The organism is Streptomyces sp. NPDC008079 (assembly GCF_042957385.1).
Classification (GTDB): domain Bacteria; phylum Actinomycetota; class Actinomycetes; order Streptomycetales; family Streptomycetaceae; genus Actinacidiphila.
In genome coordinates, this window is sequence record NZ_JBIBIC010000010.1 from 1 (window position 1) to 230686 (window position 230686).

Annotated in this window: 176 protein-coding genes, 1 tRNA gene, 2 pseudogenes and 1 riboswitch; of the genes and pseudogenes, 65 read left to right on the forward strand and 114 right to left on the reverse strand. The window is 72.7% G+C overall.

Features of this window, described 5'->3' with window-relative positions:
* Window positions 1–138: 138 nt before the first annotated feature.
* The 3 genes from ACFZAM_RS21395 to metH all read right to left on the reverse strand — a co-directional run bounded on the left by ACFZAM_RS21395 (window position 139) and on the right by metH (window position 6376).
* Entirely contained in the window at window positions 139–1698 is a 1560-nt protein-coding gene (locus ACFZAM_RS21395) for an ABC transporter substrate-binding protein (RefSeq protein WP_355333024.1), read from the reverse strand.
* 332 nt (window positions 1699–2030) lie between these two features.
* Entirely contained in the window at window positions 2031–2732 is a 702-nt protein-coding gene (locus tag ACFZAM_RS21400) for an HAD-IA family hydrolase (RefSeq protein WP_391048241.1), read from the reverse strand.
* Between the two features lie 155 nt (window positions 2733–2887).
* Window positions 2888–6376: a methionine synthase gene (gene metH, locus ACFZAM_RS21405; protein WP_391048243.1), complete on the reverse strand. Its 3489-nt coding sequence runs from the start codon at window positions 6374–6376 to the stop codon at window positions 2888–2890.
* A gap of 329 nt (window positions 6377–6705) precedes the next feature.
* Here metH and ACFZAM_RS21410 point away from each other — a divergent pair, with 329 nt between their 5' ends.
* The 4 genes from ACFZAM_RS21410 (at window position 6706) to ACFZAM_RS21425 (ending at window position 11712) form a co-directional block, all read left to right on the forward strand.
* The gene (locus ACFZAM_RS21410) at window positions 6706–7470 is read left to right on the forward strand and encodes an IclR family transcriptional regulator C-terminal domain-containing protein (RefSeq protein WP_391048246.1); all 765 of its coding nucleotides are present in this window, start codon (window positions 6706–6708) and stop codon (window positions 7468–7470) included.
* A 189-nt stretch (window positions 7471–7659) separates the two neighbouring features.
* Complete coding sequence (locus ACFZAM_RS21415) at window positions 7660–8448, forward strand: aquaporin (RefSeq protein ID WP_391048249.1); 789 nt, start codon at window positions 7660–7662, stop codon at window positions 8446–8448.
* 70 nt (window positions 8449–8518) lie between these two features.
* Complete coding sequence (glpK, locus tag ACFZAM_RS21420) at window positions 8519–10096, forward strand: glycerol kinase GlpK (RefSeq protein WP_355333035.1); 1578 nt, start codon at window positions 8519–8521, stop codon at window positions 10094–10096.
* An 8-nt stretch (window positions 10097–10104) separates the two neighbouring features.
* Window positions 10105–11712, forward strand: a complete 1608-nt coding sequence (locus ACFZAM_RS21425; RefSeq protein WP_355333038.1) for a glycerol-3-phosphate dehydrogenase/oxidase — start codon at window positions 10105–10107, stop codon at window positions 11710–11712.
* On the opposite strand, the gene ACFZAM_RS21430 is transcribed toward ACFZAM_RS21425, so the two are convergent.
* Both ACFZAM_RS21430 and ACFZAM_RS21435 read right to left on the reverse strand, forming a co-directional pair.
* Entirely contained in the window at window positions 11709–12560 is an 852-nt protein-coding gene (locus ACFZAM_RS21430; protein WP_391048251.1) for a hypothetical protein, read from the reverse strand. The genes ACFZAM_RS21425 and ACFZAM_RS21430 overlap by 4 nt on opposite strands.
* Window positions 12557–13132 carry a TIGR03086 family metal-binding protein gene (locus ACFZAM_RS21435; protein ID WP_391048252.1) on the reverse strand — a complete coding sequence of 192 codons (576 nt, stop codon included), beginning with the start codon at window positions 13130–13132 and terminating at the stop codon, window positions 12557–12559. The genes ACFZAM_RS21430 and ACFZAM_RS21435 overlap by 4 nt, the downstream gene beginning before the upstream one ends.
* A gap of 156 nt (window positions 13133–13288) precedes the next feature.
* Between ACFZAM_RS21435 and ACFZAM_RS21440 the strand changes: the two genes are divergently transcribed.
* Together ACFZAM_RS21440 and ACFZAM_RS21445 are read left to right on the forward strand one after the other, a co-directional pair.
* Window positions 13289–14134: a helix-turn-helix domain-containing protein gene (locus ACFZAM_RS21440; protein ID WP_355333044.1), complete on the forward strand. Its 846-nt coding sequence runs from the start codon at window positions 13289–13291 to the stop codon at window positions 14132–14134.
* Window positions 14135–14279: 145 nt separating this feature from the next.
* On the forward strand, window positions 14280–14951 hold the full coding sequence (locus tag ACFZAM_RS21445) for a FadR/GntR family transcriptional regulator (protein ID WP_355333046.1): 672 nt from the start codon (window positions 14280–14282) through the stop codon (window positions 14949–14951).
* A gap of 139 nt (window positions 14952–15090) precedes the next feature.
* On the opposite strand, the gene ACFZAM_RS21450 is transcribed toward ACFZAM_RS21445, so the two are convergent.
* From ACFZAM_RS21450 to ACFZAM_RS21480, 7 genes are all read right to left on the reverse strand, one after another.
* Window positions 15091–15945 carry an amidohydrolase family protein gene (locus ACFZAM_RS21450; RefSeq protein WP_391048255.1) on the reverse strand — a complete coding sequence of 285 codons (855 nt, stop codon included), beginning with the start codon at window positions 15943–15945 and terminating at the stop codon, window positions 15091–15093.
* A 4-nt stretch (window positions 15946–15949) separates the two neighbouring features.
* A complete protein-coding gene (locus ACFZAM_RS21455) occupies window positions 15950–16939 on the reverse strand; it encodes an aldo/keto reductase (RefSeq protein ID WP_355333050.1) in 990 nt (329 codons plus the stop codon).
* A gap of 28 nt (window positions 16940–16967) precedes the next feature.
* Window positions 16968–18005 carry an ABC transporter permease gene (locus ACFZAM_RS21460; protein WP_188282963.1) on the reverse strand — a complete coding sequence of 346 codons (1038 nt, stop codon included), beginning with the start codon at window positions 18003–18005 and terminating at the stop codon, window positions 16968–16970.
* Window positions 18002–19588 (reverse strand): ATP-binding cassette domain-containing protein, encoded by a 1587-nt coding sequence (locus tag ACFZAM_RS21465; RefSeq protein WP_391048257.1) that lies wholly within the window; start codon window positions 19586–19588, stop codon window positions 18002–18004. Before ACFZAM_RS21465 ends, ACFZAM_RS21460 begins: the two co-directional genes overlap by 4 nt.
* Window positions 19589–19591: 3 nt before the next feature.
* The gene (locus ACFZAM_RS21470; protein ID WP_355333054.1) at window positions 19592–20629 is read right to left on the reverse strand and encodes a sugar ABC transporter substrate-binding protein; all 1038 of its coding nucleotides are present in this window, start codon (window positions 20627–20629) and stop codon (window positions 19592–19594) included.
* A 143-nt stretch (window positions 20630–20772) separates the two neighbouring features.
* Window positions 20773–21582 (reverse strand): SDR family oxidoreductase, encoded by an 810-nt coding sequence (locus tag ACFZAM_RS21475; protein ID WP_391048258.1) that lies wholly within the window; start codon window positions 21580–21582, stop codon window positions 20773–20775.
* Window positions 21579–22904, reverse strand: a complete 1326-nt coding sequence (locus tag ACFZAM_RS21480; RefSeq protein WP_355333059.1) for an L-fuconate dehydratase — start codon at window positions 22902–22904, stop codon at window positions 21579–21581. Before ACFZAM_RS21480 ends, ACFZAM_RS21475 begins: the two co-directional genes overlap by 4 nt.
* Window positions 22905–23185: 281 nt before the next feature.
* On the opposite strand from ACFZAM_RS21480, the gene ACFZAM_RS21485 reads away from it, so the two are divergent.
* On the forward strand, window positions 23186–24307 hold the full coding sequence (locus ACFZAM_RS21485; RefSeq protein WP_391048260.1) for a PAC2 family protein: 1122 nt from the start codon (window positions 23186–23188) through the stop codon (window positions 24305–24307).
* Window positions 24308–24366: 59 nt separating this feature from the next.
* On the opposite strand, the gene ACFZAM_RS21490 is transcribed toward ACFZAM_RS21485, so the two are convergent.
* From ACFZAM_RS21490 to ACFZAM_RS21510, 5 genes are all read right to left on the reverse strand, one after another.
* Complete coding sequence (locus ACFZAM_RS21490) at window positions 24367–27420, reverse strand: NPCBM/NEW2 domain-containing protein (RefSeq protein WP_391048262.1); 3054 nt, start codon at window positions 27418–27420, stop codon at window positions 24367–24369.
* 123 nt (window positions 27421–27543) lie between these two features.
* Complete coding sequence (mshC, locus tag ACFZAM_RS21495; RefSeq protein WP_391048265.1) at window positions 27544–28773, reverse strand: cysteine--1-D-myo-inosityl 2-amino-2-deoxy-alpha-D-glucopyranoside ligase; 1230 nt, start codon at window positions 28771–28773, stop codon at window positions 27544–27546.
* Window positions 28774–28890: 117 nt separating this feature from the next.
* Window positions 28891–29814, reverse strand: a complete 924-nt coding sequence (locus ACFZAM_RS21500) for an SCO1664 family protein (RefSeq protein WP_391048267.1) — start codon at window positions 29812–29814, stop codon at window positions 28891–28893.
* Window positions 29778–30368: a DUF3090 domain-containing protein gene (locus ACFZAM_RS21505; protein WP_355333071.1), complete on the reverse strand. Its 591-nt coding sequence runs from the start codon at window positions 30366–30368 to the stop codon at window positions 29778–29780. The genes ACFZAM_RS21500 and ACFZAM_RS21505 overlap by 37 nt, the downstream gene beginning before the upstream one ends.
* A gap of 102 nt (window positions 30369–30470) precedes the next feature.
* Window positions 30471–31190 carry an MSMEG_4193 family putative phosphomutase gene (locus tag ACFZAM_RS21510; protein WP_391048270.1) on the reverse strand — a complete coding sequence of 240 codons (720 nt, stop codon included), beginning with the start codon at window positions 31188–31190 and terminating at the stop codon, window positions 30471–30473.
* A gap of 194 nt (window positions 31191–31384) precedes the next feature.
* Here ACFZAM_RS21510 and ACFZAM_RS21515 point away from each other — a divergent pair, with 194 nt between their 5' ends.
* On the forward strand, window positions 31385–32014 hold the full coding sequence (locus ACFZAM_RS21515) for a hypothetical protein (protein WP_391048272.1): 630 nt from the start codon (window positions 31385–31387) through the stop codon (window positions 32012–32014).
* A 201-nt stretch (window positions 32015–32215) separates the two neighbouring features.
* Here the strand turns inward: ACFZAM_RS21515 and ACFZAM_RS21520 are convergent, their stop codons facing one another.
* Window positions 32216–33271 (reverse strand): LLM class F420-dependent oxidoreductase, encoded by a 1056-nt coding sequence (locus ACFZAM_RS21520; RefSeq protein ID WP_355333077.1) that lies wholly within the window; start codon window positions 33269–33271, stop codon window positions 32216–32218.
* A 233-nt stretch (window positions 33272–33504) separates the two neighbouring features.
* On the opposite strand from ACFZAM_RS21520, the gene ACFZAM_RS21525 reads away from it, so the two are divergent.
* Complete coding sequence (locus ACFZAM_RS21525) at window positions 33505–34485, forward strand: aldo/keto reductase (RefSeq protein WP_355333079.1); 981 nt, start codon at window positions 33505–33507, stop codon at window positions 34483–34485.
* Between the two features lie 355 nt (window positions 34486–34840).
* A complete protein-coding gene (locus ACFZAM_RS21530) occupies window positions 34841–37111 on the forward strand; it encodes a helix-hairpin-helix domain-containing protein (protein WP_391048651.1) in 2271 nt (756 codons plus the stop codon).
* A 187-nt stretch (window positions 37112–37298) separates the two neighbouring features.
* On the opposite strand, the gene ACFZAM_RS21535 is transcribed toward ACFZAM_RS21530, so the two are convergent.
* Window positions 37299–37907, reverse strand: coding sequence for a hypothetical protein (locus ACFZAM_RS21535; protein WP_391048275.1), 609 nt, complete (start codon window positions 37905–37907; stop codon window positions 37299–37301).
* Window positions 37908–37954: 47 nt separating this feature from the next.
* Here ACFZAM_RS21535 and ACFZAM_RS21540 point away from each other — a divergent pair, with 47 nt between their 5' ends.
* Window positions 37955–38143, forward strand: a complete 189-nt coding sequence (locus ACFZAM_RS21540) for a DUF5703 family protein (protein ID WP_188283518.1) — start codon at window positions 37955–37957, stop codon at window positions 38141–38143.
* Window positions 38144–38263: 120 nt separating this feature from the next.
* On the opposite strand, the gene chpH is transcribed toward ACFZAM_RS21540, so the two are convergent.
* Both chpH and ACFZAM_RS21550 read right to left on the reverse strand, forming a co-directional pair.
* Window positions 38264–38497, reverse strand: coding sequence for a chaplin ChpH (chpH, locus tag ACFZAM_RS21545; RefSeq protein ID WP_355333084.1), 234 nt, complete (start codon window positions 38495–38497; stop codon window positions 38264–38266).
* A 146-nt stretch (window positions 38498–38643) separates the two neighbouring features.
* Window positions 38644–39981, reverse strand: coding sequence for a M20/M25/M40 family metallo-hydrolase (locus ACFZAM_RS21550; RefSeq protein ID WP_391048278.1), 1338 nt, complete (start codon window positions 39979–39981; stop codon window positions 38644–38646).
* 246 nt (window positions 39982–40227) lie between these two features.
* Here ACFZAM_RS21550 and ACFZAM_RS21555 point away from each other — a divergent pair.
* From ACFZAM_RS21555 to ACFZAM_RS21575, 5 genes are all read left to right on the forward strand, one after another.
* Window positions 40228–40312 (forward strand) — tRNA-Leu (locus ACFZAM_RS21555).
* A gap of 207 nt (window positions 40313–40519) precedes the next feature.
* Window positions 40520–41044: a hypothetical protein gene (locus ACFZAM_RS21560; protein WP_391048280.1), complete on the forward strand. Its 525-nt coding sequence runs from the start codon at window positions 40520–40522 to the stop codon at window positions 41042–41044.
* A gap of 107 nt (window positions 41045–41151) precedes the next feature.
* Window positions 41152–42258: a histidine kinase gene (locus ACFZAM_RS21565; protein WP_391048654.1), complete on the forward strand. Its 1107-nt coding sequence runs from the start codon at window positions 41152–41154 to the stop codon at window positions 42256–42258.
* The gene (locus ACFZAM_RS21570; protein WP_355333091.1) at window positions 42255–42920 is read left to right on the forward strand and encodes a response regulator transcription factor; all 666 of its coding nucleotides are present in this window, start codon (window positions 42255–42257) and stop codon (window positions 42918–42920) included. Before ACFZAM_RS21565 ends, ACFZAM_RS21570 begins: the two co-directional genes overlap by 4 nt.
* 66 nt (window positions 42921–42986) lie before the next feature.
* On the forward strand, window positions 42987–43991 hold the full coding sequence (locus tag ACFZAM_RS21575; protein ID WP_355333093.1) for a YdcF family protein: 1005 nt from the start codon (window positions 42987–42989) through the stop codon (window positions 43989–43991).
* 48 nt (window positions 43992–44039) lie between these two features.
* Here ACFZAM_RS21575 and ACFZAM_RS21580 read toward each other — a convergent pair whose 3' ends face one another.
* Window positions 44040–44480, reverse strand: a complete 441-nt coding sequence (locus tag ACFZAM_RS21580) for a type II toxin-antitoxin system PemK/MazF family toxin (protein ID WP_355333095.1) — start codon at window positions 44478–44480, stop codon at window positions 44040–44042.
* Window positions 44481–44593: 113 nt separating this feature from the next.
* Here ACFZAM_RS21580 and ACFZAM_RS21585 point away from each other — a divergent pair, with 113 nt between their 5' ends.
* A complete protein-coding gene (locus ACFZAM_RS21585) occupies window positions 44594–44770 on the forward strand; it encodes a hypothetical protein (protein ID WP_355333097.1) in 177 nt (58 codons plus the stop codon).
* Window positions 44771–44797: 27 nt separating this feature from the next.
* On the opposite strand, the gene ACFZAM_RS21590 is transcribed toward ACFZAM_RS21585, so the two are convergent.
* The 6 genes from ACFZAM_RS21590 to ACFZAM_RS21615 all read right to left on the reverse strand — a co-directional run bounded on the left by ACFZAM_RS21590 (window position 44798) and on the right by ACFZAM_RS21615 (window position 50843).
* The gene (locus ACFZAM_RS21590; RefSeq protein WP_355333099.1) at window positions 44798–45640 is read right to left on the reverse strand and encodes a DUF1206 domain-containing protein; all 843 of its coding nucleotides are present in this window, start codon (window positions 45638–45640) and stop codon (window positions 44798–44800) included.
* 39 nt (window positions 45641–45679) lie between these two features.
* Window positions 45680–46810 (reverse strand): YhjD/YihY/BrkB family envelope integrity protein, encoded by a 1131-nt coding sequence (locus tag ACFZAM_RS21595; protein WP_391048284.1) that lies wholly within the window; start codon window positions 46808–46810, stop codon window positions 45680–45682.
* Window positions 46811–46952: 142 nt separating this feature from the next.
* Window positions 46953–47558 (reverse strand): response regulator transcription factor, encoded by a 606-nt coding sequence (locus ACFZAM_RS21600; RefSeq protein WP_355333104.1) that lies wholly within the window; start codon window positions 47556–47558, stop codon window positions 46953–46955.
* Window positions 47555–48913, reverse strand: coding sequence for a histidine kinase (locus ACFZAM_RS21605; protein ID WP_391048287.1), 1359 nt, complete (start codon window positions 48911–48913; stop codon window positions 47555–47557). The genes ACFZAM_RS21600 and ACFZAM_RS21605 overlap by 4 nt, the downstream gene beginning before the upstream one ends.
* A 101-nt stretch (window positions 48914–49014) precedes the next feature.
* Window positions 49015–49830 carry an ABC transporter permease gene (locus tag ACFZAM_RS21610; protein WP_355333109.1) on the reverse strand — a complete coding sequence of 272 codons (816 nt, stop codon included), beginning with the start codon at window positions 49828–49830 and terminating at the stop codon, window positions 49015–49017.
* Complete coding sequence (locus tag ACFZAM_RS21615) at window positions 49827–50843, reverse strand: ATP-binding cassette domain-containing protein (RefSeq protein WP_391048290.1); 1017 nt, start codon at window positions 50841–50843, stop codon at window positions 49827–49829. Before ACFZAM_RS21615 ends, ACFZAM_RS21610 begins: the two co-directional genes overlap by 4 nt.
* Window positions 50844–50998: 155 nt before the next feature.
* Here ACFZAM_RS21615 and ACFZAM_RS21620 point away from each other — a divergent pair, with 155 nt between their 5' ends.
* Window positions 50999–52069, forward strand: a complete 1071-nt coding sequence (locus ACFZAM_RS21620; RefSeq protein WP_391048292.1) for a phosphotransferase — start codon at window positions 50999–51001, stop codon at window positions 52067–52069.
* 130 nt (window positions 52070–52199) lie between these two features.
* On the opposite strand, the gene ACFZAM_RS21625 is transcribed toward ACFZAM_RS21620, so the two are convergent.
* The 12 genes from ACFZAM_RS21625 to ACFZAM_RS21680 all read right to left on the reverse strand — a co-directional run bounded on the left by ACFZAM_RS21625 (window position 52200) and on the right by ACFZAM_RS21680 (window position 74150).
* A complete protein-coding gene (locus ACFZAM_RS21625; protein WP_391048294.1) occupies window positions 52200–53033 on the reverse strand; it encodes a glucose 1-dehydrogenase in 834 nt (277 codons plus the stop codon).
* Window positions 53034–53140: 107 nt separating this feature from the next.
* Window positions 53141–54004 carry an NAD-dependent epimerase/dehydratase family protein gene (locus ACFZAM_RS21630; protein ID WP_391048297.1) on the reverse strand — a complete coding sequence of 288 codons (864 nt, stop codon included), beginning with the start codon at window positions 54002–54004 and terminating at the stop codon, window positions 53141–53143.
* Window positions 53998–58140 carry a hypothetical protein gene (locus ACFZAM_RS21635; protein ID WP_391048299.1) on the reverse strand — a complete coding sequence of 1381 codons (4143 nt, stop codon included), beginning with the start codon at window positions 58138–58140 and terminating at the stop codon, window positions 53998–54000. The genes ACFZAM_RS21630 and ACFZAM_RS21635 overlap by 7 nt, the downstream gene beginning before the upstream one ends.
* Window positions 58137–59096, reverse strand: coding sequence for an ABC transporter permease subunit (locus ACFZAM_RS21640; RefSeq protein ID WP_391048300.1), 960 nt, complete (start codon window positions 59094–59096; stop codon window positions 58137–58139). Before ACFZAM_RS21640 ends, ACFZAM_RS21635 begins: the two co-directional genes overlap by 4 nt.
* The gene (locus tag ACFZAM_RS21645; RefSeq protein WP_355333125.1) at window positions 59093–59992 is read right to left on the reverse strand and encodes a sugar ABC transporter permease; all 900 of its coding nucleotides are present in this window, start codon (window positions 59990–59992) and stop codon (window positions 59093–59095) included. The genes ACFZAM_RS21640 and ACFZAM_RS21645 overlap by 4 nt, the downstream gene beginning before the upstream one ends.
* Before the next feature lie 38 nt (window positions 59993–60030).
* Entirely contained in the window at window positions 60031–61377 is a 1347-nt protein-coding gene (locus tag ACFZAM_RS21650) for an extracellular solute-binding protein (protein WP_355333127.1), read from the reverse strand.
* A 124-nt stretch (window positions 61378–61501) separates the two neighbouring features.
* Entirely contained in the window at window positions 61502–62803 is a 1302-nt protein-coding gene (locus ACFZAM_RS21655) for an enolase C-terminal domain-like protein (RefSeq protein WP_391048304.1), read from the reverse strand.
* Window positions 62804–62856: 53 nt separating this feature from the next.
* Complete coding sequence (locus tag ACFZAM_RS21660) at window positions 62857–65775, reverse strand: hypothetical protein (RefSeq protein ID WP_391048305.1); 2919 nt, start codon at window positions 65773–65775, stop codon at window positions 62857–62859.
* A gap of 19 nt (window positions 65776–65794) precedes the next feature.
* Complete coding sequence (locus tag ACFZAM_RS21665; RefSeq protein WP_391048307.1) at window positions 65795–68020, reverse strand: alpha-galactosidase; 2226 nt, start codon at window positions 68018–68020, stop codon at window positions 65795–65797.
* A 720-nt stretch (window positions 68021–68740) separates the two neighbouring features.
* Window positions 68741–69811: a substrate-binding domain-containing protein gene (locus ACFZAM_RS21670; RefSeq protein WP_391048309.1), complete on the reverse strand. Its 1071-nt coding sequence runs from the start codon at window positions 69809–69811 to the stop codon at window positions 68741–68743.
* An 86-nt stretch (window positions 69812–69897) separates the two neighbouring features.
* A complete protein-coding gene (locus tag ACFZAM_RS21675; RefSeq protein WP_391048311.1) occupies window positions 69898–72957 on the reverse strand; it encodes a glycoside hydrolase family 2 TIM barrel-domain containing protein in 3060 nt (1019 codons plus the stop codon).
* A 164-nt stretch (window positions 72958–73121) separates the two neighbouring features.
* Window positions 73122–74150, reverse strand: coding sequence for a substrate-binding domain-containing protein (locus tag ACFZAM_RS21680; protein WP_391048314.1), 1029 nt, complete (start codon window positions 74148–74150; stop codon window positions 73122–73124).
* A 197-nt stretch (window positions 74151–74347) separates the two neighbouring features.
* On the opposite strand from ACFZAM_RS21680, the gene ACFZAM_RS21685 reads away from it, so the two are divergent.
* The 3 genes from ACFZAM_RS21685 (at window position 74348) to ACFZAM_RS21695 (ending at window position 78717) form a co-directional block, all read left to right on the forward strand.
* Window positions 74348–76582 carry a hypothetical protein gene (locus tag ACFZAM_RS21685; protein ID WP_391048315.1) on the forward strand — a complete coding sequence of 745 codons (2235 nt, stop codon included), beginning with the start codon at window positions 74348–74350 and terminating at the stop codon, window positions 76580–76582.
* Between the two features lie 138 nt (window positions 76583–76720).
* A complete protein-coding gene (locus ACFZAM_RS21690; RefSeq protein ID WP_391048317.1) occupies window positions 76721–77623 on the forward strand; it encodes an alpha/beta fold hydrolase in 903 nt (300 codons plus the stop codon).
* Window positions 77620–78717: a Gfo/Idh/MocA family oxidoreductase gene (locus tag ACFZAM_RS21695; protein WP_391048319.1), complete on the forward strand. Its 1098-nt coding sequence runs from the start codon at window positions 77620–77622 to the stop codon at window positions 78715–78717. Before ACFZAM_RS21690 ends, ACFZAM_RS21695 begins: the two co-directional genes overlap by 4 nt.
* Before the next feature lie 36 nt (window positions 78718–78753).
* On the opposite strand, the gene ACFZAM_RS21700 is transcribed toward ACFZAM_RS21695, so the two are convergent.
* The 5 genes from ACFZAM_RS21700 to ACFZAM_RS21720 all read right to left on the reverse strand — a co-directional run bounded on the left by ACFZAM_RS21700 (window position 78754) and on the right by ACFZAM_RS21720 (window position 85603).
* Window positions 78754–79107 carry a hypothetical protein gene (locus tag ACFZAM_RS21700; RefSeq protein ID WP_391048321.1) on the reverse strand — a complete coding sequence of 118 codons (354 nt, stop codon included), beginning with the start codon at window positions 79105–79107 and terminating at the stop codon, window positions 78754–78756.
* 257 nt (window positions 79108–79364) lie between these two features.
* Window positions 79365–81674, reverse strand: coding sequence for a 5-methyltetrahydropteroyltriglutamate--homocysteine S-methyltransferase (gene metE, locus ACFZAM_RS21705; protein ID WP_391048323.1), 2310 nt, complete (start codon window positions 81672–81674; stop codon window positions 79365–79367).
* A gap of 164 nt (window positions 81675–81838) precedes the next feature.
* Window positions 81839–82042, reverse strand: a riboswitch (cobalamin riboswitch).
* A 159-nt stretch (window positions 82043–82201) separates the two neighbouring features.
* Window positions 82202–83047 (reverse strand): undecaprenyl-diphosphate phosphatase, encoded by an 846-nt coding sequence (locus ACFZAM_RS21710; RefSeq protein WP_355333158.1) that lies wholly within the window; start codon window positions 83045–83047, stop codon window positions 82202–82204.
* 169 nt (window positions 83048–83216) lie between these two features.
* Entirely contained in the window at window positions 83217–83792 is a 576-nt protein-coding gene (locus ACFZAM_RS21715) for a TerD family protein (protein WP_188283548.1), read from the reverse strand.
* A gap of 152 nt (window positions 83793–83944) precedes the next feature.
* Window positions 83945–85603: an LCP family protein gene (locus ACFZAM_RS21720; protein WP_391048326.1), complete on the reverse strand. Its 1659-nt coding sequence runs from the start codon at window positions 85601–85603 to the stop codon at window positions 83945–83947.
* Window positions 85604–85809: 206 nt separating this feature from the next.
* Between ACFZAM_RS21720 and ACFZAM_RS21725 the strand changes: the two genes are divergently transcribed.
* A complete protein-coding gene (locus tag ACFZAM_RS21725; protein WP_391048328.1) occupies window positions 85810–86061 on the forward strand; it encodes a hypothetical protein in 252 nt (83 codons plus the stop codon).
* 62 nt (window positions 86062–86123) lie between these two features.
* Here the strand turns inward: ACFZAM_RS21725 and tatA are convergent, their stop codons facing one another.
* Complete coding sequence (gene tatA / locus ACFZAM_RS21730; RefSeq protein ID WP_391048331.1) at window positions 86124–86402, reverse strand: Sec-independent protein translocase subunit TatA; 279 nt, start codon at window positions 86400–86402, stop codon at window positions 86124–86126.
* Window positions 86403–86583: 181 nt separating this feature from the next.
* Between tatA and ACFZAM_RS21735 the strand changes: the two genes are divergently transcribed.
* Window positions 86584–87021, forward strand: a complete 438-nt coding sequence (locus ACFZAM_RS21735) for a Sec-independent protein translocase TatB (RefSeq protein ID WP_391048332.1) — start codon at window positions 86584–86586, stop codon at window positions 87019–87021.
* 42 nt (window positions 87022–87063) lie between these two features.
* Here ACFZAM_RS21735 and ACFZAM_RS21740 read toward each other — a convergent pair whose 3' ends face one another.
* The gene (locus ACFZAM_RS21740; protein WP_391048333.1) at window positions 87064–87834 is read right to left on the reverse strand and encodes a hypothetical protein; all 771 of its coding nucleotides are present in this window, start codon (window positions 87832–87834) and stop codon (window positions 87064–87066) included.
* A 145-nt stretch (window positions 87835–87979) separates the two neighbouring features.
* On the opposite strand from ACFZAM_RS21740, the gene ACFZAM_RS21745 reads away from it, so the two are divergent.
* On the forward strand, window positions 87980–88378 hold the full coding sequence (locus ACFZAM_RS21745; protein WP_188283553.1) for a metalloregulator ArsR/SmtB family transcription factor: 399 nt from the start codon (window positions 87980–87982) through the stop codon (window positions 88376–88378).
* Between the two features lie 33 nt (window positions 88379–88411).
* On the opposite strand, the gene ACFZAM_RS21750 is transcribed toward ACFZAM_RS21745, so the two are convergent.
* Together ACFZAM_RS21750 and ACFZAM_RS21755 are read right to left on the reverse strand one after the other, a co-directional pair.
* Window positions 88412–89701, reverse strand: a complete 1290-nt coding sequence (locus ACFZAM_RS21750; RefSeq protein ID WP_391048335.1) for a cation:proton antiporter — start codon at window positions 89699–89701, stop codon at window positions 88412–88414.
* 6 nt (window positions 89702–89707) lie between these two features.
* Entirely contained in the window at window positions 89708–90193 is a 486-nt protein-coding gene (locus ACFZAM_RS21755) for a TrkA C-terminal domain-containing protein (RefSeq protein WP_355333174.1), read from the reverse strand.
* Between the two features lie 729 nt (window positions 90194–90922).
* On the opposite strand from ACFZAM_RS21755, the gene ACFZAM_RS21760 reads away from it, so the two are divergent.
* Window positions 90923–92176: an MFS transporter gene (locus ACFZAM_RS21760; RefSeq protein ID WP_391048656.1), complete on the forward strand. Its 1254-nt coding sequence runs from the start codon at window positions 90923–90925 to the stop codon at window positions 92174–92176.
* A 66-nt stretch (window positions 92177–92242) separates the two neighbouring features.
* On the opposite strand, the gene ACFZAM_RS21765 is transcribed toward ACFZAM_RS21760, so the two are convergent.
* A complete protein-coding gene (locus tag ACFZAM_RS21765; protein WP_391048337.1) occupies window positions 92243–94093 on the reverse strand; it encodes an arabinofuranosidase catalytic domain-containing protein in 1851 nt (616 codons plus the stop codon).
* A gap of 398 nt (window positions 94094–94491) precedes the next feature.
* Between ACFZAM_RS21765 and ACFZAM_RS21770 the strand changes: the two genes are divergently transcribed.
* Window positions 94492–96015 (forward strand): FAD-dependent oxidoreductase, encoded by a 1524-nt coding sequence (locus ACFZAM_RS21770; RefSeq protein ID WP_391048659.1) that lies wholly within the window; start codon window positions 94492–94494, stop codon window positions 96013–96015.
* Window positions 96016–96135: 120 nt separating this feature from the next.
* On the opposite strand, the gene ACFZAM_RS21775 is transcribed toward ACFZAM_RS21770, so the two are convergent.
* On the reverse strand, window positions 96136–96378 hold the full coding sequence (locus tag ACFZAM_RS21775; protein ID WP_391048339.1) for a hypothetical protein: 243 nt from the start codon (window positions 96376–96378) through the stop codon (window positions 96136–96138).
* Window positions 96379–96466: 88 nt separating this feature from the next.
* Between ACFZAM_RS21775 and ACFZAM_RS21780 the strand changes: the two genes are divergently transcribed.
* Window positions 96467–97228 carry a GntR family transcriptional regulator gene (locus ACFZAM_RS21780; protein ID WP_355333180.1) on the forward strand — a complete coding sequence of 254 codons (762 nt, stop codon included), beginning with the start codon at window positions 96467–96469 and terminating at the stop codon, window positions 97226–97228.
* A 158-nt stretch (window positions 97229–97386) separates the two neighbouring features.
* On the opposite strand, the gene ACFZAM_RS21785 is transcribed toward ACFZAM_RS21780, so the two are convergent.
* Window positions 97387–98844, reverse strand: coding sequence for a UbiD family decarboxylase (locus ACFZAM_RS21785; protein ID WP_391048342.1), 1458 nt, complete (start codon window positions 98842–98844; stop codon window positions 97387–97389).
* A 452-nt stretch (window positions 98845–99296) separates the two neighbouring features.
* On the opposite strand from ACFZAM_RS21785, the gene ACFZAM_RS21790 reads away from it, so the two are divergent.
* Complete coding sequence (locus ACFZAM_RS21790; protein ID WP_391048344.1) at window positions 99297–101315, forward strand: NPCBM/NEW2 domain-containing protein; 2019 nt, start codon at window positions 99297–99299, stop codon at window positions 101313–101315.
* A 60-nt stretch (window positions 101316–101375) separates the two neighbouring features.
* Here the strand turns inward: ACFZAM_RS21790 and ACFZAM_RS21795 are convergent, their stop codons facing one another.
* From ACFZAM_RS21795 to ACFZAM_RS21875, 17 genes and pseudogenes are all read right to left on the reverse strand, one after another.
* Window positions 101376–102278 carry a BadF/BadG/BcrA/BcrD ATPase family protein gene (locus ACFZAM_RS21795; protein ID WP_391048347.1) on the reverse strand — a complete coding sequence of 301 codons (903 nt, stop codon included), beginning with the start codon at window positions 102276–102278 and terminating at the stop codon, window positions 101376–101378.
* A complete protein-coding gene (locus tag ACFZAM_RS21800; RefSeq protein WP_391048349.1) occupies window positions 102275–103297 on the reverse strand; it encodes an SIS domain-containing protein in 1023 nt (340 codons plus the stop codon). Before ACFZAM_RS21800 ends, ACFZAM_RS21795 begins: the two co-directional genes overlap by 4 nt.
* Window positions 103294–104421, reverse strand: a complete 1128-nt coding sequence (locus ACFZAM_RS21805) for a Gfo/Idh/MocA family oxidoreductase (RefSeq protein ID WP_391048351.1) — start codon at window positions 104419–104421, stop codon at window positions 103294–103296. Before ACFZAM_RS21805 ends, ACFZAM_RS21800 begins: the two co-directional genes overlap by 4 nt.
* Complete coding sequence (locus ACFZAM_RS21810) at window positions 104418–105170, reverse strand: TIM barrel protein (RefSeq protein WP_391048353.1); 753 nt, start codon at window positions 105168–105170, stop codon at window positions 104418–104420. The genes ACFZAM_RS21805 and ACFZAM_RS21810 overlap by 4 nt, the downstream gene beginning before the upstream one ends.
* On the reverse strand, window positions 105167–107332 hold the full coding sequence (locus ACFZAM_RS21815) for a primary-amine oxidase (protein WP_391048354.1): 2166 nt from the start codon (window positions 107330–107332) through the stop codon (window positions 105167–105169). The genes ACFZAM_RS21810 and ACFZAM_RS21815 overlap by 4 nt, the downstream gene beginning before the upstream one ends.
* A 151-nt stretch (window positions 107333–107483) precedes the next feature.
* Window positions 107484–108245 (reverse strand): GntR family transcriptional regulator, encoded by a 762-nt coding sequence (locus tag ACFZAM_RS21820; RefSeq protein WP_355333197.1) that lies wholly within the window; start codon window positions 108243–108245, stop codon window positions 107484–107486.
* The gene (locus ACFZAM_RS21825; RefSeq protein ID WP_391048358.1) at window positions 108242–109303 is read right to left on the reverse strand and encodes a Gfo/Idh/MocA family oxidoreductase; all 1062 of its coding nucleotides are present in this window, start codon (window positions 109301–109303) and stop codon (window positions 108242–108244) included. Before ACFZAM_RS21825 ends, ACFZAM_RS21820 begins: the two co-directional genes overlap by 4 nt.
* A 93-nt stretch (window positions 109304–109396) precedes the next feature.
* Complete coding sequence (locus ACFZAM_RS21830; protein WP_391048361.1) at window positions 109397–110368, reverse strand: NAD-dependent epimerase/dehydratase family protein; 972 nt, start codon at window positions 110366–110368, stop codon at window positions 109397–109399.
* The gene (locus ACFZAM_RS21835) at window positions 110365–111159 is read right to left on the reverse strand and encodes a TIM barrel protein (protein WP_391048364.1); all 795 of its coding nucleotides are present in this window, start codon (window positions 111157–111159) and stop codon (window positions 110365–110367) included. The genes ACFZAM_RS21830 and ACFZAM_RS21835 overlap by 4 nt, the downstream gene beginning before the upstream one ends.
* Window positions 111156–111815 (reverse strand): ThuA domain-containing protein, encoded by a 660-nt coding sequence (locus ACFZAM_RS21840; protein WP_391048367.1) that lies wholly within the window; start codon window positions 111813–111815, stop codon window positions 111156–111158. Before ACFZAM_RS21840 ends, ACFZAM_RS21835 begins: the two co-directional genes overlap by 4 nt.
* Window positions 111816–111939: 124 nt before the next feature.
* Complete coding sequence (locus ACFZAM_RS21845; protein ID WP_391048369.1) at window positions 111940–113616, reverse strand: ABC transporter substrate-binding protein; 1677 nt, start codon at window positions 113614–113616, stop codon at window positions 111940–111942.
* Window positions 113613–114824, reverse strand: coding sequence for an ABC transporter ATP-binding protein (locus ACFZAM_RS21850; protein WP_355333211.1), 1212 nt, complete (start codon window positions 114822–114824; stop codon window positions 113613–113615). The genes ACFZAM_RS21845 and ACFZAM_RS21850 overlap by 4 nt, the downstream gene beginning before the upstream one ends.
* The gene (locus ACFZAM_RS21855) at window positions 114821–115828 is read right to left on the reverse strand and encodes an oligopeptide/dipeptide ABC transporter ATP-binding protein (protein ID WP_391048662.1); all 1008 of its coding nucleotides are present in this window, start codon (window positions 115826–115828) and stop codon (window positions 114821–114823) included. Before ACFZAM_RS21855 ends, ACFZAM_RS21850 begins: the two co-directional genes overlap by 4 nt.
* 207 nt (window positions 115829–116035) lie before the next feature.
* Window positions 116036–116878: pseudogene (locus tag ACFZAM_RS21860) on the reverse strand (ABC transporter permease); the annotation flags it as partial.
* Window positions 116879–116881: 3 nt separating this feature from the next.
* Complete coding sequence (locus tag ACFZAM_RS21865) at window positions 116882–117856, reverse strand: ABC transporter permease (protein ID WP_355333214.1); 975 nt, start codon at window positions 117854–117856, stop codon at window positions 116882–116884.
* Window positions 117857–117859: 3 nt separating this feature from the next.
* Window positions 117860–118495 carry a ThuA domain-containing protein gene (locus tag ACFZAM_RS21870; RefSeq protein WP_391048373.1) on the reverse strand — a complete coding sequence of 212 codons (636 nt, stop codon included), beginning with the start codon at window positions 118493–118495 and terminating at the stop codon, window positions 117860–117862.
* 16 nt (window positions 118496–118511) lie between these two features.
* Window positions 118512–119591, reverse strand: coding sequence for a Gfo/Idh/MocA family oxidoreductase (locus ACFZAM_RS21875; RefSeq protein ID WP_391048375.1), 1080 nt, complete (start codon window positions 119589–119591; stop codon window positions 118512–118514).
* 413 nt (window positions 119592–120004) lie between these two features.
* Here ACFZAM_RS21875 and ACFZAM_RS21880 point away from each other — a divergent pair, with 413 nt between their 5' ends.
* The gene (locus tag ACFZAM_RS21880) at window positions 120005–120949 is read left to right on the forward strand and encodes a zinc-binding dehydrogenase (RefSeq protein ID WP_391048377.1); all 945 of its coding nucleotides are present in this window, start codon (window positions 120005–120007) and stop codon (window positions 120947–120949) included.
* A 95-nt stretch (window positions 120950–121044) separates the two neighbouring features.
* Here ACFZAM_RS21880 and ACFZAM_RS21885 read toward each other — a convergent pair whose 3' ends face one another.
* Window positions 121045–121806, reverse strand: coding sequence for a GntR family transcriptional regulator (locus ACFZAM_RS21885; protein WP_355333224.1), 762 nt, complete (start codon window positions 121804–121806; stop codon window positions 121045–121047).
* Window positions 121807–121993: 187 nt separating this feature from the next.
* Between ACFZAM_RS21885 and ACFZAM_RS21890 the strand changes: the two genes are divergently transcribed.
* The 3 genes from ACFZAM_RS21890 (at window position 121994) to ACFZAM_RS21900 (ending at window position 125726) form a co-directional block, all read left to right on the forward strand.
* Window positions 121994–122674: a PhzF family phenazine biosynthesis protein gene (locus tag ACFZAM_RS21890; protein WP_391048380.1), complete on the forward strand. Its 681-nt coding sequence runs from the start codon at window positions 121994–121996 to the stop codon at window positions 122672–122674.
* A 179-nt stretch (window positions 122675–122853) separates the two neighbouring features.
* Window positions 122854–123831, forward strand: coding sequence for a YhjD/YihY/BrkB family envelope integrity protein (locus tag ACFZAM_RS21895; protein ID WP_391048382.1), 978 nt, complete (start codon window positions 122854–122856; stop codon window positions 123829–123831).
* Window positions 123832–123899: 68 nt separating this feature from the next.
* Window positions 123900–125726, forward strand: a complete 1827-nt coding sequence (locus ACFZAM_RS21900; RefSeq protein ID WP_391048385.1) for a glycoside hydrolase family 15 protein — start codon at window positions 123900–123902, stop codon at window positions 125724–125726.
* Window positions 125727–125745: 19 nt separating this feature from the next.
* On the opposite strand, the gene ACFZAM_RS21905 is transcribed toward ACFZAM_RS21900, so the two are convergent.
* Window positions 125746–126258: a hypothetical protein gene (locus ACFZAM_RS21905; protein WP_391048387.1), complete on the reverse strand. Its 513-nt coding sequence runs from the start codon at window positions 126256–126258 to the stop codon at window positions 125746–125748.
* Between the two features lie 178 nt (window positions 126259–126436).
* On the opposite strand from ACFZAM_RS21905, the gene ACFZAM_RS21910 reads away from it, so the two are divergent.
* Window positions 126437–127357: a PfkB family carbohydrate kinase gene (locus ACFZAM_RS21910; RefSeq protein WP_391048389.1), complete on the forward strand. Its 921-nt coding sequence runs from the start codon at window positions 126437–126439 to the stop codon at window positions 127355–127357.
* Window positions 127358–127522: 165 nt separating this feature from the next.
* A complete protein-coding gene (locus ACFZAM_RS21915) occupies window positions 127523–129154 on the forward strand; it encodes a hypothetical protein (protein ID WP_391048391.1) in 1632 nt (543 codons plus the stop codon).
* Here the strand turns inward: ACFZAM_RS21915 and ACFZAM_RS21920 are convergent.
* On the reverse strand, window positions 129149–129778 hold the full coding sequence (locus tag ACFZAM_RS21920; RefSeq protein ID WP_355333240.1) for an HAD family phosphatase: 630 nt from the start codon (window positions 129776–129778) through the stop codon (window positions 129149–129151). The two genes, ACFZAM_RS21915 and ACFZAM_RS21920, sit on opposite strands and share 6 nt — an antisense overlap.
* A gap of 270 nt (window positions 129779–130048) precedes the next feature.
* Here ACFZAM_RS21920 and ACFZAM_RS21925 point away from each other — a divergent pair, with 270 nt between their 5' ends.
* Complete coding sequence (locus ACFZAM_RS21925) at window positions 130049–131149, forward strand: substrate-binding domain-containing protein (RefSeq protein WP_391048393.1); 1101 nt, start codon at window positions 130049–130051, stop codon at window positions 131147–131149.
* Window positions 131150–131192: 43 nt separating this feature from the next.
* On the opposite strand, the gene ACFZAM_RS21930 is transcribed toward ACFZAM_RS21925, so the two are convergent.
* The 7 genes from ACFZAM_RS21930 to ACFZAM_RS21960 form a co-directional block, all read right to left on the reverse strand.
* On the reverse strand, window positions 131193–131597 hold the full coding sequence (locus tag ACFZAM_RS21930) for a VOC family protein (RefSeq protein WP_391048396.1): 405 nt from the start codon (window positions 131595–131597) through the stop codon (window positions 131193–131195).
* A 111-nt stretch (window positions 131598–131708) separates the two neighbouring features.
* Window positions 131709–132176: an SRPBCC family protein gene (locus tag ACFZAM_RS21935; RefSeq protein WP_391048398.1), complete on the reverse strand. Its 468-nt coding sequence runs from the start codon at window positions 132174–132176 to the stop codon at window positions 131709–131711.
* A gap of 25 nt (window positions 132177–132201) precedes the next feature.
* Window positions 132202–133176 carry a phosphotransferase gene (locus tag ACFZAM_RS21940; RefSeq protein WP_391048401.1) on the reverse strand — a complete coding sequence of 325 codons (975 nt, stop codon included), beginning with the start codon at window positions 133174–133176 and terminating at the stop codon, window positions 132202–132204.
* A gap of 97 nt (window positions 133177–133273) precedes the next feature.
* Window positions 133274–140953, reverse strand: a complete 7680-nt coding sequence (locus ACFZAM_RS21945) for an amino acid adenylation domain-containing protein (RefSeq protein WP_391048404.1) — start codon at window positions 140951–140953, stop codon at window positions 133274–133276.
* Window positions 140950–155706, reverse strand: coding sequence for an amino acid adenylation domain-containing protein (locus ACFZAM_RS21950; protein ID WP_391048406.1), 14757 nt, complete (start codon window positions 155704–155706; stop codon window positions 140950–140952). The genes ACFZAM_RS21945 and ACFZAM_RS21950 overlap by 4 nt, the downstream gene beginning before the upstream one ends.
* A 373-nt stretch (window positions 155707–156079) precedes the next feature.
* Window positions 156080–156298, reverse strand: coding sequence for an MbtH family protein (locus ACFZAM_RS21955; RefSeq protein WP_188285961.1), 219 nt, complete (start codon window positions 156296–156298; stop codon window positions 156080–156082).
* Window positions 156299–157139: 841 nt separating this feature from the next.
* Window positions 157140–158549, reverse strand: coding sequence for an SDR family NAD(P)-dependent oxidoreductase (locus tag ACFZAM_RS21960; protein ID WP_355333601.1), 1410 nt, complete (start codon window positions 158547–158549; stop codon window positions 157140–157142).
* Window positions 158550–158856: 307 nt separating this feature from the next.
* Between ACFZAM_RS21960 and fahA the strand changes: the two genes are divergently transcribed.
* The 3 genes from fahA (at window position 158857) to glpK (ACFZAM_RS21975) (ending at window position 162865) form a co-directional block, all read left to right on the forward strand.
* A complete protein-coding gene (fahA, locus tag ACFZAM_RS21965) occupies window positions 158857–160095 on the forward strand; it encodes a fumarylacetoacetase (RefSeq protein WP_391048409.1) in 1239 nt (412 codons plus the stop codon).
* 256 nt (window positions 160096–160351) lie between these two features.
* Window positions 160352–161206: an MIP family channel protein gene (locus ACFZAM_RS21970; RefSeq protein WP_391048412.1), complete on the forward strand. Its 855-nt coding sequence runs from the start codon at window positions 160352–160354 to the stop codon at window positions 161204–161206.
* Window positions 161207–161347: 141 nt separating this feature from the next.
* On the forward strand, window positions 161348–162865 hold the full coding sequence (gene glpK, locus ACFZAM_RS21975) for a glycerol kinase GlpK (protein ID WP_355333263.1): 1518 nt from the start codon (window positions 161348–161350) through the stop codon (window positions 162863–162865).
* Window positions 162866–163000: 135 nt separating this feature from the next.
* On the opposite strand, the gene ACFZAM_RS21980 is transcribed toward glpK (ACFZAM_RS21975), so the two are convergent.
* Genes ACFZAM_RS21980 through ACFZAM_RS21990 form a run of 3 tightly spaced genes read right to left on the reverse strand, consistent with a single transcriptional unit; the run spans window position 163001 to window position 165830 of the window.
* Window positions 163001–163555, reverse strand: coding sequence for a hypothetical protein (locus tag ACFZAM_RS21980; RefSeq protein WP_391048415.1), 555 nt, complete (start codon window positions 163553–163555; stop codon window positions 163001–163003).
* Complete coding sequence (locus ACFZAM_RS21985) at window positions 163552–165114, reverse strand: ATP-binding protein (RefSeq protein ID WP_391048417.1); 1563 nt, start codon at window positions 165112–165114, stop codon at window positions 163552–163554. The genes ACFZAM_RS21980 and ACFZAM_RS21985 overlap by 4 nt, the downstream gene beginning before the upstream one ends.
* A complete protein-coding gene (locus tag ACFZAM_RS21990) occupies window positions 165111–165830 on the reverse strand; it encodes a response regulator (protein WP_391048419.1) in 720 nt (239 codons plus the stop codon). Before ACFZAM_RS21990 ends, ACFZAM_RS21985 begins: the two co-directional genes overlap by 4 nt.
* 162 nt (window positions 165831–165992) lie before the next feature.
* On the opposite strand from ACFZAM_RS21990, the gene ACFZAM_RS21995 reads away from it, so the two are divergent.
* The gene (locus ACFZAM_RS21995) at window positions 165993–166901 is read left to right on the forward strand and encodes a DUF3152 domain-containing protein (RefSeq protein WP_391048421.1); all 909 of its coding nucleotides are present in this window, start codon (window positions 165993–165995) and stop codon (window positions 166899–166901) included.
* Window positions 166902–167074: 173 nt separating this feature from the next.
* Here ACFZAM_RS21995 and ACFZAM_RS22000 read toward each other — a convergent pair whose 3' ends face one another.
* Window positions 167075–168274: an Ig-like domain-containing protein gene (locus ACFZAM_RS22000; protein ID WP_391048666.1), complete on the reverse strand. Its 1200-nt coding sequence runs from the start codon at window positions 168272–168274 to the stop codon at window positions 167075–167077.
* 398 nt (window positions 168275–168672) lie between these two features.
* Between ACFZAM_RS22000 and ACFZAM_RS22005 the strand changes: the two genes are divergently transcribed.
* Window positions 168673–169647 carry an ABC transporter permease gene (locus ACFZAM_RS22005; RefSeq protein WP_391048668.1) on the forward strand — a complete coding sequence of 325 codons (975 nt, stop codon included), beginning with the start codon at window positions 168673–168675 and terminating at the stop codon, window positions 169645–169647.
* A gap of 167 nt (window positions 169648–169814) precedes the next feature.
* Here the strand turns inward: ACFZAM_RS22005 and ACFZAM_RS22010 are convergent, their stop codons facing one another.
* The 8 genes from ACFZAM_RS22010 to ACFZAM_RS22045 form a co-directional block, all read right to left on the reverse strand.
* Entirely contained in the window at window positions 169815–170132 is a 318-nt protein-coding gene (locus ACFZAM_RS22010; RefSeq protein WP_391048423.1) for a hypothetical protein, read from the reverse strand.
* 50 nt (window positions 170133–170182) lie between these two features.
* A complete protein-coding gene (locus ACFZAM_RS22015) occupies window positions 170183–171568 on the reverse strand; it encodes an FAD-dependent oxidoreductase (RefSeq protein ID WP_391048425.1) in 1386 nt (461 codons plus the stop codon).
* On the reverse strand, window positions 171559–173190 hold the full coding sequence (locus tag ACFZAM_RS22020) for an AMP-binding protein (RefSeq protein ID WP_391048428.1): 1632 nt from the start codon (window positions 173188–173190) through the stop codon (window positions 171559–171561). The genes ACFZAM_RS22015 and ACFZAM_RS22020 overlap by 10 nt, the downstream gene beginning before the upstream one ends.
* The gene (locus ACFZAM_RS22025) at window positions 173187–174230 is read right to left on the reverse strand and encodes a UbiA family prenyltransferase (protein ID WP_391048430.1); all 1044 of its coding nucleotides are present in this window, start codon (window positions 174228–174230) and stop codon (window positions 173187–173189) included. Before ACFZAM_RS22025 ends, ACFZAM_RS22020 begins: the two co-directional genes overlap by 4 nt.
* 43 nt (window positions 174231–174273) lie before the next feature.
* The gene (locus ACFZAM_RS22030) at window positions 174274–176028 is read right to left on the reverse strand and encodes an AMP-binding protein (protein WP_391048433.1); all 1755 of its coding nucleotides are present in this window, start codon (window positions 176026–176028) and stop codon (window positions 174274–174276) included.
* Entirely contained in the window at window positions 176025–177665 is a 1641-nt protein-coding gene (locus ACFZAM_RS22035) for a CoA transferase (protein WP_391048436.1), read from the reverse strand. The genes ACFZAM_RS22030 and ACFZAM_RS22035 overlap by 4 nt, the downstream gene beginning before the upstream one ends.
* Window positions 177662–178501, reverse strand: coding sequence for a methyltransferase domain-containing protein (locus ACFZAM_RS22040; protein ID WP_391048437.1), 840 nt, complete (start codon window positions 178499–178501; stop codon window positions 177662–177664). Before ACFZAM_RS22040 ends, ACFZAM_RS22035 begins: the two co-directional genes overlap by 4 nt.
* A gap of 77 nt (window positions 178502–178578) precedes the next feature.
* Window positions 178579–179085 carry a hypothetical protein gene (locus tag ACFZAM_RS22045; protein WP_355333292.1) on the reverse strand — a complete coding sequence of 169 codons (507 nt, stop codon included), beginning with the start codon at window positions 179083–179085 and terminating at the stop codon, window positions 178579–178581.
* A gap of 364 nt (window positions 179086–179449) precedes the next feature.
* Here ACFZAM_RS22045 and ACFZAM_RS22050 point away from each other — a divergent pair, with 364 nt between their 5' ends.
* On the forward strand, window positions 179450–180700 hold the full coding sequence (locus ACFZAM_RS22050; protein ID WP_391048440.1) for a nucleotide sugar dehydrogenase: 1251 nt from the start codon (window positions 179450–179452) through the stop codon (window positions 180698–180700).
* A gap of 24 nt (window positions 180701–180724) precedes the next feature.
* On the opposite strand, the gene ACFZAM_RS22055 is transcribed toward ACFZAM_RS22050, so the two are convergent.
* Both ACFZAM_RS22055 and ACFZAM_RS22060 read right to left on the reverse strand, forming a co-directional pair.
* A complete protein-coding gene (locus ACFZAM_RS22055; RefSeq protein WP_391048442.1) occupies window positions 180725–181921 on the reverse strand; it encodes a DegT/DnrJ/EryC1/StrS family aminotransferase in 1197 nt (398 codons plus the stop codon).
* Complete coding sequence (locus ACFZAM_RS22060; protein ID WP_391048445.1) at window positions 181918–183120, reverse strand: aminotransferase class I/II-fold pyridoxal phosphate-dependent enzyme; 1203 nt, start codon at window positions 183118–183120, stop codon at window positions 181918–181920. The genes ACFZAM_RS22055 and ACFZAM_RS22060 overlap by 4 nt, the downstream gene beginning before the upstream one ends.
* A 392-nt stretch (window positions 183121–183512) precedes the next feature.
* On the opposite strand from ACFZAM_RS22060, the gene ACFZAM_RS22065 reads away from it, so the two are divergent.
* Genes ACFZAM_RS22065 through ACFZAM_RS22095 form a run of 7 tightly spaced genes read left to right on the forward strand, consistent with a single transcriptional unit; the run spans window position 183513 to window position 189999 of the window.
* A complete protein-coding gene (locus tag ACFZAM_RS22065; protein ID WP_391048446.1) occupies window positions 183513–184559 on the forward strand; it encodes a Gfo/Idh/MocA family oxidoreductase in 1047 nt (348 codons plus the stop codon).
* Window positions 184549–185496: a TIM barrel protein gene (locus ACFZAM_RS22070; protein WP_391048447.1), complete on the forward strand. Its 948-nt coding sequence runs from the start codon at window positions 184549–184551 to the stop codon at window positions 185494–185496. The genes ACFZAM_RS22065 and ACFZAM_RS22070 overlap by 11 nt, the downstream gene beginning before the upstream one ends.
* Entirely contained in the window at window positions 185493–186959 is a 1467-nt protein-coding gene (locus ACFZAM_RS22075; RefSeq protein WP_391048450.1) for a M20/M25/M40 family metallo-hydrolase, read from the forward strand. Before ACFZAM_RS22070 ends, ACFZAM_RS22075 begins: the two co-directional genes overlap by 4 nt.
* Window positions 186943–188049, forward strand: coding sequence for an Ldh family oxidoreductase (locus ACFZAM_RS22080; RefSeq protein WP_391048451.1), 1107 nt, complete (start codon window positions 186943–186945; stop codon window positions 188047–188049). Before ACFZAM_RS22075 ends, ACFZAM_RS22080 begins: the two co-directional genes overlap by 17 nt.
* Window positions 188046–188984, forward strand: a complete 939-nt coding sequence (locus ACFZAM_RS22085) for a Gfo/Idh/MocA family oxidoreductase (protein WP_391048454.1) — start codon at window positions 188046–188048, stop codon at window positions 188982–188984. The genes ACFZAM_RS22080 and ACFZAM_RS22085 overlap by 4 nt, the downstream gene beginning before the upstream one ends.
* A complete protein-coding gene (locus tag ACFZAM_RS22090; protein ID WP_391048457.1) occupies window positions 188978–189532 on the forward strand; it encodes a DUF6917 domain-containing protein in 555 nt (184 codons plus the stop codon). Before ACFZAM_RS22085 ends, ACFZAM_RS22090 begins: the two co-directional genes overlap by 7 nt.
* Window positions 189533–189543: 11 nt before the next feature.
* On the forward strand, window positions 189544–189999 hold the full coding sequence (locus ACFZAM_RS22095) for a carboxymuconolactone decarboxylase family protein (RefSeq protein ID WP_391048458.1): 456 nt from the start codon (window positions 189544–189546) through the stop codon (window positions 189997–189999).
* A 12-nt stretch (window positions 190000–190011) separates the two neighbouring features.
* On the opposite strand, the gene ACFZAM_RS22100 is transcribed toward ACFZAM_RS22095, so the two are convergent.
* The 5 genes from ACFZAM_RS22100 to ACFZAM_RS22120 all read right to left on the reverse strand — a co-directional run bounded on the left by ACFZAM_RS22100 (window position 190012) and on the right by ACFZAM_RS22120 (window position 196174).
* The gene (locus tag ACFZAM_RS22100; protein WP_391048459.1) at window positions 190012–190779 is read right to left on the reverse strand and encodes a methyltransferase domain-containing protein; all 768 of its coding nucleotides are present in this window, start codon (window positions 190777–190779) and stop codon (window positions 190012–190014) included.
* Between the two features lie 96 nt (window positions 190780–190875).
* Complete coding sequence (locus ACFZAM_RS22105) at window positions 190876–191238, reverse strand: DUF742 domain-containing protein (RefSeq protein ID WP_188283832.1); 363 nt, start codon at window positions 191236–191238, stop codon at window positions 190876–190878.
* Window positions 191239–191287: 49 nt separating this feature from the next.
* Entirely contained in the window at window positions 191288–191710 is a 423-nt protein-coding gene (locus tag ACFZAM_RS22110; protein WP_355333321.1) for a roadblock/LC7 domain-containing protein, read from the reverse strand.
* 99 nt (window positions 191711–191809) lie between these two features.
* Entirely contained in the window at window positions 191810–194674 is a 2865-nt protein-coding gene (locus tag ACFZAM_RS22115) for a nitrate- and nitrite sensing domain-containing protein (RefSeq protein ID WP_391048462.1), read from the reverse strand.
* Between the two features lie 285 nt (window positions 194675–194959).
* Entirely contained in the window at window positions 194960–196174 is a 1215-nt protein-coding gene (locus tag ACFZAM_RS22120) for a transposase domain-containing protein (RefSeq protein ID WP_391048465.1), read from the reverse strand.
* Window positions 196175–196445: 271 nt separating this feature from the next.
* Here ACFZAM_RS22120 and ACFZAM_RS22125 point away from each other — a divergent pair, with 271 nt between their 5' ends.
* The 3 genes from ACFZAM_RS22125 to ACFZAM_RS22135 all read left to right on the forward strand — a co-directional run bounded on the left by ACFZAM_RS22125 (window position 196446) and on the right by ACFZAM_RS22135 (window position 199438).
* Window positions 196446–197270, forward strand: coding sequence for an ATP-binding cassette domain-containing protein (locus ACFZAM_RS22125; RefSeq protein ID WP_391048467.1), 825 nt, complete (start codon window positions 196446–196448; stop codon window positions 197268–197270).
* 28 nt (window positions 197271–197298) lie between these two features.
* The gene (locus ACFZAM_RS22130) at window positions 197299–198204 is read left to right on the forward strand and encodes an ABC transporter permease subunit (RefSeq protein WP_391048469.1); all 906 of its coding nucleotides are present in this window, start codon (window positions 197299–197301) and stop codon (window positions 198202–198204) included.
* A 172-nt stretch (window positions 198205–198376) separates the two neighbouring features.
* On the forward strand, window positions 198377–199438 hold the full coding sequence (locus tag ACFZAM_RS22135; RefSeq protein ID WP_355333331.1) for an ABC transporter substrate-binding protein: 1062 nt from the start codon (window positions 198377–198379) through the stop codon (window positions 199436–199438).
* An 84-nt stretch (window positions 199439–199522) separates the two neighbouring features.
* Here the strand turns inward: ACFZAM_RS22135 and ACFZAM_RS22140 are convergent, their stop codons facing one another.
* The 3 genes from ACFZAM_RS22140 to ACFZAM_RS22150 form a co-directional block, all read right to left on the reverse strand.
* Window positions 199523–200491 (reverse strand): pirin family protein, encoded by a 969-nt coding sequence (locus tag ACFZAM_RS22140; RefSeq protein ID WP_391048473.1) that lies wholly within the window; start codon window positions 200489–200491, stop codon window positions 199523–199525.
* A 120-nt stretch (window positions 200492–200611) separates the two neighbouring features.
* The gene (locus ACFZAM_RS22145) at window positions 200612–200803 is read right to left on the reverse strand and encodes a hypothetical protein (protein WP_188283824.1); all 192 of its coding nucleotides are present in this window, start codon (window positions 200801–200803) and stop codon (window positions 200612–200614) included.
* Window positions 200804–200872: 69 nt separating this feature from the next.
* Window positions 200873–202795 carry an acyclic terpene utilization AtuA family protein gene (locus ACFZAM_RS22150; RefSeq protein WP_391048475.1) on the reverse strand — a complete coding sequence of 641 codons (1923 nt, stop codon included), beginning with the start codon at window positions 202793–202795 and terminating at the stop codon, window positions 200873–200875.
* Window positions 202796–202921: 126 nt separating this feature from the next.
* Here ACFZAM_RS22150 and ACFZAM_RS22155 point away from each other — a divergent pair, with 126 nt between their 5' ends.
* Window positions 202922–203464, forward strand: coding sequence for an NUDIX domain-containing protein (locus tag ACFZAM_RS22155; RefSeq protein ID WP_391048478.1), 543 nt, complete (start codon window positions 202922–202924; stop codon window positions 203462–203464).
* A gap of 12 nt (window positions 203465–203476) precedes the next feature.
* Here the strand turns inward: ACFZAM_RS22155 and ACFZAM_RS22160 are convergent, their stop codons facing one another.
* Window positions 203477–203809 (reverse strand): hypothetical protein, encoded by a 333-nt coding sequence (locus ACFZAM_RS22160; RefSeq protein ID WP_391048479.1) that lies wholly within the window; start codon window positions 203807–203809, stop codon window positions 203477–203479.
* Window positions 203810–203838: 29 nt separating this feature from the next.
* Here ACFZAM_RS22160 and ACFZAM_RS22165 point away from each other — a divergent pair, with 29 nt between their 5' ends.
* The 4 genes from ACFZAM_RS22165 (at window position 203839) to ACFZAM_RS22180 (ending at window position 205949) form a co-directional block, all read left to right on the forward strand.
* A complete protein-coding gene (locus ACFZAM_RS22165) occupies window positions 203839–204999 on the forward strand; it encodes a hypothetical protein (protein ID WP_391048480.1) in 1161 nt (386 codons plus the stop codon).
* Window positions 204986–205123, forward strand: coding sequence for a hypothetical protein (locus tag ACFZAM_RS22170; RefSeq protein WP_355333343.1), 138 nt, complete (start codon window positions 204986–204988; stop codon window positions 205121–205123). The genes ACFZAM_RS22165 and ACFZAM_RS22170 overlap by 14 nt, the downstream gene beginning before the upstream one ends.
* A 74-nt stretch (window positions 205124–205197) precedes the next feature.
* Entirely contained in the window at window positions 205198–205593 is a 396-nt protein-coding gene (locus tag ACFZAM_RS22175) for a DUF202 domain-containing protein (protein WP_391048671.1), read from the forward strand.
* Complete coding sequence (locus ACFZAM_RS22180) at window positions 205590–205949, forward strand: DUF202 domain-containing protein (protein WP_355333345.1); 360 nt, start codon at window positions 205590–205592, stop codon at window positions 205947–205949. The genes ACFZAM_RS22175 and ACFZAM_RS22180 overlap by 4 nt, the downstream gene beginning before the upstream one ends.
* A 77-nt stretch (window positions 205950–206026) precedes the next feature.
* Here the strand turns inward: ACFZAM_RS22180 and ACFZAM_RS22185 are convergent, their stop codons facing one another.
* Together ACFZAM_RS22185 and ACFZAM_RS22190 are read right to left on the reverse strand one after the other, a co-directional pair.
* On the reverse strand, window positions 206027–206911 hold the full coding sequence (locus ACFZAM_RS22185) for a hypothetical protein (protein ID WP_355333348.1): 885 nt from the start codon (window positions 206909–206911) through the stop codon (window positions 206027–206029).
* Window positions 206912–206955: 44 nt separating this feature from the next.
* On the reverse strand, window positions 206956–207675 hold the full coding sequence (locus ACFZAM_RS22190; protein ID WP_391048484.1) for an FCD domain-containing protein: 720 nt from the start codon (window positions 207673–207675) through the stop codon (window positions 206956–206958).
* Window positions 207676–207789: 114 nt separating this feature from the next.
* Here ACFZAM_RS22190 and ACFZAM_RS22195 point away from each other — a divergent pair, with 114 nt between their 5' ends.
* Both ACFZAM_RS22195 and ACFZAM_RS22200 read left to right on the forward strand, forming a co-directional pair.
* On the forward strand, window positions 207790–208308 hold the full coding sequence (locus tag ACFZAM_RS22195) for a gluconokinase (RefSeq protein WP_355333353.1): 519 nt from the start codon (window positions 207790–207792) through the stop codon (window positions 208306–208308).
* A 74-nt stretch (window positions 208309–208382) separates the two neighbouring features.
* A complete protein-coding gene (locus ACFZAM_RS22200) occupies window positions 208383–209777 on the forward strand; it encodes a gluconate:H+ symporter (RefSeq protein ID WP_391048487.1) in 1395 nt (464 codons plus the stop codon).
* A gap of 64 nt (window positions 209778–209841) precedes the next feature.
* Here ACFZAM_RS22200 and ACFZAM_RS22205 read toward each other — a convergent pair whose 3' ends face one another.
* On the reverse strand, window positions 209842–211149 hold the full coding sequence (locus ACFZAM_RS22205; protein ID WP_391048490.1) for an enolase C-terminal domain-like protein: 1308 nt from the start codon (window positions 211147–211149) through the stop codon (window positions 209842–209844).
* Window positions 211150–211324: 175 nt separating this feature from the next.
* On the opposite strand from ACFZAM_RS22205, the gene ACFZAM_RS22210 reads away from it, so the two are divergent.
* Both ACFZAM_RS22210 and ACFZAM_RS22215 read left to right on the forward strand, forming a co-directional pair.
* Entirely contained in the window at window positions 211325–212404 is a 1080-nt protein-coding gene (locus tag ACFZAM_RS22210) for a phosphotransferase (protein ID WP_391048493.1), read from the forward strand.
* Window positions 212405–212410: 6 nt separating this feature from the next.
* Window positions 212411–213631: an acyl-CoA dehydrogenase family protein gene (locus tag ACFZAM_RS22215; protein WP_391048496.1), complete on the forward strand. Its 1221-nt coding sequence runs from the start codon at window positions 212411–212413 to the stop codon at window positions 213629–213631.
* A gap of 108 nt (window positions 213632–213739) precedes the next feature.
* Here the strand turns inward: ACFZAM_RS22215 and ACFZAM_RS22220 are convergent, their stop codons facing one another.
* From ACFZAM_RS22220 to ACFZAM_RS22235, 4 genes and pseudogenes are all read right to left on the reverse strand, one after another.
* Window positions 213740–214723 carry a zinc-binding dehydrogenase gene (locus ACFZAM_RS22220; protein ID WP_391048497.1) on the reverse strand — a complete coding sequence of 328 codons (984 nt, stop codon included), beginning with the start codon at window positions 214721–214723 and terminating at the stop codon, window positions 213740–213742.
* An 18-nt stretch (window positions 214724–214741) separates the two neighbouring features.
* Complete coding sequence (locus ACFZAM_RS22225; protein ID WP_355333369.1) at window positions 214742–215365, reverse strand: TetR/AcrR family transcriptional regulator; 624 nt, start codon at window positions 215363–215365, stop codon at window positions 214742–214744.
* 104 nt (window positions 215366–215469) lie between these two features.
* Window positions 215470–217134: an AMP-binding protein gene (locus tag ACFZAM_RS22230; RefSeq protein WP_391048501.1), complete on the reverse strand. Its 1665-nt coding sequence runs from the start codon at window positions 217132–217134 to the stop codon at window positions 215470–215472.
* A 176-nt stretch (window positions 217135–217310) separates the two neighbouring features.
* Window positions 217311–218072, reverse strand: a pseudogene (locus ACFZAM_RS22235) (SDR family oxidoreductase); the annotation flags it as partial.
* 264 nt (window positions 218073–218336) lie between these two features.
* Between ACFZAM_RS22235 and ACFZAM_RS22240 the strand changes: the two are divergent.
* A complete protein-coding gene (locus ACFZAM_RS22240) occupies window positions 218337–219794 on the forward strand; it encodes a serine-threonine protein kinase (RefSeq protein WP_391048503.1) in 1458 nt (485 codons plus the stop codon).
* Between the two features lie 68 nt (window positions 219795–219862).
* Here ACFZAM_RS22240 and ACFZAM_RS22245 read toward each other — a convergent pair whose 3' ends face one another.
* Window positions 219863–222637, reverse strand: coding sequence for a penicillin acylase family protein (locus tag ACFZAM_RS22245; RefSeq protein WP_391048505.1), 2775 nt, complete (start codon window positions 222635–222637; stop codon window positions 219863–219865).
* 213 nt (window positions 222638–222850) lie between these two features.
* Entirely contained in the window at window positions 222851–223594 is a 744-nt protein-coding gene (locus ACFZAM_RS22250) for a class I SAM-dependent methyltransferase (RefSeq protein WP_355333380.1), read from the reverse strand.
* A gap of 354 nt (window positions 223595–223948) precedes the next feature.
* Between ACFZAM_RS22250 and ACFZAM_RS22255 the strand changes: the two genes are divergently transcribed.
* Both ACFZAM_RS22255 and ACFZAM_RS22260 read left to right on the forward strand, forming a co-directional pair.
* Window positions 223949–225388: an amidase family protein gene (locus tag ACFZAM_RS22255; protein WP_391048508.1), complete on the forward strand. Its 1440-nt coding sequence runs from the start codon at window positions 223949–223951 to the stop codon at window positions 225386–225388.
* A gap of 168 nt (window positions 225389–225556) precedes the next feature.
* On the forward strand, window positions 225557–226018 hold the full coding sequence (locus ACFZAM_RS22260) for a MaoC/PaaZ C-terminal domain-containing protein (protein ID WP_391048511.1): 462 nt from the start codon (window positions 225557–225559) through the stop codon (window positions 226016–226018).
* A gap of 55 nt (window positions 226019–226073) precedes the next feature.
* Here the strand turns inward: ACFZAM_RS22260 and ACFZAM_RS22265 are convergent, their stop codons facing one another.
* Both ACFZAM_RS22265 and ACFZAM_RS22270 read right to left on the reverse strand, forming a co-directional pair.
* Complete coding sequence (locus tag ACFZAM_RS22265; RefSeq protein WP_391048514.1) at window positions 226074–226688, reverse strand: TetR family transcriptional regulator; 615 nt, start codon at window positions 226686–226688, stop codon at window positions 226074–226076.
* A 260-nt stretch (window positions 226689–226948) separates the two neighbouring features.
* Window positions 226949–228103: an acyl-CoA dehydrogenase family protein gene (locus ACFZAM_RS22270; RefSeq protein ID WP_391048517.1), complete on the reverse strand. Its 1155-nt coding sequence runs from the start codon at window positions 228101–228103 to the stop codon at window positions 226949–226951.
* Window positions 228104–228192: 89 nt separating this feature from the next.
* Between ACFZAM_RS22270 and ACFZAM_RS22275 the strand changes: the two genes are divergently transcribed.
* Together ACFZAM_RS22275 and ACFZAM_RS22280 are read left to right on the forward strand one after the other, a co-directional pair.
* Window positions 228193–228846 (forward strand): TetR family transcriptional regulator, encoded by a 654-nt coding sequence (locus tag ACFZAM_RS22275; RefSeq protein WP_391048518.1) that lies wholly within the window; start codon window positions 228193–228195, stop codon window positions 228844–228846.
* A gap of 72 nt (window positions 228847–228918) precedes the next feature.
* Window positions 228919–229464 (forward strand): DUF402 domain-containing protein, encoded by a 546-nt coding sequence (locus ACFZAM_RS22280; RefSeq protein WP_391048520.1) that lies wholly within the window; start codon window positions 228919–228921, stop codon window positions 229462–229464.
* A 97-nt stretch (window positions 229465–229561) separates the two neighbouring features.
* Here the strand turns inward: ACFZAM_RS22280 and ACFZAM_RS22285 are convergent, their stop codons facing one another.
* On the reverse strand, window positions 229562–230644 hold the full coding sequence (locus ACFZAM_RS22285) for a zinc-binding dehydrogenase (protein ID WP_391048521.1): 1083 nt from the start codon (window positions 230642–230644) through the stop codon (window positions 229562–229564).
* Between the last annotated feature and the right edge of the window lie 42 nt (window positions 230645–230686).

Here is a 230686-nt window from a genome sequence, read left to right on the forward strand (position 1 = left end):
AGTGGGTGCTCGTGTTGCAAAAGTGGGTTTGTCTTTCTTCAGGAAACGACGAGTCGATGTTCCGGGGTGGGGGGGGGGGGGGGGAACCGCCGCGGCGGCCGGTCCGCGGGGGCGTCACCCCCGCGGACCGGCCGTCCGTCACTTGGAGCCGAGCTCGTAGAACCGGAACATCGTCGGGTCGAGCGCCTTGTCGGCGCCGGTCACGCCGTCACGGATGACCACGGTCTGCTTGCCCTGCCAGAGCGGGATGATCGGGACGTCGTCGGCGACGATCTTCTGGATGTCGGCGAACGCCTGGTCGCGCACCTTGGCGTCGTCGGTGCCCTGCTCCTTGACCAGGAGCTGCTGGATCTCCGGGTTGTCGTAGCCGGTGCCGAGGAAGGGCTGCTTGCCCAGGAACGGCGAGACGTCGTTGTCGGCGTCCGGCAGGTCGGGGAACCAGCCGATCATGTACGAGGCGTACGTGTCGGACTTCTCGTCCTTCTGGTACTGCTGCCACTCGGTGGAGCTGAGCTTCACCTTGAACAGGCCGGTGGCCTCCAGTTGCCGCTTGATCGCGGTGGCCTCGTCGGCCGCCGCGGCGCCGTAGTGGCTGGGGGTCCAGGCGTACGCGATGTCGACGGGGGCGGTGATGCCCGCGTCCTTGAGTATCGCGGCGGCCTTGGCCTTGTCCGGGGCGCCGTACTTGTCCTTGAAGGCCTCGGTGTGGCCCTGGATGCCGTTGCCGACCATGGAGTAGAGCGGGGCCACGGTGCCGTCGTAGGCGTCCTTGGCGATGCCCTCGCGGTCGATGACCTGGGCGACGGCCTGGCGGACCGCCTTCTGGTCGGACGGCTTCACCTTGGCGTCGAAGACCAGGTAGCGCTTCTCGGTGCCGGTGCCGTCGAGCACCTGGATGCCGGAGGTCTTCTTCAGGTCCGCGGTGTCGGTGGGCGACAGGGTGCGGAAGGCCGCGTTGACCGTGCCGTCCTTGACGGCCTGCTTGAGCGCGGACGCCTCGGAGAAGTACTGGAGCACGAACTGGCCGTTGTTGAGCTTGGCCGGGCCCTTGTAGGTCTTGCTGGCCAGGAACGACGCCTGCTGCTTGGGCGTGTACTTGTCCAGCGTGTACGGACCCGAGCCGATGATCTTCGAGCCGTCGAGGAGCTTGTCCTTCGGGAAGGTCTTCTCGTCGACGATCGCGCCCGCGTCGGTGGCGAGCACCGAGGGGAAGGTCGAGTCGGCGTTCTTCAGGTGGAAGACCACCTGGTCGTCGCCCTTGGCCTCGGTGCTGTCCAGGCTGGCGAGCAGGCTGGACGGGCCGTTGGGCGCCGCGATGCCGACCATGCGGTCGAACGAGAACTTCACCGACGCGGCGGTGAGCTTGTCGCCGTTGGAGAACACCAGCCCCGGCTGGAGCGTGCAGGCGTACGTCTTCGGGTCGGTGAAGGCGCACGACTTGGCCGCGTCCGGTTCCGGCGTGGTGCCGCCGGTCGGGAAGTGCATGACCTTCTGGTAGACGCTGTCGATGACCTCCCAGGAGCCGTAGTCGTACGCTCCCGCGGGGTCGAGTGACGACACCGAGTCGATGGTTCCGACGATCACGGCGCCTTTTCCGCCACCGGCCGACGAGTTGTCCTTCTTGCCACCACACGCGGACGCACCGACGGCCAGGAAGGCCACGGCGGCTGCGGCGACGACACGCTTGTTACGTGACATCCAGTGAATCCCCTTGCTCAAATGCCGGTCGTTCGATTCGGCATTGACCAGCAGGGACACTAGCCGGAGGGAGCTACTCCGCTAGAGCACGGCGAAGTTGAGGCGGAATTACATACCGATAACGGGGCTCGGAGCACCGATAAACGGACGGCGGTACGATCCCTCCCCGGCTGGAACATTGCGGACATTCGGCCGCGCCGCACGTCCCGATCTGCGGATCTCATCCAGGCAGGACAGCGCGGTGTCGACCTCCCCGCGCGTGACATAGATCACCAGGGGCCGGATTCCGACCTGTGAGACGCCTCTGGACGGTTCCTATTCAGCAAATACGCTCAGTGAACGCGCGCATTCAAAGCGCGCAGGAAAGGCACGCTCAGCTCTTCGAGCGAACCGACGACCGTACGCCCTGGAGCGGCCTCGACGGGCACCAGCGAGGGCACCGCGACCACCCGGCAGCCCGCCGCCTCGGCGGACGCCACACCGGTCAGGGTGTCCTCGACGACCACACAGGCGGCCGGGTCCGCGCCCAGCCGGGCGGCGGCGGTCAAATACGGCTCGGGGTGCGGCTTGGTGCGGCTCACCTCGTCCCCCGCGACGGTGAAGGCGAAGTTCTCCGCGCCCAGCGTGCGCAGCATCACATCGATGGTCCGCCGGTGCGAGGCGGACACCAGGGCGGTCGGGACGCCGTACGCGGCCAGCTCGGTGAGCAGCCTGCGGGCGCCGGGCATCAGCGGCGCGCCCCGGGCGATCAGCTTCTCGAAGCGGATGTTGACCGCCAGCATCAGCTCGGCCAGCGTCGCGTCCGCGCCGGTGGCGGTGATCAGGTGCCCCACGCTGCGGGTCATCGGGCCGCCGATCACCACCTCGCGGTGCGCCTCGTCCAGCACGTGCCCGAGGTCCGCGAAGACCTCACTCTCCGCCGCCCACCAGATGCCCTCGGTGTCCACCAAGGTGCCGTCCATGTCGAGGAGCACCGCCTGGAGGGCGGGGCCTTGCGCCATACGGGTGTCGGCGACAGGGATGCTGCTGGTCATACGCCCCACTCCTCGGCTCGCGCGGTTCCCGGTGCCGGTCGCGCCGGCCCGTCCCGTTTCCGGGGGACACAAAGGCCGGTCGCCGCGTCCCGCGGACGGGAAGGCGACCGGCCTGCGCCGGACCGTCAAGTGTACGACTCGCTGGTGAGCCGCGCTCAACGCGCGTTGAAATACTTGGCCTCCGGGTGGTGAATGATGATCGCGTCGGTGGACTGCTCGGGGTGCAGCTGGAACTCCTCCGACAGCTCCACGCCGATCCTGCCCGGCTCCAGCAGGTCCGCGATCTTCGCCCGGTCCTCCAGGTCGGGGCAGGCCCCGTAGCCCAGCGAGAAGCGCGCGCCGCGGTACTTCAGCGCGAACATGTCCTCGACCTCGTCCGGGTCCTCACCGGCGAAGCCCAGCTCCGAGCGGACCCGCGCGTGCCAGTACTCCGCGAGTGCCTCCGCGAGCTGCACGGACAGGCCGTGCAGCTCCAGGTAGTCCCGGTAGGAGTCGGTCGCGAACAGCTCGTTGGCCGCCTCGGAGACCCGGTTGCCGACGGTGACGACCTGGAAGCCCACCACGTCGGTCTCTCCGGACTCCTCGGGCCGGAAGAAGTCCGCGAGGCAGAGCTGCCGCCCCCTGCGCTGGCGGGGGAAGGTGAAGCGGGTGCGCTCGGTGCCGTCCTCGCGCAGCACGATCAGGTCGTCGCCCTTGGACACGCACGGGAAGTAGCCGTAGGTCACGGCGGCCTCCAGCAGGCCCTCCGACTGCATCCTGGTCAGCAGCCCGCGCAGCCGGGGCCGGCCCTCGGACTCCACCAGCTCCTCGTACGTCGGACCGGTCGAGCGGGCCTGCTTCAGGCCCCACTGGCCCTTGAACAGGGCGCCCTCGTCCAGCCAGGACGCGTAGTCGGCGAGCTGGATGCCCTTGACGACCCGGCTGCCCCAGAACGGCGGGGTGGGGACGGGGTTGTCGACCGCGACGTCGGAGCGGATCTGGCCGAGGTTGACCGCCTTGTCCGGTCCGTCCGGCTCCGGCTGCTCGCGCTTGGGCACCCGGCGCTGCTTCAGCTCCGGCAGCGCCGCGCCCGGCACGCCGCGCTTGACGCCGATCAGCGCGTCCATCAGCCGCAGGCCCTCGAACGCGTCGCGGGCGTAGCGGACCTCGCCCTCGTAGATCTCGTGCAGGTCCTGCTCCACATAGGCGCGGGTCAGGGCGGCGCCGCCGAGGATCACCGGGAAGTCGGCGGACAGGCCGCGCTGGTTCAGCTCCTCCAGGTTCTCCTTCATGATCACCGTGGACTTCACCAGCAGGCCCGACATGCCGATCACATCGGCGCGGTGCTCCTGCGCGGCGTCCAGGATCGCCGAGACCGGCTGCTTGATGCCGAGGTTGACGACGTTGTAGCCGTTGTTGGACAAGATGATGTCGACCAGGTTCTTGCCGATGTCGTGGACGTCGCCGCGCACGGTGGCCAGCACGATGGTGCCCTTGCCCTCGTCGTCCGACTTCTCCATGTGCGGCTCCAGATACGCCACCGCGGTCTTCATCACCTCGGCGGACTGGAGCACGAACGGAAGCTGCATCTGGCCCGAGCCGAACAGCTCGCCGACCACCTTCATGCCCGCGAGCAGCGTCTCGTTGACGATGTCCAGGGCGGGCCGCTCGGCCAGCGCCTCGTCCAGGTCGGCGGACAGGCCGTTCTTCTCGCCGTCGATGATCCGGCGCTGGAGCCGCTCGTCCAGCGGCAGCGCCAGCAGTTCCTCGGCGCGGCTGGCCTTCAGCGACTTGTTGTCGACGCCGTCGAACAGCTCCATCAGGCGTTGCAGCGGGTCGTAGCCCTCGCGCCGCCGGTCGTGGATCAGGTCGAGCGCGACCTCGCGCTGCTCCTCGGGGATGCGGGCGATCGGCAGGATCTTGGAGGCGTGCACGATCGCCGAGTCCAGGCCCGCCTTGACGCACTCGTCGAGGAAGACCGAGTTGAGCACCACGCGCGCGGCCGGGTTGAGGCCGAAGGAGATGTTCGACAGGCCGAGGGTGGTCTGCACGTCGGGGTGGCGGCGCTTCAGCTCGCGGATCGCCTCGACGGTGGCGACGCCGTCCTTGCGGGACTCCTCCTGGCCGGTACAGATGGTGAAGGTCAGGCAGTCGATCAGGATGTCCGACTCGTTGATGCCGTGGTTGCCGGTCAGGTCGTCGATCAGCCGCTCGGCGATCCCGACCTTCTTCTCGACCGTACGGGCCTGGCCCTCCTCGTCGATGGTGAGCGCGATCAGCGCGGCGCCGTGCTCCTGGGCGAGCGCGGTCACCTTGGCGAACCGGGACTCGGGGCCGTCGCCGTCCTCGTAGTTGACGGAGTTGAGCACCGCCCGGCCGCCCAGCTTCTCCAGTCCCGCCCGCAGGACGTCCACCTCGGTGGAGTCGAGCACGATCGGCAGGGTGGAGGCGGTGGCGAAGCGCCCGGCGACCTCGGCCATGTCGGCGACGCCGTCCCGGCCCACGTAGTCCACGCACAGGTCGAGCAGGTGGGCGCCCTCGCGGATCTGGTCGCGGGCCATCTCCACGCAGTCCTCCCAGCGGCCCTCCAGCATCGCGTCGCGGAACTTGCGGGAGCCGTTGGCGTTGGTGCGCTCGCCGATCGCCAGGTACGAGCTGTCCTGGCGGAAGGGGACCGTCTGGTAGAGGGAGGCGGCGCCCGCCTCGGGGCGCGGCCTGCGCGGGTGCAGGTCCTGGCCGCCGACCCGCTCCACGAGCTGCCGCAGGTGCTCGGGCGTGGTGCCGCAGCAGCCGCCGACCAGGGACAGGCCGTACTCGCGGGCGAACGTCTCGTGCGCGTCGGCCAGTTCTGAGGCCGTGAGCGGGTAGTGCGCGCCGTCCTTGGTGAGCACCGGCAGGCCCGCGTTGGGCATGGCGGACAGCGGGATACGCGAGTGCCGGGCGAGATAGCGCAGGTGCTCGCTCATCTCGGCCGGTCCGGTCGCGCAGTTGAGGCCGATCATGTCGATGCCGAGGGGTTCGAGCGCGGTGAGCGCCGCGCCGATCTCCGAGCCGAGCAGCATGGTGCCGGTGGTCTCCACGGTCACCGAACAGATCAGCGGCAGGCTCACCCCGGCCGACGCCATCGCGCGGTGGGCCGCGATCACGGCCGCCTTGGTCTGGAGCAGGTCCTGGGTGGTCTCGATGATCAGCGCGTCGGCGCCGCCCGCGATCAGCCCCGCCGCGTTGGCCTCGTAGCCGTCGCGCAGTACGCCGTACGGGGCGTGGCCGAGCGTCGGCAGCTTGGTGCCGGGGCCCATCGAGCCGAGTACCCAGCGCGGGCGGCCGTCGGCGGCGAAGCCGTCGGCGACCTCGCGGGCCAGGCGGGCGCCGGCCTGCGACAGTTCGTGGATCCGCTCGGGGATGTCGTACTCGCCGAGCGCGGAGTGGTTGGCGCCGAAGGTGTTGGTCTCGACGCAGTCCACGCCGACCGAGAAGTACGCCTCGTGGACCGAGCGCACGATGTCGGGGCGGGTGATGTTCAGGATCTCGTTGCAGCCTTCGAGCTGCTGGAAGTCGTCGAGCGTCGGCTCCTGCGCCTGGAGCATGGTGCCCATGGCGCCGTCGGCGACGACCACGCGGGAGGCGAGCGCCTCGCGGAGGGCGGCGGCGCGGGGTGCGTCCATCGGCGACGCGGTCGGGGAGGTACGCGTCGGCGCCGTGTTCGTCCCCGATGGGGAGGAACCGGACGTACCAGACGTAGGGGACGACGGAGAAAGCGAGGCCATGGAACGTGCTCCCTGGGATGCGACGGCTGTCGGCTATGCGTTCCCCGTCGGGGCCGACGGATCGGAGGGCGGCGGGACGCGCACCCGGCCAGCCTAGCGGGCCGCACCGTCCGGGCTCGAAGGCATTCCGATGGGCGGACCGTGGTGCCAGAATCATCTCTGAGATGATGACGGTCGACATTGTCGACCGCCGATCATGACACCCCCCTCTGCTTGGAGTGCCGCCGATGCCAGGTCCCATCCAGTCGCTGGAACGCGCGGCGGCGATTTTGCGGCTGCTGGCCGGCGGTGAGCGCCGGCTGGGACTCACCGACGTGGCCTCGTCGCTCGGCCTGGCCAAGGGCACCGCGCACGGCATCCTGCGCACCCTCCAGCAGGAGGGCTTCGTCGAACAGGAGCCGGTCTCCGGCAAGTACCAGCTCGGCGCGGAGCTGCTGCGGCTGGGCAACAGCTATCTGGACGTGCACGAATTGCGGGCCCGCGCGCTGGTGTGGACCGACGACCTGGCCAGGTCCAGCGGCGAGGCGGCGTATCTCGGGGTGCTGCACCAGGACGGCGTGCTGATCGTGCACCACGTCTTCCGGCCGGACGACAGCCGCCAGGCGCTGGAGGTGGGCGCGATGCACCCGCTGCACAGCACCGCGCTCGGCAAGGTGCTGTCCGCCTTCGACCCGGTGGCGCACAACGAGGTGACCGAGCACGAGCGGGCGACGCTCACCGCGCGCACCATCACCGACATCACCGACTTCGAGGCGCTGCTGGACCTCACCAGGGCGCGCGGCTGGGCCGCCGACCTGGAGGAGACGTGGGAGGGCGTGGCCTCGGTCGCGGCGCCCGTCTACGACCGGCGGCGGATGCCGGTGGGCGCGGTGGGCATCACCGGCGCCGTGGAACGGGTCTGCGACGAGGGCGGCATCCAGGCCCGGCTGGTGGCGGCGGTACGGGACTGCGCCCGCGCCGTCTCCCGCGATCTGGGCGCCGCCCGCTTCTGATCCGCCCCGCCCGTATCCGGCCCACGACGACGCGCCCGCGCGGCCTTCTTCCGCGTTTCACCGTCCACTCCTCTTGACCTGCCGCTCCCGGAGAGAAAATATTCGCTGTACGGTCGACATTGTCGAACGCCGGACGCGATTCGGGTCGCCCGTGCCCTGACGTAAAGACACTTGGACAAAGGAGTCGCTGTGTCCAACGGCCATATCTTCATCGGCGAGACCTTCGGCACCGCCGTGCTCATCCTGCTCGGTGGCGGCGTCTGCGCCGCCGTCACGCTCAAGAAGTCGAAGGCCCGGGGAGCGGGCTGGGTCGCCATCTCCTTCGGCTGGGGATTCGCGGTGCTCGGCGGCGCCTACATCGCCAACGGCTACTCGGGCGGCCAGCTCAACCCGGCGGTCACCCTCGGCGTGGCGATCAAGACCGGTGTGTGGCACACCGTGCCCTTCTACCTGATGGGGCAGTTGCTCGGCGCGATGATCGGCGCCTTTCTGGTGTGGGTGGCCTACCTGGGCCAGTTCCAGGCGCACTTGACCGACCCCGAGATCGTCGGCGCGGGCACGACCTCCCCCGAGGGCCCGGAGACCGACCGCAAGGGGCAGCCCGCGGGACCCGTGCTCGGCATCTTCTCCACCGGACCCGAGATACGGAACCCGGTGCAGAACCTCCTCACCGAGGTCATCGGCACCGCCGTCCTGGTGCTCTTCATCCTCACCCAGGGCATGACGACCGGACTCGCGCTCAACGGCACCGGCATCCTGCTCACCGCGCTCCTCGTCGTCGGTATCGGCCTGTCGCTCGGCGGCCCCACCGGGTACGCGATCAACCCGTTCCGCGACCTCGGCCCGCGTATCGTGCACAGCCTTCTGCCGCTGCCCAACAAGGGCGGCTCGGACTGGAGCTACGCGTGGATCCCGGTGCTGGGCCCGCTGGCCGGCGCCGCGATAGCCGGCGGCCTGTACAAGCTCGCCTTCACGTAGGGCCGCCGCGAGACCGCCACGCCCACTCCCCCGCAGCCACTTCCCCCGCGCAGATCCCGAGGAGCACCACGTGACCGACACCACCGCCGCCGCCGGCACCCACTCGCACGGCACCGGCCCGTTCATCGCCGCGATCGACCAGGGCACCACGTCGAGCCGCTGCATCGTCTTCGACCGGGACGGCCGGATCGTCGCCGTCGACCAGAAGGAACACGAGCAGATCTTCCCCAAGCCGGGCTGGGTGGAGCACGACGCCGCCGAGATCTGGACCAATGTCCAGGAGGTGGTCGAGGGCGCCATCGCCAAGGCCGCCCAGGACAACGAGGGCTTCAGCGCCGCCGACGTCAAGGCGATCGGCATCACCAACCAGCGCGAGACCACCCTGCTGTGGGACAAGAACACCGGTGAGCCGGTGCACAACGCGCTGGTCTGGCAGGACACCCGCACCGACGTGCTCTGCCGCGAACTGGGCCGCAACGTCGGCCAGGACCGCTTCCGGCGCGAGACCGGCCTGCCGCTCGCCTCGTACTTCGCCGGGCCCAAGATCCGCTGGCTGCTGGACAACGTCGAGGGCCTGCGCGAGCGCGCCGAGCGCGGCGAGATCCTCTTCGGCACCATGGACTCCTGGGTGATCTGGAACCTCACCGGCGGTGTAGACGGCGGCCGGCACGTCACCGACGTCACCAACGCCTCCCGCACCCTGCTGATGAACCTGCGCACCCTGGACTGGGACCACAAGATCCTGGAGTCGATCGGCGTACCCGCCGCCGTACTGCCGGAGATCCGTTCCTCCGCCGAGGTGTACGGCAGCACGGTCGGCGGCGTGCTGGACGGCGTGCCGGTGGCCTCCGCGCTCGGCGACCAGCAGGCGGCGCTGTTCGGGCAGACCTGCTTCGCCGAGGGCGAGGCCAAGTCCACCTACGGCACCGGCACCTTCATGCTGATGAACACCGGTGAGACCCCGGTCAACTCCTACAACGGCCTGATCACCACCGTCGGCTACCGGATCGGCGACGACGCGCCGGTCTACGCGCTGGAGGGCTCGATCGCCGTCACCGGCGCGCTGGTGCAGTGGATGCGCGACCAGATGGGGCTGATCAGCACCGCCGCCGAGATCGAGACGCTGGCCTCGTCCGTCGAGGACAACGGCGGCGCCTACTTCGTACCGGCCTTCTCCGGCCTGTTCGCCCCCTACTGGCGCGACGACGCGCGCGGGGTGATCGCCGGGCTGACCCGTTACGTCACCAAGGCGCACATCGCGCGCGCCGTGCTGGAGGCGACGGCCTGGCAGACGCGGGAGATCGCCGACGCCATGACCAAGGACTCCGGCGTCGAACTGGCCGCCCTCAAGGTCGACGGCGGCATGACCTCCAACAACCTGCTCATGCAGACCCTGGCCGACTTCCTGGACGCGCCCGTGGTGCGCCCGATGGTCGCCGAGACCACCTGCCTGGGCGCGGCCTACGCGGCCGGTCTCGCGGTCGGCTTCTGGCCCGACACCGAGGCACTGCGGGCCAACTGGCGGCGCGCCGCCGAGTGGACCCCGCGCATGGACGCGGCCCAACGGGACCGCGAGTACAAGAGCTGGCTCAAGGCCGTGCAGGCCACGATGGGCTGGCTCGAAGAGAGCACCGCAGAGGAGCACTGATTCACCCCATGACCACCTCGCAGCGCGTTCCCGCCCTGGGTTCGCATCCGACCGCAGGCGCCAACCCCGGCAGGGCCGAGACCCGGGATCTGCTCGGCCGTGCCACGTACGACCTGCTGGTGATCGGCGGTGGCATCCTCGGCATCACCACCGCCTGGCACGCCGCGCAGTCGGGGCTGCGGGTGGCCATGGTGGACGCCGGTGACTTCGCCGGGGCCACCTCCTCCGCCTCCTCCAAGCTGCTCCACGGCGGCCTGCGCTACCTCCAGACCGGCGCGGTGAAGCTGGTGGCGGAGAACCACCTGGAGCGGCGCGCGGTCTCCCGTGACATCGCGCCGCACCTGGCCAACCCCCTCACCTTCTATCTGCCGGTCTACAAGGGCGGCCCGCACGGCGCGGCCAAGCTCGGCGCGGGCGTCTTCGCGTACTCGGCGCTGTCCGCCTTCCGCGACGGCGTCGGCCATGTGATCAGCCCGGCCAAGGCCGCGCGGGACGTGCCCGAGCTGCGGACCGACAATCTGCGCGCGGTCGCCGTCTACGAGGACGGGCAGATGAACGACGCCCGGATGGCGCTGATGACGGTACGGGCCGCGGTAGACGCGGGCGCGACCGTGCTCAACCACGCCGAGGTCACCGGGCTGCGCTTCACGCGGGGCCGGGTCACGGGCGCCGATCTGCGCGACCGCGTGGACGGCACCGAATTCGGGGTCGACGCGCGGCTGGTGCTCAACGCCACCGGGCCGTGGGTGGACCACCTGCGGCGGATGGAGGACCCGGCCGCGGCGCCGTCGATCCGGCTGTCCAAGGGCGCGCACCTGGTGCTCAAGCGGCACTCGCCGTGGCGGGCGGCGCTGGCCACCCCGATCGACAAGTACCGCATCACCTTCGCCCTGCCCTGGGAGGACATGCTGCTGCTCGGCACCACGGACGAGGTGTACGAGGGCGATCCGGCCGATGTGCGGGTCACCGAGGCCGACATCGCGCAGATCCTGGACGAGGCGGCCTTCTCCGTCCGCGACCAGCAGCTCTCCCGCGACCTGATCACGTACTCCTTCGCGGGTCTGCGGGTGCTGCCCGGCGGTCCCGGCGACACCTCGAAGGCCAAGCGGGAGACGGTCGTCACCGAGGGGACCGGCGGGATGCTGTCGGTGGCGGGCGGCAAGTGGACCACCTTCCGGCACATCGGCCGCACGGTGATGACCAAGCTGGCCGAGCTGCCCGGGCATCCGCTGTCCGACGACATGGAGCCGATGTCGTCGCTGCCGCGCCGGGCCCCGCTGCCCGGTTTCGCCAGCCCCGACGCGGTCGCCCACCGGCTGCTGATCGACGGCGACGCGCCGGGACCGCGCATGGCGGCCGACACCGCCAGGCACCTGGCCACCCACTACGGCTCGCTGGCCTTCGACATCGCGCGGCTGGCCAACGAGGACCCGGAGCTGGCCCGGCGCGTGCACCCGGACGCCCCGGAGATCTGGGCCCAGGTCGTCTACGCCCGCGACCACGAGTGGGCGCAGGACGCGGACGACGTGCTGCGGCGGCGGACGACGCTGACCATCCGCGGTCTCGACACGCCGGAGGTGCGGGAAGGGGTCGAGCGGGTGCTTCGCCGGGACTAGGGAGTGGGGGCCGCCGTCCCTGCGGGCGGTTCCGTCGCGGCGGCCTCGGCCGTCCCGGCGGGCTGGGTTGTCTCGGCGGGCTGGGCCGTCTCGGCGGTCAGGCGGTCGAGTTCGGCGAACAGGGCGGTCGGGGCGGGGCGGCCGGTCCTGGGCAGCAGGGTCAGCCAGCGGTCGCGGCCCTCGTGCCAGAGGCTCACGGGGTTGGCCTCTGCCACGGCCGCGATCGTACGGGCGGGCAGCTCGGCCTCCGCGGCGCGCGACGGCGTCAGCCAGTGCGCGGTGCTGTCCTCGGCGAGCCGGGCCATCCACAGCACATGGCGGGCCGCGTGCCAGAGCGCGTCCCGCGCGCGCAAGTGCTCGCCGCGCGCGGTGACGTGCAGCGCCAGCACCAGCCAGTTGGCGAACCGGCCGCACAGGTCGGCGATCTCGTCGGGCGCCGCGGGGAGCACGGGGTGCTCGGGCACCGCTTCGAGCACGGGCGTCAGCAGCCCTTCGCGGTCGACGACCACCATCCGCTCGACGGCGGCGCCGCGCGCGGGCCAGGTGGCGACCGTCGGGATGTCGTCGGTGGTCGCGAAGTGGAATTCGCCGCGCACCGGGCCCGGGAAGAGCACGACATGGCTGCCGAATTCGTTGAGCAGCACCAGATTGGCCGGGGCGATCCCCCGGCACCACTGCTCGGGGTCCACTTCCGCGCGCCGCTCCGGGTCGAAGAAGAGCCAGAATTCGACGTCGCTGTGGGCGTCGCCCTCCCCCGCGGCGAAGGAGCCGTACATCAGTGCCGCGCCGAGGCGTTCGTCGGCGCGGCACATGTCCCGTACCCGGGCGATGAGGTCGTGCTGGATCATGCCGCCCAGTATGGGTCGCGGCCGGACAGGGCGACAGCGGTTTCGAAGTCGGTGGCCCCGGCGGGCGGTTCGACCGGTTCCGCGAAGCCCTTGTACTGCCGGAACATCTCGGCCTGCTCGCGCACGACGGCCAGCAGCAGGGCGCCGGACTTCTCGTCGGCCCTGAACTCCTGCCCGGTGGCCTTGGCGACGTCCCAGCCGTGCAGCAGCAGCTCCATGAAGAGCATTCCGGCGATGTCCTTCGCGGGCATCGCCATGCCGCCCATGTCCAGCTCGCCCTCCCAGGCGGCCGGGTCGGCCCAGGCGTCCGCGGCCCGGTCGAGCTGCCGCGCGTAGGCGGCGGCCCAGCCGGGCTCCGCGGTGAAGTCGCGCTCGCCGAGGTCGGCGGGGTGCGGCTCCTTGCGGGCGCGCAGCTCCATGCCGAGGCCGGTGTACGCGACCCAGTGGTTGATCAGGGTGCGGGTGTCGTAGTCGGGACAGGGCGTGGGGCCGGTGAGCTGGTCGTCGGTGATCCCGGCGGCGACCCGGGCGGCCTCCGCGGCACTGTCGGCGATCTGTGCGTGGAAGTTCATGCCCTCGACGCTAGGCGCGACCGGGGACGGCGGTCTTGAAGAAACGCGACACCCGGCCCGTGTCGCGCGGCCGCGCCGTTGTCGGTGCCCGTGCGTGCCCGTGCGTGCCCGCGCGTGCCCGCGCCGTTGTCAGTGGCCGCGTTTACAGTGACGGGCATGAGCGGGCACGGGCTGGGGCGCGGGGTGCTGAGGCCGGAGGCGACGGGCGGGCGCGTCGAAGTACGGCGGCAGCAGCCGCGGCCCGCGCTGGCGGCTCTGGTCGACTTCTACTGGAATCCGCGCTGGGACCTGCGGGGGCGGCCGGACCACGAGCAGAAGGTGCTCGCCCACCCCAATGTCCATCTGGTCTTCGAGGCCCCTGAGCCACTGGTGTACGGGGTGCAGCGGGGGGTGTTCAGCCGCGTGCTGCACGGGCGCGACCAGGTGTTCGGGGTGAAATTCCGGCCGGGCGCCTTCCGGCCGTTCATCGACGGGCCGGTGGCGGAGCTGGCCGACCGCGCGGTGCCCGCGGCCGGTCTGCTGGGCGGCCCGGCCGGGGCCGTCGAGGCGCTGAGCCGGGAGATCCTGGCACTGGACGACCTGGCGGCGATGACGGCGCTGGCCGAGGAGTATCTGCTGGAGCTGCTGCCCGGCACCCGGCAGGACCCGGTGGTGGCCGAGGTGGCGGACCTGGTCGAGAGAATCGAGAGGGGTGTCCCCCCGGCCGATGAGCGCGGGAGGATCACCGCCGGCCCGCAGTTCTTCCGGGTGGACGAGCTGGCCCGCGAGCTGGACCTGCCCGTACGGCGGCTCCAGCGGCTCTTCGCGGAGTACGTGGGGGCGAGCCCCAAGTGGGTGCTGCGCCGGGCCCGGCTGCACGAGGCCGCGGCCCGCGCGGACGGCGGCGCCGACATCGACTGGGCCGCGCTCGCCGCCGACCTGGGCTATGCCGACCAGGCGCACCTGACCCGTGACTTCACCGCGGCGGTCGGCGCGCCGCCGAGCCGGTACGCGAGCCGCTGAGCCCGTACGGGGGGCGGTTCGGCCGGTACGCGGGCGGCTGTGCCCGGTTCCGGCCGTTGTTAGGCGTTCCGGCGCGCCGGGCCCATAATGGGGCCTCATACATCGGAGGTCTGGCGGCGGCGGGACCTGAACAGGGGAGGCGCTGATGGCGGTCACCGACGAGGCCATCGAGAGGATCAAGGAGATGATCGTCTCCGGGGCGCTGCGTCCGGGCGACCGGCTCCCCAAGGAGAGCGAACTCGCGGCCGAGCTGGGACTGTCCCGCAACTCCCTGCGTGAGGCCGTCCGCGCCCTCTCCCTGATCCGCATCCTCGACGTCCGCCAGGGCGACGGCACCTACGTCACCAGCCTCGACCCGCAGCTCCTGCTCGAAGCCCTCAGCTTCGTCGTGGACTTCCACCGCGACGACACCGTGCTCGAATTCCTCGCGGTCCGCCGCATCCTGGAACCCGCCGCCACCGCGATGGCCGCCGTCCGCATCTCCGTCGAGGAGCTGGACGCCCTCGAAGGCAAGCTGGACGCGCTCGGCCCGCAGCCGTCCGTCGAGGAACTGGTCGCCTCCGACCTGGAGTTCCACCGCGGCATCGTCCAGGGCTCGGGCAACTCCGTGCTCTGCTCGCTGCTCGACGGTCTGTCAGGACCCACCACCCGCGCGCGCGTCTGGCGCGGCATCACCCAGGTCGACGCCGTCAGCCGCACGCTGCACGAGCACCGGGCCATTCTCACCGCACTGCGCGACCGCGACGCCGAGGCTGCCCGTTCGTGGGCGACGGTGCATGTCGCCAGCGTGGAGCAGTGGCTTCGCTCAACGCTTTAGCCCACCGGGCGGGGGGAGGGCGCGAAACCTGTGCGTTCGCCCTCCGTAGGGCCTCGCTTTCCGCCCCTAGAACTCGGCCTGCCGCCCCGGCGAACGACCCGTCCGGGGCCGCGCCTCTGGGAGCAGGCGCTGCACTGGCTCAGGGGCCCGACGGGGGCAGGTTCAGGGCGTAGAGGCGAGCGGCGTTGCGGCCGAGGACGGCGTCGCGGGCGGCGGGGGTGAGAGGGGAGAGGGCGGCCTCGGCGAGGGCGACGACGGAGGAGTAATCGGCGGCGAGGGTGCACACGGGCCAGTCGGAGCCGAAGAGGAGCCGGTCGGGCCCGAAGGCGGCCAGGAGATGGCGGGCGTAGGGCAGCACGTCGGCGACCCGCCACCGGTGCCAGTCGGCCTCCGTGACGAGCCCGGAGAGCTTGCACGAGACGTTCGGCAGCGCCGACAGCTCGGTCATGGAGGCGGCCCACGGCTCCCAGCCTCCGCCGCCGACCGGCGGCTTGGCGCCGTGGTCGAGGACGAACCGCACCTCGGGCAGCGCCCGCACCGTGTGGATGGCGGCGGGGAGCTGGTCGACGGTCACGAGCAGGTCGTAGACGAGCCCCGCGGCGCCGACGGCGGCGAGGCCGGACCTGACGTCGGCGCGCGCCAGCCATCCGGGGTCGGCCTCGTCCTGGACCTGATGCCGTATGCCGACCAGGGGTCCGAGGGCGGCCAACGCGCCCAGGGTGCCGGGGAGTTCGGGCGAGGTGAGGTCGGCCCAGCCGACGACCCCGGCGACCCGGCCGCCGGAGTCGCGGGCGAGGGCGAGGAGTTCGCGGGTCTCGTCGAGCGAGGAGCTGGACTGGACGAGCACGGTGGCGTCGATCCCGTGCGCGTCCAGCAGCGGAAGGAGTTCCGCGAGGCGGAACGTCCGGGCGATGGGGTCGAGTTCAGCCCCGGTCAGCCACGGCTGGGGGCGCCGTTCGAGGTCCCACAGATGGTGGTGGGCGTCGATCCGCATCGGGTCAGGCCCCCTCGGCGGGAGCCCTGAGCGGCAGCGGCGCGTCCTTGTCCAGCAGCCCGCGGGCGACCAGAGCGTGCCAGAGCGCGTCCGGGATGTCGTACGAGAACAGCTCCGCGTTGTCGCGCACCTCGGCGGCGTTGGCGGCGCCCACCACGGCCGAGACCACCGAGGGGTGCGCGAAGGGGTAGCGCAGCGCGGCGGCGCGCAGCGGGACGTCGAACTCGGCGCAGACGGCGGCGATGTGCTGGGCGCGGGCCAGGATCTCCGGTGGCGCTTCGACGTAGTTGTAGTGCGCGCCGGGTCGCGGGTCGGCCAGCAGGCCCGAGTTGTAGACGCCGCCCACGACGACCTTCGTACCGCGCCGTTCGCAGGCCGGCAGCAGGTCGTCCAGCGCGGTGCGTTCCAGCAGCGTCCAGCGGCCCGCGCACAGCACGACGTCGACATCGAGGTCCGCGACGAGGCGGGCGAGGATGTCGCTGTAGTTCATGCCGAAGCCGATGGCCTTGACCACGCCCTGGTCGCGCAGGTCGGCCAGGGCGGCGAAGCCGGTGTCGTAGATCTCCGGCAGGTGGTCCTCGGGGTCGTGCAGATAGACGATGTCGACGGCGTCCACGCCGAGCCGTTCCAGGGAACCCTCCAGCGTGGCGCGGATGCCGTCGGCGGTGTAGTCCCACTCCCGCGCGCGGGCCGGGGAGTCGGTGAAGCCCTGGCCGTCCGGGGCCTCGCCCGGCCGCAGGTCGCGCAGCCTGCGGCCGACCTTGGTGGAGAGCACGTACGTGGAGCGGTCCCGTCCGGCCAGCGCCCGGCCGAGCCGTTCCTCGGACCGGCCGAGACCGTAGTGCGGCGCCGTGTCGAGGTACACGGGCCCCGCGGCCCCCGTCTCGAAGGCGGCGGCCACGGTGGCCTCGGCCTCCTCCTCGGTGACGGCGCGGTAGAGGTTGCCCAGCGGCGCGCAGCCGAGGCCGAGCCGGGGCAGTACCGGTACGGGCATGGTGACGTTCTCTCCCTCGGGTATCCGGTCAGTCCTGCTTCTCGCCGCTCGCGAAGCGGGAGATGATCAGCGCGACGATGATGATCGCACCGTAGAGGAACTTGTCCCACAGCGGCGGCACACCGCCCAGCGTCGTGACGTTCACGACGAGTTGGAGCGCGACGACACCGGTCAGGGCGCCGAAGAGGGTGCCCTTGCCGCCGTTGAGGCTGACGCCGCCGATCACGGTGGCGGCGAAGACCTGGAAGATCCAGCCGTTGCCCTGGGTCGAGGAGATCGCGCCGTAGTGGCCGACGTAGAGCACACCGGCGAAGGCGGCGAGCAGGCCCGCGACGGCGAGGACGACCCAGGTGATGAGATCGACCCGGATACCGGCCGCGCGGGCCGCCTCCTTGTTGCCGCCGATCGCGTAGAGCGCCCGGCCGTGCCGCAGATAGCCGAGCGCCAGGCCGCCGAGGACGAAGAGCACCAGGCAGATCCAGACCGCGGCCGGGGCGCCGAGCCAGGACGCGCCGCCGAGGTAGGAGAAGGACGCGGGCACCTCGACGATGGACTTGCCCTGGGATATGCCGTCCTGGAGGCCGCGGAGCATGGTCAGCATGCCGAGGGTGGCGATGAAGCCGTTGACCCGCAGTTTCAGGATGAGGAATCCGTTGAAGCCGCCGATGAGCACGCCCACCAGCAGGCAGAGCGGGATCGAGGACCAGCCGGGCAGCAGTCCGATGCCGTGGTAGGTGGCGGAGCCGGTGCTCGGCATCACCAGCCACATGGCGATCACGGGGGCCACGCCGATGGTGGACTCCAGCGACAGGTCCATCCGGCCGGAGATCAGGATCATCGCCTCGCCGAGCACCAACAGGCTCAGCTCGCTGCACTGTTGGAGGACGCCGAGGAGGTTGTCGGAGGTCAGGAAGGTGGGCGACACGATGAAGCCGATGACGCCCAGCAGCAGGATCACCGGCAGCAGGGACAGGTCCCGGTAGCGGGTGAGCTGGATACGCGGCGCCGGCCGCCGGGTCTTGTCCGGTACCGCCACATCGGCGGTCAACTGACTGGTGTCACTCATTCCTCGGCTCCCTCGTCGCCGCCCGAGGGCAGCCCTTCCATGGCCGAGACCAGGTCCCGGTCGCTCCATCCGCTGCCGAACTCGGCGATCACCCGCCCGTGGAAGAGCGCGATCACCCGGTCGCAGACCCGCAGGTCGTCCAGTTCGTCGGAGACGATGACGGCGGCGTCGCCGCGGTCCGCGACGCCTCTGACCACGCCGAGCAGCGCGTCCTTGGACTTCACGTCCACGCCCGCGGTGGGCCGGACGGCCACTAGCACGCGCGGGTCGCGGGCCAGGGCGCGGGCGATGACGACCTTCTGCTGGTTGCCGCCGGACAGGTCGGCCACCGGCTGGGCCGGTCCCGAGGTCTTGATGTCCAGCGAGCTGATCATGCGCTGTGCGAATTCCCTGGTCCTGGACGGCAGGACCGTGCCGTACGGGCCGAGTTGGTCGGTCACGGTGAGGGTGGCGTTCTCCGCGACGCTGCGGCCGAGCACCAGGCCCTGCCGGTGCCGGTCCTCGGGTACGTAGCCGATCCCGGCGCCGAGCGCGTGCGGGACGCTGCCGGGTCGCACGGCCTTGCCCGCGACCAGGGTCCGGCCGCCGGTGGCCTTGCGCAGCCCGACCAGGGTCTCGCCGAGCGCGGTGTTGCCGCTGGCGGTGGCCCCGGCCAGGCCCAGCACCTCGCCGGGGCGTACGGCGAAGTCGATGCTGTCGAAGGCGCCGTCGAGCACGAGCCCTTCGGCGCGCAGGACGGCGTCCCCGGTGTCCGCAGCCACCTTGGAGACCGGCACCGACAGCGAGGTGGACAGCGCCTTGGACGCCGACTCGTCGGCCGACCCCCGTGCGTGCCAGGCCAGTTCGGTCTGCGCCGCCTCACCGGTCATCGCCTCGACCAGTTCCGCCTTGCTCAACTCGGCGACGGGCGCGGTCACGACATGGCGGGCGTCACGGTAGACCGTGACGGTGCTGCACAGGTCGTAGACCTCCTGGAGGTGGTGCGAGATGAACAGGAAGGCCACGCCCTGCTGTTGGAGGCCGCGCAGCTTGGTGAAGAGCCGCTCGATGCCCGCCGCGTCGAGCTGCGCGGTGGGCTCGTCCAGGATGATGAAGCGCGCGCCGAAGGACAGGGCCCGCGCGATCTCCACGAACTGCCCCTGCTCGACGGTGAGATCACCGGCGCGCGCGGTCGGGTCGACGTCGACCCCGTACTCGGCGAGCAGGTCGCGGGCCCGGCCGCGCAGCGCGGACCAGCGGATCCGGCCGCGGCCGAATCTGTTCAGGAACAGATTCTCCGCGACGGTCAGATCGGGGACGACCATCGACTTCTGGTAGACGCAGGCCACTTTGGACTGCCAGGCGGCGGTGTCGCCGGGCGCGGGGGCGGGCTTCCCGAGGAAGGAGACCCGCCCGGCGTCCGGGGCGTGCAGCCCGGTCAGCACGGAGACCAGGGTGGACTTGCCCGCCCCGTTGCGGCCGACGAGCGCGTGCGAGTCGCCGGCCGCGACGGTGATGCCCACCCGGTCCAGGGCCACGGTGGCCCCGAACCGTTTGACGATGCCCTCCGCGTGGACCGCGGGGGGCGGTACGGCCTCGGCCATGGGTCAGCTCTTCCCGAGCTGGTTGGCCCACAGGCTCGCGTCGTCCACGTTGTCCTTGGTGACCAGCGGGGCGGGGAGCTGGTCCTCGAGACCGTTGGGGATCTTGATGATCGTGGAGTCGTGGTCGGTCGGGCCCGGCTGGAAGGTCTTCCCGGCCAGTGCCTCCTTGGCGTAGTACAGCGCGTACTTCGCGTACAGGTCGGCGGGCTGGGAGATGGTGGCGTCGATCTGCCCGGCCTTGATGGCCTTGAACTCCTCGGGGATGCCGTCGTTGGAGATGATCGTGATGTGTCCCGGCGTGCCCGGCGGCTTGAGCAGGTTCTTCTGCTGGAGCAGCGCGAGGGTCGGCTGGAGGAAGACCCCGCCGGCCTGCATGTAGATGCCGTTCAGGTCCGGGTCGGCGGCCAGCGTGGTCTGGAGCTTGGCCGAGGCGGTGGCGCCGTCCCAGTTGGTGACCAGCGGGATCACCTTGATGTTCGGGAATTTGCTCTTCATGCAGGCGGCGAACGCCTCCGAGCGGTCGCGGCCGTTGATCGAGGACAGGTCGCCCTCGAACTCCGCGATCTTGCCCTTGCCCTTGAGCTGTTCGCCCAGGTACTCGCACGCCTTCGTGCCGTACGCCTTGTTGTCCGCGCGGACGACCATGTACACCGGGCCCTTGTCGGGGCGGGTGTCGACGCTGATCACCGGGATCTTCTTCTTGGCCATCTGCTCCAGGGTGGAGGCGATGGCGCCGGTGTCCTGCGGGGCCATCACGAGCGCCTTGGCGCCCTCGTTGGCGAAGCTCTGCACGTTCGCGACGAGCTTGCCGATGTCGTTCTGCGAGTTGGTGCGGGGCAGGGCCGAGACGTCACCGGCCTTGACGCCCTTTTCTATGTAGCTGTTGTACGAGTTCCAGAAGTCGCTGTCGGAGCGCGGCAGGTCGATGCCGACCTTGCCGGAGCTGCCCGCCTTGCTGTCGCTTCCCCGGTTGCAACCGGCGAGCGCGGTGACCGCGAGCAGTGCGGCACAGGCGGCCACGGTCGTTCTGCGCAGTCTCATCGTCGAGCCCTGCCCTTCGAATTGTGTGTCGGCTCTGCGGAGGATGTGGTGCGGGGGCGGTGCCTGAGGTGCGGAGGAGCTGACGTGCGGAGGAGCTGACGTGCTTGGGGACAACTGCCGTGCGCGGAAGCCGGGGTGGCGGCTCAGCTTCCGGCGGGGCGCAGGCGCAGTCCCTGCATTCCGCCGTCGACGGCGAGCGCGGTTCCGGTCACGCTCGCCGCGGCGGGACTCGCCAGGTAGACGATGGCCGCGGCGACCTCGTCGGCGGACACCAGCCGTCCCAGGGGCTGGCGTGCGTCGAGTGCCGCGCGCTCGGCGGCCGGGTCCTCGGCCTGGTCGAGGAGGCGGCCGATCCAGGGGGTGTCGGCGGTTCCGGGGTTCACGCAGTTGACCCGTACGCCCTCGCGTACGTGGTCGGCGGCCATCGCCAGGGTGAGGGCGAGCACCGCGCCCTTGCTCGCGCTGTACAGCGCCCGCTGCGGCAGTCCCGCGGTCGCGGCGATCGAGCAGGTGTGGGTGATGGAGGCGCTGCCCGGCCGGGCGGCGGCGGCCTCGCGCAGGTGCGGCAGGGCGGCGCGGGCGGTCCGCATCATGCCCAGGACGTTGATGTCCAGCACCCGCTGCCACTCGTCGTCCGGGTTGTCCTCGACGGTGCCGATGGCGCCGATCCCGGCGTTGCTCACCACGATGTGCAGGCTGCCGAGTTCGGCGACGGCCGCGCCGACCGCGGCCCGTACGTCCTCGTCCGAGGTGACGTCGGCGGTGACGGGGACGGTGCCGCTCGGCGCGCCCGCGGTGTCGCGGTCGAGTACGGCGACGCGCGCGCCGCGGGCGGTCAGCAGCGCCGCGGTGGCGGCGCCGATCCCGGAGGCGCCGCCGGTGACGAGGGCGGTGAGGCCCGCGAGGTCCTGGGCGGCGGAGGCGGCGTGCGTCGGATCGGCGCTGGTGCTCATCGGGTCAGCTCCTGTCGGGCCTGTCGCGCCTGCCACACCGGGCCGTCCGGGTAGCGGTAGTCGGCGAGCGACTCCGGGACCATACGGGCGGAGAAGCCGGGCGCGGCAGGGGCGCGGTATCGGCCGTGGTCCATCACCACGGGATCGGTGAAGTGTTCGTGCAGGTGCGGGACGTACTCGATCACCCGGTTGTCCCAGGTGCCGGAGACGGCGACGTAGTCGAACATCGACAGGTGCTGGACGAGTTCGCACAGGCCCACGCCGCCGGCGTGCGGGCAGACCGGGACGCCGAATTTGGCGGCGAGCAGCAGGATCGCGATGTTCTCGTTGACCCCGGCGACGCGGGCCGCGTCGATCTGGACGAAGTCCACCGCGCCGGCCTGGAGGAGCTGCTTGAACACCACGCGGTTGGCGACGTGTTCGCCGGTCGCGACCGGCACCGGCTGGCCCGCGCGGATCGCGGCGTGCGCGAGGACGTCGTCGGGGCTGGTCGGCTCCTCGATCCAGTACGGGTCGAAGGGCGCCAGCGCCCGCATCCAGTCGACGGCGTCGGAGACGTCCCAGCGCTGGTTGGCGTCGACGGCGATCCTGATGTCGGGGCCGACCGCGTCGCGGGCCAGCCGCATCCGGCGCAGGTCGTCGTCGAGGTCGCCGCCGACCTTGAGCTTGATCTGCTGGAAGCCCGCGGCGACGGCCTCCTTGGACAGCCGGGTCAACTTGTCGTCGGAGTAGCCGATCCAGCCGGGTTCCGTGGTGTAGGCGGGGTAGCCGCGACGGCGCAGTTCCGCGGCGCGCTCGGCGCGGCCCGGCTCGGCGCGGCGGAGGATCTCCAGCGCCTCGTCGCGGGTCATGGCGTCGCTGAGGTAGCGGAAGTCGACCATGTCCACGAGCTGTTCCGGGCTCATCCCGGCCAGCAGTTCCCAGACCGGCAGTCCGGCCCGGCGGGCGGCCAGGTCCCAGGCGGCGTTGACCACCGCCCCGGCGGCCATGTGCATCACGCCCTTCTCCGGGCCGAGCCAGCGCAGTTGGGAGTCGTGGGTGAGCAGCCGGTAGAAGCCGCCAAGATCACCCGTGACACTGTCCACCGAGCGGCCGACCACGTAGGGTCGCAGTGTCCTGATCGCCGCGGCGACGACGTCGTTGCCGCGCCCGATCGTGAAGCAGAGACCGTAGCCCGCCAGGCCGCCGGGCGAGTCCGTACGGAGCATGACGTAGGCGGCGGAGTAGTCGGGGTCGGGGTTCATGGCGTCCGAGCCGTCGAGCTGCTCCGAGGTCGGAAAGCGGATGTCGTACACGTCGACCTCGGTAATGGTCGGACTCATGCACACCCCCGTCGTGAGACATCGGATCTTTTCTTGATGATCCGATGTATAGCGGCGCGCGGGGCCGGAAGTCCAGGGGCGGGGCCAAACTTTGTGGGCAACAGATCGGATGTCTCACCTGGTGGCGCTGCCGGTGACTCATCGGGGGCCGCGCTGGGGATCATCCAGCTACGAGAACCACGGCACCGGCCTCGGTACGCCGTAGGCTGGTGCCGCACGTGCAGGAACAGCAGCCGGTACGGGGACGGCACCGCTCCCCTCCGGTCGGAAGGAGGCGCTGGGTGATCGAGCTCGAGGGGGTACCCGAGCTGATCGACCCGGTCATGGTGGCCGCGTTCGAGGGCTGGAACGACGCCGGGGACGCCGCCTCGACCGCGGTCGGGCACATGGACCGGGAGTTCAAGGGCGAGGTCTTCGCGGCGCTCGACGCCGAGGACTACTACGACTTCCAGGTGAACCGCCCCACGGTCTGGATGGACGCCGGGGTACGGCGGGTCGTATGGCCCACGACCCGGCTCTCGGTCGTCAGGATCACGACGCCCAAGCCCCGCGACCTGGTGCTGGTCCGCGGGATCGAGCCCAGCATGCGCTGGCGCTCGTTCTGCAACGAGATCCTGGGCTTCGCCCACGAGCTGGGCGTCGAGATGGTCGTGGTGCTGGGCGCGCTGCTCGGCGACACCCCGCACACCCGGCCGGTCCCGGTCACCGGGGTGACCTCGGACCCCGACCTGGCGACGACGCTCAATCTGGAGGAGTCGCGCTACGAGGGGCCGACCGGCATCGTCGGCATCCTCCAGGAGGCGTGCACGCACGCGGGCATCCCCGCGGTGAGCCTGTGGGCGGCGGTGCCGCACTATGTGTCGCAGCCGCCCAACCCCAAGGCCACCCTGGCGCTGCTCAACCGCCTCGAGGACCTGCTCGACCTGCGCATCCCGCAGGGCGAGCTGCCCGAGGACGCGCGCGCCTGGCAGGTCGGCGTGGACCAGCTCGCCGCCGAGGACAGCGAGGTCGCGGAGTACGTCCAGACGCTGGAGGAGGCGCGGGACACCGCGGAGCTGCCCGAGGCGTCGGGTGAGGCCATCGCCAAGGAGTTCGAGCGCTATCTGCGCCGCCGCGACCCGCAGGCCGGGGAGTACGCGAGCGAGGGTGACGGCGGGGTGCCGCAGTTCCGGGACCGTGCGCAGTCGCCGCGGCTGGACCCGGACAGCGGCGCGGGCGCGGGCACGGACACCGATACGGACGACGGCGCCGACAAGGACGCCGCAGCCGAGGCCGACGACAAGGCCGACCACAAGGCCGCAGCCGACGCCGACACGGAGACCGAGGCCGAGGCCGAGGCCGCCAAGGACGGGGAAGGCGACCTGGACGCCCCAAACGGGGACGGGGACGGCCGCGAGGAGTAGACCGCGCGACGGACGGGAGTGAGGGGGCGCGCCGCGCGCACCCCCTCACCCTCAACCGGTCACGCGCAGTGGAACCGCGCCCCCGCCCAGTCCCCGTGGTCACCGCTGAGTGACGTCGCCGCCGGGGTGATCTTCAGATGGACGTGCCGGGCCCCGGTCACCGGTACCGACACCGGCACGGTGGCGGACGCCCCGGTGAGCACGGGCGAGGTCCACAGCGTGACGCCGTCCGCGACGACGGAGAAGGTCACCGAGCCGTAGCCGTCGATCTCGTCGTCGATGCCCACGTCCGCGGTGAACACCGAGCACCGGCCGCCGAGGTACACCTCGACGTCGGAGGCCGCGTGCGCCCCGATGCCCTTGGCGTACGTCGTCCCGTCCAGGGTCAGCGTGTGCCCGTCGGCCGCGCCCGACTCGCCGTTGCTGCGGTCGCGTTCCGGCGGCCCCCAGCCGTTGGTCGAGGTCAGCCAGGTCAGATCCCCGGCATACGTGTCGGCCGTCGGCGGCGTGGGCATCGCCGCGACCGCGAACGGCTGGACGGCGACCCGGCCGGGCGCCGACGACAGGTAGTCGGCCCGCGCGGTGAGCACGGCCTGTCCCGCCGTGACCCCGGCGGGCGGTGTCACCGAGAAGCGCAGCCGCTTGGTGTTCCCCGCGGTCAGCACGGGCACGGTCTGCGGCGCCGACACCTTCCAGCCGTCCGGCGCCCGGAGCGAGACCTTGGCGCCGACCACCGGCAGCTTGCCCGCGGTCAGGTCCACGGCGACGTCGGAGGCGACCCCGGCGCCGGTCTCCTGGCCCGCGGGCGCGGAGACCACCGCGGCCGAGCCCGGCACGCGTCCGCCGAGCGCGCTGGAGCCCGCCAGCCGCAGCCGGAACGCCTGCGCGGTGGACCGGGTCGCGGTCTTCACCCGGACCACTCCCCCGCGGTCGGCGGGGTCGTACCACCAGCCCTGCGTCGCCTTGTCGAAGGCGGCCTCGGTGCCCAGCCGGGGCAGCACCTTGCTGTCGAGCAGCACCGCGCCGGGCGCGTCACCGGTGTGCAGGGTGAACGCGTACGGCCGGGCGGTCTGCTTGCCCCGGAAGTCGCCGACGCTCGCGCCGACGTCCACCGTCACCTCGCCCGCGCCGGACTTCGGCGCGGTGACCGTGACCTTCTGCCGCGCGTACTTCCCCGCGCGGCTCTGCCGGGTCACGCCGTCGTCCTCGTAGAGGGTGAAGGACGAGGTGCCCTGCGGGTAGACGTCCCAGGCCACCGGGGAGTCGGCCGTACGGTCCCGGTACGACCTGATGCCGGGCCACATCGGCACGGCGGCACCGGCCTTGACGAACAACGGCAGGGTGCCCAGCGGCGCGCTGTAGCCGTCGACCGTGGTCGGCCCCTGGTAGATCCGGCCGGTCCAGTAGTCGGTCCAGGTGCCCTTGGGCAGGTAGATGCCGTCGCGCACCGCGGAGTCCTCGTAGACCGGCGCGACCAGGAAGTCCTGCCCGGACAGGAACTCGTACTTCGCCGCGTCGGTCGCCGCCACCGGGTCGTCCGGGTACTCCAGCGCCAGCGGGCGCACCGCGCCGACACCGGTCCTGTTCGCCTCGGCCGCGTAGCTGTACATGTACGGCAGCAGCGACTCCTTGAGCTTGAGGTACTGGCGGTTGATCGAGGTGTACGGCTCCCCGTACTGGTAGGGCTGCTTGTCGTTGGCGGCCCAGCCGTCCATCGTCATGACGGCGGGCAGGAAGGACTTCCACTCCAGGTCGCGGGTGTACGTGTCGGCGCTGCCGCCGAAGATGCCGTCGATGTCGCCCGAGGTGTAGGCCAGGCCCGACATCGTGGCGCCCGCGTAGGTCGGGATCTGCCAGCGGATGTAGTCCCAGGTGCCGTACTGGTCGCCGGACCACTGCACTCCGCAGCGCTGCGCGCCCGCCCAGCTCTCCGGCGCCCAGGTGAAGCCGCGGGCGTCGCTGTTGTCCTCGATGCCCCGGTAGGCGTCCTTGCAGCCGTCCAGCGCGTGCTTGTAGCCGTCGCCGACCCAGGCGACGTCGAGCTTGGCGACCCGCTGGCCCGCCTTGACCTGGTCGGCGAGCTTGTCCAGGCCGTCCTCGGTCCACAGGCCGAGCTTCATGTCCTGCTTCGCCAGGCCCGCCGACGTCTCCGGCAGGTTCTCGTACCCGCAGCCGTAGCCGTCGTTGACGAGCATCCAGCCGTTGGGCATGTCGTTGGCGGTGTAGTCGGCGGCCACGTCGAGCGCGTCGAGGGTGTGGCGTTCGCCGCGGTTGGCGTTGTGCAGGTAGCAGTCGGAGTCGCCCGGCTCCAGGCCGTAGACCGGGGGCAGGAAGGGCTTGCCGGTCAGCTTGGTGTAGTCGCCGATCACCCTCTTGGCGTCGCCCGCGAAGTAGTAGGCGTCGAAGCGCTGTTCCTCGGCGCTCGCGGTCACCGGCTCGCCGAAGGTGTAGGTGTTGGGCGCGTAGGTGTTGCGGAAGACGCCGTATCCGGCCGTGGAGAGGTAGAACGGCACGGAGTTGGGGTGCCCGCCGTCGTTCCAGTTGCCGTCCACGCCGACCTGGACGGTCTGGCCGCGGTGCGAGGTGTTGCCGCGGCCGTTCTGCATGCCGCCGCCGTAGAACTGCTCGGCCGCGCCGCGGTCGAGGGTCTGGGTGGTGCTGTCCTTGGTCCAGCTCAGCGGCTTCGTCTCGGACCAGACCCGGGTGCCGTCGGCCCGGTAGAGGGCGAAGCGCAGCGGCGCCTTGTAGGCCCGCAGCGTGACGGCCGAGGTGCTCAACTCGTAGGCGTCGCCCGCGTCCTTCCAGCGCGTGGCGGGCGGCGCGCCCTGCGGCAGGACGATGTCGTCGCCGGTCGGATCGGTGAAGGCTCCGTCCGGGGCCAGTTCGATACGGAAGGTGTCGGCCGACACGAAGCTGACCCGGGCCAGGGCCTGACCCACGTGCAGCCGGTAGACGGCGCCGGCGTGGTCGAAGCCGGTCACGTCCCCCACGGAGGTCTCGGCGGTCGCGGTGGGCGCGGCGGCCTGCGCGCCGCCGGGTCCCGTGAAGGCCATGAGCAGACCGAGCACGGCTGCACCGACCAGCGCCACTCTAGTGCGCACTCTTGTTTGCATGAAGCGTGTTTAGCGCAAAATCGAGCATCGGACCATGGGCAGAACGGAAGCGGAACGGAAACCGCCCTCGGACTCCGGATGAGTCCAAGGGCGGTCACGGGTGGGGCGGTTGGGGTGTGCGGGCTACAGCGCGACTCCGAGCAGCGCGTCCACCGTGCGCGACACCAGGCCGGGCGCGCCGGTCTCGGTGCCGCCCTCGGACTCCTGCGCGGCGGCCCAGCGGTCCACGGCGGCCAGGGCGCGCGGCGCGTCGAGGTCGTCGGCCAGCGCCTCGCGGATCTCTTCGAGCAGCGCGTCGGCGGACGGCCCGTCCGGCCGGGAGACGGCGGCCCGCCAGCGCGCGAGCCGCTCGACCGCCTCGGCGAGCACGGAGTCGGTCCACTCCCAGTCGGCGCGGTAGTGGTGGGCGAGCAGCGCGAGCCGGATCGCCGCCGGGTCGACGCCGTCGCGGCGCAGCGTGGAGACGAAGACCAGATTCCCCTTGGACTTCGACATCTTCTCGCCGTGCAGCGCGACCATCCCCGCGTGCACGTACGCCTTCGCGTACGGGTACTCGCCGGTGAGCGCCTGGGCGTGCGAGGCGCCCATCTCGTGGTGCGGGAAGGCCAGGTCGGAGCCGCCGCCCTGGACGTCGAAGCCCATGCCGAGGTGGTCGAGCGCGATGGCCACGCACTCGATGTGCCAGCCGGGGCGGCCGGGGCCGAGCGAGCCGCCGTCCCAGCTCGGCTCGCCCTCGCGGGCGCCCATCCACAGCATCGGGTCCAGCGGGTTCTTCTTGCCCGGCCGGTCCGGATCGCCGCCGCGCTCGGCGGAGAGCGCGCGCATCGTGGCGGCGTCGAGCCCGGAGACCTTGCCGAAGTCGGGGTCGGCGGCGATCGAGAAGTACGTGTCGACGCCGAGTTCGTACGCCGCGCCCGCGTCCCGCAGCCGCTCGATCAGCGGGACGATGCCCGGAATGGCCTCGACCGCGCCGATGTAGTGGGCGGGCGGCAGCATCCGCAGCGCGGTCATGTCCTCGCGGAACAGCGCGGTCTCCCGCTCGGCCAGCTCGACCCAGTCGACGTCGGTCGCGTTGGCCCGCTCCAGCAGCGGATCGTCGATGTCCGTGACGTTCTGGACGTACTCCACCTGGCGCTTCGTGTCGAGCCACACGCGCTGCACGAGGTCGAACGCGTTGTACGTGGCCGCGTGCCCCAGGTGAGTGGCGTCGTAGGGGGTGATCCCGCAGACGTAGATCCGGGCCACCGGGCCCGGATCGATCGTCAGCGGCCCACCGGTCGCGGTGTCGTGGAGACGGAGTGCGCGTCCAGTGCCGGGAAGGGCGGGGACGTCGGAAGCGGGCCAGGCATGCATGTCATGAGATTAACCGTGCAGACGACTGGCAAACGAACCGGAGCTGGGGCAATGCCGGACGAGGCGGCTCGGGCGCGCTGCCGGAACGCTCTCCCGGACGGCCCGGAGCGCCCCGCTTCAGACCGGCGGCCAGGGGATCGACGGCCACTCGCCGCCGGGCTCGGGATGCACTCCCGACCGCAGCAGCCGCTCGGTCCTGGCCCGTACGGCGGCCGTCTCCGCGGGGGTGATCAGCTCGGCGAGCCGGTCGCCGAGAGCCCCCGACAGCTCCGCCTGGAGCTTGCGCAGTACGGCCACGGCCTCGTCCGGCAGCGGCTCGCCCGCCCAGCCCCACAGCAGGGTGCGCAGCTTGTCCTCGGTGTGGAACGTCACTCCGTGGTCGATGCCGTAGAGCCGCCCGTCGGCGGTCTGGAGCAGGTGGCCGCCCTTGCGGTCGGCGTTGTTGATGACGGCGTCCAGCACGGCCAGGCGGCGCAGGCGTATGTCGTCGGCGTGCACCAGCAGGGCGGTGCGGCCGTTCTCCAGCCGGGCCTCGACGACGGGCTTCCAGCCGGGGGCGGGCTCGGTGTCCTCGGTCAGCCCGAAGAGCTCCGGCTGCGCGGGGTCGGTGTCGGTGTCGGAGTTGGGGTCGGCGTCGGCGTCCGGGGCCTCGTCGGGGCCGGCTTCCGTATCCGTATCCGTACCCGAATCCGTGTCCGCGGTCAGGTCCGGCGGGTCGATCCAGAGCTGGACCATGCCCTCGCCGTACGGTCCGTCGCGCAGCACGGTGGGCGGCACCAGGCCCCAGCCGGTCGCCTCGGAGACCAGGTACGCGGCCACCTCGCGCTGGGCCAGGGTGCCGTCGGGGAAGTCCCACAGCGGGCGTTCCCCGGCCACCGGCTTGTACACGCAGGCGAGCGCGCGGCCCTCGTACTCGGTCTCGCAGAACAGCACGGCGTTGGAGGCGTCGCGCACCTGGCCGCGCACGGTCAGCTCGCCGTGGACGAGGGCCTCGGTGCCGGGGCTCAGGCCGACCTCCGGTACCCGTTCTGACGCGGGCATACGTGTCCTTCCGGGTCCAGGGGGAGGCTGCACAGCGGGCACGGCGGGCGCCCCGCGGAGACCACGTCGAGCGCGCGCTTGGCGAAGGAGCGGGCCTGGGCGCCGGTCAGCAGGACGCGCAGCAGCGGCGGGCCGTTCTCGTCGTCCTGGAGCAGCTCTTCCTCGGCCGCCTCCAGGTCGTCCTCGTCCTCACCGGACAGCTCGACCAGCGCCTGCGCCTCGATGACCATCCGCTCGTGGGCGCCGTCCCAGGCCAGGGCCATGGTGCCGACCCGGAACTCCTCCTCGACGGGGGCGTCCAGCGGGGCGGAGTCGGCCAGTTCCGCGGGGGCGACGGCGGGCACCGAGGCGTTGCCGCCCGACCTGCGCACCACCTCGTCCAGCAGCTCGTCCACCCGCTCGGCGAGCGCCGCGACCTGCGTCTTCTCCAGCGCCACGCTGGTGGTCCTGCCCGCCGCGGTGGCCTGGAGGAAGAAGGTCCGCTGACCCGGCTGGCCGACTGTCCCGGCCACGAAACGGTCCGGCTGCTCGTAGAAGAAGACCTGACGGGGCACGTCCCGCTCCGTTATCTCGACTGAATCGCTGCTTTGGCGCGATGCGTTCTGGTGGCATTCACTGGTTCCACTGCCGGTCCCCCACCCTACTGCGGAAGCTGATCACAGGGCGCCGGTGGAGCCTCCGACGACCGCGTCGTCCTCGTTGCCCTGCGCCTTGTCGTGCGGCTTGTCCCGCGGCGGGGGCGGGATCAGCGGGGTCAGGTCGCCGGTGTCGCCGAGGCGGAGCAGGAAGGGGCGGTACGGGGTGTAGCGGATGACGGTCACCGAGCAGGGGTCGGTGCTGATCCGCTGGAAGAGGTCCAGGTGCATGCCGAGCGCGTCGGCGGCCAGCGACTTGATGATGTCGCCGTGCGAGCACACCAGGTACAGCGCGTCGGGCCCGTGCTCGGCCTCGATCCTGGCGTTCCAGTCCCGTACGGCGTCCACCGCGCGGGCCTGCATCGCGCGCAGCGACTCGCCGTTCTCACCGGGGAAGACGGCCGCCGAGGGGTGCCGCTGGACGGTCGCCCACATCGGCTCCTCCGCCAGTTCGGCCAGCTTGCGGCCCGTCCAGTCGCCGTAGTGGCACTCGCCGACCCGCTCGTCGGTGTGCAGCGGCAGCTCTGGGCGCGTGTCGAGCAGCGGTCCTACGGTCTCCTGACAGCGTTGCAGCGGACTGCACACGACGGCGGCGAGCGGCAGTGCGGCGAGTCGGGCGGCGAGCACGGTCGCCTGGGCCCGGCCGGTGTCGTCCAGGGCGACGCCCGGACTCCATCCGGCCAGCACTCCGTCGGCGTTGGCGGTCGACCGGCCGTGCCGGACAAGGATCACGGTGGGCATGTCCGCCACCGTAACCCTTCCGCCGCCGACCCGTTGTGCTGGGTGACGGCCGTGGCGGGGAAGATCCCCCCGAGCCCCCACCACGGCCGCTGAATTCCCTGCGATCCACTGCCCCCGGCCTAGCCCTCGCCGACTTGCCTCATAGGTAAGGTCTAGGGGTCGGGGGGCCCTTCAGTTTTCGGGCAGCAGTCGGGATGGCGAAGCAGGTGGAGATGTTCAGCAAGGCGACGAGGAGCCGTCCGAGCGCGCGCCGGAGTGGTCCGGCCGGCTCTGACTGGTCTCCGTACGGCCGCCTGGAGGACGCCGCCGACGCGTATTTCCTGCACGCGGACGTCGCGCTCGACGCCATCGAGGGTGTGCTGGGCCGCCGCCGCGTGCGCGGCTTCACCCTGGAGCGGGTGGTCGACCTGACCGAGGCGGGCACCTCGGTGTGGCAGGAGGCCGCGGTGTGCGACGGGCGGCGGCTGATCCTGTGGCACAGCGAGGAGTTGGCGGACGACAAGGCGCCGGGCGGCACCGTACTGGACTCGTCGGTGCAGGTGCTGCCGCTGGACTCGATCGGGCACGTCGGGATGCGCACCCTGGTCGGCCGCGACGAGGGCGGGCAGCGGATCGACCGCGGGGTCTATCTGGTGCTGGCCACCGCGATGCCGCACGAGATGAGCGCGGTGCAGGCCGACCCGGACTCGCCCCTGCCGGTCGCCTCCGCCAAATTCCGCCCCGAGGCGTTCCGTTTCAGCAAGTCCCTGGACGACGGCGGCGCCGGGCAGATAGCGCGACTCATCGCCTTCGGGCGGCTGTTGGGGCGGCTGATTCCGAGCTGAGCGCGGCGCTGGGCCGGGCCGTCATGAGGACGGGCTGAGCCGGGCCGTCATGAGGACGGGCGCTGGGCCGCGTCGAGGCGGGCGCCACGCACGGCCCCGCGCGCGTCGAGCGGCACGGGGCCATGACCGGCCCATCGGACCGACATCGGCACGGGGCCGTGGCCGGCCCACGTCGGGCCGACCCGTCGTCACGTCCTCGCCTTACGCCCCCGCGAGCCCGGCCCGCTCCAGCGCCTCGACGCCCGCCCGTACGCCCGCGATCCGCTCGTCCCGCGTGAATCCGGCGGGCGTGATGTTGAGCGTGGTGACCCCGGCGTCGGCGTACTCGCGCAGCCGGTCCGCGATCCGGTCGACCGTGCCGAGCAGGCAGGTGGAGTCGATGAGGTCCTGCGGCACGGCCGCCCCCGCGCCGTTCTTGTCGCCCGCCAGGTACTTGTCCTGGATCTCGGCGGCCTCCTTCTCGTACCCCATGCGCTGCGCGAGCTGGTTGTAGAAGTTCTGCTTGCGGCTGCCCATGCCGCCGACGTACAGCGCGGTGTACGGGCGGAAGATGTCGGCCAGCGCCGGGACGTCCTCGCCGAGGGCGAGCGGCAGGGTCGGGCTGACATCGAAGCCGTCCAGCGTCAGACCGGCCTTCTCGCGCCCGGCCCTGATGTGCCGCAGCGCGGTGTCCTCCAGGTGCGCGGCGGACGGGAAGATCAGCAGGGCGCCGTCGGCGATCTCGCCGGTCTGCTCCAGGTTCTTCGGGCCGATCGCGGCGATGTAGAGCGGGATGTGCTCGCGCTCGGGGTGCACGGTGAGCTTGATCGGCTTGCCGGGGCCGCCGGGCAGCGGCAGCGTCCAGTGCTCGCCCTCGTAGCTCAGCCGCTCGCGGGACATCGCCTTGCGGACGATCTCCACGTACTCGCGGGTGCGGGAGAGCGGCTTGTCGAACTTGACGCCGTACCAGCCCTCGGAGACCTGCGGGCCGGACACGCCGAGGCCGAGGCGGAACCGGCCGCCGGACAGCGAGTCCAGGGTCGCGGCGGTCATCGCCGTCATCGCGGGGGCACGCGCCGGAATCTGGAAGATCGCCGAGCCGACGTCGATCCGCTCGGTCTGCGCGGCGACCCAGGAGAGCACGGTGGGGCCGTCGGATCCGTACGCCTCGGCGGCCCAGCACACGTCGTAGCCGAGCCGGTCCGCCTCCTGGGCGACGGCGAGGTTGTCCGCGTCCATCCCGGCGCCCCAGTAGCCGAGGTTGATCCCGAGCCGCATACCGCTCCTCTTTCCGCCGCCGTGTCGTCGCTGTCGCGTCGTCGCTCTCGCGTCCGTCGCTGTCAGGTCTTCGCTGCCAGGTCTTCGCTGTCATGTCACCGCCGTCGTCCGCCGACATACTGGCGAGTAACGTCGTTGTACCTCCGGACTGTAGCGCCCCGCCGCGGCACGGGGCCCTGTCAGGTACGTCACTGCCGCCCATTCGGCCGGTGCGGGCAGTAATCTCAGCGCCCATGGAGCATAGGCACCTGGGCCGCACCGGGTTGCGCGTGTCCCGACTCGGTCTCGGCACGCTCACCTGGGGACGCAACACCGGCGAACGCGACGCCGCCGACCAGCTCAAGGCGTTCTGGGACGCCGGGGGCAGCCTGGTCGACACGGCGGACGTGTACGCCGACGGCGGCGCCGAGTATCTGCTCGGGCGGCTGATCGAGGATCTCGTGCCCCGGGCCGATCTGGTGATCTCCACCAAGGCGGGCAGCGTGCCGGACCCCGACCGGCGGTTCGACGCCTCGCGCGGACACCTGCTGTCCGCGCTCGACGCGTCCTTGCAGCGGCTGGGCACGGACTATGTCGACCTCTGGCAGGTGCACGCCTTCGACCCCGGTACGCCCACGGAGGAGACGCTCCAGGCGCTGGACATCGCCGTCAGCTCCGGCCGCGCGCGCTACGTCGGCGTCTCCAACTTCTGCGGCTGGCAGCTCGCCAAGGCCGCCGCGTGGCAGCTCGCCGCGCCCGGGCGGACGCCGCTTGCCAGTACGCAGATGGAGTACTCGCTCCTCCAGCGGGGCGTGGAGCGCGAGGTGCTGCCCGCCGCGATCGACCTCGGGGTCGGCCTGCTGCCCTCCTCGCCGCTCGGCCGCGGTGTGCTCACCGGCAAATACCGCAACGGCACGCCGCCCGAGTCGCGCGGCGGCTCCGACGACATGGCCGCCTTCGTCGCCCCCTACCTCGACGAGACCGCCCGGCTCATCGTGGACGCCCTCGCGATAGCGGCCGACGGCCTGGCGGTCTCCCCGCTGCACGTCGCCCTCGCCTGGGTACGCGACCGGCCCGGTGTCGCCGCCCCCATCCTCGGCGCGCGCAACGCGCAGCAGCTCATCGCCTCGTTGTCAGTGGAGGCGCTTACGCTTCCGGAAGAGATCTGCCTGGCGCTCGACGACGTGTCAGCACCCCTGCACCGCTATCCGGACCACGACTGGAGCACGCTCTGAACGGCACGCAAGCCTCCCGCCGGTCCACCACCCCACGGAGGCCGCAGTGACCGAGTCCCCCACTCCCCCGCCCCGCACGGACACCCCGCCGCCGAGCGGCCCCGCCGAAGGCCCGGCGAACCCACCGGCCGCCGCGGACGGGCCGTCCTCCGGGGGCGGCTCGCGGACGGCCCCGCAGGAGCGGCCCACGGGCACGGCGTCCGCCGCGGTGCCGGGGAGCCGTGCCGCCGCCAAGCCGGTCGCCGACGTGGCCGCGCTGGCCGCCGCCGTCCGCTCGATCGAGCGCGGCGACAATCCGGCGGCGCCCGCACCGCGCGGTGACGCGGCCGAGGCCCGCCGCAAGCGGCGCGAGGCGATGGCGGCGGAGGCCGCCACCATGCAGGCCGCGGAGGCGGCGGAGGTCGGCGCCGGTGCCCCGGCGGGGACGGACGGCGCGGACGGCGCGGACGGCGCGGACGGCGCGCCGGAGGCCGAAGCGGAGGCGACAGACGACGCCCAGTCGTCCGTGGAGGCGACGGACGGGAGCGGGGACGAGGACGGCGCCGAGGAGCCGTCAGGGGCCGGAACGGAGGCGTCCGAGACGGGAGTTACGGCCCCGGACGCCGGGGCGGACGGACCCGCGTCGGGAGCCACGGGTCCTGCCCCGGGGCCGCGGCCGTCCGCCGGGGCCGACGCGCCCCAGAGCGGAGTCACAGGCCCCGGCACCGCTCCGCAGGCATCGGCCGGGGCCGATGGCCCTCAGGACGGGCGCGAGGGCCACGGCGAGGCGCAGACGTCCTCCGGCGCGGGCGCGGCGGCCGGTGTCGAGGCGCGGCCTCGGGCCGGCGCGGGCGCGGCGTCCGGCGGCGGGGCGACTGCGGCCGGGGCACGGGTGCGCGAGGGCGGCTTGCGGAAGGCGGCCGTTGATCCGGCGGCCGTCGCGGCGGCGAAGGCCGTGCTGGAAGAGGGCGGCGCGCCAGGGGAGTTGGCGGAGGCGGCGGTCAGAGCGCTCGGGGAGCGGGCGGGGGAGGCGCTGCGGGAGGACCCGTGGCTGGTACTCGGCCTGCCCGGCGTACGGGTGGAACCGGCGGACACCTTCGCCCGCGCGCTGCTCGGCGCGCAGTGCCGCCCGGACGACGAGCGGCGGGCGAACGCGCTGGTCGGCTGGCTGCTGCAGCGCGCCGCCGAGAAGGGGCACACAGCCCTGCGGTCGGCAGAGCTACAGGCGGAGCTGGCGGCCCGCGCCGTACCGGACCCGGCGGCGGCCGTGGCCTCCGCCGTGGCCGACGGCCAGGTGCTCGTCTTCCCCGAGCACCCCGCGACGGCCTCGGAGGCCGCGAACGAGGAGGGGGACGAGGACGAGGACGGCGCGGCGGACGTACCGCTGCTGATCGGCCTCGACCGGTACGCGCTGGCGGAGGAGAGCCTGGCGGACGGCTGTGTGCGGCTGCTGCGCTCCTTCGAGGGCGACCACGGCACGGACTGGGAGAAGGCCGCCGCGGGCGCGCCGTCGAAGTCGGCGGCGGAGCTGATCAGGGCCGCCGCGGGCAGCGGCCTGGTCGTGCACTCCGGCGGCGAGGCGGCCCGCGAGGAGCCGACCGCCCTGGTGGCCGCGGCGCGCGCGGCGGGCCTGCGGGCGTACGCCGCCGCGTACACGGCGAACGGCAGGCGGCGGCTGGCCGAGGCCCTCGGCGAGGACGCGGCCGTGACGGTCGAGGCACTGCTGGCCGGTACGCAGGGCCCCGGCAGGTCCGGCGACGGCGCCCTCGCCCTGGACCTGCTCGCGGTGCTCGACGCCCAGCAGTTGGGCATCGAGGAGGCCGCCTCGCTGGTGGAGGCGGTGCCGGACGGCGCCCGGCTGGTGTTCAGCGGCGACGAGCACGCGATGTGGTCGGCGGGCCCCGGTCTGGCCTTCGCCGACATGCTGGCCGCCAAGTCCTGCCCGCGGGTCGCCTCCCGCACCCCGGACCCCGGCCCGATCGGCGAGCTGGTCTCGCTCATCGGCATCGGCGAACTCGCCCCGGTCGAGGCCCCGGACAAGGAGGTCGTCGTCGTCCCCGTACGCGACCCGCGCGAGGCCGTGCACCGTACGGTGCAGCTCGTCGCCGACTCCGTACCGCGCGCCATCGGCGTACCGGCGGAGCGGACCCAGGTGATCACGCCGGGGCACGGCGGCGCGGTCGGCACCCGCGTGCTCAACGCGGCGCTCAAAGAACGGCTGAATCCCGGCCCCGGCCGCTTCGCCGGTTTCGACCCCGGCGACCGCGTCGTCCACGTACCGGTCCCCGGCCGTACGCTGCCCGGCACCGTCGTCGGCGCGGAGCCGGACGGACTGCGGCTGGAGTGCGAGGACGGGCCGGTGCTGGTGCCGCGCGCGGACGTGGCGACGACCGTACGGCACGCCTGGGCGATCACCGGGCACCAGGCGGCCGGGATGCGCTGGCCCGCGGTCGTGGTGGTCGTACCGGGCGACGCGGGGCCGCTGCTCACCCGGTCCTGGGTCTACACGGCGTTCGCGCGCGGCGAGCGGCACCTGTCGGTCGTCCAGGGCGCCGATCAGGGCCTGGCCCAGGCCGTGGCCGGTCCCCAGGCCGCGCCGCGCACGACCCGGCTGGTGACCGTGCTGCGGGAGCTGGCCGCCGACTGACGGGCGGCGCGGGCCCCGTACGGCTCAACCGCCGCCCACCACCTCCCCGGCGGCTCCGTACGGCTCAACGCCGCCCACCGGCCCGGCGGGCCCGTACGGTCCCCGTCCCGCCGCCCACCGGATCCGGACGCGCCTGGGGGCGGACAGCGCCCGCTGTCCGCCCCCTCCTGGCGCTCGGGCGACCCGCTCAGTCCGGGTCGAGCACGCTCAGCTCGTCGTCGAAGACGGCGCTCACGTCGAAGCGGCAGATCACGAGTTGCGGGTCGGCCTGCTCGAAGGGCGCGTCCAGCCACTCCCCCGGTTCCGCGGCCTCCGGCACGGCCGACACCCACACCGTGGAGTCGCCCTCCTCCAGGCCGAACTCCTTGTGGCGCTGCGCGATCTCGTCCGGCTCGTACTCGCCGAAGATCACCCCGACCGCCGCGTTCACCGTGGCGTCCGCCGCGCCGTCGCCGTCATCGGCCCTTCTGGCCTGCGCGAACAGCCGGGCGGGCTCAACGATCGTGTAGTCGCGGCGGATCAGCACACTGATGGCCTCCGGGTCCTCGGGACCGGTGTACTCCGGCAGCGAGTCGCCCGCGGGCACCTCGAAGGGAGTCACCTCGTCGTAGGTGTCGTACAGCAACTCGTCATACGACTCGGCGGCCGAAGCCAGCGACTCGAACGCCGCGTAGACGGCGGGATCGTCTTCGCCCGTACGGTTCTCGATCGCCTCGAGGTGGCGGTCCAGCGCGGCCTTGACCGCCTCGACAGCGGCTCGGACCTCGGCAACGGTGGGCTGCACGTCATCAGACATGAGGCAGACGCTATCCGCACCGGGGCGTTGCCCGCACAATAGATGCGATGCCGGAATACGAATTCAGAGAGATGTACGTCGCACGCGGGGTCTCCCGCAAGGACGCGACACGACTGCTCACGGACGAGGCCGAGTACGGGCACTGGGAACTGGACCGGGTGCGCCTCTACCCCGACGGCAGCCGCAGGGTGCGGTTGCGCCGCCGGATCATCCGCCAGGTGCGGGCCACATGGTGAGACGCGCGACGGTGGGACGCGGGGTCCGCCGCAGACACGGCCCGGCCCCGGAGCGCGGCATACGCGCTTCCGGGGCCGGTTCCGACGGTTCGGACCACAGGGGTTCCGAACGCCTTCGGACTACTTGTTGACGCAGTAGTTGCCGAAGGCCGGGTTGAGCAGACCGATCACGGAGACCGTGTTGCCGCACAGGTTCACCGGCACGTGCACGGGGATCTGGATCAGGTTGCCGGACAGCACACCGGGCGACTGCACAGCGGCGCCCTGGGCGCCGGAGTCGGCGACAGCCATGCCCGCACCCGCGAGCACGAGACCGCCGGTGACAGCCGCAGCGGCTACGACCTTCTTGATCATTTTCTTCCTCCTGATTGACAAGTGCGGTCCCAGCCGCGGACCACACACGTCGTAACGAAGCCGGAGGAATAGAGCTACGAAAGCACTGGATCATTCACTCGTCCCAGCGATCCGGGCCGCCCGTACTCGTACGGGCGGCCGAACCGTCAGCAGTTCTCGATGAAACGATCGAGCACCCGGACCCCGAACCGCAGGCCGTCCACCGGCACCCGCTCGTCAACACCGTGGAACATCCCGGCGAAGTCCAGCTCCGGCGGGAGCTGGAGCGGCGCGAAGCCGAAGCAGCGGATGCCCAGGTCGTCGAAGGACTTCGCGTCGGTGCCGCCGGAGAGCATGTACGGCACGGCGCGCGCGATCGGGTCCTCCGCCTTGAGGGCGAGCTGCATGGCGTCCACCAGGGAGCCGTCGAAGTCCGTCTCCAGCGCCTTGTCGGAGTGCACCGACTCGCGCTTGACGCGCGGGCCGAGGATCCGGTCGAGGTCGGCCAGGAACTCCTCCTCGTAGCCCGGCAGGAAGCGGCCGTCGACGTGGGCGGTGGCCTGGCCGGGGATCACGTTCACCTTGTAGCCCGCGCCGAGCATCGTCGGGGCCGCGGTGTTCCGCAGGGTCGTGCCGATCATCTTGGCGACGCCGCCGAGCTTGGCGAGCGTCGTCTCCATGTCCTCCGGGTCCAGCTCCACCCCGAAGGCGTCCGACAGCTCGTCGAGGAAGCCGCGGACGGACTTGGTGACGCGGACCGGGAACTCGTGCCTGCCGAGCCGCCCGACGGCCTCGCACAGCTCGGTGATCGCGTTGTCGTTGTTGGTCATCGAGCCGTGCCCCGCGGTGCCGTCCACCGTGAGCCGCATCCAGTGCATGCCCTTCTGGGCGGTCTCGATCAGGTACAGCCGCAGGTTCTCGTTGACGGTGAAGGAGAAGCCGCCGACCTCGCCGATCGCCTCCGTCACGCCCTCGAAGAGGTCGGGGTGCTTGTCGACCAGGTGCCGGGCGCCGTACACACCGCCCGCCTCCTCGTCCGCGACGAAGGCGAGCACGATGTCGCGCGGCGGCTTGCGCCCGATGCGCAGCCGGTCGCGTACGACCGCTAGCGTCATCGCGTCCATGTCCTTCATGTCGACCGCGCCCCGGCCCCACACGCAGCCGTCGGCGATCTCGCCGGAGAACGGGTGGTGCGTCCAGTCGTCCGCGTTGGCCGGGACCACGTCGGTGTGCCCGTGGATCAGCAGCGCGGGCCGCGAGCGGTCCTCGCCCTCGATCCGCGCCACCGTGGAGGCCCGGCCCTGGTGCGACTCGAAGATCCGCGGTTCGAGGCCCACCTCGGCGAGCTTCTCCGCGACGTACTCCGCCGCCGCCCGCTCCCCCGGCCCCGAGTGGTCGCCGTAGTTGCTGGTGTCGATCCGGATCAGCTCACTGCACAGGTCGACGACCTCGTCCTCGCCCGTGACCGTCCCGTTCTCCGCCCTGCCCGGCCCCGACTCGCTCACGCTGTCTCCTCGCTCGTTGCCTGCCGCGTCCGCCCACCACCCGGGCGACCGCGGCCGATGCCTCCCCCCATCCTCCCCCGACACCCCCACCCCGCCCAAGGCTCCCCTCCGGGCCCTCACCCCGGGCCCCGCGCACAGCCCCTTCATCGGCCCCCTCGGCCCGCTCCGCGCCCGTGATCGACGTGACCGGATCTTTGCTATGGTTTACCTCGTCGCCACGGCCCATAGGCCGAGGTGACACACCCCGTCCGGGTGGCGGAATGGCAGACGCGCTAGCTTGAGGTGCTAGTGCCCTTTATCGGGCGTGGGGGTTCAAGTCCCCCCTCGGACACATCTTCTCTCCTTACAGGGCCGCCTTCGGGCGGCCCTTTTCGGTGTCGGGCGCGCGGGCTCTGCGGTGGCAGGGCGCGCGGGCTCTGCGGCGTCCAGGCGCGCGGCGGCGCCGTGGGGGTGGAGGGCCGGGCGGGGAGTCATCTCCACCCTTGGTTCCACCCATGGGTCCAGGTGCTTCGTGCCTGGTCGCAGCAGTCTTGGGGGCATGACATCGACCGAGTGGATCACCGACATCGCTCTTCTCCTCGTCGTCTTCCGGCAACTGCGGGAAGGCCGACTCGACCTCAAGACCTTCCTGATCCCGCTGGGCATCGTGGCCTTCGTCGCGAACTCGTACCTGGACACCATTCCCACCGCGGGCAACGACCTGGTGCTCATCGGAGTGCTGATGAGCGTGGGCGCCGCGCTCGGCGTCGCCGGCGGCATCTACACCCGCGTCCGGACCGTCGGCGAGCACGTCCTGATCAAGGCCGGCGCCGTGTCGGCGATCTTGTGGGTCGTCGGCATGGGGGCGCGGATGGGCTTCCAGTTGTGGACCGAGCACGCGGGCGGCGCCCACCAGGTCGCCCAATTCAGCGTCGCCCACCACATCACCAGCGATCAGGCGTGGGTCGCGGCGTTCGTACTGATGGCGCTCACCGAAGTCGTGACGCGGCTCGCCACCATCTTCATACGGAGCCGGATGCAGATGACGCCGCGCACCGTGCCCGTCCTCAGCCGTAGGGCCTGACCGTGCGTTATGTTCTCCCCGTGCCCGCGACAGACAGCCCCCCGCCTCCTGGGAAGACCGTGGCCCAGGAGGCGGGGGCGCGGCAGGTGCCGGGACAGGACCCGTGGATGCAGTGGGCCATGACTCTCGGGGTCGTCGTCGCCGGAGTCCTGACGATCCGCCCCCTGGGCTTCAGCGGCCGGGGGCTGGTCGTCGCCGTCCTGCTCGTGATCAACTCGGCGGTGCTGCTGGCCCGGCGCCTGCCCGAGGACAGGATTCCCCAGGGCCTCGTGCTCCCGTGGCTGACGGTCGGCATCGCCGCGGCGGTCGCCCTGATCGGTGTCAGCCGCAGCGGTACGGGCTATCTCTTCGCCTTCTTCCTCGCCGGTCACATCGGATACCGGCTGGAGACCAGACCTGCTCTCGTCCTCGCCGGGATCTGCAGTCTGCTCTGCGGCGGGGTGCTGTACTTCCGTCTCGGTCCCGGGCACGACGAGCTGCCCTGGGTGCTCGGTCTGGCCACCGGCACTCCGGTGCTGGTGGGCATACTCAACCGCAGCCAGCGCCAGGCCGTACAGGCGGTGATCGCGGCGGCCGAGTCGGCGGAGCGCGCCGCGCGGGCCGAGGCTCGGACGGCCGCGCTGACCGAGCGCAGCCGGATCGCCCGGGACGTGCACGATGTGCTGGCGCACTCGCTGGCCGGGATCAACATGCAGTTGGAACTGGCCGACGCGCTGCTCGACACCGGGGACCTGGAGAAGGTCAGGGAGGCCAACGACAAGGCCCACGGTCTGGTGCGGGAGAGCCTCAAACAAGCGCAGTGGACGGTGCACGCGCTGCGCGAGGACTCGCTGCCGCTACTGGAGAGCCTGACGGCGATGCTGGAGTCGTCGGGGCACCGCGATGTCCTCACCGTCACCGGGACCGCACGTGAGGTCCCGGCCCGGGTGGTCCAGAATCTCCTGCGTATCGCCCAGGAGTCGCTGACCAACGCCGCCCGGCACGCTCCCGGCGGCGATGTCGGTGTGGAGCTGACGTACGCCGCCGCGTCGATCACGCTGGCGGTGCGCAACGGCCCCGCCACGCGCGAGGTGAACGCGGTGGTCGGCAGCGGCATGGGGCTGATCGGAATGCGCGAACGCGTCGCCCTGCTGGGCGGGACGGTGACGGCGGGGCCGGTCACGGCCGGTCCCGACCAGGGCGGCTGGAAGGTGGAAGCAGTGATTCCGGTATGACCGAACCGACCGAGAGGCCGCGGCGGCTGAGGGTGGTCGTCGCGGACGACCAGGCCGCCGTACGGGAGCCGCTCGCCGCGGTGCTCGGGCTGTCCGAGGACATCGACGTCGTCGCGTCCGCCGCGGACGGGAGCCAGGTGCTGGCGGCTGTCGCCGCCGGGCCGGTGGACGTGGTGCTGATGGACCTGCGCATGCCGGTGATGGACGGGATCGAGGCGACCCGGCGGCTCGGCGAGGAGCACCCGGACGTGGCGGTGGTCGTACTGACCACCTTCGCCGACGACGACTCGATCCTCGGCGCGCTGAGCGCGGGCGCCCGCGGCTATCTGACGAAGAACGCGGGGCGCCAGGACATCATCCGGGCGATCCGTGCCGCCGCCGCGGGGCAGTCGGTGCTCGACCGCGAGGTGCAGAACCGGTTGCTCGCCTCCGTCAGGACCAAGGCCCCGATGGTGGGCCAGGCCCTGCCGGAGGACCTCACACCCCGCGAACGCGAAGTGCTCGCGCTGATCGGCCAGGGCCTGCCCAACCGCGGCATCGCCGAGAAGCTCTTCATCAGCGAGGCCACCGTCAAGACCCACATCAACAACCTCTTCGCCAAAGCCGCGATCCGCGACCGCGCCGACGCCGTCCGCCGCGCCATCGAAGCGGGCCTGACCTGACCCGGCCGGGGAGCCGGGGCCGGTGGGGCGGCGGGTGGGGGGACGGGGGGCCACTAGCATGTGGGCATGTGGGCGTATGTACCGGCGGTGCTGTTCTTTCTGGGGTTCTGTGTCGGAGTGCTGCGGGAGCGGCGTCGGTTCAGCAATGCGATTCTGCTCGGGCTTTCACCCGTCTTCGCGCTGGGTGCATGGCTGTTTGACATAGGCAGGGAACACCCGACGTTGGGCAATGATCTCGGGGTGGCGCTGCTGACGCTCATGGCGGTGGGCGTGGTCGCCATGTCGTGGTTTCTGATTTCCAACGGCGTCGCCATGGTGCGGAAAGAGGGCAGAAGTCCGGCCAATCTGCTGTCCCTGCTGGCCGGGTTCGCGCTGCTGGCGCTCATAGCGCTGTTGATCACCGCGGTGGTGATGCACACCCGCGCGCTGCTCGTGGTCGCGGGGACGGCCACCGTCCTCGCGGGGTATGTCGTCTTCCTCTTCCTCTGTTTCATCGTCTACGGGTCGCTCTACGGATGGTTGACCGTCCGCCGCAAGACCGACTACGTCGTGGTTCTCGGCTCGGGGCTCATCGGCGGCACCAAGGTGCCGCCCCTGCTGGCCAGCCGCCTCGACCGGGCCCGTACGGTGCACCAAAGGCTCTCGTCGCGCGGCAGGCGGCCGGTGCTGCTCACCTCCGGCGGACAGGGCCCGGACGAGAAGCTGCCGGAGTCGCACGCGATGGCCGACTACCTTGTGGCGCAGGGTTTTCCGGCGGATCTGATCGAACGCGAGGACCGGTCGACGACCACCGAGGAGAATCTGCGCTTCAGCAAGTCCATCATGGAGCGGAACAAGGCGGACTATCGCTGTGTCGTCGTCACGAACAATTACCATGTCCTGCGCGCCGCGGTGACCGCGCGGCGGCTGGGCGTCAGAGGACATGTCGTGGGGGCGCCGACCGCCGCGTATTTCTGGCCGAGTGCGACCATTCGCGAATTCGTCGCGATGCTCATGACGTATTGGCGCACCAATCTCACCATCTGCCTCCTCGTTTTCGCGGGAGGCTTCTTCATCTGGTGGCTGAGCTGACCGCCGGACGCGCCCCGCGTCCGCGACGGCCGCTCGCCGGGCGGCTCGTCACCGCAGATTCAGCCGCTTCATGACCTGAGGGTCGAGGGCGCCCGCGCGGCGCCGGAAGGCCGAGACGGGCACGCGCCGCAGCTCGTTGGTCTCCAGATAGCTCTGCCGGCCCCGGGCGTCGTCGACGGTGCCCGCGGGAAGCGGTACGACTCCGGGCAGCTCCTCGTGGTGCTGAGAGGTGATCTTGGCGACCCGCGCGGTCCCGCCGCGCACCGAGACGACCAGGCAGGGACGGTCCTTCGAGCCGGCCGTGTCCTCGTACGGCACGTCCGCCCACCACACCTCGCCCCTGCGCGGCGCGGCGCCGCCGCCGGACGCGCCGCCCGACCGCCGTACGGGGGTTTCTCCGCTACGCCGCACGCGCCCGGCCGCCACCACGGCGGCCACCAGCGCCACGACGACCACGGCGCCCAGGACGACCCACATCGGCGTGCTCATCGACTTCTCCTCTTCGTGTACGGGTGTGCGGACGAATGTACGGACGGCAGGACCGGCCGACACCTGCCCCGGTCGTGCGCCGCGACAGCGGTGAGTAGTGGCATGCTTGCGCTGTGGACACAGCGAAACTTGAACTGGCAGCGCACCGCTACGCCGAGGCCGAGGACGCCCTCCAGGCGGCGGCGATCGACCTCAAGGCCGAGAGCGCGGCGGTCCTCGCCAAGGGCGGCGACGAGCACGAGGTGGCGGACGCCGTCGGCCGCCCGCCCGAGGAGATCCGCGAGCTGTGAGCCGCGCGGTCCGCCTTCCGGCGCCGCTCAGACCTCGCGCCACCGCGCGTTGGCCCAGGAGAACAGCCCGAAGGCGATCAGGCCGACCGCGATGAGCACCAGCAGCCACGGGCCGACCGGCGTGTCGGCGAACGAGCGCAGCGTGTCGTCCATGCCCTTGGACTTGCCCGCCTGGTGCTTGACCGCCGCGGCCACGGCGAATCCGCCGGCCGTGGCGAACAGCACGCCTCGCGCGGTGCCGCCGAACATGCCGAGGAAGTCCACGGCTTGGCGCTGGCGCCGCGACATCTGGCCCATCTTCAGGTGCTTGTGGAACTTGCGCATGAGGGCACGGACCGCGATCCACACACCGACACAGAACACGGCGACACCGGCGACGGCGACGATCCACTGGCCGCCCGGCCAGTCGAGCACCTTGGCCGTCACGTCGTCGGTCCTCTTGTCGGTCGACCCGCTGCCGCTGCTCTTCTCACCGGCCGCGTAGGCGAGCACGGAGTACGAGACGAAGGCGTAGAAGACGCAGCGGCCCGCGGCCATCGCGCGCTTGGTGGGCTTGTCGCCGTCGGGTCCCGCCTGTCCGAAGGCCGCTTCCGACAGCCGCCACAGGGCCATTCCGGCCAGGGCTATGCCCAGCAGCCACAACAGGACGTCCCCGAACGGCTTGTGCGCGATCTCGGCGAGCGCGCCGCCGCGGTCGGCCTGTTGGCCTCCGGCGTCGGAGAAGGCGATGCGCACCGCCAGTGCGCCCACCAGGATGTAGATCACCCCTCGGGCCGCGAACCCCGCGCGGCCCGCGACGGCGACCGCCTTGCTGTCGGCCGCGCGTCTGGCGTTGTGACGGCCCGTCGATGCTGCTGCTTGCGTCTTCACACAGGCCGACTTCCCCGATCGGCGGAGTTGAGGCACCCGCTATGGAACGACGTCCTTCGCGTCCCCCGAACCGTCCTGCGCGGGAAGCCCGACGCCGGGCGGCGGCGTACCGGTTGCCGTATCCGTCGCCGTACCGGTGGGCGAGGGCACGGTCGGCGGGTCGAACCTCACCTCGACGTGCTGGAAGCCCTTGAAGACCTCCGTGGCGGCGTACGAGGTGTACACCTCACGGTCCGCGCGGCTGAGCACCACATTGTCGGTGAACGGGGTGAGCAGGCTGCGCGGCCAGAGCCGCCGGGCCCGCACCGCCGCCACCTCCGCGGTGAGGACGAAGATCAGCGCGCCCAGGTAGATCCAAGTGATCAGGCCGAGGACGATCCCGAACAGCCCGTACGTGGCGGTCGCCCCGCGCAACTCGTGCCGGACGTAGTACGTGCCCGCCCACTGCACGAACTGCCAGGCCAGCGCGGCGGCCAGCGCCGTACCCGCCGAGGAGCGCAGCCGTACGGTGCCGACCGTGAAGTAGCGGTACGCGAACAGGAGCAGGCCGGTGTTGACGGCCGTGGACAGTACGGTCGCCGCGATCCGCAGCAGCACGACGGGGTGGACGCCGAACGCGCGGGCGTCCGACGCGAGCGAGGTCAGCGCGGTGGTGGCGGCCAGGCCCACGCCGAAGACCCCTACCACCAGCAGGCTGCGCAGCCGGGAGCGCAGCGGGTTCGGCCGGTCGTGGCGCGGCACGGCCCAGATCTTCAGCAGGGTGTTCTGCGCGGCCTGGGCGACACCGAGCGCGCCGTACAGGCCGCCGATCACACCGGTGACGACCGCGAGCGTGTTGCCGTGGAACGACCGGATGTTCTCGCCGATCTGATCGCCGATCACCGGGAACTGGTGCAGGGCCGAGTCGACGACCTGCTTCTGGAAGTGCGCGTCGTTGTGCAGCAGGAAGCCGAGCACCGACACCAGGAGCAGCAGCACGGGGAAGACCGACAGGAAGGCGTAGTAGGCGATCAGCGCCGTGAGGTAGCCGCCCTGGTCCTCGCCGAATTTGTACACCACCGCCAGCGGCAGCCCGATCCAGGTGTGCTCGCGCTGATAGGCGTCGAATCTTCGGACCATGCCCACGATCGCCACCACTTCGTCGTCGTCGGGCCTGCCGCCGCACGTCACGCGGCTTGGTCCCTGTCACGGCGGTTTCCCCGTGAGCGCCGGTACAGACCACGGGTCAGGAGGCGGGCCGTGGAGGTGACCTTCGTCTCCTGCGGGTGACCGGTCCCTGACCTCCTGCGGCGGTCTCCGGTGCGCTGTGCGGTCACAGCCAGCCGCGCTCGCGGGCGAGGCGCGCCGCGACATGGCGGTTCTCGGCGCCGACCTTGGTGGCGGCGGACGACAGGTGGTTGCGTACGGTGCCGACCGAGAGCATCGCGCGGGCGGCGATGTCGGCGACGGGCGCCCCCTCCTCGGCCATGGCGAGCAGTTCCGCCTCGCGGGGCGTCAGCGGGGAGTCGCCCGCGGTGATGGCGTCGGCGGCCAGCTCCTGGTCGACGTAGCGTCCGCCGTCGTGCACGGTACGGATGATGCGGGCGAGCTGCTGCGCGGAGACGGTCTTGGGTACGAAGCCGCGCACGCCCGCGCTCAGCGCGCGCTTGAGGGCCCCGGCCCCGGCGTGGCTGGTCACGATCATCGTCGCGCAGTCGGGGAGTTCGGCGCGCAGGTGTTCCGCGACGCTGATTCCGTCGCCGCGCGGCATCTGGAGGTCGAGGACGGCGACGTCCGGCCGGTGGGCCCGTGCCATGGCGAGGGCCTCGTCGCCGGAGCCCGCCTCGGCGGCGACGAGGATGTCGTCCTCCAGGGCGAGCAGCGAGGCGAGCGCTCCGCGGATGAGGTGCTCGTCGTCGGCGAGCAGGACCCTGATCATGGTGTTTCCTCCCACGGGATGGTCACGGTCAGGCGGAAGACGCCGGCGGAGCGTTCGCTGGTCGTGAGTGTGCCCTGAAGCTGCGTCAGACGCTCTTCGAGTCCGGCGAGACCGCTTCCGCCGGGTGTGGTCCCGTCCGCGGAGGCCGCGTCCGCCGTGCGGCTGCCCGCCGTGGTGGCGGGCCCGCTCCCGTCTCCCGCGCTCCCCGCGCGGTGGCCGCGCCCGCCCCGGTGGTCGCTGCCGTCGTTCTCCACGACCAGCGTGACAGCGCCCTCGCCGGTGTCGCGCAGGGACACCTCGCAGCGGGTGGCGTGCTGGGCGTGGCGCAGCACATTGGTGACGGCCTCACGGATGACCCAGCCGAGCGCGGTCTGGATGTCGTCCGGGAGGCGGGCGGCGGGACCGTCGCTGATACGGCAGGGAATACCGGCGGCCTTCAGGACCTCGCGGGCCCCCGCGAGTTCGGTGTGCAGGTCCGCGGTGCGGTATCCGCGCACGACGGAACGGATCTCGCGCTGGCTGTCCTGCGCGATGCGCTGCACCTCGTACATCAGGTCGACGGCCTCGGGGCTGCCGCGTTCCGCGAGCTTCGCCGCCAGTTCGCTCTTCAGCGCCACCACGGCGAGGTTGCGTCCGAGGATGTCGTGCAGGTCGCGGCCGAAGCGCAGGCGTTCCTCGGCCACGGCCAGGCGGGCCTGGGTCCCGCGGGCCGCGGCCAGCTCCTCGATCAGGAGCACGCTCCAGCCGGAGGCCCGCAGGGCGAGGGCCATGAACGGGACGAGGAACAGGGTCCCGCCGACGACCACCGCCAGCGACTCCCCGCGCAGTCCGGTCGCGAAGACGGCGACCAGCGAGCCCAGCGTGACGGTCGAGACCAGGGCCGTACCCGCCCGCAGGGACAGCGCCAGCATGGGCGGGCCCGCGTAGAACATCATCAGCCACAGCACGTACGGCGCGAGGTCCTTCCCCTCGACGCGGTCGTTCGCCTGCAACACGCAGCCGACCGCGACGGCGGCGACCGTGACGGCGGTGTAGAGGGCGGCCAGCAGGTACGGCCGGGGCGCCAGGCCGATGTAGGCGCGGAGCCCGGCGCGGGAGAGCAGTGCCTGGACGACGACGTGGGCAGCGCCCAGGACCGCGACCGCGATCCAGAGCGGGCCCACGTCGTTCGTGACGACCCACAGCGTCCACAGGCCCGCCTCGAACAGGGCGAAGCAGGAGAGGGAGTTCAGGGTGTAGCGACGGTAGCGGTCCGTGCCGTGCCGGTGGCCGAGCCACTCCACCCAGCTCTGCACGCTCGCCAGCCCGGCCGTTCCCGTGGGTCCCGTCGTGGTCCCTGTGGTTCCCGCAGTCACCGTCGCCCCTTCGTCCCTTCGTCCTTCGAGTCCTTCGGTCCTTCGAGTCCTACGTGTCCGGCGCCGTGCGCGCCCGGCCTTCTCGTCGGCCGCGCGGGCGCTCAGTGCCGAGGCTCCCAACGGAACCACTTCCGTACGCCGAGCACGGCCACGCCGATCCACACCAGGGCCGTGAGAGTGAGCCGGAGCTGGTCCGTCCCGTCCACATTCCCCGTCCAGCCGCCGCGCAACAGGTCCATGACCGGGGTGAACGGCAGGAACGCGCCGATGCGCGCCACCGTGTCCGGCAGGGTGTCGCGGGGCAGGAACATCCCGGAACCGGCCATGCTCACCAGCATGAACGGCAGAAAGGTCAGTTGGGCGCTCTCAGCCGTCTGGGTGAAGGCGGCGGTGAGCGCGGCGCCCACGACCAGCAGCACGATACCGAGGAGCAGGCCGAGGACCAGCAGGTGAGGTGCCTCGGGGGCGGGCATGTCGAGCAGGACGGCGAGTCCGACGCCGAGCAGCAGGGACTGCACGACCGCCATCAGGACCGCGGGCAGCGCGCCGCCGGTCAGGATCTCGGCGTCGCGGACCTCTCCCGAGCGGAGCCGCTTGAGGACAAGGCCCTCGCGGCGGGTGACGTACACGCCGACCATGTTGGTGTAGATCGCGAAGAACAGCGCCATGCCGAGGGCGCCAGGCACCAGCACGGTGGCGACGGACAGGCCGGTGCCGCCCAGGTCCAGGCTCTTCACGGCGCTGCGCATCGACACGGCGATGACACCGGGCAGGACGAGGGCCGTCATGAGGGCGGCCTTGCTGCGGACCAGCAGGATCAGTTCGGCGCGGCCGAGCGCGGCCAGGCGTTCGGTGCTCTTACGGGACCGGCGCGCGGTGTCCGTGGGCGCGGTGGTCGTCGTGGTCGCGGAGGTCATCGCGTCGTCTCCTGGCGGTCGTCGGCCCGGTGGTCGGCTCGGCGGTCGGATCGCTGCTCTGTGCGGTCGCCGCCACGATGCTCGTCCGGGTGCTCGTCCCGGTGGTCGAGCTCTTTGGCGATGTCCATGAACGCCTCTTCCAGTGACGCGGAACGGACGTCGAGGCTGGTCAGTTCGACGCCCTGGTCACGGGCCCAGCACAGCAGCTCGGTGGTGGTGTGCTGGAGGTCGCGGGTCTCCAGGCGCATCTTCTGGCCGGTGACCTCGTGTGCGGTGACGCCGATCGACCGCAGCGGCGGCAGGTCGGCGGGGAAGCGGCCCCAGGGCAGTTCGAAGGTGATCCGCGCGGGCCGCTCGGCGACCACGTCCGCGACGCGTCCGGTGCTGGCGATCCGGCCCGCGTGCATGATGGCCAGCCGGTCCGCCAACTGCTCCGCCTCTTCGAGGTAGTGCGTGGTGAGCAGCACCGTGGTGCCCTGCCGCTTCAGCTCTCCGATCAGGTCCCAGGTGTCGTGCCGGGACTGGGCGTCGAGACCGGTGGTGGGCTCGTCGAGGAAGAGCACCTCCGGCCGTCCGAGCAGCGCGAGCGTGAGGTCGAGGCGGCGCCGCTCGCCGCCGGAGAGCTGCTTGACCCGGACCCCGCGCCGCTGCTCCAGCCGCGTCAGCTCCAGGGCCTCCGCCACGGGCCGGGCGCCGCTGGTGCAGCCCGCCCACATGTCGACGGTCTCCGCGACGGTCAGCTCGGTGGGGAAGCCGCCCTCCTGGAGCATCACTCCGATACGGGGCCGCACCGCGGCACGCTCGCGGTAGGGGTCGGCGCCCAGCACCCGTACGGTTCCCGCGCCGGCGGGCGCCTGCCCCTCCAGGATCTCCAGCGTCGAGGTCTTGCCCGCGCCGTTCGTCCCCAGCAGGGCGAACAGCTCGCCCTTCCCCACGCTGATGTCGACGCCGCGTACGGCCTCGAAGCCGCTGTAGCTCCGCCGCAAGCCGGTGGTTTCGATGACTGTGTCCATGACTCAAGGCTGTCCGCCCGTCGGCGCTTCGGGCCGTGTGGTCTGTCATGACTGTTCATGACGAATGTCATGGGCGGGGACCGCCCCGGACCGGGCGGGGCCGCCGCGCCGTAAATCGCTCCGGGTGTCGTCCCCGCCCGTGCGAGGATGCCGCCATGCGGTCACGGCTGCCCCTCGGGGAGAAGTTGCGGGACGAGTTGGGGACGCCCCGGCGGGGCCGCCGGCTGGGGAGCAGTCCGCGCTCGCGGGTGTGGCGGGCCGAGCTGGCCGGAACTCCCGTGGTGGTCAAGCAACTTGTCGACGCGCCCGAGGCCGACGAGAGGTACGCCCGCGAGGTGGCCGCGCTGCGGCTCGCGGGCCGGGTCGATCCGCCGGTCGTGCCGACGCTGCTGGGCACCGACGCGCGGGAGCGGGTGCTGGTGCTGGAGTACGTGGAGCACCGGCCGCCGCGCGAGGAGTGGATCGTCGACTACGCCGGAGCACTGGCCCGGCTCCACGCGGCGACCAACGGCGGTGCGGACGTCGGGGACGACGGCGACGACAGCGCCGACAGCGACGGCTCGGACGTACTCCCCGCCTGGTCGGGCCCGGCGCACACGGACGTCGACTCCTTCCTCGGCCTCGCCCAGGCCCTCGGCGTCGCCGTACCGCCCGCCGTACGCGGCGAGTTGGACGACCTCGTGGACCGTACGTCACGGGCGCGGGGCCGCGCTCTGCTGCACGGCGACCCGTGCCCCGGCAACGACATGCACACCGACGACGGCGTCAGATTCATCGACTTCGAGCAGGCCGCGTTGGGCGACGGAATCGTCGAACTCGCCTATCTGCGCGTCGGTTTCCCGACCTGCTGGTGCGTCACCGCCCCCGCTCCCCCGCTGCTGGAAGCGGCGGAGGCCGTGTATCGCGACGCCTGGCGCCGGGCGACGGGCACGGACGTCCCGGGTGATCTCACCGACGCCTGCGCCGGTTGGCTGTTGCGCGGTGACGCGCTGGTGCAGCGGGCCGAGCGCGGGACCACCGACCGCCTGGCCCTGATTCCGCACCAGGACTGGGAGTGGGGCACGGTGACGGCCCGTCAGCGATTGGTCCACCGGCTCGGCGTCGTCGGCCGCGTGACCGCCCAAGAGGGCCGCCTGCCGGCTCTCGGCCGTCTGGCCCCCGCGATGCGCGAAGCGATGCTCACCCGCTGGCCCGCCCTTCAACCGCCGCCCGCCCGCAGGCCGTAGAGCAACGGCTCGCGCGCCGCCGGGACGCCGACGGGCCCGCCCGGCGCCGGTCGCTGCGCACGGTGACCGACTTCGCCGTGCCGACGAGGGCCCCCGCTCCCTCGTCGCCGGTATCGGTCCGGCCGTGGGGTCAGGCTGTCGCGGAGGGCTCGGGGGCGTCCTGGGGGAGGGTGACGGCCAGGGCCGCGAGGACGCCGCCGTCGACCGGGATGTCCGTGCCGGTGACGAATCCGGCGCGGGTGCCGGCCAGGAAGGCGATCACCTCGGCGACCTCGCGGGGCTGGGCTATGCGCCCTATCGGGTGGCTGCGGCCCCACTCCCCGAGCAGTCGCCGCACCCCTTCGTCGCTGCCGTCGCTGAACCGTGCCGCCGAGTGGCGCAGCATCGGGGTGTCGACGGAGCCGGGGCAGACCGCGTTGACCCGTACCCCGAAGGGGGCCTCGTCCACGGCCATCGACCGGACCAGCGCGTTCAGCGCGCCCTTCGCCGCCGCGTAGGCGGCCACGTTGGACTGCGCGGCGCGCGACTGCACGGACGAGACCACGACGACGGAGCCGCCGGAGGCGCTGCGCCGCAGGTGGGGCAGGGCGGCGCGGGCGGTCAGGAACACTCCCTTGACGTTGACGGCGAACACCTCGTCCCAGGTCTTCTCGTCGGTCTCGGCGACCGTCCCGTAGCGCTGGATGCCCGCGGACGTCACCAGCACGTCGAGACCGCCGTACTCGCTCACGGTCCGCGCCACCGCCTCGGCGACCGCGTCGGGGTCCGAGACGTCCACGACGACGGGCAGCGCCCGGCCGCCCGCCTCCGCGATGGCCGCGGCCGTCTTCTCCGTGTCGTCGGCGTCCACACCGCAGACGGCGACAGCGGCGCCCGACGCGGCCAGCAGTTCCGCGGCGGCGCGGCCGATACCGCTCGATCCGCCCGTGACCAGCGCGACGCGACCGGCGTGTTCCTCACTCATACGTTCCCTCTCCAGTCCCACGGTGTTCGCCAACCGGAGCGCCTGCGCGGCCGGATGACCGAAAACTGTTGCCGTCCGAGCTTGCTGCCGACGGCAGGCCCTTGTCGTCAGCCCAACGGCATAGTGCAGAAATTGGCGCCGACGCGGAAGTTGCGGTCGGCCGCCGGGTCGAAGTCCGCGGGACCGAAGGACCCGCACTCCAGGAGCGCGGCCAGGTGGTCCTCGGCGTCGTCCCGCGGGTGGTAGCCGATGGCCTCCCCTTCCGCGAGGGACCACCACCGGCGGGTGTTGCGGGAGATGCCCCACAGCATCCGGAATCCGGCGGGCTCCGCGCGCAGACACGCCTCCACCAGCCGGGCCGCGTCGTCCGGCGACAGCCAGGCGGCCAGGTCCTCAGGAGCGAGCGGGCGCGGCCGGAAGGCGCCGATCCGCAGACAGGTGACGTCGATGCCGAAGCGGCTCCGGTAGAGCGCGCCGAGCGCCTCCACCGCGGCCTTCCCCGCGCCGTAGAACGTGTCGGGGCGCGGTGCGATGTCCGCGGGCAGCTCAGCGGCGGGGGCCCCTGCGGCAGCGCCCTCCTCCCGTACGGGTACGGCGTCGTCCCGCGTACGGAATCCCGCCGCGTGGATGCTGGAGGCGAGCACCACCCGCGGCACGCCCTGGCGGCGCACGGCCTCCAGTACCCGCTGCGTGCCGTCGATGTTGATCTCCCGGATGCGCTCCCAGGGCGCCTCCCCGGCCAGTCCCCCGAGGTGGAGCACGGCGTCGACACCCTGGCAGGCGGCGTCGATCGCGTCCGGGTCGGTGAACGAGGCGCGGACGGTCTCCACGGCCTCGCCCGGCGCCGGCGGCTCGATCTCGGCGATGTCCAGGAGCCGGAGCGTGCGTCCCGGCCGCGCCATGCGCGGGCGCAGCGCCCGGCCGACGCGGCCCGCGGCCCCGGTGATCAGGATGCGCTGCGCCGTCACCATGTTCGCTCCAACGGGTCCATATCGTGCGGGAGTTGGGCGGGCGGGCGCTGCTCGTCGTAAGGCCGCGGGGTCGCGCAGGCGGGGGCGTACGGCGGCTGGTTGTAGGCGTGGTGGCGGCGGAAGGCGACGTCGACCGGTGGATTCCAGTGCCGCCAGCTGCCGGGGTCGGTGTCGACGGGGGGCGACATGGGGCCGGTACCGTTTCCGTTCTCGGCGGCCACGGCGTACTCCAGGACGGGCGCCTGCCCCGGCCTCCCGCCGCCGCGAGCACCGTCCGACCCGCGCGGATCGCCGGTCGCCGGTACGACACCGGGCACGCGGTCGACGTACGCGAAGGCCGTGCCCGCGAAGACCTCGCGGAAGCCGGCCTCGCCCTTGCGCCGCCGGTACAGCCGGTACCGTCCTGCGCCCAGCACCTCGCCCCAACTGACGCTCACCGCGCCGTCGTTGAGTCTGAGCTTCAGGCCGTCCGGCGGCTCCGGCGCCCGGCCGGTCGCGTAGACGGGGTAGTCGGCGCCGGGAGGGCCCTGCCGGTCGGTGTTCCGCGCGGCGACCCTGACGTGGTACTTCACGCCGTCGGACAGTCCGCTCAGGAGTCCGGGGCTGTCGGCGGCGGCGACGGCCGGTGCCCAGGTCAGACCGCCGTCCGTGCTGAGTTCGAGCAGGTAGGAGTCGGCCGCGGCGACGGCGGTGAAGTGCACGACGGCGCCGCCGGGGACGGTCTCGGTACGGATCACCCGCGGCGGCGGCGGTTCCGGGCGGCGCGCGGTCAACTCCCATGCGTGGCGGCCTCGTGGGAGCGCCAGCCGCACGGTGTCGTGCGTCCGGCCGAGCGGGCGCAGCGGTGCGCCGTCCACGGAGAAGTCCGCCGCGGCGTCGAGCCCGGCGGGCAGGCGCAGGGTGATCCCGGTGTCCGTCTGCGCGTCGTACGTGCCGCGCAGCTCCGTGGGGTGGAGGTAGCCGAGGCTGATGCCCAGGTCGCGGTCGTCGGTGGTCAGCAGGACGTCCGCCGTGCCGATGGCGCTGCCGTGAAAGAGCGTCAGTTCGCGGCGTCCGCTGTCGAAGAGCCGGATCGTGCCCGCCGTCCCCGTGAACCGCAGCCCGTCCTCGGCGAATTCGACGGCGGCCGGTTCGCAGGGCCTCGCGGACTGGTGCCGGAAGACGAGGTCGAGGCTGTGCGGGGTGCGGATCCTGGCGCCCCAGGGCGTGTCGGCGGCGGGGTCGACCACGAGGTCGTCGCGGTGGCTGACGACCGCGAGCGTGTTGCCGTTTGCCCCGTCGGCGCGGCCTTCGAGGCGTACGCCGTGCGTGACGTCGGTGGCGAAGGCGCCTCCGAGCGCGCCGGCCTCCCGCACCGCGCCGCCCCGGCCCGCCGCGCCGCCTTCTCCCACCGTGCCGTCCTCGCGCACCCCGCGCACGAGGTGGATGAACGGCATCCGCTCGGGCAGGTGGGGGTAGCTGTTGGCGTCGTGCCCGGTGGCCTCGGTGAGCACCGACCAGGTCCACACCATGCGCTGGTTGGGCGCGAAGGAGTCGTAGGTGACCAGGTAGTCGGTGCCGACGAGCAGCACGCTGCGGCCGAGGTACAGGTCGCCGACCGGGCCGTCGGGATCGGGGACGATCTCCGCGTACTGCGCGCCGCCGAGGTCGTACATCGGCCGGTCGAGGGTGTGGCAGCCGATGCCGCGGAAGGCGCCGTCCTTCCAGACCGCGCAGGAGGTCGCGAAGGTCGCGTCGGGCACGCGGCGGTCCCCGGCGTCCTCGGGACCGTGACCGCTGTAGGAGGCGCCCGCCGCGTAGTAGTAGAGGTGGCCGCTCCCGTTGTCGTCGGCGACGCCCCAGCGGTAGTTGGGGCCGCGGTCCACCTGCTGGAGGAAGACGGCGACCTCGCCCGGCCGGTCGACGTCGGCGCGCAGGGTGATCCCGTATCCGGTGTATTTGGCGCTGCGCAGGCGGGGGTTGGTGCCGGGGTTGCCCTCGGTGCGCACGGTGACGCGCCAGGGGTCGGGTGCGTCGTGCGGGCTGTCCAGTCGTCGGGCGGCGGGGTCGCTGCCCCACAGCAGGTGTTCGGCGACCAGCGGGCGGTAGCGGTGCAGGGTCTCGCCGAGCAGCCGCATCTCGATGGGAGGGCGGCGCGGCCAGTAGGCGTGCGCTCCTTGCGCGGGGTGCAGCCGCCGCAGCTCGCCGGTGCCGGTGACGTCGACCGGCGCGGTCAGCGCGTTGACCAACCAGTCGCCGAGGGCGGCGAGTTCGGGGGTGACGGCCCGGTTGCGGCCGTCGGCCTCCCGCGCCAGGTGGTTGCCCTGGCCGAGGGGCCGCAGATACGCCCACACGTACGTGGCCAGGCTCTCGGTCCACCGGCCGGGCCGTGCGCGGCGGGAGGGCAGCGCCGGGCGGGTGTGGAACACACCGGTCAGCTCGGCGAACCGCTCGAACTGGTCCAGCCACTCCCCCGCCGCCTCGTGCTCGGGGTAGAGCCAGGCCAGGCAGGCCAGCGCCGCCTTGCCGTCGGCCATGAAGTTGGGGTGGCCGCCCGCCATCCGTAGCAGCGGGCCGATCTCCTCGCCCGCCGAGACGTATCCGGTCAGCAGGAGCAGGGCGTCCACGCGTTCGCGCTCGGCGGCGTCGAGCTGTCCGGCGAACCGGTCGTAGCCGTCCAGCAGCCGGTCGTAGAGCGGGCGTTGGCCGATGTTGAGGTAGCCCCCGACGTCGTTGACCCCGTGGGCGATCAGCCGGGGTCCCTCGGGGCCGGTCAGCAGGGCGTCGGCGAATTCCCGCGCGCTGCCGAACTCTCCTTCCCCGCACAGCGGTTCCGGCCGCTTGCCGATGTAGGTGAGCGTCCAGTCCTTGACCCGGTCGAGGCTGAGCGTGCCCTGCCAGTGCTGGAGATGGCGTACGTACGTGGACTGGTAGGCCGTCGACCGCTGCGCGCGCAGCACCTCCAGGTCGCGCTCGTGGTCGTAGAAGGCGATACCGGTGCTGCGGGTGCCGGTGCGCAGCGGCCAGGTCCAGCGCAGGACGCCGTCGTGGCGGAAGTGGACGCGGAGGGTGTCCGCCGACGCCCAGGAGGAGTACGTACGGTCGTCCCACCGGGCGTGGTCGCGGACGAACACGCCCATGGCGTCGCGCTGTTCCGCGTCCCAGAAGGCGGCGTGCGGCCGGATGTCCCACGCGAAGCTCGGGGCGTAGGGGCCGACGGTGAAGGCCATGTCGGTCTCGGGGTGCTCCCTGGCGCCCGGCCCGGAGAAGGACGGGTCCTCGCCGCAGTCGCCGACGACGACGGGCTCGTCGATGCCGAGCCAGTGGTACAGCTCGGGCGAACCGGGGTCGGCGTGGTCGGCGGCGGACTGCGAGAACGGCCAGGCGGAGGAGAACCGGTGGGTGGGCGTGCAGCCCTCCCAGTGCAGCTCCCAGGCCACGGCCGTCGTCGCCGTCGTCGTCGCAGTAGTGGTGGTCGCCGTTTCGTCCAACGACACCATCTCCTCGGACAGTTCGAGGAAGTCGCAGTCCCGCAGCACCCGGACGGTGGCGGTGTAGCGGGCGCCGCCGGTGAAGACGTACGTGAGGACGTGGGTCGCGAACAGCGGTCCGGCCTCGGTCAGTTGCACGTCGAGGTGGTCCAGCCGCCCGGCGCCGCAGCGCAGTACGGACCTGCCGACCCAGCCGTGCCCGCGGTCGAGCTGCCGGACCGGCCCTGGTATGTCCCCGGTGGCGAACCGGCCGGCGGACGGCAGCCGGACCCGCAGGGCTCCGCCGTCGACCACGATGCCGTCGCCGTCCTCGGTGACCTCGACCGGCCCCGTGCCCCGCGCCGACGGCAGCGTCTCGTCCGCGCGCAGGGTGAACTCATGGCGGGCGCCGGGCGCGAGGTCGGCGAAGAAGCAGACGGTGGCCGACGTCAGGAACGCGTCGTCGCCCTCCGAGTCCGTGGTCGTCTCGGCGAGTTGGAAGGGCACCGGCGCGCCGGACGCGTCGAGCAGCCGCAGTCGCCCGGCGCGTATCGAGGGCGCCGCCCACCGCACCGGGTAGTGCAGCAGAGTCCGGGGCCAGGCGAAGTCGGGGTGGTCGAGGGGGTCGCTGAGCGCGAACCTCACCTCGTCGCCGTCCGCCGGCCAGTGCGTGACGGCGGACGTCACGATCCCCCTCCCACTTCGGCGCCTCCGGCGCCCGACGAGCCGGGCGCGACACCCTGCGTGCCGAACGCCGCGCCGCCCGCGACGCCTTCGACGAGGTAGCGCTGGAGCAGGATGAACAGCAGCATGATGGGCGCCGCGACGATGAAGGTGCCCGCGGCGATCAGCGGCCAGTTCTGCGAGTACTCGCCGAAGAACGAGTACAGCCCCCGGGTGACCGGCCACAGCGCGGAGTCCGACAGCATCACCAGCGGCAGGATCAGGTTGTTCCAGGCGTGCACGAAGCCGAAGATCGCGAACGTGGCCAGGGCCGGTTTCATCTGCGGAATGATGATGGTGAAGATGAACCGGATGTAGCCGCAGCCGTCGAGCGCCGCCGCCTCGTCGATCTCGCGCGGGATGCCCTTGATGTAGCCGACGAAGAAGAAGAACCCGGCGCCGGACAGGCTGGTCAGGATCAGGTAGCCGACCATGCTGTTGTACAGGCCCAGCGTCCTGGCCTCGATGAACAGCGGGATCAGGCCGCCGGGCAGGAAGCCGGAGAAGATGAAGAAGGTGTACAGCCCGTTGGAGTACTTGAAGTAGCCGCGGGAGATGGGGAAGGCCAGGAAGACGCCGAGGATCAGCGTGACGACGTCGGGGATGACCGCGTAGACAAGGCTGTTGATCATCTGCCGTCCGAAGTGCCCCTGGTTCCAGGCCGCCGAGAAGCTCTCGGTGGTCCACGGATGCGGCATCCCGGTGGGGTTCTGGAGGAATCCGGTGTACGTCTTGAACGCCTGGAGCAGGACGTAGACCAGCGGCAGGGCGAACAGACCGGCCGCGATGGCGAAGCACAGCAGGTTCAGCCCCGCCGCCTTGGTCGTCCTGGCGGACATCAGCCGCTGGAGCCGGGTGGGGGCCGCGGGGGTCCTCGGCGCTGACGACGGCGACGCTCCGGCCGCCCGGGCGGTCGTCACAGCGAGACCTCCCGCCTGCGCAGGCCGTACAGCAGGACGCCGCCGATCGCGACGGTCAGCACGAACTGGATCATCGCCAGCATCGAGCCGTAGCCGAGTTGGCTGTCACTGCCGAACGCGGACTGGAACATGTACAACCCCAGGGTCTTGGTGCCGAAGTTGCCCGCGGTGAGCACCATGATCAGCGCGTACTCGCCCAGCGTGGCCATGGCGGTGAGGAAGACGTTCACGGTGGTGGCCGGGGCCAGTAGCGGCCACGTCACATGCCGGAACACCCGGAACCGCCCCGCGCCGTCCATCGCCGCGGCCTCGTACACCGAGCGCGGGATGTTCCGCAGTCCCGCGATGTAGATGAGCATCGAGTAGCCGGAGAACATCCAGACGTTCACCATCATCACCAGCCACAGCGCCAGTGAACTCGACCCGAGGAAGGCGGAGTCGACACCGAACAGGCCGTGCACGACCTTCTCCACCGGCCCCGAGTACGGGTCGAGCATGAGGGAGAAGACCGCGCCGACCACGGTGACGGAGAAGATCTGCGGCATGAAGATCAGCGCGCGGTAGAAGGTCAGGGAGCGGCCCGGCCGGTTGAGCAGCAGGGCCAGTCCCAGCCCGATCGCGTTCTGGAGCACGGTCACGCCGATGACATAGATCAGCGTGACCCGTACGGCGCTCCACAGTTGGGTGGACAGCGACGTGAACGCCGCGTCGTAGTTGCACAGTCCGCAGAAGTTGAGCGGCGTGCCCGGGAGCCCGGAGTACCTGGTGAAGGAGTATCCGATGGTGGCCAGGGACGGGTAGAGCCCGAACAGCAGCCAGCCCGCTCCCGGAATCGCGATGCTGGCCCAGGGAATGAACCGCCGCGTCCGTTGGGTTCCGAAGGGACAGCGTGCCACGCCGCGCCTCCTTTCTCATGGTGCCTGGGAGGCGGTGGTCAGTTGCCGACCGACTTGCGGTACGCGCTCGCCGAGCGGCTGAGGATCGTGTCGGCGCTGTCGCCGCCGATCGGCGTCATCTTGGAGAAGTCGGGACCGCCCGCGTCCACGGGCGCGCCCGCGGGCACCCACGGGTTGCTGAGCTGCTGGAAGGCGTCGTCCATGTGGGCGTTCTGCCAGTCCATCCACGGCAGTCCGGTGTTCTTCAGCGCGGGCTGGGTGGAGATGGAGCCGGTCTTGGTCAGCCACTCCTTGTAGTTCTCCGGGTCGGAGAACATCGTCAGCCACTCCATGGCCAGGTCCTTGTGCTTGGCGGTCGTCGGGACCATCCAGGTCAGGTCGGGCTTGAGCATGAGGCGGTTGGCCGCCGGGGTGTCGGTGCCGGGCATGGTGAAGAACCCGAGGTTGAGCGTGGGGTTGGCCTTCTGGATGAGCGCGCCGTCCCACGAACCGTCCAGCAGGAACGGGTAGTCGTCGGACTTCGCGGCCCAGACGCCGGGCGCGGTGAGCTGGGCGACACCGGCCGCGTTGGGCTCGATGTACTTCATGACCTTCTCGTAGCGGCCTGCCGCGTCCTTGTAGACCTGGTCGGTCCAGGACTGCGTGCCCTTCCAGAACGCGTCGGCCCGCTCGCTCGACACCTTGACCGAGTCCGAGGCCGGGCGGCCCTGCATGAGGGTCTGGTTCACCGAGCCCTGCCACACCCCGCCCTGCATGTTGTCCTTCGCGGCCACGAAGATCGGGGTCTTGCCCGCCTTCTTCAGCGTCTCGCAGTCGTCGAGGAACTCCTGGAAGGTGGTGGGCACGCCCATGTGGTACTTGTCGAGAAGGTCCTTCTTGTACCAGATCGACCCGGCGGCGGCGTACTGCGCGGCCATGACGCCGTAGACCTTCCCGTTGCGCCCGACCGCGGCGGCCTGGGCCGTCGCGTCGTAGTTCTTCATGAACGGCTGCGCCGAGAGGTCGGTCATCTGGCCGGCGTCGATCAGCGCGGCGGCGCCCGCGGGCTTGAGGCTGGTGTAGCTGGGCGCGAAGCCCGCCTGGGTGGGCGCGGAAAGGGCCAGTACGTCAACGGACTTGGACTGGAGCAGGCTGTTCCAGAGCTGCTGCCAGGCGCCGTTGTTGTTCGGCGCCTGCTGGAGCTTGACCTTCACGCCCGGATGGGCCTTCTCGAACTTGGCGTTGAGGTCCTGCGTGAACTCGATCGCGCCCGGGTTGGTCCACTCGGCGACGGTCAGGGTGGTCGTGGCGCCGCCGCCGCCGGACGAGGAGGAGCCGCAGCCGGTGAGCGCGGCCGACACGCAGGCGGTCGCCGCCAGCAGCGTGACGAAGGTACGGGGTCGCATGAGGGTGGGGCTCCTTCGTTTCGAGTTCGGTTCGAGTGCGGTGCGGGGGTCGGTTCGGGGTCGGTTCGAGTGCGGGGCCGGTTCGAGTGCGGTGCGGGATCGGTGCCGGGCGGGCGGGTGCGCGTCAGGGGCGCTGGAGCGCACCGTCGGCCCGCCGCGGCGGCTTCCACGCGTGGCCGGGCTCCGCCGCGCCCTTGGGCGGGTACTTCAGCGCCAGCCGCTCGTCGAGGTCGACGCCGAGACCGGGCGCGTCGCTCGGCCACAGGTGGCCGTCGCGGATCTCGGGGCAGCCGGGGAAGACCTCCCGCGCGGCCGGGCCGAACAGATGCTGTTCCTGGATGCCGAAGTTGGGGGCGGCCAGGTCGAGGGCGAGGTTGGCGGCGTGCCCGACCGGCGAGACGTCGCCGGGACCGTGCCAGGCGGTGCGCACGCCGAACATCTCGCAGGCGGCGGCGAGCCGCCACGCCGGGGTGATGCCGCCGATCGCCGACACGTGGACCCGGATGAAGTCGCACAGCCGCTCCATGACGACCGGGCGGTACTCGGCCGGGTTGGTGAACAGCTCGCCGATCGCGATCGGGGTCACCGAGCGCCCGCGCAGGACGCGCAGCCACTCGATGTCCTCGGGCGCGACCGGGTCCTCCAGATAGAACAGGTCGTACGGTTCCAGGTCCGCCGCGATCCGTACGGCGTCGGTGGGGTGCACCCGCTCGTGCACGTCGTGGATCAGCTCGACCTCGGGGCCCGCGTGCTCCCGCAGGTGCTCGAAGAGGCCGCGCACCGTGCGCCGATAGGCCGCCGGGTCCCAGGCGTTGGGGGTCAGCGCCTTGGCGGCGCCGGCCGTGGCCGCGGCGGCCGGCGCCCCGTAGGTGCCCGCGCCGGGCACGGCGACCTGGCAGCGGACGTGCCCGTACCCCTCGGCCATCAGGGCCAGCACCTCGTCGGTGACCTCCGCCGCGTCACGTCCCGCGGCGTGCGCGTACACCGGGACCGCGGTGCGGCAGCGTCCGCCGAGGAGCTGCCACACCGGAAGTCCCGCCTGCTTGCCCTTGATGTCCCACAGGGCCATGTCCACGCCGGACAGCGCGTTGTTGAGCACGGGCCCCGACCGCCAGTAGCCGCTGACGTGCAGGGTCGACGCGATGTCCGTGATGTCCGCCGGGTCGCGGCCGATGAGCTGCGGCGCCAGGTACTCATCGACCGCCGTGGCGACCGCTTTCGCCCGCTGCGTGAAGGTCGCGCAGCCGAGTCCGTACAGGCCGGGCTCGCTGGTGTCGACCCGCACCACGACGAGCGTGGTGCCCGCGGGAGCGGTCAGGATCGTCCTGACCCCGGTGATACGGACGCCGGACGGCTGCGCCCACGGCGGCTCTGCGGGCACGGACTCCTTGACGGGTCCGGCGGAATCGGCGGCGTGGTCGGTCACGGGAGGGTGCTCCTGGTTCTGTGCGAAGAGGTGTTACGGGGTGCGCGGGACGGTCAACTGCCGATGCCCCAGCGGGTGTCCACGCGACCGCCGGTGAACTGGGCGCCGGTGCCCCAGAACGGCGCGAAGTTGTAGCAGCCGGACGTGGGCGGCTCCGCGACGGTCGTCCAGTACGTGGCGCCGTGACCGCCGGTTCCCGCGTCCGTCACCTGGAAGGCGAAGGACATCGGGGTGACGGCGCCGGGCTGCGCGCTCTTCACCGCGGCTGCCACCTCGGGGAGTTGGCTCCAGGCGAGCGCGACCTCGTACCTGGTCACCTTGTTGACGTCGTCCCGCGACACCAGCACCCGGCCCTCGGTGCCGCTGTCCGCCTTCGCGTCCATCGGGCCCAGCGGCGTCGGGAGCGTCGCGTTGGTCGGGTAGTACGTCTGGTAGTTGGTGCCGGGCGCGAGCTGCCGGTGCAGTTCGGGGACGCCTCCGGTGGCGAGCGTGACGACGTACAGGTGGGAGAGCGACCGCAGGCACTTCTCGTAGTGCGCGTCCCCGACCAGCAGATCCTCGGTCTTGTGGGCGACCGCGTCGAAGCCGAGCTGGATGCTGTCCGCCTTGAACGGGAAGAGGTACTCGTTCGCCGCGAAGGGCACGTTGGAGAGCTGGACGTCGTCCTCGATCAGCGCCCTGAAGTACAGGAAGCCGTCGTCCCAGGCGGCCTGGAGGCTGTACGTCCTGGTGTCACCGGCCGCGCCGGTGCTGGTCATCGTCACCGGGACGACGTCGTTCCACTGGCTGGCGCTTCCGCCGACGGTGATCTGACGGAACGGCAGATACGCGAGCTGCACCTTCCGGGTCCCGGTCTGGTGCACCTGGGCCGAGCCGCGCGGCACCGTGATGTCGTAGCCGATCTCGTACTGGTTCGCGGAGTTGGCCGTGAACGACGTCACGGGGAAGGTCAGCGTCTTCGACTGGCCGGGCTTGAGGCTGATCCACGGCGAGACCGACAGCGACACCTGCCAGCCGGACGGCGGGGTGATCACGACCTTCGCGTTCTGCGTCTGCGGCGAGACGTTCTCCACCAGGACGTCGATGGTGCTGCTCGCGCCCAGCGGCCTGGTGAAGGACTGGACCTCGACCTTCAGCGGGGTGTCGTAGTCGAAGGCGGCACCCGTGGTCAGCACCGACTTCAGCGCCTCAGGACTCAGATCGCTGTCGAAGTACAGGACTTCCCACGGCTTGACCTGGAGCGTGACGGACGGCGAGGCTCCGTCGGCTAGGCGGCGGCCGAGGTAGTCGTAGACCCGCACGCCCTGCGCGCCGTTGAGGGTGACGGTGCCGTTGTACCCGGCGCTCTGGTCCTCCATCGTGCCGTCGTAGAGCTGGTCGGCGTAGACGGCGGCCCGGCCCTTGCCGTCGGCGCCGCGGAACAGAAAGCCCCACGTCGACTTGGCGTTCGGGTACAACTCCTCTTCCAGCGTGGCGTCTTCCAGCAGGCTCGTCATGGTCGCGTAGGCGACGACGGCGGGCTTGGGGGACTTCGTGGCGATGTCGTAGATGTTGAACTCGACGCCGGAGTAGGTCTTGTCGTAGGACAGCGAGAACCAGAAGATCCGGATCGGCGAGTCCTCCTCGGCGCCCGCGAGCATGTGCAGCAGGTACGTCGGCGCCACCGTGCGGGCCACGCCGTACCCGGCCTGTCCGGCCGGCAGATGGGTGAAGTTGGCGTCGGCGTTGCCCAGTTCGGTCTGCCACTGCCCGGCGCGGCCCTGGGTGCGCGACCAGAGGCGGTCCATCTTGACCTGCGTCTTGGTCATCGCGTACTGCGTGGCGTCGGGGTAGCCGTAGGCGTGGTTCACCGAGCCGTCGATGTAGCCGGTGTCCTTGGAGCCCCGCGCGTACACGATGTCGCGGTTGTACGTGACCGAGCCGCCGCCGATCAGATTCACGTCGGGGAACTCGGGCTTCACCCGGTCCCAGATCAGCTTGCACATGTCGCGGTAGTCCTGGGCGTCACCGGTCATCCATGCCCAGCCGTGCACCCAGGGCTCGTTCCACACCTCCCAGTTGGGGACCAGGTCCTGGAGCGGCGCGATGCAGTGGTAGACCATCTCGGCGTGCGCGACCAGGTCCTTGGGCCGGTTCTGGTAGGTCTTCACCGGCTTGCCGTCCGGGCCGGGCTGCACATTCCACGACATGTTGTAGTTGATGCCGGCGAGGGCCTCGATGCCGTGGGCGTGCCAGTCGGCGATCTCGGCCCGCGCCGCGTCGATCTGCGGCTGCTGCCAGAAGACGCCGGGGGACGGGCAGACGGTGTCCGGCTGCACGGCGTCGATGCCCCGGCACCACTTGACGCCGATGCGCTGGGCGATCTGGCGGGTGATGGCGGGAGTCGACTCCGAGCGGATGCCCAGCCCGAACGCCGAGTTCGGCCTGCGGCCCGCCACGGTCGGCCGGATCACGCCCAACCCGAGTGTCTGCGACAGCAGTTGGGCACCGGAGGCGTTGGTGACGGTGGCCGTGACGGCGTAGTGGTCGGGATCGTACGAGCCCAGCGGGATCGTGGTGGTGGTCTGCGTACCGGCCGGGGCGGTGAACGCGGTGGTGCCGCTGTTCAGCGGCGCCCCGGCGCGGGCGGCGACCGACCAGGTGACCGAACCGCTGAGCGCCGTCGTGGGGTTGAAGACCACGAGCAGGCCGGGGGCGGCCTTCGCCGTACCGGTCACCGGGTAGAGGCCGGTCGGGTCGGAGAATCCGAAGGCGACCACGGGCAGCGCGGCGGCTGCCGCCGTGCCCTCGGGCGCCGCGGCGCGGGCGCTCGGCGCCAGGCCCCAGTCCATGGCGCTCGCGGCGGCGGCGCCCGCGACGGCGGCTGCTCCGTAGCCCACGACCTTGCGCCGGGAGACCTCCGCGGGGGTGGCCGTCACCGAGGTCGGCGTCGCCGGGGTGGTGCGGTCGGATCTGGCGTGGCTGTCTGTCACGGTCGGTCCTCTCCAGGGTTCAGCGCGGGGATTGTTCGGGTGCCACCGGCCGGATGACGCACAGGCCGGAGGGCGGGACGGCGATCGGGGTGAGTCCGGGGCCGAGCGTGCGCGGGCCCGAGGCGGCGGGTCTGCCGCAGGCGTCGAAGACGTCCAGCCGGACGCGGACGCCGGGCCCGGCGACGCCAGGAGCGTCGATGTCCAGGCCCGACACGCCTGCCACGCCAGCCATGCCTGCCACGCCCGCCACGCCCGCCACGCCCGGCCGCTCGACGCCGGGGTCCTCGATGTCCAGGACCACGCGCGGCCCGGCGGTGGAGTTCACCAGGGCGACCTCGGTGAACTCCGCCAACTGGAGCGGGACGACGTGGTGTTCGGCGTAGCAGGCGATGACGGCGCGCCGGCCCAGGGCGGCCGTCACCGTCTGGTGGAGCTGGTCGGGGCGTCCGGCGCGGATCTCGCCCCGGCCGAGGACATCGGCGTACGTCCGCCGGACGCCGAGCCAGAAGGCGGTCATCGCGCGGTGCTCCGCACTCTGTCCGGCCAGCGCGACGGAGATCTGCGGTGCCGAGAACAGCGCGGAGTGCAGCTGTCGGGCCGCCGCCTCCGCCGGGGCGGCCGGGTCCCACATCAGCATGTCCGAGTGGACCGCCGCCGATCCGGCGAGCACGCCGGTGTCCAGCGTGCGGACCCGGTTGGCGGTGGCGTCCCCCGGGCAGTCGGCGGCCCGGAACATGTTGCCGAAGCGCCGCATGCCGGGGCCGGTGTAGGGCTGTCGCAGCTCGATCAGCAGCTCGTCGCCGCGCAGTTCACGCAGCCGCTCGCGCAGTTCGGTGAGCAACAGCCGTATGCCCAGGCCCACATCGGCGACGTCCGCGACGGCGAGGTCGGCGGGCGCCTCCGCGGTGACGCCTCGGCAGGTGTCCTTACCGGTGCCGGTGCCGGTGCCTCCGCCGGTGTCAGGTCCGGCGGCGGTGGCGACACCGGTACCGGCGTCTGTGGAGGCACCACGGCCCGCACCGGTGCCGTCATCGCGGCCGGTCCTGACGTTCTCGTCTGCGGCGTTCTCTTCGGCAGTCGGCCGGTCGGCCCCATGGACCTCGACCTTGTGGACTTCGACCGCGTGGACTTCGACCGCGTGGACCTCGGCCGCGTGGTCCCCGCCCGCGAGTTCCTCAGCCGCGTACTCCTCCGCCGCGTACGCCATCGCGAAGTCCAGGAAGTCGATCTTGAGCCCGTCCAGGCCGTAGCGCCGGACGAGGTCGACGCAGGAGTCGACGGCGAAGCGCCGGGCGGCCGGGCGGCGCGGGTCGAGGACCCGGCAGCCGAGCCGCGTCACCTCGTGCGGCGCGACCCGCGCCAACTCCTCGTACGCCGGGGTGCGTTCGCCGACCAGCAGGGGTGCGATCCAGGCCACGTACCGCAGGTCCAGGCCCTGCACGGTCCTCACATGCGCGGCGAAGTCGGGGAATTTGGCCGGGTCCGGGGTCCACGCGCCACTGCCGGAGTAGCCGGGACCGTCCGCGTGGAGCTGCCAGCCGTCGTCCAACAGCAGCACCCCGCAGCCCATTTCGGCGGCGAGCACGGCTTCGGCCTCGACGCCCGCCGCCGTCAGCTCGCGGTGCATCGAGTACCAGGTCGAGTACGCGGGGGCGCGGGCCGCGTCGGGTACGGGCAGCGGCGCGGCGTCCGCGAGACCGCCGGTCACCTCCCGTACGGCCTCGGCCCACGGGCGGCCCGGGGCCTGGACGCGAATCCGACAGGTCTCCCCCGCCGCGAGGTCCATCGAGAGCCACACGCCGAAGCGGGCCGACTCCTCGCCGACACCGAATCTGACCCGCGTGGTGGCCGCGATCCGGTCGGACGCGAAGGCCAGCAGCGCGCGGCCCGCCGTGTCGTACAGGCAGCCCAGCGGCGCGGAGTCGACCAGGCCGACGGTGCGCCAGGGGTTGGCCCAGTCCGCCACCAGGTGCCGGTCCCAGCCCGCCCCCGGATGCCAGTAACCCGCCGCGTCGCCGAGCGGAACGTCCAGCCGCAGTACGGCCGTTGTGGCCGCGTCGGCGCGCAGTTCGAGCACGTCGGCGTCCACGGGACGCCCGGCGCCCCCGTCCGCACCGGCCACGTGACCGCCCGCGGGCTCGACGCTCAGCCGCGCGCCGTCCGTCAGCAGGCTGACCGCAGCGCCCCGCACACGCAGGGCGTCGCGTGCGGCCCACAACTGCGCCGGACTGGCGAAGTCGGCCATCACCGCTCCTTTCCGAGGTCGGGGAACCATGTCTGACCAGCTGAGACAACGTTGCCTGACGAGACGAGCGGCGTCCCCCAGGGGGTTGGAGGGGATCACGACGCCCGCACCACGGCTCCGGCCGTGCGCGCTCACCGACAGGCGGCGCCTTCGTGCCTGGTCAGCTACGTCCTGACGGCTGTCGACAGATCAACCACGCATACCGGAAGGAGCACCGGGGCAGGAGGCCCGACCCGGCCGCCCTCCGCAGGCGGTCGTGCTGAACCCTAGCCACCTGAGACAACGTTGCCTAGAGTTTTCGCGCGAGTGACAGAGAAATCCCGCGCACAGATCCGGAGAGCGCCCGTGTCACAAGCCGTTTACCCGCACGCGCCGGACATCTCCGTCCCCGGCGGGGCCGTGGTCGGGGTCGGGGTCGGGGCCGGGGCCGGGGTCGGTGAGGGTCCCGTCGTGGACCACCGCACCGGCGAACCGGACTGGGTGGACATCCCGTTGGGCGCACAGTGGCGCGCCGCCCTCGCCGGCCGGGAAACGGCGCACGGGGCGGCCCGTACCGGCATGAGTCTCGGCGCGGTAGCGGTACGGGACCGCGCCGGTTGCGTGGCGAGTGGGGACGTTCGCGGGGGTGAGTGCGGGGTGGGCGTGGGGGGCGGGGCCTGAACAGGACCGACTGCGGCCCGGTTCAGTCCCGCGCGGGACTCGGCGGGGCCCCCGCGCCGGTCACCGTCCGGCGCCCGGCCGCGCCGCGCCGTGCTCGACCAGGGTGGTGGGGATGACCACCGTCTGGGGCCGCGACTTGTCCCCCGCGATCCGCCTGAAGAGCAGTTCCGCGCCGATCCGGCCGATGGCGCGGGCGTCGTAGGACACCACGGTCAGCGGGTGGGCCATCAGCGCGGCGGTCTCGAAGTCGTCGAAGCCCACCACTTCGACGGCGCTGCCCGGGCCGCCCGCGCCGGCCTCGCCGCCGAGCCGGTTCAGCGCGCCGAGCACGCCGAGCGTGAGCCGGTTGTTCAGCGCGAACAGCGCGGTCGGCGGCTGCGGCCCGGTGAGCATCCGCTCGACGGCGGCCTCGGTGTCGCGCACGGTGTGCAGGCCGTATCTGATCAGGTCGGGGCGGTACGGCAGCCCAGCCCGCTCCAGCGCGGTCTCGGCGGCCGACAGCCGCTCGACCATGGGGTGGATGCTCAGCCAGTCCGAGACCACGCCGATCCGCTCGTGGCCGCGAGCCGTCAGATGCTCGATCGCGGACCGCGCGCCCGCCGCGTTGTCGATGAGCACGGTGTCCGCGCGCAGGTTGGTGGGCGGCCGGTCGAGGAACACCGCGGGGGTGCCCATGTCGATCTCCGCGCGCAGGTAGACGTGGTCGGCGGTGCTGCCGGCCGGTACGACCAGCAGCCCGTCGACGCGTCGCTCGCACATCTGCAACAGCAGTCGGCGTTCCCGCTCGGCGTCCTCCTCGGAACTCGCGGTGATCAGCAGGGTGTCGTTCTCCAGGGCGCACTGCGCCGCGGCGGCGGCGATGCCCGCGTAGAACGGGTTGGCCAGGTCCTCGATGAGCAGGCCGACCGTGGCCGAGGTGGACTGCGTGCGCAGGTCCCTGGCCATGTTGTTGCGGCGGAAGCCGAGCCGCACCACGGCGGCCCTGACCCGCTCGGCCATCTCCGGATCGACGGTGGACACGCCGTTGACCACACGCGAGACCGTTTTGAGACTGACGTCGGCCTCCCGGGCGACGTCGGTCATCGTCGGCCGCCGCGGGGCCGCGCTCGGGCTCGGGCTCGGTGTACTCACGTGCTGCTCCCCTCGGCGACGCGGCGCCGAGGGGAGGGCCAACGTTGTCTCACGCTCGGATCATACCGCCGCCGGGGTCGCCGAAATCACCCTACGCCATCGGCTGCCGCCTCCCCTTCCGTCAGACCGAACCCGAGGGTGAAGCGGCCCGGTACGGCGGCCAGATGGTGCCGGGGCTGCAATGCGTGTCCGCAGGAGGCGCTGCCGAGGCCGTGGTGTTCGAGGTCGACATTGAGGTGGATACGGCCGTCGGGCCTGAGGTCGGCGGTGTGCCTGGCCGCCGCCAGCGCCGCGGTGGACCAGGGCCGCGCGGTCAGGTCGAACCAGGGGCTGCCGGTGATCTCCAGACCGGGCCCCGCGGAGTCGCCTTCGGGACCGGTGAGGCGGGCCCAGCGCACATGCCGCCGGTTGCCGTTCTCCTGCGGGTACACGTACGGCGTCTGCGCCTCGGCGACCGTGGTCGCGTACCGCCCGACGCGGACGGCCTCCTCGCTGTCCCGGTAGGACTCGCCGGGACCGGGGCCGAACCAGCTCAGCCGGTCGAGCGCCGCCGGGAGGGTCAGCGCGACGCCGAGCCGGGGCAGCGGTACCTCCCAGGTGCCGACGGGCCGGGTGTCGACGGTGAGCACGAGCCGGTCTCCGGGCCCGGTGGTCCAGTGGTAGTCCGCCAGCATCGCGAGGTCCAGGCCCGCCGGGGCGATCCTGGTCCTCACCGTGAGGCTCGCCTCGCCCGTCGAGATCTCCAGCACCTTGTGCCGGAGCCGGTGCAGGCCGCTGCGGTGCCAGGCGGCCAGGAGCGGCGACCGGCCGTCGTTGTCGATCGGGGCCCGCCACAGGTCGACGCGGGGGCCTTCGAGCGCCAGGTCACCGAGGCGGAGCAGCCGTCCGTCGGCCGCGTCGAACTGTCCGGCGCCGAGGCTGATCGTTCCGCGGCGGCGCGCCCGAGGGGTGGTCGTGGTGGAAGCCGCGCCCGCAGGTGCCGCCGTCAGCGTGGTCGTGGTGGAAGCCGCGCCCGCGGGTCCCGCCGTCAGCGTGGTCGCGGCGTTGCCGTCCGGGGCGAACTGGGACCAGGCGACGGTGTGCCCGGCTCCGGCCCACGACTCGTCCGCGCCGAGCTGCGCGCTGAGGGTCACCCAGCGCTCCCCCGGTCCCGCCGCGGCGAGCACCTTGGCCAGGCTGTCGGGCCAGTCCGCGCGGCGGGTGTCGCCGGGGCCGGTCACCGGAACCTCCCACGCGCCCTCCCCCGCCTGCACGCCGTCGACTTCGAGCAGCCAGACCCAGCGCAGGTAGCCGGTGTCCCGCGTGTGGTGCAGATTGCGGATCTCGACTCCGCCGCCGTCGCGGCGGGCGATGATCCTGACCGGCTCGATGACCTTCGCGTACTCCAGGAGTCCGGGAGAGGGGGTGCGGTCGGGGAAGACCAGGCCGTCGGCGACGAAGTTGCCGTCGTGGACGGGCTCGCCGAAGTCGCCTCCGTAGGCGTAGAAGAGCGTGCCCTCCTCGTCGCGCTGGGCGACGCCGTGGTCGATCCACTCCCAGACGAAGCCGCCCGCCAGCCGGGGGCTGCTCTCGAACAGCTCCTGGTACTGGCGCAGTCCGCCGGGGCCGTTGCCCATCGCGTGGGCGTACTCGCACAGCAGGAACGGCATCGCGCGCCTGCGGGCGTCGTTGGCCGGGTCGCCGGTGAGCGGTTCCTGGCGCGCGGCGACCGCCGCCACGAACGCGTAGTCGGGGTACATCACCGAGTACACGTCGGTGTAGGCGCAGTCGTCCCAGTCGCCCTCGTAGTGGATCAGCCGGTCGGGGTCGCGGTCGCGGATCCACTCGGCCATGGCCGCGAGATTCGCGCCGACGCCGGACTCGTTGCCGAGCGACCACATCACGACGCTGGGGTGGTTCTTGTCGCGCTCGACCATCCGCTCGGCCCGGTCGAGCAGCGCGGGGCGCCACTCGGGCTCGTCTGAGGGGTTGCGGCGCCAGCCGTTCTCCGAGAAGCCGTGGGTCTCCAGGTCGCACTCGTCGACCACCCACAGGCCGTGTTCGTCGCAGAGGTCGAGGAAGGCGGCGGCGGGCGGATAGTGGCTGGTCCGCACGGCGTTGATGTTGTGCCGCTTCATCAGCAGCACGTCGGCGAGCATCGTCTCGCGGGTCAGCGCGCGGCCCCTGACCGGGTCCCATTCGTGCCGGTTGACGCCGCGGAAGACGAGCGGCCTGCCGTTGGCGGTGACGACGCCGTCCTCGACCACGACCCGGCGGAAGCCGATACGCAGCGGGACGCGTTCGGTGGCCGTGACGAGTTCGCCCGCGTAGAGCCGGGGCTGTTCGTCGCTCCAGGGGGTGACGCCCGGCGCGGTGTGCGGACCGGCGGGATCGGCGTCGGTGATGCCGAGTTCGGGGACGCTCAGGCGCGCGTCGCCCGCGCCGTCGACGTCGACCCGCAGGGTGCCGGTGCCGGAGTGGTGGTCGTAGTCGGCGTGCACGAAGAAGTCGGCGATGCCGCCGGCCGGCCGGACCAGCAGCCGTACGGGGCGGAAGACACCCGACAGCCACCACATGTCCTGGTCTTCCAAGTAGCTGGCGGACGACCACTGGTGGACCCGTACGGCCAGCACGTTGCGGCCGGTCCGCAGGGTGTCGGTGACGTCGAATTCGGTGGGCAGCCGGCTGCCCTTGCCGTCGCCGAGCGGCCGGCCGTTGAGCCAGACCGCGAAGGCGGAGTCGACGCCCTCGAAGCGGAGCACCGCGGTGCCGCCGTCGGCGAAGCCCTCCGCGACGTCGAACTCCCTGCGGTACTCGCCTGTCGGGTTCTCGTCGGGCACGCGCGGCGGGTCGACGGGGATCGGGAAGGTGACGTTGGTGTACGCGGGTGTGCCGAAGCGGCCGGGTCCGGGGACGCCGTCCATCTGCCAGGACGAGGGCACGGGGACCGTCGTCCACTCGGCGGCGTCGAACTCCGGGGCCTCGAAGCCCACGGTCACGTCGTGGAGACCGTCGCCGAGCCGGAAGCTCCAGTCGCCGTTCAGGTCGAGGGCGGGTGCGTCGGAGTCGAACGACGCGCGGGGCCGCAGCCGGCCGTTGCCGGGTGATACGTCCTCGACGTAGGCGCAGGCGTCCGGGCTTTCGCTCCGGTTCTGGGCGTGGTCCATCGGTGCGACCGGTCCTTTCCGGGGGTCTGGGGCGTACCCATAGGGGGTGTACGAGTCGGGGCTGACGCGTCAGGCGGCGGGACCGCGCGGGGCGGGGCTGATGTGCGGCGGGCTTGCGCGAAGCGGGGCTGACGCGGGGCGGGATCGCGCGGGGCGGCGGGTGCTCAACCGGCCGCGCGCGGCGGCGCTGTGGACGCGCGGACCTTGAGCGTGCTGGGCATGACGTTCTCGCGCTGGGCCGGCGGGCGGCCGTCCAGCAGGTCGAGCAGGATCTGTGCGGCGCGTCGGCCCACGTCGACGCTGTGCAGGTTGACGCTGGTCAGCGTCGGGTCGACGAGGTCGGCGGCCTCGGTGTCGTCGAAGCCCGCCACGGACACGTCGGCGGGCAGGGCGTGTCCGTGCTCGCGCAGCCAGCGCAGCGCGCCCAGGGCCATGCCGTCGTTGAAGGCGAAGATCGCGGTGGGCGGTTCCGGGTGGGCCATGAGCCGTTCGGCCGCCGCGTAGCCGGACGCGGCGGTGAAGTCGCCGTGCTCCATGAGGTCGTCGGGGACAGTGCGGTGCGCGTCGGCCAGGGCGCGGTGCAGCCCGCGCAGCCGGGCGGCCATCGCGAGCCGGTTCTCCCGCGGGCCGTTGACCACGCCGATCCGGCGGTGGCCGAGGGCCAGCAGGTGCTGGGCGACCGCGTAGGCGCCGCCCTCGTCGTCGGGGTGGACGCAGGTGAGGTCTTCGGCGGTGTAGCCGATGACCACGGTGGGATATCCGGCGGACCGCAGGGCGGGCAGCGACTCCCCGCCGGTTCCGGCCTCGACCAGCAGGCCGTCGACCTGGCGGCGCTGGACGAACCGGCGGTAGGCGGAGGCGGGTTCGTCGGCCACCTCGCGGGTGGACAGCAGCAACCCGTAGCCGCGCGAGGTCAGTTCCTGGTCGGCGCCCTGCACCAGGCGGATCAAGTGGTCGTTGGAGAAGGCGAATCCGGGGTTGTGCGGCAGGACGACGCCGATCACCTCGGTACGGCCGCTGGCCAGGGCGCGGGCACCGGCGCTCGGCCGGTAGTCGAGCGTCCGCATGGCGACCAGCACCCGGTCGCGTACGGCGTCGGTGACCGTACGGTCGCCGTTGATCACCCGGGAGACCGTCTGGTGGGAGACACCCGCCTCGGCCGCGACGGTACGCAGAGTCGGCCGGTCCGACACGGGGCATCCTCGATTCTTCAGTGACCGTTCACATGACGCGTACTCATCGTAGAACCGATCGCCGCCGAGCGGAAGAGGTACGCGCCATTGACGCCGGGTGCGGCGAGTCCTAGCTTTACCTCCCGTCAAGTGAACGGTCACTCGTGTACCGCCAGACCGGCTCGAAGGTGTCGGCCCCACGACGGAGGACCCCGAACATGAGCGAGCAGGAACCCGCAGACAATCCCCCCGCACCCCGTCACACCCCGCGCGGTACCGGCGCGGTCTCCCGCCGGCGGATGCTGGCCTACGGCAGGAACGCCGCGATCGTCGCCGGAGCCGCCGTGGCGCTTCCGGCCGCCGTCACCTCCGCGGCGCGGGCCGCCGCCCCGCCGCCCGCCGCGCCCACCGGCGCGTCAGGACCGCTCGCCGCGCCCCCGGTGGCCACCGCGATCCCGACCAACACCCTGCCGAACGTGGTCACTTCCTGGACCGGGAACACCTTCTCCGGGGCCACCGAGTGGGTGCAGGACTTCGTCTTCAACATCGCCGTCGCCAAGGACGGCACCGTCTACACCGTCAGCTTCTGGGACGAGGGCGGGAACTACGCCGGCATCTACAAGGACGGCCATCTCATCGGGAACTGCCACGGCGCGAACGGCGACGCGGTGGCGGTCAACGACTCGTACGTCTATCTCAGCGTCGGCAACGGCCTGACGCGCTTCGGTCTGAACGGCGCCGCCACCTCGCTGACCTACGCCGTGGGCAGTTCGCCCGCCGCCGCCGCGGCCTCGGCGACGCAGGTGGTCGCCACCGACCGGGCGGCCAACCTCGTCAAGGTCTTCGACGCCGCCAGCGGTGCGCTGCTGCGCAGTTGGAGCGTCAACAAGCCCGGCGCGGTGGCGATCGGCGCCAACGGCGAGATCTGGGTGGTCGCGAATGTCACGCGCGACGCCAACGACGGCCACTTCTGGCACGCCGACCCCGCGCATCCGGCGCAGATCCTGCACTTCTCCAACACCGGCGCGGCGCTGGCCGGAACGATCAGCGGCCCCTCCGCCGACTGGCTGCCCACCTCGCTCGCCGTGGACGTCCACGGCGACCTCCTCGTCGGCGACAACGGCCCGCTGCGCCAAGTCCACACGTACACCGGCCTGTCCGGTACGCCCACCCGGGCCCGCAGCCTCGGCCAGGCGGGCGGCATCGGCGCGGGGACACCGGGCCGGGTCACCGCGGACAAGTTCTTCGGCATCGTCGGCGTCGGCGGCGACGCCGCGGGCAACGTCTATGTCGCGATGTACGAATTCGGCACCTGGCTGCGGAAGTTCACCGCGGCCGGGGCCGTGGTGTGGCAGCTCCAGGGCAGCGCCTTCGTGGACTCCGCCGACTTCGACCCGGCCTCCGACGGCGTCGAGGTCTACACCAAGCAGAATCACTACACCGTCAACTACGCGCGGCAGCCCGGCACCGACGCGACCTGGCGCGGCTACACCCTCGACTCGGTCAACTACCCGCAGGACGCGCGGCTGTTCCTGCCCGGCCATCACCACCACGCCACCTCGCCCTTCCTGAAGCGGCTCAACGGGCAGATGTACATGTACGTGACGGGCATGTACTGCGGTCACCTGCTCATCTACCGCTTCCAGGGCGAGATCGCGAAGCCGTCGGGGGCGATCTTCAAGGCGCACTGGTCGGGCGCCGATCCGGGCGACGACCCCAACTGGCCGCCGAACCAGCCCGCCTCGGGTCAGTGGATCTGGCGCGACCTGAGCGGCAACGGCGCCTTCGAGGCCGGGGAGTTCATCCAGCCGGGCGACGGCAGCAACTCCCCCGGCAACTGCTGGGTCTGGTACGTCGACGACCGGGGCGACATCTGGGAGGGCGGCGACCGCGACCTGCGCCGCTACCCGTTGCAGGGCTTCGACGCGCAGGGCAACCCGGTCTACACGTACGCGAGCCGGGAGACGATCGCGCTGCCCGCGCCGTTCAGCGTCGTCCGCCGTCTGCACTACGACGTGGCCACCGACGTGATGTACATGGTCGGCTACACCCCTGACCAGGTCTTCGACAACGCCCACTGGAAGGAGTGCGGCAAGGTCCTGGTGCGCTACGACAAGTGGAGCACCGGCAACCGCACCCCGACCTGGACGCTGCTGCTGCCCTGGGACACCGCCGCCAACCCGATCGTGACGATGGTGAGTCTGGCCTTCGCGGGCGACTACATCTTCATCTCCGGTATCGCGACGCGCGGGCAGATCTGGGTGTGGAGGGCCGCCGACGCCAGCCCGGTCGGGACCTGGCAGCCCGGCGCCAACGTCGGCGGCGTCGAACGTACGGGGTGGGTCGACGTGCCGTACGGCATCACCGCGACCCGCAGGTCCAACGGCGACTATCTGGTCCAGGTCGAGGACGACCTGTTCAACAAGGTGCTGCTGTACCGCTGGACGCCGTAGGGACGCGCGGGTGCGCGGACGGGCGGCCGGAGGGGTGCCGCCCGTCCGCGCCGAAGCGCGCCGGTACCAGCCGCTGCACGTCGTCACATGTCGGTCCGTGGGGATGATGTCAACACATCGAGCAGACAGGGAGTTTCCGTGACGGACGGACAACGGGTGCGGGTGGTCGCATCCGACGGCGTCGAACTGGACGCCGTCGTGCACCGCCCCGCGTCCGGAGCCCCCGGTACAGAGTCCGGAACAGGGGCCGGAACAGGGGCCGGGACAGGGGCCGCAACAGAGGCCGGGAACAGGCCAGGGACCAGGTCCGGAACGGGCCCCGAGGGCACGGTGCTCCTGGTCCACGGAATCTCCGCGGATCTGGACGAGGGCGGGGCGTTCGTGCGGCTCGCCCAGCGGCTGGCCGAACAGGGCCTGACCGCGCTGCGGTTCAGCTTCCGCGGGCACGGGGAGAGCGGCGGCGCTCCGCAAGGCGTGACGATCGCCGGGGAGATGCTGGACCTGGCGGCCGTCGCGGCCTACGCCGAGCGGGAGTTGCCCGGTCCGCTGGCGGTGGTGGCGGCGAGCTTCGGCGCCGTGTCCACCGGCCTGTCGATGCCCTGGCTGGGCGGGCGGCTGGCCCGCCTGGTGCTGTGGAATCCCGTCCTCGACCTGCGCCGGACCTTCCTCGAACCCGAACTCCCCTGGGGGCTGGCGAACTTCGGACCGGGTCCGCTGAAGGGCCTCGCCGAGCACGGGGAGCTGCTGATCGGCGGCCGGTTCGCCCTGGGCCGGGTCCTGTTCGCGGAGCTGGCCGCCCACCGGCCGATCGACGCCTACACCGCGGGCGGCCCGCCCGCCCTCGTCCTGCACGGGGACCGCGACGACTGCGTCTCCTTCGACATCGCCCGTGACGTCGCGGCGACGGTCCCGCACTGGGAATTCCGCCCGCTGCCCGGCGCCGGCCACGGTTTCCACTCCCCCGAGCACGAGCCCGAGGCGATCGCGGTGACCGCGCGGTGGCTCGCGCGCGGCATGACGGCCCAGGGGGGCACCGTATGACCCGGCCGGCCGGAGACCTTCCCTACCGTACGGCGCTGATCGGCGCGGGCAGCATCGCCGACGACGCCCATGTCCCCGCGATCCGGGCACTGTCCGGGCAGCTCGACCTGGTGGCGGTCGCGGACTCCGACCCGGCGCGGGCCGGGGACTTCGCGGCGCGGCACGGCATCGCGCGCGGTTACGACGACCCGCTGGAACTGCTGGCCGTCGAACGGCCCGACCTGGTGGTGATCTGCTCCCCGTCGTTCACCCACACCGATCTGACGGTGGCCGCGCTGGAGGCGGGTGCCTGGGTCTACTGCGAGAAGCCGCTGTGCGGTTCGCTGGCCGACCACGACCGGATCCTGGCCGCGGAGCGCGCGACGGGCCGCTGCTGCGCGCCGGTCTTCCAGTGGCGGGCGGGGTCGGGCGCCGCGCACGTACGCGGTCTGCTGCGCGACGGTGTGCTCGGGCCGCCGCTGCTGGCGCTGTGCCAGACCACCTGGTACCGGGGCGCGGATTACTACGCGGCCCCGTGGCGCGGTCGGCGCGCTACCGAACTGGGCGGTGCCACCGTCACGCAGGGCATCCACGCCATGGACCTGATGCTGTGGCTGATGCCCGACTGGGCGGAGGTGAGCGCGCGGATCGCGACGGTCGACCGGGACATCGAGACGGAGGACGTGTCCCTCGCCCATGTCGCCTTCGCCTCCGGCGCGCAGGCGTCGATCGTGAACAGCGTCGTGTCGGCGCGCCAGGAGTCGTATCTGCGGATCGACTGCGCGCGGGCCAGTACGGAGCTGCGCCACCTGTACGCGTACGGCAACGAGCACTGGACGTTCACCCCCGCGCCCGACCGGCCGCCGTCCACGCCCGGCTGGGACACCATCGGCGCCGAGGTGCCCGCGCACCAGGCGCCGCAGCTCGCGGACCTGGTCGCGCGGATGCGGCGGGGCGAGCCGCCCGAGCACACGGCGGCCGACGCGCGCCGCACCACCGAATTCGTCACCGCCCTCTACAAGTCGGCCGCGACCGGCCGCCCGGTCCCGCGGGGCTCGATCGGCGCGGACGACCCCTTCCACCGGTCCTGGTGGGGCGCCCCGCCCTCTTCCTGACGGCTCCCGCGCTCCCCCGGCCCGAGCGCCGCGCCCTCACCGCCGGGCGGTGCGCGGGCTCCGGCGGCGCAGGTACTCGAGGAGCAGGACGTTGGCGAGGGCCGCGGCGATCAGGAGGACGACGTTGAGCGTCGCGCTGCCCGCACTGAGCCAGGCGGCGTCGTCGCCGTCGGCGTTCGTGGTGGACGCCCACAGCCCGCCGACCCCCTTGAGCAGCGCGTAGCCGCCGTAGACGAGAACCAGTGCCGCCATCCCGAAGGGCAGGGTCACGGCCACGGCCAGCAGGTACGGAAGGCTCGTCCCGGTGACGGCGCCGAGCACCGCCAGGACGGCCACGACCGCCACGTACAGGCCCTGGACGGTCCGCCATCCCCATGTCGCGCCGCGCATCGCCGTACTCCCCCCGCCGACGAACCACCACCGCACATGACTGTATGCCCGGCGTGCGCGCGGGGAGCCGGGAGGGTCCCGCCACACGGGCCGTAGGGGGCCATACGCGCCGTACGCGTCGCATACGCCACACGCGCCGTACGCACACCGCGTCGAGCCGGGACAGGCGGCGGCGCGCCCGGCCGGGAGAGACGGCGAAGGCTCCGCGCGTCCCTCCCGGCCGTCCCGGCCGCGTCACGCGGCCGTCGGCCGGAGCCTCACAGCTCGGCGCGCACCGTACGGGCCGCCGCCACCAGATTCTCCAGCGACGCCTTCGTCTCGGGCCAGCCGCGGGTCTTCAGGCCGCAGTCGGGGTTGACCCACAGCCGCTCGGCGGGGATGGCGAGCAGGCCCTCGCGCAGCAGCGAGGCCGCCTCCGCCGCGTCGGGCACCCGCGGCGAGTGGATGTCGTACACGCCGGGTCCCGCCTCGCGCGGGTAGCCGTGCGCGGCCAGTTCGGTGGCGACCTGCATGTGGGAGCGGGCGGCCTCCAGGCTGATGACGTCGGCGTCGAGGTCGTCGATGGCCTGGACGATGTCGCCGAACTCGGCGTAGCACATGTGGGTGTGGATCTGGGTGCCGGGAGCGACGGCGCCGGTGGTGAGCCGGAACGCCTCGGTGGCCCAGTCCAGGTACGCGGGCCGGTCGGCGGCGCGCAGCGGCAGGGTCTCGCGCAGCGCGGGCTCGTCGACCTGGATCACGCGGGTGCCCGCGGCCTCGAGGTCGGTGACCTCGTCGCGCAGGGCGAGCGCGACCTGCCGCGCGGTGTCGCCGAGCGGCTGGTCGTCGCGGACGAAGGACCAGGCCAGCATGGTGACGGGACCGGTGAGCATGCCCTTGACCGGGCGGTCGGTGAGCGACTGGGCGTACGACGTCCAGCGCACCGTCATCGGCTCCGGCCGGGAGATGTCCCCGGCCAGGACCGGCGGGCGCACGTACCGGGTGCCGTAGGACTGCACCCAGCCGTGCCGGGTGGCGAGGTAGCCGGTGAGCTGCTCGGCGAAGTACTGCACCATGTCGTTGCGTTCGGGTTCGCCGTGCACGAGCACGTCGAGGCCGGTCCTCTCCTGGAAGGAGACGACCTCGCCGATCTCGGCCCTGATCCGCTCCTCGTACCCCGCGGTGTCGATCCGGCCGGCCCGCAGGTCGGCGCGGGCGGCGCGCAGGTCGTCGGTCTGCGGGAACGAGCCGATGGTGGTGGTCGGCAGCAGCGGCAGGCCGAGCCGGGCGCGCTGGGCGGCGGCGCGCTCGGTGTACGGCTGGGAGCGGCGCCCGTCGGCGTCGGTGACGGCCGCGCTCCTGGCACGTACGGCCGGGTCGCGGGTGATCGGGGAGGCGGCGCGGGAGGCCAGGGCGGCGCGGTTGGCGGCGATCTCGGCGGCGATGGTGTCGGTGCCCTCGGCCAGGCCCTTGGCGAGCGTCACGATCTCGGTGGTCTTCTGCGCGGCGAAGGCGAGCCAGCCCAGAATCCGGGGGTCGATGTCGCGTTCGGGCGCGGTGTCGAGCGGGACGTGCAGCAGCGAGCAGGACGCGGCCACGTCGACGCGGTCGGCGAAGCCGAGGAGGGTGGCGAGGGTGGCCAGCGACTTCTCGTAGTCGTTGATCCAGATGTTGCGGCCGTTGACGACGCCCGCGACGAGCCGCTTGCCCGGCAGTCCGCCGACGGCGGCGAGGCCGTCCAGATTCGCGACGGCGGCGTCGGTGAAGTCCAGCGCCAGGCCCTCGACCGGGGCCTTGGCCAGGACGGGCAGCGCCTCGCCGAGCCGGTCGAAGTACGAGGCGACCAGCAGCTTCGGCCGGTCGGTGAGGCCGCCGAGGTCGCGGTAGGCGCGGGCGACAGCGTTCAGTTCGGCCGGGGTGCGGTCCTGGACGAGCGCGGGCTCGTCGAGCTGCGCCCAGGTGGCGCCCGCGGCGCGCAGGTCGGCGAGGACTTCGGCGTAGACGGGCAGCAGCCGGTCGAGCAGCGTCAGCGGCTCGAAGTCGGCGGCGACGCCGGGGGCGGGCTTGGCGAGCAGCAGATACGTGACCGGGCCGACCAGGACGGGCCGGGCGGTGTGGCCGAGCGCGGCGGCTTCCTTGAACTCGGCGACCTGCTTGGCGGAGTCGGCGGTGAAGACGGTGTCGGGGCCCAGTTCGGGGACCAGGTAGTGGTAGTTCGTGTCGAACCACTTGGTCATCTCCAGCGGCGCCACCTCCTGCGTGCCGCGGGCCATCGCGAAGTAGCCGTCGAGCGCGTCCGCGGTGACGGCCGACCGGTGCCTCGGGGGGACGGCGCCGACCATGACACTGGTGTCCAGCATGTGGTCGTAGTACGAGAAGTCGCCGGTCGGCACCTCGTGGACGCCCGCCTCGGCCAGCTTCCGCCAGGTCGAGCGGCGCAGGTCAGCCGCGGTCTCCCGGAGGGCGTCGGCGGTGACGCGGCCCTTCCAGTAGCCCTCGACGGCCTTCTTCAGTTCACGGTTCTCACCCTGGCGGGGGTAGCCGTACACGGTGGCCCGTGCTGCCGCGGCTGCGGACTTCGCTGTCACGGAAATCTCCTTCGCGAGATGACTCCTGGCCTCCCGGCGACGGGACGCGAGCGCGAAAGGGAGGTGACAGACCCGACGGACCCACAGTGCCCCGCAATGGCACCGGTCCGTCCGATATGCACGCCGACCCGCCCACGAGGTCACCGGGATATCCGTACGCGAACGGTCGCGTACGGGCGACGGGCAGGTCTTCGGACTCGCGGGCACGTCCGCCTGAGGCGGACACCTACTGACCGTCGCTTCCCAGGTCCGGTACGTCGGACCCAGTGCGTATGACGGCGGTCGTTCCCACTCACCGCTGCGGGGCAGTCCCGGATTCGCACCGGGTTCCCTCTTACGACGCGACCGCCTGGCTGACGGACGCGAACCTGTCGCACCGGCCAGGCTAGAGCGCGGACCACGCTCCGGTCACGTCGGACCACATTCCGGACGGCGGCCCCGGCCCTGAACCGGTCCTGGCCCTGCCATGACGCGGCCCTGGCCCGGTCCTGACCCAGCCCTGACCCGGTCCTGGCCCGGTGCGCGCTCTAGCCGGAGGTGGCGCCCGCGCCCGCCGCGACCGCGCCCGTCGCCACCAGCGCGATGATGACCACGCCGAGCAGCACCCGGTAGATCACGAACGGCGTGAAGCTGCGGTGGGAGATGTACTTCAGGAACCAGGCGATGGCCGCGTAGCCGACCGCGAAGGCGATGACCGTCGCCAGCATCGTCGGGCCCCAGGCGGGCGCCGGGCCGCTGCCGAGCTTGAACAGCTCCAGGCCGCCGGAGGCCAGCACGGCGGGGATGGCCAGCAGGAACGAGTAGCGCGCGGCGGCCTCGCGGCTGTAGCCGAGGAACAGTCCGGCGCTGATGGTGCCGCCGGAGCGGGAGACGCCGGGGATCAGGGCGAGCGACTGCGCCAGGCCGTACCAGAGGGAGTGCCGGAAGGTCAGCTCGGTGATCGGCTTGGGGCGGCGCACGGCGCGGGTGCGGTCGGCGACCGCCAGGACGAGTCCGAACAGGATCAGGACGGTGCCGGTGATCCGCAGGTCGCGCAGGCCGTTCTCGATGGTGTGCTGGAATGCCGCGCCCAGGACGGCGATCGGGACCGTACCGACGATCACGAACCAGCCCATCCGCGCGTCGTGGTCCTTGCGGCGCTCGGGGTGGAACAGCGACGCGGTCCACGCCTTGACGATGGTGGCGATGTCGCGCCGGAAGTAGATCAGCACGGCGGTCTCCGTGCCCAGTTGGGTGACCGCGGTGAAGGCCGCTCCGGGGTCGTCCCATCCGGCGAGGACGGAGACCACGCGTATGTGCGCGCTCGACGACACCGGCAGGAATTCGGTCAGACCCTGCACAAGGCCCAGGACAGCGGCGGTGAACCAGGACACGGCGGGGTGCTCCGGGGAGAGTTCGGGGGGAGGGTGGGTGAAGCAGGTGACGGCGTGCGGAGTCCGGGCCGGGGCCGCCCGAAGGGAATGCGGGCGGCCCCGGCCCGGCCGAGGACGTCAGCGGCCGACGCGGCGGCCGGCGTCAGAGGTGGTGACGCCGGCACCCACGTCAGATGTTGACGCCGAAGTCGGTGGCGATGCCCGCCAGGCCCGAGGCGTACCCCTGGCCGATGGCGCGGAACTTCCACTCCGCGCCGTTGCGGTACAGCTCTCCGAAGACCATAGCCGTCTCGGTCGAGGCGTCCTCGGTCAGGTCGTACCTGGCCAGCTCCCGCCCGTCGGCCTGGTTCACGATCCGGATGAACGCGTTGCGCACCTGGCCGAAGCTCTGGCCGCGCTTCTCGGCGTCGTAGATCGACACGGGGAAGACGACCTTGTCGACCTGCGGGGGCACGGTGGCGAGGCTGACCTTGATCTGCTCGTCGTCGCCGTCGCCGCCACCGGTCAGATTGTCGCCGCTGTGCACCACGGAGCCGTCGGGGCTGCCGAGGTTGTTGAAGAACACGAAGTGCTGGTCGCTGAGGACCTTCCCGCCCACGTCGCACAGCAGCGCGGACGCGTCCAGGTCGTAGTCGGCGCCCGTGGTGGTCCGTACGTCCCACCCCAGGCCGACGGTGACCGCGGTGAGTCCGGGAGCTTCCTTGCTCAAAGAGACATTGCCGCCCTTGGACAGAGTCACGCCCACGAAATTACCTCCGGTTGCTTGGGGGTTGTCGGTAGTCGGTTGTCGATCGCCGGTATGTCGTCGTCCGCGCGCGTCTGCCAGGTCAACGGCGTGCGCGCCACGACAGTTCCTCGATTGCGTAACAGCTTAAGCGTTACGGGTGTGTGCGCGGGTCAGTCGTCCGAGTCGGGCTTGGAACGGGCGGCGGCGTACGCCTGGGTCGGCGTCATCGGGACCCGGTTGATCTGCACGGTCCGGTAGCGGCTGACCTTGGCGCAGGTGTCGGAGTCGTCGGCGGTCTGGGCGTGGGAGTTGCCCAGCGCCACCTTGGTGTCGGCGGGCGGCGCGGAGGACTTCCCGCCGGGGAAGGTGGTGCCGCTCGGCCAGTCCGCCCCGATCACGAGGGTGAGCCCGGCGACGGCGCCCTCCTTGAGGTGGGACGTCGCGATGCCGAGCGTACGGGCGACGGTCCCCGCCTCGGACCGCTGGCCGGGGCCGTAGGTCAGGGTCGTGGTGGCGGCGGGCGCCGGGGCGTTGCCGCCCGCGGTGGCCGGGTTGAAGCCCTTGCCGGTCAGGGTGTCGACGATCTCGGACGCGCGGCCCCCGATGCCGGTGCCGTTGCGCACCCGCACGGTGATCGCCGAGGCGGGGACGGACGTCGCGGTCGGGCTCGCCGACGCGGTCGCCGAGGCCGCGGCGGACGTGCCGCCCGAGGCGGTGGTCAGCGACTGGTCGTTGGCGATGGTGGCGAACAGCGTCTTCGCGCCGGATCCGACCACCACCCGGTTGGGGTCGGTCGGGTCGGGCCCGGTCTGCATGGTGGTGAAGGTGATCCGCTTGGACGGGACCTTGTCGAGGTCGGAGGCCAGGCCGACCAGCTTGCTGATGCTGCCGAGGCCGGTGTCGACGGTCAGCGCCTTGGTCGCCGCGTTGGCGAGCTTGTAGACGGCCGCCGGGTTGGTGAGGGTGCCCGCGCTCTTGAACTTGCGGATCAGCGCGCTGAGATAGATGTGCTGCGCGTACGTACGGCCGAGGTCGCTGCCGTCGCCGAAGCCGTGCCGCGAGCGGAGGAATTCCAGCGCCCCGACGCCCTTGAGGGTGTGGGTGCCCCGGGAGAGCTTCAGATGCGAGTAGGTGTCGTACACGTCGGCGTCCACACAGACCGATACCCCGCCCACGGCGTCGGACATGCTGACGACGCCGGAGAAGTCGACCTGGATGAAGTGGTCGATCGGAATTCCGGTCAACTTGTGGACGGTGGCCACCTGGCACGCCTGGCCGTACGTCAAGGCGCTGTTGATCATGCCGTGGTAGCCGGGGGTGGACGCGCCGGTCTTGGGATTCTCGCAGGCGGGCACGTCGGTGAGGGTGTCGCGCGGGATGCTCATCACGGTGGCGTTGGAGCGGTCGGCGGAGATGTGCACGACCATCTCGACATCGGCGTTGCCCCCGGTCTGGACGCCGGTCTTGGCGCAGCCGCCGCCCAGTTTGCAGTCGGCCTCGGTGGTCCGGCCGTCGCTGCCCATCACCAGGATGTTGATCGGCGTGCGCCCGAAGGCGTCCGCCTTCTCCTGGCCCGCGCTGTCCTTGCCCGCGCCGTCGGTCAGGGACACGCTGGTGATGTTGCCGTTGAGGTGCTGGTAGAGCCAGTAGCCGCCGCCCGCGGTGACCAGCAGGAGCACGGCCAGGGATATGCCGCCGATCTTCAGGAACCGCCGGCCCCGGCCGGCCTGCCTGGCGCGCCTGCCCCCGCGGCCCGACGGCCGGGACCGCCCGCTCTCGGCGCGAGCGGCCGCCCGCGCCGCGGCCCGGCCGCTCCAGGGCTCGGTCATCTCCCGTGCTCCCTCTCCCGGGCGGCCCCCGTGGGGTGGTGCGGCCGGATTCGGCGGGTGAAGCGGCGCTTCACCCAAGGCTTCATGGTTGCGCAACGCGGCAAGGGTAAATCATGGCTCTGTGGGGTATCCGTGAGCGTCGCACCCGCGACCGGCTTCCCCACCGGACACAGTTCCTGGTTTACGCAACCTTTAAAGTGTCTGCTATGCCAGAAACGCTACGACGAACCGGAAGGACACCTGTGGCCTGGGAGTGGGCGCATCTCGACGGAGGCCCGGCGGACGGCATGCGGGTACGGGTGACAGGCCCGCCCCGCGTGCTCCAAGTCACATCCGGATGCCAGGCGGAGGACGAGGCCGACGGCGACGGGCGGGGGCTGCGCGTCGAGGCGCTGTACGTCTACCGCCTCAAGCACGGTCAGCCACTGCGCTACGGCTGGGACCACGCCAGCCCCTGATGTCGTACGGGCCCGCGCCCCGGATCACGCGGGCCCGCGGCACGCCGCGGGAGGGAGGTCAGTCAGTCCCGCGGCGCGCGTTCGGGTTCGCGCACAGGGCGCGCGCCGACGGTCTCGCCGGGCGCGGACTTGACCGTACGGACCGCGGGGTCCGCGCTCGTCCCGGCCGTCGCCGTGCCAGGACCGGGGTCGTCCTTCAACGCCTTGGTCTCGCTCTTGAGGATGCGGAGCGACTTGCCCAGCGCCCGCGCGGAGTCCGGCAGCCGCTTGGAGCCGAACAGCACGATGACCACAAGCGCCACCACCAGCAGGTGCCAGGGCTCCAGTCCGTTTCTGAGCATCAACGTCTCCGCTTCCACATGCGTCGGTCCGCCGTTGCCGGACGGCGATGTGCCGCCCGGACCCCAACAGTTGCTACATTGCGCAATTATGAGAGTAGCGGTACCGAGGCGCAATGCCCGCACGGGCCCCCGTCCGGACCGTCCCCGCCCGTGCGCGCACCCTTCTCGGAGGTGACCGAAGGTGATCTTCGACATCGGCCCGCTCAAGCTGCTGACGCTGCTCGTCCTGGCCACGCTGGTCTTCGGCGACAAACTGCCCGACATGATCACGCGGGCGAGAGACCTCATCCGCGCGGTGCGCTCCTTCGCCGACGACGCCAAGGAGGATGTGCGGCGCGAACTCGGCCCGGAGTTCAAGGACTTCGAATTCGAGGACCTGAACCCGCGGACGTTCATCGCCAAGAATCTGCTCGGCGACGACGATGCGCTCGGCCTGCGCGAGATCCGCGACAGCCTGCGACTGGACGGCGAGGCCGAGGAGTTGCGCGAGGCGGCGCGGACGCTCAGCCGCGGCGTGGACCTCACGAAGCCGTCCGCCGCGCCGGTCGCCGCGCGGGCGGCCGACGGGTCCGAGCCGGTCGCGTACCAGCCCGTCGCGTACGACACCGAGGCCACGTAGGACGGGCGCCGGGATCAAGCGCCTTGGCGGGTCAGGCCGTTGTCACCGCTCGCCGTCGTTCGGGCTGCTGAAGCCGGGGCTGCTGTAGCCGAGCCGGGGCCGCTGTCGCACCAGGCTCACGCCGTCGCCCGAGCTGAAGCCCGGGCTGCTGTAGCCCAGGCGCGGCCGTTGGCGTACCAGGTCGACGCCGACCGGCGGCGGGCCGACCGCGCGGGGAGCGGCGGCCCCCGCCTCGCGCGCCAACCGGTCGAGCAGATACGGCAGTACGCCCCGCACCAGCAGCGCCTGCCGCCACGCCTCGTGGGCCTCGGCCACGTCCCGGCTCTCGCGCGTGACCGCGCCGTCGCGCCGGGCGGTCAGCGCCAGTCCGGCCAGGCCGATCAGCAGGCTGACGCCGAAGACCGCCGCGCACAGGAAGCCGATGTCGATCAGCGGGGCGCTGATTCCCGCGCCGCTCGCGACGGCCCTGATCCCGTACCCCAGCACCAGGAAGATCGCCGCCGCGATACCGCTCAGCATCGGGACCAGGACGGCCAGGGTGGCGAGGACGCCGGGGCCGCCGACCGCGCGCACGACCGGGCGGACCCGGCCGCGGGAGTGCGCGCGCAGGCCGGTGTACCGCTCGTACTCGGGCGCGGCGGTGGCACCGATGGCGTCGGCGTCGGCCAGGGCGGCCGTCCGCAACTGCTCGGTGTTGGGCGCGCCCGGCAGGGCGCGGAGCGCGAGCCGGACGCGTTCGCCGCGCAGCGCCTGATCGAGAACCTGGGCGAAGTCAGCCCGGTAGTTGTCGTCCGGCCGCTTGGCGCTGTCCATCATCCCCGCCCCGGTGTGTCGACGCGCGGCACGTCACCTTGTCTGCCCGCGCGTACGCATCAGGATAATCTTCCCAGTTGCATGATTGCATAATTACGCAACTGACTGAGAGTATCATGCCAGCGGCGCGGACCGCGGGCGCCGCATGCGTACTCTGGTGCTCGGAAAAGCCGCTGCGGTCAGGGAGGTTCACGTGACGAGGTCTGCCGCGGAGTTCGGCGACCCCAGCCCGGAGTTGTTCCAGAACGCCGCCGCTTCCTTCGGCTTGCTGGCGTCGACCATGCGACTCCAGATCGTCTGGATCCTGTCCGAGGGCGACTGCGACGTCACGGGGCTGGCCGAGCGGGTCGGCGCGACCCTGCCCGCGGTCAGCCAGCACCTGGCCAAGCTCAAGCTCGCCGGGCTCGTGCACTCACGGCGCGAGGGCCGACGGCAGGTCTATCTGGTGGACGATCCCGATGTCGTCACGGTGGTGCGGGTGATGGTCAGTCAGCTCGACCGCCGCTCCGCCCCCTCGCGTGACGTCCGCGGGCTGGGGGCCTGACAGGCCACGCCCCGGCCCCCTGCCGCGCGGAGGTCACGTACGGCTGGGCGCCGGATCGGCATCCGCGTCCACGTCGATCTCGACCGGCTCGACCGGCTCCACCTGCTCGACCGGCTCCACCGCCTTGACCAACTCGACCGCGGGAGCGGCGGGCGCGGGTTCCGGGCGGCGGATGGACTCGGTGAGTTTGCGGGCGATGGGCTCGGTCCAGCGGGCGGTGAGCGGGCCGAGGACGACCAGGATCAGCACATACGCGGTGGCCAGCGGCCCGATCCGGGGCTCGACACCCACGGCCAGCCCGGCGATGACGATGGAGAACTCGCCGCGCGCGACCAGCGTGCCGCCCGCCCGCCACCGTCCAGCGGGCCGGATTCCGGCCCTGCGCGCCGCATACCAGCCGGTGGCGATCTTGGTGAGGGTCGTGACGACGGCCAGGATCAGCGCGGGGACCAGGACCGGCGGGATGTCGGACGGGACGGTGCTCAGGCCGAAGAAGACGAAGAAGACCGCCGCGAACAGGTCCCGCAGCGGGGTCAGGAGATTGCGGGCTCCTTCGGCGACCTCACCGGAGAGCGCGATGCCGACCAGGAACGCGCCGACGGCGGCGGAGACCTGGAGCTGTTGCGCGACACCGGCCACCAGCAGCGTCAGGCCGAGCACGACCAGCAGCAGCATCTCGGGATTGTCGGAGGAGACGGCGCGGCTGATCAGCCGCCCGTGGCGCAGCGCCACGTACAGGACGATCCCGACCGTGCCGAGCGAGATCAGCAGTGTGAGGGTGCCGCCCGCGAGACTCACGCCCGCCAGCAGGGCGCTCAGGATCGGCAGATAGACCGCCATCGAGAGGTCTTCGAGGACGAGGACGCCGAGGATGAGCGGGGTCTCGCGGTTGCCGAGGCGGCCGAGGTCGCCGAGGACCTTGGCGATCACACCCGAGGAGGAGATCCACGTCACTCCGGCGAGCGCGACGGCGGCGACCGGACCCCAGCCGAGGAGGATCGCGGCGGCGGCGCCCGGCAATGCGTTGAGGACGAAGTCGACCGCGCCGGACGGATATTGGGTCTTGAGGTTGGTGACGAGTTCCGAGGCGCTGTATTCCAGACCCAGGAGGAGAAGCAGCAATACGACACCGATCTCGGCGCCGGTCGCGACGAATTCCTCGCTGGCCTGGAGCGGGATCAGTCCGCCTTTGCCGAAGGCGAGTCCCGCGAGCAGGTAGAGCGGGATCGGCGAGAAGCCGACACGTCCCGCGAGGCGGCCGAGGATGCCCAGGGCGAGGATGATCGCTCCGAGTTCGATGAGCATGTCGGTCGTGTTGTGCACAGGTTTCTATCCTCCTGTGATCAGTTCGGCGACGGCGCCGACGCCTTCGCGGGTGCCGACGACCACGAGGGTGTCGCCGACGGCGAAGCGGAAGTCGGGGGTGGGCGAGGGCACGGCGGAGGTGCGGCGGAGCACGGCGACGATCGAGGCGCCGGTACGGGTGCGTACCTGCGTGTCGCCGAGCGTGCGGCCCGCGTACGGCGAGCGTTTGCTCACGGTGATGTGTTCGGTGACCAGGTCGATCTCAAGGTGTTGTTGCAGGTGGCCGACGGGGTCGGGGGTCAGCAGGTCGGCCAGCGCGGACGCCTCGTGGGGCGCGAGCGCGGTCGCGTCCTTGCAGGCGTCGTCGTCCTCGGGGTCATGGAACGCCAGGAACCGCCTGCCGTCCTGGTGCACGACCACCGACAGGTGGCGGCCGGACTCGGTCGTCATGTCATAGCGGGCCCCGACTCCCGGCAGCGGGGTCTTTCGGGCGCGGGCGGTTGGTTCCATGAACGTGCTCCATCGGGACGCGGGTGCGTGAGTGCCGGTCGCGGACGCCAGCATGCGCGTCACCCGGCAGAGTTCTGTGCCGGGTGACGACGCGCGTTATGCGGTGGCGTGCCGCAGCGCTCCTGCCACAGCGCCCGGCGTGGGAGCCGGACGCTGTCAGCAGTAAGGCGCGGAAAGGGGGTCCGTATCAGGTACGGCGTCCCGAGGCGCGTTCTCGACACGCGCGACCCGGGGAAAATACGGCGATGCCGTGGGGAGGACTTCCGACATGGTCGCGGATGCGCCTACGACGAGGACATCCCGTTCCATGACGTATCCTCCTCGGCTCACCTCTGCGACATATGTAAAGCGCTGGTCAAGACTCTAGCGCATAATAAATGCCGCAAATCCTACATGAGTGGATATAACACCCCAGGCGGATCTCTCATGGCCGGGAATTCACCTGGGCGTCACAGGGCGGGTCGGACCGCCGCGACGCGCCCCGACCTGCCGGTACGCCGGGTCCGGCCGGCCCCGCGAACAATTCGGGTGCGCCCTTCGCCGCCCGGGGGCTACGGTCCCCGGGGCCCATGACTGAGCGGTTCCGAGGAGACGAAGGGGTGGTCGGCCGTTCCGGCGCGCGCTGACGACGGAGGCGTTCCCGCGAAGGCCGCCGAGCCGCCCGCGGCTCCGGAGACGCCCGGGTCGCAGGGTTCGCAGCGTTCGCAGGGGCCGCCGGGATCGCCGGGGCTGTGGCGGGACCGGGATTTCCGCCGGTTGTGGGTGGGGCAGACGGTCTCGCAGCTCGGGGAGCACGGGAGCGCGGTGGTCCTGCCGCTGATCGCGGTGCTGCTGCTGGGCGCCGACGGCGGTGAGGTCGGGGTGCTGCGGGCGGTGGGGCAGGCGCCGATACCGCTGCTGTCGCTGTTCGTCGGGGCGTGGGTGGACGGATGGCGGACCCGTACGGTCATGGTGGCGGCGGACTGCGGGCGGGCGCTGGCGCTGGGGGCGGTGGCCGTGGCGTGCCTGCTCGGCGGGCTCGGTCTGCCGGTGCTGCTGGTGGCCGCGTTCGGCGTCGGGGCGCTGTCGGTCTTCTTCGACGTGGCGTATCAGGCGTCTGTCGTACGGCTGTTGGACCGCGACCAACTGGTCAGCGCCAACAGCGCACTCGAAGGCAGCAGGTCGGCGGCGCAGATCGGCGGCCCGGCGCTCGGCGGTGTGCTGGTGTCGCTGCTGTCGGCGCCGGTCGCGCTCGCGTCCAGCGCGCTGTTCTTCGCGCTGTCGTTCGTGTCGATCCGGCGGATTCGGCGCGGCGAGGCGGTGCCTCGGCGCTCGGGACGTACGCCCGCTGTCCGGCGGCGGATTCGCGAGGGGGTCGGATTCGTCGTCGGTGAACCGTCGTTGCGGGCGGTGTGCCTCGCCTCCGCCGCCTTCCAGTGCGCCTTCGCGGCGACGATGACCGTCTATCTGCTGTTCCTGCCCAGGGAGTTGGGCCTGTCGGGCGCTGTCGTCGGGCTGGTGCTCGCGGCGACGGGGCCCGGCGCGCTGGCGGGTTCGCTGCTGGCGGCCCGACTGCCGGGCCGGTTCGGCCACGGCCCGGTGCTCGCGTGCGCGGCCGTGCTCGGCGACAGCGTGATGATCGGCGTACCCGCGCTGCACGGCGGTGGCGCGCTGACCGTTCCGGCGCTCGTGGCGGTCAACCTGACGTTCGGCGCGTGCGGTCAGCTGGTCAGTGTGACGCTGATGGCGGTGCGGCAGACCGTCACTCCGGACGGGATGCAGGGCCGCGCGGCGGCGACGATCGGCTTCGTCGGCATGGGGACGGCCCCGCTCGGCTCGCTGCTCGGCGGTCTCCTCGCGGCGCAGTGCGGTCTGCGCACCGGCTTCCTGGTGGCGGCGGCGGGCATGCTGCTCTCCCCGCTGGTGATCTCCCTGTCCCCGCTCGCCCGGCTGGGCCGTACGCTCCCCGTCCGCGGAGCGGCGGACGCGTCGGCCCGGACGTGAGCGCGACGGAGGTGGCGCGGGCACCGGGCCCGCGCCACCTCGGTCACACGTGCGTTGCGCGCTCTGTCAGTTGAGGGTGAACTTCTGCGCGGCGCTGCCGTTGCAGTCGTAGATCTGGAGCCGGGTGCCGTTGGGGCCTGCGCTGTTGGGGTCGTCGAGGCAGCGGCCCGACTGCGGGTTGAGCAGCGAGCCGTCGGCCTGCTGCTGCCAGACCTGGCCGCCGACGCCGTTGCAGTCCCACAGCTCGACCTGCGTGTTGTTCGCCGTGCCGTTGCCGTTGATGTCCAGGCAACGGCCGATCGTGCTCAGCGAGCCGTTGGCGTTGTGGTACCAGTGCTGGTCGGCGGCCCAGGACTGGCAGTCCCAGAGCTGCACGGCGGTGCCGTTGACGCCCGTGTCGTCGGCGGCGACGTCCACGCACTTCCCGGCGGGCGCGGGCACCGGGGCGCCGCCCTTGACGGCGAATTTCTGCGCCGCGCTGCCGTTGCAGTCGTAGATCTGGAGGCGGGTGCCGTTCCCGGTGGCGCCGCTCGGCGAGTCGAGGCAGCGGCCCGACTGCGGGTTGAACAGCGAGCCGTCGGAGCGCTGGATCCACTTCTGGCCGCCGACGCCGTTGCAGTCCCACAGCTCGACCTGCGTGTTGTTCGCCGTGCCGTTGCCGTTGATGTCCAGGCAACGGCCGATCGTGCTCAGCGAGTTGTCGGCGTTGTGCGTCCAGTGCTGGTCCTCGGCGTACGTCTGGCAGTCCCAGAGCTGCACGGCCGCGCCGTTGACCCCGGTGTCGTCGGCGGCGACGTCCACGCACTTGCCGCCGGGGCCGGTGATCGTGCCCTGCGGGCCGTTGGGCACATTGGTCTGGCCCGAGTAGCCGACGGAGACGATGTTCGCCTGGACGGCGTTCTCGGCGGCGTCGGTCGGATAACCGGCGACCATCACGCCCTCGAAGAAGGTGCCCATGTTGCGGTTGCTGTTGTCACCGCCGGTGCCCAGGATGATGCCGCCTTCCTGGTGCATCGGTTTGTAGCCGCCCCGGGTCGGCAGCGACCCGTTCCACCAGGTCGACAGGCCCCCCGATTGGGAGTCGCCGCCCTTGATGGCGTACGTCGTCTGCCCGTTGTTCTTCAGCACCGCCGTGACGTAGGCGCTCTTGTTGCCCGCGTTGGCCGTGTTGGAGCCGTTGTCGCCCTGGAACATGCCGTTCTCCATGTCGGCCTCGACCCAGGGGCCCGAGCCGTTGCACGGCGCGAAGTAGCAGGTGGTGGCGATGCTCACGGCGTCCATGTGGCCGTTGCCGGTGTCGGACGGCGTGCTCTCGGCGTTGCCGTAGTCGAAGCAGCAGTCGGAGCCGACGTGGGTGCCGCTGGCGACCATGTAGACGCCCTCGGGCTGGCCGTTGACGGGGACGCCGGAGGCCGCGCCGGTGTAGCGGTAGCCGACGCCCGGCGAGATCCAGATGCCGTACACCTTGTGGCCGCCCGCGTGCACCGCGATCTCGCTCGCGTCCGCCCCTCGGTCCACGCCGCCTGCCGTGCCCGCGGGGCCCGGCAGCAGGTCGTTGTGGCGCGAGGTCTGGTCGTAGACCTTGGAGATGCGGCAGGTGGTGTTGGCACAGAAGATGTCCTGCTGCTCGGCGTTGGCGTAACCGCCCGTGGCCAGCAGCCCGATGTCGGCCCTGCCGCCGTCCGAGGCGCGCGTGACCTGGTACAGCGGGCCGTTGTACGCGGAGAACAGGGCGCGGGTGGTGCTGTGCGCGGCGACGCAGGGGGTGCCCGCCGCGCCGTAGAGGTCACAGGGCAGCGAACCGGCGGCCTGCGCGGTGCCCGGCAGGCTGATGAAGGCGCTGAAGACCAGGCCGAGGGTGGCCACGACCGAGGTCAGCAGGGCTTTCCAGCGGGCGGTGTATCTCCTTTTGCGCATGCGGTGCTCCTTGGGGTGGGGGGTGGAGCGGAGACGAGCGGTGCCTGCGGGGACGGGCGGCCCGAGCCGGGCGTGGGGGCCCGGATCGAACGCCTGGGGGACGTGACGGGTGCGGGAGGGACGTGAAGAACACGCGGGGTCGACCGGCTCGGAAAGTACGCCCCCTGTTCGACCCCGTCAATATTTGTTGCTTTCTTTGGCTTCGGCCGGGCACGACCTGTCCGAATCTGTGGCCCGGCGAGGAGTGCATTACCTCTGTGACACAAGTCAACTGACGTGGTGTAACACGCCGCTGCGAGAGTTCCCCGCGCCATGAGCGAAAGGGGACATGACAGATGACACCGTTCAATCGCCGTGACTTCCTGCGCGCCGTCGGGGCCACCGGCGGCGCGGGAGCGATGCTGGCCACGATGGGCGCGCTGGGTCTGGCGCCCAGCGCGGAGGCGGCCACGCGCGGGGCGCCGTACCGCGCGCCGCGGCCGGGCGACTTCCACCTCACCGGCCGCGCCGCCGCCAAGGTCGTCGTGCTCGGCGGCGGCATCGCCGGACTGACGACCGCCTACGAACTGGGCAAGGCGGGCTACGACTGTACGGTCCTGGAGGCCCGCGACCGGCCCGGCGGCCGCAACTTCACCGTACGCGGCGGCGACACCACCACCGACCTGTACGGCAACCGGCAGACCGCCCGCTTCTCCGACGGCCAGTACATGAACGCCGGTCCCGCGCGGATCGCCCAGTGGATGGTCACGCTCGACTACTGCCGTGAACTCGGCGTGCCCATCGAGGTGTTCACCAACGTCAACGCCGACACCTACCTCTACAACGAGTCGGCCGGAATGACCGAGCCCATGCGTTACCGCAGCGCCAAGGCCGATGTGCTGGGCTACGTCAGCGAGTTGCTGGCCAAGGCCACCGACCAGGGCGCGCTGGACAAGGACCTGACCGCCGCCGACCAGGAGAAGCTGGTCGAATTCCTCAAGGACTACGGCGCGCTCGGCAACACCCTCGACTACAGCGGCGGTTCGCGGCGCGGCTACTCGGCCTGGCCGGGCGCCGCGGGCACACCGGGCGTGGTGGCGGGCGACGTGCCGACCGCCTCCGAGATCTTCGCGACCGGCGTCGGCCGCTACTTCGCCTTCGAGTTCGAGTTCGACCAGGCGATGCTGATGTTCCAGCCGGTCGGCGGCATGGACCGGATACCCCACGCGCTGGCCGCCGCGGTCGGCACGCGCAGGGTGCGGACGGGTTGCGCGGTCACGAAGGTCACCGACACCGCGCACGGCGTCACCGTCACGTACACCCAGGGGGGCAGGACGCGCACGGTCGACGCGGACTTCTGCGTCGCCGCCATGCCGCCGAACATCCTCGCCAAGGTGCCGCACAATCTGGGCGCGGGCGTGCAGTCGGCGCTTGAGGCCATCACCCCGTCCTCGGCGGGCAAGATCGGCCTGGAGTACGCCTCGCGCTGGTGGGAGACCGACCACCGGATCTACGGCGGGATCACCGAGACCGACCTCGACGTCACCCACATCTGGCACCCGTCCTACGGCTTCCACGGCAGGCGCGGTCTGCTGATCGGCTACTACAACACCGGTTCCAAGGCCGACTCCTACGCGGCGCTGAGCCCCAAGGCCCGCGAGGCGCGGGCGGTCGCCGCGGGCGTGAAGATCTACGGCGAGAAGTACCGTACGGAGCTGGCCACGTCCTTCTCGCACCACTGGCGGCAGTTCCCGTACCAGGAGGCCGCCTGGCACAGCACGCCCGGCGGCCCGGACGCCGCCCGCTACCAGCCGCTCAACGAGCCGACCGGGCATGTGTACTTCGCCGGTGACTGGCTCAGCTACATGGACGCCTGGCAGCACGGCGCCTTCACCTCCGCGCGCAAGGCGGTGACGGCGCTGCACCGGCGGGTCCTGGCCTGACGCACCGGGTCGGCCGCGAGCCGGCGGGGGCGGTACGGGAGGGGTACGGGGCCGGGGCCGGTCTCAGCCCGAGGGCCTGGGCTCAGCCCGCGGGGGCGGTCTCAGGCCGCAGGGCCGGTCTCAGGCCGCGGGGCGGTGGATGTCGCCGCTCAGCCCGGTCAGCGGCCACCCCGTACCGCCCCAACGGCACGTGACGATCCCGGCGGCCACGGGCACCGCCGTCTCCTCCGGGGTGCGGGCGCCGAGGTCGACGGCCTCACCCGCGTCGAGCGGCCCGCGGATGACGGCCGCGGCGTACGGCGTGCCGCCGGCTCCGGTGATTCCGACGCCCCGTGCCACCCGTGGTGTGATGTGGTGATCCATGACAGACCCTTCCATGAGTCGCGAGGAGGGCCCGCGAAGTGCCGGGAGAACCCGCGGGCGTGGGCGGGCGGCCGTGAGCGGAGAGGCGGTGGGTGACGCGATGGCGGTCAACGGGGAGGGCCGGGACGCCCCGCGTGCGTCCGGACCGCCGCTGACGGCCGGTGAGCGGGAGATCCTGCGGGTGCTGCGCCGGTCGGAGGACCTGGACAGCGTGGCGGCCCGCATCCTGGTCTCGGTCGGCAGCGCGATCATCGAGGGCCGGCTGAAGCCGGGCGACGACCTCAACTCCGTGGAACTCGCCCGGCAGTTCAGCAGCAGCCGGACCCCGGTGCGCGAGGCGTTGCAGACCCTGGAGCGCGAGGGCCTGGTCGAGATCGCGGCCCGCAAGCGCCCCCGCGTGCGCCGCCTGGGCCTCACCGAGGTCCGGGAGATCTACGAGCTGCGGTCCGAGCTGTACGGGCTGGTGAGCCGCCGGATCATCGCCCACCGCACGGCCGGTGAGATCGAGGTCTTCGACGGCGTTCAGGCCCGTCTCGAGGAGGCCGCGGCGGCCGGGGACCTGGAGCGGTACTTCTGGCTGATCGTGGACTTCCGCAACACCGAGGCGCGGCTGGCCGGGAACGAGACCGTGCGCGCCGTCCTCGACTCGGTCGGCATCAGGACCCTGCATCTGCGTCACCTCAGCCTCTCCCTGCCCGGCCGCCTCGACACGTCGGTGGAGGACCACCGCAGGCTGGTCCGCGCGTACGCCGACGGCGAGGCGGAACTGGCCGTCGCGCTCACACGGTCCATCGTTCTGCGCGGTCTGGCGGCGGTGGAGCGCTCGGGGTGGACGGGCTCCCCGGACTGACCCGCCGGTCGACATCAGCGGGCCTGCGCGTCGTGGGCGCTCCTGGACCGCGCGGCCCCGCCGGGGGCGTCCGCCGCGGTGCGGGCCCGGTGGAGGGCGACCGCTTCGGGGCGGCGGCCACCGCGATCTCGTCGGCGATCCTGTCGACGGCCGGGCTGTCACCTGGCACCGCCCAGGATGTCCGGCCAGCGGCGTATCACGTGGTCGACCAGTTCCCTGCTGGCCTCCGCGACCCGCGGGAAGTCCTTGAGCCGGGTCCAGGGGCGGCAGGCGTCGATCACGGCGCGGGTGTTGAACGGCGGCAGGCCGGGTGCGCGCAGCGGGTCGACCCTGCTCCCCCACGTCTGCCGCATCGTCTCGATGTCGTCGGCGGGGTCGGTGCGGGTGCAGACCGCCCACATCACGTCGTTGAGGCTGCGCGGGTCGACGTCGGCGTCCACGACGACCACGAATTTGTTCATGTACGCGGCCTGCGGGAGCTGCGAGGTGAGGTAGCCCGCCTGCCGGGCGTGACCCGCGTAGTTCTGGTGGATCGACACCGCGAGCAACTGCCGTCCGCCGCCGACCTCGTGGGCCCAGACGCCCTCGACGCCGGGCAGTCCTGACCGCACCAGCGCGTCCTGGATCATCGCGGACTTCATCACGCTGCGCATGTAGGAGTAGTCGTGCGGCGGCTTGCCGGGAGGGGCGCCGAGCAGGATCGGGTCGTGGCGGTGGTAGATCCGCTCGACGTCCATGGTGAGCACGGCCTCGGTGCCGCCGCTGTAGTAGCCGGTCCACTCGCCGAACGGCCCTTCCTGCTCCCGGCGTTCGGGATACAGCCAGCCCTCGACGGCTATTTCGGCGGTCGCGGGGATCGGCAGCCCGGTGACCTCGCCGCGGATCACCTCGACGGGGCGGCCCAACACGGCCCCGGCGTACTCCAGTTCCGACAGTCCTGTGGGCACCTCGGTGCCCGCGACGACCAGCAGCAGCGGGTCGTGGCCGAGCGAGGCGGTGACCGGCGCCCGGCCCTCGCGGGCGAACCACTCGCGGACGTGTGCGGCGCCGTGCTTGCCCGCCTCCATGTTGATGCTCGCCGCCCGCCCGCCGTTCTGCACCTGCATGCGGTACGCGCCCGCGTTGAGGACGCCGGTGGCCGGGTCGGCGGTGAAGACGGCGCAGCCGGTGCCGATGTACCGGCCGCCGTCGTTCTCGTGCCATTTCGGCACGGGGAAGGCGAGCAGGTCGGCGTCGGCCGCGGTGATCACGTTCTCGGTGACGGGGCCCCGGTCGACGGCCTCGACGGGGTACTTCCCGGCGTTCTCCACCCACTCGTTGGGGCGGGTGCGCAGCGCCTCGACCAGACCGCGGTCGTCCAGGTCGGTGCCGAGCCGCAGGGTCATGCCGAGCCTGCGGGCGTTGGCCATGCTGGCGGTGAGCACTCGCTGGCCGGGCCGGTAGCCCTCGATGTCGTCGAAGAGCAGCGCGGGCGGCGAGGGGCGTTTGTAGTTGACCTCGGACGCGGCGCCGATCTCCTTGTCCCAGTGCGCGCCGGAGAGGGTGCGGACCTCACCGAGTTCCCCGGCCAGTTCGAGCCAGGTCCGCAGGTCATTGACGTCGTCGAGGGACCTCACGCCACTCGCCTCCCGTTCTCTCATGTGTGTCGCGACGCGATGAAGGTCGAAGAAGCCGCAAGAGTAGTCCGCGAGTTGTACGTCGCCGGTGTCGCTGCGCCCGCGGATGCCCGGGGCCCTCCTCGTCGAGGTGAGCGAGCACCGCGTTTCCCCTGAAGTGTCGACACTCGACCACGGGACCCGATTGAAGCAGGGGGGATACCCCCTGTCCAGGGGCCAGCGATCCGCACCCCCGCACCGTTGAGTGTCGACACTTCTGGTGAATCTGACCGAAGTCTTGTCATGGCCCCGCACGGCTCCTAACGTGTCGCCGCGAAGAAATTTGCTCGACTCTGTTCAGTTCCGTTGAGTCAAAGCGTCGAAATGCCAGCGATCCGCACACGATCAGTCCCACGGCGCGCATCCGCGGACCTCCGGTCCGCCTCGCCCACCCCGCGAGCAGAGGATTCTCCATGCCACGACTCGTCCGCAGGCTGCTCGCCTGCGCCACCGCCTGCACCCTGTGGGGCGGCGCCCTCGCGGGCGCGGCCGTCACGGCCGGTGCGGTGGTCACCGCCACCCCCGCCGCCGCACTCGACAACAGCCTCGCCCGTACGCCCCCGATGGGCTTCAACGACTGGAACGCCTTCGGCTGCGACGTCAGCCAGGCCCTGATCGAGCAGACCGCCGACTACCTGGTCAGCTCCGGTCTGAAGAGCGCCGGATACACCTACGTCAACATCGACGACTGCTGGATGACGCACACCCGCGACGCCGACGGCCGCCTGGTCCCCGACCCGGTGAAGTTCCCCGACGGCATCAAGGGCACCGCCGACTACGTGCACGGCAAGGGACTCAAGCTCGGCATCTACGAGGACGCGGGCACGGCGACCTGCGCCGGATACCCGGGCAGCCTCGGCCACGAGACGACGGACGCGCGGACCTTCGCGGACTGGGGTGTGGACTACCTCAAGTACGACAACTGCAACAACACCAGCGACGGCACCCGCGAGGACTACGTCAGGCGGTACACCGCGATGCGCGACGCGCTGGCCGCCACCGGCCGCCCGATCGTGTACTCGCTGTGCGAGTGGGGCGTGCAGAACCCGTGGGAGTGGGCCGGTGACGTCGGCAACTCGTGGCGCACCACGGGCGACATCAGCGACAACTGGACGAGCATGCTGTCCATCGCCGAGGACAACATGCCGCTGGCGCAGTACGCGGGCCCCGGCCGCTGGAACGACCCCGACATGCTGGAGGTCGGCAACGGCGGCATGACCGACACCGAGTACCGCACGCACTTCTCGCTCTGGTCGATGATGAACTCGCCGCTGCTGATCGGCACCGACCTGCGCAAGGCGACCCCGCAGACCCTGTCGATCCTCGGCAACAAGGACGTCATCGCCCTCGACCAGGACCCGCTCGGCAGCCAGGCCACCGTGGTCTCCTCCGACGGCGGCCGGTACGTGCTCAGCAAGAAGCTGGCAGGCGGCGAGCGGGCGGTGGCCCTGTTCAACTCGGGCGACCAGGCGCAGCGGATCTCCACCACCGCGCGGGCCGCGGGACTGCCCAAACGCGGCAACTACTCGGTGCGCGACCTGTGGTCGCACACCGACTACCAGAGCGCGGGCGGCCTGTCCGCGACCGTGCCCGCGCACGGCACCGTCCTGCTGCGGGTCGGCACCGACCCGCGCGCGGTCCTCGCGCCGCCGCTGTTCGACACCGGGGTCACCGGACCCGACCACATCGAGCCGGGCCACAGCGCGACCGTGTCCACGTACGCCACCGACCTCGGCTCGCTGCCCGCCGCGACGGTGAAGGTGCGGCTGACCGGCCCCGACGGCTGGACGGTCCGCGCGACCGGCGCCACCGGCAGCCTGCTGCTGCCCGGCGGCCGGACCCTCATCACACCGTGGACGGTCACCGTGCCCGCCGACGCGCGGCCGGGCGCGTATCCGGTCACCGGCACGGTCAGCTACCGCGATCTGGTCAACGGCCGTACCGTCACGGTGCCGTTGGTCGGCAGCGTCGCCGTCAAGGTGCCGCCGCCCGCGGGGACCAGCTACCTCAGCGACCTGCCATGGACGACGTCGAGCAACGGGTGGGGGCCGGTCGAACGCGACCGCAGCAACGGTGAGACCGGGGCGGACGACGGCAGTCCGATCACACTCGGCGGCACCGTCTACGCCAAGGGCCTCGGGGTGCACGCGCCGAGCGACATCGCCTACTACCTCGGCGGCGTCTGCTCCACGGTGACGGCGACGGTCGGCGTGGACGACGAGAAGAACGGCAAGGGCACCGTCCGCTTCACGGTCGTCGCGGACGGCACGACGGTCGCCGACAGCGGCGTGGTCACCAACGCCATGGGCGGCAAGGCGCTCACGGCCGACGTGACCGGCGCGCAGAATGTGCGGCTCGTCGTGGACGACGGCGGCGACGGCAACGACAGCGACCACGCGGACTGGGCGGACGCGAAGCTCATCTGCTCCTGACCGCCCACGACCCGGCGCGGCGGCGCGTATCCCTCCCACGCGCCGCCGCCCCGGCCCATGTCAGCCCGTGCGGTGCCGGGCCCTGGCCAGCGCCACCGCGCCCGCCACCGGGGGAACGTCCAGCAGGCGCAGGGTCAGCGAGGGGTGCGCGGCGGCGAGCCGGGCGCGGAAGGCGTCCGCGAGCCGCGGCTGCCGCACGACGACGCTGCCCGCGGCCACCACCGTGTCCCCGACGGCGCCCCGGCCGACGAGCCGGGTCACCAGCAGCGCCAACTGCCGGCCCGCCTCCTCGACCACCGCGGCGGCGAGCGCGGAGCCCGCGTCGGCGGCACGGAAGACGGCGGGCGCGGCCGGGCCCCAATTGCCGGGCGTGGGTTCGTCGTTGACGGTACGGGCCAGCGTCTGCGGGTCCGGGTCGCCGAAGTGGTCCAGCAGCGCCGCGAGCAGTCCGTCGTCGGCCCGCCCGGCGTCGTACGCGGCCAGCGCCGATCTGACGGCGTCCCTGACGATCGCGGGCGCGCCGCCCTCGTCGCCCAGCACCCAGCCCCAGCCGCCCGCGAAGAGCACCTCGCCCGCGGCGTCGGCGCCGACGCCGATCGAGCCGGTGCCCGCGATGACGCCGATGCCGGTGGTGAGACCGGCCGCGGGCACCAGCAGCGCCGCGTCGTTGACGACGACCGCGGGTACGCCGAGGGCTTCGACGGCCGCCGCCAGGTGCGCGCAGTGCCGCTGGGTGTCGCAGCCCTGCGCGCCGATCCCGACGGCGGCGATCTCGTCGCCCTCGGGCACCGCGCCCGTCAGCCGTTCCAGCAGCCAGCGCGCGGCGGTGTCGACCGGCGCCGCCTCCCAGCCGTCGGCCGGCAGCGTGCGGTCGGCGCGCGGCGACGCCGCCGGGTCGGCCAACGGCGCGACGCGGACGGCGAGTTTGGTGCCGCCCACGTCTGCGCCGACAACGACCTTCATACGCCCGGCCGTTCGGCCGCGACCTTGATGTCGGAGTTGTGGAACACGAATTCCTCGATCTCGACTCCCCTGACCTCGGCGACCGCTTCGACGAGGATCTGTGCGACCAGGATTTCGATGATCGCACGCTGCGCGGCCGGGAGGCGCGGCACGGTGACGGGGTGCAGCAGCGGGCCGCCCTGGACGGGCTCGCTGGTGACGAGGACGACCCGGTGGCCGGAGTACGCCAGGGTCTCGGCGACGGCGAGTTCGCGGGTGTCGCCGAAGATGACGTGCACCCCGCCGCCCGCCGACTCCATCGAGCCGTGCAGATACTGCCGGGTGCTCATGCCGGTCGACGGAATCCTGGCGACCTCGCGGAAGAGCAGGGCGCTCGCCTCCGCCGAGCCGACCGCGGGCCCGGTGCCGACGAAGTCCGCGGAGGTCGCGGACGCGAACAGCGGTGCCAGCGCGCGCAGTTGGGGTGTCAGGACGCGCTCGGTGCGGGCGAAGACCTCGCCGAGTCGGGCCCAGCCGTCGTCGATCCGGCCGCCGTCCCAGGCGTCGGCGAGGAGGCCGAGCGCGGCGACGGTCGCGGTGTAGCCGATGGTGGACGCGTAGCTGTCGGGAATGCTGCCGAGGTCGAGCACACCGCTGGCGAGGTCCGCGATCGGCGACGGCACGACGTTGACCACCGCGAACCGTCGCGCCGGGTCGACGGAGTCCAGCACGGCGAGCGTCTCCGCGCTGCGTCCGCTCTGCGAGACGCCGACCACCGGGTGGGCGCTGGCGGGGAAGGGCAGCGGGTGGTCGCCCGCGCCGAGCCGCCAGGAGTGGACACCGCGGCTGCGCAGCGCCCAGACCGGCGCGCACGCGGCGGCCAGGCTGGCGCCGATGCCGACGAAGACCGGTCCCGGCCCCGCCAGCCGGCCCTCCGCCGCCGACGCCGTGACCGCGCCGGTCAGCCGGGTGACCGCCGTGGCGAGGGCCTCCGCCTGGGTCGCGCGGGCCGCCGAGTAGGCGATGTAGCCGTCGGTCATTTCTGCTCCGTTCCTTCGGACGTCCGGGTGGTCGGATCCCAGTGCGGCGGGATCGGTGGGACAGGCGGCGCGGTGCTGTCGATCCGTACCGGCGCGCCGAGGTCGGCGGACTCCTCGATCGCGAGCATGACGTCGAGTACGTGGTAGGCCAGTTCGCCGCCGGCGCGCGGCGGTCGGCCCGCCCGGATCGCGCGGGCCATCTCCAGGACGCCCACGCCCCGCCCGGCCGGCGCGCCGGTCGCGGGGACGGTCCGCCACGGCGCCTCGGGGGTGATGTCGGTCAACAGCCGTGTGGGGCCGTCGAATCCGCTGACCGGGACCTCCAGCACCCCGTCCGCGCCGGTCACTTCGAACAACTGGCGGCGTACCGGCGAGTCGAAGCTGTAGACGGACGTGCCGACCACCCCGGACGCGAAGGTGGTGAGGACGCTGAGGTGCGTGTCCACCTCGACGGGGAAGCGGGTGCCCGCGTCCGGTCCGGAGCCGACGGTGCGCTCCGCGCGCGGCCGGTGCCCCGCGGCGGTCACCGAGGCGACCGGGCCGAGGAGTTGGACGAGCGCGGTGAGGTAGTAGGGGCCGATGTCGAAGAGCGGGCCCGCGCCCTTGGCGAAGAGGAACCCCGGCCCGGGGTGCCAGGCGTCGGGTCCCGGGCCCTGCATCAGGGTCAGTACGGTCCGCGCCGGGCCGACCGCGCCGTCCGCGAGCAGCCGCGCGGCGGTCTGGATGCCGGGGCCCAGGATCGTGTCGGGCGCGTTGCCCACCGCGACCCCGGCGGCGCTCGCGGCGTCCAGGACGGCGCGGGCGCTGTCGCGGTCCAGCGTGAGCGGCTTCTCGCCCCACACGTGCTTGCCCGCCTCGATCGCGGCGAGCGCGACCTCGTCGTGCGCGGCCGGGACGGTCAGGTTGACCACGAGGTCGACGTCGTCGCGGCGCAGCACCTCGGCCGTCGTGCCGGACACCGGGACGCCGTACGCGTCGGCCTGCGCCCTGGCCCGCGCGGGGTCGAGGTCCGCGACGGCCGTGACGGCGAGGTCGGGGTAGGAGGTCAGCGAGCGCAGGTACTCGTCGGAGATGTTGCCCGCGCCGACCACCGCGACGCGGGTCGGCGTCCCGTGCGCGCTCACGCGATCACCAGCTCGCGGAAGTAGGCGGCGTTGCGCTCCACCAGCGGCCATACGTCGCTGTGGTGGGCGACGACCTCGACGACCGGCAGTTCGAGTACGGGGGCCGCCAGCGCCACGACCTCGGCCATCCGGTCGGTGGCGTCGACGCCGAGCACCGGCCGGTCGTTGCCCGGCTCGCGGTCCCGTACGACGTGCAGCAGCCTGACCCGGTCGCCGAGCCGGGGCAGCAGCTCGAAGACGTCGGCGCCGCCGACCCCGGCCCAGTAGACGTCCAGTTCCAGGACGACGGCCGGGTCGAGGAGTCCGGCCAGCACCTCGTAGGCGGGGACGCCGTCCACGCGCTGCGCGAACTCGAAGTCGTGGTTGTGGTAGCCGATCCGCACACCGCGCGCGGCGGCCTGCTCGGCCGCCGCGTTGAGCGTGTCGGCGAGCCGCTGGACCCCGGCGCGGTCGGCGACGCTGTCGGGGGCGACCCACGGGGTGATCACCGTGCCGATGCCCGACTCGACGGCGGCGTCCACGATTTCGGCGGTGTCGTGGCGCAGTACGGAGGAGTGCGCGGTGGCCGCGTGCAGGCCGCTGTCGCGCAGGGCGGCGGCGAGCCCGGCCGGGTCGGTGAGGATGTCGTACGGCTCGGCGTGTGTGAAGCCCAGCGCCGCCAGGCGCGCGAGCGTGCCGTCGAGCCGGTCGGGCCCGAGGTCGTCACGCACGCTGTAGAGCTGGATGCCCAGCGGGTGCTCTGCCGTCATGCTCCGGCCTTTCCGTGATCGTCGTGCTGCTGCTGGTGCTGGTGGGTGTGGTCGTGGTGGCCGTGGTCTTCGCCCCGGCCGTCCCGGTCGTCGTGGCCCCGGTGACCGTCATGGCCCTCGTGGCCCTCGTGGCCGTCGTGGCCGTCGTGGCCGCTGTGGTCCGCGCCGTGGGTTCCGGCCGGGTGACAGTGGTCGCCGCTCGACGGCGGGATGTCGAGGGTGGGATTGCGGCCGAAGAACCCGTACGGCTTGAGGACGAAGCCGGCCGAGTCGACCGGCATGACCGGCCAGTCCTCGGGGCGCGGGAAGTGGGTGAGCCCGAAGGTGTGCCACAGCACGATGTCGGTGCCGTCCACGTCCCGGTCGGCGGCGGTCCAGGCGGGCAGCCCCGCGCCGCCGGTGTGCATGTTCACCAGGTCGCCCGCCGGATAGTTCTCGTCCGGCGCGTACGGCGTCACCCACAGGTGCTTGGTGGCGTACGTGGCCCGCCGGTGGATGTCCGACTCCTCGTCGGCGAGCAGCACGGGCAGGCCCTCGGGGTGCAGCATCCAGCCGACCGGGTTGCCGAGCCGGTTGGTCACCGAGGGGTTGGTGATCAGCCAGGAGCGGTTGCGGGTGTTGTCGGCGAGCCGCTGCGCGCCCGCTTCGGTGCGCAGCCGGGTGACGGTCTGGGTGAAGCCGGTGCCGGTGGGGTTGGCGGGTCCGCGCGGGACGAGGGCGGCCTCGACCTCGTCCACGGCGTTGTCCGTACCGTCGACCGTCATGTCCAGCCGGGCGCTGAACAGGTGCTGGTGGTAGGGGGCGCCGAGGCCGGGGGCGAGTTCCGAGGCGAAGGGGTGGCCGGGGCCCTGGTAGGCCGAGGTGAAGACGACACCGGTCGCCTTGACCTCCAGCTCGATCGCGCCGTCGAGCGAGAAGTACCAGTAGAAGCCGTAGTCGTAGTTGCCGACGGTGACGAAGAAGGAGACGACCAGGCGGCGGTTGCGGCGTGAGTCGGACGAGCCGGTCCAGTTGTCGTAGTGCTTCCAGAGGATGCCGGTGTCCTCCTCGTGGACGCAGATGGCCTGCGGGACGACCCGGACCTCGCCCGCGCTGTCGGCGAGCACGGCGTCCAGGTAGGTGATGTCGCCGACGCAGTCGCAGCCCAGTTCAAGGGAGTTGGCGAAGCCGCCGAGCAGGTATTCGCCGCAGTCGAAGAAGTTCTGGAACCAGCGCTGCGGGCTCGGGTCGCCGTAGGGGACCATCATCTCCGCGATGGAGGCGCGGTAGAGCACGGGGCGCGGCACGCCCGCGTCCTCGATGGCGACGTTGTGCAGGACCAGGCCCTCGCGCTGGTCGAAGCCGATCTGGAGGGACCAGCCGAGCCAGTGCAGGACGCCGTCGTCGTCGACGGTGAAGCTGGGGCCCTCGGGCTGGGTGATCTCGATGGGCTTCAGTCCCGCGCGCGGCGGCTGCCCGACCCACGCGGGGTCGTGGAAGTTGCCGTCCTCGCGCGGCACCGGCAGGTCCATGTGGTCCTGGACGTCGAGGACTTCGCGGGTCACGACGTCCACGATCGCGGTGACGCCGTCCACCGGGTGCGCCCACCCGAGGTCGTCGGGGGTCTTCTGCACGAAGGTGAAGCAGCGCTGGAGGCGGCGGCCGGTCTCGCCCTCGCCCGGCACCCCGGCCGACAGCGGATTGACCCGGAGCTGCGTGAGGTCGGTCAGGCCGCGCTTGCGCATGGCGGCGAGCCAGCGCTCGTCGCGGTGCACGATCTCCTCGACCAGCGGGAACTCGGCCAGGACGACGGGGACATGGCCGTCGGTGGCGACGTCCAGTTCCCTGGCGGTCACGACCCGGTCCTGCTCGGGGCAGACCACGGTGTCGTACGAGACCCCGGTGCGCATGTCGATGAGCATCACGCGGAAGCGGCGGGGGGCCACGTCGCCCGCGAGCAGTTCGCGCTTGTCCTGTTCGGCCAGGCCGAGGTACGCGACATGGGTGTCGGGGCCGAGGAGCCCTTCGCGCCGCAGCAGCGCGGTGGTCGCGGTGATCTCCGCCGGCCGCGGCGAGGCGAGGGCCCCCGCGAGAGCCCCGGCGGGGGACCCGGCGAGCGCGTCGGCGCGGGCTCCCGGGACGGCCCCGGCTATGACGGTCGGTTCAGGCGGGGTCGGGGTCACGAGGTCTCCGCATCTGCGAATGGGTCCGGGCGGCGGGTCGGGGCGAGGGAGGCGGCGCGCGGGCGGCGGGCCGGGGCGGCTGCCGCGACCCCCGGGCGGCGGGCCGGAACCGTACGGGAGCGCGCCGTGGCGGCGGCCTTCGGGTGACGGCTCATGTCGCGTTGCCGCGCGCGAAGGAGGTCCGCAGCCGGTAGCGGTCGCCCGCGTACCGGATCGCCGAGGAGAGCAGCGGGCGCTGGCTCCGGTCGCGGACGATCTGCCGCATCTCCAGCACTGGCGTGCCCGCGGCGATGGCGAGGTGTCCGGCCAGTACGTCGTCGGCCGGGCGCGCCTCGATCGTCGTGTCGGCCCGGTCGAGCTGGAAGCCGAGCCCCGCGATGGTGTCGTAGAGCGAGTGGTCGGTGAAGTCGACCTCGTCGAAGCCGACGGCGATGTCGGCGGGGACGAAGGACTCGTCCACCGCGATCGGCACACCGTCGAGCATGCGGACCCGGTCGACGCGGTAGAGCGGGGTGCCCGGCGCGATCTGGAACGCCTCCGCCTCGTCGAAGGTCGAGGTGCCCAGTTCGCGGCGGAGCACCCGCGAGGTCGGCACCAGGCCCATCCGGCGGGCCGTCTCGGTGAACGACTCCAGGGTGTTGGGCCACTCCTTGCGCTCGGGCACGCCGACGTACCAGCCGCGGCCGTGCGCCGGGCGCAGCACGCCCTCCTCGACCAGCGCGGTGAGCGCCTTGCGCAGGGTCACGCGGGAGATGGCGAGCATCTGGCACAGTTCGCGCTCGGGCGGCAGCCGTGAGCCGGGCTCGACCTCGCCCGCGGCGATCCGTTCCTGGAGCGCGGCCTTGGCCTGGAGCCACAGCGGCTCCGGGTAGTGCGTGGTGAGCGCCCGGGGCGCCGTGTGCTGCGTGCTCATGCCGGGACCTGGACCTTCTCCCATGTGCCCGAGCGCATGGAGGCGTAGCAGGCGTCGAGGACGCGGTTGACGACATGGCCGTCCTCGAAGGTCTCCAGCGGGGTCTCGCCGCGGGCGAAGCGGTCCACGAAGTGCCGCATCTCCTGGCTGAAGCCGTAGGCACGGGCCTCCTCGGGCACCGGGTGGACCCAGCCGGTGTCGGCGTCGGCCTTCTCCACCAGGTAGCCCGCGGGGTTCTCGATGAAGCCCCACACCGGGGTCGCCGAGGTGTCGGTGACCAACCGGCCCGCGCTGCCGACCAGTTCGTGGCGCAGTTGCATGCCGCCCTTCTCGATCCACGAGGACTCGACGGTGGCGAGCTGGCCGCCGGCGAATTTCAGCAGCGCGACGGCGGTGTCCTCGCCGGTGGTGCGGTCGGCGTGGGCGAGGGTGGCGCCCCAGGCGAAGACCTCGGTGACGGGGTTGTCCTTGCCGAAGAAGTGCCGGGCGGACTCCACGGTGTGGCAGCCCATGTCGAGCAGGGCGCCGCCGCCCGCGGTCCGCGCGTCCCAGAAGTGCGGGGCGTGCGGCCCGGAGTGCGCCTCGCGGGCGCGCAGGGTCAGCAGGTCGCCGATGGCGCCCGCGGCGACCATCTCGTGCGCCTTGGCGATGTTCGGCGAGAAGACCGAACTCTCGGCGTAGCCGTGCCAGATCCCGGCCTCGCGGACCACCCGCAGGATCTCGGCGGCCTCGTCGCCGTCGCGGGCCAGCGGCTTGGTGCAGACCACGCCCTTGCCCGCGGCGGCGACCGCCCGTACCGCGTCCAGGTGTGCCTCGTTGGGCACGGCGACCACGACGAGGTCGACGTCCGGGTCCGCGCACAGCGCCGCCATGTCGTCGTAACAGGTCGCGTCCGGCGCCCACTTGGCGGCCAGCGCCTGTGCGCGTGCGAGGTCGCGCGAACAGGCGGCGACGAGCGCCGCGTTCCGTACGTCCTGGAGAGCGTCCGCGTAGGTGTCGCCGATGAATCCGGAACCGATGAGCCCGACGCCGATCACGCGTTCCTCTTCCCTCGTCATTCTCGCCCCATGATAGCAAAGTGGTTTTGCAGTGGTCTTATAAAGGTACGCCACGTAAAGACCACGGAGTACCACTGTCCGGTGCGGCGCGCATCACGCCTCCAGCAGGCCGTCGAAGGCCCGGTCCAGGTCCTCGTCGACCACCCGCAGTCCGGGGTGGGCGTCGTAGTGCGCGAGCGCCTCACGCGCGCCCTGCGCGAAGGAGACCTCCGGCGCGAAACCGGGGACCAGCGCCCGCAGCTTGGAGGTGTCGAAGAGCATCGAGTGCCGGAAGTCGTGCTCCAGCACGTCCCGCCACCCCGGCACCAGCTCGGCGATCGACTCGCTCGACCGGTGCCGCAGCACCGGCTCCCGCACCCCGGCCGCGGCGGCCAGCGCGAGATGGATCTGGTCCCAGGTGAGGATCGCGCCGCTGACGACGTTGACGCTCTCGCCGATCGCCTGACCGTTGCCGAGCAGCGGGACGAAGGCGCGCGCGAAGTCCCGTGAGTGCGTCAGGGACCACAGCGAGGTGCCGTCGCCGTGCACGACGACCGGCCGGCCCGCCCGCATCCGCTCGATCGCGGTCCAGCCCGCGAGCACCGGGATCACCGTGCGGTCGTAGGTGTGGAAGGGCCGCACGATCGTCAGCGGGAAGCCCGCCTCGCGGTACGCCTCCTCCAGCAGCAGCTCACAGGCGATCTTGTCCCGCGCGTAGCCGAAGTGCGGCTGGCGGCGCGGGCTGGACTCGGTGATCGGCAGCAGCGGCACCGGGCGGCCGAAGACCGAGCAGGTGCTGATGAAGACGTACTGCCCGGCCCTGCCGGCGAACAGCTCCCGGTGGTCGCGCACGTCGTCGGGCGTGAAGCCGACCCAGTTGACGACGGCGTCGAACTCCTCGCCGCCCAGCGCCGACGCGAGCGCGGCGGCGTCCCGGACGTCCGCGCGCAGCGACCGTACGCCCTCGGCCGGCGGCCGGACGGGCGCGGACCGCGTCACGATCGTCACGTCGGCGCCGCGCGCGACGGCCTCGCGGGCCGCCGCGGAACCGATCATCCCGGCGCCGCCGAGGAACAGCACCCTCATGCCCGCTCCTCGGTCGGCGCCGGGACGTGCGAGGCGCCGCGGGAGAGCCCGCGGCCGACCAGGTGGTCGTAGGAGCGGCGCAGCGCCTCGAACGTGTCGATGTGCAGCCGCTCAAGCTCGACGATGTGCCAGCGCAGGCCGGACGGCGTGGTCAGCGTGCGCGCCCAGTCGATCCGCCCCTCGCCGATGGGCACCATCACGTCGTCCTCGTAGCTGACGGCGGGGCCGTCCTTGACGTGCACGAAGCGCGCCCGGTCGCCGAGCCCGGCCAGCACCTCGGCCGGGTCGGCGCCGCCCATCTGCGCCCAGTAGGCGTCGAGTTCGACCAGGACGCGGTCGTCCAGCAGGTCGAGCAGCAGGTCGTACGCCTGCCGCCCGCCGAAGACCTGCGAGAACTCGGCGAAGTGGTTGTGGTACGCGATCCGCATGCCGCGCCCGGCGGCGCGCTCGGCGGCCTCGTTCACCCGCTCCACACCGCGCCTGATCGCGTCCGGCGAGTCGAACTCCTCGCGTTCCATGCTCCAGACCAGCACCTCGGCGCCCAGCTCCTCGTTGGTGTCCAGCAGCGCCTCGGCGTCAGGACCGGCGGGGAACGGGGTGTGCGCGCTGGTCAGCGCGAGCCCGGCGGACGCGACGGCGTCCCTGACCCGGGCGGCCCCGAAGTGCTCCACCAGGCCGTACGTCTCCACGCCCGCGTAACCGATCCCGGCGATCTCGGCGAGCGTGCCCTCCAGGTCGGCGCGGGCCTGGTCGAGCACCGTGTACGTCATCACACCGATCTCGGCGGTCACGCGTCCTCCTCCGTACGGCGGGCCGCCCACAGCAGGGCCTGGCGGACCAGGGCGCGCACCGGCGGCTCGCCCCACGAGCGCATGTCGTGGCCGAGCGCCAGATACACCACGCGGCCTTCCCCGGCCGCGCGGGCGTAGAGCACCGGGATCACCTCGCCGTCCGCGCGGCGGCGCGAGGCGAGGACCGTCACGTCGTCGTCGGCCAGCTCGAACTCGTAGTACTCGTCGAAGAGTTCGAAGTCGGACAGGCCGCGTGTGACCGGGTGGTCCGCGACGATCTCGACGGTGTGGCGGCCCTCGTGGTGACCGGGGCCGTGCGAGAGGTAGCGGTTGCCGAGCAGTTCGAACAGCGGCCGGTCGGCCGGGTCGAGCCCGTCGCCCGCCCAGCCCATGATGTTGGCGCCGTGCACGCCGACCAGGCCCTTGCCCGCGCGTACGGCGTCGGCCAGCGCCTGCTGCTGCTCGGTCGCGAAGTGGCCGCCCGCGGTGTAGAAGAGGTACACGTCCGCCTCGGCGGTCTCCGGCCGCGCGTCGACGAAGCGGCTGGTGCCCATCGCCTTGCGGGTCGCGAACCCGGCCTCGGTGCCGAGCTGTTGGAAGACCTCGGCAGCGCTCAGCAGGTCGTGGTGGATGTCGTCGCCGTTCACGATGACCATGGCTCTCGGGGTCGAGAGGTGTGGCATTGCGTTCCTCACAGATGGCTTGGGGTCGTGCGTCGTGGCGTGGCTCGGCGGCCCCCGCCCCGGCCGCGGGAGGCGGGCCGGGCGGGGGCGGGGAGGGTCAGACGGGCTTGAGCCGCAGGGCGACGACGGGGTTGGGCACCGGGCTGAAGTACGGGTTCTGCGGTGTGGGGAACCCGGTGGCCTTGGCGGTGCTCCAGTTGCCGTAGCTGCCCCAATAGAACATCGGGATCCACGGCAGGTTCTCGACGAAGATCTCCTCGATCCTGTTGATGATCTGCTGCCGCTGCTCGTCCGTGGTCGCCTTGGGGTACTCGGTGAACAGCGTCGCGGCCTCGGCGTTCTGGAACCGCTCGATGTTCTGGAAGGTCGGCGTCGCCTTGCCGACCGGGTAGTACAGATTCGGGTTGATCGTGTCGTTGTAGTACGAGAAGGCGCGCGGCGCGGAGTTGACCGGGTAGCCCATCGTGGAGTCGAAGTTCCCCTTGGACGTGAGCCCGTTGATGTCGTTGACCGTGGTCGTGTCGACGTTGAGCTTGATGCCGATGTCCTTGAGCTGCGAGACCAGCACCTGCACGCGCGCGGCGATGTCGGTGTACGCGGAGGGGAAGCTGATCGAGAACTCGACGCGCTTGCCGTCCTTGCGGTAGTAGCCGTCGCCGCCTTTGGCGTATCCGGCGTCGGTCAGCGTCTTGTGCGCCTTGTCGACGTCCTGGACGAAGTCGACTCCCTTGTACCGGGGGGCGATCGAGGAGGTGTAGGCGGGCATCGGCAGACCGGTGACGCTGGTCGCGGGCGGCGCGCCGCTGGCCGCGCCGACCTGTTTGCGGTTCACACCGAGGCTGATCGCCCTGCGCACCGCGATGTCGCTGAGCGGCCAGCGCTCCAGGTTGGGGATGATGCCGTCGGTTCCGGCGATCGGCGCCCAGTAGTTGTAGTGCTTGTTCCGGCTGAGATACGTCTTGTCGGCATTGGCGATGTACGTGCCGCCCCAGTCCGCGAGGCCCTGGACGAGCGCGTTGGTCATGCTCTCGTTGTCCTTGTACGCCACGAACCGCAGCGAGCTGATCTCCGCCTTCGGCTGCCAGTAGTCCTCGTTGCGCACCAGCAGGAAGCTCTGCGCGGAGAACGACGACAGCTTGAACGGCCCGGTCCCCACGGGGTTCTTGTCGGTGTACGTCGTCGGGTCCTTGACCTTCGACCACAGGTGCTGGGGGACGATCGGCGCCGACACGATGTTGGTGAAGTGCTGCTCGGAGGGCGCGGGGAAGGCGAAGACGACCTGCGCCGGACCGGGCGCGGTGACCGAACTGAAGTCGATGCCCAGCAGGTTGAGCCCCGGATACCGCTTGAGCATTGAGTACGTGAAGACGACGTCGTCGGCGGAGAACGGGGTGCCGTCCGTCCACTTCACACCGGTCCGGAGCTCCATCGTCAGCGTCTTGTTGCCGTCCGACCAGCGCCAGGACTTGGCGAGCCACGGCAGGTCGCGCCCGATGTCGACGGTGTTGATCTGCACCAGCGGCTCGTAGATGAAGCCGCCCTGGCCCTGCGGGGTGTAGGTGAGGCTCTGCGCGGTGTTGGCCAGGAACGGGTTGAAGACCTGGGTGAGGTTGTCGGACTGGCCCGCCACGGTGAGCGTGCCCTTGGCGGAGCCCGAGCCTCCCGCGGTTCCCGAACAGGCCGACAGGGCAAGGGTTCCCGCGCCCGCGAGGGCGCCTGCGAGAAGACCGCGTCTCGTCATTCCTGACGCGATCGACGACTGCGTTGTGGTCACTGTGCGTCTGCTCCTTCGGAGGTGGGGACAGCGGAATCGGGTGTGGGGAGAGCGGGTTCGTCGACAGTGGGGTCGGTGACCGAGGGGTCGGTGCCGGCAGGCCGCGCGGCGGAGGCGGTGACGGCCGCCGCGTTCTCGGCGCGCCGCCCGCGCGCCTGCTCGTCGTCCGCGTACAGCCAGCAGCGGGCGGTGTGGCCGTCGGTCAGGTCGAAGGACGGCGGGATGTCGGTGGCGCAGCGCTCCATCGCGTACGGACAGCGCGGGTGGAAACGGCAGCCGCCCGGCGGGGAGATGAGGCTGGGCGGCTGCCCGATGTCCTTGACCCGCGCGGCGCCGCCCCGCGAGGGATCGGGCGCGGAGGCGATCAGGAGCTGGGTGTACGGGTGCGCCGCCTGCTGGGTGACCGCTTCCGAGGGGCCGGTCTCGATGACCTCGCCCGCGTACATCACGGCGGTGTCGGCCGCGAAGTACCGCGCGGAGGCGATGTCGTGGGTGACGTACAGCATCGCGACGTTGCGTTCCTCGGTGAGGCGGCGCAGCAGGTTGAGGATGCCGAGGCGGATGGAGACGTCGAGGCTGGAGACCGGTTCGTCGGCGAGGAACACCTCGGGGTCGGCCGCCAGGGCGCGGGCGATGGAGAGCCGCTGGAGCTGGCCGCCGGACAGTTCGTGCGGGTACTTCTCGGTGAACTGCCGTGGCGGCACGAGGTTGATCTGCTGGAGCAGGTCGTCGATGACGGCGGTCTGCTCCTTGCCGCGCTTGCCGGGGTGGTGGATGGCCACCGCGCGCTTGAGGGTGCCCGCGATGGTGGCGACCGGGTTGAAGGACGCGAAGGGGTCCTGGAGGATCAACTGCACCTGGCGGACGTGGTCGCGAAAGGCCCGGCCGCGCGGCGACTTCACGGGGACGCCGTGCAGCCGCACCTCCCCGCCGGTGACCGGGTAGAGCTGGGCGAGCAGCCGGGCCAGCGTCGACTTGCCGGAGCCCGACTCGCCGACCAGCGCGGTGATCCGGCCCGCGTACAGGCTCAGGCTGACGTTCTCCACGGCGTGCACGACCTGCGGGGCCGCGCCGCGGCGCAGGCGTCCGCCGCGTACCGGGAAGTGCTTGGTCACGTTGACCGCTTCGAGCACCGGCCGGGCGCCGTCCGCGGCGCGGCCGTCGCGGGCGGCGGCCCCGGCGTTCTTCTTCGTCACGTCGCCGCTCATCGCATCTCACCTGTCACGAGTCGGTCCTGGTTCTGGGCGCCGTCCGCGTGCAGCAGGCAGGCGGCGTGCGAGGTGGCGCCGTCCGGCCCGGTGATCCGCAGGAGCGGCGGTACGTGGCTCCCGCAGGCGTCGAAGGCGAGCGGGCAGCGCGGCTGGAAGGCGCAGCCGCTGGGCAGCCTGCGCAGGTCGGGCGGCGAGCCGACGATGCCGGTCAGCTCCCGCTTGGGGCCGCCGAGGGTCGGGAAGGACGCCAGCAGGCCCCGGCTGTAAGGGTGTTGGGGGCGGCGGTAGAAGTCGTCGGCCGCCGCCGTCTCGACGATCTTGCCGCCGTACATCACGGCGATCGTGTCGGAGAGTTCGATCAGCAGCGACAGGTCGTGGGTGATGAAGACGACCGAGAAGCCGAGCCGGTCCTTCAGCTCCATGATCTTCTCGATGATCTGCCGCTGGATGACGACGTCGAGCGCGGTCGTCGGCTCGTCCATCACGATGATCTCGGGGTCGAGCGCGAGGCCGATCGCGATCATCGCGCGCTGCCGCATGCCGCCGGACAGCTCGTGCGGGTAGGAGCCCGCCCGGTCGGCGGGGATGCCGACGATGCCGAGGAGTTCGACCACCCGGGCGGCCCGTTCCTGCCGGGTCATCCGCGGCCGGTGCGCGACGATGACGTCCTCGATCTGCTCGCCGATCCGCATGATCGGGTTGAGCGCGTGCATGGCCGACTGGAAGACGATCGACAGCTCCTCCCAGCGAAAGCCCCGCAGTTCGGCGTCGCCCATCGCGAGCACGTCCACGGTGTCGCCGTCGGGCTTGGTGTAGACGATCCGGCCCTGGGTGATCTCGGCGGGCGGCTTGTGCAGCCGGGTGATGGCGTACGCGAGGGTGGACTTGCCCGAGCCCGACTCGCCCGCGATGCCGAGGACTTCGCCGCGCCGCAGGGTGAACGACACGTCGCTGACCGCCGGGGTGCGCTCACCGCCGTCACCGACGTACTCCACCCGCAGGTCGCGGACGTCGAGGACGACGTCGGTGCTGTCCGGGGTGAAGGGCGTGACCTCGGTGCGGCGTTCGGCCGGGGCGTGGTTCTTGATCCGGCGGGCGCGTTTGGCGGCGACCTGGCCGCGCTGGGCCTTCTTGGTGCCGATCCCGGCCTGGCGCAGCCGGGGGTTGATGAACTCGTCGATGCCGAAGTTGACCAGCGACAGGGCGGTGCCGAGCAGGGCGATGGCCAGGCCGGCGGGGACGAACCACCACCAGGCGCCGGTCAGCAGCGCGCTGCCGGTCTGGGCCCAGTACAGGATCGTGCCCCACGACCACTGGGTGACGTCGGCGAGGCCGAGGAAGGCCAGAGTCGCCTGGGTGAGGATCGCGAAGTTGACGGTGCCGAGGAAGGACGCGGCGATCACCGCGAGCTGGTTCGGCAGGATGTCCTTGAGGATGATCCGCCAGGTCTTGTCGCCGGTGGCGCGGGCGGCCTCCACGAAGTCGCGTTTGCGCAGCGAGAGCGTCTGCGCCCGCAGCACCCGCGCTCCCCAGGCCCAGCCGGTGAGCGTGATGACCAGGATGATGCCGAGCGAGCCACTGTGCGGCAGATACGCGGCCAGGATGATCGTCAGCGGCACGCTGGGCAGCACCAGGAACACGTTGGCCAGCAGCGACAGCACTTCGTCACCGAGGCCGCCGACGTATCCGGCGGTGACGCCGACGATCACCGACAGGAAGGTGGCGAGGACCGCGGCGCCCAGGCCGACGAGCATCGAGGCGCGGGCGCCGTAGAGCATCTGCGACAGGACGTCCTGGCCGTTCTGGGTGGTGCCGAGCCAGTGCGCGGTGGACGGTCCCACGAGGGTGTCGTCGCTGACCGTCGAGGGGTCGTACGGCGAGATCCACGGCGCGACGACGGCCAGGACGACGAAGACCAGCACGACCGCGAGGCCGATGAGGGTCAGCGGTGAGCGCAGCAGGCGCGACCGGAGGCGGGCGGGTCCGCCCGCGGGCTCGGCGGCGGTGTCGGCGGTGTCCGCCTCGGCGAGGGCGGCGGCTTGCACGGCCATGGATCAGCTCTCCCTTGTCCTCGGGTCGAGGAACACGTACGCGATGTCGGCGATCAGGTTGGCGATCAGCACCAGCACGGTGATGAGCAGGAAGATCGCGGACATCAGCGGGTAGTCGGCCGCCTGTGCGGCCTTGAACAGCACCGACCCGATGCCGGGGTAGTTGAAGACGACCTCGGTGACGATGGAGCCGCCGATCACGAAGCCGAGCGACATGGCGAAGCCGGAGAAGGACGGCAGCATCGCGTTGCGGGCGGCGTAGGTGTACATCACCCGGCGCCTGGGGAGCCCCTTGGCCTCGGCGAGCCGTACGTAGTCCTCGCTGAGCGTGGTGACCATCATGTTGCGCATGCTGATCAGCCAGCCGCCCACGGAGGCGACGGTGATGGTGACGGCGGGCAGGACGGCGTAGTTGATCGCGCTGCCGATGAACCCGGCGTTCAGGCCGATGGTCTGGTCGAGCCCGTAACCGCCGGACAGCGGGAACCACTTGAGGGTGATCGCGAAGACGTACACGATCATGATCGCGAACCAGAAGTACGGGATCGACGACAGGAAGGTGGTGATCGGTATCAGCGAGTCGAGCCAGGTGCCGCGCTTCCAGCCGACGAGCATGCCGAGCGTGGTGCCGATGACGAAGCCGAGCACCGTGCAGATGGTGACCAGGATCAGCGTCCAGTACATGCTCTGCCCGAGCACGGTGCTCACCTGCGACGGGTAGTAGGCGTACGAGGTGCCGAAGTCGCCGGTGAAGATGCTGTGCCAGTAACTGACGTACTGCTCCCACAGGTTCTTGTCGGACTCGCCGAACAGCACCCGCAGGGCCTGGACCGCGGAGGGGCTGAGCTTCCCGTGGAACTGCTGGATCAGGTTGTCCGCGGGGTTTCCCGGCATGACGCGCGGGATGACGAAGTTGAGGCTGATGGCCGCCCACGCCGTGAGCAGGTAGAAACAGATCTTCCGGAAAAGGATGCGCATGGGTCAGTTCCCTCGGGCTTCGAGGCGGCACGCCCAGCGGGCCGCGCGCCGGACGAGAAGGCGCACGGCGGGTTCTCCCCAGCTCCGCATGTCGTGGCCCAACTGGAGGTAGCAGACACGTCCGTCCCCGAATTCGCGGACGTGCAGCAGGGGTTCGGTGCCGCCGGGGGTCGTACGGCGGGCGAGGGTGAGCACGCCGGGCGCGGTCTCGACGTGGTAGTGCTCGTGCGTCAGCTCGAACGGCGGTATTCCGGCGGTCACTTCGTGTGCGCCGTCGAGGGTGACGGTGAACCGGCTCTCGTGGGGCGGTGGCCCGTGCGAGACGTACCGGCTGCCGACCAGGTCGAACAGGTCCGCGTCCACGGTGGTGGAGTGCAGGGCGATCAGTCCGGCGCCGCCGCGGACCGCGCGGGCCAGGCTCGCGCGCTGTGCGTCGGTGAAGCGGCCCAAGGCCGTGTAGAGCACGATGAGTTCGGCGTCGACCGGGCCGTCGAAGCGGCCGGTGCCGACGGCGGTACGGGTGACGAATCCCTCGTCGGTCAGCAGCGTCCGCACTTCGCGCGCGGCGGTGAAGAGGTCTTCGTGGACGTCGTCGCCGCTGAAGACGGCGAGGGCGGTGGGGCTGGCGGTTCTCGGCATCGTCGGGCCGCTCGTTTCAGTAGGTGGAGCGCAGTTCGCCGGTAGGGCTCCAGTAGCCCTGCGCACGCCCGCTGAGCAGGGCGTTGTCCATGCGGTCGAGCGGCAGCGGCACGCGCCGCCGGGACCGGCTGCTCTCGTAGGTCGCGAAGACCAGTTCGGCGCCGCGCAGGCCGTGCTCGGCGTCGAGGGCGGGCTTGCCGCCGGTGCGCAGGCTGTCGACCGCGTCCCGCACCGCCTCGGCCGTGGCGGCCACGATCGCCGGGTCGACGCCGCGGTCCCAGGTGCGGGAGTCGGTGTCGAAGGGTGAGTCGTGGACCAGGTCGTCCTTGCCGAAGCGCTGGATCAGGCAGCGCGCGCCGCGGATGTCGGCGCGCCCGCGGGTGCCCTGGATGATCAGCCCCAGGTTGTTCTGGAGGTTGAGGACCGGGGTGTGCGGTTCGCGTCCGGTGGAGACCACCGCGCGGACGCCGTCGGCCCAGCCGATCTGGGTGACCGACGCGGTCTCGACGAAGGCGCCGTACACATAGCGGTCGAGCGTCACGTCGAGTTGGCCGAAGACCCACTCCGGTGCGGTGTCGCCGCGGTGGAAGAGGATCAGGTCGAGGATGTGGGTGCCCCAGTCGAACAGGTTCGGGCAGTACCCCTCGATGGTCACGACCTCGCCGATCTCGCCCCCGGCGATGGCTTCGCGGGCGAAGCGCTGCACGGCCTCGAAGCGGCGCTGGAGGTTGTAGGTCAGTTGCGTGCCGGCGTCGGCCGCGACCCGGGTCATCTCCAGGGCCTCGCCGTACGACAGCGCGACCGGCTTCTCGCAGTGCACCGCGCGGACCCCGGCCGCCGCCGCGGCCCGGACGATCTCCGGGTGCAGGGCGGGCGGTGTGCAGACGCTGACGACGTCGGGCCGTTCCAGGACGAGCAGTTCGCGGTAGTCGCGGTACGTCCGCGGTACGCCCAGCTCCCCCGCCAGGTCCTCCGCGGTCCGCTCGTCGACGTCGGCGAGGGCGACGAGCTCGACGCCCGGCACCGCCCTCAGGCCGAGGCCGTGCACCCGGCCCTGCGAACCCGCGCCGATGACTGCCGCGGTGACGGATGCCATCCGCTCTCCTCCCCTGAGTCCCGCCTGAAGTGAGTCCCGCCAGGACCGCTTCCGGGGCTGTCGAGGGCCCGGACAGCGGTCGTTGGGTATGTGCCAAATCCATACCACTTGCCGCCATCGTAATACGAAAGCCGGTCCTGTCTAGAGGGTGAAGCAGACCAGAATGCCGGGGAAACCGGGCGCACTTCGCACTTTTCAGCCACAGACAGGCACAATTCCGCCGTCACCCCGGCCGGATTCCTACGACACCACTACTGACCACATAGGACCACTTCGCTACGCTGGTCCCCGGTCGTCACCGACCCCGTCACCCCGCTCGGCCCGCCATCCCCGCCCAGCCGTCACATCACCAGCCGTCACACCACCAGCCGTCACACCACCAGCCCTTACACCACTCAGGCCAGGAGATCCGTATGAAGATCAGTCAGCTCGTCGGCCCGCGCACCTCGGAGGTCGTCGCGGCCGACGACCCGGTCCCCGGCGCCGGCCAGGTGCTGGTCGAGGTGCTGGCCAGCGGGGTCTGCACCTCCGACATCGGGCCGTGGCTCTCGCACGACCCGGCCGCGCCGCCGGTCAGGCTGGGCCACGAGATCGTGGGGCGGGTGGTCGGCACCGGCCGGGACGCGGGCCGCTGGGCGCCGGGTGACCTGGTGACCGGGCTCGGCGGCGAGGGATTCGCGACGCTCGCCGTCATGGACGCGCACGCCGTCCTGCCGGTACCGGCCGGGATCGAACCCGCGCACGCGATCGGCGAACCGGTCGCCGACCTGGAGGAAGCGCTGTCCCGTACGGGCGTGCGCGCGGGCGACCGGGTCGCCGTCGTCGGCCTCGGCTTCATGGGCCTCGGCCTGGTCCAGCTCGCCAAGCGGCACGCGCCGGGGCTGCTGGTGGGCGTCGACCCCGACCCGGCCCGCCGCGAGCGCGCCCTGCGGCTCGGCGCCGACCTCGTCTTCGCCCCCGACGACCTCCCGGAGGAGTACCGGAAGGACACCGGACGGGCCACCGACGCGCGGCTCGCCGTGGTCCTGGAGGCGACCGGCACGACGAGCGGGCTCGGCACGGCCGGCAGCCTGGTGCGGCCCTTCGGCACCCTGTGCGTCGTCGGCTACCACCACACCGGCGACGCGATGATGGACATGAACCTCTGGTACAAGGCCGTCACCGTCGTCAACGGCTTCTGCCCGGACCGCACCCGGCTGATGGGCGCCATGCGCGACGCGCTCGCGCTGATCGGCGAACGCCGCTTCAGCTACGCGCCGTTGATCACCCACCGCTTCGGCCTCGAAGGCGTGGACGACGCCTTCCGCGCCATGACGGCGGCCGGTCCCGACTTCGTCAAGGGAGTGCTGGTGCTCTGACCACGCGCACGGCTGAGGTCGGCACACCGGTCCGGCCTCAGCCCGCGGCTCAGCCGTACGAGCGCCCGCGGCTCAGCGGTACGGCCGCCCGCGGCTCAGCCGTGCGAGCGCGCGAAGGACGTACGCAGCCGGTACCGGTCGCCCGCGTACTGGATCGTGGACTCGAACAGCGGCTCCTCGTCGGAGCCGACCGCGATCTGGTGCATGACCAGAAGCGGATCGCCCGAGGCCATGTCGAGCTGTCCCGCGGCGCGGTCGTCGGCCTTGGTCGCCTCGATCGTGCTGTCCGCGCGGACCGGCTCGACCCCGGCGGCGGAAAGAGTCGCGTACAGCGAGCGGTCCGCGAAATCGACGTCCTCGATGCCGGGCACCAGAGCGAGCGGAATTCGCGTCAGGTCCAGCGCTATCGGAACACCGTCGAGCAGCCGTACCCGCTCCAGCCGGAACAGCGGAGTGCCGGGCGCGATACCGAGCCGCTCCGCCTCGTCGATGCTGGCCGGGCTCGCCTGTGCCATTAATACCTTGGAGTGCGGCTTCAACCCCATTCGTGCCGCGGTCTCGCTGAAGGATTCCAGGCTGTTCGGCCATTCCTTCTTCGGCGCCGACTGCGTCACGTACCAGCCACGGCCGTGGGACGCGCTGAGCACGCCCTCCTCCACCAGGTGACCCAGGGCTTTCCTCAGCGTGACCCGGCTGATGCCCAGTTGACGGCAGAGCTCCCGCTCGGGCGCCAGCCGCATTCCCGGCCTCAGCTCGCCCCGGTCGATTTCGCTGCGGATCAAATTCACCGCCTGGATCCACAGGGGTTCTGGATAGCCCGGCAGGATAACGCCCGCGACCTCGCGAGAGTCGTTCATACGTGAGGCCCCCATAATGACGCGCTCGCGACCTCCGGCCGCCGACGCCGTAACTGATGAACAGCGACGCTCAGGATAGCTTTCCGCCAGGTGGTCTGACCAGTTCCACGGGTCCCGGCGGCGGGACGGCCGGAACCGGCCGGTGCGAGCGGGTCCGCTCCCGCGCCCCGAATGCTTGAATGCCGGAGTGAATACGACATCGGGCGGCATCGATGTGCTGCGGGTCTTCTGCGGCCCCGACCGGCGGTACGGCAACCCGCTCGGCGTGGTCCGCGACGGCTCGCGCTACCCGGACCGCGCGGCACGGCAGGCCCTGGCCGGTGAACTCGGCTTCAGCGAAACGGTGTTCGTGGACGACCCGGAGCGCGGCGCGGTCGACATCTACACGCCGGGGCTGCGACTGCCCTTCGCCGGGCACCCGTTGGTCGGGGTCGCCTGGCTGCTCGACGTGGAGGTGCTCGAACCCGAGGTCGGGGAGGTCTTCACGCGCGACGACGGGGAGTTCACCTGGATCACCGTCCGCGCGGAGTGGGCGCCGCCGCGCACCCTGCGCGAGTACGCGCTGCCCGCCGAGGTCGACGCGCTGGACGTGCCGGAGCCGGGCGAGTGGGTGTACGCCTGGGCGTGGCAGGACGAGGCCGCCGGCCGGATCAGGGCGCGCGCCTTCCCCGGCCGCGGCGACGGCATCGACGAGGACGAGGCGACGGGCGCCGCCGCGCTGCTGCTCACCCGGCAGCTCGGCCGCGCGCTGCACATCACGCAGGGCCGGGGCTCGCAGATCCTCACCGCGCCCGGCCCTGACGGCACCGTCGAGATCGGCGGCCGGGTGTGTCTGGAGGCGGTCCTTCCCGCGCCGCGGGCCCGCTGAGCCCGGCGCTGGGCCCGGCGCGGAGGCCGTCCGTCGGCTCACAAGTCGCGCGTTCCCCGTACACCGCCTTGACTGGTGGCGTTCGTGGCGTTCGTCGCCGCCGTGTTCGCGGTGCTCGCGGTGCTCGCCATGTCCGCCCGTCACAACCGTGTCCGCCGTGTCCGCCGTGGAGGTCGCGTATGGCCGCCGCACCCTCCGGGCCCCCGGGCCGTGAGAAGGGCCGGGCCGACCGCGAGAAGGGCCTGGTCGGCCGTACGGTCGCGGGGGCGGCCGGGCGCGCGGCGCGCTGGAAGGCGCGCGGGCTGCGGCTGCGCCACGCGGCGGAACGCCGCTTCCCCGTCATCACCGAGCTGACCGCCCGCCTGCTGTCGGTGAATCTGCTGGACGCGGGCACCCGGCTGGCCGCCCAGCTCTTCCTGACCGCCGTCCCGCTGCTGTTCGTGGTCGCGGCCTTCGCGCCGAAGACCGTACGCGACCAGCTCGTGAGCACCGCGCGTAACGTCTTCGGCCTCACCGGGGCGTCGGACGAGCAGCTCAGGCAGGTCTACAGCGCGAACAGCGGGGATCTGCGCCAGACCATCGGGGTGATCGGCGTCCTGATGGCGCTGCTGTCCGCCACCGCGTGCAGCCGGGCGATGGCGCGGGTGTGCGAGCGGGCGTGGGGGCTGCCGCGCGCCTCGGTGCGGGTGGCGGTGTGGCGCTGGGTGGTGTGGATCGCCGCGTGGATGGTGGCGCTGGTGCTCCAGGGGCCGCTGCGCGACGGCTTCGGCGTCGGGCTGTGGCTCGGCCTGCCGCTGACCTTCCTCGCGGACGTCCTGGTGTGGTGGTGGACCCAGCGGCTGCTGCTGAGCAAGCGCGTCGCGTGGCTGCCGCTGCTGCCCGGCGCGATCCTCACCGCACTGGCGATGACGGCCCTGTCGGTGACCGCCCGCCTCTACATGCCGACCGCCCTCAACCGCAGCCTGGCCAATTACGGCTCCCTGGGGTCGGTCTTCACGATGCTGTCCTGGCTGATCGCGATCTGCGCGGTGCTGACCTTCACCATCACCGCGGGCGCCGTGCTGGCCTCCGAGCCGCCGCTGGCCTCCCTCCTCGGACCCGCCGGCGGCACGGACCCGCGATCGCGCCGGAATGCCGGTGCCGACCGCGTCATCTAGCGTGGTCAAGGCGGGGGGACGCCTCGCGGCGGGCGCACCGCGGCGGGGGAACGGCGAAAGGTGCCCTCATGCGTCGCTACCCGCCGATCGCGGACCACGGCCTCATCGGAGACCTCCAGACCAGCGCGCTGGTGTCGTCGCGGGGCGTCGTCGACTGGTTCTGCGCGCCGCGCTTCGACTCGCCGAGCGTCTTCGCCTCGCTCCTCGACCACGACCGCGGCGGCTACTTCTCGATCGCGGCCGCGAGCCCTGAGGCGAGGGTCAGGCAGCTCTATCTGCCGGACACCGCGGTGCTCGTCACCCGCTTCATGACCCCCGACGGCGTCGGCGAGGTCATCGACTTCATGCCGGTGGACCGGCCGGAGACCGCCACCGACCGGCACCGGCTGCTGCGCGTCATGCGGGTGGTGCGCGGCACGGTCCGCTTCGCCCTGGAGTGCAGGCCGCGCTTCGACTACGGCCGCTGCGACCACCGGCTGCACGTGAGCGACGACGGCACGGCCAGATTCGGCGCGTCGGGGGCGTGGGCGTACCTCCAGCCGGTCGGCCCGCTGGACCTCGAACGCGACGAGGAGGACGTCCGGGCCGCGGTCACGCTGGAGCAGGGCGAGATGGCCGCCGCGGTGCTGACGGTGTGCGCGGCGCACGGCGAGCCGCCCGAGCCGGTGACGGTGGACGGCCTGCGGGCGGAATTCGACGGGGTGCGGGAGTTCTGGCACGGCTGGATCCGGCAGTGCCGCTACCGGGGCCGCTGGCAGCAGGCGGTGAACCGCTCGGCGATCACCTTGAAGCTGCTCACGTACGCGCCGACCGGCGCTCCGGTCGCCGCCGCCACCATGGGCCTGCCGGAGCAGGTCGGCGGCGAGCGCAACTGGGACTACCGCTATACGTGGGTCAGGGACGCGTCGCTGTCGGTGAACGCGCTGGTCGACCTCGGTTTCACCGCGGAGGCGGACGCCTTCCGCCGCTGGCTCGGCGGGCGGCTGCGCGCGGGCGGCACGGTCACCGGCGAGCCGTTGCAGATCATGTACCGGGTGGACGGCGACCCGCACCTGGCCGAGGAGACGCTGGACCACTTCGAGGGCTACCGCGGCTCCGCGCCCGTCCGGCTCGGCAACGGGGCCGCCGACCAGCTCCAGCTCGACATCTACGGCGAGGCCGTGCACGCCCTGTCCCGGTCGCAGGACATCGCCCAGCTCGCCGGGTGGGAGGGCTGGCGGGCCTTCTCCGGGCTGCTGGACTGGCTGGCCGCGCACTGGGACCGCGCGGACGAGGGCATCTGGGAGACCCGCGGCGGGCGGCAGGACTTCACGTACAGCCGTCTGATGTGCTGGTCGGCCTTCGACCGCGGCATCCGGCTGGCCGCGGAACTCGCCAGGCCCGCCGATCTGGAGACCTGGACGACGGCGCGCGACACGATCATGGAACAGGTCATGGACCGCGGCTGGAGCGAGAAGCGGCACGCCTTCGTGCAGCACTACGGCAGCGAGGTGCTGGACGCGTCGCTGCTGCTGATGCCGGAGGTCGGCTTCGTCGCGCCGAAGGAGCCGCGCTGGCTGTCGACGCTGGACGCGATGGACCAGGAGCTGGTCTCCGACAGCCTCGTCTACCGCTACGACCCGGGCGCGTCCCCCGACGGGCTGCGCGGCGGCGAGGGCACCTTCTCGCTGTGCAGCTTCCTGTACGTCGGCGCGCTCGCCCGCGCCGGGCGCCTGGGCCCGGCCCGTTACGCCTTCGACAAGATGCTCACCTACGCCAACCACGTCGGCCTGTTCGCCGAGGAGATCGGGCCGACGGGTGAGCAACTGGGCAACTTCCCGCAGGCGTTCACGCATCTGTCGCTGATCACGGCGGCGACGGCGCTGGACGAGGAGCTGGACAGGTCCGAGTCCTGACCGCCGGGCCCTGCCGCCGTCAGGCAGTCGTCGGGCCGCCGCCGTGGACGGTGGTGCTCCTGATGTCGCGGCCCTGGATGACCGGGGCGTGGAACACCCCGCCGTTGACGGTGTTGTTGACGACGCTGACCGAGCCACGGCCGGCCGCCGGGGCCAACTCCTCCAGCAGCAGCCGCAGTTCAGCGGCGGCGGCCGGGTCGTCCCGCAGGACGCGGCGCAGCCGGGTGCGCCAGCCCGCCTCGATGTCGGCGGCGGCGTCCGCGTCCCCCGAGTCCCTGGCGGCCGTCAACTCGGCGCGGGAGAGCTGGAGTTCGTCGAGAGCGGCGGTCTCGTCCCCGGCGCGTGCGGCGGCCCCGGTCGTACCGTCGTCGGCTGCCGTACCGTCCTCGGCCGCCGCCCCGGCGCTGCCGCCGCTGCCGCGTGCGAGGAACCGCGCCAGCCGGTCCCGTACCTGTGTCCAGGCGTCGGACGCCATCAGTGTGACCACCTGCGTCGCGCCCGACGCGGCCAGTGCCGCCAACTCCGCGTCCACGGAGCCCCCCTTCGTCCGCCGCCCCGCTCATCCGCGGGGCCGCCGCCACCAGCGTAGGGCGGTCGGGCCCGCCGCGGCAGACGGTCTCCGGCCGCGTACCGGCAGGGGACCGCCCGCGTGATCGCGTACGGGGACGGGGGGTCGCCGGGCGGGACCGCGATACGGCAGCATGTGGCCCATGAGCGACTTCCTGGTGATCGGTGAGTGCGTAGCGGACATCGTCCGGACCCCCGGACAGCCCGATGTGCCGCATCCCGGCGGCAGTCCGGCCAACGTGGCGTACGGGCTGGCCCGCCTCGGCCACGCCACCGCGCTCCTCACGCAGCTCGGCGACGACCCCTCGGGCAAGCTCATCACCGACCACCTGCGGTCGGCGGGCGTACACCTGCTCGCAGACGGCCGGCACGACGTCCGCACGCCGACGGCGGTGGTCACGCTCGACGAACAGGGCGCGGCGCGCTACGACTTCGACATCGCGTGGACGCTCGGGCCCGTCGAGCCGCCCGCCGCGCTCCGGCACGTCCACATCGGGTCGATCGCCGCCGTGGCGGAGCCGGGCGCGGCCACCACCGTGGACCTCGCCGCGCGGCTGCGCGCGGACGCCACCGTCAGCTACGACCCCAACATCCGGCCGGAGTTGATGGGCACGCACGAGCAGGGTGTCGCCGGAGTCGAGCGGTGCGTGGCGCTGAGCGACCTCGTCAAGGCGAGCGACGAGGATCTGGAGTGGCTGTATCCGGGCGAGCCGGTCGCGGCGGTCGCCGCGCGCTGGCTGGCGGCCGGGCCCGCCGTCGTCTTCGTGACCATGGGCGGGGAGGGCGCCGCCGCCTTCACCCGTGACATCGAGGTGACGGGCGCGCCGGTGCGGACCGAGGTCGCCGACACCGTGGGCGCGGGCGACTCCTTCATGTCCGCGACGCTGGACGCCCTCACCGGCCTCGGCCTCACCGGCGCCGCCGCCCGTCCCGCGCTCGGCGCCCTGGACAAGGCGACCCTCGCCCATGTGCTGCGCCACGCGGGCACCGCCGCCGCGCTCACCGTCTCGCGGCCCGGCGCCAACCCGCCCACGACAAGGGAGTTGCGGGCGGCGCTCGCGTAGGCCACCGGGGCAGCGGAGGTGTGACGCCCAACGGCCGTGGACCCGATTCGCCCCGGATCGGGCAGTCCGTACGGCCCGGCCGGACGGCGTGCCCCCTATCACCGTGACACCGCGCTCTTCTAGCCTCCCCTTGAAGATCGATCAGCCCACCGAGGGGGGACTTGCGTGGACGCGTCCGCGTACCGCATGGTCGTGTGGACCGAGCAGGACTACGTCACGGCCGCCGCGACGGCCGACCGGCTGGTCGCGGAGTGGCTCACCGACGCCAAGGGTTATCCGGTCACGGCGCTGCACGACGGCCGCAACGAGATAGCCGAGCACGTGACGCTCGACCGCGACACCGATTCGGGGCAGCAGGGCGCGCACAGCCGCTGGCGATTGCGGGAGAGCCCGCCGGCATTGCGGGCGACCTGGCAGTCCACGCTCATCGTCCGTACCGACATGGCCGATCCGGGCCGCACCTGGGTGCAGCTCGATGTCGAACACCGGCCGGACTCGGCGGAGATACCGCAGATCCGCGCGTCCAAGCCGCGGCTGGCCGACGCGATACTCGACGCCCTGGACACGCACAGCGGCATCGCCGAGATCCGCGCCCGCGCCAGCTTCATCTACGCCGGTGACGTGAAGGAGGTGATCGAGGAGCTGACCGACCGGGAGCGGCGGCTGCCCATCGTCGTGGCGAGCGTGCCGTACGGGACCGACGCCGACGAGTGGCTGGAGAAGGTCGTGGACCGCGCCTTCACCCAACTCGTGGGCCGCGCGGTGCTGTACGTGCTGACCCGCGAGGCGCAGGCCGCGTTCAACAAGGCGCTCGAACACCACCCGGTCTTCGGCGGCGGCATCCGTACGTACATGCCGCGCGTCGACCCCGCGTGGGCCGCCGACGGGCAGCGGCACCCGGTGATGTCCCGCGCCACGGTCGAGGCCGATCCGGTACGGGCCGCCACCGTGCTGACCGCGCTGCCGCGCAACCAGGCGGCCCGCATGCCGCTCCCCCAGCCGCTGGCCCGCCTGCACGCCCAGCGCCCGCGGCCCCGGTCCACCGAGCACGGCGACGAGATCGCGCGCCTGCGCGCCGACCACGAGAGCCTGATCGCCCTTCTCGACGAGGCGGCGGAGGCCGAGGCCGCCCGCTACAAGCAGGTCCGCGAGCTCCAGCACGACCTCGCCGACGCCAACTGGCTCGCCGAGGAGTTCTACGCCGAGCGCCGCGCCGCCCAACAGCAGGTCCGCGCGCTCCAGTTACGCCTCCAGCAAGTCGGCGCCTACGAGGCCGCCTTCGCCCCCGTCGAGGAGGACGAGAGCGAGGCGCTGCCCGGCAGCTTCACCGAACTCCACGCCCGGCTCCACCAGTTCCCCACCCTGCTCTTCACCGGGGACCCCAAGGTGATGACCGGTCTCGACGACCGTTCCAAGCCCAACTGGGTCAACGTCTGCTGGGAAGCGCTCCAGGCTCTCGAGGACTTCGCCGCCGCCTCCGTGGCCGGCCGCGCCCGCGGCGACTTCCGCTCCTGGTGCCAGGATCTCCCCTCCGGCTGCCACCCCTTCCCCGCGGGCAAGGTCCTGATGAAGGAGTCCGACACCGTCTGGCGCAACCTCTCCTGGCGCAAGGAGCGCACCCTCCCCGTGCCCCGCGCCGTCGATCCCTCCGGCGCGGTCTACATGGAGGCCCATCTACGGATCGGCGGCGGCAGCACCATCTCCCCGCGGCTGCACTTCTTCGACGACACCGCCAACACCGGCCTGCTCTACATCGGCCACATCGGACCGCACCTCACCAACACCCGCACCTCATAGCGCCGGCAGGTGGGCTTCGACGCGGGCGACGGCCTGCGGGGTGCCGGTAAAGAGGTGGGCGCGCATGCCCGCGGTCTCGGCGGCGGCGATGTTGGGGGCGTGGTCGTCGATGAACAGGCAGTCCGACGGGCGGACTTCGAGGCGTTCGCAGGTGAGCGCGAAGGCGCGGGGGTCGGGCTTGGAGACGCCGATCTCGTGGGAGTAGACGATCTCGTCGACCAGTGAGTCGAAGCGGTAGCGGGCGGTCTCCCGTTCGCGGGCGCCGACGAAGCTGTTGCTGAGGATGCCGAGGCGGCAGCGGGAGCGCAGGCCGCGGACGTAGTCGATGAGTTCCGTGTTGGGGGCGCCGAGGTATTCGGCCCAGAGGTCGGACATGAAGGACTCGACCTGGCGGGCGTCGAGGCCGAAGCGGGCGCCGACCTGGGCGCGTACCTCGGGCTCGGTGATCGCGCCGACCGCCCCGGCCTCCCAGACGTCGTCGAGACGGCGGTCCACGGTGCCCGGCGGGAGGCCGAGGCGCTCGTCCCACCGCTCGATCCAGCCCGTCGGCGGTGTGATCTCCAGGACTCCGCCGATGTCGAGGATGACGCAGCGCTCTGTCGTGGAGGGTCCAGTCGTCTTCATGGAAGGTCCTCTCGTCCGGTTCCGCGGCGTGCGGTACGCCCTGCCCTCACGGTGGGCTCTCACCTTCGGTGAGGGTCAAGGCGGTGACGGAACCCGCGGACCGCCGCCGGACCCGCCGTCCGCCTCCCGGCCCGCGGACCGCCGCCAGGCCCGCCGACCGCCGCCGGGTCCGGGGACCGCGACCGCGGTGATTCGCGATAGCTTTCGCAAAAGGTGGCCCGGCAACACGGCGGTACGGCCGCCGGGGGCGCGAGCGCGGGAGAGCAGAGGATGGCGGCGGCGGAACCGGGGCGCGAAGCCGACGGCGACACAGACGGCGGCACAGACGCAGGCGCGGGCAGCGGCGCGGGCGGCGGAGGCACGACGACGCTCGCCGAGATCGCGCGGCAGGCGGGGGTGTCGGTCTCCACGGTCTCCAAGGTGCTGCACGACCGCTCGGACGTGGCGTCCAGGACCCGCGCCAAGGTCCAGCGGCTGCTGGAGCAGCACGGGTATCTCGCGCGGCACCGCCCCGCGGCGACGGCGCTGGCGGCGGGCGGCCTGATCGACTTCGTGATCAACGAACTGGCCAGCCCGTGGGCGGGCGAGCTGATCCGGGGCGCGGAGGAGGCGCTGCACGCCGAGGGGCTGGGCATGGTGGTGTCGGCGACGCACGGCCGCAGCCGGCTCACCCGGCAGTGGCTGGACTCGCTCGCCACCCGTCGCACGCGCGGCGCGATCCTGGTGCTGCCGGAGCTGATGCCCGCCCAGCACGAGGAGTTGTGCAGGCTCGGCCTGCCCTTCGCGCTGATCGCCCCGGCCGACGAGCCCGCGCCCGGAGTGCCGTGGGTGGGCGCCACGAACTGGCCGGGCGGGCTGGCCGCGACCCGCCATCTCATCGGGCTCGGCCACCGCAGGATCGCCGTCATCAGCGGGCCGCCGGAGCGGCTGGCCTCACGCGCCCGCGTGGACGGCTACCGCTCGGCGCTCGACGAGGCCGGGCTGCCCTTCGACCCGGCGCTCGTCCGCTACGGCGACTTCACCCACGAGCCCGCGCACCGGCACGCCCTGGACCTGCTGGGGCTGCCCGACCCGCCGACCGCGGTCTTCGCGGGCAACGACCAGCAGGCGCTGAGCACCTACCGCGCCGCCGCCGCGCTCGGGCTGCGCGTCCCGGCCGACCTGAGCGTCGTCGGCTTCGACGACCTGCCCTTCGCCGACTGGGTCACCCCGCGGCTGACCACCGTACGCACCCCGCTCGCCGACATGGCCGCGCTCGCCGCCCGGATGGTGCTCCAGCTCCTCGGCGGGGAGCAGCCCGCGTCGACCAGGGTGGAGGTCGCGGGCGAGCTGGTCGTCCGCGAGAGCAGCGGGCCGCCGCCCGTACGGTGACCAGGCCGCTGGACCAGGGGGTCAGCCCTGGACCAGGGGCGGGTCAGCCCTGGGCGAGGGCCGGGTCCAGCCAGAACAGCTCCCAGTGGTGGCCGTCCAAGTCGAAGAAGCTCCGGGTGTACATCGGGCTCTCGTGCTCGGTGCGCTTGGCCGCCGTGCCGCCCCCGGCCACGGCCGCCTCCGCGATCCGGTCGACCTGCTCCTTGCTGTCCAGGCCCAGCGCCACGATGGCCTCGGTCGTGGTGGCGGTGTCCGCGATCTCCTTCTCGGTGAAGGTCCGGAAGAAGGGCTCGACCAGCAGCATCGCGTAGATGTCGTCGCTGATCACCATGCAGGTCGCGTTGTCGTCGGTGAACTGCGGGTTGAAGGTGAACCCGGCGGCGGTGAAGAAGGCCACGGAGCGGTCGAGGTCCTTCACGGGGAGGTTGACGAAGATCTTCGTGGACATGGGTGCCTGCCTTACGTTCCGCTGGTCGGTGTCACGGGAAGGTCGTGCGCTTCACCGGGGTAGACCGGTGCGCGGCGCGGAACTCATCGGTACCCGCGGGCCGTCTTCGCCTCACTCCCCGCGCAGCAGGGTGTCCATGGCCCGGCCGAAGACGAGCCGTCCGGTACGCGCCGTGACCGCGTCGAACGCTCCCGGCAGCCGCCACACCCGCAGCTCCTCGCGCCAGCGCACCCACGAGCCGGTATCCGCGCCCGTACCCGTACCCGTACCGCTGTCGTCCGGCCGTACGTCGATCTCCGCCCAGCCGGTGACGATCCGGCCGGTCTTCTCCAGGCGGCAGAATCCGGGGCCGCCGTCGACCGGCGGCTCCCAGCGCACGATCCGCATCGGGTCGTCGAACCCGGCACCGCCGAGCCCGGTCCGCGCCACGAAGGCCGTGCCGACCCCGTCGGGCGGCGGCGTCAGCACGCTGATCCGGGTCAACGGCACGGTGGCGGTGTGCCGTTCCCAGTCGGTCAGCCGCCGCCACGCCTCGGCGACGGGCAGCGGGGTGCGGCGCTCGACCACGAAAGGGGACATAAGGCCAGGGTAGGGCGCGCCGCTGTCAGGACCAGCCGGTACGGGTCCGCAGCCAGTCGAGCGCGACGACGCCCTGGGCGTGCTGGAAGGGGCGCAGTGTCGGCAGGCCGGGCGGCGCGGGCCGTCGCGCGTGGCCGAGCAGGAAGCCGGCGAAGGCGGCCAGCACCGCCGTGACGCCGTCCGGGTCGGCGCCCGCGGCCACCGGGTGCCGGTCGAAGATCTCGGCGGGGGGCGGTCCGCCCTGCATCCCCACGCTGGGCAGCATCAGCAGCAGGTCGAACCAGGGCGCCGCCAGGCAGGCCCACGGCCAGTCCACGACCATGACGCGGCCGTCCGCGGTGAGCAGCAGATTGTCGGCCCGCAGATCCGCGTGGGCCAGGGTCTTTCCGGCCGCCGCCCGCGCCCATCCGGCCTCCAACGCGGCCAGTTCCGCCAGATGGCGTACGGCCCAGGGGTCGAGGCCCGTCAGGTCGTCGGTGCCCGCCGCGTGCTCGGCGGCCAGGGCGCGCCAGCCGTGGAAGTTCTCCGCGTTCGCCTCCGCCACGGGCGGGACCTCCACCGGGGACGGTGTGAGCAGCGTCGCGAGGTCGCCGACCGCGGTCAGGACGCGCTCCAACTCGGCCGCGTCCCACGGCTGTGCGGGCGTGCGGCCCTCGATGTCCTCGAAGAGCAGGACCACCCAGTCGTCCCGCTCGAAGGAGGCCAGCAGGCGCGGGGCCGGGACTTCACGGGGAAGCGCCGCGGCCACCGCGGCCTCCGCCCGGTGGATGCCCGGGCTCTCCGGATTCGCCGCCGAGGTCACGGCCTTGACGAACGCCCTCGTCCCGTCCGTCAGCCGCAGGCGGGCCGCCACGCCCGGCGAGAAGCCGCCGGCCTGCGTCTCCGCCGCCGCGACGCGTGCCCCCAGGCGTGCCTCGGCCTCTCCCCGCACCCCCGCGGGCACGTCCCCCCACTCGGCTCGGACACCCTGTGCCCCCACGGCCCCGCTGTCGGTCGTCATCGCCCCATCCTCCCGACCCCCCGGGGCCCGGGGCCACCGCGTTTCGGGAGGCGCGGGTCCTGAGGGGGCGGTCGGTCGCGGCGCGGACGGGGCCGGGTCAGGGGGTAGGGAGATAGCCGGTGGTGTGGCCGTGGGTGAGGTAGCGGGTGAGGACCGTGTCGGTCAGGGGCGGGAGGTGGACACCCGCGGCGGCGGCTTGCGCGGCGGTGCGCCGGGAGTCGAAGCGGCGGTGGTGGGAAGGGGCGGAGCCGGCGGGCGGGGCGTCGTCGCCGAGCAGGAGCTGGGCGGCGTTGTCGGGCTGCGCCGCCACGCGGGAGCGCCACCGCGCCACCGGGACGGTGGGCAGGTCGTGGCCCAGGCGGGCGGCCACTTCGAAGACGGTCCGCAGGTCGGGGGCGTCCGGGTTGGTGAGGTGGTACACGGGCATGGCGGTACTGGTCCCGGCGGAGCGGGCCAGTGCCACGACGGCCGCGCTGACGTAGTCGACGGGTATCCAGTCGGTCGAGCCGTGCGGCAGGTCCGGCACCGCCCCGGCCTGGAGGCAGCCCTTGATGAGCTGCCAGAGCAGGTCGCGGTCCTGGCAGGCGCCGGTGGCGGTGTCGCCGCTGATCCGGCCGGGGCGGTAGACGGTGACCGGCAGGCCGCGGGCGCGCGCCAGGCCGACGATCCCCTCCGCCACCCACTTGCTCTGCGCGTAGCCGCCCGGCAGGTCGGCGGCCGGGCCGGTCGGCGTCGACTCCGTGACGGGCGCGGCGTCGGGATCGGACGACGGGGCGTAGACGCTCGTGGTCGAGATGTAGTGCATGCCCGGTGAGCCGGAGTCGGCGAGCAGCCGCAGCAGTTCCTCGGTACCGGCCACGTTGGGGGCGCGCAGATCGCCGTACGGGGCGGCGAAGTTGACCCGGGCGCCGTTGTGCAGCACCGGGCCGAGGCGGCGGGCCAGGGCGGCGCGGTCGTCGGGCGACAGGCCGAGACCGGGGGCGGCCAGGTCGCCGGGGACGGGACGGACCAGGTCGGCGTAGGCGGGGCGCCAGAGGCCGTAGCGCTCCAGGTTGGCCCGCAGCCGGTGCGCCGCGTGGTCCGGGCCGTCGGCGCGGACCAGGCAGTCGACGGGGCCGTCCGTGGCCTCGATGAGGTCGCGCAGCAGGAACGCGCCGAGGAAGCCGGAAGCGCCGGTCAGCAGGGGGCGGGCGGCGGGGCGGGAGCGGGTGGGAGCGGGCACCGGCGCGGTCCGGCGCGCACCGCCCGTGATGTCGGGGGCGAGCCGGATCTCCGCGAGGAGGTACGACGCGACCGGGTCCAGCGGTCCCTCGCCCGGGCCCTCGCCCGGCCCGGTCGGCGTGGTGTCCGGCGCCGCCGGACCTCTGTCCGCCGCGCCGTCCAGCGACCGGATGACGCCTTCGACCGTCGGCGCCGCGAACAGCGCCCTGAGCGAGGGCCGTCGGCCGCACCGCTCCTCGATCCTGCGGGCCAGGGTCACCGCGAGCAGCGAGTGGCCGCCGAGGGCGAAGAAGTCGTCCGTCACCCCGACCTCGGGCACGCCGAGCGTCTGCGCGAACGCCGCGCACAGCTCGCGTTCGCGGTCGGTGGCCGGGGGCCTGGACGCGGCGGGCGCGGCGTGACCGGGTGCGGGCAGGGCACGGCGGTCGGTCTTCCCGTTGGGGGTGACCGGCAGCGCGTCGAGCCGGACGCACGCGGCCGGGATCATGTGGCCGGGCAGCGTGTCGGCGAGCCGGGCGCGGATCGCCGCCTCGTCGGGGGCCGTCTCGCCGCGGGCGGCCACGGTGTAGGCGACCAGGCGCCGGTCGCCCGGCCGGTCCTCGCGGACGACGACGCAGGCCGCCGCGACGCCGGGCAGCGCCGTGATCGCGGCCTCGATCTCACCGGGTTCCACCCGGAATCCGCGGAGCTTGACCTGGTCGTCGACCCGGCCGACGTAGACGATCTGGCCCTCGGCCGTACGGCGCACCAGGTCGCCGGTGCGGTACATACGGCCGCCGGAGCGGTCGAACGGGTCGGCCACGAAGCGGGACGCGGTGAGGGCGGCCCTGCCGAGGTAGCCGCGGGCCAGTCCCGCGCCCGACACGTACAACTCGCCGATGACACCGGACGGGACGGGTGCCAGCCGGTCGTCCAGTACGTGCACGCGGGTGCCGTCCACGGGCAGGCCGATGGGGACGGCGCGGTCGGGGGCGAGGGCGCCGTCCGCCTGCTGGAAGCCGCTCATGGTGGCGCAGACGGTCGTCTCGGTGGGGCCGTAGGCGTTGACGAGGTACCGCTCGCGCGCCCAGGCCCGCGCCAGCTCCGGCGGGCACGCCTCGCCCGCGAGCACCAGGGTGATCCCGGTGGGCAGGGAGCCGGGCTCCATCACCGCGAGCGCGGCCGGGGGCAGCGTGAGGTGGGTGATGCCGCGCGTGCGGACGGCGTCCGCGAGGGCGGGTCCCGGCAGCAGGGCTTCGCGTTCCCCGATCTCCAGGCAGGCGCCGGACAGCAGCCCCATGCACAGCTCCCAGAACGCGGCGTCGAAGCTGACCGACGCCATCTGGAGGACCCGGCTGCCGGGACCGGCCCGGAGCCGGTCGCGCTGCGTCCTGGCCATGGCGCCGACGCCCTGGTGGGTGACGACCACGCCCTTGGGCCGGCCGGTGGAGCCGGAGGTGTAGATGACGTACGCGGGATGCGACGGGAGCGCACGCGGCGGGACGGCGGTGTCCCCGCGCGGCGGGACCGGCGGACCGTCCGCCTCGGGGCTGTCGAGCACCAGGCGCGGTACGGCGGTCTCCGGGAGGCGGGCGCCGACGTCGGCCGTGGTGAGGAGCAGCCGCGGCCCGGCGTCGTCGAGCATGAAGGACAGCCGCTGGGCCGGGTAGTCGGGGTCCAGCGGCAGATAGGCGGCACCGGCCTTGAGGACGCCGAGGAGGGCGACGACGAGGTCGTTGGTCCGGGGCAGCGCGACGGCCACCCGGTCCTCGGGGCCGATGCCCCGCGCGAGGAGACGGCGGGCCAGGGCGTCGGCGCGCGCGTCGAGTTCGGCGTAGCTGAGGGTGGTGGCCGCGTCGCGCACCGCCGGGGCGTCCGGGGCGCGGCGGACCTGCCGGGCGAAGAGTTCGGGGACCGTCGAGCGGGGCAGGTCGTCGGCCGGTCCTGTGCCCAGGGCGGCGATCCGGGCGCGTTCGCCGGGGCCGAGGACGTCGTAGGTCCGCAGCGGGCGGCCGGGGTCGGCGGTGACCTCGCCGAGCAGGACGACGAGGCGCTCGGCGAGCGCGCCGACCGTGGCCTCGGTGAACAGCTCCGTCGCGTAGTCCACGGTCGCGCGCATGCCGCCGGACGGGCCGGACGCGCCGGACGCGTTCTGACCGTCCGCCGTACCCGTACCCGTACCCGTATCCGTATCCGTACCCGTACCGGCGGGTGTCTCGGTGAAGGTGAACGACAGGTCGAATTTGCTGACGCCCGGATCGACGGGCAGGCCGGAGACGGTGAGGCCGGGCAGGTCGAAGGGGGCGGCGGGGGCGTGGTTCTGGAGCACGAGCATGGTCTGGAAGAGCGGGTGGTGGTTCTGCGAGCGCGCGGGGTTGAGCAGTTCGACCAGCCGCTCGAAGGGGACGTCCTGGTGGGCGTAGGCCGCGAGGTCGGCGTCCTTGACGCGGTCCAGGAGTTCGAGGAACGTCGGGTCGCCCGTCAGGTCCGTGCGCAGCACGAGGGTGTTCACGAAGAAGCCCACGAGGTCGGTCGCGGCCTCGTCGGTGCGTCCGGCGACCGCCGTGCCCAGCGGGATGTCGTCACCGGCTCCGTGCCGGGACAACAGCAGTGACAGGGCGGCCTGGAGCACCATGAAGACCGTGCAGCCGCGGCTGCGGGCGAGGTCGGTGACGCGCCGGGCCACGGCGGGGTCCAGGACGAAGTCGTGGCTGGCGCCGGTGTGCCGGGGGACGGCGGGGCGCGGCAGGTCCCACGGCAGTTCGACCAGGTGCGGCAGACCGTCCAACGCCTGCTTCCAGTAGCGCAGTTGGCGGGCCATGGCGCTGTCGGGGTCCTGCTCGTCGCCGAGCAGCCCGCGCTGCCAGAGCGTGAAGTCGGCGTAGTCGACGGGCGGTTCGGCCCAGGCCGGGGCCCGCCCGCCGACGCGGGCGCGGTAGGCGGCGGCGAGGTCACGGGCGAGGGGCGCCATGGAGGACCCGTCGGAGGCGATGTGGTGGATCACCAGGACCAGGACGTGGGCGTCGTCGGCCAGCCGCAGCACAGTCGCCCGCAGCGGCAACTGCCGCTCGATGTCGATCGGTTCGGCCGCCGCGGACCTGACCCGGTCGTGCAGCTTGTCCGGCTCGACGGTCTCCGCTGCCAGGACGAGGCGGACGTCGTCGGCCGCCGTGATGAGCTGGCGCGGTCCGCCGTCGTGCTCGGGGAAGACCGTGCGCAGCGCGGAGTGCCGGACGACGACATCGCGCAGGGCCCGGCGCAGCGCGCCGGTGTCGAGGGGCCCGTCCAGGCGTACGGCGAAGGGGATGTTGTACGTCGCCGAGGGCCCTTCGAGGCGGTGCAGGAACCACAGGCGGCGCTGGGCGTACGACAGCGGGAGGACGGCAGGGCGGGGCTGGGGGACGAGCGCGGGCCGCGCCGGGCGGCGCGCGTCCTTCAGCGCGGTCGCGAGGGCGGCGGCGGTGGGGTGGTCGAACAGCGTGCGGATCTCGGTCTCGGCGGCCAGGGCGGTCCGGATGCGGCCCACCAGGCGGGTGGCGAGCAGCGAGTGGCCGCCGAGCGCGAAGAAGCTGTCGTCCGGGCCGACCCGGGGCACCCCGAGCACGTCGGCGAACAGGCCGGTCAGGATCTCCTCGTGGGCGTCGCGCGGGGCCCGGACCGGGGCCAGGTCAGGGGCGGCGGGCGCGGGGAGGGCCGCCCGGTCCAGCTTGCCGTTGACGGTCAGCGGGAAGCCGTCGAGCACCTGGATCGCGGTCGGCACCATGTAACCGGGAAGGTGGCTGCCGACGTGCGCGGTGAGCAGGTCGGGGTCGGGGGTGCGGCCGGGCGCGGGGACGACGTACGCGGCGAGTCCGCGACCGCCGGGCAGGTCCTCGCGCACCATGACGCAGGCGGACCGCACCGACGGGTCGGCGCGCAGCACCGCCTCGATCTCGCCGGGCTCGATGCGGTGGCCGCGCAGTTTGACCTGCTGGTCGGCCCGTGCGACGTACTGGAGGACGCCGTCGGGCTGTTGGCGCACGAGGTCGCCGGTGCGGTACATGCGGTCCCCGGTGGCGGCGAACGGGTCGGCGACGAAGCGGGTGGCCGTCAGGGCGGGCCGCTCCAGGTAGCCGCGCGCCACGCCGGGGCCCGCGACGTACAGTTCGCCCTCGGCTCCCGGCGGGACCGGGCGCAGCGCGGCGTCCAGGACGTAGGCGCGGGTGCCGTCGGTGGGGCCGCCGATCGGCGGCGCGCCGTCGGGGCCGTCCCCGGGGCGCACCTGGTGGCGGGTGGCGAAGGTGGTCGTCTCGGTGGGCCCGTACACATTGAGAACGGCGGTGCCGGGGTGGGCGGCGGCCAGGCGTTGCAGGACGCCGGGGGCGGCGGCCTCGCCGCCCGAGGCGACCGTGCGGAGCAGGCCGAGCGCGTCCGGGTCGGCCTCGGCGACGAGGTTGAACAGGGAAGTGGTCAAGAACGCCGACGTCAGGCCGTGCCGGGCCACGAGGTCCCGGAGCACGGCGGGCTGGAGGGGGCCGGGCGGGGCCACGACGACCCGGCCGCCGCTGAGCAGCGGCGCCCACATCTCGAAGGTGGAGGCGTCGAAGACGTACGCCGAGTGCAGCAGGACGGCGTCGGCCGCGCCGCCGTGCCAGACGCGGTCGGCGGCCAGCGCGGCGATGTCGGCGTGGGTGACGCCGACAGCCTTGGGCAGGCCGGTGGAGCCCGAGGTGAACATCACGTACGCGAGCCGGGCGCCCCCGGTGACCTCCGGCAGGGTTCCGGGGGCGGCGGGCGCGCCTGCGCGGACCCGACCCGCGGCGTCCACGGTCAGCGTCGGCAGGGCGGTGGCGAGACCGCGGACCCACGGATGGGCGGCGGCGGCCTCGTCGACCACCAGGGCGCGCAGTCCGGCCGCCTCGGCGACACGGGTGAGCCGTTCGTCGGGCCAGCGCGGGTCGAGCGGCACATAGGCGGCGCCCGCGCCCAGCACGGCCAGGGACACGGTGACCTGGGCGGCCGAGCGCTCCGTCATGACACCGACGCGGCTGCCGGACGCGGTGGTGAGCCCGGTCAGGGCGCGGGCCGTCTCCCCCGCGACGTCGGCCAGTTCGCGGTACGACAACGGCTCGCCCGCGCCGGTCACGGCGGGCCGGTCGGGGTGGTCGGCGGCGTGGCGCAGCACGGTGTCCCAGACGCTGGTGTCCACGGTGCCGACGGGGAGCGGCGCGCCGCGCCCGAGGGCGAGCAGCCGTTCGCGCTCGCCGTCGAGGAGGACGTCGACGGTGTCGGCGCGGCGGTCGAGGCCGTCGGCCATCGCGGTCAGCACGCGCCGCACGCGGGCGACGGTGCGGGCCACGTCGTCGTGGTCGAGGACGGCGGCCCGGTAGCCGAAGGTGATCCTCAGCCGGTCGCCCGGCGCGATGGTGAGGGTGAGCGGGTAGTGGGCGGCGTCCGTGCCGGTGAAACCGGTGAGGTCGAGGCCGGGCAGTCCGCGCCGGGCGGTGCTCAGCGCGGCGGCGTCCACCGGGTAGTTCTCGAAGACCGCGAGGGTGTCGAAGAGTTCGTCCAGTCCGGTGACGCCGCGGATCTCGGTCAGGCCCAGGTACTGGCTGTCCAGGAGGCGGCCCTGTTCGGCCTGGAGCCTGGTCAGGAGCGCGGCCAGGGTCTCGCCGGGCTCCAGGCGCAGCCGTACCGGCACGGTGTTGATGAACAGGCCGATCATCGATTCGACGCCGGGTATCTCGGGCGGGCGGCCGGAGACGGTGGTGCCGAAGACGATGTCGTCGCGCCCGGTGAGGTGCGTCAGCAGCAGTCCCCAGGCGCCCTGGACCAGGGTGTTGACGGTGAGCCGGTGGGCGCGGGCGGTCTCGCGCAGCCGGGTCGTGGTGGCCGCGTCCAGGTCGAGGACGAGCGTTCCGGGCAGGTCGTCGGTGGCGGCCGTCCGCGTCCGGCCGGGCCCGGCGAGCAGGGTCGGGGCCTCCAGGCCCGCCAGGGCGGTGCGCCAGGTGTCCAGGGCGGCGGCGCGGTCCTGCCGGGCGAGCCAGGCCAGGTAGGTCCGGTAGGGGGTGGGGCGGGGCAGCGCGGTGTCGTCGCCGCGGCTCGCGTACAGCTCGAACAGCTCCCGTACCAGCAGCGGTGTCGACCAGCCGTCGAGCAGGATGTGGTGGCTCGTCATGACCAGCCGCGACTGACGGGGGGCGGTGCGCACCAGGGTGAACCGCATCAGCGGCGGGGAGGTGAGGTCGAAGCGCCGGGTCCGGTCGGCGGCGAGGAACGCGCCGAGCCGTTCACCCGCCGCCGCGCCGTCCCGCCCGGTCAGATCGAGTTCCTCCAGCGGTACGGGGACGGTGGCGGCGACCGCCTGTACGGGCTCGTCCAGGTCCTCGTGCAGGAAACCGACCCGCAGGTTGGCGTGCCGCCGCAGCAGGGCGCCGATGGCGGCGCGCAGCGCGGCGACGTCGACGGCGCCTTCGAGGTCGAAGACGAACTGCGCGGTGTAGACGTCCACGGCGGCGGAGTCGTACAGCGCGTGGAAGAGCATCCCCGACTGAAGCGGTGTCAGCGGAAGTACGTCCTCCAACTGGAACCCGGTCACTTGTGTCCACCCCACTTGTTCTGAAGCCGGTCGATCTGGGCCTGGTCGAGCGAGACCAGCGGTAGGTCGGAGGGCGTGTAGCCGCCCGCGTCGGGTTGTTCGGTGTGCTCGGCGATGGCGCGCAGGGCGCGGCCGAAGGCGTCGGACAGGGCGTCGATCTCCTCTTCCGCGATCAGGTCGGCGGCCCACGTCCACCGGGTCACCAGGCGCGGGCCGTCGGGCAGGTCCTCGGTGTGCGCGTTGATGTCGAGGACGTGGTGGACGGGCATGTCCGGGTCCTGGGCGCGCGGGCCGCCGCCGTCGAGCAGCACTTCCCAGTCGGCGCCCGCGTCCTGCCGCGCGGCCCCGGCGGTGTCCTGGTGCGAAGTGGTGTACCGGCCGAGGTAGTTGAAGCCGATCTGCGGTTCCGGCAGGGCGGCGAGCCGGGGGCGGGTGGCCGGGTTGAGGTGGCGCAGCATCCCGAATCCGAGGCCGTGGTCGGGCACGGCCCGCAACTGCTCCTTGACGCGTTTGAGCGCGCGGTCCACGAGCGCGGGGCCGAAGCGCCCGGGGTCGCGGGGATCGACGGGTCCCGGATCGACGCTGACCGGGTAGAGGCTGGTGAACCAGCCGACGGTACGGGACAGGTCGACGTGGTCGGCGATCTGCTCGCGTCCGTGGCCCTCGACGTCGAGCAGCACGCCGGTGCCGCCGGGCAACGGGCCGCCGTCGGCCGCCCGTTGGGCCTGCCAGGAGTTCAGGGCGAGGGCGAGGCCGGTGAGCAGGACGTCGCCGACTCCCGCGTGGAAGGCGGCGGGCACGTCGGTGAGCAGCGGCGCGGTCCAGGTGGCGGGCAGCCGGGTGGTCACCGTGCGGGTCCGGTCGGCGGTGTCCAGGTCGGGGTGGAGCGGCCGGTTTCCCAGGCGGGGCGCGGGGGTGCTCAAGGCCCTTTCCCACAGCGGGAGTTCCGCTTCGCGCGCCGGTTCCAGCGCCTGGGCGGCGAGCAGCCGCGCCCAGCCGCGGTAGGTCGTGCCGACGGCGGGCAGGCCGTCCTCGGGCGGACCCGAGGTGACGGCGTGCCAGGCGGTGGCGAGGTCTTCGGCGAGGACGCGCCAGGAGACGGCGTCGACGGCGAGGTGGTGCACGACCAGCAGCAGCCGTCCGCGCGCGTGCGGTCCCGCGTCGCACCAGACCGCCTCGATCACGTGGCCGTCCGCGGGCCGCAGCCGCCGCCGGGCCCGCTCCCCGGCCTCGGCGAGGACGGTGCGGACGGCGTCGGCGTCGAGTCCCGCGACATCGACACGGGTGAGGCGCCGGCGGATGCTCACGGCGCCGGGCGGCAGCACGTCGAGCACGGGGCCGTCCTCGCCGGTCCTGACGGCCCGCAGCCGGAGCGTGTCGTGGTGGTCGATGAGGCGCTGGAGCGTGGCGGCGATGCTGTCCTCGTCGGCTCCCGCGGGTGTGCGCAGCACCCCTGACTGGTTGTACCCGTCGATGGTGCCGGGCCGACGCAGCAGCCACGCGGCGATGGGCGTGGCCGGCAGTTCGCCGGAGCCGGGTACGGCCTGGGCCGGCACGTCCTGGCCGAGGGTTCGGGCGACGGCCGCGATCGCCTCGGGCGTGCGGTGCGCGAACACGTCGCGCGGTGTGACGCTCAGCCCGGCCTCCCGCGCGCGGCTGACGAGCTGGATCGAGAGGATGCTGTCGCCGCCGAGACCGAAGAAGTCGTCGTCGGTACGGACGGTGTCGGTGTGCAGCAGCGCGGCGAAGACCTCGCAGAGCACGCGCTCGGACGCGGTGCGCGGCTGTCCTCCGGGCCGGGCGGCGGCGGGCCGGGCCGGGGCTGGCAGCGCCTTGCGGTCGGTCTTTCCGTTGGGCAGCAGGGGCAGCGCGTCCAGCGGGACGAAGACGGCGGGTGTCATGTAGACGGGCATTTCCGCTGCCAGGCGGTCGCGCAGTTCGCGGTCGGTGGGGGCGCCGGGCCGGTCGGGGACGGTGTAGGCGACCAGGCGCCGCTCCCCCGGTATGTCCTCGCGGACCAGTACGCACGCGGCGGCGATCCCGTCCAGGCCGGTGAGGGCGGCCTCGATCTCGCCGGGTTCGATGCGCAGGCCGTTGAGCTTGACCTGTTCGTCGGCGCGGGCGACGAAGGTGAGCTCGCCGTCGGCGCCGTATCTGACGAGGTCGCCCGTGCGGTACATCCGGGCGCCGCCGGGTCCGTGCGGGTCGGCGACGAACCGCGCCGCGGTCAGCGCCGGGCGGCCGAGGTAGCCGCGGGCGAGGCCGTCGCCCGCGAGGTACAGCTCCCCGGTGACGCCGGGCGGCACGGGCTGGAGGCCGCTGTCGAGGACGTAGGCGCGGGTGTTGTCGACGGGGCGGCCCAGCGGGACGCTCTCCCCGTACCCGTCGGTGTCCTGCCGCCCGTCCCACCGGTGGGCGGTGGCGTCGATGGTGGCCTCGGTCGGGCCGTAGAGATTGTGCACCCGCGCCCGCCAGTCGCGGCCGACGCGCTCCGCCAGTGTCCGGGTCAGCGGCTCGCCGCCGCACAGCACCGCGCGCAGGCTCCCGGGCGCGTCGCCGGGGGCGGTCTCGGCCAGCAGGAGCGAGAGGTGCGAGGGCACGAACTGCGCGACGGTCACCTCTGTCTCGCGCATCAGGGCCAGCAGTCCCGCCGGGTCGTGGTTGGCCGCGGGCGGCACGGGGCAGGTGGCACCGCCGTGGAGCAGCGGCAGCCAGGTCTCCCAGACGGAGGCGTCGAAGCTCGGTGAGGTGCGGGCGAGGACCCGGTCGTCGTCGGTGAGTTCGAGGTGGGCGGCCATCCACGCCATGTGGTTGGTGACGGAGCCGTGGGTGACGACCACGCCCTTGGGGCGCCCGGTGGAGCCCGAGGTGTAGATGACGTACGCCGCGTCGCGCGGGTCGGCCGCCACAGCATTCCGACCGGCCGCGCCGGTGCTCACGGCCCCCGGGTCCAGGTCCAGGTCCACGTCCAGGTCCAGGACGGGTACGGGCAGGTCCTGCGGCGCGGTGGCCCCGCGGGTGAGCAGCAGTACGGGACGGGCGTCGTCGATCATGAAGGCGATACGGGCCCGCGGGTACTCGGGGTCGACCGCCAGATAGGCCGCCCCGGCCTTGGCCACCGCCAGCATGGCGACCGTCTGGTCCGGGGTGCCGGGCATCGCGAGGGCGACCAGGTCGCCGCGGCCGACCCCGCGACCGCGCAGGCGGTCCGCCAACTGGTCGGAGAGCGCGTCGAGTTCGGTGAAGGTCAGGGTCCGCGCGCCCGCGCGCACCGCGACGGCCTCCGGGGTCCGGGCGCGCTGCGCCTCGAACGCCGAGGGGATCGTGCCCGCAGCGGGCCGGAGCGGGCCGTGCCCGGCCGCCAGCAGCGCCGCCCGCCGGTCGGCGGCCAGGACGGGGGCGGTGTGCACCGGCCGCTCCGGCTCGGCGGCGAGCGCGCCGAGGAGCCGGGTGAGGCGGTCGGCCAGGCCGTGCGCGGTGGAGTGGGCGAACAGTTCGGTGGAGAACTCCAGGACCGCGTCGAGACCGGCGGGCGCGTTCACCTCGTCGCGCTTCTCGGTGAAGGTGAACGTCAGGTCGAACTTGCTGATGCCGGTGCCGACCCGCTGCCCGGTCACGGTGAGGCCGGGCAGGTCCACGGCGGCGTCGGCCTGGTTCTGGAGCGCGACCATGGTCTGGAAGAGCGGGTGCCGGTTCTGGGCGCGGACCGGGTCGAGGCTGTCCACCAGGCGTTCGAACGGAATGTCCTGGTGGGCGTAGGCGGCCAGGTCGAACTCCCGCACGCGGTCGAGCACTTCGCCGAAGGTGGGGTTCCCCGACAGGTCGGTGCGCAGCACGAGGGTGTTGACGAAGAAGCCCACCAGGTCGTCCAGCGCCTCGTCGGTGCGCCCGGCCACGGGGGTGCCGAGCGGGATGTCCTCGCCCGCGCCGTGCCGGGAGAGCAGCACCGCCACACCGGCCTGGAGCACCATGAACAGGCTGCACCCGCGGGCGCGGGCGAGGTCCGCCAGCGCCCGATGGGTACCGGCGTCCACGGCGAAGGAGAACGCGTCGCCGCGATGCGAGGTGACGTCGGGGCGCGGCCGGTCGTACGGCAGGTCGAGGAGTTCGGGAGCGCCGTCGAGCGCGCCGCGCCAGAAGTCCAGTTGGCGCGCGGCCCGGCTGGACGGGTCGTCCTCGGCGCCGAGCAGTTCCCGCTGCCACAGCGTGTAGTCGGCGTACTGCACGGCGAGTTCGGTCCAGCCGGGCTCCTCGCCCGCGACGCGGGCCCGGTAGGCCAGGCCCAGGTCACGGGCGAGCGGGGCCAGCGACCAGCCGTCGCCCGCGATGTGGTGGACCAGCAGGACCAGGACGTGGGCGTCGTCGGCCAGCCGCAGCAGCCGCGCCCGCAGCGGGAGGCCGGTGCTCACGTCGAAGGTGTGCGCCACCTCCGCGCTCAGCGCCTCGTCCAGCCGCCCGGGGTCGGTGTCGCGCGGCGCGAGGTCGATGTCCGCGTCGTCGGCGGCGCGCACCACCTGGCGTGCCACGCCCCGTGTGTCGGGGAAGACCGTGCGCAGGCTCTCGTGCCGCTCGACGACGTCGGCGACGGCGCTCGCGAGGGCGTCCGCGTCGAGCGGACCGTCCAGCCGCAGCACCATCGGCACGTTGTACGTGGCGCTGGGCCCCTCGAACCGGTTGAGAAACCACAGCCGTTGCTGCGCGAAGGACAGCGGCAGCGGGTCGGGGCGGGAGGCGGCCCGCAGCAGCGGCGTCCTGGCCCGCCGCGCGTCGTCGAGAGCGTCGGCGAGCCGGGATGGGGTGGGATGCTCGAACAGGGCTCTGACCTCGATCTCCACACCGAGCGCGGTGCGGACGCGGGCGGCGAGGCGGGTGGCGAGCAGCGAGTGGCCGCCCAGCGCGAAGAAGTCGTCGTCGGCCGCCGCGGCGGGCAGTCCGAGGACGTCGGCGAACAGGCCGCGGACGATCTCCTCGCGGGCGGTGCGGGCGGCCGTCGTGCGGACCGGCGCGCGGCGGGCGGGTTCGGGGAGCGCGTGCCGGTCGACCTTGCCGTTGGGGGTCAGCGGCAGCGTGTCGAGGAGGACGAACGCCGACGGCACCATGTAGGCGGGCAGCGAGTGGCCGAGGGCGCTCGCGAGCGCACCGGCCTCCGGGCGGCCGTCGGCCGCGGGCACCACGTAGGCCACGAGCCGGCGGTCACCGGGGGTGTCCTCCCTGACCATGGCGAAGGCGTCGGCGACCCCCTCGCAGCCTGCCAGCGCCCCTTCGATCTCGCCCAGTTCGATGCGGTAGCCGCGCAGCTTGACCTGGCCGTCGGCGCGGCCGACGTACTCCACCTGGCCGCCCGGGGTCCAGCGCACGAGGTCTCCGGTGCGGTACATCCGGCCGCCCCCCGTACCGAACGGGTCGGCCACGAAGCGCGTGGCGGTCAGGTCGGGGCGGCCGATGTACCCGCGCGCCACGCCGCGTCCTGCCAGGTACAGCTCGCCCGTGACACCGGGCGGCACCGGACGCAGGTGGTGGTCGAGGACGTGACCGCGCATGCCGTCCAGCGGGCGGCCGATGGGCGGCGGCCCGGTCGGCAGATCCTCGGTGACGTGGTGGCGGGTGGCGAAGGTGGTGGTCTCGGTGGGCCCGTACACGTGCAGGAGTCGCGCTCCGGGCGCGACCCGGGCGACGCGCTGCATCAGGTCGGGCGAGGCAAGTTCACCACCGGCGCAGACGAGCCGCAGCCCCGCGAAGGCACCGGGATCGGTCTCCGCGATCACGTTGAACAGGGCGGTGGTCAGGAAGACGGCGGTCACGCCGTGCTCGTGGACGGCGTGGTCGAGGACGTGTGCCTCCAGGGCGCCTTCGGGTGCGACGACGATCCGGCCGCCGCTGAGCAGCGGCGCCCAGATCTCGAACGTCGAGGCGTCGAAGACGTACGCCGAGTGCATCAGCACCGCTTCCACCGCGCCGTCGTGCCACGCGGAATCGGCCGCCAACGCCAGGACGTCCCCGTGCGTGACGCCAACTCCCTTGGGCAGACCGGTCGAGCCCGAGGTGAACATCACGTACGCCAGGGTCGCGGGGCCGGGCACGGGGGCCGGGGCGGCGGGGCGGCGCGCTCCGGACAGCACCCGGCCGAGCCGGTCCACGACCACGACCGGCGTCCCGGCGGCGGCGACCCGGGGCGATCGCGCGGCCTCCTCGCCGACGACGAGGAGGCGGATGTCCGCGATGTCGGCGACCTGGCTGTGGCGTTCGTCGGGCCAGCGCCCGTCGAGGGGGACGTAGGCGGCCCCGGAGCGGACGGTGCCGAGGGACACCGACACCACCGCGGCGGACCGGTCGAGCAGCACACCGACCCGTGTCTCCGGACCGGCCCCGAGACCGGCGAGCACCCCGGCGAGGTCGGCCGAGATCCGGTCGAGTCCCGCGTAGTCGAGGGTGGTGTCGTCGGCGACGACGGCCACGGCGTCCGGCGTGCGCCGCGCCTGGGCGGCGAAGGCGGCGGTCAGGGTGCCGTCCTCCGGGCCGGTCGGCAGGGCGCGGCCGGTGCCCCAGCGCGTGATGCGGGTGTGTTCGTCCGGCGTCATCAGGTCGTACGCGGCCAGGCGCAGGTCCGGATCGGCCACGACCTGTTCCAGCAGCCCGACCAGGCGCGCGGCGAGGGTTTCGACGGTGGCACGGTCGAAGAGGGCGGTGGCGTACTCGATTCCGGCGCTCAGGGAGCCGTCCGCATCGGGGGCCCCCGCGGGCTCCTCGGTGAAGGCGAAGGTGAGGTCGAACTTGCTCAGGCCGTTGTGGACGAGGCGGTCCTCGACGGCGACGCCGGGCAGGTCGGGGCGGGGACTGTCCTGGTTCTGCAGGACGAGCATGGTCTGGAACAGCGGGTGGTGGTCGCGCGCTCTGGCGGGGTTGAGCTCCTCCACCAGCCGCTCGAAGGGTATGTCCTGGTGCGCGTAGGCCGTCAGGTCGAACTCCCTGACACGGGTGAGGAGTTCGGCGAAGGTGGGGTCGCCGGACAGGTCGGTGCGCAGCACGAGGGTGTTGACGAAGAACCCGACCAGGTCTTCGAGCGCCTCGTCCGTGCGGCCCGCCACCGGGGTGCCGAGCGGGATGTCGTCCCCGGCGCCGTGCCGGCTCAGCAGGGTGGCGACGGCCGCCTGGAGCACCATGAACAGGCTGCTCCCCGACTCCCTGGCCAGCTTCAGCAGGCCGTCGCGCACGGCGGGCGGCACGTCGAAGGCGTGCACCGCGCCCCTCGGGTCGACGACGGCCGGGCGCGGCCGGTCCGAGGGCAGGTCGATCAGGACGGGCAGCCCGTCGAGGGCGGCGCGCCAGTGGTCGAGCTGTTCCCGCAGCAGGCTGTCGCCGTGGGCGGCGGGGTCCTCGGCGGCCCTGTCGCTTCCGTCCTCGGCGAGAAGGGCGTGCTGCCACAGGGTGTAGTCGGCGTACTGGAGCCGCGCGCCGGGCGCCGTGCCGCCCTCTTCGCCCGCCAGGCGCGCCCGGTAGGCGTCGCCGAGATGGCGGGCGAGCGGGGCCAGCGACCAGCCGTCGCCCGCGATGTGGTGCAACACCAGGACCAGGACGTGGTGTTCGGGCGCGGAGCGCAGCAGCAGCGCGCGCAGCGGCAGGTCGGTCCCGACGTCGAACGGCTCCTGTACGGCGTCCAGGACGGCCGCCTCCAGCCGCGAGGGGGCGGTGCTCGTGACGGGCAGCGCGGGCGCGGCCGTATCGGCCGGAAGGATCAACTGGTGCGGTACGCCGTCCCGTTCGGGGAACACCGTGCGCAGCGCCTCGTGCCGGGCGACGGTGTCGCGCAGCGCGCCGCGCAGGGCGTCCGCGTCCAGGGCGCCCCGCAGTTGCAGGACGAGCGGGATGTTGTACGTGGAGCTGGGGCCCTCCAGCCGGTTGAGGAACCACAGGCGGCGCTGGGCGAACGACAGCGGCAGCGGGTCGGGCCGCCGTGTGACGGGCAGCACCGCGGGTCGGCGGCGGCCCGGCGTGTCCAGGACGCGGGCCAGCTCCTCGACGGTCGGGTGCTCGAACAGCGTGCGCAGGGTGACGTCGGCGTGCAGCAGGGTGCGGATACGGCTGACGACGCGCATCGCGAGCAGGGAGTGCCCGCCGAGGTCGAAGAAGCTGTCCCCGGGCCGTACTTGGGGCACTTCGAGGACGTCGGCGAAGATCCCGGCGAGCAGTTCCTCCTGGAAGGTGCGCCGTCCCGGTGCGCTCGGGCCGCCGGTGCCCGCGGCGGGCTCGGGCAGGGCGCGGCGGTCCACCTTGCCGTTGGGCAGCAGCGGAAGGGCGTCGAGCACGACGACCGCCGAGGGGACCATGTGGTGGGGCAGCGTCCCGGCGAGCGCGTCGCGCAGGCCGGGACCCTGCGGTGCCGGGTCGCCGGTAACGGCGTACGCGACCAGGACGGGCCTGCCGGGGACGTCCTCGCGGACGACGGCGCAGGCGGCCGTGACGCCGGGCAGGGCCGCCAGTTCGGCCTCGACCTCGCCCAACTCGATCCGGAAACCACGGAGTTTGACCTGGTCGTCGGCGCGGCCCCGGTATTCGAGCAGGCCGTCGCGGCTCCACCGCACGAGGTCGCCCGTCCGGTACATCCGGGCACCGGCGGCGGAGGTCGGGTCGCCGGGGTCGCCGATGGCGGCGAGGTCAGCGGTGGCGGCTGTTGTGGCGGTGGCGGCGAGGTCGGCGGCGAAGGGGTCGGCGACGAACCGGGCGGCGGTCAGCCCCGGCCGGTCGAGGTAGCCGCGCGCGAGGTTGGGGCCCGCCAGGTACAACTCCCCCGTGACACCCGGCGGGACGGGCCGCAGCCGGTCGTCGAGGACGTACCCGCGCATGGTGTCGACGGGACGGCCGATCGGCACGGTCTCGGACGCGGCGGTCGCGGCGGACGGCTCGTCGGGTGCGGCGGGCCGGGCGTGCGGGCCGGTGGGCGCGGTCGTCGCGTCCGGCACGCGGTGGGCGGTGGCGTCGATGGTCGCCTCGGTCGGCCCGTAGAGATTGTGCGTCGGCACCCGCCACTGGGCGGCGACCTCGGCCGCGACGGCGCGCGGCAGCGGTTCGCCGCCGCACAGCACGGCGCGCAGGTCGGGCAGCGGGGCGTGGCTCCCGGCCTCGGCGAGGACGAGGGCGAGGTGGGAGGGCACGAATTGGGCGAGGGTCACGCCGAACCCGCTCATCCAGGAGACGAGTTCACGGGGTTCCTCGTTGGCCTCGCGCGGCAGCACGCAGACCTCGGCGCCGTTCACCAGCGGGAGCCACACCTCCCAGACGGACGCGTCGAAGCTGGTGGAGGTGCGGGCGAGCACCCGGTCGTCCGCGGTGACGTCCAAGTGCCGCGTCATCCAGGCCATGTGGTTGGCCAGCGCGCCGTGCGGCACGACCACGCCCTTGGGGCGGCCGGTGGAACCTGAGGTGTAGATGACGTACGCGGGGTCGGCCGGATGGGACGGTCTCGGGTCCCGCGCCATGGGGCCGGCCGCCATGTCGGCCGGGTCGTCGAGCGCGAGCCGGGGCGGGCCGCCGACGGGCAGGTCCTCGCGTATCCGCCCGGTGGTGAGCAGCAGGACGGGCCCGGCGTCGTCGAGCATCTGCCGGATGCGCGCCGCCGGGTACCGCGGATCGACGGGCAGGTAGGCCCCGCCCGCCCGCAGGACCGCCAGCATGGCCACCACGGTGTCCACGGACGGCGGTACGGCCAGGGCCACGACGCTCTCGCGGCCGACCCCTCGCTCGCGCAGTACCTGGGCGAGGCTGTCGGCGCGGGCGTCGAGAGCGGCGTAGGTCAGGCTGGCGCCCGCGTCGCGCACGGCGACGGCGCCGGGTCTGCGCAGGGCCCACTCCCGTACCGCCTCGGGCACGGTACGGGTCGGCAGCGGTCGCCGCTCGCCCTGTCCGCGGGCGAGGAGCCGGGCCCGCGCGCCGGGCGCCATCGGCTCCAACGCGCTGACGGCGAGGCCGGGTTCGGCCACCGCCTGGGTGAGGACACGGACGAAGCCGTCGCACAGGTCGCGGGCGGTGTCCGGGTCGAAGAGGTCGGCGGCGTACTCCAGATACCCGCTGATGCCGCCGGCCTCGGCCGGGTCGCCGTCGGGGTCGGGGTCGGCCTCCGTCAGCGAGAGGGTCAGGTCGAATTTGCTGATCCCGGTGTGCGCGGACCGGTCGTGGACGGTGACGCCCGGCAGGTCGAGCCGCGCCTGCCGCTGGCTCTGGAGGACCAGCATGGTCTGGAAGAGCGGGTGGTGGTCGCCCGAGCGCTCGGGGTTCAGCTCCTCCACCAGCCGTTCGAAGGGCAGGTCGGCGTGGCCGAAGGCGGCCAGGTCGAACCGCCCCACCCGGTCCAGCAGTTCGCGGAAGGTCGGGTCGCCGGACAGGTCGGTGCGCAGCACGAGGGTGTTGACGAAGAAGCCGACCAGGTCGTCCAGCGCTTCGTCGGTACGTCCGGCAACCGCGGTGCCCAGCGGGATGTCGGTGCCCGCGCCGTACGCGTGCAGCGTCACCGCGAGGGCCGCCTGGAGGACCATGAACGGGGTACGGCCGCACGCGCGGGCGAGCCGGACCAGCGCCGTGTGCGTGGCGGCGGGCAGTTCGATCGGGTGCGCGCCGCCGCGGTGGGTGGGCACCGCGCGCCGGGGCCGGTCGAGCGGCAGGTCGAGGAGGTCGGGCGCGCCCGCCAACGCCGCCCGCCAGAAGGCGAGTTGGCGTGCGCCCAGGCCGTCCGGGCCGTCGCCGCCGAGCAGTTCGCGCTGCCAGAGCGTGTAGTCGGCGTACTGCACGCGCAACGCGGGCCAGTCGGGGGCGTCCGCGCCCGCGGTCCTGGCCCGGTAGGCGGCTCCGAGGTCACGCACGAGCGGGGCCAGCGACCAGCCGTCGGCGACGACGTGGTGCAGGACGAGGACCAGGACGTGCCGGGCGGGGCCCAGCACGAGCAGGTGGGCGCGCAGCGGGGCGTCCCCTGCGAGGTCGAAGGGGAGCGAGGTCAGGTGCCGTACCGTTTCCTCGGCCCAGGCGGCGGCATGCTCCTGGCCGTGCTCGCGTCCCCGGCCCGCGCCGGCTTCCGCGCCTTCCGCGCCTTCCGCGCCGTCGTCGCGTGCTGCCGCTGCCCCGCCTGCCCCGCCTGCCCCGCCTTCGTCGGACGGGGCGTGCGCGACCGTGAGCGGGACGAGCGCCGCCGCGTCGGCGCCGTGCCGGATCACCTGCCGGGCGACGCCGTCCTCCTCGGCGAAGACGGTGCGCAGGCTCTCGTGCCGGTCGACCACGTCGGCCAGCGCCTCGCGCAGGGTCCGCACGTCCAGGTCCCCGTCGAGCGCGAGGACGAGCGGGACGTTGTACGTGCTGCCGGGGCGGCCCTCGACGCGGTTGAGGAACCACAGCCGCTGCTGCGCGAAGGACAGCGGCAGCGGGTCGGGGCGCTGTCGCGGGGCGAGGACCGGTCCGCGGGCGCGGGCGGTGTCGAGGACCCCGGCGAGGGAGGCGACCGTCGGGTGGTCGAAGAGGGTGCGCAGGTCGAGTTCGGCCCCCAGCGCCGCCCGTAACCGGCCGGTGAGCCGGGTGGCCAGCAGCGAATGGCCGCCCAGCGCGAAGAAGTTGTCGTCGATGCCGACGGCGGCCACGCCCAGGACGTCGGCGAACAGCCCGGCGAGCACCTCCTCGCGCGGGGTGCGCGGGGCACGGCCGGTCGCGACCGCGGCCGGCGGCACGGGCAGGGCGCGCCGGTCGACCTTGCCGTTGGGGTTCAGCGGCAGCGCGTCCAGCGGGACGAACACCGAGGGCACCATGTACGAGGGCAGGGCGCGCGTGACGTGCCGGACCAGGGACTCGTCGTCGGGGCGGACGTCGGCCGACGGCACGATATAGGCGGCCAGCCGCCGGTCGCCCGGCGTGTCCTCGCGCACCACGACGCACGCGGCGCGCACACCCGGCGCGGTGAGCAGGACGGACTCGATCTCGGCGGGCTCGATGCGGTAGCCGCGGAGCTTGACCTGGCCGTCGGCGCGGCCGACGTACTCCACTTGGCCGCCCGCGGTCCAGCGCACGAGGTCTCCGGTGCGGTACATCCGGCCGCCCCCCGTACCGAACGGGTCGGCCACGAAACGTGTCGCGGTCAGGTCGGGGCGGCCGACGTAGCCGCGCGCCACCCCGGAGCCGCCGACGTACAGCTCCCCCACCACGCCGGGCGGCACCAGGCGCAGGGCATCGTCGAGCACGTACAGGCGCATGCCGTCCAGGGGCCGGCCGATGGGCGGCGGTCCCGGCAGCGGGTCGGCGGTGACGTGGTGGCGGGTGGCGAAGGTGGTGGTCTCGGTGGGCCCGTACACGTGCAGCACCGTCACGTCGGGCGCGCCGACGGCCACCCGTCGCAGCAGGTCGGGAGCGGCGGCCTCGCCTCCGGAGCAGACCAGGCGCAGTCCGGCGAACGCCGTCGGCTCCTCCTCTGCCACCAGGTTGAACAGGGCGGTGGTCAGGAACAGCGCGGTCACCGCGTGGCGCTCCACCATGTCGCGCAGGACCGGTGCGTGCAGGACGCCTTCGGGTGCGACGACGATCCGGCCGCCGTTGAGCAGCGGCGCCCAGATCTCGAACGTCGAGGCGTCGAAGACGTACGCCGAGTGCATCAGCACCGCTTCCACCGCCCCGTCGTGCCACGCGGAGTCGGCCGCCAGCGCCAGAACGTCCCCGTGCGTGACGCCAACTCCCTTGGGCAGACCGGTCGAGCCCGAGGTGAACATCACATACGCGAGCCGGTCGGGATGTCCGGCCCTCGGCGGCGGCGTCGGGGACGGCGGCCCGCCGCGGACGACGGCGCCGGTCCTGTCGACGACGACGACCGGCAGACCGGCCGCCGCCTCCTTCACCCACGGCTGCGCGGCGGCGGCCTCATCGACCACCAGGGCGCGTACGTCCGCGACGCCGCAGACGCCGCTGAGCCGTTCCGCGGGCCAGGCCGGGTCCATCGGCACGTAGGCGGCGCCCGCGCCCACCACGCCGAGGGTGGCGGACACCACCGCGGCCGAGCGTTCCAAGAGCACCGCGACCCGGTCCTCCGCGGCCACGCCCCAGCCCGCCAGGGCGTGGGACAGGGCGTCCGCGGTGCGGGCGAGTTCGCGGTAGGAGAGCGTGCGGGCGCCGTCCACGACGGCCGTCGCGTCCGGGGTCAGGCGCGCCTGGGCGGCGAACGCCTCGGGCAGGTTCGCCGCTGCGGTGCGCGGCGGCAGTTGCGCGCCGCGGCCCTGGGCGAGGACCGCCTCGGCCGCGTCGTCGTCCAGGAACGGCAGGTCGCGCAGCAGGGTGTCGGCGTCCGCCGCCGCCAGAGCGGTGAGGAAGGAGACGAGAGCGTGCTGGTGGAGCAGGACGTCGTCGGGGTGGTAGAGCGCCGGGGCGGCGTCCAGCCCGATCAGCGGGCCTATGCCCTCCGACCGTTCGGAGACGAAGAGCGACACGTCGTCGACGGGTCCGATGGACAGCACGCGGGAGGTGGCGGGGCTGCCCGCGAGGTCGAGGTCGAAGTTGTAGGGCATGACGTTGACGACGAGATCGGTCAGGCGCGCGGCGTCGTCGCCCGCGTCCACCTCGCGGGCGAGCTGTTCGCGGGAGTAGCGGCGGTGGCGCAGGGCGCGGGCCATCTCGGCGGACACCGACCGGATCAGGTCGCCGACGGTCCGGTCGGCGGGCAGGCGCAGCCTGATCGGCAGCACGTTGGCCGTCATGCCGACGGCGTGCCGCAGCGCGCTGTGCCGGCCGTTCGAGGCCAGCCCGACGGTGACGTCCTCGCGGCCGGTGGCCCGCGCGACGTACGCGGCGGCCGCGCTCACCACGACGGCCGTCCAGGTGGTGCGGCGGGCGGAGCCGAGTCGTCGCAGGCCATCCAGGACGGCGACGGGCAGCGACTCGCCGGTGTGCAGCGGGGTGGCCGGGCCCGCGCCCGGCGGGGCGGCGTCGCCCGCGTCCGGCAGGTCCGCGGCGCGGCGGCGGATGAGCGGCGCGCCGCCGCGGGCGTCCGCCTCGTCCGCTGTTCGTGCCGTTCCCGCCGGTACCGCTGTCCCGGCCGTCCCCGCCGCGTCCGTCCCGCGTTCGGCGGTCGGCCCGGCGAAGGTGTCGATCCAGTACGCCCGGTCCGCGCGGTGGCGCTCCGACCCGAGGTACGCCAGCTCGTCCGCCACCAGCTCGCGCAGTGAGGCGGCCGGGAGGTCGACCGCGGCGATGTCCTCGCCGCGGACCGCACGCGCGTAGAGGTCGGCCACGAGGTGGTTGACCACGCCGCCGCTGAGGCCGTCGATGGCTATGTGGTGGTAGCGCACGTACCAGTAGCGCAGCCGGGGGGCCAGACGCAGCAGCGCGAAGTGGTGGGACGGGGCGTCGAGCCGGTCGACGGTGGCCATGTCCCGTGCCATGTACGCCTCGGCCTCGGCCGCCGGGTCCTCGGCGCCGGACAGGTCGATCAGGCGGACCCGGTCGGTCGCGGTGGCCGGGCGTTCGGTGACGTACTGCCGGACGCCGTCGTCGCCGGTCTCGAACCGCAGGTGGAGATTGTCGCAGTGGGCGACGGCCCGGCCGAGCGCGGCGGCGAAAAGCGCCTCGTCGAGGTCGCCGCGGATCTCCAGGCATTCCCCGATGTTGTACTTCGGGCTGTCCGGATCGATCAACTGCCCGTACCAGACACCTTGCTGGGCCGACGTCAGTTCGAAGAGATCCCGGGAAACGCTGTCCGCCGGGAAGGAACTGTCTTCTGAGAAGGAGCTGTCTTCATGCATGCCGGTCGACCCCTTCGGGGAGATTCTGGAACGGTGCGGAGAAACGACGAAATCAGCCCGTCGATAAAAAGGCCGCCGACGCCGTGCCGAGGGAGGCGGGAAAGCGCGCCCGCGTCATCGCGTCGGGCACTCGGGTTCCGCCGGCGCGGCGATTCGCGGCGAAGGGCGTTCCCTGCCGCGCGCGGCGGATGACGCCGCGAAGGACCGGGTGATGGTCCCGGTGAAACACCCGCGACGAAAGAGAGCATTCACGGACCGAAAGTGATCGCGTGCGGTCACCTTCGGTCGGACCCGCTCACCGAGGCGGCGGGAAGCGCGAGGGACGGGGTCGGCACCCGTCCCGACGAGGACGGGTGCCGACCCGGGATTCCGACTACCGGACGTCCGCCTCCATCGCGCGCACCAGGCTCGTGGGCCGCATGTCGATCCAGGACTTCTCGATCGCGTCCAGGCACTCCTGACGGGATCTCTCCGGGCCGTCCGCGTGCCAGCCGCCGGGTTGGTCGAGATGTGCGGGCCACAGGGAGTGCTGTCCCTCGTCGTTCACCAATACGACGAACCGAGCCGAGTCGTCGTCGAAAGGATTAACCATGGCCGCTCCACCTTCCCTCAGTTTTCCGTTTCTTCTCGCCGTACGGGCCCCGGTAAAGCGCGGGGCGGCACAGCCCTGTCCCTATTCGCATCATCGTCAGAGTACAACAGCCGACTTCTTCGGACGGAAAGACTGCCGGGAGGCCGACGATTGGCCGGTTTCACCTGTTGGGGGTACGAACTTCCTCCTCATCTGATTCAGATCGAAGAACCGGGGTATATAGGCCCCGACGACGACGGACATATTTTCGATTACCGGGTGCACCCCGCCCCGAACTGCGCCTTCTTCGACGGCGGCGGAGCAGACCGGCCGGGCCGTAGATAAATGCCAGGGCATCGCATCACGTAAAGCTCGCCGCCTTGGCGCCCGAAACGACGGCGCGGAATCGGCGGCGCTCGTTAATGGCCAAATCCGTACATCGGTAATCGACCGGGCGGCATCACGGATTATTCGGCAAGAGCGGCTGGCATAGGCCACCGGATTCGGTGATTCCGCTCCGCGGGGAATTCGCACGTCACAGGTGCGCGCCCGGAAATGCGCCGTGCGGGCGCCGGGTGTCGCGCGCCCCCCGCGCGCCGGTTGCACTCGGGGCACGGGAGGGGCGCGTGAGGGGCGTGGGAGCTGAGATCTACGACCTTGCGCGTACGGCGACGCGGACGCGCGTAGGCGGACTGCTCAGCATTCCTGGTACGCGCGGCGACGCGTGACCGCCGGACCGGCCGGACGGCCCGGTGCGGCCCGGTCCGGTCCGATGGGTCGTCGGCGGCAACGGCAGCAGCGGCAGCGGCAGCGGCAGCGGCAGCGGCAGCGGAAGCGGATGAGCGTCACCGCCCGCGCGGTGTCACCAGGCGGAGGGGGCGTAGTCCTTCAGGAAGCAGCCGTAGAGATCCTCGCCGCGTTCGCCCCGGACGACGGGGTCGTAGACGCGGGCGGCGCCGTCGACGAGGTCGAGGGGGGCGTGAAAGCCCTCGGCGGCGAGCCGGACCTTGTCGGGGTGGGGCCGTTCGTCGGTGATCCAGCCGGTGTCGACGGCGGTCATGAGGATGCCGTCGGTGTCGAGCATCTCCTGGGCGCTGGTGCGGGTGAGCATGTTGAGCGCGGCCTTGGCCATGTTGGTGTGGGGGTGGCCGGGGCCCTTGTAGCCGCGGCTGAACTGCCCCTCCATGGCGGAGACGTTGACGACGTACTTGCGGCGCGCCGCGGCGGCGGCCATGGCGGGCCTGAGCCGGCTGACGAGGACGAACGGCGCGGTGACGTTGCAGAGCTGGACTTCGAGGAGTTCGACGGGGTCGACCTCGCCGACGGTCTGCACCCAGGTGTTGGTGGGGTCGAGGTCGGGCACGAGCCCGCCCGCGTCGATGGCGGTGCCCGCTTCGATCCTGGCGAGCGAGGCGGAGCCGCTGACGAGCGCGAGGCCGGTGACGTCCTGCGCGGTGAGGGCGTCCTCGCGGCGCGGGGCCGGGAGGGCGGCCGCGGTCTGCGCGCCGCTGCCGAAGGCGCCGAAGACCTCGGAGGCGGGCAGTTCGCCCGCGGGCAGCGGCGCGGACTCGGCGGCGACCAGCTCGCGGTAGGCGTCCGGGGAACGGCGTACCGTCTGGGCGGCGTTGTTGATCAGGATGTCGAGCGGGCCCGCCGCCGCGACCGAGTCGGCGAGGGCGACGACCTGGGCGGGGTCGCGCAGGTCGATGCCGACGATCTTGAGCCGGTGGATCCACTCGTCGCTGTCGGGCATGGCCTTGAAGCGGCGGACGGCGTCGTTCGGGAAGCGGGTGGTGATCGTCGTGTGCGCGCCGTCGCGGAGCAGCCGCAGCGCGATGTACATGCCGATCTTGGCGCGTCCGCCGGTGAGCAGCGCGCGGCGCCCGGTGAGGTCGGTGCGCGCGTCGCGGCGGGCCCGGTTCTCGGCGGCGCACGACGGGCAGAGCTGGTGGTAGAAGGCGTCGACCTCGACGTAGCGGGTCTTGCAGACGTAGCAGGAGCGGGGCCGCTCCAGGATGCCCGCGATCTCCGTGCTGACGGAGGTGGTGAGCTGGATGCCGAGGGTCTCGTCGTCGATCCGGTCGGCGGCGCCGGTCGCGGTGGCCTCGGTGACGGCCTTGTCGTTGGCGGTCTTGGCCGCCCGGCGCTCCTGGCGGCGGCGCTGCTTCACCGACCGGTAAATGCCCGCGGTGGCCCGGCGTACGGCGATGGCGTCGGGGTGATCGACGGGCAGCGTGTCGAGCTCGCCGAGTACGGCGAGGCAGACCGCCATCCGCGCGGGATCGATGCCGGGCACGTCGGCGAAGCCCTCCACGGCCTCCGCAGCGTCCACGGCCTCCGCGCCGTCCGTGTCCTCGGCATCACCGATCGGTTCCTCGTAGGCCCCGTGGCCGTGAAGGTCCTGCGTTGTCGCCGTCATCCCGCCGCTGCTCTCTCCGTATGTGCCCATGCGATGCCCCCGCGTGCCCCGCCCCGGCCGAACTTTACGTTTGCACCGGTAGCAGCTCCAAACCCGGCCGCAGGACCCGGCGGTACCCTCGGGTCGTTTCCGCCGCGCAGGAGCCGCACCTGGAGGTCCGTTGAGCGCCAGCAGCCCGCTCGCCGTCCCGCACGACGCGCCCTTCGGGGTGCGCAATCTGCCGTACGGGGTGTTCAGCACCGCCGACGAGCCCGCCGCGCGGCGGATCGGGGTGGCGTACGGCGATCACGTCCTGGACGCGGGGGCCGCGGCGCGGGCGGCCGGGGCTCCCGCCGATCTGGCCGCCGCGCTCGGCGCGGACTCGCTCAACCCGCTGCTGGCCGCGGGCCGTCCGCTGTGGACGCGGGTCAGGGCGGCGCTGACCGCGTGGCTGACCGAGGACACCTACGCCGACGCCGTCGAGCCGTGCCTGCTGCCGCGCGCGGAGCTGACGATGCGCCGGCCGTTCGAGGTGGCGGACTACGTGGACTTCTACGCCTCGGAGCACCACGCCGCGAACATCGGCCGGATCTTCCGGCCGGGGTCCGAGCCGCTGACCCCGAACTGGAAGCATCTGCCGATCGGTTACCACGGACGGGCGGGCACCGTCGTGGTCTCCGGCACGCCGGTGGTCAGGCCGTGCGGGCAGCGCAAGGCGGCGGCCGATCCGGCGCCGGACTACGGCCCCTCGCGGAAGCTGGACATCGAGGCGGAGCTGGGCTTCGTCGTGGGCGCGCCCTCGCCGCTCGGCGGCCGGGTGGCGCTGGCCGACGCGGACGCGCACGTCTTCGGGGTGTGCCTGGTCAACGACTGGTCGGCGCGCGACCTCCAGGCGTGGGAGTACGTCCCGCTCGGCCCCTTCCTCGGCAAGTCCTTCGCCACGTCGGTGTCGCCGTGGGTGGTGCCGCTGGCCGCGCTCGCGCAGGCCCGTACCGACCCGCCGGTCCGCGACACCGAGCCGCTGCCGTATCTCGACGACCGCGCGGCGCGACCGCCGTACGGCCTCGACATCGCCCTGGAGGTACGGCTCAACGGGCATCTGGTGTCCCGGCCGCCGTTCGCCGCCATGTACTGGACGTACGCGCAGATGCTGGCGCACATGACGGTGAACGGCGCGAGCCTGCGGACCGGGGACTTCTTCGCCTCGGGCACGGTCAGCGGTCCCGACAGGGAGACCAGGGGCGCGCTGATGGAGCTGGCCTGGAACGGCGAGGAGCCGCTGGAGCTGCCGGACGGGACGCGCCGGTCGTTCCTGGAGGACGGCGACGAGGTGGTGATCAGCGCCACCGCGCCCGGCCCCGGCGGTGCGCGGATCGGCCTCGGCGAGGTCGTCGGCCGCGTCGAGCCCGCCCGCCCCTGACGCACACCCGCCTTCAGCTGACCGCGCCCCCGGACCGGCCGCGCCTCTAACAGACCGGTCGCCGCTTCCGCCGCCGCCACTCCCGTGTCCGCCTCACCTCTCTCACCACTCTCCCCCGTACGGCGCAATCCCATCCGGCACAGCCGGTTCACACGTGCTTCCGTGTGAAGGAGCATGCGGAGAGCAGAAGACGCATGGCCAAGAGCGGGACGAGCTACAGCCGGTCCATACGGCGGCCGGCGGGAAGCGGGAATCCATGGCGACACGTGCACGCTCAGGACTTCTGGGCGAACTGTCGGCGGAGTTCGTCGGGACGATGATCCTCATTCTGATCGGTGTCGGCGTCGTGGCCCAAGTCGTCGGCGGCGGCGCGCTGACCGATCCGAAGGGCGGTCTCGGCGACCATGACAGCATCGCCTGGGCCTGGGGACTCGGCGTCACCCTCGGTGTCTACGTCGCCGCGCGACTCAGCGGCGCGCACCTCAACCCGGCGGTGACGCTGACCCTGGCGGTGTTCAAGGGCTTCGACTGGAAGAAGGTCGCGCCCTACGCGCTGGCGCAGACCGCGGGCGCCTTCGTCGCCGCGCTGCTGGTGCGCTGGAACTACTCCGAGATCCTGGGCCACGCCGACCCGGGCCACACCATCAAGACGCAGACGGTCTTCGCCACCCTGCCGGGCAACGGCTCGCTGACGGCCGGTGTCCACGAGTGGGGCGCCTTCCGCGACCAGGTGATCGGCACGGCGATCCTGCTGATCCTGATCCTGGCGGTCACCGATGTGCTCAACACCGCGCCCCGCGCGAATCTCGGCCCGTTCATCGTCGGCCTGATCGTGGTCGCGATCGGCATGGCGTACGGCGCCAACGCCGGTTACGCGATCAACCCGGCGCGTGACCTCGGCCCGCGGCTGGCCAGCTACATCACGGGCTACAGCACGGCGTGGCGCGACCAGTGGGGGAATCTCTACTTCTGGGTGCCGATCGTCGGACCGCTGATCGGCGGCGTCCTCGGCGGCGCGATCTACAAGATCTTCGTCGGCCGCTTCCTGCCCGAGGCCCCGCCGGAGCCCCCGGGACGCGCCCCCGCCTCCGAGGCCGCCGCCGAGGTCTGAGCCCGCGGGTCCACGAGGTCCGTACACCCCCGCGGTCCGTACGCGGGGGTCACGTACACGGCGGCCGTGCGGACGGCGGTCACGCACACCGCGGTCACGTACACCGCGGTCCGGTACACCCACGAAAGGCAGGAAGCACCCATGGCGGACTTCGTCGGCGCGGTGGATCAGGGAACCACCAGCAGCCGCTTCATGATCTTCGACCACGACGGAAACGAAGTGGCCAAGCACCAGTTGGAGCACACCCAGTACCTGCCGAAGCCGGGCTGGGTGGAGCACGACCCGGTGGAGATCTGGGAGCGGACCAACGTCGCGATCCAGAACGCGGTGCGGTCGGCCGGTATCTCGGCCTCCGACCTCGCGGCGATCGGCATCACCAACCAGCGTGAGACCACCGTCGTCTGGGACCCGCGCACCGGTCGCCCGTACGGCAACGCGATCGTCTGGCAGGACACCAGGACCGACTCGATCGCCAAGGCGCTGGAGCGCGACGGCCACGGCGACCTGATCCGGCGCCGGGCGGGCCTGCCGCCCGCGACGTACTTCTCCGGCGGCAAGATCAAGTGGATCCTGGAGAACGTCGACGGGGTCCGCCAGGCCGCCGAGCAGGGGCACGCGCTGTTCGGCACCACGGACTCCTGGATCCTGTGGAACCTCACCGGCGGTCCGAACGGCGGTATCCACGCCACCGACGTCACCAACGCCAGCCGCACGATGCTGATGGACCTGGAGACGCTGGACTGGGACGAGGAGCTGCTCGGCATCTTCAACATCCCGCGCGCGATGCTGCCGACGATCCACGCGTCGTCGCACCCCGAGGCGTTCGGCACCACCCGCACCTCGCGCCCGCTGAGCGCGCCGATCCCCATCACGGGTGTGCTCGGCGACCAGCAGGCGGCCACCGTCGGCCAGGTCTGCTTCGCGCCGGGCGAGGCGAAGAACACCTACGGCACCGGTAACTTCCTGCTGCTCAACACCGGTACGGAGGCGGTCCGCTCCGAGCACGGCCTGCTGACGACCGTGGCGTACAAGTTCGGTGACGCCCCGGCGGTGTACGCGCTGGAGGGCTCCATCGCGGTGACCGGTTCGGCGGTGCAGTGGCTGCGCGACCAGATGCACCTGATCAGCGAGGCCGCGGAGAGCGAGCGGCTGGCGAAGACCGTCGAGAGCAGCGACGGGATCTACTTCGTGCCCGCCTTCTCCGGGCTGTTCGCGCCGTACTGGCGGTCCGACGCGCGCGGCGCCATCGTCGGCCTCGCCCGCTTCCACACCAACGGCCACCTGGCGCGGGCCACGCTGGAGTCCATGTGCTACCAGAGCCGCGACGTGGTCGAGGCGATGGAGCAGGACTCCGGCGTGCACCTGGACGTGCTCAAGGTCGACGGCGGTGTCACGGCCAACGACCTGTGCATGCAGACCCAGGCCGACGTCCTGGGCGTCCCGGTCAGCCGTCCGGTGGTCGCCGAGACCACCGCGCTGGGCGCGGCCTACGCGGCCGGTCTCGCCACCGGCTTCTGGCGCGACACCGACGAGCTGCGCGAGCACTGGCACGAGTCGCGCCGCTGGGAGCCCCAGTGGAGCGAGGAGCAGCGCGCCACGGGCTACAAGGGCTGGAAGAAGGCCGTGGACCGGACCCTGGACTGGGTCGACGTCGAGTAGTCCGGCGCCCGGGCGGCCCCCGGCTCTCCGCAGCCGTCCCCCGTACGCCCCGCCGGTCCCACGACCGGCGGGGCGTCCGCGTGTTCGCGGCCCCGACGTACCGGCCCAGCAGGCTGTACGGTCGCCCGCCGGTCGCTACGGGCAGCTCTCCACGAGCCGGGACAGCGCCCAGCCCGCGCCGATGACGCGGACGTCGGGGCTGGGCGACGCCGACCGCGGGGTCCCGGCGGTCGGGACGTCGGGGACGGCGGTGGGGACGGCGCTGGCCCCGCCGGGCGGCGCGGTGCGCTGCGGGCCCCCCGGATTGGCCGCCACTGTGCACACCACCTGGTCCATGGCCAGCGGCGAGAGGCGGTCGACGCCCGCGGGCAGGCGCACGACGGTGGTGACGCCGTCGAAGGCGATCACGGGCGGGCGCGGCAGGGACGGCAGTCGCGTGGTGAGCGTCGTCGGGTCGGCGTCGCCGGGGCCCGCGAACAGCAGCCGCAGCGCGACGACCGGACCGGCGCCGTCGGGCGCGCGGCGGGGAACCGCCCGCAAGGTGTCGTCGGAGAGGAAGTAGACGCTGACGCCGGGGGTCATGCCCACCGCGGGCTCCCCGGCCTGGATGACGCTGGTCGGCGGGACGCCGCAGGCCGTGAGCGCGGCGGCGGACGCCAGGCAGGCCAGCGGACCGGCGGCGCGCCTCATCGGACGTCCTCGCTTCCGAAGGCGGCGGAATCAGCGGAACCGGCAGAACCGGCGCGGTCCCCGGCGTCGGCGGTGCCCGCGGCCGAGTCGCGGCGCAGCGGCAGTTCGACGGTGAGGACGGAGCCGCCGCCGTCCGCGTTGCGGGCGGTGATCCGGCCGCCGTGCAGCCGTACGTTCTCGGCCGTGATGGCCAGGCCGAGGCCGCTGCTCTCACTGCGCGTGCGCGAGGTGTCCGCCTTGTAGAAGCGCTCGAAGATGTGCGGCAGGGCCGCCTCCGGGATGCCGGGACCGGCGTCCCGTACCTCGATCACCGCCCACGCTCCCCCGGCGGACCGCCCGCCGACCGCGCTCAGGGACAGCACCACGGGCGGCGCGCCGTGCCGCAGCGCGTTGCCGACGAGGTTGGCCACCACCACGTCCAGGCGGCGCGGGTCGACGCGGGCGCGCAGGGCGCCGGGCGCGGGCAGCCGGGTGTCGACCTCCGCCAGCCAGCCGCGCGAGACGAGGGTGCGGCGCACCGACTCGGCCAGGTCGATCTCGTCCAGGTTGAGCCGCGCGGCGCCCGCGTCGAAGCGCGACACCTCCATCAGGTCCTCCACGAGCCGGGCGAGCCGTACCGTCTCCTCGCTGATCAGGCCGACCGCGGTGGCCGTCTCGGGGTCGAGGCGGCCCGCGCCCTCGTCCAGCACGTCGGTGACCGAGGACATCGCGGCCAGCGGTGTGCGCAGTTCGTGCGAGACGTCGGCGACGAACCGCCGGGCCTGCGCCTCCAGCCGCCGCAGTTCGGTCACCGAGCGCTCCAGGGCGGCGGCCGTGTCGTTGAAGGACCGGGAGAGGTCGGCGAGTTCGTCGGAGCCGTTGACGGCCAGCCGTACGTCGAGGTGGCCCTCCGCCATCCGCCGGGTCGCGCGGCGCAGGGCGCGTACCGGGCGCAGCACGCCGCGCGCGGCGAAGAGCGCCAGGACGACCGCGAGGACCACGGCCCACAGCGCGGCGTCCTTGATGGCGGTGATCATGGCCTGGACGTACGCCTGCTCGGTGTCCTGCGGCACGATCAGGTACATGACGAGGCCGGAGAGCGTCAGCGACTGGTTCTCGGCGGCGCGGTACGCGACCGGCAGGCCGACGACGAGGACCGGGCCGTCGTCGGTGCTCACCCGTTGGAAGACCGCGGCGGCCTGGTCGCGCACCGACCCGAGGAGTTCGGGGGTCAGCCGCTCGAAGGCGTTCTCCGGCGCGGATCCGGCGCGGCGCTCCCCGTACGTGGCAAGGACCTGCCAGCGCTGCGACTGGTGGGCCCTCGCGACCTGGATGACCAGCGAGTCCATCGCCGCCTGGTCGGGCTCCGCGGGGATCGCGGGGGCCAGCGCGTCGACGCTGTCGCGGAACTGCCGGATGACCGCGTCCTGGCTCTGCTGGAGCACGCCGGTCCGCGCCTCCCTGAAGGCGAGGGCCCCGGTGCTCAGCGCGCTGACGACCGCGACCAGCACGAAGGCGACCACCAGCCGGGTGCGCAGCCCGCGCAGCGCGAGCAGGGCCCTGGAGACGGCGGACCTCATGGGGTCGGCTGGAGCGGCCGCGCGTACGGCGCGCGGAAGCGGTAGCCGAAGCCCCGTACGGTCTCGATGTAGCCGGACCCGGCGCCCGGTCCGCCGCCGAGCTTGCCGCGCAGCCGCTTCACGCAGGCGTCGACCAGCCGGATGTCGCCGTGGTAGCTGTGCTCCCAGACCGCTTCCAGGAGTTGCTGGCGGCTGAGCACCTGTCCCGGCGAGGCCGACAGGGTCAGCAGCAGCCGCAGTTCCGAGGGGGCCAGCGGTACGGGCTCGCCGCGCAGGGAGACCCGCAGCCCGGCGCGGTCGATGGACAGGTCGCCGTGCGACTCCTGCCGGGGCCTGGTGCCGTCGGCGCCGGGTGCGGCGATCCGGCGCAGCACCGCGCGTATGCGGGCTTCGAGGACGCGGGCCTGTACCGGCTTGACCACGTAGTCGTCCGCTCCGGCCTCCAGGCCGACCACCACGTCCACGTCGTCGCCGCGCGCGGTCACGATGATGATCGGGACCTGGTCGTGCTCGCGTATGCGACGGCAGACGTCGAGTCCGGCGATGCCGGGGAGCATGAGGTCGAGCACGACGACGTCGGGCCGGAAGGGGCGCAGGTGGCTCAGGCCCTCCTCACCGGTCGCGGCGGCGAGGACGTCGTGTCCCTGGTGGCGCAGGGCCAGCTGCACGCCCTTGCGGACCGCGGGGTCGTCTTCGACGAGCAGAACGCGGGGCATGCAGGTCAGTATGCGTGAGGTCCGGGCGGCCAGGGCCGTGAGAGGGGCTCGGCCGGGCAGCTGTTACGAAGGGGTCATACAGCGGCCGTCCGCCGCCGTGGTTACGCTTTCGTGATCTTCCGGGCCAGGGGCCATCACACGCGGACCGCAGTGTGAACAGCCATGCACCGGGAGAAGAAACGGAAATCGGCGGGGCGGGCGGGGGGCGGCGGCGCCCGTACGCGGCGTTCCCTGGCGACCCTACGGCGGCGCAGGCGACGGCGGACGACGTACACGCTCGGCACGCTGGCGGCGGTCGGGGTGGCCGGGGCGCTGCTGGTCGCCGCGCACGGCGGGAAGGACGGGAAGGGCGGCCACGCGGCGGACGGGGCTACGGCGGGTTCGCCGCCCGCCGCCACCGAACCGGCGAGGACGCCGGCGGCGCCTTCCACGTCACCCGCCGGGCGGGCGCCCGCGTCCGCGCCGTCGTCCGCACCGTCATCCGCGCCGTCGTCCGCGCCGTCGTCCGGCACCGGAGGCAACGGCGTCTTCGACACCGCCCAGGCGTCGGGGACGTCGGTCGGCACCGGCACGCTGCGCCGCTACAAGGTGCAGGTCGAGCAGGGCACGGGCGTCAGAGCCGCCGACGCGGCGCGCGAGATCGAGAGCATCCTCGGCGACCGGCGGAGCTGGATCGCCGACGGCCACGACGCCTTCCAGCTCGTCTCCGGCGGCCGGTACGACTTCGAGGTGAAGATCGCCAGCCCGGACACCGTGGACCGGATCTGCGGGGCGGCCGGGCTGCACACCCGCGGCGAGGTCAACTGCGATGTCGGCGACCAGGTGGTGGTGAACCTCAAGCGCTGGCGGACCGGTTCGCCGCAGTTCCCCGGGCCGCTCCACGAGTACCGCGCCCTGATCGTCAACCACGAGGTGGGCCACCGCATCGGGCACGGCCACGAGGGGTGTCCCGGCGCCGGGCGTCCGGCGCCCGCGATGATGCAGCAGATCGACGGACTGCACGGCTGTGTGGCGAACGCGTGGCCGTACGACGCGCACGGCACGTATCTGGCGGGACCGCCGATGCCCTGACATCGATGTCCGCACCCGGTGTGTCCCGCGCGGAACGGCCCCGGAACGCCTGAGCGTTCCGGGGCCGCGATCCATTCGTCAACCACCCGGGACCCGTTCGTCAACCGCCCGGGACCCGTTCCCCGGGCCGCCCGGGACGCGTGTCCGGACGGTCGGGGACCGTGGTCCGAGGGTCAGTTGGCCACCCAGGTGGCCCAGGACATGTTCCAGCCGTTGATGCCGTTGCTCGGGTCGATGACCTTGTCGGGCGAGTGCACGACCTCGACGACGTCACCGATGAGCGAGTGGCTGTAGAACCAGGCGGCCGGGGTGTCCGGGTCGCCGCCGCCCTTCACGTCGTGCAGGCCCACGCAGCCGTGGCTGGTGTTCTCGTGTCCGAACACCGACACCGGGCGCCAGTAGTTGCCGTGCGCGAAGGTTCCCGAGTCGGACAGCCGCATGCCGTGCGGCACGTCCTTGATGTGGTACGAGTTGCCGAGGCCCACGGTGCGGGAGTCCATGTCCACCACCGGGTCCTTCTCCTCGATCACCATCTTGCCGTTGTACGTGGTGTGCTGGGGGTCACCGAGGCTCGCCGGGTACGTCTTGTACAGCTTCCCGCCCCGGTAGATCTTCAGCGTCTTCGCGGTGTTGTCGGCCACCGAGGTCTGCGAGCGGCCGATGGTGAAGCTCACGTCCTTCGACTGCTGGCCGTAGACACCGGGCGACATCTGCACACCGTTGAGGTTCATGTGCAGCGTGACCTTGGTGCCGGGCGCCCAGTACCTCTCCGGCCGGAAGTCGATCCGCTGGTTGCCGAACCAGTGGCCCTCGACGGGCACCTGCGGGTCCGCCGTGACGGTGATCCCCTTGTGCGTCGCGGCCTGGTCGGCGACCGGCTTGTTGAAGCGGATCGACACCTCCATGCCCACGCCGTACGTCGAGCCCGGATCCACGTTGAACACGCCGTAGTTGACGGCCTGCGGCTTCAGCGTGGTGAACGACGACCGCTGTACGGTGCTGCGCCCGGCCGAGTCCACCGCCTCCGCGTTCACGGTGTACTTGGTCGCGGTGCGCAGAATCCCGGACGGCTTCCAACTGGTGCCGTCCGCCGATATCGCGCCGTCGACCGGCCGGTGGTCGGCCGCGTCGGTCACCGTGATCTTCACCAACTTGCCCTTGGCGGCCGTGATCTTGAGCGCGCCCGTGGTGTCCACCCCGGTCGCGCCGTCCTTGGGCACGATGCTCAGCGCCACCTGCGAGGCAGGCGTCGTCGTGGCGCCGCCCGACGCCGAACCCTTGCCGTCCTGCTTTCCCTTGTCGGTCGACGCGCCCGCGCTCCCGCTGCAGGCGGTCGCCCCCAGCAGGACGGCGCCGAGCGCCAACGCCAACATCCCCTTCGCCACCCGCCGCTTACGCGAGCCCTGAGCGGCGGTGTCAACCGCCGTTGCCGTGATCAATCGAGTCTCCCCATCTCGCCGGTCGCACTATAGGAGAGTACGACCGCCCCAGCGGTTGCAGGTGCCGCATGACTGATACCCAACCCTTAGGCGGCGGTCGGGCGTACGCCGAACGGGTTGCCGGGACGGGCGCCGTGGGCGCGCCCCGGCGACGGACGCCGACGCGGAGCCGAGGATTTGACGACTTCGGCCGGGCTCATGGCCCCGGCGTACCAGAAGGGCGGACAGCGTTGACGGGCACGGGGAGCAGTCGGGTGGTACTCGACAGGCCGGGCAGGCACGGCATCGTGGAGGAGTTGCGGGACGCGATCACATTCAGGGCCGTCCTGGTCATGCTGGGCGTGCTCCTGCTGCAACTGGGCTTCGCGCTGTCCTACATGGGCGCCTTCCACTCGCCCAAGCCCCACCGGGTGCCGATCGTCGTGGTCGCACCGCAGGCCGCGGCGCGGGACGCGGTGGCCCGGCTCAACGCCCTTCCCGGTGAGCCGGTGCACGCCGTCGCGGTCGCCGACCGCGCCGAGGCCAGGGCCCGGCTGCTGGACCGGCGCACCGACGCCGCCGTCGTCGTCGACCCGCGCGGGACGACGGACACGGTCCTGGTCGCGTCCGCGGGCGGCCCCTCCGCCTCGGACGCGGCGACCCAGGTCGTGCGGCTGGCGGGACAGGCGCAGCACCGTGAGGTCGTCGTACGCGACATCCGCCCGCCGGTGAAGGGCGACTCGCGCGGCCTGTCGTCCTTCTACCTCGTCCTGAGCTGGACGATCGGCGGCTATCTGGCCGCGTCCGCGCTGAACATGGCGGCCGGGTCGGCGCGCCCCACCCTGCGCCGCGTCCTGGTGCGGCTGACCGCGATGCTGCCCTACGCCTTCGTCTCCGGCATCGGCGGCGCGGTGATCGTCGGTCCCGTCCTGCACTGCCTGCCCGGCGCCTTCTGGGACCTGGTCGGCATCGGCACCCTGATCGTGTTCGCCTCGGGCGCGGTGGGCGTCGCCCTCCAGTCGGTGGCGGGCACCATCGGCCTCGGCCTGACCATCCTGATCTTCACCGTCCTGGGCAATCCCAGCTCCGGCGGGGTCTATCCGGCCGCTCTCCTGCCGCCCTTCTGGCGGGCCATCGGCCAGATCCTGCCGCCGGGCGCCGGGACGACCGTGGTCCGCAACACCGTCTACTTCGACGGGCACGACATCACCAGGTCCCTGTGGATCCTGGGCGCCTGGGCCTTCGGCGGCATCGTCGTGTCGGTGCTGTCCGCCGCCCTGCGCGACCGTCGCCGCCCCGCCCCCATGCCCCTCCCGGCGACGGTCTGACCCTCGGCCGCGTCCTCATGGCGATGCTCGGCCTGGACTCGCTCCGCGGGGCCATGTTCCTGTTCCGGGGGCCGAACCGCCTCACGCCCTGACCGGGCCGGCCGCCCCGCCGTACCACCGCACCCCGACGGCGGTGGTACGGCGGGCGCGCGTGCCGCGACCGGTGGTCAGGCGGAGAAGCTGCCGACTCCGGTGACGTGGGTGCCGTAGCCGGCCGGAAGGACGCCGAGGCCGGTGGTGGGTAGGGTCGCCGGGACCGTGCAGAAGGGGTCGGCGAAGACCTTGACCGGCTGGTCGGTGAGGTTGTCCAGCACATGCGCCGTCAACGGGAGTCGCTGACAGCCGGTGGGGTCCTGGTAGACCTTGAGCGGCTGGCCCTCGACGGAGAAGACGACGACCTGGCCGGTGGCGGCCTGGGCGGGAGTGGCCGCGAGGCCGACGACGGCCGCCGCGGCCATCGCGATCATGGTGGTGCTTCGACGCATGACAGGTGCCTCCAGTGCACGTGATTCGCGGGTGGGACATGTGCGCCGAATCACGCGGGTCGGCCGGTGGGTGCCGGGCTCACCGCGCGCTTCGGACGAGAGGGGTGGGCCGTGCGCGCGGCGACGCGTCGCGCGGCCAGTTCCGCCGAGCGGACCGCGCCCTCGCTGCTGGGCCGCAGGAGAGTCCAGTCGCCGACGTAGTCGACGGGCCCCGCGGGCCGGGCGGCGAAGGCCGCGCGCAGGCCCAGGGCGGCGGGGGTGGCTTCGGGCAGGCCGTACCGGAAGCGGTGCACGAGCGTGCGGGTGGTGGCCTCGCCGAGCCCCGGCAGAAAGCGTTCTGCCTCGCCGACGAGCGTACGGGTGACCTCGGCGTCGTCGGCGTCCAGCAGGCGGGGGCCGATCGCGGGCGAGGCGAAGAGGCTGACCATCCCGCGGCCCGGCGGGACGCGCCCCTCGGCCTTGAGGTGGTCGAGGAGCAGCCCGCCGCAGATCCGGCTCTCGGTCGCGGGAACGGACAGGGCGTAGCTGGGGGCGCGGGTCGGGCTGGGCAGCGGTCGGTCGAGGAGGCAGACGGCCTTGAGCATGGGGGTGAAGGAACAGGCCGCCAGATAGGCGCGTTCGTCGGGCGACGGGTCGGCGTACAGGGACAGCGCGACTGGTGCCGGTACGGCCATCAGGATCTGACGCGCCGTCAAGATCCTGCCGTCGGCGAGGTGCAGCCGTGCCTCGTCCGCGCCGCCCCGCTCAACGGCCGTGACCGAGCTGCCGAGTTGTACGGGGACCCGTTCGGCCAGGGCGCGCGGGAGGGTGTCCATGCCGGTGGTGTAGGTGGTCCAGCGGGCTCCGGCGCCGCCGACCGCGAGCAGCGTGGCGAGCATGGGGGCGGCGGCCGAGCGTTCCGAGTGCCAGCCGAAGCAGTGGCCCGACAGCGGCTGGAGCAGGCGGTCGTGCACGTCGGGGTGGTAGGCGCGGGCGTACTCGGCGAGGGTGGCCGTGCCGGGCGGCGCGAGTTCGGGCCGGTCGGCGTCGAAGTCCCCGCGGCGGCGCAGCAGTCGGGCGGTGAAGCGCAGCCAGTCCAGCCGCCCGCGCCAGGACATGCCCGCGCCGGTGAGCAGCCCCGCCGGGTGGCCGAGCCGGGCGTGGGCGCGGCCCTCGTGCCAGAGGGCGAATCCGGCCCGCACCGGGGTGAGGTGTGCGGGCGGCACGGCGAGTTCGTCGATGAGGCGCCAGGTGGCCTGGTAGCCGCGGGTGGCGATGGTCTCCGCTCCCTCGTCGACGAGGCAGCCGTCGACGAGGGAGCTGGCCATGCGTCCGCCGACGCGCGGGGCGGCCTCGAAGACCCGCACGGACCGGCCCGCCCGTTGCAGCCGGTAGGCGGCGGCGAGGCCGCCGATGCCGCCGCCGACGACCGCGACGTCGAGGTCCGTCACGTCCATCTCCCGGTTCCGTGGGTGGCGGTGCCGGCGAGGTAGCGGTCGCGCAGCTCGTGGCGGCGGACCTTGCCGGTGGCGGTGCGCGGGACGGCGTCCCAGTCCACCGTGAGGGGTTCGGCGAGCGCGGGCAGGTCGCGTACGGCGTGCCGCCAACGGGCCGGGTCGATGGGCGCGTTGACGACCAGGACGGTCTGCGGGTCGCGGTCCACGACGCCGAGGACGACGGCCTCCTCGACCTCGGGCAGCCGGTCGTGCAGGACGTCCTCCAGTTCCACGCAGCTCAGCCCCGGGATCATGTCGACCTCCCGGTCCAGCAGGATCAGCGAGCCGCCGCGCGTACGGACGGCGAGGTCTCCGGTGTTGAACCAGGGCCCGTGCGCCTTCTCGTCCCAGCGGTCCTGTTCGCCGAGGTAGCCGAGGCAGCGGGCCTTGGTCCGGGTGAGGACGAGGCCGACCTGTCCGCGCGGCACGGGTTGGAAGGTCCGCGGGTCCACCACCCGCAGGCCGACCCAGCCGGGGACCGGGCGGCCGAGGTCGCGGGTGGTGGGGTGGCGCTCCGCGCGCCGGGCCAGCGCCCCTCGGGTGAGGAAGCGGAAGGTGAGCGGCCCGGTCTCGGTCTGGCCCCAGCCCTGCATCCACAGCGGCCGGGCGCGCCGGCTGGCGTCGAGGAAGACCCGCACGGTCGGCGGGTGGACGGCGTCGAAGGTGGAGATGTACATGCGTACGTCCCGGAAGGGACTGTCGGGCTCGGCGGCCAGGCGCTGCCAGCGCACATACGTGGAGGGCAGCGCTTCCAGGACGGTGGGCGGGTGCGCGGTCAGGGTGCGGCGGGCCGCGTCGGGATCGGAGTCGGCGACGATCACGGCCTCGCGGGGCTGGTGCCACAGCGCGCTGACGGTCCAGGCGAGCGCGCGGCCGTGCGCGAAGGAGATGGCGCTGGCGACGGTGTCGCCGGCGCGCGGGGTGACCACGGGCCAGCGCCTGGCCTCGAATCCGGCGAGCCGCCGGATGAGCGTCGTGGTGGAGTGGACGACCAGCTTGGGCACGCCGGTGGTCCCCGAGGTGTGGTGCACGGCCAGCGGCTCGCCGTCACCGCGGCGGTGGATCGGGGCGAGCGGCCGGGCGGGCAGGTCGTGGAAGGAGCGGACCGGCTGGGGCGGCCGGGTGTCGTCCGGTACCGAGTCGTGCAGGCTCGCGCTGTCCAGGGTCAGCGTGCACGCGCTGTGGCGCGCCAGCTCGACATCGGCTCGGGTGGCCTTGCGCAGCAGGTGCGTCTGGGTGACCAGGACGGCGGGGCGCAGCCGTTCGAGCAGGGTGTCGAGCACCTCGGGGGCGAGGTGGTCGGAGAGCAGCGCGGGGACGGCGCCGATCCGGACGGCGGCGCAGGCGAGCAGGACGTAGTCCCAGTGGTTGCGCTTGACGACGGCCACGTGGTCGCCGGGGCCCGCTCCCGCCGCGGCGAGCCGGGCGGCGGTGTCCCGTACCAGGCCGGCCAGTTGGGGCACCGTCCACCGGGTGCCCTCCTCGGGCGCGAGGTCGAGGGGGCGGCTGAGGTGGACGACGGTCGGCGAGCCGCGGCGGGCGAGCGCGTCGAAGACGATGCCGGGGTCGAGGGGCTTGGTCACCGGGTCACCGCCAGCAGCAGGTCGGCCGCGATCATCAGCGCGGTGGCGAGGCGGTGCAGCCGGATGCCGCGGGTGCGGGCCCCCAGGACGTCACCGCGCCGATTGCCGCGTACCCACTGGCGGGCGCGCAGCACGAGGACGGGCGACATGAGCGGCGGGAACCACCACGGCGCGATCCCGGCGGCGGCGGGGACGACGATCAGCAGGGCCTCCAGCCCGGAAACCCCGGCGATGAAGGCGGAGTTGCCGCGCTCGGAGGCGACGGCGGCCACGGTCAGCCGCCCGACCGCGTGGTCCCCGTCCCGGTCGTTGATGTTGGAGTAGACGCCGAACAGCACGGGGCCGAGCCCGAAGATCAGCGCCTGCACGACGACGAAGCCGGGCGCGCCGCCGTTCAGCAGGCCGAAGAGCGGCAGCACATAGCCCCAGCCGAGCGCGGCCAGGAAGATCTCCTGGCCGCCGCGGTAGCTGAACTTCAGCCACCAGGAGTACTGGAACCCGAAGAGCGCGCAGGCCGCCGTGCCGAGCACCGCCCACAGCGGCCGGGCGGGAGCGGCGAGGACGGCCGCGCCCCAGAACAGCGCGCACAGCGCGACCGCGGCCCAGCCGAACCGGATCGCCTGCCGCTCGGTGAGCGTCCCGGCGACCAGCGGTTTACGGGCGAGGCGGCGGGCGGCGGCGTCGGGGCCGTAGTTGGCCGCGTCGCTGCCGTCGCGGTAGCCGGTCACGTCGTCGAAGGCGACCATCCCGGCCACCATGGTCAGTTCGCCCAGGAAGAACAGGACCAGCACGAGCGCGGCGCGTCCCGTGGTCTCGGGCCGGAGCCCGGCCCCGGTGACGAGCCCGGCCCCGGTGACGACGCCGAACGGGACGAGCATCGCGGCGGCCAGCGGGATACTCAGGTAGTAGTCGAGGATGTCCAGCTTGGCCAGCTTGGCGTAGGCGCGCCAACTGCCGGGCGCGATCGGCGAGGTGTCGGCGGCGGGAACGGCGCCGACGGGGGGCCTGGCCGCGGTGTCGAGTACGGGCGCGGGTTCCATGGGCGGGTGCTCCTCCTGCGGTGCGGTGTGGCTCAGGCGCTGCTCAGCGCCGGGGGGCGCGTACCGGGTCTTCTGGCGGGCGGGCGAGGGCCGCGGCGGCGAGGGTGCGGCGGCAGACCTTGCCGGTGGCCCCGAGCGGCAACCGATCCAGGTGCAGCACGAGTTCGGGCAGCTTGCGCCGGGCCAGACCGCGCTCGCCGGTCAGATACGCGGACAGCGCCGCGACCGTCAGCGGCTCCGTGCCCGGGCGCTGGACCAGGAAGGCGCACAGCCGCTCGCCGAGATCCGGGTCGGGGACGGGTACGCAGGCGGCTTCGGCGACGTGCGGGTGGGTGTGCAGCTCCTCCTCGACCTCGGCGGGGCTGATCGTCCAGCCGCCGCGGATCACGGTCTGCCTGATCCGGTCCAGGACGCGCAGCGAACCGTCGGCGTCGAAGACCCCGAGGTCACCGGTCCTGATCCAGCCGTCGTCGGTGCGGTAGCGCAGGTCGAGGTCGGGCGCGCCGACGTAGGCCAGCGGGCTCATCGGGCCGCGGGCCTGGATCTCGCCGCTGTGCCCCGCGGGCAGCGGCCGGTCGTCGGCGCCGCAGACGCGCAGGTCGGTGACGCGCGGGTCCGGGTGTCCGACGCGGCGGACGTCGCCGTCAGAACCGGTCCAGGTGATACGGCAGTTCACGCCGTCGCTCGACCCGTAGACGTTGGTGACCGGGCGGCCGAAGCGGCGCAGCGCGGCGGCGAGGACGGTGGAGGTGAGCGGGGCGCCGCTGGAGACGACGGCCCGCAGCGAGCCCAGGTCCTCGCCGGGCACGGTGGGGTGGTCGGCGATCCGGCCCAGCATGGTGGGTACGGCGACGACGTGGGTGGGCCGCCAGTCGGTGACGGCGCGCAGGGCGGCGCCGGGGTCGAAGCGGTCCAGCAGGTGGAGGGTCGCGCCGCAGCGGGCGAGGGCGACCAGTCCGAAGGAGCCGAAGGAGGAGGCGAGCGGGACGAGGACGAGCGCGGCCGGGCCGCCGTCCTCGGCGCTTTCGCCGGTGCCGGGGTCGCCGCCGCCGGGCGTGTCCTGGCCGGTGCCGGTGGCCGTGTCGTGTCCGGCGCCGCCGCCGCGCAGCACCGCGTCCACGTAACTGCCGCGTCCGCCGAGCAGCGCGTTGTGGCTGTAGGCGGTCATCTTGGGCGCGGCCTCGGAGCCCGAGGAGACCAGGACGCGGGCCGGGTCCTCGGGGTCCACGACGGCGGGGACGCATCCGTCGGGGTCGCCGTAGAGGAGTTCCCCGACCGTGGTGAGGCGTTCCAGGTACGGGAGCGGGCCGTGCCGGTGGTCCAGTGGGGTGTCGCTCACCATGTAGCGGGCGCGGGACAGCTCCAGCAGGGCGTGGCTCTCGCGGGTGCCCTGCCCCGTGGGCCAGGGAAGGGCGACCGCGCCGACGGCGGCGACGGCGAGGTCCGTGGCCAGCGCGGGCCAGCCGCCGTTCAGCCGGATGCCGACCACATCGCCGGGGCCCGCGCCGAGCGCGCCCAGCGCCGACGCCATCCCGCGTACCCGCAGGTCGAGTTCGCGATAGGTCAGCGCGAGGCCGGGAGTGCGGACGGCCGTCCGGTCGCCGTGGTCGCGTACGTGCTCGGCGAAGGCCGCGTACAGCCCCGTGTCGGGACACTCCTCGCGCCGGGCCCAGCGCCGCCGCAGCGGGGCCGGGACCGTGTCGCGCAGCACGAGGCCGTTGCGGGACCGCCAGGTGCGTCCGGCCGCCGCCCGTACGGGAGGTGTCGCGTCGGTCGGCGTCTCCACCGGAGTGGTCATCGGTGGAACTCCCAGGGGTTTGCGGCCCGCGCGCACAGGTCGCGGTCGAGGGCGGGCGCGAGGCGGGGGTCCGCCGCGAGGTCGGTCAGGTCGGCGCGGTCGGGGACCGTCGTCCGCGCGGGAGCCGAGCGGAACCGCGGCCCGCACAGCAGCCGGGCGGCGGACAGCAGCGAGGAGGTGACGGCCTGTCCGCGCCCGGTCCGCCGGGCCGCGAGCAGACCCGCGACGGCGCCTTCCGCGCAGATCACGCCGCCGAGCACGTCGGTGAGGGTGAGCAATGACGGTGTCGGCGGCAGTCCCGGCGGGGTGACCAGGGCGGCGAGGCCCGTCCACGCCTGTACGGGGAAGTCGGTGCCGACGGGAGGCCGGGAGCCGCGCTCGTCGCCCCAGCCGGAGGCGGCGGCGTGCACCAGGCCGGGGCGGTGGGCGGTCAGGGTGTCGGCGTCGAGCCCGGACCGCCGGTCCTTGCCGGGGGCCAGGCTGTGCAGGAACACCTCGGCCCCCGCGAGGAGTTCGCGGACCGCGGCGCGGCCGGACGCGGTGGTGAGATCCGCCTCCACCGTCTCCTTGCCGTCGTTCAGGGCGGTGAAGCGGGCCGATGTGCCGCCCGCCATGGGCGGCATGCCCCGCATCGGGTCGCCGCCCGGCGGCTCGACGCGGACAACGCGCGCGCCGAGCAGCCGCAGCAGGTGCCCGGCGAGCGGCCCCTGGACGCGGCGGCACACCTCGACGACGGTCACCCCGTCCAGCGGCGCCCCGGTGCCGGGCGCGGCCTGCGGCGCGGCCGGCGGGCCGGTGGGGCGCAGCCGCCAGGGCCGCTCGTCGCCGTCCGCCCACGGGGGCGGCCCCGCGGCGACCGGGGTCAGATCCACGCCGATCGCGTCGGCGAGGCGGCCGAGTTCGGGGAAGGGCAGCCGGGCGACGGCCTCGTGGAGGGCGGGCGGGAGCGGGCAGACCGCGGTGGCGTACCGCTGCTGGAAGGGGAGCCAGCCGCGTGCGGCGTCCGCGCGGTCCACGCCGAGCGCGGACCAGAAGCCGCGCCACGCCTCGGGGTCCAGGGTCTCCAGTTCGAACCGGACGCCATCGGCGGCGGCGAAGGGCGGGCCGCCGGGTGCGTGGCGTTCCGGCCAGTCGTCGGCCGCCGTCGCGGCGGCCAGGTACTGGCCGACCGAGAGCAGCGCCGCCTGGGCGACCGAGGTGGTGACGCGGATCTCGCCGCCGTCGTCGGCGGGCCCGGCGGCCAGCGCGGCGAGGGTGCCGGTGGCGGCGAGCGCGCCCGCGACGCAGGAGGCGTAGTCGACGCCGAGCGGGGTCGGTGCACCGTAGCGGCGGCCGTGCACCTGCGTCAGACCGCACGCGGCCTGTACGTCGGCCTCGCTGGTCAGCGGGAGGTCCACGGGCCCGGCCCAGCTCACCTCGCAGCGCGCGCGGACCGGGCCGTAGTGCGCGGTGAACGCTCCCGACCTGCCGTGCTCGGTGCCGCAGCCGAGCGCCCGCAGGTGGGCGACGGCGAGCCGGACGGCCGTGGCGGGCGCACCGTCGCGCGCGGAAACCGGCGCCGTGCAACCGATACGCGGCGCCGCGGTGGTAAGGGGGCCGGCCGCGGTGGTACGGGGGCCGGCCGCGGTGGCCGTCACTCCGGTCGCCTCGCCTGGACGCAGTACAGGACGCAGGAGGCGGCGCGGAAGTCCGGGTGGCGCATCGCGTCGCGCGCCGCGAGCAGTTCGTCCTCCGTCATCCCGTGCTCCAGGAGCGCGTCCCGCAGGTGGTAGGTGTGGTGCAGTTGCAGCCGCAGGCCCGGGGAGTCCGCCGTCCAGGGCACGAGGTGCGGTACGGGTTCGATGTCGGTGAATCCGGCGGCCCGCAGGTCGGCGGCGCAGGTGCGGCCCCACGCGGGGTCGGCCCCCGCGGCCCGCAGCACGCGGCCCTTGGCCGCCCGGAACGCCTCGTAGCCCGCGCGGGTGCGCTCGTCGGGGGCGAGGAGCACCGGCGCGTAGTCGATGTCGAACTCCTCCAACTGGAGGTGCCCGCCGGGCCGCAGGGCGCGCAGCAGCCGGCCGAGCACGGCCCGCCGCTGGGGCAGGTGGGTGAGCACCAGGCGGGAGTGGACGAGGTCGAAGGCCGCGTCGGGGAGCGGGTCGCGCACGATGTCGTGGCGGCGCTGTTCGAGACCGGGGCGGGCGGGGATGTGCTCGGGCTTGATGTCGGTGGCCAGCACGCTGCCGCCCGGCGCGGTGCGGTCGGCCAGCCACAGGGCGACGCTGCCGCCGCCCGCTCCCGCCTCCAGGCAGTCCCAGCCGGGGCCGACGCCGGTCTCCGCCAGCCGCGCGGTGGTGATCGCGTCGTGCGCGGCGGCCAGGCAGCGGTGCTGCTCGGTGGCGTACGGGCTGTCGTTGTCGAAGGCGTAGTCGCCTTCGGGGCGGTCGGCCGTCGCCGCCGTGGCGGTGGTCGTGCCGGGACTCGCGGCTGGCATGGACTCTCCGGTGCGTGGGCGGGGTGGCGGTGGGCCGCCGTCCGGACGGCGGCCCACCGGAAAGGACTTCAGATCCCTCAGGCGTCCCAGCTCACGGTGTAGACCGCGAGCGCGGTGTTGGTGAAGTGGGCCGCGCCGGTGAGGCCCTTGTAGGCGCCCGTGCCGCCGACGACGACGCCGTCGAAGGACTTCGGGTAGGTCGCGGTGAGCGGGTTCTGGATCGGGAAGACCACCGAGAGGGCGACCTGGTCACCGCCGTTGAAGACGATGTTCGCGTGGCAGAACGCGGTCACCTCCTTGGCGGAGATGGCGTCCTTGTCGCACATGTCGTAGGCGGTGCCGACCGGCTTCCCGGAGGAGTCCTTGACCGTGGCGCTGCCGCCGAAGCCCGCGCCCACGGTGCTGGCGGCGGCGCCCGCGCTGTTGTTGCCGCTGAAGTCCAGCGTCAGCGACGGCGGGGTGGCGCGTACCTGCGTGGCGGTCGCGGTGGCGGTGGCGGAGGAACCGGCCACCAGGGCGAGGGCTGCGGCGCCGGTGGCGGTGGCTGCGACAGCGGCACGCTTCGCCGTGACAAAACGGGTCATGAACTCTCCTCGAACGGTCCGGACCGAATGTCCGGGTTCGCACGAAGTGGACCATATCGGAAGAAGGTTCGCATATGACTGTGGGATGTGCCGCCGTCGCCGTGTCGCGGGAAGCCCGATGGCCCGATCGTGGCCCGGCCCGCTGCTCGTCGGCGCCGGACGCGGGTCGTCACCGGCCGCTCCCGGCTCCTGCGAAGGCCGGACCAGCGCCGACAGGGTGAAGAATTCACCCTCATGACCGCCGCCCGGCCGCCACACGCACGGGCCGGGCGGGGACTGGTTCAAGATCGCGGTGAGCGGGCCCCGGGGCGCCTTCCCGGACCGCCCGTCGCGCAGCGCCCACCGTCCCCGGGGAGTCTCGGTCATGTCCTTCGATCTGCTGGTGGTGGGCCTGGGATACGTGGGTCTTCCCCTCGCCCGCGCCGCCGCCGACGCCGGGCTCGCGGTGGCCGGATACGACATCGCGCCGTCGACCGTCGCCGCGCTGCGCGGCGGGCGGTCCCCGGTCCGTGACGTCACCGACGCGGACGTGACCCGGATGCTCGCCGCCGGTTTCGCCGTCGACACCGACCCCGCGCCGCTCACGCGGGCCCAGGCCGTCGCGATCTGCGTCCCCACCGGCCTGACCCCCGAAGGAGGCCCCGACCTCGGCCCGCTCACCGCCGCCTGTCGTACGGTCGCCGCGCATCTGCGGCCGGGAACGCTGGTCGTCGTCGAATCGACCTCGTTCCCCGGCACCACCGAGGAGTTGGCCAGACCGCTGCTGGAGGCGTCGGGGCTGGTCGCGGGGAGGGACTTCCACCTCGGCTACTCCCCCGAACGCGTCGATCCGGCCAACCAGTTCTTCGGCATCGGCAACACGCCCAAGGTGGTCTCCGGGGTGACGCAGGTGTGCGCCAAGCAGTGCGCGGCGCTGTACGAGCGTTTCGTGGACCGGGTGATCGTGGCCCGCGGCACGCGCGAGGCGGAGCTGGCGAAGCTGCTGGAGAACACCTACCGCAGCGTCAACATCGCCCTGGTCAACGAATTCGCCCGCTACTGCCACGATGTGGGCGCGGACGTGTGGGACGTGGTGGCGTGCGCGGCGACGAAGCCCTTCGGCTTCCAGTCGTTCCGCCCCGGCCCCGGCGTCGGCGGGCACTGCATCCCGGTCGACCCGGTCTACCTGCTGCAAGGCGCGCCCGCCGACGCGTTCCAGGTCGTACGGGCCGCCCTGCGCGCGAACCGCGTCATGCCCGGCCATGTCGTCGCGCGCGCCTCGCGGTTGCTCCAGGACCGCGGGGTGCCGCTGCCGGGCGCCCGCGTCGCGCTGCTCGGCGCCGCGTACAAGCCCGACACCGACGACCTGCGCGAGTCGCCCGCGCTCGAGGTGGCGAGCGGGCTGCTCGACCTCGGCGCGCGGGTCGGCTGGCACGACCCGCACGCGGCGGACCTGCCGCTGGCGGACCCCCGGCTGCGGCGGTACGACGACGCGCTGTCGGCCGCGGCCGAGGCGGACCTGATCGTCCTGCTCCAGGCCCACCGCGCCTACGACCTCGGCGCGATCACCAAGGCGGCCCGGCTGCTCTTCGACACGACGGGCCGGCTGTCAGGGGAGCGCGTCGTACGGCTCTAGCGCCTGTCCGGCGGACCGCGGGCGTCAGGGGGCCAGGGCGAACTCCCTGACGGCGTCGGCGATGTACTCCACCTGCGCGTCGCTCAGGTGCGGGTAGACGGGCAGGGAGAGGATCCGCTCGCCCGCGCGTTCCGCGGCGGGCCAGCTGTCGCCGGGGGCGGCGAAGCCGGAGAAGGCGGGCTGGCGGGGCAGCGGCAGCGGGTAGTAGACGTGCGAGTCGACACCGCGCTCGGCCAGGTGCGCCTTGAGCGCGTCGCGCCGGTCGCACTGGAGCGTGTAGACGTAATAGCAGCGGCCGTCGCGGCCGGGCGGCGGGGCGAGGACACCGCGCTCGGCGAGGTCGGCGAAGCGCTCGGTGTAGTGACCGGCGATCCGGGCGCGGCGCTCCAGACGACCGGCCAGCCCCGGCAGGCGGTGGAGCTGGAAGGCGGCGAGCACCTCGTCGAACCGGCTGTTCCAGCCGATCCGGTGGTGGACGAAGCGGTGGACGCCGTCCTGCCCGTGGTTGCGCAGCATCCGTACCGTACGGCCCAGTTCCGCGTCGCGGGTGACGACCGCGCCGCCCTCCCCCGCCGTGCCGAAGGTCTTCACCTGGACGAAGGAGTAGACCCCCGCCTCGCCCGCCAGCCCCGCGGGAACCCCGCCCTGGACGCCGCCCTGCGCGACGGCGGAGTCCTCGACCAGCCGCAGCCCGCGGTCCCGCGCGAGCGCGGTCAGGCGCGGCATGTCCGCCATCACCGAGAACATGTGAGCGGGCATCAGGGCCTTGGTGCGCGGGGTGATCCGGCGTTCCATGTCGTCGGGGTCGACCACCATGGTCCAGGGGTCGATGTCGGCGAAGACCGGTGTCGCGCCGAGCGCCACGACCGAACCGGCCAGCGGGGCGCAGCCGAAGGCCGGGACCACGACCTCGTCGCCCGCGCCGACGTCCATCGCGGCCAGCACCAGGGTCAGCGCGCTGGTGCCGCTGCCGCAGGCGACGACGTCGGCGGCGCCGAGCTGTTCGCGCAGGGCCTGCTCGAAGCGGGCCGTGTGCTCGCCGAGGATGAACTTCTGGGCCGGTCCGGTGCCGGTCTCGCGCACGACGCGCAGCAGGTGCTCGCGGTCGGCCTCGAACAGGTCGGGGGGGAAGAACGGCAGCCGCGGGCGGTCGCCCCGGGCCGTCGCGGGCGCGGGGGGCGGGGGCACGGTGGTGGGCGTCGGCGTGGTCGCGGGCGTCATGGGCGGGCTCCGGCTCCGGAGAAGAAGTCCTGGACCAGATCGCAGACCCGGTCCACGGCCTCGGTGGTCAGATCGGGGTAGAGCGGCAGCGCGAGGGTGCGCGCGCAGGCGGCCTCGGCCACGGGGAAGTCGCCCGGCTGGTGGCCGAGTTCGGCGAAGCAGGGCTGGAGGTGCAGCGGGCTCGGGTAGTACGTCTCGGTGCTCACGCCGTGCGCGGCCAGGTGCCCGGCCAGCTCGTCACGGCGCTCGGCCTCGATCAGATAGACGTAGAAGACCGGATCGGCCGTGCCGCCGCGGGCCACGACCGTCGGCAGCCGCAGGATGCCCGGCGTTCCGGCCAGCCGCCGGCTGTACGCGTCGGCCAGCGCTTCCCTGCGGGCGATGTCCGCGTCCAGCCGGGTGAGCTTCGCGAGCAGTACGGACGCCTGCACGTCGTCCATCTTGCTGTTGCAGCCCGGCAGCGAACTGCTGGTGTTGATGGTGGTGAAGTCCGCGATGGTGCGCCCGAACCGCCCGTGGTGGCGCAGCGCGTCCACGGTACGGGCGATCTCGTCGTCGTCGGTGAGCACCGCCCCCGCGTCCCCGATCGCGCCCAGGGTCTTGGTCGGGAAGAACGACAGCACCCCTCCGGCGCCGAACAGCCCCGCGTGGACGCCCTCGCGGCGCATGCCGATCGCCTCGGCGCTGTCCTCGACCACGGTGAGCCCGTGCCGCCCGGCCAGTTCGCCGAGCCGTTCCACGTCCGCGAGCTGGCAGAAGAGATGGACCGGCATCAGGAAGCGGCAGCGCGGGGTGAGCACGCGCTCCACCGAGGCGGGGTCGAGGGCGTACGTGACCGGGTCGATGTCCGCGAACACCGGCCGCCCGCCCGCCAGGACGACCGAGGAGGCGGAGGCCACGAAGCTGAAGGCCGGGACGACGACCTCGTCCCCCGGCCGCAGACCGGCCGCGCGCAGCAGCAGGACCAGGGCGTCGGTGCCGCTGTTGACCCCGATGACGTGCCGGGCGCCGGTGTAGGCGGCGAGCGCCCGTTCCAGCTCCGCCACCTTGGTGCCGTGGGAGAACTTCCCGTCCTCGAACATCTCCGACAGGTGCCGCTCGATCCGCGGCCAGAGGGCGGAGAAGGACTCGGCCTGGGTGAAGAATGGCACGTCGGCGGGGGCCGGTTCGCGCGGCTCGACGGTGTGCTGGAGGTCCATCTCCGCCTCTCTGCTGCCCGGATACGCCGGGTACGCCGAATGCGCTGGTCCATCCGGACGCGGTCGTTCGTCCGGACGCGGCGGTTCGCCCGGTCGTGTCGGACGAACCGGGCGTCCCGGACGCGCTGGAGGCCGACGCTATGCCAGGCCCTCGGCCGGACGGGGGTCGGCGGCGCGGCCGACGGGGGGATTCACACAAAAGGGCGCTATCGGCGCGTTTGTTTGACTTCGCCCGGTTCGGGCGAGCAGGCTGACCGACGTCGTCGCGCCCTGCCCTCTCTTTTCCGCAACTCCCCCCGGCGCCCGGCGTTTTCCCCCCGCTGTCCCGTACCGCCCTGTTCCGCTTCGTTTCCCCCGCCCCCACCGAAGTCGACGGAAGGCTGACGCAGGAGATGCCGCTGCGCACGATGGTCCTCGGCCTCGGCCGCGCGGGGGCGGGTCTGCACCTGCCGGTCCTCGCCAAGGCGCGGGACCTGCGGCCCCGGCTCTTCGCGCCGGAGCCGGTGATCGCCTTCGACCGCGACCCGGCCGAACGGGCCCGGGCGGCGGGCGACACCAGTCTGAGCGTCGTGGACTCGCTCGCGCGGGCACGGGAGTCGCTGGACCCGGAGCGCACGGTCGTGCACATCTGCACCCCGCCGCTCGCCCGCGCCGAGGTCGTGGCCGAACTGCTCCGACTCGGCTTCCGCAGGCTGCTGTTGGAGAAGCCGCTCGCGGCGGGGCCGCGCGATCTCGCGCGGCTGGTGGAGCTGGTGGGGCGGCCCGGTGTCCAAGCCACCGTCGTGGCGCCCTGGTTGGCGAGCACGCTCACCGACCGGCTGATCGCCCTCGTGGAGGAGCGGCCCGGTCTCGGCGCGCTGCGGCAGATCTCGGTCGTGCAGGACAAGCCGCGCTTCCAGCGCACGCTCGCCACCTCGGGGCACCCCACGGCGTTCGACATCGAGATCCCGCACGCGCTCGGCGTCCTGCTGCGGCTGGCCGGGGACGCCGAGGTGGTCGGCGCCTCGTGCACCGACCTGGACGTGGACGGACGGCGGCTGCCCCGGCTCGGCGGCGCCGAGGTGCGCCTGGCCCACCGCGACGGCGTGCTCGCCGACATCCGCTCCGACCTCACCTCACCGGTGCGCGAGCGCCGGATCACGCTCGGATTCGACGGCGGCACCGCCGTCGGCCACTACCCGGCCGACGCCGGCGACCACTACGCCCAACTGCGCCTGACCACACCGGAATGCCCGGCCGGGGACCGCGAGGTGTTCCGCGACGACGCCCTGACCGCGTTCATGCTCCGCGCCTACGCCGACTTCGCCGGGGACGACGGCCCCTGCCCCACGGACTTCGCGCGACAGGCGCGCGTGGTCGGCCTGCTCACCGACGCCAAGAATCTGGCGGCCCCGCCCGACGCCTCGGGCCCACGAAGGGAGTTGGCCGGTGCCCGCTGAACAGCAGACCGCCGTACGGGCGGACGAGCCGTTGCGCCTCACCGGGATCGGCGACGAGGCCGCGCTCGGCGTGGAGGGCCAGATCGCGGCCGTCAGCGCCTTGGGCTGGCGGTCGGTCGAGCTGCGGACCGTGGACGGCACGCCGGTCGCCGACCTGTCCCCTACCGCCTTCGACCGGGTCGCGGGGACGCTCGCGGACGCCGGGGTGTCGGTCGCCGCGGTGGACGCTAGGATCGGTGGCTGGGCCCGCCCGGTGACCGGTGACTTCGCCGCCGACCTGGCCGAACTCGCGGTCCTGGAACAGCGATGCGCCCGGCTCGGCACCCGCTTCGTCCGCGTGATGTCCTTCCCGAACGACGGGCTCGACGCCGACGCCTGGGAGCGTGAGGCGCTGCGCCGCGTCCGCGAACTCGCCCACCGCGCCGCCGAGTCGGGCCTGACGCTGCTGCACGAGAACTGCTCCGGCTGGGCGGGCGCCGACGCGACCCGTACGGTCCGCCTCCTGGAGACCGCGGGCCCGGGGCTCGCCCTGCTCTTCGACACCGGCAACGGCCCCGCGTACGGCTACGACGGCCACCGGCTGCTGACCGAACTGCTGCCGTACGCCGACCGAATCCTGCACGTCCACGTCAAGGACGCCGTCATCGCCCCCGACGGCCGCCCCGCCTACTGCGAGCCGGGCACCGGCGACCTGCGGATCGCCGACTGTCTGCGCGCCCTGCTGGCCCACGGCTACCGGGGCGCGCTGTCGATCGAACCGCACATCGCCGTACGGCCGCACGAGGACCACCGCGATCCGGAGGAGCGGTGCCACGCCGCCTTCGTCAGGAGCGGGGTGGCGCTGCGGAATCTGCTGGACGCGTGCGCGCGGGTGCCCGGCGGCACCATCGCGCACACCCCGCCGGACGGGGCGGCGTTGCGGGAGCCCGCTCGGTGAGCCCGCTCAGCCCCGCCGACCGCGCCCTGCTGCTCGACCTGCTCGCCCTGCCGACGGCCGGCCCGCTCGAGTGCGGCCCCGACGCGCCCGCACCCGCGCTGTGGGAGGCGCAGCGCCGTTACGCGGGGGCCGCCGCCGAACTCGGTTTCACCGTCCTGCACCACGCGGCCCCGCCGCCCGCCTGCGTCGACCGCGACGACGTACCGCTCCTGGTACGTCAAGCCGCCGCCGAGCGGCCGGAGTTCCTGGCCTGCCAGCCCAGCCTGGTGCTCGCCCTCGGCCCGGCCGGGGCACCGCGCGACCGTACGGTGATGTTCAACGTCCACCTCGACACCGTCGCGGGCCTCGAACCGGTCTCGTTCGACGGTGACCGCTTCCACGGCAGGGGCGCGATCGACGCGAAGGGCCCGGCCGTCGCGCTGCTGGCCGGACTGCGGCGCGCCCTGCGGGAGCGGCCCGAACTCCCCCGCGACACCCGGATTCTGGTGCAGGCCGTCTCCGGCGAGGAGGGCGGCGCGCTCGGCGCCTTCGGCACCCGTCCCCTCGTGGACGCCGGGCACCACGGGCGGCTCAACGTCTTCTGCGAACCCACCGGCGGCCGGGCCCTGACCCGCAGCACCGCGGCCATGACCGCGCGGCTGAGCGTCCGCGGCCGTGACGCGATCGACGACCGGCCCGGGGCGGGGCACAACGCCACCGTCCTGCTCGGCCATCTCGCTCAGCACCTCGCCGCCGCGCTCGACCCGCGACTCGACCCGGCCGACGGGCAGGTGTGCGTGGCGGGCCTGCGCACCGGCGACCTGCACAACCGCGTCTACGGCAGCGGCGACCTGCTGCTCAACCTCTCCTACGGCTCGGCCGCCACCGGACGGCGGCTGGAGCGGCTGCTGGGCGACGCCGTCGCCGAGGGGCTGGAGTCCTTCTGCGCCGCCTTCCGGCACAGCCGGCGGTTCGCCCGCACCGCGGCCGACGCGGCGGACATCCTGCGGCTGGACTGGCTCAAGCGCGGCCTGCCCGCGCTCGACGGCGACCCGTCGTGGCTCGGTCCGCTGCTCGACCGCGCCGGGGTGCCGCGGTGGCCCGCCGCCGAACCCGCCTTCACCTGCGACGCGATCTGGATGTCCGGCGTGCCCGACGCCCACACCGTCGTCCTGGGCCCCGGCAGCCTGGACGCCAACCGCGCCCACGCCGCGGGTGAGTTCGCCGATCTGGCCGACCTGGACGCCTTCGCGGCCACGGTCCCGCGCCTCCTGGCCGCCTTCGACGCGGCCGTGTCGCCTGCCGTGCCCGCGCCCGCCGTACCGCTCGCGCCGTCCGCGCCGCCGTCACTTCCCGCGCCGTCCACGCCACTTGCGCCGTCCACGCCCGTCAGCAGGAGGAACGAGCCCCATGCCGTTGTCGAGCCCACCGCAGTCGACCCTTCCGGCGCGGGCGCCGGACAGTACCGTGCGCCTCGCGTATGAGGAGTTGCTGACCTTCGTCACCGGCGTCTTCACGCGGTGCGGTCTCGCCGGGGAGCGGGCGGTCACGGCGGCCGAGGCGCTGTGTTACGGCGATCTGGCCGGGATGAGCTCCCATGGCGTGACGAATCTGACCCGGCTGTATCTGCCGCTGTTCGAGGAGCGCCGCGCCGACCCGGCGGCCGAGCCGGACCGTACCGTGGATCTCGGCGCCGCGGTCCGCCTGGACGCCCGGCGCGCGCTCGGCCTGTGGGCCGCGGCCGACGCGATGGACCTGGCCGTCGAGCGCGCGGAGCGCTTCGGCGTCGGCCTGGTCAGCGTCCACAACGCCACCCATCTGGGCTGCGCCGGGTACCACGCGGCCCGCGCGGCGCACCGCGGCATGGTCGGCCTGGTGGCCTCCAACTGCGGCCGTCAGCGCATCGCCCGGCCGCCGGGCGGCCGGGTCACGATGCTCGGCACGAACCCGCTCGCCGTCGCGGCCCCCGCCGGGCCGCGCCACCCGTTCGTGCTCGACATGAGCACCACCGTCGTCCCCACCGGACGCGTGCGCGCCGCCGCCCGCGCGGGCCGGGCGGTGCCCGAGGGCTGGCTGACCGACGAGGCCGGGCTTCCGGTCACCGACCCGGCGGCCTTCGACCGCGGCCAGGCGTACCTCGGCTGGCTCGGCGGCGCACCGGAGACCGGCGCGTACAAGGGCTACGGGCTCGGGCTCGCGGTGGAGGTGCTGGCCGGTCTGGTCAGCGGCTCCGGCCTGGGCCCGGCCCCCGAGGCGCTGGACGGGGACGGGCGCCCCTCGGGCCGCGACGACGACATCGGCACTCTGGTCGCCGCCATCGCCCCCGCCATGCTCCGCCCGCGGGAGGACGTCGCCTCGGACGCCGACTCGCTGTTCGGCAGCCTGCTCGCCTGCCCGCCGGTCGACCCCGCCTCCCCCGTCCGCTACCCCGGCTGGACCGAGGGCGCGACGGCCGACGCCCACCGTGCGGACGGTGTGCCGGTCACCGCCGGGCAGTACCGCGAACTCGGCGATGTGGCAGGGCGGTTCGGCCTGACCGCGCCCGTCCCGCTGGACGGGGGCCTTCGCCGATGACCCGGCACTCGATCGCCGTCGTCGGCCTGGGCGTCATCTCCCGCTTCTACCTGGCCGCCCTCGACGCCTCCCCGGCGGCCCGCCTCGCCGCCGTCTGCGACCGCCACCCGGCCGCACTCGCCGCCAGGGGCGGACAGGACGCGTCCGGGGCCGTACCTGCCTACCGCGACCACCGCGAACTCCTCGCCGCCGGGCCGCCGCTCGACGGCGTGGTGATCACCGTCCCGAACGACGCCCACGCGGCGCTCTGCGCCGACTTCCTGCGCGCGGGCGTACCCGTGTGCGTGGAGAAGCCGCTGGCCCTCACCGGCGCGGAGGGCGCCGAACTGACCGCGCTCGCGCAGGCGTCCGGGGTGCCACTGTTCACCGCCTTCCACCGGCGCTACAACGCGGCGGTCAGGGCGCTGGCCGCCGGGCTGCCGCGGGACGTGCCGGTCGAGCGGGTCACGGTCCGGTACTTCGAGCGGATCGAGGAGCACATCGGGCGGGACCGCTGGTATCTGGACCCGGCCCGGTGCGGTGGCGGCTGCGTCGCCGACAACGGGCCCAACGCGTTCGACCTGGTACGGCTGTTGCTGGGCGAGGTGACCGTCGAGACCGCCCGGATCGGCTACGACGGGACGGGGCTCGACCGCACCGCGACGATCGGGCTGCGCTCCGTCTCCGGCGCCGCGCGTGCCACGGTCGAGCTGGACTGGTCGTATCCGGGCGAGTTGAAGGACGTGACGGTCACGCTGGCCGACGGGTCCGTGCACCACGCCGACATGCTGGCCGGGCACCAGGGCTTCAAGTCCTCGCTCCGGCACGAGTACGCGGCGATCCTCGCGGACTTCACCGCCCGGCTCCGCGGTCCGTACCGCGTCGACCACGGCGGTACGGCGGCCCTGGAGCTGGTCGAGGCCGCGTACCGGCGTACGGAGGTGACGGCGTGCTGACCCCGCCCGCGGCGCGAGAGCCCGCCACGCACGAGCCCACCGCTCAAGAACCCGCCGCTCAAGAACCCGCCGTTCAAGAACCCACCGCTCAAGAACCCGCCGTTCAAGAGCCGACCCCCGAAAGGGCTGCCGCCCCGCGCGAGGACGGCCTCAAGCGCACCGTCCACGGCTGTCTGGTCAAGGTCCTGATCCACCGCCGCGACGACCGCGGCATGGCCCTGGAACCCCACGCCAGCCGCTGCGTGCGCGCGGGCGAGGTCCATGAGCTGGTCACCACCGACCACGCCGACAGCGCGCCGGGGGCGCGGATCGACCGCGTGGGCTTCCTCGGCTTCGTCGAACTGGACCGCGGCGGTGTCATCGACCGCGGCGACACCGTCCGTATCGGCGGACGGACCGTCGGCACGGTCCTCGGCTTTGACGCCTGTCACTTCCCCAACCACTACAACATCCTCATCCACGCCGACGCCCCGGTGACCGGCGCCGACCTGGAGCTCACCCCCGAGACACCGGTCAGCTTCGAACAGACCCCGCCCCCACACCCCTGAGAGCCACGCCCATGCCGCAGGTCAACCCCACCGCCGCCGCCCCCGACGCCCTCCAGGCGCTCACCGAGCTGACCCGGGTCTCCGCCGAGGGCCTGGCTCCCGAGATCGCCGAACTGGTCAGCCTGCACGTCTCGCAGATGAACGGCTGCGCCTACTGCACCGCCCTGCACCACGAGGCCGCCCTCGCGGCGGGCCACCCTCCGCTCAAGCTCGCCGCTCTCCCCCAGTGGCCCGACTCCCCCGATTTCACGCCCGCCGAGCGCGCCGCCCTCGACCTGGCGCGGCACCTCACCCGCCCCGCCGACGGCGCCGTCCCGGCCGCCGTCCACGCCGAGGTCACCACCCTCCTCGGCCCCGACGCCACGGCCCGCCTGATCTGGACCGTCGCGGCGACCAATGCCTGGAACCGGATCGGCATCGCCACCGCGACCCGGCCGGCGGAGGCCGAGGAGCCCCGCGCGAACTGACCGCCCGACGGATCAGGAAGCGGTCAGGCGGGTGCGCCAGCCGTGGCAGATCATGGGCATCACGACCAGGCCGTCCCGCATCTCGGCCGTCTCGCGGACCTTCGCCTCGATCAGGTCCGCGAGTTCGCGCTTCTGGCCGTCCGGCAGGGCGATGTACCTGCTGTAGGTGGCGAACATCGCGACGACCTCCTCGACGGTCAACTCGGCCGTCCAGGTGACGACATGAGCCTGCGGCGGCGCGAAGGGGACACCGTCGGGGAGCCACGGTCCGTCGGACATGCGCTGGATCAGGTCGCCGATCCAGTCGTCGTTGCCCATCTCGTCGTGGACGTAGGCGTCCAGCACGTCCACCCAGGGCACCCGCCGGTCGCGGCGGGTGTAGAGGATGCCGAGCGAGCCGCCCGGGGTGAGCACCCGGGCGATCTCGGGGAGCGTGAGGGCCGGGTCCATCCAGTGCCACGCCGAGGACACCGTGACCGCGGCGACCCGCGCGTCCGGCAGCGGAATACGCTCGCCGAACCCGTGGAGCACCGTCGCCCGCGGGCAGACGCCGGTCAGCACCCGCCGCATGCGCGCGTCGGGTTCGACCGCCACGACGTCCTCGACCCGTTCGGCGAGCCACCGGGTCAGCAGCCCGGTCCCGGCGCCCAGGTCGAGCACCGAGGGGCAGTCCGCGGGCAGCAGCCAGTCGAGCATCCGGGCCGAGGGACCCACCCGGTAGCGGTCGTAGTCCCGTGCCGCGGCCCCGAAGGACAGGGCGAGGCTGGACAGTTCGGGCACGGCACTCCGTAGGTCGTCGGGCGCGGCCGTCGTACGGCCGGGAACAGGGCAGGACCGGTCGCGGGACCGGACCTCGGGTACCGCGACCGCGCGGCCTCAGAGGCCGCGCAGCCCGGTGAGCACCCGCTCCAGCAGCGTGACGTCCGGCCGGCCCTCGGCGTACGTGGGCTGCTGGACGATGACGAAGCCGCTCTCGGCGAGGTCGCCCACCAGGACGCGGGTCACGCCGAGCGGGATGTTCATCAGCGCGGAGATCTCGGCCACCGATGTGAGGTTCATGCACAGCCGGCAGATCGCCTGCTGCTCGGGGAAGAACCGCACACCGCTCTCCCAGGCGAGAGCGGTCGTACCGACCAGGGCCTCCAGCGCGAAGTCGGTCCGCGCCGTCGTCCGGCCGCGGGTGACGGCGTACGGACGGACGAACGGCGAGTTGCGCCTTCGGTCTCGGTCTCCACTCACGAACGCACATCCTTCCGGGTGTGATTCGGACGGCCCATCGCGCCGGCCCTCAGCCGGCCAGCGCGTTCTGCAGTTCCCTGCGCACGTCGGGCGTGAGGACGTCGCCGGTCCGCTCGACCAGCAACGCCATCTCGTAACCGACGACCTTCATGTCGCAGGTCGGCGAGGCCAGCACCACCAGCACGGAGCCGTCGCTGACCGACATCAGGAAGAGGAATCCGTTCTCCATGTCGACGACGGTCTGCGTGACCACCCCGGCCTCGAAGAGCAGGGCCGCGCCCTGCGTCAGACTCGCCAGGCCCGAGGCCATCGCGGCGAGTTGCTCGCCGCGGTCCCTGGGCAGGGACGCGGAGGCCAGGAGTTGAACGCCGTCCGAGGAGATCACGACCGCGTGCGCGACTCCCGGCACCTGCTTCACGAAGTTGGCGATGAGCCAGTTCAGGTTCTGTGCTTCGTTGCTCAGATCGCTCATGGGTGTAGCTGCTTCCTATGCTGCCGAGGACGTCGTCCGACGGCGCTACGGACAGGGGAAACACGGGAAACACGGAGGTCGTGGGAGCTGTGAGTCCGCTCATAGCGGACCCGATCCGCCCGGCGTCCGGCCGGGCCCCTCGCGGTCGGACCCATCCTTACCCTGTCTGACCCCTTGGTGGAAGTTCGACAGCCGATCCCTCATCAGGTTCGCCGCGCGGGGGGCGGTGGGCGCCGCGTTCGGCTGCGGCACCGGGCCGCGCGGGCGCGCCTCGGCCGAGAGGTTGTTCAGGGGCACCCGCCGGGGCAGACCCTGGGCGGTCGTGCCTCCGGTCGCCTGGCCGCCCGCGTCCTCGGGGCCCGGCCGGGCCCACGAGGGTGCGGGGTGACCGGGGTTGCCCGGCGGCTGGGCCGGCGGGCGGGGTTGCGCCTGCGGCCGGAGCTGCGCCTGGGGTTGGGGCTGCGGCAGGGGCTGCGGACGCTGGGCCGGCGGCTGGACCCGCTGGTGGGGCAGCGCCTGCGGCTGCGGCGGGACCTGCGGACGTACGTGCCCCTGTGGGGGCTGCGCCCGCTGCGGTCCCTGCCCGGCCGGCCACTGCGACCTCATCGCGTCGAAGATCGGTAACCGGTCGGACCCGTGCCCTTCCAGGCGCGCGACCGCCTCGGCCTCCTCCTCTTCCGAGGCGAACCACGAGAAGTCGCCGTCGGGGCCGCCGCCCTCCTCCTGGTCGTGGAACCACGGGAAGCCGCCGTCGGGCTGACCGGAGTGGCGGCCCGCCGGAACGTCGTCGTACGACCGGCCGCGCGAGGGCGTGCCCGCGGGCCCGTAGGGGCCGTCGAAGCGCGGGTCGCCCGCCTGTCCGGCCGCGACCCCGCCGCCCGGCAGCCCGGCCATCTCGCCGGTGTCGTACGGTCCGGGCCGCAGCGCCGACTGGTCGAAGACCTGCGGGCCGTCCACCTCCAACTCGCTCGCGGACACCAGCAAAGTCAGTGGGATCCGGATGAGCGCGTTCAGGCCGGTCCTGCCCGTACTGGTCAGCCGCACCTGGATGCCGTACTTGGCCGCCAGCCGGCCGACCACGAACAGGCCCATGCGGCGGGAGATCGCGACATCGAGGACCGGGGGCTCGGCGAGCCGCCGGTTGATCCGCTCCAGCTCCTCGGGCCGGATGCCGATGCCCGCGTCCGCGATGTCCAGGACCACATCGCCCGCGGTGAGCATCTTGGCGCCCACCAGCACCTGGGTCTCGGGGCCGGAGAACGTCGTGGCGTTCTCGATGATCTCGGCCATCAGGTGGACGACGTCGGTGGCGGCATGTCCGACCACCGCCACGTCGGGCAGTTCGTAGAGCACCACGCGCTCGTACTGCTCGACCTCGGCGGTCGCGGCGCGGACCAGGTCGAACAGCGACACCGGCTGGTCCCAGCGGCGGCTCTGCTCCTCGCCCGCGAGCACCAGCAGGTTCTCGTTGTTGCGGCGCATGCGGGTCGCGAGGTGGTCGAGCTGGAACAGGGCGGTGAGCTGACCGGGGTCCTGCTCGCTGTTCTCCAGGTCGTCGATGAGCTGGAGTTGGCGCAGCACCAGGCTCTCACTGCGCCGCGAGAGGTTGGTGAAGATCGCGTTGACGTTGGAGCGCATCCGCGCCTGCTCGGTGGCGAGCCGGACCGCCTCGAAGTGCACGCGGTCGAAGGCGCGCGCGACCTGGCCGACCTCGTCCTGCGACTGCACCTCGATCGGCTCGACCCGTACCGGCCGGTCCGTCTCCGAGGGGTTCACGTCGCGCAGTCGGCGGACCGCGCCCGGCAGCCGGTTGTCGGCCACGTCCAGTGCGGACACCCGTAGTTGGCGCAGCGGCCGGACCACGGACCTGGCCAGGATCAGCGCGCCGAGGAAGGACAGCGCGACCACGGCGACGATGATGGCGATGTTCTGGTAGAGCTGGGTGCGCACGGCCGACAGCAGGTGCGAGGACCGGTCGTTGAGGTCCGCCACGGTCTGCCGTTCGACGGTGCGTACGGCGTCGAGCTTGTCGGTGATCTGCTGGAACGCGGTGGCCTTGGTGATGCCGAGGCTGTCGAGCGGGATGTCCTCCTGCGCGGCGGTGGCGACCACCTGGATGGTGCCGTCGGCCGCGCCGACTTTGTCGCCGCTGACCGTCGACTGGTACAGGTTGAGCAGCGAGGTCGACGCGTTGTTCGTGAAGGTGCCGTTGGCGGTCTCGAAGTGCGCCTGCTCGATGTTCTCCTTGAGCTCCAGTGTGAAGCCGCGGTCGAGCGCGTCGACGATGAAGCCGCGTTCGCTCGACGTCTGCTGCTCGATCTGCTCGATCGAGGCGAGCGTGGTGACCAGGCTGCCGAGCGTGTGGTCGGAGCCGACCGCCGCGAGCTGCTGGCTGAAGTCCAGCAGATTGCCGATGATCGTGCTGTAGGCGCTGAAGGTCGGCGTGTTGGCGCCGTGGGCGAGGCCCTTGGTCGAGGCGCGCAGCGGGGTCAGGTCACCGAGCCGGGCCTCGGCGCGCACGCCGATCAGGCGTACGGCGGCGGGCAGCGCGTCGACGCTGCTCCGGTGTTCGTCCAGGCTCTGGCCGAACGCCTTCACCTGCGCGTTGGTGGCCTGTTGCGCCGCCGCGAGCTTGTCGTCCTTGGCGGTACCCGACCCGGTGAGTGCCAACTGGGTGAGGTCGCGTTCGTCGTCGAGCGCGCTGACCAGCGTGGACACCTGCCGGGCGAGTTGCGCCTGCCCTTGGATATGGGCCGCGCTCCGGAGGTTGCCGACCGCGGAGAACACGCGCACGCCCGCCAGCGGAATGATCGCGATCAGCGGGACGAGCACGAGGAGCAGCATGCGATTGCGCAGCCGCCAGTCACCGAGCTTGCGTTTGGTCCAGAGCCTGGAGCCGAGCCCGGTGAGGGGGGAGATCCATTTCGGTGCGGGCGCGCGACCCCGTCTCCGCGCGCTCGTCATGCCGTCGCCGCATCGTGCTTCGTCAAGCGGTCCCCGCATGTCAACGGATTGCCGGCTCCGTGAGACCGCTGGTCTTCCATTCACTAACCCTTAACCCTCATAACGCCGCCGCATGGCGCGGCGACGCTTGATTATCCGGTTCACCGCGATGAGACGTTCGGCTCCGACCGCATACCACTGCGTACCAGGTCGGAGGCTCTTTGTGTCTGTTCACTTCCACGCCCTCTGCGGGAACTTTATTGCAGCACACGCGTGCCCGCAGGAGCAAAGGGTTGCGCTACTGACTTAACGCGGCCTCACCGCCGCCCACTCCCCCAGTCCAGTGGTCGGATCGGTCGAAATCGGACCCACCGAAAGCGGCGGCGATACGAGGTGTCCGACGGCATGATAGGTGCACAGGAGGGCATATATTTCCTGCTGCACGAGTTCAGGGCTTTTCGACCGTAATAGCACCCGTGGCCCGGTGATCTGCTCGACGAAGTGGGCGACCCCGTCGCCGCTCGCGACGGCCGCCTGTTCGTACCGGGCCCTGATCTCGTCGGCCGGCACCGTGCTGTCGAGTACCGAGGTGACCAGCAGCGGAGCGCCCAGGACCGGTCCCGCGGCGGCGGCTCGCGCGGCCGTGCGGTCGCCGCACGGCACCACCCGGACCGCGGTCCCCGGCCCCGGACCTTCGCCGGGACCGGCGTCCGCCGCCAGCTCCGACAGGTAGGAGCCGTCGGGGAGTTCGCGCATCACCGGCAGTGAGTACGGGGCGGGTCCGAGGCCGCCGGAGCGCCAGATCTGGTCGGCGCCGGTCTCGGCCAGCGCCGACCACAGCGCGACCGGGATCAGTTCCTCGTCGCCGACCACCAGCGCCCGCTTGTCGAGAAGGTCTTCCGGCCACTGCGCGAGCAGGCCCTCGGCGCCCTCCTCGGCCCGGGGCGTGATGGCCGCGACCGCCGAGACGCGCAGCCGGCAGTCGGTGAGCGAGGACACCCACACGTCGAGCGACCGGTGCTTGTCCAACCGGGGCGCCATGGTGTCGGGGGAGCCGTAACCTGCCCTGTTCGCGGGGGTGTCCGGCACTTCCATCGCGACGCTCTCGTAGACGAAGACCCGCTCGCCGTCCAGCCGGGTCCCGTGGCCCGCGGCGTCGGCGAGGTGGCCGCAGAGCGCCTTGAGGGGTTCGACGCCGAGCCGCATGCGGGCCCGCGCGATGGCCGCCGCGCTGGCCACGTCGCCCGAGCCGCCGACGCCTGCGCCCGGGAACATCTCGGGCAGACCGCCGGTGAGTTTGGCGAGCACCTCCTCATAAGAGGAGGCCCCGAAGAGCCACATCGCCAGAACGAAATACATCATGAGCTGTGCGGGCAGGAGACGCCTGCGGCGCTCTCGGCGCTCGGTTTTGTCCACGAGCCGGTCCATCACATCCGGCCGGAAAGTCTCCACGAGCATGCGCAGTGCGAGCCGGTCGGGAAGATGCGTTTCAGGCGATATGTCGAGATGGCGAAACGTCATTCGCCAGAAGCTACCCCCGGAGAACCCTCCGCGTCTAACCCACTATGGATAGTCGGGAGAAAGAGGCACTAGACGGAATTTCTCCGGACAACGACGTCGACGGAGAGTGAGGTCAGCGGCCTCCGGACGCTTAAGTCAATGCACCCTTGTTCGACGAGGTTGGTGTCTGCCCGTCGGTTCTGGCAGCCTCACTCGCGTGGCAAGCGAATCCCAGCACGGGCACAGCAATGGTCTAGTCAAATCGCCGCAACCGACGACATCGCCTATCGCGATGCGCGACGTGTGCAAGTCCTTCAGTACCCCGCAGGGCGGAAATCATGACGTCCTGCGCAACATCGATTTCACCGTCAGGCCCGGAGAGTTCACCGCGGTCGTGGGTCCCACCGGATGCGGGAAATCGACGACTCTCTCGTTGATCTCCGGCATGGAACGTCCGGACAGCGGTGAGGTGCTCGTCGACGGGCGCCCGGTGGAGGGCATTGGCAAGGACGTCGGGTTCGTCTTCCAGACGGACGCGGTGTTCCCCTGGAAGACCGTCATCGGCAACGTCGCGGCGGGTCCGCGCTTCCGGGGCGCGTCCCGCAAGGAGGCGCACGCCGCCGCGGCCGAGTGGATCCGCCGGGTGGGCCTCGCCGGGTTCGAGCGGTACCACCCGCACCAGCTCTCCGGCGGAATGCGCAAGAGGGTGGCGCTCGCGCAGACGATGATCAACGAGCCGCGGGTGCTGCTGATGGACGAGCCCTTCTCCGGGCTCGATGTGCAGACCCGTCAGATCATGTCCGACGAACTGCTCTCGCTCTGGGACCTGACCCGGCCCTCGGTCGTGTTCGTCACGCACGACCTGGAGGAGGCGATCTCGCTCGCCGACAAGGTCGTGGTGCTGACGGCGGGACCGGCCACCGTGAAGGAGGAGTTCGAGATCGATCTCCCCCGGCCGCGCAATCCCCGCGAGATCCGGCACACTCCCGAATTCGTCAAGCTCCACGAACGGGTCTGGCAGGCGCTGCGGGACGAGGTGCAGCTCGCGTACTCCCGCACGGCCGCGCGGCCCGAGACCGTGTCGGCCGAGACCGTGGCGCCCGAATCGGCGGCCTGAACCATCCGTACGGAAGAGGCATGAGCCTATGAAGACCGACACCGCGACCGGGTCGGCGACCGACGAGATCCTCGCGCGACCCGAACCGCCGAAGAGCGACGCCGGAGCGGCCCGCGCCGCGCTGGCCAGGCGACAACGGGCCAGGCGCCGCGTGTGGGTCAACGTTGTCAGGGCCGCCGTCCTCGCCGCGTTCATCGGCCTGTGGCAGGTGCTCGCCTCGACGGAGGTCGTCGACCCGTTCTATTCCGGCAAGCCGTCGGGCATCTGCTCGAAGCTGTGGGGCTGGGTGCGCGACGGTACGTCGCAGGGACCGCTGTGGGACCAGGTGTGGGTGACGTTGCAGGAGACCCTGATGGGCTTCGGCATCGGGGTCACCCTGGGTGTCGTCCTCGGCATCGTGCTGGGCCGGCTGCGCTTCCTGGCCGATGTCTTCGCCCCCTACATCAAGACCCTGAACTCGATCCCGCGCATCCTGCTGGGCTCGGTGTTCGCGATCTGGTTCGGTCTCGGCATCAGCTCCAAGGTCATGCTGGCCGCCGTACTGGTCTTCTTCGGCGTGTTCTTCAACGCCTTCCAGGGCGCCCGCGAGGTGGACCGCAATCTCCTCGCCAACGCCCGCATCCTCGGCGCGAGCAACACCCGGGTGACCTTGCACGTGGTCGTCCCGTCCGCGCTGAGCTGGATCACCACCAGCCTGCACGTGGCCTTCGGTTTCGCCATCACCGGCGCGATCGTGGGCGAACTGCTCGGGGCGCAGCAGGGCCTCGGGCTGCTCATCTTCCAGGCGCAGGCCAACTTCGATCCCAACGGGGTCTACGCGGGACTCGTCATCACCGCCGCGTTCGCGCTGGCGGCCGAGGGACTGATCTCGCTGCTGGAGCGGTGGCTGCTGAGCTGGCAGCCGCGTCCGCAGAAGTCCGGAGCGCAGGCGTGACCGCCGTGACCGGCGACAGCACCGCCGGGACCGGGGCCGCCTCCGGGACTCCCGCCATCCCCGCCCATTCCGCCATCCCCCCGACGGTCAACCGCCCCGCGGCGACTCGCGGCCCGCGGCACGACCCGAGACGGCGCACGACCCACCCGCTTCCGAGGAGAAGACAACGCACATGTGGCACAAGAAGATCGTTCTCGCAGCCGCGACGGTAGTCCTGGCGACAGGCGTGACGGCCTGCTCGGACAGCAAGTCCGACAAGACCACCGACGCGGCGAGCGCGGGGTCGCTGGAGACGGTGACGATCGCCCTGTCGAACCAGGCGAACCAGAGTTACCTCCCGCTGATCCTGGCGCAGCGGATGGGCTACTTCACGAAGCAGGGTCTGAACGTGAAGATCGCCAACCTCCAGGGCACGCCGCAGGTCTCCGACGCGCTGCTCAAGGGTGACGCCCAGGGCATGATCGGCTTCTACGACTCGAACCTCAAGCTCCAGCTCAAGGGCAAGAACACCCAGGCGGTCGTCCAGCTCCTCCAGGCGCCCGGCATGGTCGAGATGGCCCGTACGAACGCGCCGTCGATCAAGTCGCCCGCGGACCTCAAGGGCAAGAACGTCGGCGTCACCTCGCTCGGTTCCGCCAGTTCCACCATCGCCTCGTACCTCGCGATCCACAACAACATCGCGGTGGCCGACACCCACTTGGTGGCGGTGGCGGCCGGTGCCACTTTCGTGGCGGCCTTCGAGCACAACCGGATCGACGCGGGTGTCACCACCGAGCCGACCATTTCGACGCTGCTCAAGAAGCAGCTCGGGACGATCATCGCGGACATGCGCACCGCGGCGGGCACCAAGGCCGCGCTCGGCGGCCCGTACCCCGGCACCGCGCTGACCGTCCAGACGGCGTGGGCCAACAGCCACAAGGAGACCGTCCAGAAGATGGTCAACGCCGTCTACCAGACGCTCCAGTGGATGGAGGCCCACTCGGCCGCGGAGATCACCGAGCAGGTCCCGGCCGACTTCTACGCCGGCAGCGGCAAGGACCAGTACGTCCAGGCGCTGGCCAACGAGATGGGCATGTACAACCCGACCGGCCAGATGCCGGCCGACGCCCCGCAGACGGTGCTCCGCGTCCTGACCGCGGTCGACCCGACCGTGAAGGGCAAGACGATCGACCTGTCGAAGACGTACACCGACGAGTACGTCCAGAAGGCGGCCCAGGACCACTCCGCGTCCTGACCCCCCGCTCCCCCCAGGGCCCCTGCCCGGCGCGCCCCGCCGCCCAGGGGCCCTGCGCCGTTCCCCGCCGCGGCCCCGGCCCGGTCAGCGCTCCCGGCCGCGCGCCTTCAGCGGGCCCGGCGGGAGGTCGGGGGCGGACAGGCGCTCGCCGTCGTAGCCGTGGACGTCGCCGAAGCGGGTGGCGGACTGCCAGGCGGTGCGGGCCTCGGTGATCTCCTCGCTGGTGCGGGCGACGAAGTTCCACCACATGATGATGCGTTCGGCGAAGGGCTCGCCGCCCAGCAGCATGAGGGAGGCGGGGGTGTCGGCGCGCAGGGGGAGTTCGCGGCGGCCACAGCCGAGGTAGAGCAGGGAGCCGGGGGTGAGGGGGACGCCGTCGACGTGGGATTCGCCGGACATGGTGAGGACGGCGTACTCGAAGTCGGGGTCGAGCGGGAGCCGGGCGTCGGTACCGGCGGCGAGGGTGAGGTCGGCGCCGACGAGCGGGGTGTGGATCGTGCCGGGCGAGGCGGCGCCGTCGAGGTCGCCGAGGATGACGGTGGCGTGGAGTCCGCCGCCGCCGGTGACCTCGGGGAGTACGGGGTGGTGCTCGAAGGAGGGCGCGGTGTCGCGGGTGGCGTCGGGCAGGGCGACCCAGAGCTGGGCGCCGTGCAGGTAGCGGGCGTGGTCGCGCGGTGATTCCTCGGAGTGGGCGATGGCCTGGCCCGAGGTCATCAGGCCCAGCTCGCGGGGGCGCACCGTCTGGAGGCTGCCGAGGCTGTCGCGGTGCAGCACCTCGCCGTCGTGCAGCCAGCTGACGGTCTGCAAGCCCATGTGGGGATGGGGCGGCACCTGCATGCCGGGCTCGTCGGCGATGTCGTCGGGCCCGTAATGGTCAACAAAGCACCAAGCGCCGACCATGCGCCGTCCGAGGTTGGGGAGCAGCCGCCGTACCTCGGTGCTCTCGCCGAGCTGGACGGTGCGGCCGGCGAGCAGGTCGCGGACCGGGGCGGCGGAGACGTCGGCGCGCCCGCCGCAGCGGGTGGCGGCGGGCGTCGTGTCGAGATTGCTCATGGTGCCGATCATGCCGCGCGCGACCGCCCGAAGCGAGGAGGGGACCGGGCGGTCGCGCGGGTCAGGGGGTCCGTCGGCCCCGGGCGGCAGGAGTCCCGAGGCCAGGGGCCGGGCGGGCGGTTACCGGGCGGGCGGCGCGGAGTGGGCGGGGTGGATGCCGTGCACGAGGTCGCGGGCCTCGCTGACGTACATCTCCCGGTCGCCGAGCGTCAGGCCGGGGAAGTAGTCCTTGAGCCTGGTCACGACCTGCTGCTCCGACTCGTGGCACTCACGCAGCAGAAAGATCGCCTTGCGCAGGATGTCGCCGTCCATGGGGACCGCCCTTCACTACCCCCGCGGGCCCGTCGCCCTCGGACGATTCCCATCATGACTCCACGAATGTCACCTCTTGGGCAACGGCGTGTACTGGCTCTGCAAAAGATCCACCAGCTTTTCCGGCACGTCCGCGAGGCATCCCCGAAGCCGCTCCCCCAGCGCCTTGGCCTGCGGATCGGCCCTGGTGGAAGCGGCGACGCCGTCGCCGAGCAGCCCGTGCACGACGAAGTTCACCGCGCGCAGATTCGGCAGTTCCCAGCGGCTCACCGGCAGCGTCGCGGTCTCCGGCAGCAGGGCCCGCAGCCGGGGTACGTCCAGATACGCGCGCAGCCACGCGTACCCCTCGTCGTCCCGTGCCCACAGCCCGACGTTCGCGTCGCCGCCCTTGTCCCCCGAGCGCGCCCCGACGACGGTCCCGAGCGGCAGCCGTACCGTCCGGCCGAAGGGCTCGGGCGGCCCGGTCCGCGCCTGGCGGGGCGCGGGTCCGGTGACCGGTGACACCAGCGGCGGCGGTACGGGGCCGGAGTCGGGCACCGGACCCGGCCGTCCCTCGCGGAGGTCGGTGGCGCCGTGCGGCGGGCGCGGTACGGGCAGCCGGGTGCCGTCGGCGAGCACGGTCACGGCGGTGACCTCGTCGGCGGCCACCAGCGCGGGCCAGTACACGCCGTACTCGGTGGGGCGCGGCGAGGCGTGCTCCAGGTAGAGCCCGGGGTAGCCGGCCAGCGCGGAGCCCGCGACGTCGGTGAAGAAGCCGCGGCCGACGGTGTCGAGGTCCGGGTCCTTGACGGTGAGCGTCAACCGGTCGGCCTCGCCCCCGTGTTCGCGCCGCAGGTCGTACCCGGCGAAGCGGCCCGGCCCGCCGGTCGCGTCGCGCAGGGTGGCCTCGGCGAAGTCCGCCTTCGCGTCGAGGTCGAGGCCGGTGAGCACGAAGGTCGCGGAATTGCGGTAGCCGCCACGGTGGTTGAGGCAGACCTTGAGGGTGTCGGGCGCGGGCTCGCCCGCGACCGGGCCGACGGAGACCCGGTCGGGGCCCTGCTGGATGAGCCGGACGGTGTCGAAGCGGGCCACGACGTCGGTGTTGAGGTAGCCGGGTCCGCCGATCTCGTACAGGAGTTGGGCGGTGACGGTGCCGATGGTGACGGCGCCGCCGGTGCCGGGGTGCTTGGTGATGACGCTGGAGCCGTCGGCGTGGATCTCGGCGATCGGGAAGCCGGGGTGCACCGGGTCGGGGATCTCGGTGAAGAAGGAGTAGTTGCCGCCGGTGGCCTGGGTGCCGCACTCGATGATGTGGCCCGCGGTGACGGCGCCCGCCAGCCGGTCCCAGTCGTCGAGCGCCCACTCGAAGGCCCAGGCGGCGGGCCCGACGACCAGCGAGGCGTCGGTGACCCGGCCGCAGATCACCACGTCGGCGCCGCCGCGCAGCGCCTGCGCGATGCCCCAGCCGCCGAGGTACGCGTTGGCGGTGACCGGCTCGACGCCGGAGCCCGCCAGCGGGCGGCCGGTGGCCAGGTGCGCGAAGTCGTGGCCGCGGGACTGGAGTTCGGGCAGCCGGTCCAGCAGGTCGTCGCCCTCGACGTACGCCACGGACGGGTGCAGGCCGCCGACCGCGGCCAACTCGGCGAGTTTGGCGGCCAGTCCCGCCGGGTTGAGGCCGCCCGCGTTGACGACGATCTTGATGCCGCGCTCCAGGCAGGTGCCGAGCACCTCGCGCATCTGGGCGAGGAAGGAGACCGCGTAGCCGCCGTCCGGGTCGCGCTGCCGCGCCTTCCACAGCAGCAGCATGGTCAGTTCGGCCAGGTAGTCGCCGGTGAGGACGTCGATGGGGCCGCCCTCGACCATCTCGCGGGCGGCCGACAGCCGGTCACCGTAGTAGCCGGAGCAGTTCGCGATCCGCAGCGGCGCCCCGCGCTCCCGCTGCGCCCGCGGTGCCCGCCGGTCCTGTCGCGTCTGGGGCGCCTGCGGTACCCGGGGCGCCTGGTGTGCCGTCATCCCACACTCCCGTCACTCCCCCGTCTCACCGAACCGGGACGATCATCTTGCCGGTGTCCGCGCCGCGCAAGACCACCAGGGGGCGCGCCCGGGGCGGGTCCGGCGGCCGGTGGTTGAATCGGCTCCATGAACGAGCCCACACCGCGACCCCCGCTGTCCGCCGACGAGATCATCGACATCGTGGACGAGCACGACCGGGTCGTCGGCAGGTCGCCGCGCGGCGAGGCGTACGCCAGGGGCCTGCGGCACCGCTGCGTCTTCATCCTGGCCAGGGACGCCGAGGACCGGATCTTCGTGCACCGCCGCACCGCGGAGAAGCTGGTCTTCCCCTCCCTCTACGACATGTTCGTCGGCGGTGTCGTCGGCGCGGGCGAGTCCTACGAGGAGGCGGCGCTGCGCGAGGCGGAGGAGGAGCTGGGGGTGAGCGGACTGCCGCGCCCCGAGCCGCTGTTCCGATTCCTCTACGAGGACGGGCCGCGGACGTGGTGGTCGTCTGTCTACCAGGTGCGGTGCACACTGCCGGTCGCCCCGCAGGCCGAGGAGGTGGCCTGGCACACCTTCCTCACCGAGGAGGAGCTGGCCGCCAGGCTCACCGAGTGGGAGTGGGTGCCGGACGGCCTCGACGGCTACCGCAGGCTGCTCGAATGGCGTGCGACGCACGGGAGTTGACCGCCCGGCGGCTCAACCCGCGACCAGGAGACCGGCCATGACAGAGGCGCAGTTGGCGGCGACCGAGGCCGCGTACGGCAGCGGGCCCCGCAGCCGCAGCAGTCGGCCGAGCAGCAGACCCTCCACGAGGCAGACCGCGCTCTCCGCGACGGCGAAGGCGGGCCAGTACGCGGCGCCGTGCGTCTGCCGCAGGAACCACCACAGCGGCGGGTGCGTCACACAGTTGACCATGACGGCCGCGAGAGCGGTCCGCGTCGGTCGGACGGCGGACGCCGCGGTGACCGCCGCGACGTAGCAGGGCACCTCGACGAGCAGGGTGAGGGCGAGGGCCAGCGGATACGGCACGGGCGGATCGTGCCACGGGGAGGGGACGAGTGGCCAGCGCGGTGGGGGCGCCCCTGGCGGGCGGTGCGGGCACGGGCGATACGGGCACGGCCGATACGGGACGCGCGGGGCGGACGCTGCCGGTCGCCGGTTTCGTCCTGGCGGCGGCGGTGGCGCTCGCCGTCTCGCTGCGGCTGCCCGCGGGCACGGCCGTGGTGGGCCTCGCGGTCTTCGGCATTCTGCACAATGTGCTCGAACTGCGGTACGTGACCGGCCGGTTCGAAGGCGTCCTGCACGGCCCGTTCCTGCGGCTGCTGGGCGCGCTCATCACCGGCATCGTCGTGTGCCGCCTGCTGCCGCCGTCCTCGGGCACCCGTACCGCCGAGATCCTGCTCGCGTACGTGCTGCTCGCCGCGGCCTGCGTGCACGCGCTGCGGGCCAGGCCCGTACCGCTGGCCGCCTCCTGCGCGCTGCTGGCGGGCGCCGCCATGGCGTCGCTGGCCTTCCCCGCCTACCACTTCGTGGTGCTGGCCCATCTGCACAATGTGGTGCCGCTGCTCTTCTTGTGGGAGTGGTCGCGCGCCATGCCGCGCGGCCGTGCCGCCTTCCGGGCGGTGCAGTGCGGGTGGGTGCTGGTGATCCCCGCGCTGCTGCTGTCCGGCGCCCTCGACGGTCTGCTCGGCGCGGGCTCGGGCTGGACGGACCGGCTGGCGCTGTCGTACACCCCGCCCGCCTGGCAGCACACGCACGCCGGGCTGCGCTTCGTCGCGGTCTTCGCCTTCCTCCAGACCATGCATTACGTGGTGTGGGTGTGGTTCATGCCGCGGTACGCGCCGGACGCGACCGAGGCGTTCGAGCGGCGCGCGCCCGTGCTGCGCGGTGTGCGGGCCTGGGCGCTGGGGCTCGGCGGGGCGGCGGCCCTGTCGGTGCTGTTCGTCAGCGACTACACGCGGGGCAGGTCGCTGTACGCGGCGGTGGCCAGCTACCACGCGTATCTGGAGTTCCCGGTGCTGCTGATGCTGGTGCTGGGGCTCGGGGAGCGGGGCCGGGCGGCCGGGGCGGACCTGACCGGGACGAGGCCGACCGGGACGAGCGCGACCGAAGAGGGGCCGCCCGAGAAGAGCCCGCCCGCAATGGGCGTGCCCGAAGAGAGCGCGACCGACGCGCGTGCGACCGACGGAAGGAAGGAGTCCTCCGATGCTGCTCGCTGATGTCGCGCCGCCGCAGGACGGTGGCGGCGGCTCCGCAGGCCATGTGGTGATCGCCGTGGTCGGCGTGGTGCTGCTGGCCGCGGTGCTCGCCGTGATCATCGCGGCGGTCTCCCGCCGGAAGTGACCGCCCGCGCCCGCTTCCGACCTGGTCGTTAGTGTGGACGCGTGAGCGCTTTCGCCCAGGAGCTGCCCGCGCGGCTGCGTGCCGCGCGGGATTCCGTACGTCTGTGGTTCGCCCCCGCCCGCGTGCGGGACGAGGGCACGACCCCCGACTACCGCTTCTCGCTGGCCAACGAGCGGACCTTCCTCGCCTGGATCCGCACCGCGCTCGCCCTGATCGGCGGCGGTTTCGCCGTCGACCAGTTCCTCACCGACCACCTCGCGCACTGGGTACGGGTCTCGCTGGCGCTCGTCCTGCTGGCCGGTGGCGTCGCCTGCACGCTGCGCGCGGTCAACCACTGGGCCCGCTGCGAACGCGCCATGCGCCGCGGCGCCGACCTGCCCGTCTCCCGCTTCCCCGCGCTGCTCGCTGTCGCCATCGCGGTGATCGCCGTCGCGATAGTGTGCGTGGTGCTCTTCGGCTGGGCCGGATGAGCCACGACCGCCAGGACGGCGGGCCGTCGGGAGTCGGCGGCCGACCCGGTGACGACCGGGATCCGGGGCTCCAGCCGGAGCGAACGCGGCTGGCGTGGCGGCGTACGACGCTGTCCTGCGCGGTGACGGCCGTGCTGGCCGGGCGGCAGGTGCTGCACCACGAGGGCGGGGCGCTCCCCGCGGTGGCCATCGGTCTGACCGCGCTCGCGTTCCTGGCCTTCCTCCGGCTGGCGCACCGCAGGATTCAGCAGCTCGGCGGCGCGCCGCACCCGGCGGTGATGGCGCCGGGCGCCGCCGTCGCGGTGGTGGGCTGCACGGTGGCGCTCGCGGTGTTCGGCGCGGCGCTGGTGTGGTGAGGCGCGCCCAGCTGTGGTGACGCGCGCCCTCGTGTGGTGAAGCGCCCAGCTGTGGTGAGGCGCGCCGGCCGCGTCCCTCAGCGTCGTCGCAGCGCGCTCACCAGCGCCCGGACCTCCCGGTCGGCGAAGCCCGGCTCGCCCGCGACGGTCCGCACGAGTCCGTCCCGCACGGTACGGCTTCGGCCGGCCTCCACCAGCGCCAGCGACTCGGCCAGCGCCTGCGGGAGCGCCTGGTGGTACCAGGGTGTGTCCGCGTCCTCGTCGAACCAGCGGCTCGGCGGAAAGGTGCCGTTGAGCTTGGGCTGCGCATTGCCGTACCAGCCCCATTCGGGCCAGGGCAGCGACACGTTGACCACGTGTCCCGCGGGCAGCGTCCGCACCCAGCGGGCGGAATCGGGCGACTGCTGCCAGCGGTCGGCGTTCGGGCCGCTCTTGCCGCGGGGCGTCACCCCGACGTAGCGCAGCTTGCGGCGGATCACCGACCAGGGTTCGCGGCTCTCGGCGATCCACGCGGCCAGTTCACGGTGGAGCGCGTCGAAGGTGGAGCCGCTGTGGACCACGTCGACCACGGCCAGCGGGCGCTTGCGGCGGGCCAAGGCGCGCGGTTCGAGGCCCGCCGCGGCCAGGTGCTCGCGCAAGCGCTCCCGCTGGGGCTGCGGGAGGCGGGCGGACCGGCGGATCGACAGGGGGAGCCGCAGGAGTCCGCCAGGGCGGTCCGCGTGTTCCAGCGCGCCGGTGAGCAGGTCGTACATGCTGTCCAGCGAGCGGCCGACGAAGCGGAGGTCGGCGGCGCGGGAGCGGGCCAGCACCTTGCCCGTGCACTGTGTGAGCGCCGGAAGGTGCCACAGCCGTACGGGTTCCGAGCCGTCCGCGAGCGTGCCGAGGCGGTCCGGCGGGCGGCCCTCGTACGAGGACAGCGCCCAGCGGAAGGGCTGCGGCGGGGCGGGTTGACGAGCGGTCACGCGTAACAGTGCAGCACTGCCGGGCCGTGCGGGTAAACGGATTTTCAGGGCGCCAGGATGTCCAGCTCGTGCAGGGCGCCCACGCAGATCTCGCGCATCAGGTCCTCGGCGGCGGCGGCCTCGCGGGAGCGGATCGCCTCGGCGACGCGGACGTGGAGGGTGACGGCGGCGGGGTCGGGCTCGGCGAACATCACATGGTGTTCGGTGCGGCCGGTGAGGACTTCGGCGACGACGTCCCCGAGGCGGGCGAACATCTCGTTGCCCGAGGCGTCGAGGACGACGCGGTGGAAGGCGACGTCGTGCACGAGGTACGCGTCGAGGTCGGCGGCGCGGGCGGCGGCGGCCATCTCGGCGGCCAGCACGGTGAGTTCGCGGCACTGGGCGGGATCGGCGGCGGTCGCGGCGAGTCCCGCGGCGACCGGTTCGACGGCGGTGCGCAAGGTGGTGAGGGAGCGCAGTTGGCGGGGGCGGTCGGCGCCGGCCAGGCGCCAGCGGATGACGGCCGGGTCGAAGACGTTCCACTCCTCGCTGCGCAGCACGGTGACGCCGACGCGGCGGCGGGACTCCACGAGGTGCATCGCCTCCAGCACCCGGACCGCCTCGCGGACGACGGTGCGCGAGACGCCGTAGCGCGTTTCCAGTTCGTCGATGCGCAGAACCGTCCCTGGCGGGTAGTCGCCCGAGGCGATGGCGGGGCCGAGTTCGGCCAGAACACGGGCGTGCAGACCCCCGGCGTCGTCCCGCGGTGCTTCCTGCTGAGGCATGAGGACAGCTTATGCGGCAGCACAGTCATGTGACTTTTACATCACAGACTCTTGAATAAGTAGTACCTATGGCGTTGAGTGTCCCCGACCGCTTGCACAAGGAGGTTCGAGCGCATGACCAGCTCCCCGCGCCCACCGCACTCCCCCGTCGTCGTCGTGATGGGGGTCTCCGGTTCGGGCAAGTCGACCGTCGGCGGCCTGCTGGCGGATCGGCTGGGCGTCCCGTACGCCGAGGCCGACGACTTCCACCCGGCGGCCAACATCGCCAAGATGTCGGCCGGTCATCCCCTGGACGACGCCGACCGGGCGCCCTGGCTGGACGCCATCGGCGCGTGGATCGCGCAACGCGAGGGCAAGGGCGGGGTGGTGAGCTGTTCCGCCCTGCGCCGTCGCTACCGCGACCACCTGCGTCAGAGCGCGCCCGACCTGTTCTTCCTGCACCTGGACGGGTCCCCGGAGCTGATCGCCTCCCGACTGGCCGCGCGGATGCAGCACTTCATGCCGTCCGAGTTGCTGCGCTCGCAGTTCGCGACGCTGGAGCCGCTGGAGCCGGACGAGGCGGGCGCGGTCGTGACGATCGAGGGCGGCCCGCGGGAGATCGCGGACCGCGCGCTCGCCGCCGTACCCCGCTGACGTCGCCGGACTGACCCGCCCCACCCGTTCGAACCCCCTCCCCCCTGTCCCCGTCCTTCCCCCTGGAGTCCTCCGTGTCCGCACTCAGCGTGGAGCTGCTGGCCGCCGATCCGTCCCCGATCACCGACGCGGGCAACACCCGCCTGGCACTGGCCGCCCTGGCCGGTATCGCCGTCATCGTGCTGCTGATCACCCGCTGGAAGGTGCACGCCTTCCTCGCCCTGACCATCGGCTCCGGTGTGCTCGGCTCCGTCGCGGGCGCGCCTCTGGCCAAGACGATCACCAGTTTCTCGACCGGCCTCGGCTCGACCGTGGCGAGCGTCGGCACCCTGATCGCGCTCGGCGCGATACTCGGCAAACTGCTCGCCGACTCCGGCGGCGCGGACCAGATCGTCGACACGATCCTGGCCCGTACCAGCGAGAAACGGCTGCCGTGGGCGATGGCCCTGATCGCGGGTCTGGTCGGCCTGCCGCTCTTCTTCGAGATCGGCATCGTGATCCTCATCCCGGTGGTGCTGCTGGTCGCCAAGCGCAGCGGCCAGTCGCTGATCCGGCTGGGCATCCCGGCGCTGGCCGGTCTGTCGGTGATGCACGGTCTGGTGCCGCCGCACCCCGGCCCGCTGGCTGCGATCGGCGCCATCCACGCCGACATGGGCATCACCCTCGCGCTCGGCGTGCTGGTCGCGATACCCACGCTCGCCATCGCGGGTCCGCTCTTCGGCCGGGTGGCCGCGGGCTGGGTGGACGTGACACCGCCGGAGCGGATGACGCCCGCGCGCGCCTCCGACGACCTGGAGCGGCGGCCGAGCTTCGCCGCGACGACCTGCACGATGCTGCTGCCGGTGGTGCTGATGCTGGCCAAGGCCCTGGTCGACGTGATCGTGGACGACCAGAGCAGCCTGACGTACCGGATCTTCGACGTCATCGGCACGCCGCTGGTGGCGCTGCTCGCCGCGGTGATCGTGGCGATGTTCACCCTCGGGCGGGCCGCGGGCTTCAGCAAGGACCGCATCTCCTCGACCGTGGACGCCTCGCTCGGCCCGATCGCGGGCATCCTGCTGATCGTCGGCGCGGGCGGCGGCTTCAAGCAGACCCTGATCGACTGCGGGGTCGGTCAGATGATCCTCGACTGGTCCAAGAGCTGGCACATCTCGGCGCTGCTGCTCGCCTGGCTGATCGCGGTGCTGATCCGGGTCGCGACCGGTTCCGCGACGGTGGCGATCATCTCGGCCGCCGGTCTCGTCGCGCCGCTCGCCGAGGGCATGTCGTCCTCGCACACCGCGCTGCTGGTGCTGTCGGTGGGCGCCGGTTCGCTGTTCTTCTCGCACGTCAACGACGCCGGATTCTGGCTGGTGAAGGAGTACTTCGGGATGGACGTCCCGCAGACCCTCAAGACCTGGTCGGTGATGGAGACGGTGATCTCGGTGGTGGCGCTGGGCTTCGTCATGCTGCTGTCGCTGGTGCTGTGAGGCGCTGACGTCGTGAGGTGTGTGGGGCGGCGGGCCGTACGGTCCGCCGCCCCACACGTGTGTGTCACCAGCGCGGCACGGGCGGCGTCCGCCAGTCCGGGTCCGCCTTGCGCATCGCGGCGGCGTCGTCGCGGTCGCGCATGGCGCCGTCGTCGTCGAGCCAGCGCTGGTGCAGCGCCTTGAGCGCGTCCTGGTCGAGTTCGACGCCGAGGCCGGGGAGGTCGCTGACGGCGAGGCGGCCGTCCTCGAAGACATGGCGGCGGGTGATGACGTCCTCGGTCTGCCACGGGTAGTGCGAGTCGCAGGCGTAGTCGAGGTTGGGCACGGTGGCCGCGACATGGGTCATGGCGGCGAGGCTGATGCCGAGGTGGGTGTTGGAGTGCATGGACAGGCCCACGCCGAACGTCCGGCAGATCGCGGCGAGTTGCTGCGTGTTGCGCAGGCCGCCCCAGTAGTGGTGGTCGGAGAGCACCACCTGGACGGCGCCGCGCGTGAAGGCGTCCTGGATCTCGGCGAAGGTCGTCACGCACATGTTGGTCGCCAGCGGCACGGAGGTGCCGCTCGCGACCCGGGCCATGCGGTCGGTGGTGCTGGCCGGGTCCTCCAGGTACTCCAGCACCTCGCCCAGCTCGCGGGCCACGTACAGCGAGGTCTCCACCGACCAGGCGCCGTTGGGGTCGAGGCGCAGCGGCCGGCCGGGGAAGGCGGCGGCCAGGGCGCGTACGGCGGCGATCTCCTCGTCGGGCGGGAAGACACCGCCCTTGAGCTTGAAGGAGCCGAAGCCGTACGTGTCGGCGAAGCGGCGGGCCTGGGCGACGACGCCTTCCGGGTCGAGGGCGGGACCCCAGTCGTCGGCCTCGCCCTGCCCCTCGGGGTGGGCGGCGAGCCGGTAGAAGAGGTAGGCGCTGTAGTCGACGGCGTCGCGGACCTTGCCGCCGAGCAGCGCGTGCACCGGCAGGCCGAGGTGCTTGCCGAGGGCGTCGAGGCAGGCCACCTCGAAGCCGGAGATGACCGACAGCCGCAGCTTGTCGGCGGTCTGCACACCGCGCAGCCCGCCGACGTCGACGGAGTCGGAGACGTCGGCGGGGTCGCCGCAGACCTCTTCCGCGAGGGTGAACAGCCCGTTCAGATCGCTGACCGTGTGGCCGGGCAGCGCGCTGGCCAGGGGCGCGGCGAGGTCGAGATAGCGGGTGTCGCCGTAGGTCTCGCCCACCCCGGCCGTACCGTCGGCGGTGACGACCTCGATGATGAGGCGGGGCGTGTAGGGCTGGTGGACACCCTGGGTGTTGAGCAGCGGCGGATCGGCGATGAGGATGGGGGTCAGCCGCACCTCGGTGATCACGAGTCCGGCGGAGCGATCTGCTGTCTGCATATGTGAATTACGTTCACCCATAAGTCCAGAGCGTAGGTGCGGCGACCACGGCCGTCAATGCGGCCTCCCGAGCGCGGATGTGACGGACGGGACGCGACGGGGAGAGCGAAGAGCTGGACGACATACCGACTGGTCGGTACGATTTCTGAAGCCACGACGGTGACGAGGAGACGGCATGAGCGATACCGACAACCCCCCGGGTCTCGATCTGGGCCGGCTGCGCGCCCATCTCGACCGGGAGCGGCCGGGGCTGGTCGGCGGCGGCCTGCGCGGCAAGCTCATCGAGGGCGGCCGGTCCAACCTCACGTACTGGGTCACCGACGGCGGCACCGAATGGGTCGTCCGCAGACCGCCGCTCGGGCACGTCCTGGCCACCGCGCACGACATGACGCGCGAGCACCGGGTGATCAGCGCGCTCGCCGCCACCCCGGTGCCGGTGCCCGGCACGGTGCTGCTGTGCGAGGACGGCGAGGTGATCGGCGCCCCGTTCTACGTCATGGAATTCGTCGAGGGCACCCCCTTCCGCACCGAGAGCCAGCTCAGGGAGCTGGGCGCCGAGCGGACCCGCGAGGTCGTGCTCGCGCTGGTCGACACGCTGGTCGACCTGCACGCGGTGGACCCGGCGGCGGTCGGCCTCGGCGACTTCGGCCGCCCCGAGGGCTATCTGGAACGGCAGTTGCGCCGCTGGGGCAAGCAGCTCGACGCCTCCCGCAGCCGTGAACTGCCCGGCATCGACGCGCTGCACACCGCGCTCGGCGCGGCCCTGCCCGACTCCCCCGGCGGCGCCGTCATCCACGGCGACTACAAGCTGGACAACGTCCTGGTGGACACCGCCGACCGGCTCACCGCCGTCCTGGACTGGGAGATGTCCACCCTCGGCGACCCGCTCACCGACCTCGGGCTGCTGCTGGTCTACAGCGAGCCGCAGATCGCCTCCGACTTCCCCATCCAGGCGGCGGGCGGCGCGCCCGGCCACCCCTCGGAGGCGGAACTCCTCCAGCGGTACGCCGAGCGGTCCGGCCGCGACGTGTCGACCGTCGACTGGTACACGGCCTTCGCCTGCTACAAGCTCGCCGTCATCTCCGAGGGCATCCACTACCGCTACACCCTCGGGCAGACGATCGGCGCCGGATTCGACCGGATCGGCGGCATCGTCCCCCACTTCGTCGAACGCGGCCTCGACCGGCTCCGGCGGCACGCCGAGCGGCGGGGCCGGCCGCGCCCCTCGCAGGACTCCCCCCGGAAGGAAGGCTGAGCAGCCATGGAATTCGCCTTCGACACCCGTACCGAGGAACTGCGGTCGCGGCTGACCGCGTTCCTCGACGAGCACGTCTACCCCGCCGAGCCGGTCTTCGCCGAGCAGCGCGCCGAGGCCACGGGGGACGACCGGTGGACCGCGCCGCCCGTGGTGGAGGACCTCAAGGCCGAGGCCAGGCGGCAGGGCCTGTGGAATCTCTTCCTGCCCGGCGAGCACGGCGCGGGACTGACCAATCTCCAGTACGCGCCGCTCGCCGAACTCACCGGCCGCAGCCCCCACTTGGCCCCGCCCGCCCTCAACTGCGCCGCTCCCGACACCGGCAACATGGAAGTCCTCAGCGAATTCGGCACCCCCGCCCAGCGCAAGGAGTGGCTGGAGCCGCTGCTCGCCGGGGAGATCAGGTCCGCCTTCGCGATGACCGAGCCGGACGTCGCCTCCTCCGACGCCACCAACATCGAGACGCGGATCGTACGGGACGGCGACTCGTACGTGATCAACGGCCGCAAGTGGTACATCTCCGGGGCGATGAACCCCAAGTGCGCGGTCTTCATCGTCATGGGCAAGACCGACCCGGACGCCGAACGGCACCGCCAGCAGAGCCAGATCCTCGTGCCGCGCGACACCCCCGGCATCGAAGTACGGCGCGGCATGCGGGTGTTCGGCTTCGACGACGGCGACCACGGCGGTCACGCCGAGATCGTCTTCCACGACGTGCGCGTGCCCGCCGGGAATCTGATCGGCGAGGAGGGCGGCGGCTTCGCCATCGCCCAGGCCCGGCTCGGCCCCGGCCGCATCCACCACTGCATGCGGCTGATCGGCATGGCCGAGCGCGCGCTTGAACTCATGTGCCGCCGCGCCGCCTCCCGTGTCGCCTTCGGCAAGCCGCTCGCCGCCCAGGGCGTGGTCCAGGAGTGGATCGCCGAAGCCCGCGTCGAGATCGAGCAGTTGCGGCTCCTCGTCCTCAAGACGGCCTGGCTCATGGACACCGTCGGCAACCAGGGCGCCCACACCGAGATCCAGTCCATCAAGATCGCCACCCCCGTCGCCGTCCAGCGCATCGTCGACCGCGCCATCCAGGTCCACGGCGCCGGCGGCGTCAGCCAGGACTTCCCCCTGTCCCAACTCTTCGCCGCCGCCCGTAGCCTGCGGCTCGCGGACGGACCCGACGAGGTCCACAAGCGCTCGCTCGCCCGCCGCGAGCTGAAGAAGTACCTGACCCCGTAAGGGGACCGCGCCCGCGCGGGGCGGTACGCCGGTGTCTTGAGCGGCCCACCGCGGGGGGGTACCTCCGCGGTGGGCGGCGCGCCGGTCTTTTCAGGGGCGCTGAGGGCGTTACGGCTGGACGACCAGCCGGCCGATCGTCGTGCCGTCCGCGACGCGTTGAACGGCCTCGGCGGCGCCGCCGAAAGCCACCCGCTCGCTCACGAGGGGACGGACGGCCCCGGAAGCCGCCAGCTCGCACAGCGCTTCGTGGGCCTGGCGGACCGCCACCGGATCGTGGGTGTTGTAGAGCCCCCAGTGGAGACCGAGGATGGCGTAGTTCTTAACGAGGGCGTGGCTGAGCGCGGGCGCGGGGACGGTGCCGCCGGCGAAGCCGACGACGACGATGCGCCCTTCGAAGGCGACGCACTTGGTGGACTTGGTGTAGGAGTCGCCGCCGACGGGGTCGAAGACGACGTTGGCACCGCGCCCGGCGGTGGCTTCCTTGACGACCGCGACGAAGTCCTCCGCGTGCCGGTCCACGACGATGTCGGCGCCGAGCTCACGGGCGGCCTCGGCCTTGTCGGGGCCGCCGACGACACCGATGACGGTGGCGCCCGCGGCCTTGCCGAGCTGGACGGCGGCGCTGCCGACACCGCCCGCGGCGGCGTGCACGAGCAGGGTCTCGCCGGGCCTGAGGGCGGCGCGGCGGTGCAGGGCGAACCAGCCGGTCTGGTAGCCGATGTGGAGGGCGGCGGCCTCGGCGTCGTCCAGGGCCTCGGGCGCGGGCAGCACCCCGGCGGCGGGGACGACGGCGTATTCGGCGAAGGCGCCGCGCGGCAGGGCGGCGGGCGTGATGACGCGGGCGCCGGCGTCCAGGTCCGTGACCCCTTCACCGACGGCGACGACCTCGCCGCAGAATTCCACGCCGGGCGTGAACGGCAGCGGCGGCCGGATCTGGTAGGTGCCCCGGCAGAGCATCGCGTCGGGGAAGTTGACCCCGGCGGCGCGTACCCGCAGCAGCACCTCGCCGGGACCCGGCTCGGGGGTGGGGACCTCGTCGAGGCGCATCGCCTCGCGCGGCTCGCCGTTCTCGTGCACGCGCCATGCCTTCACGTCAAAGCTCCCAGCGGGTCAGTGCCGCCGCACCGAGTGCAGCAGCAGGTCGGAGAATTCGGTGGCGACCTGCTCGGCGGAGAGCGGGCCCTCCGCGTGGTACCAGGTGCCGAGGTGGTGCACGGAGCCGAAGAAGAAGTCGACCACGAGGTCGGGCCGCAGGTCGGCGCGGAAGTGGCCGCCGCGCTGGCCCTCCTCGATCAGGGAGCGGAACTTCTCGTGGTAGCGGCGGCGCTCGGCACGTACCGCCTTCTGCTTCTCCGGGGCGAGCTGGTGGATGGAGCGGAAGAAGATCTTGGTGTCGTCCAGGTTCTGGATGCTGGTGACGACGACGTCGGCGGCGGCCTCGGCGAGCCGGTCGGGCACGGCGGTGTCGCGGGCGGCGATGGCGTCGAGACGTTCGGTCTGGAGCCGCAGCACCCGGCCGTAGATCTCGTGCAGCAGATCGTCCTTGGAGCCGAAGTAGTGGTAGAGCGCGCCCTTGGTGACTCCGGCGGCCTCCACGATCTCCTGGACGGAGGTGCGGTCGTAGCCGCGCTCGGCGAAGAGCCGGGTGGCCTCGGCGAGCAGCCGCTCGGGTACCGCGGCGGTGCCGCCCTCGCCGGAGCCGCCGCTGCCGCCGCCCGTCGCATTGCGTGCCATGGCCTGACCTCTTTCCGTACCCACGTATCCCCGTACCGACCTGCCGGTGAACCGATGTGGCGCCGTACCGACAAAGCGACGCGCGTTCCGGCCGGTAGGGAACCCTATCCGGCCCGGACCTTGAGTTCGCGCCGGAGGATCTTCCCGGTGGCCGTCTTGGGGAGGTCGCCGAGCACCTCGACCTCGCGCGGGTATTTGAAGGCGGCGAGCCGGTCCTTGCAGTAGGCGACGATCTCCTCGGGCCCCGCGGTGGCGCCGGGCCGCAGGCTGACGTACGCCTTGACGCTCTCGCCGCGGTAGGCGTCGGGGACGCCGACGACGGCCGCCTCGCGGACCGCGGGGTGGGTGTAGAGGACGTCCTCGACCTCGCGCGGCCAGACCTTGAAGCCGGACGCGTTGATCATGTCCTTCTTGCGGTCGACGACGTAGAGCCAGCCGTCCTCGTCCATGAAGCCGATGTCGCCGGTCAGCAGCTCGCCGCCGGGCAGGGCCGCCGCGGACTCCTCCGGCCGGTTCCAGTAGCCCGGTACGACCATCGGTCCGGTGACGGCGATCTCGCCGGATTCGCCGAAGGGCACCTCGGCGCCCGTGTCGTCCAGGATTCGGACCATCGTGCCGGGTCCCGGAACGCCGACGGCGAGGGTGCCGGACGCGGGGTCGACGGGGGCCTCGGTGCCGGGCGGAACGCTGGCGCAGGGGGCCGTGCACTCGGTGAGGCCGTAGCCGTTGGCGAGGTAGAGGCCGCCGGAGCGGGCGCGGAAGCCCTCCACCACGGCGGGCGGCAGCGGCGCGCCGCCCGAGGAGATCAGCCGGAAGGACGCGAAGTCCGCGGCGTCGGCGTCGGGCCTGGCCAGCAGCGCCATGAAGGCGGTGGACGGGCCGACGGTGTACGTCGGGCGGTGCTCGCGGAAGGCGTCGAGCACCACGCCCGGCTCGAAGCGGTACGCGAGGACGACGGTGTGGCCGCCCGCCAGCCCCGCCGACAGCTGGCAGACCATGCCGGTGATGTGGAAGAGCGGCGCGAGCGCGAAGATGACGGCGTCGTCGGCGAAGCCCTGGACGCGTACCTGCCGGTGGGCGTTGAAGGAGATGTTGCCGTGTGTGTTGAGCGCCCCCTTGGGCTTGCCGCTGGTGCCCGAGGTGTAGCTGATCAGCGCGATGTCGCGGGCGGCGGGCAGGGGGACGTCGGGGCGCGGTCCGGCCGCGGCGCGGGCGGCGGTGAGCACGTCGTCCGCGCCCTCACCGGCCTGCGCGGGCGGCCGTTCCCCGGTCAGTACGCGGCTGTCGTCGCGCGTCTGGAGGTCGAATTCGCTGGCGGTCAGCGCGATACGGACCGGCGAGTCCACGACGGTGGCGCGGACGTATCCCTGCCAGGCGCGCTCCGAGCAGAGGATCGCGGCGGCCCCGGCGTCGGTCAGGATGTGCGCCAACTCGCCCTGCTTGTACATGGGGTTGACCGGGATGACGGTGCCGCCCGCCTTCCACGCGGCGAGCAGGCCGACGACGAACTGCGGCACATTTTGCAGCATGACCGCGAGGCGGTCGCCGGGGGCGAAGCCGCGCGCGGCCAGATGCCGGGCCAACCCGTCGGAGAGGGCGTCGAGTTCGCGGTAGCTCAGCGCGCCGTCGAAGTAGGCGAGCGCGCGGTGGTCGGGTATCCGCGCGGCGACGTCGAGGAAGGTGTGCAGGACGGACGGCGGGTGCTCGGCGTCCTCGCGCTGCTCGTCGGTGAAGTGCTTGAGCCAGGGCTGGTCGGCGTAGGTGGTCATGCCGGTTCCCCTTCCCGCGCGGGGGCGTTGGCGGATTCCGTGGTCTGCCCGGCTCTCCCTGTGTCCTCGGCTTTCCCGGTGTCGTCGGCTCTCCCGACCTTCCCCGCGCCCTCGGCTTTCACGGCGTCCTCGGCTTTCCCGGCCTTCCCCGCGCCCTCGGCCTGTCCGGCTTCCTTCGCCCGCAACTCCTCGTAGGTGCGCTGGAGTTTGTTCATGCCGCGGAGCCAGCGGTCGGGTTCCGCGGCGCGGGCCGCGTAATAACCGGCGACCTCGGGGTGCGGCAGGATCAGGAAGCGGTCGGCCGCGATGCCGTCGAGCACCGCCTGGGCGACGTCCTCGGGCTCGATGGCGTTCGGCGCGAGCACGAGGTCGCCCGCGACCCCGGTGGAGCGGAGCATCGCGGTGCGCACGCCCTGCGGGCACACCGCGTGCACGTGGACGCCGCGGTGCCGGTAGGTGAGCGAGAGCCATTCGGCGAAGGCGAGCGCGCCGTGCTTGGTGACCGAGTACGGGGCCGCGCCGATCATCGTCAGCAGTCCGGCGGCCGAGACGGTGGACACGAAGCGCCCCTGCCCGCGCTCCAGCCATTCGGGGAGCAGCGCGCGGGCGGCGCGGACGTGGCTCATGACGTTGACGTCCCAGGCCAGCTCCCAGGCGGCGTCGTCCGCCTCGGGGCCGCCGCCGGTGCCGACCCCGGCGTTGGCGCAGAAGATGTCGACGCCGCCGCCGAGCGCGGTGCGGGCGGCGGGCACGATGCCGGAGGCGTCGCCGGGGACGACGGCCGCGCCGATCTCGTCGGCGACCGCGCGGGCGGCGTCGGCGTCCAGGTCGTTCACCACGACCCGCGCGCCCTCGGCGGCGAATCTGCGGGCGAGGGCGGCTCCGATGCCGCCGCCCGCCCCGGTGACGACCACCCGGGCGCCGCGCACTGCTTCCACGACCACGATCGTGTCTCCTTCGACTCGACTCGGCTCCTTCGCATACTAAGCGGTCGGTCACACAATCCGGTAGTGCCGGGCCGGGGGGCGGGGGCGGACCCCGGACGCCGGGGCCTGGGGTCCGGCCGCGCGCCGTGTACGTAGCCGGTGCCGCCGCGTACGTAGCCGGTGCGTATTCAGCCGTCCGGGGGATGGACGACACCCGGCCCTGTCGGGATGATGCGGGCGAACCGCACCATCACGGCGTATTTCCAGGGGGGCACCATGGCCGTGACCGGCACCTCAGTGACCAGCACCTCAGTGACCAGCGTCCGGCCGTACTGGGACCTGACCTTCGACGCGGACGGCGACCCCGACCCCCGGCAGCGGGACGCGCTGCTGGAGGCGGTCGGGGACCGGACCGATGTGGTGGTCTTCTCGCACGGCTGGAACAACGACATCGCCACCGCGACCGCGCTCTACGACGGCTTCTTCGGCCCCTTCCCCGGCCTGCTGGCCGCCGCGCCGGACCTCCGCTTCGGCTACGTCGGCGTGCACTGGCCGTCGATGCGCTTCAGCGACGAGCCCATCCCCGATTTCCCGCGCACCTCCCCGACGCTCGCCGCGCCCGTGGCGGACGGCGCCGCCGCGTCGGGCGCCGCGCTCGACCCCCTGACCAGGGCCGCGCTCGGCGAGGTCTTCCCCGGCAGCGGACCGACGCTCGACCGGATCGCGGAACTGCTGGCCGAGCGGCCGGAAGCGCCCGAGCGGCTGGACGAATTCGCCGCGCTGGTCCGTACGCTCACCGGACTGCCGCCGAGTCCGGGCGCCGCCGCACAGGGTCCGGCCGCCTCAGATCCCGCCGCACAAGGCGTCGCCGCCCAGAGCCTCCTCGCCGAGGACATGGGCACCGCGCCGGGCGCCGAGCCGCTCCTCTTCACCCAGGACCCCGTCACCACCTGCCTCTCACTGGCCGACGCCCTGGCGACAGCGGGCGCCGAGGTCGCCCCGGCCCAACCCGTCTCCGGCGAGGCGGTGTTCGGCGGGCTCGGCCGGCGCGTGTGGGACGGCGCCAAGGAGTTGCTGCGGCAGGCGACGTACTACGCGATGAAGCGGCGCGCGGGGACCGTCGGGCAGCGCGGGCTCGGGCCGCTGCTCGGGGTGCTGGCGCGCCGCGCGCCCTCGGTCCGGGTCCACCTGATCGGGCACAGCTTCGGCGCGCGGCTGGTGTCCTTCGCGCTGGACGGCATGCCGTCCACCGTCCGGGTCTCGTCGGTGACCCTGCTCCAAGGGGCCCTCTCGCACTACGCGTTCAGCGGCCCGCAGCCCTTCGACGCGCGGGGCGGGGCGCTGCACGGCAGGCAACGGCGGGTCACCGGGCCCCTGGTGGCCTGCCATTCGCGGCACGACCAGGCGCTCGGCGTGTTCTACCCGCTGGCCTCGCGGCTCGCGGGTGAGGACGAGTCGCTGCTCGGCGACATCGCCCACGCGGGAGCGGATCTGCTCGGCTTCGGCGAACGCTGGGGCGCGCTGGGCCACGACGGCTTCCAAGCTCTGGACGGCGCACCGGAGTTGACCCTGGAGCGGGCCCTGGCCGGTGAGCTGCCGAGGACCGGCTGCGTCAGCGTGGACGCGTCCTCGGTGGTGTGCTCGGGCGGGCCGCCGTCCGGCGCGCACAGCGACATCTGCCACGAGGAGCTGGCCCGCCTGGTGCTGCGCGCCGCGGGCCGGGTCCCCGGCTGAGGACCCGGCCCGCGACTGTCACCGCGCACCGCTCAAGGGCTCAAGGGCTCACCCCTGAGCGGGACGTGTCACCTGTGTGACGGGAATTCCACCACCTGCTGGAAGGTGGGCCGGTTCTGCCACGCGATCCGGTCGTCCGTGACTCCGCCCAGCGGACGCTGGACGATCGAGTCGGCGCACCACTGGTCACCGGCGGAGCAGCCGCTGTCGTCGGCCGGGTAGACGGTGGCCGCCGGGACGGCCGCCGCCTGCTTCAGCGTGGACAGCAACATGTCGCGGCAGGCGGTCAGTTGGCCGCCGCCGCAGTACGTCTGGTCGAGCGCGCCCTGCACCGGCTTGCCGAGCACCTTGCGCAGATCCTTGTCGGCGTACGACCACCAGCCGTACTGGAAGGCGCTGCCCGCGTGCGAGCCGGTCGGCCCGTGTCCCGCGGACGGCGACTCGTCGATCGCGAGGTTCGCGGCCAGCGCGTTGTAGAGGTCGCTGCCGAGGCCGGGCTGGAACTCGCCCGCGATCAGCAGCGGCCACCACGCGTCCATCACCCGTACCGCGTCCGCGTTGGCGTACGTGTGCGAGCCGGGCGAGGTCTCGTGCCGCTTGGTGCCCGCCGTGCTCCACGCCTCCAACTGCTGTACGGCGGTGGCTTCCTGGGGATCGGTGACCGGTGCGCTGTGGATCACCTGGAGCAGGTCGGGCAGGACGTCCTCACCGCGCAGGTCGGTGAGCGCCGCGTCCGCCATGGCCTTGGTGAGCGCGGCGCGGGTGACGCCGCCCGCCTGGGTGAGCGCCTTCACCCGGTCCTCCAGCAGGTCGGCGCGGTGCACGGAGCCGTTGCCGAAGCCCGCCGAGGTGTACCCCTTGGCCTGCTTGTTGTTCCACGACACGTAGTAGTCCTGGTCGACGGACTGCGGATGCTGCGCGGGCGGGGTGTAGGAGGCGGTGTTGGTCACCGGGTCCCAGCCGCGCCAGTCGTAGGCGGCCTGCGCCCACACCGGGAACGACGGGTCCACGCCGTCCGCCCTGACCGGGTTGGTGCCGCTGTTGTAGTACGCGGTGTGCTGGGAGTCCGCGTAGAACCAGTTGAAGGTGTAGTTGATGTCCTGCGTCGCCCGCTGGAACGAGGCGGCGTCGTGCACGAATCCGGGGTCGTTCAGCTCCTGGAAGCCCAGGATCGAGTCGGCCTCGTGCCGGTACGAACTGCGCAGCGCCGTATAGGCGACGGCCTTGCCGCCGACGGTCGCCCGGTACTGCACCGGGCCGTACGCCGTGCGCCAGACCTGCATGCGGTACGAGCCCGCCGCCGTGGAGTCGGCGACGGTCGGCGACCAGGAGTTGGTGCGTTCCAGCTTCTCCATCGGCACGCACGCGCCGTGCAGCACATAGTGCGTGGAGTCCTGGCACAGCTCCACGGCGTAGGTGTCGGTGACGTCCTGGCTCGCGGAGGTCGCGCTCCAGGCGTAGTCCTGGCCCCGGCCGAGTTCCACGTACATGCCCAGGCCCGCGAAGGACGCGCCGCGCGCGCTGATGCCGGGGCCCTGCAACTCCTGGAGCATCAGCAACTGTGGCGCGAAATAGCCGGTTTGCGGACCGAAGACGGCGACCGGGTGGCCGCTGGCGGTGTGCGCGCCGCTGACCACGAGAGCGTTGGACATTCCCTTCTTCGTGGCGTCGCCGGAGAAGAGGTTGCTCGGCAGCACTCCGGGGCTCTTGGTGGTGGCCTGCTTGGCGCCGCCGGTCGCGTCGTAGACCAGCGGTTCCGGTACGACCGAGCCGGCGTCGGGCAGCGCCTGGCCCTTGGCCTGCGCGGGCTTGCCGGCGTACGGGAAGCTGCTGCCGTCGTGCACGGTGGGCGTGGCCTCGGGATCGTCCCGCTCGCGGAAGGACTCCCAGACCTTGGTGCCCTCGGCGACCCCGTACTTCTGCTGCGCCGCCAGCAGCGACAGCGCGGACTCCACCTCTCCGCCGCCGCCGGTGCCGAACAGCGCGCCGATCACCGAGGCGAGCGCGATCATGTCGGTGAGCTGGAACGGGTCGATCGTGCCCGCGTTGGTGATCGCGTCCATGTGCCCGGTGAGGACGTACTCGCCGGGGAAGTAACGGCCGTTCTTGGACTGCGTGATGTAGGCGTTGATGCCGTCGACGTACGCCTGCGCGTCGGCGAGCGCCTGCTGGCCGCGGGCGCCGCCGCTGTTCGCCAGCCGGGTGACCTGGTCCTGGAGGTCGGCCTCGGTGTACGGGGCCTGCCGCCAGAACTCCTGCTCCAGGCCGCGGTTGGCCGCCGCGCCGCCCGCGAACGACGACAGTTCGCCGCGTCCGACGTGCCGGAAGAGGTCCATCAGCCACAGCCGGTCCTGCGCCGCCGCGTATCCGGCGCCGTACTCCGTGCCCTGCCTGGTCGTGCCCTTGATGTGGGGGACGCCCGTCGCCTTGTCACGGGTGATCGTCACGTCCGAGCGCGGGCTGATCACCGAGGCGACCTGGCCCGAAGGGACGCCGAAGGACGAGCTGTTGAAGAAGTTGCTGATGGTCGCGTCGGTCAGCCCTGGGTATCCGTCGGCGAGCGACGAATACGGTCCGAGCTGGTCAGAGGTGTGCGCGGGGCGTGTCCCGAGCACCTTGTTCGCCAGAATGTCCGCGAGCGTGGCGTTGCCGTTCTCGCCCGGCGGCAGAATGTCAGAGCACTGTCCCGCGCAGTAGTCGCCCGAGTTGTCCGCGGCCTGCGCCGCCAGCGGCAACGGAGCCACCAAGGTGGCCCCGAGCGCCAGCAGCGCCGCGGCTGTCGCCGTTCTCCACTTGCCGATCCTGCCCAGCTTGCCGATCCGTCGTGGGGTCCGCAGCGGCATGTCTGCTCCTTCCGGATACCAGTCCCCGGACGTTACCGCCGGTACCTCCTTCCCGGAAGATGAACATGCGTCAGCTTTTCACTTCCCCCACATCCCGCCGCCCCCGACTCCCGCAGCCGCGGGGGCGCGTTGGGGTGAGCGGGCGCGGGTTGGGTCAGCGGGCGCGCGTCGCGGTCAGCGGGGGCACGCCGGGAGCAGCGGCGCGCGTCGCGGTCAGCGGGGGCGCAGGACGAAGACGCCCCAGCCGAAGTAGCGCTTGCCGTAGGTGAGATGGCCGCGCCGCTGGTGGTCGAGGAATTCGCGCATGGCCGGTACGTCGGGGTGGTCGGCGGGGGTGCGGCGGAGCCATTCGGAGATCGCGAACCACTGGGGCGCGTAGTAGCGGTCCCAGTTGTCGCCGTCGGCCAGCACCATTTCGACCAGGTCGACGCCCGCCGCCTCGAAGCGGTCCAGGGTGCCGCTGAGCGACACGAAGTCGTCCGGCTCGGTGCCGAGGGCCTCGTACGCCTCCTCCGGAGGTGTCTCGTGCCAGTACGGCTCGCCGATCAGCATGAGTCCGCCGGGGCGCAGGGCGGGCCGCAGCAGCTCGATCGTGCCCGCGAGGCCGTCCCCGATCCAGGTGGCGCCGAGGCACGAGGCGATGTCGAAGGCGGCGGGCTCCGGCTGGTATTTCCCGGCGTCGCCGCGCTCGAAGGTCACGCTCTCCGACACGCCGAATTCCGCGGCCCGCTCGCGCGCCGCCGTCAGGAAGACCTCGCTGAGGTCGACGCCGACACCGCCCGTGCCGTACCGCTTCGCCCAGCCGGCCAGCATCTCGCCCTTCCCGCAGGCGAGGTCGAGGTGCCGCTGCCCCTCCTTCAACCGGCAGATCTCACCGAGCAGCCGCAGCTTCTCCTGGCTGAGGGGGTTGAGGATGCGGTTGTCCGCCTCGGCGATCTCGTGGTGGCGCAGGCTCATGTGGCTCCTTGGCGATGCTGGTCGTTCACAGGCGGGCTCGGGCGTTCGCGATGGTCCCCGATCGGGATGGCGGGTGCCACTCGTTTTGGCCCGTCGGCTCGGCTCCATAGTGGCCGACGGCGGGGCGACGGCCGTCACCGGTCGGCAGGCGCCACCGGCCGACGGGCGTCACCGGTCGGCGGCGTCACCGGCCGACGGGCGTCACCGCCACGGGGCCGTGGTCATCAGGCGTGACGGGTCCCGGGCGGTGACCGGGTCCGCCGAGGGGCTGGTCGGTACCCGCCGGTAATGCGAGGATCGCGGCGCACGACGCGTGGCGCACGGCGGTACGAGCGGCGGAAGGCGGGAGCGGGCATGGCCCAGTTGCACGATCTGACGGCGGTGGAGCAGGCGGCTGCGGTACGTGAGGGGGCGGTGTCGCCGGTCGAGTTGACCGAGCACTATCTGGAGCGGATCGACCGGCTCGACGCGACGCTCGGCGCGTTCATCACCGTGACGCCGGAGGTCGCCCGCAAGCAGGCGGCGGAGGCCGAGGCGTGGGCGCTGGCCGCGCGGCGCGAGGGCGCGGCCGACGAACTGCCCGTGCTGCACGGCGTCCCGGTGCCGGTCAAGGACCTGAATCTGGTGGCGGGTGTGCGCTGCACCTTCGGTTCCGCGGCCTTCGCGGAGCACGTACCCGACGCCGAGGACCATGTGGCGGCCCGGCTGCGCAAGGCGGGCACGATCCTGCTCGGCAAGACCAACACCCCCGAGTTCGGGCTGCCCTGCTACACCGAGAACCGGCTGGCGCCGCCCGCCCGCACGCCCTGGGACCTGGAGCGGTCGGCGGGCGGTTCGAGCGGTGGCGCCGGGGCGGCGGTGGCGGGCGGCCTCGCGCCGGTCGCGCAGGGCAGCGACGGCGGCGGCTCGATCCGTATCCCGTCCTCGGTTTGCGGGCTGTTCGGCATAAAACCGAGCCGCGGCCGGGTGAGCGGCGGTCCCGTCCTGCACGACGTGAGCGGGCTCAGTACGTCGGGCCCGATCGCCCGTACCGTCGCCGACGCGGCGGCGCTGCTCGACATCCTCGCGGGCCCCGAGCCCGGCGCCCCGTACGGGGCGCCCGCGCTGCCGCCCGGCGAGACCTTCCTCTCCCACGCCCGCCGCGAGCCGGGGCCGCTGCGCGTGGTGGCGCTCGCCGATCCGCCGGTGCCCGGCGTCGCGCTGCACCCCGACTGCCGGGCCGCGCTCGACGGCGCGGCGGGGCTGCTGCGCGAACTGGGCCACGACGTGGACGAGATGGCGCTGCCGGTGGACGACTCGGTGCGGCAGGCGTTCAACGCGGTCTGGTCGGTGATGGCCGCGGCCCGGCCGGTCGCGCCGGGCGACGAGCACTTGCTGATGCCGCTGACCCGGCATCTGCGGGCGGCGGGCGGCAAGGTGTCGGGGCTGGACTTCGCGGGCGCCCTCTACGTCTTCCGCATACTCGGCCAGCTCATTGCGGACGCGCTCCTGACGTCGTACGACGTGATCCTGACGCCGACGCTCGCGCAGCCGCCCGCCCTGGTCGGGGGCATGCGCGACGACGCGGACCCGACGGCCGAATTCGACGCGATGGCCGCCTTCACGCCCTTCACCCCGCTGTACAACGCGACGGGCCAGCCCGCGGTCAGCGTCCCGCTGCACTGGACGGACGCGGGGCTGCCGATCGGCGTGATGCTGGGCGGGCGGTACGGCGACGAGGCGACGCTGGTGTCGCTGTCGGCGCAGTTGGAACGGGCCAGGCCGTGGGCGGGGCGGCGGCCGGAGCTCTGGTAACGGCGCGGGAGCCGGGGGTACGGGATCGGCGGCCGGGCGGCGCGAGGGGCGGCCGACCGCGCGGCGGCGATTGACACCCGGCGGCCCCCGAACCATGCTGAGAGTCGCTGAGCAAGCGCTTAGAAACCCCGTAGCGTGCCGTACCGGACCGCCCCTGGAGGCCACCCCATGTCGCAGCCCCGCATCTTCGCTTCGCCGGACGAACTGCGCGCCGCCGTCGGCGAACAGCTCGGCTGGACCGAGTGGCAGGAGATCGACCAGAAGCGGATCGACCTGTTCGCCGAGGCCACCGGGGACCACCAGTGGATCCACGTCGACGCGGAGAAGGCGGCGCTCGGCCCGTTCGGCACGACCATCGCGCACGGCTATCTGACGCTCTCCCTGATCCCGTCCCTCACCCCGCAGCTCCTGCTGGTCGAGGGCGTGAAGATGGGCGTCAACTACGGCGTGAACAAGGTGCGTTTCCCCGCTCCCGTACCGGTCGGCTCCCGGCTCCGCGCGACCGCCGAGGTCGCGGAGGTCACCGAGGTGGGCGGCGGCATCCAGCTCGTGACGAAGGTGACGATCGAGCGCGAGGGCGGCGACAAGCCGGTGTGCGTGGCGGAGACGGTGGCCCGCTTCTATCTGTAGCTCTGCGGACGCGTTCGGACGGCTGTCCGTGGACGCGTTCGCGCGGGTAGCGCCCTCAGGCCGTGGGCCGCACCATGCGCAGCACGAGGTCGGCGTAGAGCGCGCCGACCTCGTCCGGGGTCCTGCGGCCTTCGGGGTTGAACCAGCGGGCCACGTCGATGCAGAGCGACAGCACGGCGAGCGTGGTCCCGGAGACCTCGGGGACGTCGAATTCGCCCGCCGTCACGCCGTCCTTGATGATCGTGCGGATCGCGTCCTCGCTCTGCCGCCGCAGCGCCACGATCTCCGCGTGGTGCTCGGGGGCGAGCGCGCCCAGCTCGTACTGCACGACCCGCCCGGTCGTGTGGTGCTCGGCGTGCCAGCGGACGAAGGCGCGTACGGCGCTCTCCAGCCGTTCGGCCGCGCTGCCGTCGCCGTCCCTGGCTTCGGAGAGCATGGCGAGCGAGCGCAGGTGGCCGACCTTGCTGATCTGGTAGAGCAGTTCCTCTTTGGTCTTGTAGTGGATGTAGAGCGCGGCGGGGCTCATGCCCGCGCGCCCGGCGATGTCGCGGGTGGTCGTGGCGTGGTAGCCGCGCTCGGCGAACGCCTGTACCGCCGCGATCACCAGCCGCCTCGCGGCGTCGGGGCTGATGTCCCCCCACGCCTCGCCGGTTGTCGCCTCGACGCTCATCGCACGCTCCTCACCGCCGGTCACAGCCGCCACCCTATCGCGGGGCTGAGCAAGCGCTTAGATACTAAGCGGTCGCTCGTCACTTGTCGTGACCAGGGCAGGGGGGACGTCGAGACAGGACGTCGAAGCGGTACGGGGGCGCGGTGCGTGGAAGCGGTACGGGTGCCGTACGGGGAGTGCGGTACGGGGACGCGGTGCGTGGAAGCGGTACGGGTGTCCGGGGAGTGCGGTACGGGTGCGTACGGGTGCGCGGCCTGCGGTCAGAACGCCGATACGCCGGTCAGCGCCCGTCCGATCAGCAGCTTGTGTATCTGGCTGGTGCCTTCGTACAGCGTCATGACCCGCGCGTCCCGCAGCAGCTTGCCCGCCGGGTACTCGTCGATGTAGCCGTAGCCGCCGAAGACCTGGAGGGCGTTGTTGGCACAGCGCACGGCGGCCTCGCTCGCGTAGAGCTTGGCGACCGAGGACTCGGTGGCGAAGGGCAGCCCGCGGTCGATCAGGTCGGCGACCCGCCAGGTGAGCAGCCGGGCCGCGTCCACGTCCACCGCGATGTCGGCGAGCAGCTCCTGGACGAGCTGGCGCCCGGCGATCGGCGCGCCGAACTGCTCGCGCTCCCCCGCGTACGCCACCGCCGCGTCCAGGCACGCCTGGGCGATGCCGACGCAGCCCGCCGCGACCGACATCCGGCCCTTGGCCAGCGCGGACATCGCCACGGAGAAGCCCTTGCCCTCGGGCGCGAGCATCGCGGAGGCCGGGACGCGGACGCCGTCGAGGACCAGCTCGGCCGTCGCCTGCCCGCGCAGCCCGAGCTTGCCGTGGATCTCGCGGCGGGTCAGGCCCGCCGTGTCGGTCGGCACCAGGAAGGCGCTGACGCCCTTGTGCCCCTCGTCGGCGCGGCCGGTGCGGGCGAAGAGCAGGACGACATCGGCCCAGGTGCCGTTGGTGATGAACATCTTGCTGCCGGTGATCACGTACGAGTCGCCGTCCCGTACCGCGCGGGTGGTGAGATTCGCGGCGTCCGAACCGGTGCCCGGCTCGGTCAGCCCGAAGCAGCCCACCGCGTCGCCCGCGGTGAGCCGGGGCAGCCACGCGCGCTTGTGCTCCTCGCTCCCCCAGCGCGCGATCGACTTGGCGACCAGCCCGAGCGAGACCGAGACGATGCCGCGCACGGAGGAGTCGCCGCGGCCCAGCTCCTCGGTCACCAGGCAGTAGGCGAGGTGGTCGCCGCCGGAGCCGCCGTACTCCTCGTCGACGGTGAGTCCCAGGAAACCGAGCGCGCCGAGCTTCTTCACGATGGCGCGGTCCACGCTCTCGGCGCGGTCCCACGCCACCGCGTTCGGCGTGATCTCGCGCTCGGTGAAGTCCCTGGCCAGCTCCTTGACGGCGGCCTGCTCCTCGGTCAGCTCAAGGTTCACTGCGTCGTCACCGCATCCCACGATCGTCCGGACGATCCTTCGAAACTACCACCGCTAGTTTTCGGGCGGCAGGCTCTACTATGTGCCGCATGGCCCGCCCCCGCAAGCCCCTGCTCAGTCGCGACCGGATCGTCGCGGCGGCCCTCGCCCTCATCGACGAGGAGGGTCTGGCGGCCCTGTCCACCCGGCGGCTCGCGGCCGAACTGGGCGTGAGCGGGCCCTCCCTCTACAACCACTTCGCCACCAAGGAAGCCATCCTCGACGCGGCGGCCGACACCGTCGTCACCCAGGTCGACCTGTCGATGTTCGGTGACGGCAGGGACTGGCGGCAGGCGCTGCTCGACTGGGGCCGCTCCTATCGCGCCGCCCTCACCGACCACCCGCACATCGTGCCGTTCCTCGCCGTCGGGCCCGGCCTGCGGCCCGCCGGGCTCCGGATGGCCGACGCCGTCTTCGGCGGCATGGTCGAGGCGGGCTGGCCGCCCGCCCACGCCACCCGGATCGGCGCCCTCATGCGCTACTTCGTCACCGGCTCCGCGCTCGGCTCCTTCGCGGGCGGCTTCGTCGGCGACGCGGACGTCTACGACCCCGCCGACTATCCGCACCTCGGCCAGGCCCACCTCCTCGCCAAGCACCAGCGGCAGATCGACAGCGGCGCCTTCGAGACGGGGCTGCGCGCGCTGATCGACGGTCTGGCCGTGCAGTTCGAGGCTCTCGCGGGCCCGGGAACCGCCCCGGCGTGAGCCCCGGCGCGGGTGGCCTCCCGGCGGGAAATCCGGGGGCGGACCGGCCGCGCCTGCTGACAGGATGGCGCCATGTCAGAACCGGTCCCGCAGGGCCCCGAGCCCGACTTCGTCCAGGTCAACTACCGCAAATACGACGGCACTCTGCACTGGAATCTGCGGATGCGGCGGCTCGGCGAGGACGAGCACGGCGTATGGCTCGGCCTCCCCGGCTTCGGCCTGGTGCGCAAGGGCCACAACCCCCACGTCCCGATCCCCGAGGCGCACATCATCCTCTTCCCGCGCGACGCCTGGTGGACGGCGACCTTCAACGCCGCGCCCCGCCGCACCGAGATCTACTGCGACATCACCACCCCGCCGCGGTGGCCGTCCCCCGCCGAGGTCACCATGGTCGACCTCGACCTGGACGTCCTGCTCAAGCGCGGCGCCGAACTGCCGATCCTGGTCGACGAGGACGAATTCGCCGAGCACCAGGTGCGGTACGGCTACCCCGCCGATGTGATCGGCGCCGCCGAATCCGCCGCCGCGTGGCTGATGACGGCGGTGGCGGAGGGCACCGGTCCCTTCGACGGCACCCACCGGCACTGGCTGGCGATGGTCGACGGCGCGCAGGCGTAGGCGTACGCGTAGACGTCCGCCTAGACGTACGCCCAGGGACGCGCCCGCTGACAGCGGCGGGTGCGCGGTCCCGCGGGAATCCGGCCCGACCGACCGGTCAGAAGACCACCAGCGCCCGGCCGCCGCGCCCGGCGGTCATCGCCTCGAAGGCCGCCGGGATGCCGTCGAGCGTGATGCGGTCGGTGACCATGGCGGACAGGTCGAGGCGGCCCGCCCGTACGTGCTCGGCGAGCACCGGCAGATCCACGGCCGGGTCGCAGTTTCCGTACACGCAGCCGGAGAGCGTGCGGCCGAAGTAGAAGAGTTCCAGCGCGGTGAAGGTGACCTGCTGGTCCTGGCCGCCGATGCCGACCACTGTCGTACGGCCGCCGCGGCGCGTGGAGGACCAGGCGGTGCGGATGGTGTCGGCGCGGCCCACGCACTCGATGGCCGCGTCGGCGCCGAAGCCGTCGGTGAGCTTGCGGATCCGCTTGGCCGTATCGTCCCCGGAGACGACGAAGTCGGTGGCGCCGGCCGCCCGCGCCAGCTCCTCCTTGGCGGGCGCGACATCGACCGCGATGATCCGCTCGGCGCCCGCGATCCGCGCCGACTGGAGCACGGCGAGCCCCACGCCGCCGACCCCGTAGACGGCGACGCTCTCGCCGGTACGGATCCGCGCCGAGTGGTGCACCGCGCCGTAGCCGGTGAGTACGGCGCAGCCGAGCAGCGCGGCGTCGGTGAGCGGGACGCCGTCGGGGAGCGGCAGGACCGCGCCCGCGGCGACCACGGTCTCCTCGGCGAAGACGGCGGTGCCCAGGCCCGGGTAGAGCGGGCTGCCGTCGGCGGCCAGCGTGGCGTACGGACTGGCGGCTGCCGTGGCGGAGTTGGCGCACAGCCAGGGCTCGGCGAGGCCGCAGAAGTGGCAGTCGCCGCAGGCTGGCGCCCAGTTGAGGACCACGCGGTCACCGGGGGCGAGATGGCCGACGCCGTCTCCGACCGACACCACCGTGCCCGCGCCCTCATGGCCGAGGACGGCGGGTACCGGCTGGCGCAGCGTCCCGTTGGACAGCGACAGGTCGGAGTGGCACACGCCCGCCGCCGCCAGCCGGACCCGGACCTGTCCGGGGCCGGGGTCGGGCAGCTCGATGTCGGCGACGGCCAGCGGCGCGTTGACGGCGGGCAGGACGGCTGCGCGTACCACGAGGTCTCCTGGGTGCGGGGCTGCGAGCGGATCCGGATGCGG

Excerpts from the sequence above, each read along its gene's own strand:
- ACFZAM_RS21980 (WP_391048415.1), bottom strand. The coding sequence starts at position 163,555 with ATGAGGCGCGCCGCCGGTCCGCTGGCCTGCCTGGCGTCCGCCGCCGCG.
- ACFZAM_RS21880 (WP_391048377.1), top strand. The coding sequence starts at position 120,005 with ATGAAGATCAGTCAGCTCGTCGGCCCGCGCACCTCGGAGGTCGTCGCG.
- ACFZAM_RS22245 (WP_391048505.1), bottom strand. The coding sequence starts at position 222,637 with ATGCCGCTGCGGACCCCACGACGGATCGGCAAGCTGGGCAGGATCGGC.
- ACFZAM_RS22265 (WP_391048514.1), bottom strand. The coding sequence starts at position 226,688 with ATGAGCGTCGAGGCGACAACCGGCGAGGCGTGGGGGGACATCAGCCCC.
- ACFZAM_RS21400 (WP_391048241.1), bottom strand. The coding sequence starts at position 2,732 with ATGACCAGCAGCATCCCTGTCGCCGACACCCGTATGGCGCAAGGCCCC.
- ACFZAM_RS21630 (WP_391048297.1), bottom strand. The coding sequence starts at position 54,004 with ATGGTGACGGCGCAGCGCATCCTGATCACCGGGGCCGCGGGCCGCGTC.
- ACFZAM_RS22015 (WP_391048425.1), bottom strand. The coding sequence starts at position 171,568 with ATGGACGTGACGGACCTCGACGTCGCGGTCGTCGGCGGCGGCATCGGC.
- ACFZAM_RS21510 (WP_391048270.1), bottom strand. The coding sequence starts at position 31,190 with ATGCCCACCGTGATCCTTGTCCGGCACGGCCGGTCGACCGCCAACGCC.
- ACFZAM_RS21610 (WP_355333109.1), bottom strand. The coding sequence starts at position 49,830 with ATGACCTCCGCGACCACGACGACCACCGCGCCCACGGACACCGCGCGC.
- ACFZAM_RS22255 (WP_391048508.1), top strand. The coding sequence starts at position 223,949 with ATGGCCCAGTTGCACGATCTGACGGCGGTGGAGCAGGCGGCTGCGGTA.
- ACFZAM_RS21410 (WP_391048246.1), top strand. The coding sequence starts at position 6,706 with ATGCCAGGTCCCATCCAGTCGCTGGAACGCGCGGCGGCGATTTTGCGG.
- ACFZAM_RS22000 (WP_391048666.1), bottom strand. The coding sequence starts at position 168,274 with ATGTTGGCGTTGGCGCTCGGCGCCGTCCTGCTGGGGGCGACCGCCTGC.
- ACFZAM_RS21870 (WP_391048373.1), bottom strand. The coding sequence starts at position 118,495 with ATGCCGAGAACCGCCAGCCCCACCGCCCTCGCCGTCTTCAGCGGCGAC.
- ACFZAM_RS22205 (WP_391048490.1), bottom strand. The coding sequence starts at position 211,149 with ATGCAGACAGCAGATCGCTCCGCCGGACTCGTGATCACCGAGGTGCGG.
- ACFZAM_RS21665 (WP_391048307.1), bottom strand. The coding sequence starts at position 68,020 with ATGGCCGACTTCGCCAGTCCGGCGCAGTTGTGGGCCGCACGCGACGCC.
- ACFZAM_RS22130 (WP_391048469.1), top strand. The coding sequence starts at position 197,299 with ATGAAGACCGACACCGCGACCGGGTCGGCGACCGACGAGATCCTCGCG.
- ACFZAM_RS21955 (WP_188285961.1), bottom strand. The coding sequence starts at position 156,298 with ATGGTTAATCCTTTCGACGACGACTCGGCTCGGTTCGTCGTATTGGTG.
- ACFZAM_RS22250 (WP_355333380.1), bottom strand. The coding sequence starts at position 223,594 with ATGAGCCTGCGCCACCACGAGATCGCCGAGGCGGACAACCGCATCCTC.
- ACFZAM_RS21515 (WP_391048272.1), top strand. The coding sequence starts at position 31,385 with ATGGCGAAGCAGGTGGAGATGTTCAGCAAGGCGACGAGGAGCCGTCCG.
- ACFZAM_RS21820 (WP_355333197.1), bottom strand. The coding sequence starts at position 108,245 with ATGAGCACGCAGCACACGGCGCCCCGGGCGCTCACCACGCACTACCCG.
- ACFZAM_RS22150 (WP_391048475.1), bottom strand. The coding sequence starts at position 202,795 with ATGACGGCACACCAGGCGCCCCGGGTACCGCAGGCGCCCCAGACGCGA.
- ACFZAM_RS22120 (WP_391048465.1), bottom strand. The coding sequence starts at position 196,174 with ATGACGTTTCGCCATCTCGACATATCGCCTGAAACGCATCTTCCCGAC.
- ACFZAM_RS21455 (WP_355333050.1), bottom strand. The coding sequence starts at position 16,939 with ATGCCCGTACCGGTACTGCCCCGGCTCGGCCTCGGCTGCGCGCCGCTG.
- ACFZAM_RS21435 (WP_391048252.1), bottom strand. The coding sequence starts at position 13,132 with ATGAACTTCCACGCACAGATCGCCGACAGTGCCGCGGAGGCCGCCCGG.
- ACFZAM_RS21465 (WP_391048257.1), bottom strand. The coding sequence starts at position 19,588 with ATGGCCGAGGCCGTACCGCCCCCCGCGGTCCACGCGGAGGGCATCGTC.
- ACFZAM_RS22170 (WP_355333343.1), top strand. The coding sequence starts at position 204,986 with ATGCTGCTCGCTGATGTCGCGCCGCCGCAGGACGGTGGCGGCGGCTCC.
- ACFZAM_RS21470 (WP_355333054.1), bottom strand. The coding sequence starts at position 20,629 with ATGAGACTGCGCAGAACGACCGTGGCCGCCTGTGCCGCACTGCTCGCG.
- ACFZAM_RS22180 (WP_355333345.1), top strand. The coding sequence starts at position 205,590 with ATGAGCCACGACCGCCAGGACGGCGGGCCGTCGGGAGTCGGCGGCCGA.
- ACFZAM_RS21520 (WP_355333077.1), bottom strand. The coding sequence starts at position 33,271 with ATGCGGCTCGGGATCAACCTCGGCTACTGGGGCGCCGGGATGGACGCG.
- ACFZAM_RS21535 (WP_391048275.1), bottom strand. The coding sequence starts at position 37,907 with ATGTCTGATGACGTGCAGCCCACCGTTGCCGAGGTCCGAGCCGCTGTC.
- ACFZAM_RS21830 (WP_391048361.1), bottom strand. The coding sequence starts at position 110,368 with ATGAGGGTGCTGTTCCTCGGCGGCGCCGGGATGATCGGTTCCGCGGCG.
- ACFZAM_RS21490 (WP_391048262.1), bottom strand. The coding sequence starts at position 27,420 with ATGCAAACAAGAGTGCGCACTAGAGTGGCGCTGGTCGGTGCAGCCGTG.
- ACFZAM_RS21840 (WP_391048367.1), bottom strand. The coding sequence starts at position 111,815 with ATGGTCATCGTGAACGGCGACGACATCCACCACGACCTGCTGAGCGCT.
- ACFZAM_RS22135 (WP_355333331.1), top strand. The coding sequence starts at position 198,377 with ATGTGGCACAAGAAGATCGTTCTCGCAGCCGCGACGGTAGTCCTGGCG.
- ACFZAM_RS22155 (WP_391048478.1), top strand. The coding sequence starts at position 202,922 with ATGAACGAGCCCACACCGCGACCCCCGCTGTCCGCCGACGAGATCATC.
- ACFZAM_RS21770 (WP_391048659.1), top strand. The coding sequence starts at position 94,492 with ATGCTGGCCACGATGGGCGCGCTGGGTCTGGCGCCCAGCGCGGAGGCG.
- ACFZAM_RS21695 (WP_391048319.1), top strand. The coding sequence starts at position 77,620 with ATGACCCGGCCGGCCGGAGACCTTCCCTACCGTACGGCGCTGATCGGC.
- ACFZAM_RS22190 (WP_391048484.1), bottom strand. The coding sequence starts at position 207,675 with ATGCCTCAGCAGGAAGCACCGCGGGACGACGCCGGGGGTCTGCACGCC.
- ACFZAM_RS21600 (WP_355333104.1), bottom strand. The coding sequence starts at position 47,558 with ATGATCAGGGTCCTGCTCGCCGACGACGAGCACCTCATCCGCGGAGCG.
- ACFZAM_RS21480 (WP_355333059.1), bottom strand. The coding sequence starts at position 22,904 with ATGAGTCCGACCATTACCGAGGTCGACGTGTACGACATCCGCTTTCCG.
- glpK (WP_355333263.1), top strand. The coding sequence starts at position 161,348 with ATGGCGGACTTCGTCGGCGCGGTGGATCAGGGAACCACCAGCAGCCGC.
- ACFZAM_RS21875 (WP_391048375.1), bottom strand. The coding sequence starts at position 119,591 with ATGGCATCCGTCACCGCGGCAGTCATCGGCGCGGGTTCGCAGGGCCGG.
- ACFZAM_RS22040 (WP_391048437.1), bottom strand. The coding sequence starts at position 178,501 with ATGCCAGCCGCGAGTCCCGGCACGACCACCGCCACGGCGGCGACGGCC.
- ACFZAM_RS22225 (WP_355333369.1), bottom strand. The coding sequence starts at position 215,365 with ATGGCACGCAATGCGACGGGCGGCGGCAGCGGCGGCTCCGGCGAGGGC.
- ACFZAM_RS21685 (WP_391048315.1), top strand. The coding sequence starts at position 74,348 with ATGAGCGAGCAGGAACCCGCAGACAATCCCCCCGCACCCCGTCACACC.
- ACFZAM_RS21620 (WP_391048292.1), top strand. The coding sequence starts at position 50,999 with ATGCGGTCACGGCTGCCCCTCGGGGAGAAGTTGCGGGACGAGTTGGGG.
- ACFZAM_RS21825 (WP_391048358.1), bottom strand. The coding sequence starts at position 109,303 with ATGACGAGGGAAGAGGAACGCGTGATCGGCGTCGGGCTCATCGGTTCC.
- ACFZAM_RS21445 (WP_355333046.1), top strand. The coding sequence starts at position 14,280 with ATGGCGGTCACCGACGAGGCCATCGAGAGGATCAAGGAGATGATCGTC.
- ACFZAM_RS21765 (WP_391048337.1), bottom strand. The coding sequence starts at position 94,093 with ATGCGCAAAAGGAGATACACCGCCCGCTGGAAAGCCCTGCTGACCTCG.
- ACFZAM_RS21865 (WP_355333214.1), bottom strand. The coding sequence starts at position 117,856 with ATGCGCATCCTTTTCCGGAAGATCTGTTTCTACCTGCTCACGGCGTGG.
- ACFZAM_RS21920 (WP_355333240.1), bottom strand. The coding sequence starts at position 129,778 with ATGAAGACGACTGGACCCTCCACGACAGAGCGCTGCGTCATCCTCGAC.
- ACFZAM_RS21570 (WP_355333091.1), top strand. The coding sequence starts at position 42,255 with ATGACCGAACCGACCGAGAGGCCGCGGCGGCTGAGGGTGGTCGTCGCG.
- tatA (WP_391048331.1), bottom strand. The coding sequence starts at position 86,402 with ATGCTCAGAAACGGACTGGAGCCCTGGCACCTGCTGGTGGTGGCGCTT.
- ACFZAM_RS22275 (WP_391048518.1), top strand. The coding sequence starts at position 228,193 with ATGGCCCGCCCCCGCAAGCCCCTGCTCAGTCGCGACCGGATCGTCGCG.
- ACFZAM_RS21960 (WP_355333601.1), bottom strand. The coding sequence starts at position 158,549 with ATGGCGGTCTGCCTCGCCGTACTCGGCGAGCTCGACACGCTGCCCGTC.
- mshC (WP_391048265.1), bottom strand. The coding sequence starts at position 28,773 with ATGCATGCCTGGCCCGCTTCCGACGTCCCCGCCCTTCCCGGCACTGGA.
- ACFZAM_RS21850 (WP_355333211.1), bottom strand. The coding sequence starts at position 114,824 with ATGAGCGGCGACGTGACGAAGAAGAACGCCGGGGCCGCCGCCCGCGAC.
- ACFZAM_RS21425 (WP_355333038.1), top strand. The coding sequence starts at position 10,105 with ATGACCACCTCGCAGCGCGTTCCCGCCCTGGGTTCGCATCCGACCGCA.
- ACFZAM_RS22260 (WP_391048511.1), top strand. The coding sequence starts at position 225,557 with ATGTCGCAGCCCCGCATCTTCGCTTCGCCGGACGAACTGCGCGCCGCC.
- ACFZAM_RS22065 (WP_391048446.1), top strand. The coding sequence starts at position 183,513 with ATGCCGCTGCGCACGATGGTCCTCGGCCTCGGCCGCGCGGGGGCGGGT.
- ACFZAM_RS21810 (WP_391048353.1), bottom strand. The coding sequence starts at position 105,170 with ATGACGGCAGAGCACCCGCTGGGCATCCAGCTCTACAGCGTGCGTGAC.
- ACFZAM_RS21935 (WP_391048398.1), bottom strand. The coding sequence starts at position 132,176 with ATGTCCCCTTTCGTGGTCGAGCGCCGCACCCCGCTGCCCGTCGCCGAG.
- ACFZAM_RS22050 (WP_391048440.1), top strand. The coding sequence starts at position 179,450 with ATGTCCTTCGATCTGCTGGTGGTGGGCCTGGGATACGTGGGTCTTCCC.
- ACFZAM_RS21755 (WP_355333174.1), bottom strand. The coding sequence starts at position 90,193 with ATGGAACCAACCGCCCGCGCCCGAAAGACCCCGCTGCCGGGAGTCGGG.
- ACFZAM_RS22055 (WP_391048442.1), bottom strand. The coding sequence starts at position 181,921 with ATGACGCCCGCGACCACGCCGACGCCCACCACCGTGCCCCCGCCCCCC.
- ACFZAM_RS21900 (WP_391048385.1), top strand. The coding sequence starts at position 123,900 with ATGCGTCGCTACCCGCCGATCGCGGACCACGGCCTCATCGGAGACCTC.
- ACFZAM_RS21440 (WP_355333044.1), top strand. The coding sequence starts at position 13,289 with ATGAGCGGGCACGGGCTGGGGCGCGGGGTGCTGAGGCCGGAGGCGACG.
- ACFZAM_RS21530 (WP_391048651.1), top strand. The coding sequence starts at position 34,841 with ATGGCGGCGGAGGCCGCCACCATGCAGGCCGCGGAGGCGGCGGAGGTC.
- metH (WP_391048243.1), bottom strand. The coding sequence starts at position 6,376 with ATGGACGCACCCCGCGCCGCCGCCCTCCGCGAGGCGCTCGCCTCCCGC.
- ACFZAM_RS22030 (WP_391048433.1), bottom strand. The coding sequence starts at position 176,028 with ATGACCACTCCGGTGGAGACGCCGACCGACGCGACACCTCCCGTACGG.
- ACFZAM_RS21450 (WP_391048255.1), bottom strand. The coding sequence starts at position 15,945 with ATGCGGATCGACGCCCACCACCATCTGTGGGACCTCGAACGGCGCCCC.
- ACFZAM_RS21525 (WP_355333079.1), top strand. The coding sequence starts at position 33,505 with ATGGAGCATAGGCACCTGGGCCGCACCGGGTTGCGCGTGTCCCGACTC.
- ACFZAM_RS21575 (WP_355333093.1), top strand. The coding sequence starts at position 42,987 with ATGTGGGCGTATGTACCGGCGGTGCTGTTCTTTCTGGGGTTCTGTGTC.
- ACFZAM_RS21580 (WP_355333095.1), bottom strand. The coding sequence starts at position 44,480 with ATGAGCACGCCGATGTGGGTCGTCCTGGGCGCCGTGGTCGTCGTGGCG.
- ACFZAM_RS21615 (WP_391048290.1), bottom strand. The coding sequence starts at position 50,843 with ATGGACACAGTCATCGAAACCACCGGCTTGCGGCGGAGCTACAGCGGC.
- ACFZAM_RS22045 (WP_355333292.1), bottom strand. The coding sequence starts at position 179,085 with ATGACCCGTTTTGTCACGGCGAAGCGTGCCGCTGTCGCAGCCACCGCC.
- ACFZAM_RS21395 (WP_355333024.1), bottom strand. The coding sequence starts at position 1,698 with ATGTCACGTAACAAGCGTGTCGTCGCCGCAGCCGCCGTGGCCTTCCTG.
- ACFZAM_RS22010 (WP_391048423.1), bottom strand. The coding sequence starts at position 170,132 with ATGCGTCGAAGCACCACCATGATCGCGATGGCCGCGGCGGCCGTCGTC.
- ACFZAM_RS22115 (WP_391048462.1), bottom strand. The coding sequence starts at position 194,674 with ATGACGAGCGCGCGGAGACGGGGTCGCGCGCCCGCACCGAAATGGATC.
- ACFZAM_RS21795 (WP_391048347.1), bottom strand. The coding sequence starts at position 102,278 with ATGAAGGTCGTTGTCGGCGCAGACGTGGGCGGCACCAAACTCGCCGTC.
- ACFZAM_RS21565 (WP_391048654.1), top strand. The coding sequence starts at position 41,152 with ATGCAGTGGGCCATGACTCTCGGGGTCGTCGTCGCCGGAGTCCTGACG.
- ACFZAM_RS21475 (WP_391048258.1), bottom strand. The coding sequence starts at position 21,582 with ATGAGCACCAGCGCCGATCCGACGCACGCCGCCTCCGCCGCCCAGGAC.
- ACFZAM_RS21985 (WP_391048417.1), bottom strand. The coding sequence starts at position 165,114 with ATGAGGTCCGCCGTCTCCAGGGCCCTGCTCGCGCTGCGCGGGCTGCGC.
- ACFZAM_RS22085 (WP_391048454.1), top strand. The coding sequence starts at position 188,046 with ATGACCCGGCACTCGATCGCCGTCGTCGGCCTGGGCGTCATCTCCCGC.
- ACFZAM_RS21625 (WP_391048294.1), bottom strand. The coding sequence starts at position 53,033 with ATGAGTGAGGAACACGCCGGTCGCGTCGCGCTGGTCACGGGCGGATCG.
- ACFZAM_RS21675 (WP_391048311.1), bottom strand. The coding sequence starts at position 72,957 with ATGGACCACGCCCAGAACCGGAGCGAAAGCCCGGACGCCTGCGCCTAC.
- ACFZAM_RS21745 (WP_188283553.1), top strand. The coding sequence starts at position 87,980 with ATGCGTACTCTGGTGCTCGGAAAAGCCGCTGCGGTCAGGGAGGTTCAC.
- ACFZAM_RS21950 (WP_391048406.1), bottom strand. The coding sequence starts at position 155,706 with ATGCATGAAGACAGCTCCTTCTCAGAAGACAGTTCCTTCCCGGCGGAC.
- ACFZAM_RS22145 (WP_188283824.1), bottom strand. The coding sequence starts at position 200,803 with ATGGACGGCGACATCCTGCGCAAGGCGATCTTTCTGCTGCGTGAGTGC.
- ACFZAM_RS22005 (WP_391048668.1), top strand. The coding sequence starts at position 168,673 with ATGCTGGGCGTGCTCCTGCTGCAACTGGGCTTCGCGCTGTCCTACATG.
- ACFZAM_RS21990 (WP_391048419.1), bottom strand. The coding sequence starts at position 165,830 with ATGCCCCGCGTTCTGCTCGTCGAAGACGACCCCGCGGTCCGCAAGGGC.
- ACFZAM_RS21650 (WP_355333127.1), bottom strand. The coding sequence starts at position 61,377 with ATGCGACCCCGTACCTTCGTCACGCTGCTGGCGGCGACCGCCTGCGTG.
- ACFZAM_RS21725 (WP_391048328.1), top strand. The coding sequence starts at position 85,810 with ATGCCAGAAACGCTACGACGAACCGGAAGGACACCTGTGGCCTGGGAG.
- ACFZAM_RS21885 (WP_355333224.1), bottom strand. The coding sequence starts at position 121,806 with ATGAACGACTCTCGCGAGGTCGCGGGCGTTATCCTGCCGGGCTATCCA.
- ACFZAM_RS21720 (WP_391048326.1), bottom strand. The coding sequence starts at position 85,603 with ATGACCGAGCCCTGGAGCGGCCGGGCCGCGGCGCGGGCGGCCGCTCGC.
- ACFZAM_RS22215 (WP_391048496.1), top strand. The coding sequence starts at position 212,411 with ATGGAATTCGCCTTCGACACCCGTACCGAGGAACTGCGGTCGCGGCTG.
- ACFZAM_RS21740 (WP_391048333.1), bottom strand. The coding sequence starts at position 87,834 with ATGGACAGCGCCAAGCGGCCGGACGACAACTACCGGGCTGACTTCGCC.
- ACFZAM_RS22280 (WP_391048520.1), top strand. The coding sequence starts at position 228,919 with ATGTCAGAACCGGTCCCGCAGGGCCCCGAGCCCGACTTCGTCCAGGTC.
- ACFZAM_RS21500 (WP_391048267.1), bottom strand. The coding sequence starts at position 29,814 with ATGCCCGCGTCAGAACGGGTACCGGAGGTCGGCCTGAGCCCCGGCACC.
- ACFZAM_RS22060 (WP_391048445.1), bottom strand. The coding sequence starts at position 183,120 with ATGGACCTCCAGCACACCGTCGAGCCGCGCGAACCGGCCCCCGCCGAC.
- ACFZAM_RS22210 (WP_391048493.1), top strand. The coding sequence starts at position 211,325 with ATGAGCGATACCGACAACCCCCCGGGTCTCGATCTGGGCCGGCTGCGC.
- ACFZAM_RS22095 (WP_391048458.1), top strand. The coding sequence starts at position 189,544 with ATGCCGCAGGTCAACCCCACCGCCGCCGCCCCCGACGCCCTCCAGGCG.
- ACFZAM_RS22110 (WP_355333321.1), bottom strand. The coding sequence starts at position 191,710 with ATGAGCGATCTGAGCAACGAAGCACAGAACCTGAACTGGCTCATCGCC.
- ACFZAM_RS22125 (WP_391048467.1), top strand. The coding sequence starts at position 196,446 with ATGCGCGACGTGTGCAAGTCCTTCAGTACCCCGCAGGGCGGAAATCAT.
- ACFZAM_RS21775 (WP_391048339.1), bottom strand. The coding sequence starts at position 96,378 with ATGGATCACCACATCACACCACGGGTGGCACGGGGCGTCGGAATCACC.
- ACFZAM_RS21925 (WP_391048393.1), top strand. The coding sequence starts at position 130,049 with ATGGCGGCGGCGGAACCGGGGCGCGAAGCCGACGGCGACACAGACGGC.
- ACFZAM_RS21790 (WP_391048344.1), top strand. The coding sequence starts at position 99,297 with ATGCCACGACTCGTCCGCAGGCTGCTCGCCTGCGCCACCGCCTGCACC.
- chpH (WP_355333084.1), bottom strand. The coding sequence starts at position 38,497 with ATGATCAAGAAGGTCGTAGCCGCTGCGGCTGTCACCGGCGGTCTCGTG.
- ACFZAM_RS21940 (WP_391048401.1), bottom strand. The coding sequence starts at position 133,176 with ATGACGACCGACAGCGGGGCCGTGGGGGCACAGGGTGTCCGAGCCGAG.
- ACFZAM_RS21970 (WP_391048412.1), top strand. The coding sequence starts at position 160,352 with ATGGCGACACGTGCACGCTCAGGACTTCTGGGCGAACTGTCGGCGGAG.
- ACFZAM_RS21995 (WP_391048421.1), top strand. The coding sequence starts at position 165,993 with ATGCACCGGGAGAAGAAACGGAAATCGGCGGGGCGGGCGGGGGGCGGC.
- ACFZAM_RS21800 (WP_391048349.1), bottom strand. The coding sequence starts at position 103,297 with ATGACCGACGGCTACATCGCCTACTCGGCGGCCCGCGCGACCCAGGCG.
- ACFZAM_RS21430 (WP_391048251.1), bottom strand. The coding sequence starts at position 12,560 with ATGATCCAGCACGACCTCATCGCCCGGGTACGGGACATGTGCCGCGCC.
- ACFZAM_RS21560 (WP_391048280.1), top strand. The coding sequence starts at position 40,520 with ATGACATCGACCGAGTGGATCACCGACATCGCTCTTCTCCTCGTCGTC.
- ACFZAM_RS22140 (WP_391048473.1), bottom strand. The coding sequence starts at position 200,491 with ATGAGCAATCTCGACACGACGCCCGCCGCCACCCGCTGCGGCGGGCGC.
- ACFZAM_RS22230 (WP_391048501.1), bottom strand. The coding sequence starts at position 217,134 with ATGACCACCTACGCCGACCAGCCCTGGCTCAAGCACTTCACCGACGAG.
- ACFZAM_RS21895 (WP_391048382.1), top strand. The coding sequence starts at position 122,854 with ATGGCCGCCGCACCCTCCGGGCCCCCGGGCCGTGAGAAGGGCCGGGCC.
- ACFZAM_RS21540 (WP_188283518.1), top strand. The coding sequence starts at position 37,955 with ATGCCGGAATACGAATTCAGAGAGATGTACGTCGCACGCGGGGTCTCC.
- ACFZAM_RS21700 (WP_391048321.1), bottom strand. The coding sequence starts at position 79,107 with ATGCGCGGCGCGACATGGGGATGGCGGACCGTCCAGGGCCTGTACGTG.
- ACFZAM_RS22240 (WP_391048503.1), top strand. The coding sequence starts at position 218,337 with ATGGCCGTGACCGGCACCTCAGTGACCAGCACCTCAGTGACCAGCGTC.
- ACFZAM_RS21930 (WP_391048396.1), bottom strand. The coding sequence starts at position 131,597 with ATGTCCACGAAGATCTTCGTCAACCTCCCCGTGAAGGACCTCGACCGC.
- ACFZAM_RS21460 (WP_188282963.1), bottom strand. The coding sequence starts at position 18,005 with ATGAGTGACACCAGTCAGTTGACCGCCGATGTGGCGGTACCGGACAAG.
- ACFZAM_RS21910 (WP_391048389.1), top strand. The coding sequence starts at position 126,437 with ATGAGCGACTTCCTGGTGATCGGTGAGTGCGTAGCGGACATCGTCCGG.
- ACFZAM_RS22025 (WP_391048430.1), bottom strand. The coding sequence starts at position 174,230 with ATGGAACCCGCGCCCGTACTCGACACCGCGGCCAGGCCCCCCGTCGGC.
- ACFZAM_RS22195 (WP_355333353.1), top strand. The coding sequence starts at position 207,790 with ATGACCAGCTCCCCGCGCCCACCGCACTCCCCCGTCGTCGTCGTGATG.